The 188,251-nt window shown below is 67.8% G+C and carries 169 protein-coding genes, 1 tRNA gene, 1 pseudogene and 1 riboswitch; of the genes and pseudogenes, 93 read left to right on the top strand and 78 right to left on the bottom strand.

Going from position 1 to position 188,251, the window contains the following annotated elements:
• The 3 genes and pseudogenes from HWX87_RS28270 to HWX87_RS28260 form a co-directional block, all read left to right on the top strand.
• Window positions 1-131 (top strand): annotated as a pseudogene (locus tag HWX87_RS28270) (acetyl-CoA C-acetyltransferase); the annotation flags it as partial.
• 218 nt (window positions 132-349) lie between these two features.
• Window positions 350-1,093: an acetoacetyl-CoA reductase gene (gene phbB, locus HWX87_RS28265; protein WP_176050354.1), complete on the top strand. Its 744-nt coding sequence runs from the start codon at window positions 350-352 to the stop codon at window positions 1,091-1,093.
• Between the two features lie 109 nt (window positions 1,094-1,202).
• A complete protein-coding gene (locus HWX87_RS28260; RefSeq protein WP_176050353.1) occupies window positions 1,203-1,409 on the top strand; it encodes a hypothetical protein in 207 nt (68 codons plus the stop codon).
• Window positions 1,410-1,494: 85 nt separating this feature from the next.
• Here the strand turns inward: HWX87_RS28260 and HWX87_RS28255 are convergent, their stop codons facing one another.
• The 10 genes from HWX87_RS28255 to HWX87_RS28210 all read right to left on the bottom strand — a co-directional run bounded on the left by HWX87_RS28255 (window position 1,495) and on the right by HWX87_RS28210 (window position 11,836).
• Window positions 1,495-1,794: a hypothetical protein gene (locus HWX87_RS28255; protein WP_176050352.1), complete on the bottom strand. Its 300-nt coding sequence runs from the start codon at window positions 1,792-1,794 to the stop codon at window positions 1,495-1,497.
• Window positions 1,795-1,820: 26 nt separating this feature from the next.
• Window positions 1,821-2,324 carry a hotdog family protein gene (locus HWX87_RS28250; RefSeq protein ID WP_176050351.1) on the bottom strand — a complete coding sequence of 168 codons (504 nt, stop codon included), beginning with the start codon at window positions 2,322-2,324 and terminating at the stop codon, window positions 1,821-1,823.
• Window positions 2,324-3,139, bottom strand: a complete 816-nt coding sequence (locus tag HWX87_RS28245) for a beta-ketoacyl synthase chain length factor (protein ID WP_176050350.1) — start codon at window positions 3,137-3,139, stop codon at window positions 2,324-2,326. The genes HWX87_RS28250 and HWX87_RS28245 overlap by 1 nt, the downstream gene beginning before the upstream one ends.
• 8 nt (window positions 3,140-3,147) lie before the next feature.
• The gene (locus HWX87_RS28240; RefSeq protein ID WP_176050349.1) at window positions 3,148-4,359 is read right to left on the bottom strand and encodes a beta-ketoacyl-[acyl-carrier-protein] synthase family protein; all 1,212 of its coding nucleotides are present in this window, start codon (window positions 4,357-4,359) and stop codon (window positions 3,148-3,150) included.
• Between the two features lie 63 nt (window positions 4,360-4,422).
• Window positions 4,423-5,307, bottom strand: a complete 885-nt coding sequence (locus HWX87_RS28235) for a polysaccharide deacetylase family protein (RefSeq protein WP_176050348.1) — start codon at window positions 5,305-5,307, stop codon at window positions 4,423-4,425.
• Complete coding sequence (locus HWX87_RS28230; protein ID WP_176050347.1) at window positions 5,304-7,769, bottom strand: MMPL family transporter; 2,466 nt, start codon at window positions 7,767-7,769, stop codon at window positions 5,304-5,306. Before HWX87_RS28230 ends, HWX87_RS28235 begins: the two co-directional genes overlap by 4 nt.
• On the bottom strand, window positions 7,769-8,404 hold the full coding sequence (locus HWX87_RS28225; protein WP_176050346.1) for an outer membrane lipoprotein carrier protein LolA: 636 nt from the start codon (window positions 8,402-8,404) through the stop codon (window positions 7,769-7,771). The genes HWX87_RS28230 and HWX87_RS28225 overlap by 1 nt, the downstream gene beginning before the upstream one ends.
• Window positions 8,401-9,378: an acyl-CoA synthetase gene (locus HWX87_RS28220; protein ID WP_176050345.1), complete on the bottom strand. Its 978-nt coding sequence runs from the start codon at window positions 9,376-9,378 to the stop codon at window positions 8,401-8,403. Before HWX87_RS28220 ends, HWX87_RS28225 begins: the two co-directional genes overlap by 4 nt.
• Complete coding sequence (locus HWX87_RS28215; RefSeq protein ID WP_176050344.1) at window positions 9,375-11,117, bottom strand: acyl-CoA synthetase family protein; 1,743 nt, start codon at window positions 11,115-11,117, stop codon at window positions 9,375-9,377. Before HWX87_RS28215 ends, HWX87_RS28220 begins: the two co-directional genes overlap by 4 nt.
• Before the next feature lie 65 nt (window positions 11,118-11,182).
• Window positions 11,183-11,836 carry a hypothetical protein gene (locus HWX87_RS28210; RefSeq protein ID WP_176050343.1) on the bottom strand — a complete coding sequence of 218 codons (654 nt, stop codon included), beginning with the start codon at window positions 11,834-11,836 and terminating at the stop codon, window positions 11,183-11,185.
• Between the two features lie 547 nt (window positions 11,837-12,383).
• On the opposite strand from HWX87_RS28210, the gene HWX87_RS28205 reads away from it, so the two are divergent.
• From HWX87_RS28205 to HWX87_RS28185, 5 genes are all read left to right on the top strand, one after another.
• On the top strand, window positions 12,384-12,668 hold the full coding sequence (locus tag HWX87_RS28205) for a phosphopantetheine-binding protein (RefSeq protein ID WP_124453521.1): 285 nt from the start codon (window positions 12,384-12,386) through the stop codon (window positions 12,666-12,668).
• A 93-nt stretch (window positions 12,669-12,761) separates the two neighbouring features.
• Entirely contained in the window at window positions 12,762-13,478 is a 717-nt protein-coding gene (fabG, locus tag HWX87_RS28200) for a 3-oxoacyl-ACP reductase FabG (RefSeq protein ID WP_176050342.1), read from the top strand.
• Between the two features lie 86 nt (window positions 13,479-13,564).
• On the top strand, window positions 13,565-14,767 hold the full coding sequence (locus tag HWX87_RS28195) for an endoribonuclease L-PSP (protein ID WP_176050341.1): 1,203 nt from the start codon (window positions 13,565-13,567) through the stop codon (window positions 14,765-14,767).
• Window positions 14,768-14,898: 131 nt separating this feature from the next.
• The gene (locus HWX87_RS28190) at window positions 14,899-15,681 is read left to right on the top strand and encodes a glycosyltransferase family 2 protein (protein ID WP_176050340.1); all 783 of its coding nucleotides are present in this window, start codon (window positions 14,899-14,901) and stop codon (window positions 15,679-15,681) included.
• A gap of 202 nt (window positions 15,682-15,883) precedes the next feature.
• Entirely contained in the window at window positions 15,884-16,645 is a 762-nt protein-coding gene (locus HWX87_RS28185) for a M48 family metalloprotease (RefSeq protein WP_176050339.1), read from the top strand.
• Window positions 16,646-16,760: 115 nt separating this feature from the next.
• Here HWX87_RS28185 and HWX87_RS28180 read toward each other — a convergent pair whose 3' ends face one another.
• Genes HWX87_RS28180 through HWX87_RS28165 form a run of 4 tightly spaced genes read right to left on the bottom strand, consistent with a single transcriptional unit; the run spans window position 16,761 to window position 21,488 of the window.
• Window positions 16,761-18,473, bottom strand: a complete 1,713-nt coding sequence (locus tag HWX87_RS28180) for a lactate permease LctP family transporter (RefSeq protein ID WP_176050338.1) — start codon at window positions 18,471-18,473, stop codon at window positions 16,761-16,763.
• Between the two features lie 50 nt (window positions 18,474-18,523).
• Window positions 18,524-19,969, bottom strand: a complete 1,446-nt coding sequence (locus tag HWX87_RS28175) for a LutB/LldF family L-lactate oxidation iron-sulfur protein (RefSeq protein ID WP_176050337.1) — start codon at window positions 19,967-19,969, stop codon at window positions 18,524-18,526.
• Window positions 19,966-20,691 carry a lactate utilization protein C gene (locus HWX87_RS28170; RefSeq protein ID WP_176050336.1) on the bottom strand — a complete coding sequence of 242 codons (726 nt, stop codon included), beginning with the start codon at window positions 20,689-20,691 and terminating at the stop codon, window positions 19,966-19,968. Before HWX87_RS28170 ends, HWX87_RS28175 begins: the two co-directional genes overlap by 4 nt.
• Window positions 20,688-21,488 carry a (Fe-S)-binding protein gene (locus HWX87_RS28165; RefSeq protein ID WP_176050335.1) on the bottom strand — a complete coding sequence of 267 codons (801 nt, stop codon included), beginning with the start codon at window positions 21,486-21,488 and terminating at the stop codon, window positions 20,688-20,690. Before HWX87_RS28165 ends, HWX87_RS28170 begins: the two co-directional genes overlap by 4 nt.
• 128 nt (window positions 21,489-21,616) lie before the next feature.
• Here HWX87_RS28165 and HWX87_RS28160 point away from each other — a divergent pair, with 128 nt between their 5' ends.
• The 5 genes from HWX87_RS28160 to HWX87_RS28140 all read left to right on the top strand — a co-directional run bounded on the left by HWX87_RS28160 (window position 21,617) and on the right by HWX87_RS28140 (window position 26,938).
• On the top strand, window positions 21,617-22,333 hold the full coding sequence (locus HWX87_RS28160) for a FadR/GntR family transcriptional regulator (protein WP_176050334.1): 717 nt from the start codon (window positions 21,617-21,619) through the stop codon (window positions 22,331-22,333).
• A 223-nt stretch (window positions 22,334-22,556) separates the two neighbouring features.
• Entirely contained in the window at window positions 22,557-24,182 is a 1,626-nt protein-coding gene (locus HWX87_RS28155) for a phospholipase D family protein (protein WP_176050333.1), read from the top strand.
• A 185-nt stretch (window positions 24,183-24,367) separates the two neighbouring features.
• Window positions 24,368-25,141 carry a class II aldolase/adducin family protein gene (locus HWX87_RS28150; RefSeq protein WP_176050332.1) on the top strand — a complete coding sequence of 258 codons (774 nt, stop codon included), beginning with the start codon at window positions 24,368-24,370 and terminating at the stop codon, window positions 25,139-25,141.
• 310 nt (window positions 25,142-25,451) lie between these two features.
• Window positions 25,452-25,886, top strand: coding sequence for a CHRD domain-containing protein (locus HWX87_RS28145; RefSeq protein WP_176050331.1), 435 nt, complete (start codon window positions 25,452-25,454; stop codon window positions 25,884-25,886).
• A gap of 89 nt (window positions 25,887-25,975) precedes the next feature.
• Window positions 25,976-26,938: an alpha/beta hydrolase gene (locus HWX87_RS28140; RefSeq protein WP_176050330.1), complete on the top strand. Its 963-nt coding sequence runs from the start codon at window positions 25,976-25,978 to the stop codon at window positions 26,936-26,938.
• On the opposite strand, the gene HWX87_RS28135 is transcribed toward HWX87_RS28140, so the two are convergent.
• Window positions 26,908-27,750, bottom strand: a complete 843-nt coding sequence (locus tag HWX87_RS28135; RefSeq protein ID WP_175847507.1) for an EcsC family protein — start codon at window positions 27,748-27,750, stop codon at window positions 26,908-26,910. The two genes, HWX87_RS28140 and HWX87_RS28135, sit on opposite strands and share 31 nt — an antisense overlap.
• Before the next feature lie 107 nt (window positions 27,751-27,857).
• Between HWX87_RS28135 and HWX87_RS28130 the strand changes: the two genes are divergently transcribed.
• Together HWX87_RS28130 and HWX87_RS28125 are read left to right on the top strand one after the other, a co-directional pair.
• Entirely contained in the window at window positions 27,858-29,453 is a 1,596-nt protein-coding gene (locus HWX87_RS28130) for an MDR family MFS transporter (protein WP_176050329.1), read from the top strand.
• A 51-nt stretch (window positions 29,454-29,504) separates the two neighbouring features.
• Complete coding sequence (locus HWX87_RS28125) at window positions 29,505-29,951, top strand: MarR family transcriptional regulator (protein WP_176050328.1); 447 nt, start codon at window positions 29,505-29,507, stop codon at window positions 29,949-29,951.
• A 68-nt stretch (window positions 29,952-30,019) separates the two neighbouring features.
• Here HWX87_RS28125 and HWX87_RS28120 read toward each other — a convergent pair whose 3' ends face one another.
• The gene (locus HWX87_RS28120) at window positions 30,020-30,601 is read right to left on the bottom strand and encodes a DJ-1/PfpI family protein (RefSeq protein WP_006487930.1); all 582 of its coding nucleotides are present in this window, start codon (window positions 30,599-30,601) and stop codon (window positions 30,020-30,022) included.
• A 154-nt stretch (window positions 30,602-30,755) separates the two neighbouring features.
• Window positions 30,756-32,036 (bottom strand): amino acid deaminase, encoded by a 1,281-nt coding sequence (locus HWX87_RS28115; protein WP_176050327.1) that lies wholly within the window; start codon window positions 32,034-32,036, stop codon window positions 30,756-30,758.
• 119 nt (window positions 32,037-32,155) lie between these two features.
• On the opposite strand from HWX87_RS28115, the gene HWX87_RS28110 reads away from it, so the two are divergent.
• The 4 genes from HWX87_RS28110 to HWX87_RS28095 all read left to right on the top strand — a co-directional run bounded on the left by HWX87_RS28110 (window position 32,156) and on the right by HWX87_RS28095 (window position 35,638).
• Window positions 32,156-33,094 (top strand): MurR/RpiR family transcriptional regulator, encoded by a 939-nt coding sequence (locus HWX87_RS28110; RefSeq protein WP_176050326.1) that lies wholly within the window; start codon window positions 32,156-32,158, stop codon window positions 33,092-33,094.
• 2 nt (window positions 33,095-33,096) lie between these two features.
• Window positions 33,097-34,578, top strand: a complete 1,482-nt coding sequence (locus tag HWX87_RS28105; RefSeq protein ID WP_176050325.1) for a D-aminoacylase — start codon at window positions 33,097-33,099, stop codon at window positions 34,576-34,578.
• A 78-nt stretch (window positions 34,579-34,656) separates the two neighbouring features.
• Window positions 34,657-35,043 (top strand): Rid family hydrolase, encoded by a 387-nt coding sequence (locus HWX87_RS28100; protein WP_006751946.1) that lies wholly within the window; start codon window positions 34,657-34,659, stop codon window positions 35,041-35,043.
• A gap of 175 nt (window positions 35,044-35,218) precedes the next feature.
• A complete protein-coding gene (locus tag HWX87_RS28095; protein WP_176050324.1) occupies window positions 35,219-35,638 on the top strand; it encodes a VOC family protein in 420 nt (139 codons plus the stop codon).
• 141 nt (window positions 35,639-35,779) lie between these two features.
• Here HWX87_RS28095 and queF read toward each other — a convergent pair whose 3' ends face one another.
• Together queF and ilvA are read right to left on the bottom strand one after the other, a co-directional pair.
• Window positions 35,780-36,604: an NADPH-dependent 7-cyano-7-deazaguanine reductase QueF gene (gene queF / locus HWX87_RS28090; protein ID WP_176050323.1), complete on the bottom strand. Its 825-nt coding sequence runs from the start codon at window positions 36,602-36,604 to the stop codon at window positions 35,780-35,782.
• A 12-nt stretch (window positions 36,605-36,616) separates the two neighbouring features.
• Window positions 36,617-38,140 carry a threonine ammonia-lyase, biosynthetic gene (ilvA, locus tag HWX87_RS28085; protein WP_176050322.1) on the bottom strand — a complete coding sequence of 508 codons (1,524 nt, stop codon included), beginning with the start codon at window positions 38,138-38,140 and terminating at the stop codon, window positions 36,617-36,619.
• Between the two features lie 575 nt (window positions 38,141-38,715).
• Between ilvA and HWX87_RS28080 the strand changes: the two genes are divergently transcribed.
• From HWX87_RS28080 to HWX87_RS27995, 18 genes are all read left to right on the top strand, one after another.
• Complete coding sequence (locus HWX87_RS28080) at window positions 38,716-42,741, top strand: DUF3683 domain-containing protein (protein WP_176050321.1); 4,026 nt, start codon at window positions 38,716-38,718, stop codon at window positions 42,739-42,741.
• A gap of 85 nt (window positions 42,742-42,826) precedes the next feature.
• Window positions 42,827-43,270, top strand: a complete 444-nt coding sequence (locus tag HWX87_RS28075; RefSeq protein WP_176050320.1) for an HIT family protein — start codon at window positions 42,827-42,829, stop codon at window positions 43,268-43,270.
• The gene (locus HWX87_RS28070) at window positions 43,267-43,680 is read left to right on the top strand and encodes a DUF971 domain-containing protein (protein WP_034188995.1); all 414 of its coding nucleotides are present in this window, start codon (window positions 43,267-43,269) and stop codon (window positions 43,678-43,680) included. Before HWX87_RS28075 ends, HWX87_RS28070 begins: the two co-directional genes overlap by 4 nt.
• 52 nt (window positions 43,681-43,732) lie before the next feature.
• Window positions 43,733-44,464, top strand: a complete 732-nt coding sequence (gene ubiE / locus HWX87_RS28065) for a bifunctional demethylmenaquinone methyltransferase/2-methoxy-6-polyprenyl-1,4-benzoquinol methylase UbiE (protein WP_043190578.1) — start codon at window positions 43,733-43,735, stop codon at window positions 44,462-44,464.
• Between the two features lie 41 nt (window positions 44,465-44,505).
• A complete protein-coding gene (locus HWX87_RS28060) occupies window positions 44,506-45,537 on the top strand; it encodes a TIM44-like domain-containing protein (protein WP_176050319.1) in 1,032 nt (343 codons plus the stop codon).
• A 164-nt stretch (window positions 45,538-45,701) separates the two neighbouring features.
• On the top strand, window positions 45,702-46,328 hold the full coding sequence (locus HWX87_RS28055; protein ID WP_176050318.1) for an SCP2 sterol-binding domain-containing protein: 627 nt from the start codon (window positions 45,702-45,704) through the stop codon (window positions 46,326-46,328).
• 12 nt (window positions 46,329-46,340) lie between these two features.
• Entirely contained in the window at window positions 46,341-47,918 is a 1,578-nt protein-coding gene (gene ubiB / locus HWX87_RS28050) for a ubiquinone biosynthesis regulatory protein kinase UbiB (RefSeq protein WP_176050317.1), read from the top strand.
• Window positions 47,919-47,935: 17 nt separating this feature from the next.
• Window positions 47,936-48,562, top strand: a complete 627-nt coding sequence (locus HWX87_RS28045; protein WP_176050316.1) for an SAM-dependent methyltransferase — start codon at window positions 47,936-47,938, stop codon at window positions 48,560-48,562.
• A 95-nt stretch (window positions 48,563-48,657) separates the two neighbouring features.
• A complete protein-coding gene (locus HWX87_RS28040; RefSeq protein ID WP_129512943.1) occupies window positions 48,658-49,002 on the top strand; it encodes an FmdB family zinc ribbon protein in 345 nt (114 codons plus the stop codon).
• Between the two features lie 64 nt (window positions 49,003-49,066).
• Window positions 49,067-49,717 carry a DUF502 domain-containing protein gene (locus HWX87_RS28035; RefSeq protein ID WP_048242740.1) on the top strand — a complete coding sequence of 217 codons (651 nt, stop codon included), beginning with the start codon at window positions 49,067-49,069 and terminating at the stop codon, window positions 49,715-49,717.
• Between the two features lie 67 nt (window positions 49,718-49,784).
• Window positions 49,785-51,587 carry an aspartate--tRNA ligase gene (gene aspS / locus HWX87_RS28030; RefSeq protein WP_166963565.1) on the top strand — a complete coding sequence of 601 codons (1,803 nt, stop codon included), beginning with the start codon at window positions 49,785-49,787 and terminating at the stop codon, window positions 51,585-51,587.
• Between the two features lie 158 nt (window positions 51,588-51,745).
• A complete protein-coding gene (nudB, locus tag HWX87_RS28025; protein ID WP_176050315.1) occupies window positions 51,746-52,240 on the top strand; it encodes a dihydroneopterin triphosphate diphosphatase in 495 nt (164 codons plus the stop codon).
• Window positions 52,237-53,511: a cardiolipin synthase ClsB gene (gene clsB, locus HWX87_RS28020; RefSeq protein WP_176050314.1), complete on the top strand. Its 1,275-nt coding sequence runs from the start codon at window positions 52,237-52,239 to the stop codon at window positions 53,509-53,511. The genes nudB and clsB overlap by 4 nt, the downstream gene beginning before the upstream one ends.
• 200 nt (window positions 53,512-53,711) lie before the next feature.
• Window positions 53,712-54,311 (top strand): TetR/AcrR family transcriptional regulator, encoded by a 600-nt coding sequence (locus tag HWX87_RS28015; RefSeq protein WP_166963559.1) that lies wholly within the window; start codon window positions 53,712-53,714, stop codon window positions 54,309-54,311.
• Between the two features lie 58 nt (window positions 54,312-54,369).
• Entirely contained in the window at window positions 54,370-56,157 is a 1,788-nt protein-coding gene (locus HWX87_RS28010) for an acyl-CoA dehydrogenase C-terminal domain-containing protein (protein WP_176050313.1), read from the top strand.
• Window positions 56,158-56,270: 113 nt separating this feature from the next.
• On the top strand, window positions 56,271-58,706 hold the full coding sequence (locus tag HWX87_RS28005; RefSeq protein ID WP_176050312.1) for a 3-hydroxyacyl-CoA dehydrogenase/enoyl-CoA hydratase family protein: 2,436 nt from the start codon (window positions 56,271-56,273) through the stop codon (window positions 58,704-58,706).
• A gap of 27 nt (window positions 58,707-58,733) precedes the next feature.
• On the top strand, window positions 58,734-59,933 hold the full coding sequence (locus HWX87_RS28000) for an acetyl-CoA C-acyltransferase (protein WP_014896087.1): 1,200 nt from the start codon (window positions 58,734-58,736) through the stop codon (window positions 59,931-59,933).
• Between the two features lie 91 nt (window positions 59,934-60,024).
• A complete protein-coding gene (locus HWX87_RS27995; RefSeq protein WP_176050311.1) occupies window positions 60,025-60,792 on the top strand; it encodes an enoyl-CoA hydratase in 768 nt (255 codons plus the stop codon).
• 51 nt (window positions 60,793-60,843) lie between these two features.
• Here HWX87_RS27995 and fdhD read toward each other — a convergent pair whose 3' ends face one another.
• Window positions 60,844-61,698, bottom strand: coding sequence for a formate dehydrogenase accessory sulfurtransferase FdhD (gene fdhD / locus HWX87_RS27990; protein ID WP_176050310.1), 855 nt, complete (start codon window positions 61,696-61,698; stop codon window positions 60,844-60,846).
• A gap of 114 nt (window positions 61,699-61,812) precedes the next feature.
• Between fdhD and HWX87_RS27985 the strand changes: the two genes are divergently transcribed.
• Window positions 61,813-62,295 carry a nitrate reductase associated protein gene (locus tag HWX87_RS27985; RefSeq protein ID WP_059233234.1) on the top strand — a complete coding sequence of 161 codons (483 nt, stop codon included), beginning with the start codon at window positions 61,813-61,815 and terminating at the stop codon, window positions 62,293-62,295.
• 36 nt (window positions 62,296-62,331) lie between these two features.
• Here HWX87_RS27985 and HWX87_RS27980 read toward each other — a convergent pair whose 3' ends face one another.
• Window positions 62,332-62,727: an acyl-CoA thioesterase gene (locus HWX87_RS27980; protein WP_176050309.1), complete on the bottom strand. Its 396-nt coding sequence runs from the start codon at window positions 62,725-62,727 to the stop codon at window positions 62,332-62,334.
• A 174-nt stretch (window positions 62,728-62,901) separates the two neighbouring features.
• Between HWX87_RS27980 and HWX87_RS27975 the strand changes: the two genes are divergently transcribed.
• Window positions 62,902-64,773: an ABC transporter ATP-binding protein/permease gene (locus HWX87_RS27975; RefSeq protein ID WP_176050308.1), complete on the top strand. Its 1,872-nt coding sequence runs from the start codon at window positions 62,902-62,904 to the stop codon at window positions 64,771-64,773.
• A gap of 182 nt (window positions 64,774-64,955) precedes the next feature.
• Here the strand turns inward: HWX87_RS27975 and murU are convergent, their stop codons facing one another.
• Together murU and HWX87_RS27965 are read right to left on the bottom strand one after the other, a co-directional pair.
• On the bottom strand, window positions 64,956-65,675 hold the full coding sequence (murU, locus tag HWX87_RS27970) for an N-acetylmuramate alpha-1-phosphate uridylyltransferase MurU (RefSeq protein WP_176050307.1): 720 nt from the start codon (window positions 65,673-65,675) through the stop codon (window positions 64,956-64,958).
• Between the two features lie 32 nt (window positions 65,676-65,707).
• Entirely contained in the window at window positions 65,708-66,757 is a 1,050-nt protein-coding gene (locus HWX87_RS27965) for a phosphotransferase (RefSeq protein ID WP_176050306.1), read from the bottom strand.
• A gap of 223 nt (window positions 66,758-66,980) precedes the next feature.
• Between HWX87_RS27965 and HWX87_RS27960 the strand changes: the two genes are divergently transcribed.
• The 4 genes from HWX87_RS27960 to rsmA are packed head-to-tail and all read left to right on the top strand — an operon-like array spanning window position 66,981 to window position 72,629.
• Window positions 66,981-69,341 (top strand): LPS-assembly protein LptD, encoded by a 2,361-nt coding sequence (locus HWX87_RS27960; protein WP_176050305.1) that lies wholly within the window; start codon window positions 66,981-66,983, stop codon window positions 69,339-69,341.
• A gap of 51 nt (window positions 69,342-69,392) precedes the next feature.
• Complete coding sequence (locus HWX87_RS27955) at window positions 69,393-70,751, top strand: peptidylprolyl isomerase (RefSeq protein WP_176050304.1); 1,359 nt, start codon at window positions 69,393-69,395, stop codon at window positions 70,749-70,751.
• An 11-nt stretch (window positions 70,752-70,762) separates the two neighbouring features.
• Window positions 70,763-71,752: a 4-hydroxythreonine-4-phosphate dehydrogenase PdxA gene (gene pdxA / locus HWX87_RS27950; protein ID WP_176050303.1), complete on the top strand. Its 990-nt coding sequence runs from the start codon at window positions 70,763-70,765 to the stop codon at window positions 71,750-71,752.
• 49 nt (window positions 71,753-71,801) lie between these two features.
• Complete coding sequence (rsmA, locus tag HWX87_RS27945) at window positions 71,802-72,629, top strand: 16S rRNA (adenine(1518)-N(6)/adenine(1519)-N(6))-dimethyltransferase RsmA (protein WP_176050302.1); 828 nt, start codon at window positions 71,802-71,804, stop codon at window positions 72,627-72,629.
• Window positions 72,630-72,717: 88 nt separating this feature from the next.
• Here the strand turns inward: rsmA and HWX87_RS27940 are convergent, their stop codons facing one another.
• On the bottom strand, window positions 72,718-73,653 hold the full coding sequence (locus HWX87_RS27940) for a DMT family transporter (RefSeq protein ID WP_176050301.1): 936 nt from the start codon (window positions 73,651-73,653) through the stop codon (window positions 72,718-72,720).
• A gap of 348 nt (window positions 73,654-74,001) precedes the next feature.
• Between HWX87_RS27940 and gloA the strand changes: the two genes are divergently transcribed.
• On the top strand, window positions 74,002-74,385 hold the full coding sequence (gene gloA, locus HWX87_RS27935; protein ID WP_124453625.1) for a lactoylglutathione lyase: 384 nt from the start codon (window positions 74,002-74,004) through the stop codon (window positions 74,383-74,385).
• Window positions 74,386-74,494: 109 nt separating this feature from the next.
• On the opposite strand, the gene HWX87_RS27930 is transcribed toward gloA, so the two are convergent.
• Genes HWX87_RS27930 through glyQ form a run of 5 tightly spaced genes read right to left on the bottom strand, consistent with a single transcriptional unit; the run spans window position 74,495 to window position 79,937 of the window.
• Complete coding sequence (locus HWX87_RS27930; protein ID WP_176050300.1) at window positions 74,495-75,382, bottom strand: SprT family zinc-dependent metalloprotease; 888 nt, start codon at window positions 75,380-75,382, stop codon at window positions 74,495-74,497.
• 46 nt (window positions 75,383-75,428) lie between these two features.
• Window positions 75,429-76,193 (bottom strand): lysophospholipid acyltransferase family protein, encoded by a 765-nt coding sequence (locus HWX87_RS27925; protein ID WP_176050299.1) that lies wholly within the window; start codon window positions 76,191-76,193, stop codon window positions 75,429-75,431.
• Window positions 76,194-76,236: 43 nt separating this feature from the next.
• Window positions 76,237-76,800: a D-glycero-beta-D-manno-heptose 1,7-bisphosphate 7-phosphatase gene (gene gmhB / locus HWX87_RS27920; RefSeq protein ID WP_176050298.1), complete on the bottom strand. Its 564-nt coding sequence runs from the start codon at window positions 76,798-76,800 to the stop codon at window positions 76,237-76,239.
• 10 nt (window positions 76,801-76,810) lie between these two features.
• Entirely contained in the window at window positions 76,811-78,910 is a 2,100-nt protein-coding gene (glyS, locus tag HWX87_RS27915; RefSeq protein ID WP_176050297.1) for a glycine--tRNA ligase subunit beta, read from the bottom strand.
• 22 nt (window positions 78,911-78,932) lie between these two features.
• Entirely contained in the window at window positions 78,933-79,937 is a 1,005-nt protein-coding gene (gene glyQ, locus HWX87_RS27910; protein ID WP_006477868.1) for a glycine--tRNA ligase subunit alpha, read from the bottom strand.
• A gap of 321 nt (window positions 79,938-80,258) precedes the next feature.
• On the opposite strand from glyQ, the gene HWX87_RS27905 reads away from it, so the two are divergent.
• Window positions 80,259-81,914 (top strand): tetratricopeptide repeat protein, encoded by a 1,656-nt coding sequence (locus HWX87_RS27905; protein ID WP_176050296.1) that lies wholly within the window; start codon window positions 80,259-80,261, stop codon window positions 81,912-81,914.
• 54 nt (window positions 81,915-81,968) lie between these two features.
• Here HWX87_RS27905 and lnt read toward each other — a convergent pair whose 3' ends face one another.
• From lnt to HWX87_RS27865, 8 genes are all read right to left on the bottom strand, one after another.
• On the bottom strand, window positions 81,969-83,669 hold the full coding sequence (gene lnt / locus HWX87_RS27900) for an apolipoprotein N-acyltransferase (protein WP_176050295.1): 1,701 nt from the start codon (window positions 83,667-83,669) through the stop codon (window positions 81,969-81,971).
• A 52-nt stretch (window positions 83,670-83,721) separates the two neighbouring features.
• Window positions 83,722-84,609: a transporter associated domain-containing protein gene (locus tag HWX87_RS27895; RefSeq protein WP_176050294.1), complete on the bottom strand. Its 888-nt coding sequence runs from the start codon at window positions 84,607-84,609 to the stop codon at window positions 83,722-83,724.
• A 319-nt stretch (window positions 84,610-84,928) separates the two neighbouring features.
• Window positions 84,929-85,078 carry a hypothetical protein gene (locus tag HWX87_RS27890; RefSeq protein WP_167361875.1) on the bottom strand — a complete coding sequence of 50 codons (150 nt, stop codon included), beginning with the start codon at window positions 85,076-85,078 and terminating at the stop codon, window positions 84,929-84,931.
• Window positions 85,079-85,148: 70 nt separating this feature from the next.
• Entirely contained in the window at window positions 85,149-85,781 is a 633-nt protein-coding gene (locus tag HWX87_RS27885) for a gamma-glutamylcyclotransferase (RefSeq protein WP_176050293.1), read from the bottom strand.
• Between the two features lie 12 nt (window positions 85,782-85,793).
• Complete coding sequence (gene ybeY / locus HWX87_RS27880; RefSeq protein ID WP_176050292.1) at window positions 85,794-86,570, bottom strand: rRNA maturation RNase YbeY; 777 nt, start codon at window positions 86,568-86,570, stop codon at window positions 85,794-85,796.
• 140 nt (window positions 86,571-86,710) lie between these two features.
• Window positions 86,711-87,757 (bottom strand): PhoH family protein, encoded by a 1,047-nt coding sequence (locus HWX87_RS27875; protein ID WP_034189029.1) that lies wholly within the window; start codon window positions 87,755-87,757, stop codon window positions 86,711-86,713.
• Window positions 87,758-87,786: 29 nt separating this feature from the next.
• Complete coding sequence (gene miaB / locus HWX87_RS27870) at window positions 87,787-89,160, bottom strand: tRNA (N6-isopentenyl adenosine(37)-C2)-methylthiotransferase MiaB (RefSeq protein ID WP_176050291.1); 1,374 nt, start codon at window positions 89,158-89,160, stop codon at window positions 87,787-87,789.
• Window positions 89,161-89,374: 214 nt separating this feature from the next.
• A complete protein-coding gene (locus HWX87_RS27865) occupies window positions 89,375-90,307 on the bottom strand; it encodes a LysR family transcriptional regulator (RefSeq protein ID WP_176050290.1) in 933 nt (310 codons plus the stop codon).
• A gap of 144 nt (window positions 90,308-90,451) precedes the next feature.
• Between HWX87_RS27865 and HWX87_RS27860 the strand changes: the two genes are divergently transcribed.
• The 3 genes from HWX87_RS27860 to ribB all read left to right on the top strand — a co-directional run bounded on the left by HWX87_RS27860 (window position 90,452) and on the right by ribB (window position 93,668).
• The gene (locus tag HWX87_RS27860; protein ID WP_176050289.1) at window positions 90,452-91,627 is read left to right on the top strand and encodes an MFS transporter; all 1,176 of its coding nucleotides are present in this window, start codon (window positions 90,452-90,454) and stop codon (window positions 91,625-91,627) included.
• Window positions 91,628-91,822: 195 nt separating this feature from the next.
• Window positions 91,823-92,506 (top strand): XRE family transcriptional regulator, encoded by a 684-nt coding sequence (locus tag HWX87_RS27855; protein ID WP_176050288.1) that lies wholly within the window; start codon window positions 91,823-91,825, stop codon window positions 92,504-92,506.
• A gap of 186 nt (window positions 92,507-92,692) precedes the next feature.
• Window positions 92,693-92,839, top strand: a riboswitch (FMN riboswitch).
• Window positions 92,840-92,957: 118 nt separating this feature from the next.
• Window positions 92,958-93,668: a 3,4-dihydroxy-2-butanone-4-phosphate synthase gene (ribB, locus tag HWX87_RS27850; protein ID WP_176050287.1), complete on the top strand. Its 711-nt coding sequence runs from the start codon at window positions 92,958-92,960 to the stop codon at window positions 93,666-93,668.
• A gap of 70 nt (window positions 93,669-93,738) precedes the next feature.
• On the opposite strand, the gene HWX87_RS27845 is transcribed toward ribB, so the two are convergent.
• The 5 genes from HWX87_RS27845 to HWX87_RS27825 form a co-directional block, all read right to left on the bottom strand.
• Window positions 93,739-94,425: an HAD family hydrolase gene (locus HWX87_RS27845; protein WP_176050286.1), complete on the bottom strand. Its 687-nt coding sequence runs from the start codon at window positions 94,423-94,425 to the stop codon at window positions 93,739-93,741.
• A gap of 188 nt (window positions 94,426-94,613) precedes the next feature.
• Window positions 94,614-95,600 (bottom strand): inositol 2-dehydrogenase, encoded by a 987-nt coding sequence (iolG, locus tag HWX87_RS27840; protein ID WP_176050285.1) that lies wholly within the window; start codon window positions 95,598-95,600, stop codon window positions 94,614-94,616.
• Between the two features lie 67 nt (window positions 95,601-95,667).
• Window positions 95,668-96,495, bottom strand: coding sequence for a TIM barrel protein (locus HWX87_RS27835; RefSeq protein WP_176050284.1), 828 nt, complete (start codon window positions 96,493-96,495; stop codon window positions 95,668-95,670).
• 37 nt (window positions 96,496-96,532) lie between these two features.
• A complete protein-coding gene (locus HWX87_RS27830; RefSeq protein ID WP_176050283.1) occupies window positions 96,533-97,534 on the bottom strand; it encodes a xylose isomerase in 1,002 nt (333 codons plus the stop codon).
• Window positions 97,535-97,678: 144 nt separating this feature from the next.
• Window positions 97,679-98,743 (bottom strand): LacI family DNA-binding transcriptional regulator, encoded by a 1,065-nt coding sequence (locus tag HWX87_RS27825; protein WP_176050282.1) that lies wholly within the window; start codon window positions 98,741-98,743, stop codon window positions 97,679-97,681.
• Between the two features lie 174 nt (window positions 98,744-98,917).
• On the opposite strand from HWX87_RS27825, the gene HWX87_RS27820 reads away from it, so the two are divergent.
• Genes HWX87_RS27820 through HWX87_RS27810 form a run of 3 tightly spaced genes read left to right on the top strand, consistent with a single transcriptional unit; the run spans window position 98,918 to window position 101,600 of the window.
• Window positions 98,918-100,000 (top strand): fatty acid desaturase family protein, encoded by a 1,083-nt coding sequence (locus HWX87_RS27820; RefSeq protein ID WP_176050281.1) that lies wholly within the window; start codon window positions 98,918-98,920, stop codon window positions 99,998-100,000.
• Window positions 100,001-100,036: 36 nt separating this feature from the next.
• On the top strand, window positions 100,037-100,345 hold the full coding sequence (locus HWX87_RS27815) for a non-heme iron oxygenase ferredoxin subunit (protein ID WP_176050280.1): 309 nt from the start codon (window positions 100,037-100,039) through the stop codon (window positions 100,343-100,345).
• Window positions 100,346-100,349: 4 nt separating this feature from the next.
• Window positions 100,350-101,600, top strand: coding sequence for an FAD-dependent oxidoreductase (locus tag HWX87_RS27810; RefSeq protein ID WP_176050279.1), 1,251 nt, complete (start codon window positions 100,350-100,352; stop codon window positions 101,598-101,600).
• Between the two features lie 83 nt (window positions 101,601-101,683).
• Here HWX87_RS27810 and HWX87_RS27805 read toward each other — a convergent pair whose 3' ends face one another.
• The 3 genes from HWX87_RS27805 to glpD all read right to left on the bottom strand — a co-directional run bounded on the left by HWX87_RS27805 (window position 101,684) and on the right by glpD (window position 105,613).
• Window positions 101,684-102,400, bottom strand: a complete 717-nt coding sequence (locus HWX87_RS27805) for an MIP/aquaporin family protein (RefSeq protein WP_176050278.1) — start codon at window positions 102,398-102,400, stop codon at window positions 101,684-101,686.
• Between the two features lie 81 nt (window positions 102,401-102,481).
• Window positions 102,482-103,984, bottom strand: coding sequence for a glycerol kinase GlpK (gene glpK, locus HWX87_RS27800; RefSeq protein WP_176050277.1), 1,503 nt, complete (start codon window positions 103,982-103,984; stop codon window positions 102,482-102,484).
• A 105-nt stretch (window positions 103,985-104,089) separates the two neighbouring features.
• On the bottom strand, window positions 104,090-105,613 hold the full coding sequence (glpD, locus tag HWX87_RS27795) for a glycerol-3-phosphate dehydrogenase (protein WP_176050276.1): 1,524 nt from the start codon (window positions 105,611-105,613) through the stop codon (window positions 104,090-104,092).
• 162 nt (window positions 105,614-105,775) lie between these two features.
• Between glpD and HWX87_RS27790 the strand changes: the two genes are divergently transcribed.
• Window positions 105,776-106,144 (top strand): hypothetical protein, encoded by a 369-nt coding sequence (locus tag HWX87_RS27790; RefSeq protein ID WP_176050275.1) that lies wholly within the window; start codon window positions 105,776-105,778, stop codon window positions 106,142-106,144.
• 88 nt (window positions 106,145-106,232) lie between these two features.
• Here the strand turns inward: HWX87_RS27790 and HWX87_RS27785 are convergent, their stop codons facing one another.
• Together HWX87_RS27785 and HWX87_RS27780 are read right to left on the bottom strand one after the other, a co-directional pair.
• Window positions 106,233-106,430 carry a hypothetical protein gene (locus HWX87_RS27785; protein WP_166963486.1) on the bottom strand — a complete coding sequence of 66 codons (198 nt, stop codon included), beginning with the start codon at window positions 106,428-106,430 and terminating at the stop codon, window positions 106,233-106,235.
• Between the two features lie 302 nt (window positions 106,431-106,732).
• The gene (locus HWX87_RS27780) at window positions 106,733-107,512 is read right to left on the bottom strand and encodes a DeoR/GlpR family DNA-binding transcription regulator (RefSeq protein WP_175847564.1); all 780 of its coding nucleotides are present in this window, start codon (window positions 107,510-107,512) and stop codon (window positions 106,733-106,735) included.
• Between the two features lie 212 nt (window positions 107,513-107,724).
• On the opposite strand from HWX87_RS27780, the gene HWX87_RS27775 reads away from it, so the two are divergent.
• The 3 genes from HWX87_RS27775 to HWX87_RS27765 all read left to right on the top strand — a co-directional run bounded on the left by HWX87_RS27775 (window position 107,725) and on the right by HWX87_RS27765 (window position 111,082).
• Window positions 107,725-109,365, top strand: a complete 1,641-nt coding sequence (locus HWX87_RS27775) for a gamma-glutamyltransferase family protein (RefSeq protein WP_176050274.1) — start codon at window positions 107,725-107,727, stop codon at window positions 109,363-109,365.
• 312 nt (window positions 109,366-109,677) lie between these two features.
• Complete coding sequence (locus HWX87_RS27770) at window positions 109,678-110,505, top strand: ferritin-like domain-containing protein (protein ID WP_059233270.1); 828 nt, start codon at window positions 109,678-109,680, stop codon at window positions 110,503-110,505.
• Window positions 110,506-110,575: 70 nt separating this feature from the next.
• A complete protein-coding gene (locus HWX87_RS27765) occupies window positions 110,576-111,082 on the top strand; it encodes a hypothetical protein (protein ID WP_176050273.1) in 507 nt (168 codons plus the stop codon).
• On the opposite strand, the gene HWX87_RS27760 is transcribed toward HWX87_RS27765, so the two are convergent.
• The 3 genes from HWX87_RS27760 to HWX87_RS27750 all read right to left on the bottom strand — a co-directional run bounded on the left by HWX87_RS27760 (window position 111,076) and on the right by HWX87_RS27750 (window position 114,749).
• A complete protein-coding gene (locus HWX87_RS27760; protein ID WP_176050272.1) occupies window positions 111,076-112,539 on the bottom strand; it encodes a DEAD/DEAH box helicase in 1,464 nt (487 codons plus the stop codon). The genes HWX87_RS27765 and HWX87_RS27760 overlap by 7 nt on opposite strands.
• A 127-nt stretch (window positions 112,540-112,666) precedes the next feature.
• A complete protein-coding gene (locus HWX87_RS27755; RefSeq protein ID WP_176050271.1) occupies window positions 112,667-113,965 on the bottom strand; it encodes a cytochrome c in 1,299 nt (432 codons plus the stop codon).
• Window positions 113,966-113,984: 19 nt separating this feature from the next.
• Window positions 113,985-114,749: a c-type cytochrome gene (locus HWX87_RS27750; RefSeq protein WP_176050270.1), complete on the bottom strand. Its 765-nt coding sequence runs from the start codon at window positions 114,747-114,749 to the stop codon at window positions 113,985-113,987.
• 378 nt (window positions 114,750-115,127) lie between these two features.
• Here HWX87_RS27750 and HWX87_RS27745 point away from each other — a divergent pair, with 378 nt between their 5' ends.
• Window positions 115,128-116,060 (top strand): CopD family protein, encoded by a 933-nt coding sequence (locus HWX87_RS27745; protein ID WP_176050269.1) that lies wholly within the window; start codon window positions 115,128-115,130, stop codon window positions 116,058-116,060.
• Between the two features lie 146 nt (window positions 116,061-116,206).
• Here HWX87_RS27745 and dgoD read toward each other — a convergent pair whose 3' ends face one another.
• Window positions 116,207-117,355 (bottom strand): galactonate dehydratase, encoded by a 1,149-nt coding sequence (dgoD, locus tag HWX87_RS27740; protein WP_176050268.1) that lies wholly within the window; start codon window positions 117,353-117,355, stop codon window positions 116,207-116,209.
• A 134-nt stretch (window positions 117,356-117,489) separates the two neighbouring features.
• Between dgoD and HWX87_RS27735 the strand changes: the two genes are divergently transcribed.
• Complete coding sequence (locus tag HWX87_RS27735) at window positions 117,490-118,194, top strand: FadR/GntR family transcriptional regulator (protein WP_176050357.1); 705 nt, start codon at window positions 117,490-117,492, stop codon at window positions 118,192-118,194.
• 27 nt (window positions 118,195-118,221) lie between these two features.
• Here HWX87_RS27735 and HWX87_RS27730 read toward each other — a convergent pair whose 3' ends face one another.
• Window positions 118,222-118,467, bottom strand: a complete 246-nt coding sequence (locus HWX87_RS27730) for a DUF1272 domain-containing protein (RefSeq protein ID WP_176050267.1) — start codon at window positions 118,465-118,467, stop codon at window positions 118,222-118,224.
• Between the two features lie 151 nt (window positions 118,468-118,618).
• On the opposite strand from HWX87_RS27730, the gene HWX87_RS27725 reads away from it, so the two are divergent.
• Window positions 118,619-118,966: a GFA family protein gene (locus HWX87_RS27725; RefSeq protein ID WP_176050266.1), complete on the top strand. Its 348-nt coding sequence runs from the start codon at window positions 118,619-118,621 to the stop codon at window positions 118,964-118,966.
• A gap of 34 nt (window positions 118,967-119,000) precedes the next feature.
• Here the strand turns inward: HWX87_RS27725 and HWX87_RS27720 are convergent, their stop codons facing one another.
• Complete coding sequence (locus HWX87_RS27720; RefSeq protein WP_176050265.1) at window positions 119,001-122,108, bottom strand: transglycosylase domain-containing protein; 3,108 nt, start codon at window positions 122,106-122,108, stop codon at window positions 119,001-119,003.
• 420 nt (window positions 122,109-122,528) lie between these two features.
• Here HWX87_RS27720 and HWX87_RS27715 point away from each other — a divergent pair, with 420 nt between their 5' ends.
• Window positions 122,529-122,921: an MAPEG family protein gene (locus HWX87_RS27715; RefSeq protein ID WP_176050264.1), complete on the top strand. Its 393-nt coding sequence runs from the start codon at window positions 122,529-122,531 to the stop codon at window positions 122,919-122,921.
• A 9-nt stretch (window positions 122,922-122,930) separates the two neighbouring features.
• Here the strand turns inward: HWX87_RS27715 and HWX87_RS27710 are convergent, their stop codons facing one another.
• A complete protein-coding gene (locus HWX87_RS27710) occupies window positions 122,931-123,848 on the bottom strand; it encodes a LysR substrate-binding domain-containing protein (protein WP_176050263.1) in 918 nt (305 codons plus the stop codon).
• 199 nt (window positions 123,849-124,047) lie between these two features.
• Between HWX87_RS27710 and HWX87_RS27705 the strand changes: the two genes are divergently transcribed.
• The 4 genes from HWX87_RS27705 (at window position 124,048) to HWX87_RS27690 (ending at window position 128,626) form a co-directional block, all read left to right on the top strand.
• A complete protein-coding gene (locus tag HWX87_RS27705) occupies window positions 124,048-125,364 on the top strand; it encodes an MFS transporter (protein WP_176050262.1) in 1,317 nt (438 codons plus the stop codon).
• 39 nt (window positions 125,365-125,403) lie between these two features.
• Window positions 125,404-126,876: an amidase gene (locus tag HWX87_RS27700; protein ID WP_176050261.1), complete on the top strand. Its 1,473-nt coding sequence runs from the start codon at window positions 125,404-125,406 to the stop codon at window positions 126,874-126,876.
• Between the two features lie 116 nt (window positions 126,877-126,992).
• Complete coding sequence (locus HWX87_RS27695) at window positions 126,993-128,195, top strand: porin (protein WP_176050260.1); 1,203 nt, start codon at window positions 126,993-126,995, stop codon at window positions 128,193-128,195.
• A 146-nt stretch (window positions 128,196-128,341) separates the two neighbouring features.
• Window positions 128,342-128,626 carry a PAAR domain-containing protein gene (locus HWX87_RS27690; protein WP_176050259.1) on the top strand — a complete coding sequence of 95 codons (285 nt, stop codon included), beginning with the start codon at window positions 128,342-128,344 and terminating at the stop codon, window positions 128,624-128,626.
• A 48-nt stretch (window positions 128,627-128,674) separates the two neighbouring features.
• Here HWX87_RS27690 and HWX87_RS27685 read toward each other — a convergent pair whose 3' ends face one another.
• Window positions 128,675-128,986, bottom strand: a complete 312-nt coding sequence (locus HWX87_RS27685; protein WP_176050258.1) for a cupin — start codon at window positions 128,984-128,986, stop codon at window positions 128,675-128,677.
• Window positions 128,987-129,045: 59 nt separating this feature from the next.
• Window positions 129,046-129,729 (bottom strand): DJ-1/PfpI family protein, encoded by a 684-nt coding sequence (locus HWX87_RS27680; RefSeq protein WP_176050257.1) that lies wholly within the window; start codon window positions 129,727-129,729, stop codon window positions 129,046-129,048.
• A gap of 116 nt (window positions 129,730-129,845) precedes the next feature.
• On the opposite strand from HWX87_RS27680, the gene HWX87_RS27675 reads away from it, so the two are divergent.
• A complete protein-coding gene (locus tag HWX87_RS27675; protein ID WP_176050256.1) occupies window positions 129,846-130,817 on the top strand; it encodes a GlxA family transcriptional regulator in 972 nt (323 codons plus the stop codon).
• 175 nt (window positions 130,818-130,992) lie between these two features.
• Window positions 130,993-131,967 (top strand): LysR family transcriptional regulator, encoded by a 975-nt coding sequence (locus HWX87_RS27670; RefSeq protein WP_176050255.1) that lies wholly within the window; start codon window positions 130,993-130,995, stop codon window positions 131,965-131,967.
• Between the two features lie 85 nt (window positions 131,968-132,052).
• Here the strand turns inward: HWX87_RS27670 and HWX87_RS27665 are convergent, their stop codons facing one another.
• From HWX87_RS27665 to HWX87_RS27640, 6 genes are all read right to left on the bottom strand, one after another.
• Complete coding sequence (locus tag HWX87_RS27665) at window positions 132,053-134,245, bottom strand: hypothetical protein (RefSeq protein WP_176050254.1); 2,193 nt, start codon at window positions 134,243-134,245, stop codon at window positions 132,053-132,055.
• A 120-nt stretch (window positions 134,246-134,365) separates the two neighbouring features.
• The gene (locus HWX87_RS27660; RefSeq protein WP_176050253.1) at window positions 134,366-134,659 is read right to left on the bottom strand and encodes a DUF6538 domain-containing protein; all 294 of its coding nucleotides are present in this window, start codon (window positions 134,657-134,659) and stop codon (window positions 134,366-134,368) included.
• A gap of 62 nt (window positions 134,660-134,721) precedes the next feature.
• Window positions 134,722-134,798: transfer RNA gene (locus HWX87_RS27655), tRNA-Met, on the bottom strand.
• Between the two features lie 156 nt (window positions 134,799-134,954).
• Entirely contained in the window at window positions 134,955-136,613 is a 1,659-nt protein-coding gene (locus tag HWX87_RS27650; RefSeq protein ID WP_176050252.1) for an MFS transporter, read from the bottom strand.
• Between the two features lie 226 nt (window positions 136,614-136,839).
• Window positions 136,840-138,387 (bottom strand): sensor histidine kinase, encoded by a 1,548-nt coding sequence (locus HWX87_RS27645; RefSeq protein ID WP_176050251.1) that lies wholly within the window; start codon window positions 138,385-138,387, stop codon window positions 136,840-136,842.
• A 19-nt stretch (window positions 138,388-138,406) separates the two neighbouring features.
• Window positions 138,407-139,135 carry a response regulator transcription factor gene (locus HWX87_RS27640; RefSeq protein WP_176050250.1) on the bottom strand — a complete coding sequence of 243 codons (729 nt, stop codon included), beginning with the start codon at window positions 139,133-139,135 and terminating at the stop codon, window positions 138,407-138,409.
• Between the two features lie 185 nt (window positions 139,136-139,320).
• On the opposite strand from HWX87_RS27640, the gene recA reads away from it, so the two are divergent.
• The 9 genes from recA to HWX87_RS27595 all read left to right on the top strand — a co-directional run bounded on the left by recA (window position 139,321) and on the right by HWX87_RS27595 (window position 148,487).
• Window positions 139,321-140,391 carry a recombinase RecA gene (gene recA, locus HWX87_RS27635; protein WP_175847586.1) on the top strand — a complete coding sequence of 357 codons (1,071 nt, stop codon included), beginning with the start codon at window positions 139,321-139,323 and terminating at the stop codon, window positions 140,389-140,391.
• The gene (recX, locus tag HWX87_RS27630; protein WP_176050249.1) at window positions 140,391-141,257 is read left to right on the top strand and encodes a recombination regulator RecX; all 867 of its coding nucleotides are present in this window, start codon (window positions 140,391-140,393) and stop codon (window positions 141,255-141,257) included. The genes recA and recX overlap by 1 nt, the downstream gene beginning before the upstream one ends.
• Window positions 141,258-141,403: 146 nt before the next feature.
• The gene (locus HWX87_RS27625; RefSeq protein WP_176050248.1) at window positions 141,404-142,012 is read left to right on the top strand and encodes a DUF2889 domain-containing protein; all 609 of its coding nucleotides are present in this window, start codon (window positions 141,404-141,406) and stop codon (window positions 142,010-142,012) included.
• 68 nt (window positions 142,013-142,080) lie between these two features.
• A complete protein-coding gene (gene sucC / locus HWX87_RS27620) occupies window positions 142,081-143,247 on the top strand; it encodes an ADP-forming succinate--CoA ligase subunit beta (RefSeq protein ID WP_014896152.1) in 1,167 nt (388 codons plus the stop codon).
• 69 nt (window positions 143,248-143,316) lie between these two features.
• Window positions 143,317-144,198, top strand: coding sequence for a succinate--CoA ligase subunit alpha (sucD, locus tag HWX87_RS27615; RefSeq protein ID WP_006477916.1), 882 nt, complete (start codon window positions 143,317-143,319; stop codon window positions 144,196-144,198).
• Between the two features lie 162 nt (window positions 144,199-144,360).
• Window positions 144,361-145,065: a TerC family protein gene (locus HWX87_RS27610; RefSeq protein ID WP_176050356.1), complete on the top strand. Its 705-nt coding sequence runs from the start codon at window positions 144,361-144,363 to the stop codon at window positions 145,063-145,065.
• 95 nt (window positions 145,066-145,160) lie between these two features.
• Window positions 145,161-145,757, top strand: coding sequence for a pilin (locus HWX87_RS27605; protein WP_176050247.1), 597 nt, complete (start codon window positions 145,161-145,163; stop codon window positions 145,755-145,757).
• 153 nt (window positions 145,758-145,910) lie between these two features.
• A complete protein-coding gene (locus HWX87_RS27600; RefSeq protein WP_176050246.1) occupies window positions 145,911-147,689 on the top strand; it encodes a Wzy polymerase domain-containing protein in 1,779 nt (592 codons plus the stop codon).
• A 447-nt stretch (window positions 147,690-148,136) separates the two neighbouring features.
• Window positions 148,137-148,487, top strand: coding sequence for a TonB family protein (locus tag HWX87_RS27595; RefSeq protein ID WP_176050245.1), 351 nt, complete (start codon window positions 148,137-148,139; stop codon window positions 148,485-148,487).
• A 532-nt stretch (window positions 148,488-149,019) separates the two neighbouring features.
• On the opposite strand, the gene HWX87_RS27590 is transcribed toward HWX87_RS27595, so the two are convergent.
• The 4 genes from HWX87_RS27590 to moaC all read right to left on the bottom strand — a co-directional run bounded on the left by HWX87_RS27590 (window position 149,020) and on the right by moaC (window position 154,450).
• Window positions 149,020-150,255, bottom strand: coding sequence for a glycosyl hydrolase (locus tag HWX87_RS27590; RefSeq protein WP_244137776.1), 1,236 nt, complete (start codon window positions 150,253-150,255; stop codon window positions 149,020-149,022).
• 1 nt (window position 150,256) lies between these two features.
• Window positions 150,257-151,162: a hypothetical protein gene (locus HWX87_RS27585; RefSeq protein ID WP_176050244.1), complete on the bottom strand. Its 906-nt coding sequence runs from the start codon at window positions 151,160-151,162 to the stop codon at window positions 150,257-150,259.
• On the bottom strand, window positions 151,155-153,848 hold the full coding sequence (locus tag HWX87_RS27580) for a type VI secretion system tip protein VgrG (RefSeq protein WP_176050243.1): 2,694 nt from the start codon (window positions 153,846-153,848) through the stop codon (window positions 151,155-151,157). Before HWX87_RS27580 ends, HWX87_RS27585 begins: the two co-directional genes overlap by 8 nt.
• A gap of 113 nt (window positions 153,849-153,961) precedes the next feature.
• The gene (gene moaC, locus HWX87_RS27575) at window positions 153,962-154,450 is read right to left on the bottom strand and encodes a cyclic pyranopterin monophosphate synthase MoaC (RefSeq protein ID WP_176050242.1); all 489 of its coding nucleotides are present in this window, start codon (window positions 154,448-154,450) and stop codon (window positions 153,962-153,964) included.
• Window positions 154,451-154,718: 268 nt separating this feature from the next.
• On the opposite strand from moaC, the gene HWX87_RS27570 reads away from it, so the two are divergent.
• Complete coding sequence (locus HWX87_RS27570) at window positions 154,719-156,413, top strand: M48 family metalloprotease (RefSeq protein WP_176050241.1); 1,695 nt, start codon at window positions 154,719-154,721, stop codon at window positions 156,411-156,413.
• A 21-nt stretch (window positions 156,414-156,434) separates the two neighbouring features.
• Here HWX87_RS27570 and HWX87_RS27565 read toward each other — a convergent pair whose 3' ends face one another.
• The 6 genes from HWX87_RS27565 to HWX87_RS27540 all read right to left on the bottom strand — a co-directional run bounded on the left by HWX87_RS27565 (window position 156,435) and on the right by HWX87_RS27540 (window position 160,991).
• The gene (locus HWX87_RS27565; RefSeq protein ID WP_176050240.1) at window positions 156,435-157,019 is read right to left on the bottom strand and encodes a DUF2946 family protein; all 585 of its coding nucleotides are present in this window, start codon (window positions 157,017-157,019) and stop codon (window positions 156,435-156,437) included.
• Window positions 157,012-158,049, bottom strand: a complete 1,038-nt coding sequence (locus HWX87_RS27560) for a hydrolase (protein ID WP_176050239.1) — start codon at window positions 158,047-158,049, stop codon at window positions 157,012-157,014. The genes HWX87_RS27565 and HWX87_RS27560 overlap by 8 nt, the downstream gene beginning before the upstream one ends.
• Window positions 158,050-158,082: 33 nt before the next feature.
• Window positions 158,083-158,529 (bottom strand): nuclear transport factor 2 family protein, encoded by a 447-nt coding sequence (locus HWX87_RS27555; protein WP_034178922.1) that lies wholly within the window; start codon window positions 158,527-158,529, stop codon window positions 158,083-158,085.
• A 115-nt stretch (window positions 158,530-158,644) separates the two neighbouring features.
• Entirely contained in the window at window positions 158,645-159,682 is a 1,038-nt protein-coding gene (waaF, locus tag HWX87_RS27550) for a lipopolysaccharide heptosyltransferase II (protein ID WP_047898928.1), read from the bottom strand.
• 140 nt (window positions 159,683-159,822) lie between these two features.
• Window positions 159,823-160,017, bottom strand: a complete 195-nt coding sequence (locus HWX87_RS27545) for a zinc-finger domain-containing protein (protein WP_006749970.1) — start codon at window positions 160,015-160,017, stop codon at window positions 159,823-159,825.
• 50 nt (window positions 160,018-160,067) lie between these two features.
• Window positions 160,068-160,991 carry a branched-chain amino acid transaminase gene (locus HWX87_RS27540; RefSeq protein WP_176050238.1) on the bottom strand — a complete coding sequence of 308 codons (924 nt, stop codon included), beginning with the start codon at window positions 160,989-160,991 and terminating at the stop codon, window positions 160,068-160,070.
• A gap of 194 nt (window positions 160,992-161,185) precedes the next feature.
• Between HWX87_RS27540 and HWX87_RS27535 the strand changes: the two genes are divergently transcribed.
• The 3 genes from HWX87_RS27535 (at window position 161,186) to HWX87_RS27525 (ending at window position 163,737) form a co-directional block, all read left to right on the top strand.
• Window positions 161,186-161,941 (top strand): AzlC family ABC transporter permease, encoded by a 756-nt coding sequence (locus tag HWX87_RS27535; protein WP_176050237.1) that lies wholly within the window; start codon window positions 161,186-161,188, stop codon window positions 161,939-161,941.
• Window positions 161,938-162,261, top strand: a complete 324-nt coding sequence (locus tag HWX87_RS27530) for an AzlD domain-containing protein (protein ID WP_059523415.1) — start codon at window positions 161,938-161,940, stop codon at window positions 162,259-162,261. The genes HWX87_RS27535 and HWX87_RS27530 overlap by 4 nt, the downstream gene beginning before the upstream one ends.
• A 279-nt stretch (window positions 162,262-162,540) precedes the next feature.
• Window positions 162,541-163,737, top strand: a complete 1,197-nt coding sequence (locus HWX87_RS27525; RefSeq protein WP_176050236.1) for a phosphoglycerate kinase — start codon at window positions 162,541-162,543, stop codon at window positions 163,735-163,737.
• Between the two features lie 157 nt (window positions 163,738-163,894).
• Here the strand turns inward: HWX87_RS27525 and HWX87_RS38255 are convergent, their stop codons facing one another.
• Complete coding sequence (locus tag HWX87_RS38255) at window positions 163,895-164,023, bottom strand: hypothetical protein (protein ID WP_021164118.1); 129 nt, start codon at window positions 164,021-164,023, stop codon at window positions 163,895-163,897.
• Here HWX87_RS38255 and pyk point away from each other — a divergent pair.
• The 6 genes from pyk to HWX87_RS27495 all read left to right on the top strand — a co-directional run bounded on the left by pyk (window position 164,022) and on the right by HWX87_RS27495 (window position 171,066).
• The gene (gene pyk / locus HWX87_RS27520) at window positions 164,022-165,458 is read left to right on the top strand and encodes a pyruvate kinase (RefSeq protein ID WP_034189082.1); all 1,437 of its coding nucleotides are present in this window, start codon (window positions 164,022-164,024) and stop codon (window positions 165,456-165,458) included. The two genes, HWX87_RS38255 and pyk, sit on opposite strands and share 2 nt — an antisense overlap.
• 317 nt (window positions 165,459-165,775) lie before the next feature.
• Window positions 165,776-166,840, top strand: a complete 1,065-nt coding sequence (fba, locus tag HWX87_RS27515; RefSeq protein ID WP_176050235.1) for a class II fructose-bisphosphate aldolase — start codon at window positions 165,776-165,778, stop codon at window positions 166,838-166,840.
• 224 nt (window positions 166,841-167,064) lie between these two features.
• On the top strand, window positions 167,065-167,955 hold the full coding sequence (locus tag HWX87_RS27510; RefSeq protein ID WP_175032501.1) for a phosphoribosylaminoimidazolesuccinocarboxamide synthase: 891 nt from the start codon (window positions 167,065-167,067) through the stop codon (window positions 167,953-167,955).
• Window positions 167,956-168,206: 251 nt separating this feature from the next.
• Window positions 168,207-168,728 (top strand): 5-(carboxyamino)imidazole ribonucleotide mutase, encoded by a 522-nt coding sequence (gene purE, locus HWX87_RS27505; RefSeq protein ID WP_006477946.1) that lies wholly within the window; start codon window positions 168,207-168,209, stop codon window positions 168,726-168,728.
• An 86-nt stretch (window positions 168,729-168,814) separates the two neighbouring features.
• A complete protein-coding gene (locus HWX87_RS27500; protein WP_176050234.1) occupies window positions 168,815-170,026 on the top strand; it encodes a 5-(carboxyamino)imidazole ribonucleotide synthase in 1,212 nt (403 codons plus the stop codon).
• Between the two features lie 11 nt (window positions 170,027-170,037).
• A complete protein-coding gene (locus HWX87_RS27495; protein ID WP_176050233.1) occupies window positions 170,038-171,066 on the top strand; it encodes an L-threonylcarbamoyladenylate synthase in 1,029 nt (342 codons plus the stop codon).
• Between the two features lie 81 nt (window positions 171,067-171,147).
• Here HWX87_RS27495 and HWX87_RS27490 read toward each other — a convergent pair whose 3' ends face one another.
• The 3 genes from HWX87_RS27490 to dacB all read right to left on the bottom strand — a co-directional run bounded on the left by HWX87_RS27490 (window position 171,148) and on the right by dacB (window position 175,159).
• On the bottom strand, window positions 171,148-172,287 hold the full coding sequence (locus tag HWX87_RS27490; protein WP_176050232.1) for an SGNH/GDSL hydrolase family protein: 1,140 nt from the start codon (window positions 172,285-172,287) through the stop codon (window positions 171,148-171,150).
• A gap of 95 nt (window positions 172,288-172,382) precedes the next feature.
• On the bottom strand, window positions 172,383-173,297 hold the full coding sequence (locus HWX87_RS27485) for a sterol desaturase family protein (RefSeq protein WP_176050231.1): 915 nt from the start codon (window positions 173,295-173,297) through the stop codon (window positions 172,383-172,385).
• A gap of 329 nt (window positions 173,298-173,626) precedes the next feature.
• Window positions 173,627-175,159: a D-alanyl-D-alanine carboxypeptidase/D-alanyl-D-alanine-endopeptidase gene (gene dacB / locus HWX87_RS27480; protein WP_176050230.1), complete on the bottom strand. Its 1,533-nt coding sequence runs from the start codon at window positions 175,157-175,159 to the stop codon at window positions 173,627-173,629.
• Between the two features lie 186 nt (window positions 175,160-175,345).
• On the opposite strand from dacB, the gene HWX87_RS27475 reads away from it, so the two are divergent.
• The 6 genes from HWX87_RS27475 to HWX87_RS27450 all read left to right on the top strand — a co-directional run bounded on the left by HWX87_RS27475 (window position 175,346) and on the right by HWX87_RS27450 (window position 180,726).
• Window positions 175,346-176,008 carry a response regulator gene (locus tag HWX87_RS27475; protein WP_124453804.1) on the top strand — a complete coding sequence of 221 codons (663 nt, stop codon included), beginning with the start codon at window positions 175,346-175,348 and terminating at the stop codon, window positions 176,006-176,008.
• 3 nt (window positions 176,009-176,011) lie between these two features.
• Entirely contained in the window at window positions 176,012-177,358 is a 1,347-nt protein-coding gene (locus tag HWX87_RS27470; RefSeq protein ID WP_176050229.1) for an ATP-binding protein, read from the top strand.
• Between the two features lie 111 nt (window positions 177,359-177,469).
• Complete coding sequence (locus HWX87_RS27465) at window positions 177,470-178,954, top strand: DegQ family serine endoprotease (RefSeq protein ID WP_176050228.1); 1,485 nt, start codon at window positions 177,470-177,472, stop codon at window positions 178,952-178,954.
• A gap of 103 nt (window positions 178,955-179,057) precedes the next feature.
• Window positions 179,058-179,495 carry a carboxypeptidase regulatory-like domain-containing protein gene (locus HWX87_RS27460; protein ID WP_176050227.1) on the top strand — a complete coding sequence of 146 codons (438 nt, stop codon included), beginning with the start codon at window positions 179,058-179,060 and terminating at the stop codon, window positions 179,493-179,495.
• A gap of 135 nt (window positions 179,496-179,630) precedes the next feature.
• A complete protein-coding gene (locus HWX87_RS27455; RefSeq protein WP_176050226.1) occupies window positions 179,631-179,990 on the top strand; it encodes a DUF427 domain-containing protein in 360 nt (119 codons plus the stop codon).
• 28 nt (window positions 179,991-180,018) lie between these two features.
• Entirely contained in the window at window positions 180,019-180,726 is a 708-nt protein-coding gene (locus HWX87_RS27450; protein ID WP_176050225.1) for an SRPBCC domain-containing protein, read from the top strand.
• 10 nt (window positions 180,727-180,736) lie between these two features.
• Here HWX87_RS27450 and HWX87_RS27445 read toward each other — a convergent pair whose 3' ends face one another.
• Window positions 180,737-181,741 (bottom strand): helix-turn-helix domain-containing protein, encoded by a 1,005-nt coding sequence (locus HWX87_RS27445; RefSeq protein ID WP_176050224.1) that lies wholly within the window; start codon window positions 181,739-181,741, stop codon window positions 180,737-180,739.
• A gap of 152 nt (window positions 181,742-181,893) precedes the next feature.
• On the opposite strand from HWX87_RS27445, the gene HWX87_RS27440 reads away from it, so the two are divergent.
• A complete protein-coding gene (locus tag HWX87_RS27440; protein ID WP_176050223.1) occupies window positions 181,894-182,565 on the top strand; it encodes a cysteine hydrolase family protein in 672 nt (223 codons plus the stop codon).
• A gap of 31 nt (window positions 182,566-182,596) precedes the next feature.
• On the opposite strand, the gene HWX87_RS27435 is transcribed toward HWX87_RS27440, so the two are convergent.
• Window positions 182,597-183,238 (bottom strand): TetR family transcriptional regulator, encoded by a 642-nt coding sequence (locus tag HWX87_RS27435; protein ID WP_176050222.1) that lies wholly within the window; start codon window positions 183,236-183,238, stop codon window positions 182,597-182,599.
• Between the two features lie 398 nt (window positions 183,239-183,636).
• Between HWX87_RS27435 and HWX87_RS27430 the strand changes: the two genes are divergently transcribed.
• Both HWX87_RS27430 and bpeB read left to right on the top strand, forming a co-directional pair.
• Window positions 183,637-184,911 carry an efflux RND transporter periplasmic adaptor subunit gene (locus HWX87_RS27430; protein WP_176050221.1) on the top strand — a complete coding sequence of 425 codons (1,275 nt, stop codon included), beginning with the start codon at window positions 183,637-183,639 and terminating at the stop codon, window positions 184,909-184,911.
• Window positions 184,912-184,926: 15 nt separating this feature from the next.
• A complete protein-coding gene (gene bpeB, locus HWX87_RS27425) occupies window positions 184,927-188,127 on the top strand; it encodes an efflux RND transporter permease BpeB (RefSeq protein WP_176050220.1) in 3,201 nt (1,066 codons plus the stop codon).
• The last annotated feature ends 124 nt before the right edge of the window (window positions 188,128-188,251 follow it).

Raw genomic sequence — 188,251 nt, 5'->3', positions numbered from 1 at the left:
TCGGCGCGTCGGGCTGCCGGATCCTGGTGACGCTGCTGCACGAGATGGTCAAGCGCGATGCGAAGCGCGGGCTGGCGTCGCTGTGCATCGGCGGCGGGATGGGTGTCGCACTCGCGGTCGAGCGCGTCTGAGCAGGGTCTGACGACACGGTTCGCTGCGGGGCGCTGGCTGGCGTCGCAGGCGAACCAGGCGGGTTTCGCGCATGACAAGCAGCCAATAACAAGCGCGGAGTTCCGGTGCGTGCCGCGCCCGCGACGCGGGCGGTTGCGCATCGAAGCGGTGGGGCGGCAGCAGGTACGATGCCGCCGCCCCGCGTTCATCGATTACTTTTTTGTCGGTAATTTATAGGATGACTAAGCGAATTGCAGTTGTGACAGGTGGAATGGGCGGTCTTGGCGAAGCGGTCAGCATCAGGTTGAACGACGCGGGCCACCGGGTAGTCGTCACGTATTCGCCGAACAACGCCGGCGCGGACCGCTGGCTGACCGAGATGCATGCGGCCGGCCGCGAGTTCCATGCGTACCCGGTGGACGTGGCCGATCACGATTCGTGCCAGCAATGCATCGAGAAGATCGTGCGGGACATCGGCCCGGTCGACATTCTCGTGAACAACGCGGGCATTACGCGTGACATGACGCTGCGCAAGCTCGACAAGGTCAACTGGGATGCGGTGATCCGCACGAACCTCGACTCCGTGTTCAACATGACGAAGCCCGTCTGCGAAAGCATGGTCGAACGCGGTTGGGGTCGCATCGTCAACATCTCGTCGGTGAACGGCTCGAAGGGTTCGGTCGGCCAGACCAACTATGCGGCCGCGAAGGCCGGCATGCACGGCTTCACGAAATCGCTCGCGCTCGAGATCGCGCGCAAGGGCGTGACGGTGAACACGGTGTCGCCGGGCTACCTCGCGACGAAGATGGTGACGGCGATCCCGCAGGACATCCTCGACTCGAAGATCCTCCCGCAGATTCCGGCGGGCCGGCTCGGCAAGCCCGAGGAAGTCGCGGCGCTGGTCGCCTACCTGTGCTCGGAGGAGGCCGGCTTCGTGACGGGCTCCAACATCGCGATCAACGGCGGACAGCACATGCACTGACGCGCGGCGGCCCGCACGGCGTCCGCGCACGTGTCGGGCCGCGTTCCGCACTATCCAGTGCCAGGGCGGCGGCAGGCGCGCCGCTTCGGCCTCGCATTCCGGAGAACGCATGGGCGACACCTGGATGGGACTCGCGATCGGCGGCACGGCACTGGCCGTCGCGCTGACGATGGCGGTCTCGCTCTACTGGCTCGAGCGGCGCCGCGCGCGGCTGCTGCGGAACTTCGATCATCGCGATTGCTGGCTCGTCGCGTACGGCAGGTGCTTCGCGCGCAGGCCGGCACGGCCGGCCCGCCGCATGCGCGGGGCGCGTTGACGGCGGCAGTAGCGCGGTAGTGACGCGTCACGATCGATGCACGGTCACGCGTCGCGCGCAGGCAGCCTGCGCGCGACGAGCGTGATCAATCGCTCTTGTCGCTCTTTCCGGACGACTCGCCCGAGTCGCTCTTGTGGAAGATCCGCTTCGTCGTGCGCTTGGTGGCGTCCCAGCCTTCGCGCGACGCATGCGCGACGCCGTGCCCGACCGCCTTCGCGGCGCTCGCGGTCGCATGGCCGAAGCTGCGTGCCGCTTCGCCGGTCTTGTGCGCGGCCTCCTTCGAATCACGCTTGATGTCCTGCTTCACTTCCGACATGTCCGCGTGCGCGATCGGGCTGATCAGCGCCAGAACGAGCGCGGTACCAATGAACTGACGAACTTTCACGACCTGGTTTCCTTGGGTTTGCCTCTTCAGCGAGGATTCGTGGAGCCGGCTGGCGCCGGTTGAAACGCGCCGGCGGCCGAGGCGTCGAGCATCACCGCGGCGCGGCCGGACAGCAGCACGCGATCGCCGCAGCGCACCGCGAAGCCGTACAGCACCGAGCGGTCATCGCCGCTCACGCGTTCCGCGTCGACGACGAGCGGTTGCTCGAAGGTGTCGAGCCGGTCGACGAACGCGTCGACGTTGCGCACGCTCGCGAGATAACCGGCGCGCGGGCGTGCTTCGTGCGCACCGAGCAGCGCACCGTGCACGGCCATTGCCTGCGCCGCGTATTCGATGCCGCAGACCGACGCGAGCCGGCCGTGCGAGCGTAGCGGGTTGTGCGGATCGCGATGGCTCGTCGCCGTGCAGCGGATCCGTTCGGCATCCCATGCATCGACCGTATCGAGCACGCACATCGCGCCGCCGTGCGGAATGTGCGCGGCGATCCATGCGTGGTCGAGCGGCGGCGCAAGCGGGCGCGTGGCGGTCATCACGCACGCTCCGCGACGGATTCGGGCATCGCGACGTCGACCTGCACGCGCGTATCGGCCAGATAGTCGAGCACGACACGCGTCGAACGCTGCGCGGCGAGTGCGTCGAGCAGCGGCAGCACACGCGCGGCCGGATTGCCGGCGCGCAGCGCGTCGAGTTCGGCATTCGCGAGTGTCGTCGCGGGCGCGTCGGTGAGCTGCACGTCGATGCGGGCGAGCGCGCGTTCACTCGCGTCGGGCGCGAGCACGAGCGCGACGCCAAACGCATCGCCGATCGGCCGCACCGCGCGCAGCGGTTCCGGATAGTCGGTGTCGTACGCGATCAGCAGCGTCGGCATGCGATCGACGACGACCTGGCACAGGCTTTCGAGCAGGCCGGCGGCAAAGCTGCCGTCGTGTGCGCACAGCACGTTCGACGTCGCCATCGCGCGGGTCGCGATGCTCCAGTAGCCGGCCGGCGCGTTGTGCACGGAGTTGTGGAAACGCGTCGGCGACAGCTGGCGATCGTCGCCGGCCAGCGTTTCGCAGATCGCGTGGCAATTCTGGCCGTCGCCGCCGGATGCGCTGAACACCGTCGCGAGCGTCGCCGCGTCGCGGCTGCTCGCGGCCGCCGCTGCGTGGCCGACCGCAAGCGCCGTGCGCACGACGGGGCCGGTGCGGCGCCGCTCGGCCGACGGCAGGCCGGCCGGCGGCGGCAGTTCGGTGCGCGCGGGTTCATAGGGCGCGCGGCCCGCAAGCACGTCGGCCGCGTGCGGCCAGTCGTTCAATCCGGGCCCGACGAGGCCGATGCTTTCGATGTAGGCGGTGAGTGTCATGGCGGGCCTCAACGGCGTGCGTGATCGGCGCGGCCGAGGATCAGGCTGCAATTCGTGCCGCCGAAGCCGAACGAATTGGAGAGAACGGCGCGCACGCGCGTGTCGCGGCTCGCGAGCACGTAGTCGGCCGCGAGTGCCGGGTCGGGTTGCGTCGTGTTGACGCCGGCCGGCACGAACTGGTCGCGCAGCGCGAGTGCGGCGACGATGGCTTCGAGCGCGCCGGCCGCGCCGAGCGTATGGCCGGTCGCGCCCTTCGTCGAGCTGCACGGCGTGCTGGCGAACAGCGCGCCGACCGCGCGGCTTTCGGCCGCGTCGTTGCTCGGCGTCGCGGTGCCGTGCAGGTTCACGTAGTCGATGTCGTGCGCGCCGAGGCCGGCGGACGCGAGCGCCTGCTCGATCGCGGTGCGCGCGCCGAGCCCCTCCGGATGCGGCGACGACATGTGATGCGCGTCGCTCGATTCGCCGATGCCGAGCAGCAGGATCGCGTCGTCGTCGAGCGCGGCGGGCCGCTCGGGCACACGCTCGACGAGCGCGAACGCGGCGGCCTCGCCGATCGAGATGCCGTCGCGCGCGACGTCGAACGGACGGCACGGCTGGCGCGACAGCAGTTCGAGCGAATTGAAACCGTACAGCGTCGTCAGGCACAGCGAATCGACGCCGCCGACGACTGCCGCGTCGATCAGCCCGGCTTCGATCATGCGGCGCGCGGAGCCGAACACCTTCGCGCCGGACGAGCACGCGGACGAGATCGCCATCGCCGGCCCGCGCAGCGCGAAATACGCGCGCACGAACGCGGCCGGCGAATACGGGTTGTGCGTCTGCGCATAGCGGAAATCGGCCGGCAGCGCGCCGCTCGCCGGATCGCGGCGCTGGTATGCGTGCTCGGTCTCGAGGATGCCGGCCGTGCTCGTGCCGACGAACACGCCGACGCGCGCCGCGCCGTAGCGGGCGACGGCCGCCGCGACGCTCGCGTCGAAGCCGTCCTGCGTGAGGCCGAGCTGCGCGAGGCGGTTGTTGCGGCATTCGAAGTCGGCGAGATCGGCGCGCACGGGGTGCGCATCGACGCCGTCCACCGCACCGATCCACGTGTCGAGATCCGCGCGTTCGAAGTCGCAGGGCGTGAGCCCGCCGCGCGCGTGGCGCAGCGCGTCGAGGGTCGCATCGAGGCCGCGGCCGATGCAGCTGGTGGCGGTGAAGTGCGAGAGCAGGAGAGGGTTCACGAGGGTCGCATCCGGTGGCCGGAACGGGCGCCGCAGCAGGGCTGGCGGGCGCGCCGTTCGAGGTCAGATTTTATCAAACGGGGGGGCCGGAACGCCCGGCTGGCCGGGCGGTTCGGGCGCGAGCGCCGCGCGCAGCGTGGTCCAGTGCAACTGCGCATCGGCGGCTGCGCGCAACACCGCCTGCAGCACGTCGAGCACGACCGGTTCGCCGCGCGCATCGCGTGCCGCATGACCGTCGTGTACCAGCAGGATGTCGCGCGCATCGAGACCGTGCAGCAGGCGACGCGTGACGATCGCGGCATCGCGGGCACGCGTGTCGAAGCCGCGCCGCGTCCAGCTGGCGAGCTGCAGGCCAAGTTCGCACAGCACCGGTTCGAGAAACGGATTGCGCAGGCCGGCCGGCGCGCGGAAGAACAGCGGGCGGGTGCCGGCGATCTCGGTCAGCGTCTGCTGCGCGGCCGCGATCTCGCGCCGCAGCGCGGCAGGCCCCGACAGCGAGAACGTATGCCGGTGCCGCTGGCTGTGGTTCTCGACCGCATGGCCGCGCGCGACGATTGCCTCGATCCACCGAGGATGGCGGCGCGCAAGATCGCCGATGCAGAAGAACGTCGCGCGTGCGTCGTAACGATCGAGCAGGTCGAGTACGCGCGGCGTGACGTCGGGGTCAGGGCCGTCGTCGATCGTCAGTGCGATCTTGCGGCCGGCGCCCGCCGGCAGGCGCGTCCAGTTCGGGCCGAGCAGCGCGCTGCGCGGCCACAGGCCGGCGGCCGTCAGCGCGAGATGCGACGCGACCACGCCGCCGACGGCCCATGGCCACGTAGCCGGTTGCGCGATGACGGCGGCCGCCGCACCCGCGTGCAGCGCGGCCGTCCCCGCGATCAGCGGCGTCGGTTTCCAGCGGCGCGTATCGCCGGCCGGGTGCGATGGAACGGACGACGGCGCGTTCATGCCGGACTCCGTTGATGACGCGTGCCGGCCGTTGCGGCACGCGGCGCGAGAATCGCCGCGAACGCGAGCGCGAGCATTGCACCGGGGCCGACGGTCAGCCCGAAGGTCTCCAGCAGCGGCACGCGCGACAGCGCGAGCAGCCCGAAGCCGGCGACCGTCGCGAGGTTCGCGATCAGCAGCGACACGAGCGTGTAAGGCGTCACGGGCTGCGCGTCGTCGCGCTTGCAGAAGAACAGCGCGTAGTTCGAGCCGACCGCGACGATCAGCAGCATCCCGACGAGATGCAGGATCGTCAGTTGCACGCCGGCCAGCGCGAAGCCGGCCGTCACGACCAGCACGGCCGCGACGAGCGGCGCGAGCGCGCGCACGGCAACGCGCGGCGAACGCAGCGCGATCAGCATCAGCACGGCGATCGCAGCAAAACCCGCGAGCGACAGCCGGATGTCCTCGCGCACGTAGCTCACGTAAAGGCGATCGGCTTCGGCCTTCATGTCGACGAACAGCGCATCGGGCACGCCCGCACGCGCGACGGCCGCGCGAATCGGCGTCGCATCGAGGCCGGACGCCGGCTGCGCGGTGCGTGCGGCATCCGGCGCGCGCAGCGACAGCATCGCGCTCCAGCGGCCGTCACGTTCGGTCAGCAGCGCATCGACGGCGAGCGCCATCGACGTGCCGCGCAGGTCTGCGCGCGTGAGCAGCGGCGCATGGCGCGCGGCGTCGACGTCGGCGATGAACGGCGCGAACAGGTCGGGCTTCACCGCGATCGGCTGGTTCGCGACGGCGTCGCGCATTCGTGCGGCGAGCACGTTCGCATCCGGCAAGCTCGCCTGCCGCACGCGCTGCGCGGCATCGCTCGGCAGGTAGCGCGCGGGGCTTTCGAACCCGGCGAGCACGCCCTGGTCGACGAGCGGCTGCAATTGTGCGGCCACGTGTTCGGCGCCTTCGAGCGCGGCCTGTTCGGTCGGCGCGGCAATCACGACGAGGTAGCGCACGTCGGGCGCGCCGACGTCGGCGCGCAGCCGCGCGTCGAGCGCCTGCGCTTGCGCCGGCACGGGGCTGAGCGCGGCGAGCTCGCGGCTCCACAGGCCGTCGCGATGCAGCACGAGCGTCGCGATCGCGGCGACCACCAGCACGGCGAGCGGCCAGCGCAGCCGCGGCGCGGCATCGGCCGCGCGCGCGAGCACCGCGCCGACGCGCGACACGTCGCGGATCGCGACATGTTCGCCGCGCAGGTGCGGCAGCACGAAGCGCGTGACGAGCGCGGCGGCCGTCAGCCCGACGATCGAATACAGCCCGAGCTGCACGAGGCCCGGGAATCCGGAGAACAGCATCGACGCGAAACCGCACACGGACGTCAGCACGCCGAGCCGGATCGTCGGCCAGTATGCGGCGACCCATGCGCGCGTCGCATCGCCCGGGCGCGCGGTGCCGCGCGTGCCGGCTTGCGCCGATTGCACGAACAGGTAGATCGAATAGTCGACGGCTTCGCCGATCAGCGTCGTGCCGAAGCCGAGCGTGAGCCCGTGGACCGTGCCGAACGCGACGCTGACCGCCGCGATCCCGGCCGCGACGCCCGTCAGTACCGGCAACAGCCCGAGCACGAGCGTGCGCGGCGAACGGTACAGCGTCAGCAGCAGCGCGACGATCAGCACGACGCTCGCCGTCGACAGACGCTCGACGTCATGCCGGATCGTGTCGCGTGTGTCGACCGAGAACACGCCGGGGCCCGTCATCGCGAGCGTGGTTGCGGCCGCATTCGGCACGGCCTGCTTCGCCGCGGCGAACGCGCTCCGCACCGTGTCGATCGCGCGTGCCTGTGCGTCGGTATTGGAGCCGGCGGCAGCCGTCTGCACGACGAGCACGGCGCGCGCGCCGTCGCGCGATGCCCACACGCCGTCGCGGCTCGCCGGTTCGGCCGCGCTGTCGAGCTGGTCGACGAGCGCGGTGACTTCGCCGGTCGGATCGCGCGGCAGCATCGCCTTGGCCACGAGGCCGGCGGACGAACTCAGCAGGTCGAGGCTGTCGCCGAGCGCCTGGTGCAGGCCGTCGGCGCTGAAGCGCTGCGGCGTGACGGCCGGGCTCAGCAGGTAGCGGTGATCGAAGACGAACTGCCGGTCGCGCGCGTCGTTCGCGGCTTCGCCGTTGTGCACGGCCGCGAATTGCGGATCGGTGCGCAGTGCGCCGGCGACGCGCCGCGACAGTGCGGCGCGCGTGGCCGCATCGCTGCCGTCGATCGCGACGAGGATCAGCCGCGACACGATGCCGTCGCGCAACTGGTCGACGAGCACGCGCTGCCCGGCGCTCGGCGAACTCGGCAGGAACGCGGACAGGTCGGCCGTGAAGTGCGCGCGCCCGATCGCGACGCCGCACGCGACGAGCGCGAGCAGCCATACGAGCACCGCGCGCTGCCGCCACACGTGCGGGCGACGGGCGACGGGTGTCGGGCGCGTGCGTTCGTCCATCAGTTCGCGGTCGCCGCAACGGGTTGCAGGCGCATCACCGAATGATCGCCGTCGGCCTGCCGGATCGCGACGCTGCGCAATACGTCGCGCGTGCCGTCGAGCGTGATCGTGCTGACGACCTTCAGCATCCGCGAGTCGAGCGGCGTGAGCGTCAGCGTCCAGTCGTCGCCGTGCCCGGCGAGCGCGACCTTGTAGACCTGTTCGAGCGCGAAGCGGTTGCCGGCGAGCGTCGCGCGGATGCTGTCGATGAACGCGCCGAGTTCCGGATAGCGCGCGAGCGCGAGCGTGAACTTGCGGTTGTTGCGCTCGACCGTGAGCATGTCGCCGTCGACGACGAGGTGTTCGGGCTTCGGGCTCAGCGTGTGTTTTTCCAGATGATCGGGCGCGACGAACACGAGCTCGCCGGACGATTCGACCGGCTGCGTGGCGATCGACAGGTACTTCGTCTCGGTGAACGTCGCGCGTCCGGACTTGTGCTGGGCGAGCGTCGACATCAGCCGGTCGAGGTTCCATGCCGGTGCCGTGTCGGCCGCGTGCGCGGGCACGGCCAGCGAGATCGCGGCGGCGGCGGCCGCGAGCAGGCGGGCGGCGCGGCGCGTCGCGAACGGAAGCAGAAGGCGGCGAACGGCGGTCATGCGTCGGGATCCCTCGTGGCGGACAGGCCGGTACCGGCGTGCGCCATGTCGCGGCGCGCGGCCGGGGCATCGCCGCCCTGCCAGAAATCGAAATAGTTGAACCAGTTGTACGGCGCCGCGCGGCAGTACTTGTCGAGCAGCGCGACGTAGCGCGCGAGTGCCGCGTCGACGGCCGCCGCGCGCGTGTCGCGCCGCACGCCGGAGAAGTCGGCGAGTGTCTCGAAGTGCACATCGTAGCGGTTGCCGTCGCGATAGAGGCCCGTCATGAAGATCACCGGGCGCTTCAGCATCGCGGCCATGTACAGCGGCCCGAGCGGGAACGCGGCCGGCGTGCCGAGCAGCGGCAGCCGCCGCAGCGACGCGGCCGCGTCGTCGAGCAGCGTGCGGTCGGCGAGCATGCCGACCATGCAGTTCGCGTCGAGGCGTTCGCGCACCTTCAGCATCGAGTCGACCTGCCCGAGCGGAATCACTTCCGGCTTCGCGGCCGGGTTCACCGCGGCGAGCGTCGCGTTGATCTTGCGCGCATTCTTCTCGTACATCGTGACGACGACGTGCAGGTCCGGATGCGTGCGGCCGATCGCGCGCACGACCTCGAAGCTGCCGAGATGCGCGCCCATCAGGAACGCGCCGCGGCCGCCCGCGAGCGCATCGTCGACGAGCGTCTCGCCGTGCAGCCGGATGTCGAACAGGTCGAAGCGCCCGTTCATCAGGTAGACGCGGTCGTGGATCGTCGCCGCGAACGTGAACACGTGCCGGTACACGTCGCGCCAGCGCACGGGGCGGCCGAGCACGCGGCGCAGGTAGTCGCGCGACGCGGCGCACGCGACCGGCGAGAACAGCACGAAGTACGTCGCGATCAGGTGCAGCACGATGCGCGCGCGCTGCCGGCCGAAGCGCAGCGAGATCCACGTCATCGTGCGCAGCAAACCGGCGTTGCTGCGTTCCTGGCGTTCGGCCCACGCGGTGCGCTTCATGGCTGCGCGCCATCCTGCGCGGCCGGCGGCGCGGACAGCACGCCGGTCGCGACCTCGCGCGACCCGGCACGCAGCGTGAAGCGGATCGCGCCGCTGGGCGCGGCGTCGTACGCGAGATCGAGCGGTTCGCCCGGTGCGACCGGGCTCAGGAATTTCGCGGAACCGAGCCGCCACGCGTGCAACGGACGGTTCAGCGCGGTGCCGATCGCGTGGATCGCGTGATCGAGCAGCACGACGCCCGGCACGACCGGATGGCCGGGGAAGTGGCCGGGCAGCGCCGGATGGTCGGCGGGAACCGTGAACGCAAGTGCGGGCGCGGCGGCCGTGCCGCGTTCGGGTACCGGCGCGGCCGCCGCGCGCGCGTGTTGCGCGACGAGCGCGGCGAGCACGTCGCGCGGCAGCTTGCCCGTTTCGTTGCGCGGCAGTGCATCGACGAACACGAGCGGGCGCGGCATGAACGCGGGATCGATCCGCTCGCGCAGCGCGCGCTGCAGGTCGGCGGTCGTGAGCGTCGGCGCGACGACGAGCGCGACGAGGCGCGTGATCGGCTCGAGGCCGGTGTCGTCGTGCGCCGGCGCGGCTTCGCCGGGCATGAAGAACACGCCGTCGACCACCTGCGGAATCGCGTTGAGCTGATGGTTCAGGTACGCGAGCGACGTGCGCTTGCCGGCGATGTTGACGAGGTCGGCCTTGCGGCCGTGCAGCAGGAACCGGCCGTCGCCAAGCAGTTCGAGCGCATCGCCCATCGGCACGGGCGCTTCCACGTGCCCGCCCGACACCCAGACGGTCGGCCCGCTGTCGTCGCCGTCCGGTTCGTCGCGCGCGTCGAGGCGGATCTCCGGGAACAATTCCCACGTCGCGCCTTGCGACGTGCGGCGGGTCGCGATCTGGCCGGTCTCGGTGCTGCCGTAGATCTCGACGAGCGGCGCGTCGAGCGCGGCCTCGGCTTCGCATGCGAGCTTTTCCGACAGCGGCGCGGTGGCCGACAGCACGAGCGCCGCCGGCGGCAGCGCGTGGCCGGCGGACAGCAGCGCGCGCAGGTGGATCGGCGACGTGACGAGCACGCGCGGTTGCGGGATCGCGTCGAGTTCGTCGCGGATGTCGACCGGGTAGAACGGCTGACGGTTGCTGAAGGCGAGGCCGCCGACCAGCGCAAGCAGGACCGTCGACTCGAAGCCGTACATGTGCTGCGCGGGCACCGTGCCGATCAGCGTGGCCGCGCGGCCGTCGAGCAGCCCGAGGCGGTCGGCCGCCGCACGCACGCAGCCGACCAGGAAACCCCAGGTCTTGCGGTGCGGCACCGGCGCGCCGGTCGAGCCGGACGTGAATACGTAGGCCATGATCCGCGCCGCATCGATCTGCGGCACGGCGAACGGCGCATCGCTCGCAAGCGCGCCGGGCGCGGTATCGGGATACGCGAAGCGCGGCAGGTCGATCGTGCAGTCGGGTGCGTCGTGCAGGCAGAACGCGTCGGGTGCGAACGAGGCGAGCTGGCGGACCATTTCCGGCGTGTGCGTCGACGGCAGCAGGCTGATCTTGCCGGCGACGAGCGCCGCGCACAGGCTGACCGCGAAGCGGTAGCGGTCGCGGCACACGTTGAATACGTGGCCGCCGGCGGGCAGCGCGGCGGCCACGCGCGCGACGTCGGCGACGAACGCGCGCACGGTGACGGGCGTGCCGTCGCGCCAGGCGATCGTCTGGTCCGGCGAGGAATGGAATACCAGCGGGTGAGTCGGCATAAATCGGTCAAGACGGGAGCGAAGGCCGGCGCGGCCGCATGCGCGGCGGCGCGCCGGTCATGAATTCATCGGGACGCCTGCGACGCGTGTGTCGTCGCGCGATAAGCGCGCACCGCGTCGACCATCCGCGGCCTCGGTTCGTGCGGCAGTGCGAACCGCCGGCACGCATGCTCGGCGGCGAACATCACGGCGACGAGCGGCAGCGACAGGTAGTTCGCGAACGTCGACCACGTGACGATCGGCGCGGTCGCGAACAGCAGCGTCGACACGGCGGCGGTCGCGACGAAGAACAGCGTCCACGCGAGCGTGATCTGCCGCGTATAACGTGCGACGGCCGGCGTGACCGCGCCGTGGATCATCGCAGCGAAGCGCGTGCACAGCGGCACCTGGCCGGCTGCGAGCGTGCGGCCGAACAGCAGCGCCATCGCGAGGTTGAAGCTCGCGTGTTCCAGATACAGGCCCCATTCGAAGTGCTGCGCGAGCGGCGCGCGCGCGGCCCACAGCGCGGCGGCGGCCACCAGCCACGCCGACGCGAGCCAGGCGCGCCGTGGCGAACGCAGCGCCGCGCCGAGCGCGAGCAGCAGCGGCGGCACGAGCGCCATCGCGAGGCCGAAACCGTGCGCGCCCGGCGTCGCGGTCGCGTAGTGCGCGCCCACCTGGTAGGCCGCCACGGCACCGGCCGCGGCGGCGCCGCGCAGGACGGACAGCAGCCTGCTCATCGTCCGCCTCCATGCGCGCGGCGCGGGCACCGGCCGGCGGCCGCGGCACGGCGGCGGACGGGCGGGCGAACCGGAACGGAGCGGAAGGTTGGACGCGGCATGACTGGAGACATCTAGCGGATCGTGGCCGGACGCGGTGGTCGGGCCGTCAAACATCATATGAATGGCGGCCGGGACGCGGGTCCGGGCCGGTGGTCGGGCACGCTCATTTTAGGGCCGCGGCACCGCGTGTTCGGAGCCGGTGCGACCGGGTTTTGTAACCGATTGTATGGGACTGGACGAACGGTTTCGCGGGGTCGGTCCATTTCCATCCAAAGCGGCTCAAGCGTCTCGTGCATTCGCGTGCCGAAACGGGCCGCGGCGCCGGCTCGCCAGTCTGTAACCATTCGCGGTATACGACCCGATACCCTTCGTCTAGAATCCGCGTAACTTTTACAAACAATCCCCAAATAACGCAGGCGGGGAAGCCGGCAGACGCCGGAGGGACGGAGATTTGCACGCGCCGGGCGTGCACGACAGTTGCCGTTTCCGGGCGCCTCCCGCTGCCATGGGCCGCCTGCCCGCACGCATGATGAACGCACTGGAACAAGAGCTCGCCACGCTGATCATCGGCGAACTGAATCTCGAAGATGTCCCGCTCGACACAGTGACGGCCGACACCCCGCTGTACGGCGAAGGTTTCGGGCTCGACTCCATCGACATCCTCGAAATCGCGCTGCTGATCTCGAAGAAATACGGCTTCGAGCTGCGCTCGGACAACCCGGACAACCAGAAGATCTTTGCGACGCTCGGCGCGCTGGCCGCGTACGTCGCCGCGCATCGCACGAAGTGACGGCAGCGCGCAATAAATGACGGCACACGGTGCGATCGGCGACGAATCGACGCCGCGTCGATCGAGGTGAAACGCGATGAACGGAGCAATTCGATGCGGGCACTCGTGACGGGCGGCAGCGGCGCACTCGGGCAGGCGATCTGTACGTCGCTCGCGCAGGCCGGCCATGAAGTGTGGGTGCACGCGAACCGCCATCTCGCGCAGGCGGAGGCGGTCGCGCAGCAGATCATCGCGGCCGGCGGCGCCGCGCATGCGATCGCGTTCGACGTGACCGACGCCGATGCGACGCTCGCCGCGCTGAAGCCGTTCATCGACGAGTCGCCGGTGCAGATCCTCGTCAACAACGCGGGCATTCACGACGACGCGCCGATGGCCGGCATGTCGCGCCGGCAGTGGCACAGCGTGATCGACGTGACGCTCAACGGCTTTTTCAACGTCACGCAGCCGCTGCTGTTGCCGATGATCCGCACGCGGCGCGGGCGGATCGTCAACATCGCGTCGGTGGCCGGCGTGACCGGCAACCGCGGGCAGGTCAATTACGCGGCCGCGAAGGCGGGGCTGATCGGCGCGACGAAGTCGCTGTCGCTGGAGCTCGCGTCGCGCGGCATCACCGTGAACGCGGTGGCGCCCGGCATCATCGAATCGCCGATGGCCGAACAGGCGTTCCCCGCCGAACGCATCAAGCAGCTCGTACCCGCGCAACGCGCGGGCCGGCCCGACGAAGTCGCGGCGATGGTCGCGTATCTCGTGTCCGACGCCGCGGCCTACGTGACGGGGCAGGTGCTGTCCGTCAACGGCGGGCTCGCGTGATGGCGCGCGCCGCGTCCGTCGAGTAACGCAACGCGGCGCAGGGCCGTGTTGCCGCGCGGCCTGCGCCGCATAGTGAGGAAATCGAAGTGTCCGTGCATTCTGTCGACGCCGAACGGCGCCCGTGTCCGCTGCCGTCCGCCACCGCGCCGTTCGCGCAGGGCGGCGACCGCGCACTGCGGCTCGTCCAGATGAGCCGTGCGCGGCTTGTCGCGTTGCTGGACGATGCACGCTTCGAGCACGTCCTGCCGGTCGCGTTGGGTGCGGTGTGCATCGGCGCGGCCGGCTCGCATGCCGATGCGGTGGAACGGCTGCTCGCCGATCGCGTGCCCGGCCTGCCGGTCGCACCGGTGCAGATGGCGCTGCTCGGCGCCGATGCCGCACCGGACGACGCCGTCTGCGAAATCTGGCAATGCGATGCGCGCGATGTGCGCAGCGAACGGCGCGGCGCGCTGCACTACCGCTACAGCGATACGGCCGGCCTCGTGTTCGGCAGCATCGTCGTGCACGAGACGCACGCCACGCACGACGGCGATACGCCGCTCGAGCGCACGACGTTCGACGCATACCGCATGCTGTTCGACCTGCTCGATACGCTCGACATGCCGCATCCGCTGCGTATCTGGAACACGGTGCCGGCGATCAATGCGGTGCAGTTCGGGATCGAGCGCTATCGTCAGTTCAATATCGGCCGTCAGCATGCGTTCGACGCGTGCCGTCGTGCGCTGACGGGCGGCGTGCCGGCCGCGTGCGCGCTCGGATCGGTCGTGCCGGTCGCGGGCGATGCGCCGCCGGCCGCGCCGCTCGCGATTCATTTCCTCGCGAGCCGCACGCCGGCCGATCCGGTCGAGAACCCGCGTCAGGTCAGCGCGTACCACTACCCGGCGCAGTACGGCCCGCGTGCGCCGACGTTCGCGCGCGCCGCCGCATGGGCCGATGACGACGCGGCGCCGGTGCTGTTCGTCTCGGGTACCGCGAGCATCGTCGGGCACCACACCGTGCATCACGGCGACGTCGTCGCGCAGACGCGCGAGACGGTCGCGAACCTCGCGGCCGTGCTCGAGCAGGCCGCGCGGCAGGGGCATGGCCCGTTCTCGCTCGCCGATTTGAGCTATCGCGTCTACGTGCGCGACGCCGGCGATGCCGCGGCGCTCGCCGCGATCGGGTGCGTGCTGCGCGATGCGGCCGGCCCTCACGTGCGGCCGCTGTTCGTCCACGCGGACGTGTGCCGCGACGACCTGCTGGTCGAGATCGAGGCCAGCGCCGGGCATGCAATGGAGTGGCTGTCATGAAGCGCGAGAACCTCACGATCCGGCAACCGGCGCACGACGTCGACGATGTCCTGGTCGACGAAGCCTGCCGCCGTTCGCCGGCAAGTCATAAACTTTTGTCAGGATCCCCGTCTTCGCAATCGGCTGTTTCCATGTCCAAGCTGCACGCCTCGTCTACCCATCTCGTGCTGATCCCGAGCTACAACCCGGGCGTCAAGGTCGATACGACCGTGCGCAATGCGCGCGCGCAGTGGAATCCGGTGTGGGTCGTCGTCGACGGCAGCACCGACGGCAGCGCCGAACGGCTGCAGGCGATGGCCGAACGCGATCCCGGCTTGCGCGTGATCGTGCTGCCGGAGAATCGCGGCAAGGGCGCCGCGGTGCTCGCGGGGCTCGATGCGGCGGCCGCGAGCGGCTTCACGCACGTGCTGACGATGGATTCCGACGGCCAGCATCCGGCCGACCTGATTCCCGCCTTCATGGCCGCCTCGCAGGCCGAGACCGACGCGATGGTGCTCGGTGTGCCGAAGTTCGACGCGAGCGCGCCGCAGTTGCGCGTGCAGGGCCGCCGGCTGTCGAACGCATGGGCCGACCTCGAGACGCTGTGGGCCGGCATCGGCGATTCGCTGTACGGGTTTCGCGTGTATCCGGTCGCGCCGCTCGCGGCGATCATGCGGCGCCAGCCGTGGATGCGCGGCTTCGACTTCGATCCCGAAGCGGCCGTGCGGCTGTGCTGGGCCGGCGTGCGCCCGATCCGCATCGACGCGCCGGTGCGCTATTTCGGCCGGCACGAGGGCGGCGTCTCGCACTTCCACTATGGCCGCGACAATGCGCTGCTCGCGTGGATGCACCTGCGCCTGTTCACCGGCTTCGCCGTGCGGTTGCCGATGCTGGTCGCGCGGCGGCTGACGCGACGCCGCGACCAGACCGCCTGAGCGGCGGCTCGCCCGTTTTCCCTCCCGATCGTCGCCCGGGTGCGATGATTCCCACGATTTTCGTCGCCAATCCGGTGATGAATCGCCGCTTCATTTCGATTCGTCGAGTAATGAACGTGTCATCTGATGTAAACATCTGGTAATTTTCTGCCGGATTATGCAAAATCGCCGCTCCCAAATACAACTATCGAGGGATTCCGGGATGCAACTCAAGAAAGCGGTGGCGGCGTGTGGCGTGGCGTTTCTGTTGAGCGCATGCGGCGGGGTGCAAGGCCTTGACGCGAACAGCCTGACGTCGGCGGGGACGAACCTGTACAAGGCGGCGACGCTGTCGGACAGCGACATCGCTGCACTGTCGAACGAATCGTGCAAGTCCAGCGACGCCGAGTCGAAGATCGCTCCGGCGAACAGCGCGTACGCGAAGCGCCTGACGAAGGTGATGAAGGGCTTCGGCGACATGACGCTGAACGGCCAGAAGATCAACTACAAGGTCTACATGACCAAGGACGTCAACGCGTGGGCGATGGGCAACGGCTGCGTGCGCGTGTACAGCGGCCTGATGGACATGATGAACGACGACGAGCTGCGCGGCGTGATCGGTCATGAAATGGGCCACGTTGCACTGGGTCACTCGAAGAAGGCGATGCAGACGGCGTACGCGGTGAGCGCGGCGCGCAGCGCGGCCGGCGCGGCATCGCCGGGCGTGGCGGCACTGTCGAGCTCGCAGCTCGGCGACATCACCGAGAAGTTCATCAACGCGCAGTTCTCGCAGACGCAGGAAAGCGCCGCGGACGATTACTCGTTCGACCTGATGAAGCAGAAGGGCATGAGCCAGAAGGGCCTCGTCACCGGCTTCCAGAAGCTCGCGCAGATGGACGGCGGCCAAAGCTCGATGATGAGCTCGCACCCGTCGTCGGCGAGCCGCGCGCAGCACATCCAGGACCGCATCGCGAAGGGCAGCTGATCGCGCCACGCGCATGACGAATCGCCGGCCCGCGCCGGCGATCGGAACGCGAAAAGAAAAACCCCACGCTCGTCCGGGCGTGGGGTTTGGTTTTTTGGGCACGGCTGCGCGCCGCTTAAGGCACCATGCCCGGCAGCACATACGCCTGCACGAGCGTGATCAGTCCGACGATCACCGCGAACAGCAGGCTGTGCCGCACCGTGAAGCGGAACAGCTCGGACTCCTTGCCGACGAGGCCCGTCGCCGCGCAGGCGACCGCGATCGACTGCGGCGAGATCATTTTCGCGGTCACGCCGCCCGTGGTGTTCGCGGCGACCGCGAGCGTCTCGGGCACGCCGAGCTGGTGGGCCGTGGCCTGCTGCAGCGAACAGAACAGCGCGTTCGACGACGTGTCCGAGCCCGTCAGGAACACGCCGAGCCAGCCGAGGAACGGCGAGAAGAACGGGAATGCGGCGCCCGTCGCGGCCAGCATCAGCGCAAGTGTCGACGACATCCCCGAGTAGTTCGCGACGAACGCGAACGCGAGCACGAGGCCGATCGACAGGATCGGGCGCGTCAACTCCTTCAGCGTCTCGCCGAACGTGACGAGCGCGTCGCGCGGCTTCATCCGCAACAGCGCCATCGAGATCAGCGCGGTCACGAGGATCGCGCTGCCGACCGCCGACACCAGATCGATCTTCAGCACCGCTTCGAGCGCCTTCGGCGTCGCGGCGATCGGCGCGGTCTTCACGACGAGCTGGTCGAGCCCGGCCACATGGAACTTCAGCACGGTCGACGCGAGTGCGCCATGGGCGGCGAACAGCGCCTTGAACGGCGCGATGCTCCAGACCGTGACGACAGCCGTCAGGATCAGGAACGGCGACCACGCGCGCACCGTCTGCGCGAGCGTGTACGGCGATGCCTGCCGGCTCGCGCCGGTGCCGAAGCCGTTGCGCGAGCCCGCGCCGCCGAAGCCCGCGAGCGCCGCGCCGCCGCCGGACGCGACGAGGCCGCCGGCCGGCTGTTTCGCGGTGCGCGGCTGCCACACCTTCAGGAACGCCGCGAGCGCGACGAGGCTGACGAGCGACGACGTGATGTCCGGCAGCTCGGGCCCGATGTGGTTCGACGTGAAGTACTGCGTGAGCGCGAAGCTGCCGCCCGCGACGAGCGCGGCCGGCCAGGTCTGCCGCACGCCGCGCAGCCCGTCCATCATGAACACGAGCCAGAACGGCACCGCGAGCGACAGCAGCGGCAACTGGCGGCCGGCCATCGCGCCGATGTGGAACGGATCGATGCCCGTCACCTGACCGGCGACGATGATCGGAATGCCCATCGCGCCGAACGCGACCGGCGCGGTGTTTGCAATCAGGCACAGTCCTGCCGCATGCAGCGGCTTGAAGCCGAGGCCGACGAGCAGCGCGGCCGTGATCGCGACGGGCGCGCCGAAGCCGGCCGCGCCTTCGAGGAATGCGCCGAACGAGAAGCCGATCAGCAGCATCTGCAGGCGCTGGTCGTCGGTGATCGACAGGACGGACGCACGGATCACGTCGAACTGGCCGGTCTTCACGACGATCTTGTACAGGAACACGGCCGCGACGATGATCCACGCGATCGGCCACAGGCCGTAGGCGAAGCCGAAGCCGGCCGCGGCAAGCGCCTGCGGCACGGGCATCCCGTACGCGAGGATCGCGACGCCGAGCGACAGCAGCAGCGTGATCGCGGCGGCGACATGGCCCTTCATCCGCAGCGCGGCGAGCGCGATGAAAAAGAAGATGATCGGAATCGCGGCGACGAATGCCGACAGCCCGAGGCTGCCGAGCGGCGTGTAGATCTGATGCCAAACCTGCATGGGTGTCTCCTCCATGGATTTATAGGGGTACGGGTTTGAAAGCGGGTGCGCTATTCGGGCTGGCCGCGCGCGCGCAGCAGGTCGGACAGGCTGCGCGGCGCCGGTTCGAGCGGCGTGCGGTGCTGCGTCCAGCCCATCTGTTTCGCCGGCGTCAGCGCATGCAGGCGCGTCGCGGTCCAGCGGAATGCGCGGTACGCGCGCGGATGCGCGAACGCGCCCGACCAGAAGCGCCACACGAGGTCTTCCGCGCGGTTGTAGTTCGCGCCCTGGCCGCGCAGCGGATGCGCGACGGGTTCGTCGGGCTTGCGGTTCGCCTCGGTGCGCAGCCGCACGAGCAGTTGCGGGATCGGGATCCGCACCGGGCAGACCTCGCCGCATGCGCCGCACAGCGTCGACGCGGTCGGCAGGTCGGCCGTTGCGTCGAGGCCGAGCAGGTGCGGCGAGATGATCTTGCCGATCGGGCCCGGGTAGGTGGTGCCGTACGCGTGGCCGCCGATGCGCGTGTAGACGGGGCAGTGGTTCATGCACGCGCCGCAGCGGATGCATTGCAGCGTCGCGCGCAGCTGTTCGTCCGCGTAGGCCTGCGTGCGGCCGTTGTCGAGCAGCACGAGATGCAGCTCGCGCGGGCCGTCGCGTTCACCGTCGCGGCGCGGGCCCGAGATCAGGTTGAAGTAGGTCGTGATCGCCTGGCCGGTGGCCGAGCGCGTGAGCAGGCTCGACAGCGGCACGATGTGCTCGAGTTTCTCGACGACCTTTTCGATCCCCATGAGCGCGATGTGCGTGTCGGGCACCGTCGTCGACAGGCGGCCGTTGCCTTCGTTCTCGACGAGCCACAGCGTGCCCGTGTCGGCCGCCGCGAAGTTCACGCCCGAGAGACCGATGTCCGCTTCGGCGAACGCGCGGCGCAGTGCGCGCCGGCCGGTCTGGATCAGTTCGTCGACGTCTTCCGTGTAGCGCGTGCCGGGGATGTGTGCCTCGAACAGCTCGGCGATATCGCCGCGCGTCTTGTGGATCGCCGGCATCACGATATGCGACGGCTTCTCGCCCGCGAGCTGCACGATGAACTCGCCCATGTCGGATTCGATGCAGTCGACGCCGTGCTCCGCGAGGTAATGGTTCAGCTCGATTTCCTCGCTCGCCATCGACTTGCCCTTGATCACGCGGCGCGCCTTCTTCGCCTGCGCGATGCCGAGCACGATCGCGTTCGCATCGGCGGCCGTCTCGGCCCAGTGCACGTGCACGCCGGCTTCGGTGAGCTTCGTCTCCAGCCGCTCGAGCAGCGCGGGCAGTTGCGCGAGCGCGTGCCGGCGTACGGCTTCGCCGAGATCGCGCAGTCGCTGCAGTTCGGCGTCGTCGGGGAATTGCGTCGCACGCTTGCCTTGCAGGAAGTCCATCGCGCCGCGAAAGCTCCGGCGCAATGCGGGATCGTCGAGCGCGGCGCGCGCGCGGGCCTTGAAGTCGCCGGGGGCGACGAATTGCAGCGTGTGGTCGCTCATCGCGGCTGGTCCTCGCTGGCGTGTGCGGTTGACCGGACCGCAGAATCGGTGACGATCACGACCCACAGCCGGCGGGGACCGTGTGCGCCGTAGGCGAGCGTCTGCTGGATGTCGGAAGTTTTCGACGGGCCCGACACCAGCACGAGGTTGGTCGGCATGCCGGCGTGCCAGCGCTCCGCATGCACGGCTGCGTGCAGGTCGGCATGCAGCGTGTTCGCGTGAACGAGCGCGACATGCAGCGGCGGTACCAGCGACACCGTGCGCGGCGTGCCGGCATCGGGTGCGAGGACGACGGTGCCGGTGGCCGCGATGCCTGAGCGCGCGACGGTGAAGCCCGCGTCGATCGTGTCGAACAGTTCGGCTTTCCATGCGTCGATCGGCCGGTCGAACGGCACCGGTGCGACTGTGTCGGGCAGTGTGCGGGCGAGCGCGGCGGATTCGGCGCGGGCCGGGTCGAGCAGCAGGCGGCGCACGCCGGCATCGGCGAGGCGCGCGGCAAGCTGCGCGGGCCATGTGTCGGCGGTTGCGCACCAGACGTCCGCGTGCGACGCGGCAAGTGCGGCCTGCATTGCCTGCGCGAGCGCGTGCGGATCGCGTTCGGTGGACGCGCGGCGCGTGTCGTAATGCGTGTCGATGCGTGCGTCGAGCGCGGGGGCGGCTGTCGCGACGACGCCCGGCGCGGCGGCGCGCAGCCTCGCGAGAATGGCGGCGCGCGCGCTCATGGCTTGTCTCCGCGCAACGATGCGGCGCCGGCCGTGCGCCGCCACAGGAAGCTCGCGAGATGCTCGACCGGCAGCGGCGCACCGGCCTTGGCCGCGGCGTGGCCGATGTTCAGCAGGCAGCCGCAGTCCGCGGACACGAGCCGGTCGCAGCCGGTCGCGCAGGCCGACGCGACCTTGTCGTGCACCATCGCGCCGGAGATGTCCGGATGTTTCAGCGAGAACGTGCCGCCGAAGCCGCAGCACTCGGATTCGCGTTCGTGTTCGATCCGCGTGACGCCCGGCAGCGCGTCGACGAGCGCGACACCATGCACGCGCGTGCCCATCTCGCGGCGTGCCGCGCACGACGTGTGCAGCACGACGCGCTCGTCGGGCCCGGCGCCGGCCGTGGCCGCGTCGAGCCGCACGTCGAGCACGTGGACGAGGAATTCAGCGAGTTCGTAGGTCCGGTCGGCGATCGCGCGGGCCTTCGGGCCGTTGACGGGATCGTCGGCAAACAGCGCCGGCCAATGGTGCCGGATCATGCCCGCACACGAGCCGGACGGCACGATCACGGGCCACGCTTCGGCGAACAGGTCGAGCTGCGCGGCCGCGACGCGGCGCGCTTCGTCGGGATTGCCGCTGCTGTAGGCCGGCTGCCCGCAGCAGCTCTGGCCGCGCGGATAGTGGACGGTCAGCCCTTCGCGCTCCAGCAGGCGGACCGCGTCGAGCCCCGCTTCGGGGACGAACAGGTCGACCAGGCAGGTCGCGAACAGATAGACGTGCGCGGGGACGGCGGCGGGGTACTGCCTTTCGTTCATGTCTCGCTCCAGAGGCGACGGCCCGGCATGCGGGTCGACGATTTCGCTGCATAATTCCCGCGACGGCGCCGCAGCTCAAATTGGTTGGGCCAATCGGCGCGACAGGCATTCCGCGGGGAGACGCGACGATGGCAGCGATGACGGCACGAGGCCGGACCGAAGTGGTGATGCGCAAGATCGAGACGGCGCTGCTCGACGGCACCTGGCCGGCCGGCGCGCGGCTGCCGGCCGAGCGCGTGCTCGCGCAGCAGTACGGCGTCGCCCGCAATACGGTGCGCGAGGCGACGCAGCGGCTCGTCGCGCGCGGGCTGCTGCAGAGCCGGCGCGGCGCGGGCGTCTACGTGACGGACCAGCTGCGCGCGGGCATTGCGTCGCCGTGGGGCCAGCTGGTCGCCGATCATCCGGCGCTGCGCGATGACATCCTCGAATTCCGCCGCGTGCTCGAAGGCGCGACTGCGTATTTCGCCGCGCTGCGTGCGGATGCGAACGACCGGCGCCGGATCCGCACGCTGCTGCGCGAGCTCGAAACCGCGCACGCGAACGGCGCGGCGGCCGTTGAAGCCGCGACCGACGCGAAGCTGCACGAGGCGATCGCGCTCGCGTCGCACAACACGATGTTCCTGCACCTGCATACGAGCGTGATCGGGATGCTGCGCGAGCACATCTCGATCAACGTGGCGGGCATGACGACGCACGACGAGCAGGCGTCCGAACTGCTGTTGCTGCAGCATCGTGTCGTGTGCGACGCGATCTGCGCGCAGCGGCCCGAAGAGGCGCGCACCGCGATGCAGACGCATATCGATTACGTGCGCAGCCATTTCGAGCGCAGCGGCGATGCGCAGTGAGATTGGTTGGACCGCTTCGCGTCACGGCCCGTCCAGCGGGCGAACCAGGCGTGCCCGGGCATCGCCCCCGGCAAGCCGCCGCGCGCGAGCTGCCGGGGGCCGCCGGGTGCCGCCCGCGCGATTGACCGGTTCATCGGCCGCCCACTAGAATCGGCCGGAACCGCGCGCCAGCCGCGCGCCGCGGCGAATGCGGACCGTCGTTCCGCCTGTCGAGGAAGCTCCCGTGCTCACGTCTTTCATCCGGCGCGCGCCGGCCGCGCCGTCATGGCGTGCCGCATGCCGCCCGGCCCGTGCGCTGGCCGTTTGCGTACTGCTGTCGCTCGTCGCCGCGTGCGCGACGCATCCGCCCGCCACCACGCTCGATCGCCCGGTTTCCCACGCGCTGCCGCCCGATACCGCGACGCCGCTGCGCGACGCGCTGGCCGCGCCCGAGGCCGCGCATCCGGGCCAGTCGGGCTTCCGGCTGCTCGCCGACGGCGCGCAGGCGCTGCAGATGCGCATCGCGCTCGCCCGCGCCGCGACGAAGACGCTCGACATGCAGTACTACATCGCGACCGAGGACACGACGGGCAAGCTGCTGCTCGCCGCGGCGCTGTACGCGGCCGATCGCGGCGTGCGCGTGCGGATGCTGGTCGACGACCTGAACTTCCGCGACATCGACCGCGTGATGGCCGCGCTGAACACGCACCCGAACATCGAGATTCGCGTGTTCAACCCGTTCGGTGCGTCGCGGCAGGGGATGGTCGAGCGCACGACCAACTTCTTCACGCGGATCGACAGCTTCACGCGCCGGATGCACAACAAGGCGATGATCGCGGACAACCAGATCGCGATCGTCGGCGGCCGCAATCTCGGCGACGAATACTTCAGCGCGAGCCCGACGCTGCAGTTTCGCGACCTCGACGTGCTCGCCGCCGGCCCCGTGACGAACGACGTCTCGGCGAGCTTCGACACGTATTGGTCGAGCGCGAGCAGCTATCCGTTGCGCGTGCTGAATCATCAGGCTTTCGATCCGAAGGAGCTCGACGCGATGCGCGACGAGCTGCGCAACCATTGGCGCCAGAACGCCGAACCGTACAACGCGAAGCCGCTGAATGCGACGCCGCTCGCGCAGCAGATTGCGCGCGACGAACTCGAGCTCGTGTGGGCGCCGGCCGAGTTCAAGGTCGACGCGCCCGACAAGGTCGCGCAGCCGACCGACGCGTACGTGAGCCCGCCGATGCAGCGGCTCGTCGAGCTGACGCGCGGCGCGCAGCAGGAATTCCTCGCGTTCTCGCCGTACTTCGTGCCGCACGATGCGGGCGTGAAGATCCTCGGCGACACGACCGCGCGCGGCGTGCGCGTCGCGATCCTGACGAATTCGCTCGCCGCGACCGACGCGGTCGCCGTGCAGGCCGGCTACGGGCCCTACCGCGTGCCGCTGCTGCAGCGCGGCGTCGAGCTGTATGAGTTCAAGGCGCAGCCGGGTCGCCAGCGTCCGCGCCTGTTCGGATCGCGTTCGCGCGCGAGCCTGCACGCGAAGGCGTACGTGATCGACCGGAAGATCCTCGTGATCGGCTCGATGAACCTCGATCCGCGTTCCGCGCACCTGAATACCGAACTGGCGCTGGTGATTCATAGCCCGACGCTCGCCGAGCAGGTCGCGAAGATCTTCGCGCGCGCGACGCAGCCGGACGAAAGCTATCGCGTGAGCCTCGTCGCGCCGGCCGGCGGCGGGTCGCCCGAACTCGAGTGGACGGGCACCGACGACGGCAAGCCGGCGACCTATCACGTCGATCCGCACGCAGGGCTGATGCGCAACCTGATGACGGGCATCTTCATGCTGCTGCCGGTCGACGACCAGCTTTAAGGGGACGGAAGCGCTCCGGCTAAACCCGCGTTAACGCGGTGCGGGGAAGGTGATATGGTTGTGCGCGCAACTATAGTGGCTGCATGGCAGTCTGACGACACGGCCCGACGGCCCGACGGCCCGACGGCCCGACGGCCCGACGGCCCGACGGCCCGCGCCACGCACACCCGCAACCGGAGTTCCCCATGCAACGTGTACCGAACCAGCCGTTCACGCGTCCGGCCCGCTTCTCCGAAGCCGAATGGCAGGCGCGCGTGCAGCTCGCGGCCGCCTACCGGATCTTCGATTACCTCGGCTGGACCGAGCTGATCTACAACCACATTTCGCTGCGCGTACCGGACGAGGACGGGCATTTCCTGATCAACCCGTTCGGACTCCATTACCGCGAGGTATGTGCGTCGAACCTCGTGAAGATCGACATCGACGGCAACCTGATCGGGCATTCCGACTGGCCGATCAATCCGGCCGGCTTCACGTTCCACAGCGCGATCCATGCGGCGCTGCCCGACGCGCACTGCGTGATGCACGTCCATACGACGCCCACGATGGCCGTGTGCTGTTCGCGTGACGGGCTGTCGTTTTCCAACTTCTATTCGGCGCAGCTGTACGGGAAGATCGCGTATCACGACTTCGAGGGCATCACCGTGCATCTGGAGGAGGGGCGGCGCATCGTCGAGAGCGCGGGCGGGCGGCCCGTGCTGCTGCTGCGCAACCACGGGCCGGTGACGATCGGCGCGACGCTCGCGCAGACGTTCTCGCTGATGTGGCTGCTCAACCGCGCGTGCGAGGTGCAGGTCGCGACGCATGCGATCGGCGATGCGCTGCCGATCGCGCCGCCGGTGCTCGAAGGATGCGTGCGCGATTCGCTGAATTTCGATCCGAAGCATGGCGCGGGGCAGGACGCGTTCGACGCGCTGCAGCGTATCGTCGACCGCATCGATCCCGGCTATCGCGCGTGACATGCCGCGTGTGCCGGCGGCGCACGCAAAAAAAAACGCGGCCGGGTGGCCGCGTGAATACTCGCAGACTCCTTCGGACGAAGGAAACAAGCAACTGTGAAACGAAGTGTAGCGAAAGGCCGCGCGCGGATTCAGCCGTCGGGTTGCAAAGGTCCGTTCCAGGTTGACGCAGACTGACGCGACGCTGCGCGCCGCGCTGCGACGATTCGCAGCATGGCCGTTCGGTGGGCTGCCGCAACCGCGGCGATCGACTACCATCCTATCTGGCGCCCCCGTTCGGGCGGCGTACAACGTCGTACGAGGAGAGTCCATGCTCAAGCTGCGTTTGCTCCAGGTTGCGTTACTCGCGGGCGTGCTGGCCGCCGGCAGCGCCGCCGCCGAAACGGTGCGCCTGTCTGCCAGTCTCCAGCCGTCGAGCGAAGTGCCGCCGACGGCGACCAAGGGTTCGGGTAGCGTCGACGCCACGTACGACACGGCCACCCATACGCTGCAGTGGATCGCAACTTACGAACACCTCACGGGGCCGGCCACTGCCGCGCATTTCCACGGGCCCGCGCCGGTCGGCCAGAACGCCGGCGTGCAGGTGCCGATTCCGAAGGACGAGCTGGCGAGCCCGATCAAGGGTTCGAAGGAACTCACCGACGCGCAGGTCACCGACCTGATGGGCGGCAAGTGGTACTTCAACGTCCATACGAAGGAGCACCCGGCCGGCGAGATCCGCGGCCAGGTGATGCCGGCGAACTGAGCGCCGGCGTTTGATGTAGAGGCACCTGTCGAGCGGTGCGGGAACGTTCGCACGTACCATCGTCACACTGCGATTACGGAGTGCGTCCGATGAGTTGGCAAAGCAAGTTCGCCTGCTGGCTGCTGCGCTGGCAGTTTCGTCCCGAGACCACGCGCGAGGTGCTCGATCCCGCGCGTGCGCGGCGCTTTACCGACTTGCGGATGGTCGTGCCGCGCCGCGCGCCGTCGGGCTACCGGCTGCGCCAGTGCTACGGCGCGGGCGACGCGCCGCTGCGCGGCGAATGGCTCGAGCGTACCGACGCAAGCGCGGGTCGCGGGCCCGGCCGCACGCTGCTGTACTTCCACGGCGGCGGTTACTACTTCTGTTCGACGCGGACCCACCGGCCGCTCGTGTTCGGCCTGACGAAGCGCGCGGGCGTGCGCTCGTTCTCGCTCGACTACCGGCTCGCGCCCGAAAACCGCTTTCCCGCCGCGCTTGACGACGCGCTCGCCGCCTATCGGCAGCTGCTGGCGCTCGGCACGCCGCCCGAGTCGATCGTGCTCGGCGGCGATTCGGCGGGCGGCGGCCTCGCGCTCGCGACGCTCGTCGCACTGCGCGACCGTGGCGAGCCGTTGCCGGCCGGCGCGATCCTGTTCTCGCCGTGGACCGATCTTGCGGCCACCGGCGCGACGTTGCGCACGAACGACGGCGCCGATCCGATGTTTGCCGGCGCGGCGCTGCCGAAGGCCGCGAAGCTGTACCTCGGCGACGCGCCCGCGACGCATCCGTACGCATCGCCGCTCTATGCGGACTTCACGGGCCTGCCGCCGCTGTATATCCAGGTCGGCAGCACCGAAGTGCTGCTCGACGATTCGCGCCGCGTCGCCGAGAAGGCGAAGGCGGCCGGCGTGGCGGTGGAGATCGAGGTGTGGCCGGACATGCCGCACGTATGGCAGCTGTACACGCCGATGGTGCCGGAGGCGCGCGACGCGCTCGACCGCGCGGCCGCGTTCCTGCGCCGCGTCGCGGTCGAGCGTGCGGTTCAGCGCGTCGGCGAGGCGTCGATCGCCTGATAGGCGGCCTTGACGGCCACCGAGCCGTACTTGCGCTCGAGCCGGCGCACCGTGAAGTGGCCGTGTGCCATCTGCTGGAAGTGGTCGATGAACAGCGTGTTGACGGTCGCGCCGAGCACGGCGCCGATCGCCGGGATCGACTTCGCGGCCATCTGCTCGGTCACCTGCACCGAGAAGCGCGACGCCACCGTCTGCACGAGCTTGAACACGGCCGCCGAGCTGTGCGCGGCGATCCCTTTCGTCGTGATGTCCGACGACGCCTTCGAAATCGCCTGGGCAAGCGCGCCGCGCAGTACGAAATAGCCGAGATCGGCGTCCTCTTCCTGCTTGTCCGGGTTGCCGCCCATGCCGAGCACGGCCAGGCATTGCAACTGCGTATCGACCGACGTCAGGTCTTCGCCCTCGCTGCGCGCGATGTCGCACACCGAGCGAAAGATCAGCGTGGTCGTCACCGGCAGTTCGACCGGCAACGCGAGAAAACCGAACGCGCCGCCCGCCGCGCCGGTCGTCGCGACCGCGAGCTTGTGCAGCAGGTTGCTCGGCTTGTCGGGCTCGGCGTCCGGCGCCGGCGGCTTGCCGAGCGTGCGCAGCGCGATGTTCAGGCACTTGCGCAGCGCAAGCTGTGTCGCATCGTTGATCTTGCCGGTCGCGAAATCGGGCAACCGCGCGATCATTTTCTCGACCGGCGCGCCGAGCATGCCGGTCAGCTTCATCGTCAGCGACGGGCTTTCCAGCACCTGCTTCGCGCGCCACAGCGCGTCCCGATCCTCCTGCGAAAGCGTCGTCGCGGGGGTGATTGAAATCGGTTCCATCTTTCTCCTTGGCGGCCGGGGGCGGTTTGACCGTCGCCAGCCTAGATTACTCCGCCATGCTAGAATTTTGAGATTGTTTGACTCGTCAAAAGTTGCATCAACAAAAAATGGCCGTCCACACTGCCGCCCATCATTCGAGCGGGCAAGTCCTGCCGTTCCGCGAATCGCTGCTGGCGATGATCGGGATCTCGTTCGTGACCATGCTGGTCGCACTCGACCAGACGGTCGTCGGCACCGCGCTGCCGACCATCGTCGCCGAGCTTCGCGGTTTCGACCTGTACGCATGGGTCGCGACCTCGTACCTGCTCAGTTCCGTGATCACGGTGCCGATCTTCGGCCGGCTCGGCGACTATTACGGCCGCAAGCCGTTCGTGATCGTGTCGATCGTCGTGTTCACCGCTGCATCCGTGTTGTGCGGGATGGCCAACGACATGCTGTACCTCGTGCTTGCGCGCGGGCTGCAGGGGATCGGCGGCGGGATGCTGGTCGGCACCGCGTTCGCGTGCATTCCCGACCTGTTCCCCGATTCCGTCGTGCGGCTGCGCTGGCAGGTGCTGATGAGCTCCGCGTTCGGCATCGCGAACGCGGTCGGCCCGTCGCTCGGCGGCGTGCTGACCCAGTCGTTCGGCTGGCGCTCGGTGTTCTACGTGAACCTGCCGGTCGGCCTGCTGTCGCTGTTCTTCGTGTGGCGCTACCTGCCGCACCTGCGCCACGTCGCGCACGATCGCAAGATGCGGCTCGACTGGCCGGGCGCGCTGCTGATCGCGCTGTCGCTCGGCGCGTTGCAGCTGTTCGTCGAATGGCTGCCGAAGTACGGCGTCGCGAGCTGGGCGTCCTTGCTGCTCGTCGTCGCGGTCGCGGCCGGTGTCGGCCTGTGGCACTGGGAGAAGCGCTGCGCGCAGCCGATCCTGCCGTTCGACATGTTCGGCAACCGCGCGCTGTCGGCGCTGTTCGTGCTCGCGATCCTCGCCGGCTTCTCGATGTTCTCGCTGCTGTTCTACGCGCCGCTGCTGTTCCAGGGCGGCTTCGGGATGTCGCCGAAGGAAGCGGGGCTCGTGATCACGCCGCTCGTCGTGTTCATCACGATCGGCAGCATCATGAACGGCCGCGTCGTCACGCGCATCCGCAATCCGAACGCGATGCTGCACGTCGGCTTCGTGCTGTTCGCGATCGCGTGCGCGGGCATCGTCGTGTCGACCCACACGACGCCGACCTGGATGCTGATGGCGCTGATGGTCGCGGGCGGCATCGGGCTCGGTTTCGTATTGCCGAACCTCACCGTATTCGCGCAGCAGGCAGCCGGCCGCGAGCACCTCGGCATCGCGACGGCGCTGCTGCAGTCGCTGCGGATGGTCGGCGGGATGCTCGGCACCGCGCTGACGGGCACGCTCGTCAACCAGATGTACTCGGGCGGCGTGCGCAACGCGCTGACGGCCGATCATGCGATGCAGTGGCACGCGCAGCTCGCCGATCCGCAGATCCTGATCGATCGCGCGGCGCAGGGCGGTCTCGTCGCTGAGCTGACGCGTGCCGGGCATAATGGCGCGCTGCTGCTGGAAGCGGCCCGTGAATCGCTCGTCGGTGCGATTCACCTGGGCGTCGCGATGGCGGCCGTCGTCGCCGTGGTGTCGGTGTGGCAGTGCCGTCGCGTGCCGCCGATCGCGCTGCGGCGCAAGATCGAGCCGCACGTCGCGGCCGATTGACCGATCAGGCGATTCAACGAGTCAACGATTTACCGGAAACGAAATCAGCGCATGGAAGAACAGGACCGCGTCGCGATCTTGCAGCAATTCGGACGCACGTATCGAGCGTTCATGAGCGCGTTCGAAGCGCACGTCGGGCAGCCGATGCCGCGCTGGCGCATCATGGTCGCACTGCACACGATGGGCGGGCATTCGTCGCAGAAGAAGCTCGTCGAAGTGCTGCGCATCGATCCGGGCGCGCTCACGCGCCAGTTGAAGTCGCTCGACGCGCTCGGCTGGATCCAGCGCGAATCCGATGCACGCGACAATCGCGTGACCAACGTCACGCTGACGGACGAAGGCCGCGCGGCATTCGACGCGTGCCTGCCGCGCCGCAAGGCGTTTCTCGAACAGACGATGGCGCAGTTGCCGGACGACGTGCTGAATGCGCTGTCGGGTGCGCTCGCGATGCTGGAAACGCGGATCGCGGACGTTGGCTCGGCGCCGGCCGCGCGCTGAAACGCCGGGCAGGGCGGCGCGAGCGCGCCGCCGGCCGGCATCTCATTCCTTCCCGATTCGATTCAGGTTCACAGCTCGATGCGCGTGCCCAGCAGTGCGAGGAACTGCGCGAGCCAGGCCGGGTGCGCGGGCCAGGCAGGTGCGGTGACGAACGGCGCGTCGGTCACGGCCGCGTCGACCGGGATGTCCGCGTATTCGCCGCCCGCGAGCTTCACCTCGGGCGCGCACGCCGGGTAGGCCGAAATGCGCTTGCCGCGGATCACGTCGGCTGCTGCGAGCAGTTGCGCCGCATGGCAGATCGCGGCGATCGGCTTGCCGGCTTCGGCGAACTCGCGCACGAGCGAGATCACCTTCGGATCGAGTCGCAGGTATTCGGGGGCACGGCCGCCCGCGATCGCGAGTGCGTCGTAGCGCGCGGCGTCGACGTCGTCGAATGCGGCATTCAGCGTGAACTGGTGGCCGGGCTTCTCGGTGTAGGTCTGGTCGCCTTCGAAATCGTGGATCGCGGTCTTGATCTTGTCGCCCGCGCGCTTGCCCGGGCAGACTGCATCGACGTGGTGGCCGACGGCCTGCAGCGCCTGGAACGGCACCATCGTTTCGTAGTCTTCGGCGAAATCGCCGGTCAGGAACAGGATCTTCTTCGCGGCCATGGCTTTCTCCAGTGAAGCAGCGTTGAAGGCCCGTTCGCGCCGTGCGCAACGGCCGCGAGGGGCCCCGGGGACGAAAGCGCAGTGTACTCCGGCAGATTGAAGCGCGCGTGACGGCCGCCCCGCGCGAGCGGCGGGGCGGGGCGCGCAATGGGCGTCAGAAGAACGTTTCGACGACTTCCGTCACGCGGAACTGCGGATCGAGCACGAGCACCTGGCGCCACTTGTCGAACGTCAGGCACGGGTGCGAGATGTCGAACGCGACCATGTCGCCGACCTTCACGTCCGCGCCCGGCGGGATCTGCAGGTACGCGTGCTGGTCCATCATCCCGGTCACGGCCCAGCCTTCGGTCGCGGCGACGTCGCGCGGCGCGGTGTCGCGGCCCGGGCGGAAGTGGCGCGCCGGCTCGGGCAGGCCCGCGTCGAACGCCGCGTCGCGCTTGCCGAGCGCGACGATCGCGCGGTCGGCTTCCGGCACCGACTGCACGTACGCCCACAGCTGCAGCGCCGGCAGCAGCCCTTCGCCCATCGTGCGCGCGATCGGGTTGCGTGCGAACACGTCGGTCTGCGCCTTCTTGTAGATGCCGACGTCGTGCGTCAGGTAGCAGCCCGGACGCAGCACGACTTCCGCGAAGCCCGCGTCGGACGCCTTCCTGAACTCTTCCGCGACCACGTCGTACCACGCCGATCCGGCGCCGGACAGGATCGCCGGCGTGCGCGCGAAGCGGCCTGCTTCGGCGAGTTCGCGCGTGAGCGCGACGGCTTCCTGCAGGAACGTGCGGATCTCGCCTTCCTCTTTCAGCACGCCTTCATAGAGTTCGATGCCGGCCAGCTTCAACGTGTCCGGATAGCGCGCGATCGCGGCCAGCACGGCCTCGCGCTGCGCGGCATCGCGCACGCCCGCGCGGCCGCCCGGCACGCCGAGCTCGATCAGCACGTTCAGCGATTTCTTCGCGTCGCCGAAGAAGCGGCCGAGCTGGTCGACGCTTTCCGCGGAATCGACGAGACAGAAGAATTCGAAATCGGGATCCGACAGCAGCCCGGCGATGATCGTCATGTTCTGGCGGCCGACCAGCTGGTTCGCGAGCAGCACGCGCCGCACGCCGCCGTGATACGCGGCCTGCGTCTGGTGCGCGGTCGCGAGCGTGATGCCCCACGCGCCGGCGTCGAGCTGGCGGCGGAACAGTTGCGGCGCCATCGTCGTCTTGCCGTGCGGCGCGAACTGGACGCCATATTTCTGGACGAATGCCTGCATCCAGTTCAGGTTGTGTTCGACGCGGTCTTCGTAAAGCACGGCGGCCGGCAGGCTGACGTCTTCGGCGAGCAGGTTCCACTCGAGCCGGCCTGCGTCGCCGAGCGGCACGCTCGCGCTCGGCAGATTGCCCAGACCCTTGCCGAACGGGTCGATCGTCGCTTCCTGATAGTTTGTAACTTTCATGTCATCCCGCTCCATCATCACTATGCATTGCACTGAAGTTGACACGCAGATGGTACAGAAAGTAGCATCTGCGCGGTGATGTTATTTAGTAACATCAAGCTTCGCAACCTGATCCGCAGATGAATACGCCCGCATCCCCGTCCGCTCCGCTCGCGGCCCAGCTCCAGCCGGCTCCGGCCGCCGCGCCGGTCCTCGACATCGTCGCGCGGATCGCCGAATGCGCGCCCGAGTTGCGCGAAGCCGAGCGCAAGGTCGCCGCGTTCATCCTTGCCGATCTCGCGCGCGCCGCGCATGCGAGCATCGGCGCGCTCGCGCGCGACGCGGAAGTCAGCGTCGCGACGGTCACGCGTTTCGCGAAAGCCGTCGGCTGCCGCGACGTACGCGAACTGAAGGTGCTCGTCGCGCAGGCGGCGGCCGTCGGCCAGCGCTTCCTGGTGCCGTCCGACGCCGCGCCGGACGACGATACGAGCCCCGCGTCGATGGTCTACGACGAGATCCGCGTGGCGCTCGCGCACAACCATCAGTTGCTGCGCAACACGTCGTTCGAGGCGGCGGCCGACCTGCTCACCGGCGCGAAGATGACCTACGTGTACGGGCAGGGCGGCGGCTCCACCGCGCTCGCCGACGAGCTGCGCTTCCGGCTCGTGCGCTTCGGCCGGCCGGTCGCGAGCTATCAGGACAGCGTGCTGCAGCGCATGGTGGCCGCGACGCTGTCGCGCGACACCGTCGTCGTCGCGCTGTCGGTGAGCGGGCGCGTGCCCGAGCTGCTCGAAAGCTGCCGGCTCGCGAAGCGCTACGGCGCGAAGCTGATCGCGATTACCGCGCCGGCGTCGCCGCTCGCGAAGCTCGCCGACCACCTGATCCCGGTCGTCGCATTCGAAACCGATTTCATTTACAAGCCCTCGACATCGCGTTACGCGATGATGATGGCGATCGACGTGCTCGTCACCGGAGTCGCATTGCGGCTCGGCGATGCGGGCCGAGAATCGCTGCGCCGCATCAAGCATGCGCTCGATGCGCACCGCGGCGGCGGAGACCGTCAACCGGTAGGAGACTGACCATGCATTCGCATCCCGAAGCCGCCGATACGCTGATCGTCGGCGCGCAGCTGTACGACGGCACCGGCGCACCGCCCGTCACGCGCGACGTCGCGATCCGCAACGGCCAGATCGCCGCGATCGGCAACCTGTCGAACTGGCTGGCCGAGAACGTCGTCGATGCGAATGGCCGCGCGCTGGCGCCGGGCTTCGTCGACGTGCACACGCACGACGACACGCACGTGATCCGCGCGCCGGAGATGATCCCGAAGATCTCGCAGGGCGTGACGACCGTGATCGTCGGCAACTGCGGGATCAGCGCATCGCCGGTGACGCTCGCCGGCGATCCGCCCGATCCGATGAACTTGCTCGGCGAGCGCGGCGCGTTCCAGTACCCGACCTTCGCCGACTACGTCGCGGCCGTGAACGCCGCGCATCCGGCCGTCAACGTCGCGGCGCTCGTCGGCCACACGGCGCTGCGCAACAACCAGATGGACCGCCTCGACCGCGCGGCGACGGACGGCGAGATCGCCGGGATGCGCGCGCAGCTTGAAGAGGCACTCGCGAACGGCGCACTCGGCCTGTCGTCGGGCCTCGCGTACGGCTCCGCGTTCGCGGCGCCGGCCGAGGAAGTGATGGCGCTCGCCGAGCCGCTCGCGAAAGCCGGCGCGCTGTACACGACGCACATGCGCACCGAATTCGACGCGATCCTCGACGCAATGGAAGAGGCGTACCAGGTTGGCCGCCATGCGCGCGTGCCGGTCGTGATTTCGCACCTGAAGTGCGCGGGTCCGTCGAACTGGGGGCGCAGCACCGAAGTGCTCGCCTCGCTCGAAGGCGCGCGCCGCTACCAGCCGGTCGGCTGCGACTGCTATCCGTACAGCCGCAGCTCGTCGACGCTCGACCTGAAGCAGGTGACGGGCGACATCGACATCACGATCACGTGGTCGGAGCCGCACCCGGAAGTCGCGGGCAAGCTGCTGAAGGCGATCGCGGCGGACTGGGGCGTGACCGAGCAGGAAGCCGCGCAGCGCATCCGCCCGGCCGGCGCCGTGTACCACAACATGTCCGAGGACGACGTGCGCCGGATCCTGTCGCACCCCGCGACGATGGTCGGATCCGACGGCCTGCCGAACGATCCGCTGCCGCATCCGCGGCTGTGGGGCGCGTTCCCGCGCGTGCTCGGCCATTACGTGCGCGACACGAACCTGCTGCCGCTCGAGGAGGCGATTCGCAAGATGACGTCGCTGTCCGCGCGCCGCTACGGGATCGCGAAGCGCGGCGAAGTGCAGGTCGGCTACCACGCGGACCTCGTGCTGTTCGACCCGGCGCGCGTGATCGACGCGGCGACGTTCGAGAAGCCGCAACAGCCCGCGCACGGGATCGACGCGGTGTGGGTGAACGGCGTGCTGACGTATGAAAACGGCCAGCCGACCGGCGAGCGCGCCGGCGGCTTCGTCGCGCGCGGCGAGCGTGTGGCGGCGAGTGCCGACGCCGCGTTCTGAGCGCGGCAGTTGTTCCGATCTTCCGCGCGTGCCGCTGCCGGCGCGCGCATCCGTAACCGAACTGTGAGGAGTGAAACGATGAAGCGATATGGCGTGGGCGAAGCGAAGGGGACCGGCGGCCAGGTGATGCCGTTCGCGCGTGCGGTCGAGGCCGACGGCTGGCTGTACGTGTCGGGCCAGACGCCGATGGTGAACGGCGAGGTCGTCGAAGGCGGGATCGTCACGCAGTCGAAGCAGACGATCGAGAACGTGATCGCGATCCTGAAGGAAGCCGGCTACGGCCTCGAACACGTCGTGCGCTGCGGCGTGTGGCTCGACGACGCGCGCGATTTCGCGTCGTTCAACAAGGTGTTCGTGTCGTACTTCGGCGAGCATCCGCCGGCACGCGCGTGCGTGCAGTCGAGCATGGTCATCGACTGCAAGGTCGAAGTCGACTGCATCGCGTACAAGGCGCCGGCGAAGTAACGCCGCAACGGCGAGCCGCTACGCAACGGGCCCGGCGCATTCACGTGCGCCGGGCCCGTTTTGTCATGTGGCGCGCACGGTTCGACCGTTGCTCGACGCGCCTGCGGCGGCAACCGCCGCAACGCCACCCGCCGGTTCATGTAATGTGCCGCATGACCCTACGGACGGGAAATACATGGAATGGGCTGCGCTGGTGCCGGAGCTGATCTGCTCGGACCTTGCCGGAAGCGTTCGCTTCTATCGTGACGTGCTGGGATTCCGGATTCGCTTCGAACGTCCGGAAGACGGCTTCGCCTATCTTGAAATCGGGCGGGCTCAGCTGATGCTCGAGCAGTACGGCCCGGAGGGCTGGCTGACCGGCCCGCTTGAGCCGCCGTTCGGACGCGGGATCAATTTTCAGATCGAGGTCGATGCGCTCGACCCCATTCTCGACAGGATTCGCGCCGCGGGCGTGACGCTGTTCGTCGAGCCGCGTACGTCCTGGTATCGGGAGGGCGAGATCGAGCATGGCCAGGTCGAGATGCTGGTACAGGATCCCGACGGTTACCTGCTGCGCCTGGTGGAGATCCTGCCGGAGCGGCCGGCAAGCGGGTGACCGCGGGCCGTCCGCGCTCCCGCGTGCAATGAAAAACGGCCCGGCCGGTTGAATCCGGTCGGGCCGTTTTGTCCGGATTGGCGGCCGCGCGTCGCCAACCGGGAACTGCGAACCGCGAACCGCGGCGGCCACCGACCGCCGTCACTGCCGCGCAGTGCGTGCGTTGTCCGGCATCGGCTGGTTGTAGTTGGTGCGGAACGGATTGATGTCGAGCCCGCCGCGACGCGTGTAGCGCGCGTACACCGCGAGTTTCACCGGTTTGCACGCGCGCATGATGTCGAGGAAGATCCGCTCGACGCACTGCTCGTGAAAGCCCGTGTGATTGCGGAACGAGATGATGTAGCGCAGCAGGCCCGCGTGGTCGATCTGCGGCCCGACGTAGTGGACCTGCACGCTGCCCCAGTCGGGCTGGCCCGTGACCGGGCAGTTCGAGCGCAGCAGGTCGGACACGAGCGTCTCCTCGACCGGCGCTTCGTCCTCGGCGGCCGACAGCAGCGACGGATCGGGTTCGTAGATGTCGGTATCGAGATCGAGGCGGTCGAGCGACAGCCCGTCGAGCTCGTCCATCTCGAGCTTGCCGAAATCGTGCGCCGACACCAGCTGCACCGACACGGTCGCGCCGCACGCGGCCGACACGTCGCGCTTCAGCACGTCGCGCACCGCGTCGATCGAGTCGAACTTCGACTGCGCGAACGAGCCGAGATACAGCTTGAACGACTTCGATTCGACGATGGCCGGCGATTCGGCCGGCACGTAGAACGTCGCGACCGCGACCTGCGGCTTGCCGCGCGCATTGAGCCACGACAGCTCGTACGCGTTCCAGATGTCGGTGCCGAAGAACGGCAGCGCCGACGTGATGCCGAGCTGCTCGCGCGCACCGGCGCGCGGGATCGGGAACAGCAGCGACGCGTCGTACTGCGCCGCGTAGACGGTGGCCTTGCCGAGCGGGGAATGTTCGGGATTCATCGTGTGACGCCTTTACGACAGGAAGAGGCGGTAAGCCGGGTTGGCGCTCTCTTCGACATACGGATAGCCGAGTGCGGCGAGGAAGCGTTCGAATTCGGCGCGATCGGCCTGCGGCACCTGCAGCCCGACGAGGATCGAGCTGTAGTCCGCGCCCTGGTTACGGTAGTGGAACAGGCTGATGTTCCAGTCCGGTGCCATCGACGACAGGAACTTCATCAGCGCGCCCGGCCGTTCCGGAAACTCGAAGCGGAACAGGCGCTCGTCGAGCGCGAGCGGCGAGCGGCCGCCGACCATGTAGCGGATGTGTTCCTTCGACAGCTCGTCGTGCGTCAGGTCGACGCTCTTGAAACCGTGCGACTCGAAGTTCGCGGCGATCTCCGCCGATTCGCCGCGACGCTTGATCTGCACGCCGACGAAGATGTGCGCGGACTGCGCATCGGCGATCCGGTAGTTGAACTCGGTGACGTTGCGGTCGCCGACGAGCGAGCAGAAGCGCTTGAAGCTGCCTCGTTCCTCGGGGATCGTGACCGCGAACACGGCTTCGCGCGCCTCGCCGACTTCCGCGCGCTCGGCCACGAAGCGCATCCGGTCGAAGTTCATGTTCGCGCCCGACGTGACCGCGACGAGCGTCTGGTTCTCGATGCCTTCGCGTTCCGCGTACAGCTTCGCGCCCGCGACCGCCAGCGCGCCGGACGGTTCGAGCACGCTGCGCGTGTCCTGGAATACATCCTTGATCGCCGCGCACAGCGCGTCGGTATTGACCGTCACGACGCCGTCGAGGAACTCGCGGCACAACCGGAAGGTTTCCTCGCCGACGAGCTTCACCGCCGTGCCGTCCGCGAACAGGCCGACTTCGCTCAGTTCGATGCGCTCGCCGGCGTCCAGCGACTGCGCCATCGCGCACGAATCCTCGGCCTGCACGCCAATGACCTTGATCTCCGGGCGCACGGCCTTCACGTACGCGGCGACGCCGGACGCGAGCCCGCCGCCGCCGATCGGCACGAAGATCGCGTGGATCGGGCCCTGGTGCTGGCGCAGGATCTCCATCGCGATCGTGCCCTGGCCGGCGATCACGTACGGATCGTCGAACGGGTGGACGAACGTGAGGTCGCGCTCCTGCTGCACCTTGACTGCGTGCGCATACGCGTCGCTGTACGATTCGCCCGCCTGGATCACCTCGACGCTCGGGCCGCCGTGCGCGCGCACCGCATCGACCTTCACTTGCGGCGTCGTGACCGGCACGACGATCACGGCCTTCACGCCCATCCGGGCTGCCGAGAACGCGACCCCTTGCGCGTGATTGCCGGCCGATGCCGTAATCACGCCGCGCGCGAGCGCGTCGGCCGGAATGTGCGCCATCTTGTTGTACGCGCCGCGCAGCTTGAACGAGAACACCGGCTGGTTGTCCTCGCGCTTCAGGTAGACGGCATTGTGCAGCCGGGCCGACAGGTTGCGGGCGGGTTCGAGTTCCGTCTCGATCGCGACGTCGTAGACGCGCGCGGTGAGGATTTTTTTCAGGTAATCGTGGGGTGCCATGGGCGCTCGCGTGCAGTGCGGAAGCAGACGGTAAAGGATCAATGATAGCGCCAAGGGTCCGCCCGCATGCAAGCGGCATGCCGGACGAGCGGTCGCGGCGGCGCGCGCAGGGGGCGTGCGCGACGCGGAACGTCCTTTTTTGACCGGCTTAACCGTACGGTTACCGACCGGACGGGCGGCGAATGATCGCACGAAATCGCGCCGAACCCCGCTCGGCGCGGCTGGAGGCGATAGCCCCACGACCTGTCCGGCGTGTCACGGATGGCCCGATCATGGGTTAGAATTCCGTTTTGAATCAAGGATCGGAAGATGCAGAGGCACCCTCGGATCGCACCGTTGAAGCCGACGCCGCGCGCAGCCAGCCCCGCGGCCGAACGGCATGCGCGCCGCGCGCGATCGTGCTGATCGTTCCGAGTGCCGCCAGGCCCTGTCGCCGGCCAGGAGGGGCAAGTCGCCCGCTCCGGCCCCATGAAGGACAGCCGCGCGCCTGGTAACAGAACAGATTTCCCCAAGATTGCGCCCACGCGCTTGCCGACGCCCGTGCACGGTGTATCGGCCCTCCGAGTCGTCCGAACATGAACGCACCACAAGTTTTCGATCCGCATGGCGCGGCCGCCGCCGTCGCCGCTGACCCCGCGCCCCGCTTGCGCGAGATTCCCTATAACTACACGTCCTTCTCGGATCGCGAGATCGTGATCCGCCTGCTCGGCGAGGAGGCGTGGTCGGTGCTCGACGAACTGCGCGCCGAGCGCCGCACGGGCCGCTCGGCACGGATGCTGTATGAAGTGCTCGGCGACATCTGGGTCGTGCGCCGCAACCCGTACCTGCAGGACGACCTGCTCGACAACCCGAAGCGCCGCGCGCTGCTGATCGAGGCGCTGAACCACCGCCTGACCGAGATCGGCAAGCGCCGCAGCGCGGATCTCACCGAGCATCGCGACGACGCGGGCCGCGAGCGCGCATCGCGCGTCGAGATGCTCGAGACCGCCGCGCAGCGCGCGGTCAACGAGTTCGCCGACGAATTCGAGAAGATGGCCGACCTGCGCCGCCGCGCGACCAAGGCGCTCGGCCGCTGCACGGAGAAGGACAACATCCGCTTCGACGGGCTGTCGCGCGTGTCGCACGTGACCGATGCGACCGACTGGCGCGTCGAATACCCGTTCGTCGTGCTGACGCCCGACACCGAAGCCGAGATCGCGGCGCTGATCAAGGCGTGCTTCGAACTCGGCCTGACCGTGATCCCGCGTGGCGGCGGTACCGGCTACACGGGCGGCGCGGTGCCGCTCACGCCGTTCTCCGCCGTCATCAACACCGAAAAACTCGAACAGCTCGGCGCGGTCGAGCTGACCGAACTGCCGGGCGTCGCGCACAAGGTGCCGACGATCTTCTCCGGCGCGGGCGTCGTCACGCGCCGCGTGACCGAGGCGGCCGAAGCGGCCGGCTACGTATTCGCGGTCGATCCGACGTCGCTCGACGCATCGTGCATCGGCGGCAACGTCGCGATGAACGCGGGCGGCAAGAAGGCCGTGCTGTGGGGGACTGCACTCGACAACCTGGCCTGGTGGCGGATGGTCGACCCGGACGGCAACTGGCTCGAAGTCACGCGCCACGAGCACAACCAGGGCAAGATCCACGACATCGCGGTCGCGCGTTTCGAGCTGAAGTGGTTCGACGGTGCGTACGCGCCGGGCGAGAAGCTGCTGAAGACCGAGATGCTCGAGATCGAAGGCCGCCGGTTCCGCAAGGAAGGCCTCGGCAAGGACGTGACCGACAAATTCCTCGCCGGCCTGCCGGGCGTGCAGAAGGAAGGCTGCGACGGGCTCATCACGTCCGCGCGCTGGGTGCTGCACAAGATGCCCGCGCACACGCGCACCGTCTGCCTCGAATTCTTCGGCCAGGCGCGCGAGGCGATCCCGAGCATCGTCGAGATCAAGGACTACCTGTTCGAAACGTCGAAGCAGGGCGGCGCGATCCTCGCGGGCCTCGAGCACCTCGACGAGCGCTACCTGCGCGCGGTCGGCTACGCGACCAAGAGCAAGCGCAATGCGTTCCCGAAGATGGTGCTGATCGGCGACATCGTCGGCGATGACGCCGACGCGGTCGCGCACGCGACGTCCGAAGTGATCCGGATGGCGAACGGCAAGAGCGGCGAAGGCTTCGTCGCGATCAGCGCGGAGGCGCGCAAGCGCTTCTGGCTCGACCGCAGCCGCACGGCCGCGATCGCGAAGCACACGAACGCGTTCAAGATCAACGAAGACGTCGTGATCCCGCTGAACCGGATGGGCGAGTACACCGACGGCATCGAGCGGATCAACATCGAGCTGTCGCTGAAGAACAAGCTGCAGCTCGTCGACGCGCTCGAGGCGTTCTTCCGCGGCGGCAACCTGCCGCTCGGCAAGACCGACGACGCGAACGAGATCCCGAGCGCCGAGCTGCTGGAAGATCGTGTGCAGCAGGCGCTGGAGCTGCTCAAGCGCGTGCGCGCACGCTGGGAATTCGTGCGCGACCGGCTCGACCAGCCGCTGCGCGAGGCGCAGCACTATCTCGTGCAGCTCGGGTATGAAGCGCTCGCCGAGAAGTTCGCGGATCGCGCGGACGAGCAGCCGGGCGCGACCGTGTTCCACATCACGCAGGACCGCACGGTTCGCATCTCGTGGAAGCAGGAGATCCGTGCGGAACTGCGCGCGATCTTCAACGGCGGCGCGTTCAAGCAGATCCTCGACGAAGCGCAGGCGATCCACAAGCGCGTGCTGCGCGGCCGCGTGTTCGTCGCGCTGCACATGCACGCGGGCGACGGCAACGTCCACACGAACATCCCGGTCAACTCCGACAACTACGAGATGCTGCAGGACGCGCACGCGTCGGTCGCACGCATCATGAAGCTGGCGCGCTCGCTCGACGGCGTGATCTCCGGCGAGCACGGGATCGGCATCACGAAGCTCGAGTTCCTGACCGACGACGAGATCGCCGAATTCCGCGCGTACAAGCAGCGCGTCGACCCGAACGGCCGTTTCAACAAGGGCAAGCTGCTCGACGGCGCCGATCTGCGCAACGCCTATACGCCCAGCTTCGGGCTGATGGGCTACGAGTCGCTGATCATGCAGCAGTCCGACATCGGCGCGATCGCCGATTCGGTGAAGGATTGCCTGCGCTGCGGCAAGTGCAAGCCGGTGTGCGCGACCCACGTGCCGCGCGCGAACCTGCTGTACAGCCCGCGCAACAAGATCCTCGCGACGTCGCTGCTGGTCGAGGCGTTCCTGTACGAGGAGCAGACGCGCCGCGGCGTGTCGATCAAGCACTGGGACGAGTTCAACGACGTGGCCGACCACTGCACGGTGTGCCACAAGTGCGCGACGCCGTGCCCGGTGAAGATCGACTTCGGCGACGTCACGATGAACATGCGCAACCTGTTGCGCAAGATGGGCAAGAAGAAGTTCAATGCCGGCAATGCGGCCGGCATGTTCTTCCTGAACGCGACCAATCCGCAGACGATCAACGCCGCGCGCACCGTGATGATGGGCGTCGGCTACAAGGTGCAGCGCTTCGCGAACGACATGCTGAAGAAGGTCGTGACGAAGCAGACGCAGCACCCGCCCGCGACGGTCGGCAAGCCGCCCGTCGTCGAGCAGGTGATCCACTTCGTCAACAAGAAGATGCCGGGCAACCTGCCGAAGAAGACGGCGCGCGCGCTGCTCGACATCGAGGACAACAAGATCGTGCCGATCATCCGCAACCCGAAGTCGACGACAGTCGATTCGGAAGCGGTGTTCTACTTCCCGGGCTGCGGCTCCGAGCGCCTGTTCTCGCAGGTCGGCCTCGCGACGCAGGCGATGCTGTGGGAAGCCGGCGTGCAGACCGTGTTGCCGCCGGGCTACCTGTGCTGCGGTTATCCGCAGCGCGGCTCGGGCCAGTACGACAAGGCCGAGAAGATCGTCACCGACAACCGCGTGCTGTTCCACCGCGTGGCGAACACGCTGAACTACCTCGACATCAAGACGGTCGTCGTGTCGTGCGGTACCTGCTACGACCAGCTCGCGGGCTACGAATTCGACAAGATCTTCCCGGGTTGCCGGATCATCGACATCCACGAGTTCCTGCTCGAGAAGGGGATGAAGCTCGACGGCGTGTCGGGTACGCGCTACATGTATCACGACCCGTGCCACACGCCGATCAAGACGATCGACCCGGTGAAGCTCGTCAACGAGCTGATGGGTGCGGAGAAGGACGGCTACAAGATCGAGAAGAACGATCGCTGCTGCGGCGAATCGGGCACGCTCGCGGTCACGCGCCCGGACGTGTCGACGCAGGTCCGCTTCCGCAAGGAAGAGGAGATCCGCAAGGGCGCCGCGAAGCTGCGCGCGATTCCCGTCGTGGCCGGCGATGCGCCGGCGCCGGCCGCCGCGGCCGCGAACGGCCCGGACGTGAAGATCCTGACGAGCTGCCCGTCGTGCCTGCAGGGCCTGTCGCGCTACAGCGAGGATGCGAACCTCGAAGCCGACTACATCGTGGTCGAAATTGCGCGCCAGGTGCTCGGCGAGAACTGGATGGCCGATTATGTCGCACGTGCCAACAATGGCGGGATCGAGCGCGTGCTGGTCTAATGCGGGCATGACGACCGCCCGACCGGGCCAGGAATGAGCGGGCGCCGGCGCAGCAATGCCGGCGCCTGTCCACATGGGAGCGACGATGGAATGCGTGTTTTGCCGTGAAGACGGCGGCGATCTGCTCTGGCAGGACGATGCGGTGCGCGTCGTTCTCGCGACGGGCGAGCACGAGTATCCGGGCTTCTGCCGGGTGATCTGGGGTGCGCACGTGGCCGAGTTCTCCGATCTCGGCGAATCCGAGCGGGCCCACCTGATGCGCGTGGTCTACGCGGTCGAGCGGGCCGTGCGCCGCGTGATGCAGCCGAACAAGGTGAATCTCGCGAGCCTCGGCAACATGGTGCCGCACGTGCACTGGCACGTGATCCCGCGCTTTTCCAACGACGCCCACTTCCCGCAGCCCGTCTGGGCGCCGCGCCAGCGCAGCGTGTCCGAGGCGCTGTTGCGCACGCGCGCCGCGCAGGCCTCGCTGCTGCACAATGCGGTGCGCGAGGAAATTCAACGCATGACCGATTCGAGGCAGCCATGAGCGGTTTGACTTCCACGACGCCGATTCCGTCCGGCGTCGTCGTGCACGCGGTGTCGCGCGTGCTCGAATTGCAGTACCCGAACGGCGACAGCTACCGGATTCCGTTCGAGTTGATGCGCGTCTATTCGCCGTCGGCCGAGGTGCGCGGACACGGGCCCGGCCAGGAGACGCTGCAGACCGGCAAGCGCGAGGTGACGATCACGGCGCTCGAGGGCGTCGGCAACTACGCGCTCCAGCCGACGTTCTCCGACGGCCATTCGACCGGCATCTACTCGTGGGACCTGCTGTACGAACTGGCGACGCAGCAGGACGCGCTGTGGCGCGACTATTTCGACAAATTGAAGGCAGCGGGCGTCGAGCGCGACGCCCCGATGCAGGCGGCCTCCGCGTCGCACGGCCACTGCCACTGAAATCGACGGCGCCCGCTCGGCGCCGTCTTGCCATTTACTGAGGATCAACGCGATGAGCAAAACCCACTTCGGCTTCGAAAGCGTCGAGGAAAACGAAAAAGCGAAGAAAGTGGCGGGGGTGTTCCATTCGGTCGCGAGCAACTACGATCTGATGAACGACCTGATGTCGGCGGGCATGCACCGCGCGTGGAAGGCGTTCACGATCGCGCAGGCGAACGTGCGCCCCGGTTTCAAGGTGCTCGATATCGCGGCCGGCACCGGCGACCTGACGAAGTCGTTCAAGAAGGCGGCCGGGCCGACGGGCGAGGTCTGGCACACGGACATCAACGAATCGATGCTGCGCGTCGGCCGCGACCGGCTGCTCGACAAGGGGATCGTGACGCCGTCGCTGCTGTGCGACGCAGAGAAAATTCCCTTTCCGGACAACTACTTCGACGTGGTCACGGTCGCGTTCGGGCTGCGCAACATGACGCACAAGGACGCCGCGCTGGCCGAGATGCGCCGCGTGACGAAGCCCGGCGGCCGCGTGATGGTGCTGGAATTCTCGAAAGTCTGGGATCCGCTGAAAAAAGCGTACGATCTGTATTCTTTCAAAGTATTACCGTGGCTTGGCGACAAGTTCGCGAAAGATGCCGAAAGTTACCGGTATCTTGCTGAATCTATCCGGATGCACCCCGATCAGGACACGCTGAAGACGATGATGGAACAAGCGGGCCTCGACGCCGTCAAATATTACAATTTGTCAGGTGGCGTGGTAGCTTTACACATGGGAGCCAAGTACTAAGGGGCTCTTTCCATACATTTGTCTTACATCTGGAGAAGCTGATGTCCGAAACGCGTTCGTTGTTCAACCGTAGCAAGCCGTCGAAGCCGTGGGCTCGACGGGTCGGCACGCTGCTGATGGTCGGCCTGCTCACGGCCGGCACGTTCGCATCGCTCGACGCTGAAGCCAAGCGCATGGGCGGCGGACGCAGCATCGGCCGGCAGAATTCCACCGTCACGCAGCGCCAGGCCACGCCGCCCGCGCAGCAGCCGATGCAGCAGGCCGCGCCGTCGCAGGCGCAGCGTGCGAATCCGGCCACGCCCACGCCGGCCGCGCAGCCCAACCGCTCGCGCTGGCTCGGGCCGATCGCCGGTCTCGCGGCCGGTCTCGGCATCGCGGCGCTGCTGTCGCACTTCGGCCTCGGCGGCGCGTTCGCGAGCATGATGGCGAACGTCATCGTGATCGCACTGCTCGCGATGGTCGGTATCTGGCTGATCCGCAAGTTCATGAACCGCCGTCGCCCGCAAGAGCCGGCGTACTCGGTCGGCGGCTCGGCGTCGTCGTCGGGCGGCTACTCGCAAAGCCCGTCGTTCCAGCAAGGCAATGCCGGCAGCAACTACGCGGGCAGCGGCAGCAGCTATGCGAACGAAGCGCAGGGCGTGTTCGGCGGCGGTGCAGCGGCCGCCGGCGCGGCAGCGGCTGCGGCGGCACCGCACCAGGTGCCGGCCGGCTTCGATTCCGAAGCGTTCCTGCGCAGCGCGAAGGTCTACTTCGTGCGCCTGCAGGCGGCGTGGGACCAGGGCAACCTGGCCGACATCCGCGAGTTCACGACGCCCGAAATGTTCGCCGAGATCAAGATCGACCTCGATTCGCGCGGCAACGAGGCGAACCAGACCGACGTCGTGCAGCTCGACGCGGAACTGGTTGCCATCGAGGATCGCGGCATCGAGCAATCGGCGAGCGTGCGTTTCCACGGCCTGATCCGCGAATCGGCGAGCGCGTCGGCCGCGCCGTTCGACGAGGTGTGGAACCTGTCGAAGTCGGGCAGCCAGGGCTGGCTGCTCGCGGGTATCCAGCAGATCAACACGCACTGAGCGTGCCGGGCGGCCCACGCCGCCGGGCACCCGGGCGACGGCCGCCGCACTGCGACCGCTTGCCGCCCGGGTGTACGGTCAGGCACGGTCTGCCGACGATCCGACGTTACAATAGAAACCCGCGTGGGCGCCCGGCCTGCGCGGGTTTTTTCTTTCCCAGCCCGATGACCTTTGCCGCCAAGCCTTTTGCTGCTGCTGTCAATCACCTGCTCGCGCGCGAATCATGGGCGCGCGACCGCCTGATTCCCTATGCGGGCAAGACTGCCCGGATCGACGTGCCTCCCGTGACGCTCACGCTGCTGGTGCAGCCCGACGGCTATCTGTCCGCCGTCGACGCGCACGATGCGCAACAGGTCGACGTGTCGATCGCGCTCGCCGGCGACACGGTCGCCGCGTTCCTGCAGGGCGGCCAGGCGGCCGTGATGAAGCACGTGAAGATCGAGGGCGACGCGGAATTCGCGACGCAGATCGCGAAGCTGGCCGAGCACTTGCGCTGGGAACCTGAAGAAGATCTCGCGAAGCTGGTCGGCGACGCGGCGGCATACCGGATCGCGACGGTCGTGCGCGACGCCGGTGCGCGCGCGCGACGCACCGGCCGCAACGTGCTCGATTCCGTCGCCGAATACTGGCTCGACGAGAACCCGCAAGTCGTCCGGCGCACGTCGCTCGGCGGCTTCGACGCCGAACTGGCGCGCGCACGCGATGCGCTCGCGCGGGTCGAAAAGCGGGTCGAGCGACTCGAACAAAAAATCGGCGCGCGCACGGGCCCAGGCCCGCGCGGCGCGCACTGAGGGCCGCAGGGCATGCGCATTTTCCGTTTCATCAAGATTGTCTACACCGTCATCCGCTTTGGTCTCGACGAAGTGATGCTGTCCCGGATCGACGACCGGCGCGTGAAGCTGCTGTTGCGGATCACGACGATCGGCCGTCGTTATTCCGATCCGCCCGCCGTGCGGCTGCGTCACGCGCTCGAAAGCCTCGGCCCGATCTTCGTGAAGTTCGGCCAGGTGCTGTCGACGCGCCGCGACCTGCTGTCGGTCGATTTCGCGAACGAACTCGCGAAGCTGCAGGACCAGGTGCCGCCGTTCGATTCGGCCGTCGCGATCTCGATCATCGAGAAGTCGCTCGGTGCGCCGGTCGACGAGCTGTTCGACGAATTCGAGCGCGAGCCGGTCGCGAGCGCGTCGATCGCGCAGGTGCATTTCGCGAAGCTGAAGCAGGGCGTGCATGCGGGCAAGGCCGTTGCGGTGAAGGTGCTGCGCCCGAACATGCTGTCCGTGATCGACTCGGATCTCGCGCTGATGCGCGACATCGCCATCTGGACGGAGCGCATGTGGGCCGATGGCCGCCGCCTGAAGCCGCGCGAGGTCGTCGCCGAATTCGACAAGTACCTGCACGACGAACTCGACCTGATGCGCGAGGCCGCGAACGGCAGCCAGCTGCGCCGCAACTTCGCGGGCCTCGACCTGCTGCTCGTGCCCGAGATGTTCTGGGATTTCTCGACGTCGCAGGTGCTCGTGATGGAGCGCATGACGGGTGTGCCGATCAGCCAGGTCGAGACGCTGCGCTCGGCCGGCGTCGACATCAAGAAGCTCGCGCGCGAAGGCGTCGAGATCTTCTTCACGCAGGTGTTCCGCGATGGCTTCTTCCATGCGGACATGCACCCCGGCAACATCCAGGTGAGCCTCGACCCGAGCACGTTCGGGCGCTATATCGCGCTCGATTTCGGGATCGTCGGCGCGCTGTCCGATTTCGACAAGAATTACCTCGCGCAGAACTTCCTCGCGTTTTTCAAGCGCGACTACCACCGCGTCGCGACGCTGCACCTCGAATCGGGCTGGGTGCCGCCCGAGACGCGCGTCGAAGAACTCGAAAGCGCGATCCGCGCGGTGTGCGAGCCGTATTTCGACCGCGCGTTGAAGGACATCTCGCTCGGCCAGGTGCTGATGCGCCTGTTCTCGACGTCGCGCCGCTTCAACGTCGAGATCCAGCCGCAACTCGTGCTGCTGCAGAAGACGATGCTGAACGTCGAAGGGCTCGGCCGCTCGCTCGACCCCGAACTCGACCTGTGGAAGACCGCGAAGCCGTACCTCGAGCGCTGGATGACCGAGCAGATCGGCCTGCGCGGCTGGTACGAGCGCTTCAAGGTCGAGGCGCCGCAGTGGAGCAAGACGCTGCCGCAACTGCCGCGCCTGATCCATCACGCGATGGCCGCGCGCCATGACGCACCGCGCGCCGCGAGCGAGGACCTGATGCGCCAGATCCTCGTCGAGCAGAAACGTACCAACAGGCTGCTGCAGGCGCTGCTGATCTTCGGCCTGTCGGTCGGCGTCGGCGCGCTGGTCGCGCGCGTGCTGTTCGCGCTCGCGTACGGCGCCTGACCGACAGGAGCAACGCGATGTCCGATCCGAAGCAACCGGCTGCACCGACGGCCGCCGATTTCGCGACGCGCGACCCCGGCAACGCGTCGTTCTGGGACGAGCGTTTCGAGCGTGGCGTGACGCCTTGGGAATTCGGCGGCGTGCCCGATGGCTTTCGCGTGTTTGCGCATCGGCTCGAGCCGTGCACGGTGCTGATTCCCGGCTGCGGCAGTGCGCAGGAGGCCGGGTGGCTCGCGCAGGCCGGCTGGCCCGTGCGCGCGATCGATTTCGCCGCGCAGGCGGTGGCTGCCGCGAAGGCGCAGCTCGGCGCGCACGCGGACGTCGTCGAGCAGGCCGATTTCTTTACGTACCGGCCGCCGTTCGACGTGCAGTGGGTGTACGAGCGCGCATTCCTGTGCGCGCTGCCACCGGCCATGCGCGCGGGCTACGCGGCACGGATGGCCGAGCTGTTGCCCGTGGACGGATTGCTGGCCGGCTATTTCTTCGTGATGGCGAAACCGAAGGGGCCGCCGTTCGGAATCGAGCGTGCGGAACTCGATGCGCTGCTCGCGCCGCACTTCGAGCTGATCGAGGATTTGCCCGTGACCGATTCGCTGGCCGTGTTCGAAGGACACGAGCGCTGGCTCACGTGGCGCCGCCGCTGATGCGCGGGCGTCGCAGCCGTTGCCGGGCCGCGCCGGGGTTTCGGCTATAATTCAAGGTTTTGCAAGCTGTTTCCAGTTTCCGCGGGAAAAATATCATGCCGATCTACGCCTATCGATGCGAAGCGTGTGGTTTCGCGAAGGACGTGCTCCAGAAGATGAGCGACGCGCCGCTGTCGCAGTGCCCGGAATGCGGGAAGGATGCGTTTCGCAAGCAGGTCACTGCCGCGGGCTTCCAGTTGAAGGGTTCGGGTTGGTACGTCACCGATTTCCGTGGCGGTTCGGGTGGCGCCAGCGCGCCGGCGACCGCGTCGGGTGACGCGGCTGCGGCGGCGCCCGCCGCGGCGGAACCGGCAGCGGCCGCGCCGGCCGCAGCGAGTTCCGAAAGCACGACGACGAGCGCCGCGCCCGCCCCGGCTGCAGCGCCCGCCGCCAGTAGTTGACTGTCGCGGTCCGACCGGGCCGCGACCACCCCGCGCCGCCGCCGGCGCGGTTCATTGACGGCAGATGATGAAAAAGACGACCCTGAAATCGGTGTTTCTGACCGGCCTGCTGGTTCTCGTCCCGCTCGCGATCACGCTGTGGGTGCTCGGCCTCATCATCGGCACGATGGACCAGACGCTGCTCCTGCTGCCCGAATCGTGGCAGCCCGAGCGGATGCTCGGCTTCCATCTGCCGGGGATCGGCGCGGTGCTGACGCTTGCGTTCATCTTCGTCGTCGGTCTGGCCACGCGGAATTTCGTCGGCCAGAAGCTCGTCACCTGGTGGAATGCGGTCGTGCGTCACATCCCGGTCGTGGGGCCGATCTACACGAGCGTCAAGCAGGTGTCGGACACGCTGCTGTCGAGTAGCGGCAACGCGTTCCGCAAGGCGCTGCTGATCGAATATCCGCGCCGCGGCTCGTATACGATCGCGTTTCTGACCGGCACGCCCGGCGGCGACGTGCTCAATCATCTGACGGAAGAATACGTGAGCGTGTATATCCCGACGACGCCGAACCCGACGTCGGGCTTCTTCCTGATGCTGCCGAAGAGCGAAGTCATCGAACTCGACATGTCGGTCGATGCCGCGCTCAAGTACATCGTCTCGATGGGCGTCGTGGCGCCTCCGGCGCCGGCTCCGGCGCCCGCCCGCCGCCCCGTCGAGCCGCCGCTGTAAGTAAAGAATCATCGCCCGGGCCGCGCGTTGCGGCGCCCGTTGATCAAACCGAACGAAAGCAAACATCATGTCGATGCGTACTGAATACTGCGGTCTCGTGACCGAACACCTGCTGGGCCAAACCGTGTCGCTGTGCGGCTGGGTGCAGCGCCGCCGCGATCACGGCGGTGTGATCTTCATCGACCTGCGCGATCGTGAAGGCCTCGTGCAGGTGGTGTGCGACCCCGATCGCGCGGAGATGTTCGCGACCGCCGAAGGCGTGCGCAACGAGTTCTGCGTGCAGATCAAGGGCCTCGTGCGCAACCGTCCGGAAGGCACGGTCAACGCCGGCCTGAAGAGCGGCAAGATCGAAGTGCTGTGCCATGAACTGAACGTGCTGAACGCATCGGTCACGCCGCCGTTCCAGCTCGACGACGACAACCTGTCGGAAACGACGCGCCTCACGCACCGCGTGCTCGACTTGCGCCGCCCGCAGATGCAGCACAACCTGCGCCTGCGCTACCGTGTCGCGATCGAGGCGCGCAAGTACCTCGACGAGCAGGGCTTCATCGACATCGAAACGCCGATGCTGACGAAGAGCACGCCGGAAGGCGCGCGCGACTACCTCGTGCCGTCGCGTGTGAACGCGGGCCAGTTCTTCGCGCTGCCGCAGTCGCCGCAGCTGTTCAAGCAGCTGCTGATGGTCGCGAACTTCGACCGTTACTACCAGATCACCAAGTGCTTCCGCGACGAAGACCTCCGTGCCGACCGTCAGCCGGAATTCACGCAGATCGACTGCGAAACGTCGTTCCTCGGCGAGCAGGAAATCCGTGACCTGTTCGAAGACATGATCCGTCACATCTTCAAGACGACGATCGACGTCGAGCTCGACGCGAAATTCCCGGTGATGCCGTACTCGGAAGCGATGGCGCGTTTCGGTTCGGACAAGCCGGACCTGCGCGTGCAGCTGGAATTCACCGAGCTGACCGACGCGATGAAGGACGTCGACTTCAAGGTGTTCAGCACGCCGGCCAACGCGAAGGACGGCCGTGTCGCGGCGCTGCGCGTGCCGAAGGGCAGCGAACTGTCGCGCGGCGACATCGACGGCTACACGGAATTCGTGCGCATCTACGGCGCGAAGGGCCTCGCGTGGATCAAGGTCAACGAGAAGGCGAAGGGCCGCGACGGCCTGCAGAGCCCGATCGTCAAGAACCTGCACGACGCATCGATCGCGGCGATCCTCGAGCGCACCGGTGCTGAAGACGGCGACATCATCTTCTTCGCGGCCGACCGCGCGAAGGTCGTCAACGACAGCCTCGGCGCACTGCGCCTGAAGATCGGCCATTCGGAATTCGGCAAGGCGAACGGTCTCGTCCAGGCCGGCTGGAAGCCGCTGTGGGTCGTCGACTTCCCGATGTTCGAATACGACGACGAAGATGCACGCTACGTCGCGGCTCACCACCCGTTCACGAGCCCGAAGGACGAGCACCTCGAGTACCTCGAGACCGACCCGGGCCGTTGCCTCGCGAAGGCGTACGACATGGTGCTGAACGGCTGGGAAATCGGCGGCGGCTCGGTGCGTATCTATCAGGAAGAAGTGCAGAGCAAGGTGTTCCGCGCGCTGAAGATCGGTGCGGAAGAAGCGCAACTGAAGTTCGGCTTCCTGCTGGACGCGCTGCAGTACGGCGCGCCGCCGCACGGCGGTATCGCATTCGGTCTCGACCGCATCGTCACGATGATGGCCGGCGCCGATTCGATCCGCGACGTGATCGCGTTCCCGAAGACGCAGCGTGCACAGGATCTGCTCACGCAAGCGCCGAGCCCGGTCGACGAGCGTCAGCTGCGCGAACTGCACATCCGCCTGCGTCAGCCGGAACAGCCGAAGGCGTAACGCGTTTGGCACCCGGTCGTGTGTGCGGTCACGCGCACACGACGCACATGAAAAAGGCGCGCGATGCGCCTTTTTCATTTTTTGCGGTACAGTCGCAGCACTTGCCGCACGTTCGGGGCGCATGCCCGACGCACGGCCCTGTGCCGCATGAAACAACGATGACGAAGCCGCCGAAAATCCCCGAATCCGTTCTTGTCGTGATCTACACGCCCGACCTCGATGTGCTCGTGATCAAGCGTGCCGACCAGCCCGATTTCTGGCAATCGGTCACCGGCTCGAAGGACGCGCTGGACGAGCCGCTCGCGCTCACCGCCGCGCGTGAAGTGGCGGAGGAAACCGGCATCGCGATCGGCACGGCGGACGTGCCGGCCAACGCGCTCGCCGACTGGCGCCACCGGATCGAATACACGATCTATCCGCAATACCTGCATCGCTATGCACCGGGCGTCACGCGCAACGTCGAGCACTGGTTCGGCCTGTGCGTGCCGCGTCGCGTCGGCGTGACGCTGTCGCCGCGCGAGCACGTCGACCATGCGTGGCTGCCGTTCCGCGAGGCGGCCGCGCGCTGCTTCTCGCCGTCGAACGCCGAGGCGATCCTGCAACTGCCCGCGCGCGTGGCCCTGTCGCGCGCGCCGCACGGCTCGTCCGCATGACGGCGGAAGCCCGCAAGCGCTTCGCGCAATTGCGGCAGATGTTCCTGCAGGAACGCGGCTCCGCATCGCGGCTCGCGTTCACGTCGGGCAACACCGTGCGGCTGTGCGAGGGCGGCGGTGCGTTCTTCCAGGCCCTGATCGAACGGATCGATGCGGCCCGCGAGCAGGTGATGCTCGAAACCTACATCTTCTGCGACGATGCAGCCGGCCGGCCGGTGTCGGATGCGCTGATCCGTGCGGCGCAGCGTGGCGTGCGCGTGCGCGTGATCACCGACGGCATCGGCACCGCGCGCCTGCCGCTGTTCGACACGTGGGTCGAGGCCGGTGTCGAGCACTGCATCTACAACCGCTTCCTGTTCGGCCGCTTCGGCTTCTCGCGCACGCATCGCAAGCTTGCGGTGATCGATCATGCGGCCGCGTTCTGCGGCGGCATCAACATCGTCGACGACTACGCGCAGAACGGCACGACGCTGCCGTTTCCGCGCTGGGATTTCGCGGTCGAGATGGCAGGGCCTGCCGTGTCCGACGTGCGCGCGGCGTTCGAGCTGCAGTGGCACCGGATCCAGTTCGGCCACAAGCCGTATGCCCAGTACGCGGCCGGGCTGCACGGCGGCGAAGCGTTCCCCGACATGTTCCGGCGCTGGATGCGCAGCCACCGGTGGATCAAGGCCGGTGCGCTCAGGGTCGTGACGGAGCCGAGCGTCGCGTTCGTCGCGCGCGACAACGTCGTGAACCGCCGCGCGATCGAGAAGGCGTATCTTGCGGCGATCGGCCAGGCGCGCCAGCGGATCCTGCTCGCGAATCCGTACTTCATGCCGGGCCGCAAGCTGCGCCGTGCGCTGACGGGCGCCGCACGGCGCGGCGTCGACGTGCGGATCCTGATCGGCCGCAAGGAGTTCGCGGCGCTCGATACGGCCGTGCCGTTCCTCTATCACGCGCTGCTGCGCGCGGGCGTGCGCGTCGCCGAATACGACAAGACGATGCTGCACGGCAAGGTCGCCGTGATCGACGACAACTGGGCGACGGTCGGCTCGTCGAACCTGGACGCGCTGAGCCTGATGCTGAACAATGAAGCGAACGTCGTGCTGGTGCGTTACGATGCTGTCACGAACGAACTGCGCGACGCGATCGCGGGTGCGTTCGCCGATGGCCGGGAAATCGACCCCGCGCGCTTCGCCGCGCGCCCGCGCATCGAGCGTCTGCTGAACTGGCTTGCGTACACCGCGTATCGCGTCGTGATGAAGGCGCTGACGGTCGGCGGTTACGACTGACGCAGACTAAGCATTCGCTTCAAAATATCTGTCCGCACGTTCGTGCGGAAAAGCCGCTCCGGTCCCGCCGGAATCGCGCAAAATAGCGGCTCGGTTAGACACCGGTTTCTAATAATTTCCTTGTTTCGCGAGCGGCCGCACTCAATAATAGTACGGCCGTTCGATTTTATTCGAACCCCCGAACGGTTACAGAAATAGCTATGCGAAAAGGCGAACAGACGCGTGCCGCGATACTTGAAGCTGCTTTGGACCTCGCCAGCCGTGACGGGCTGGAGGGGCTGACGATCGGCCTGCTGGCCGAGCGCATGCAGATGAGCAAGAGCGGTGTGTTCGCGCACTTCGGATCGCGTGAAGACCTGCAGGTCGAGGTCGTCCGCGAGTATCACCATCGTTTCGAAAACGAGGTGTTCTTTCCGAGCCTGCGCGAGTCGCGAGGCTTGCCGCGCCTTCGGGCGATGCTGGCCCGCTGGACGGAGAAGCGCATCCAGGAGGTGACGACGGGATGCATCTACATCAGCGGTGCGGTCGAGTACGACGACCGGCCTGACAGCCCCGTGCGCGAGCAGTTGATCGCGAGCGTGACGGCCTGGCGTGCCGCGATGCTGCGTGCCATTTCGCAGGCGAAAGAAGAAGGCCATCTGCGTGCGGATACCGATCCGGACCTGATGCTCTTCGAGTTGTACAGCTTCACGCTCGGCCTGCATCACGACGCCCGCTTCCTGCATTCGCCGGACGCCGTGCGCCTCACGTGGGCCGCGCTGGAAAAGACGATTGTTTCGTATCAGAGCGAGAGCCGTTAGCGGCGCGTGACCCGCCCGCCAGGAGCTCGAGCCGTTTTGCCCACCTTTGGAGAGAGTCATGGGACAGTACGCCGCGCCGCTGCGCGACATGCAATTCGTGTTGCACGAGCTTCTGAACGTCGAAGCCGAAGTCAAGCAAATGCCCAAGCATGCGGACCTCGACGCCGACACGATCAACCAGGTCCTCGAGGAAGCGGGCAAGTTCTGCTCCGAGGTACTGTTCCCGCTGAACCAGGTCGGCGACCGCGAAGGCTGCACGTATGAAGGCGACGGCGTCGTGAAGACCCCGACCGGCTTCAAGGAGGCCTACCAGCAATACGTCGAGGCCGGCTGGCCGGCGCTCGGCTGCGATCCGGACTACGGCGGCCAGGGCCTGCCCGCGTTCGTGAACAACGCGCTCTACGAAATGATGAATTCGGCGAACCAGGCCTGGACGATGTATCCGGGCCTGTCGCACGGCGCCTACGAATGCCTGCACGCGCACGGCGCGCCGGAACTGCAGAAGGCCTACCTGCCGAAGCTCGTGACCGGCGAATGGACCGGCACGATGTGTCTGACGGAGCCGCATTGCGGCACCGACCTCGGCATCCTGCGCACCAAGGCCGAACCGAACGGCGACGGCTCGTACTCGATCAGCGGCACGAAGATCTTCATCTCGAGCGGCGAGCACGACATGGCCGCGAACATCATCCACCTCGTGCTCGCGCGCCTGCCGGACGCGCCGCAGGGCACGAAGGGGATCTCGCTGTTCATCGTGCCGAAGTTCATTCCCGACGCTGCGGGCGAGCCGGGCGAGCGCAACGGCATCAAGTGCGGCTCGATCGAACACAAGATGGGCATCCACGGCAACTCGACGTGCGTGATGAACCTCGACAACGCGAAGGGCTGGATGGTCGGCGAGCCGAACAAGGGCTTGAACGCGATGTTCGTGATGATGAACGCGGCCCGTCTCGGCGTGGGCGCGCAAGGTCTCGGCCTCACGGAAGTCGCGTACCAGAACTCGCTCGCGTATGCGAAGGATCGTCTGCAGATGCGCTCGCTGACGGGCCCGAAGGCACCGGACAAGCCGGCCGACCCGATCATCGTGCATCCGGACGTGCGCCGCATGCTGCTCACGCAGAAGGCCTACGCGGAAGGCGCGCGCGCGTTCACGTACTGGTCCGCGCTGCAGATCGACAAGGAACTGTCGCACGGTGACGAAGCCGTGCGCAAGGAAGCCGCCGACCTCGTCGCGCTGCTCACGCCGATCATCAAGGCGTTCCTGACCGACAACGCGTTCGAGTGCACGAACCACGCGATGCAGATCTACGGCGGCCACGGCTTCATCTCCGAGTGGGGCATGGAGCAGTACGTGCGCGACGCGCGGATCAACATGATCTACGAAGGCACGAACTCGATCCAGTCGCTCGACCTGCTGGGCCGCAAGGTGCTCGGCGACATGGGCGCGAAGCTGAAGAAGTTCGGCAAGCTCGTGACGGAATTCGCGGAAGCCGAAGGCGTGAAGCCGGAAATGGCCGAGTTCATCAACCCGCTCGCCGACATCGGCGACAAGGTGCAGAAGCTGACGATGGAAATCGGCATGAAGGCGATGCAGAACCCCGACGAAGTCGGTGCTGCGGCCGTGCCGTACCTGCGTACCGTCGGCCACCTGGTGTTCTCGTACTTCTGGGCGCGCATGGCACGCCTCGCCCTCGACAACGAAGCGTCGGGCGACCCGTTCTACAAGTCGAAGCTCGCGACGGCCCGTTTCTACTTCGCGCGTCTGCTGCCCGAAACGGCGTCGACGATCCGCGCCGCGCGCGCCGGCTCGAAGACGATGATGGAAGTCGACGAATCGCTGTTCTGACGCGAGTCCGGGCGGTGCGCGCCGCGCGCCGCCCGAACGCAACGGTTCCTGGTACTCACTTCGCCGTGCAGCCCTCACAACCCGCGCTGCACGACACTATCCGGAGACATCCCGTGAGCAATTTCCTGATTCGCAAGGTCGCCGTGCTGGGCGCCGGCGTGATGGGCGCGCAGATCGCCGCGCACCTCATCAACGCACGCGTGCCGGTGCTGCTGTTCGACCTGCCGGCCAAGGAAGGCCCGAAAAACGCGATCGCGCTGAAGGCGATCGAGAACCTGAAAAAGCTGTCGCCCGCGCCGTTCGGCGTGAAGGACGACGCGAAGTACCTCGAAGCAGCGAACTACGAAGACGACATCGCGAAGCTGGCCGAATGCGACGTCGTGATCGAGGCGATCGCCGAGCGGATGGACTGGAAGCACGACCTGTACAAGAAGGTCGCGCCGCACATCGCGCCGAACGCGATCTTCGCGACCAACACGTCGGGCCTGTCGATCACGAAGCTGTCCGATGGTTTCTCGGACGAGCTGAAGTCGCGCTTCTGCGGCGTGCACTTCTTCAACCCGCCGCGCTACATGCACCTCGTCGAGCTGATCCCGACCGCGCATACGCGCCCGGAGATCCTCGACCAGCTCGAAACCTTCCTGACGAGCATCGTCGGCAAGGGCGTCGTGCGCGCGAAGGACACGCCGAACTTCATCGCGAACCGCGTCGGCATCTTCTCGATCCTTGCGGTGATCACCGAGGCCGCGAAGTTCGGCCTGCGCTTCGACGAAGTCGACGACCTCACGGGCAGCCGCCTCGGCCGCGCGAAGTCGGCAACGTTCCGCACCGCGGACGTGGTCGGCCTCGACACGATGGCGCACGTGATCAAGACGATGCAGGACAACCTCGCCGACGATCCGTTCTTCCCGGTCTACCAGACGCCCGCCGTGCTCGCCGAGCTGGTGAAGCAGGGCGCGCTCGGCCAGAAGACGGGCGGCGGTTTCTACAAGAAGGAAGGCAAGGCGATCAAGGTGCTCGACGCGAAGACGGGCACCTACGTCGACGCCGGCGCGAAGGCTGACGAAACGGTCGGCCGCATCCTGAAGCGTCCGCCGGCGGAGCGCCTGAAGCTGCTGCGTGAAACGGACCATCCGCATGCGCAGTTCCTGTGGTCGATCTTCCGCGACGTGTTCCACTACATCGGCGTGCATCTCGAGTCGATCGCCGACAACGCGCGCGACGTCGACCTCGCGATCCGCTGGGGCTTCGGCTGGAACGAAGGCCCGTTCGAAGGCTGGCAGGCCGCCGGCTGGAAGCAGGTCGCCGAGTGGGTGCAGGAAGACATCGCGGCCGGCAAGGCGCTGGCAAACGTGCCGCTGCCGTCGTGGGTGCTCGAAGGCGCGGTGGCGGAGAAGGGTGGCGTGCACACGGCCGAAGGCTCGTGGGCGCCGGCTGCGCAGCGCTTCGTGCCGCGTTCGGACCTCGCGGTCTACGGCAAGCAGGTATTCCGCGCGCCGCTGCTCGGCGAAGCCGGTGCTGATCCGAAGACCTACGGCAAGACGCTGTTCGAGACCGACGCGGTGCGCGCATGGGTCGACGACCGTGCGGGTGAAGACGACGTCGTGATCGTGTCGTTCAAGTCGAAGATGAACACGATCGGACCGAGCGTGATCGACGGCCTCGTGCAGGCGATCGAGCTCGCGGAGAAGGACTACAAGGGCGTGGTGATCTGGCAGCCGACGTCGCTGAAGCTCGGCACGCCGGGCGGCCCGTTCTCGGCCGGCGCGAACCTCGAAGAGGCGATGCCCGCGTTCATGATGGGTGGCGCGAAGGGTATCGAGCCGTTCGTGAAGAAGTTCCAGGAAGGCATGCTGCGCGTGAAGTACGCGAACGTGCCGGTCGTCGCGGCCGTGTCGGGCATCGCGCTCGGCGGCGGATGCGAGCTGATGCTGCACAGCGCGAAGCGTGTCGTGCACGTCGAGAGCTACGTCGGTCTCGTCGAAGTGGGCGTCGGCCTCGTGCCGGCGGGCGGCGGCCTGAAGGAAGCGGCGCTGCGCGCAGCGGACGCCGCGACGGCCGCGAACGCGACCACCGACATCCTGAAGTTCGTCACGAAGTCGTTCGAGAACGCGGCGATGGCGAAGGTCTCGGCGTCCGCGCACGATGCACGTGCGATGGGCTACGTGAAGCCGTCCGACACGATCATCTTCAACGTGTTCGAACTGCTCGACACCGCGAAGAAGGAAGCGCGTGCGCTGGCCGCCACCGGCTACCGCGCACCGCTGCGTGCGAAGGACGTGCCGGTTGCAGGCCGCTCGGCGATCGCGACGATCAAGGCATCGCTCGTCAACATGCGTGACGGCCGCTTCATCAGCGACCACGACTACCTGATCGCGAGCCGCATCGCCGAAGCCGTGTGCGGCGGCGACGTCGAAGCCGGCAGCCTCGTCGACGAGCAGTGGCTGCTCGCGCTGGAGCGTCGTGCGTTCGTCGAGCTGCTCGGCACGCAGAAGACGCAGGAACGGATCATGGGCATGTTGCAGACCGGCAAGCCGGTGCGTAACTGAGCGAGCGGATAAGGCAAGGAGTCTCAAATGAGCAAACAATTGCAAGACGCATACATCGTCGCCGCCAGCCGCACGCCGATCGGCAAGGCCCCGCGCGGTGTCTTCAAGAACACGCGCCCGGACGAGCTGCTGGTCCACGCGATCAGGTCGGCGGTTGCGCAGGTGCCCGGCTTCGACACGAAGCTGATCGAAGACGCGATCATCGGCTGCGCGATTCCGGAAGCCGAGCAGGGCCTGAACGTCGCGCGCATGGGCGCGCTGCTCGCCGGCCTGCCGCAGACGGTCGGCGGCGTGACGGTCAACCGCTTCTGCGCGTCGGGCATCACCGCGCTCGCGATGGCGGCCGACCGCATCCGTGTCGGCGAATCGGACGCGATCTTCGCGGGCGGCTGCGAATCGATGAGCATGGTGCCGATGATGGGCAACAAGCCGTCGATGTCGCCGCACATCTTCGATCGCAATGAAGACTTCGGCATCGCGTACGGGATGGGCCTGACGGCCGAGCGCGTCGCCGAGCAGTGGAAGGTGAGCCGCGAAGACCAGGACGCGTTCTCGGTCGAGTCGCACCGCAAGGCACTGGCCGCGCAGCAGGCCGGCGAGTTCAACGACGAGATCGCCGCGTACACGATCACCGAGCGTTTCCCGAACCTCGCGACCGGCGAAGTCGACGTGAAGACGCGCGAGATCGCGCTCGACGAAGGTCCGCGCGCGGATACGTCGATCGAAGGCCTCGCGAAGCTGCGCACGGTGTTCGCGAACAAGGGCTCGGTCACGGCCGGCAACAGCTCGCAGACGTCGGACGGCGCGGGCGCATTGCTCGTCGTGTCGGAAAAGGTGCTGAAGGAATTCAACCTGACGCCGCTCGCGCGCTTCGTAAGCTTCGCGGTGCGCGGCGTGCCGCCGGAAATCATGGGCATCGGCCCGAAGGAAGCGATTCCGGCCGCGCTGAAGGCTGCCGGCCTGAAGCAGGACGATCTCGACTGGATCGAGCTGAACGAGGCGTTCGCCGCGCAGTCGCTGGCGGTGATGCGCGACCTCGGCCTCGACCCGTCGAAGGTCAACCCGATGGGCGGCGCGATCGCACTCGGCCACCCGCTCGGCGCGACCGGCGCGATCCGCGCGGCGACCGTCGTGCACGGCCTGCGCCGCCGCAACCTGAAGTACGGGATGGTCACGATGTGCGTCGGCACCGGCATGGGCGCCGCGGGCATCATCGAACGCCTGTAAGCGGGACGCGACGCAAAGCGACGACGGTGCGCGGGCCACGAGCTCGCGCACCGTTTTTTCATTCCGATAGAGGAAAGTCAAGGAGACGGTTGTGGCCGAAATTCAAGTGGAACGCGCCGAAGGCGTGATGACGATCACGATCGCGCGCCCGGCGAAGAAGAACGCGCTGACGGCGGCGATGTACCAGACGATGGCCGATGCGCTCGCCGACGCGCAGGAAGACAAGGCGATCCGCGTGATCCTGCTGCGCGGCAGCGACGGCAATTTCACCGCGGGGAACGATCTCGAGGATTTCCTGAAAGCGCCGCCGAAGGACGACACCGCTCCGGTGTTCCAGTTCCTTGCGCGGATCAGCAGCGCGAGCAAGCCGATCGTGGCCGCGGTGCCGGGCCTGGCGATCGGCGTCGGCGTGACGATGCTGCTGCACTGCGATCTGGTGTACGCGGCCGACACCGCGACGTTCTCGCTGCCGTTCGCGCAGCTCGGGCTGTGTCCGGAAGCCGCGTCGAGCGTGCTGCTGCCGCGCCTGGCCGGCCATCAGGTCGCGGCCGAGAAGCTGCTGCTGGGCGAGGCGTTCGACGCGCTGGAAGCGCACCGGATCGGCATCGTCAACCGCGTGCTGCCGGCTGCCGAGCTCGACGCGTTCGCGGCGAAGCAGGCGGCGAAGCTGGCGGCACTGCCGGCGGCATCGCTGCGCGTGACGAAGGCGCTGCTGAAGGATACGGGCGGCGTGGCGACGTCCGCGCGGATGGCCGAGGAGGCGGGCCACTTCGCCGCGATGCTGCGCGCACCGGAAGCGCGCGAGGCGATGACGGCGTTCTTCGAGAAGCGCAAGCCGGATTTCCGTCAGTTCGACTGACGGAGCAGGGTGCGCCGGCGTCCGATCGCCGGCGCGATCCCGTGATCGCAGTCAGGCCGTGCCGTAGTCGACGTGGCCGGATTCGCGGCAGAAGCTGACGAGTCGCAAACCCGCCGCCTTCGCAATTTCGATCGCGAGCGACGACGGTGCGGAGATCGTCGCGACCATGGGAATGCCGACGCGGGCGGCCTTGCGCACGAGCTCGTAGCTCGCGCGGCTCGACAGGAACACGAAACCGTCGGTCGCGTCGGCGCGCGCCAGCACGAGCGAGCCGATCAGCTTGTCGAGCGCGTTGTGGCGGCCGACATCCTCGAATGCCATCCGGATCGCGCCTGTTGCGTCGCACCACGCGGCCGCGTGCAGGCCGCCGGTCAGTTTCGTGAGCGCCTGGTGCGCGGGCAGCGCCTGTGCCGCGTGCGCGAGCGCGTCGGGCGCGAGGCGCGCGAGAAAGCCCGTGTCCGGCACGCGTTCCGGCGCGAGGTCGAGCAAATCGATGCTTTCGATCCCGCACACGCCGCAGCCCGTGCGCCCCGCGAGCGTGCGGCGCCGGTCCTTCAGCGCGGCGAACGCCTGCTGGACGACCTCCAGGTGCACTTCCGCATGCGGCAGCGGCGCATCGGCGTGCAGGATCACCTCGATATCCTTGATGTCGCTGCCGCGCGCGACGATCCCTTCCGAGATCGCGAAGCCGACCGCGAACGCTTCGAGGTCGCACGGCGTACACATCATCACGGCGTGCGAAATGCCGTTGAACACGAGCGCGACCGGCCATTCCTGGCCCACGTAGTCGTGCGCGGTTTCGACGGCGCCGCCGCGCGTGCGGCGCACGGACAGTTCGATCGCGCCGCGCGGTTCGTCGCGCAGGTCGTCGCGCAGTCCATCGGATTGGGTCGGATTCACGAGCACTCCCGTTGATTCGAGGCACGGCCGGCGACAATCGTGCCGCCGCCCGCGCGCAGAGGTTCTAAAATACCTCAGGCAGGCCGGCCGCGCCGGCATCCGCCACGTCAGGTAACGACCATGGGACTCAGCGACGCTCCGTTGCTCTTCAACTTCGAACACGATTCGTCGGAAAACTTCACGTACATCCCGATGATCGTGCGTTTCAATCTCGACCGCTTCGGTCTGCGGATTTCGCTCGAACAGTGGCAACTGCTGCCGCTCGAGGACCGCAAGCTGCTCGCGCGCTTTCCGGCCGACGACGACACCGCGATCGAGCCCAACTTCGATCATGCGTTGTTCGAAATGCTGCGCACGCACGCGGATCTGGAACCGTCATGGTTCCAGCCGGACGAGCAGCCGACCTGGCGCGCCGTCGACACGGTGCCGGAGACGCTCGTGCAGCAGAGCGCGCTGGCCGGGCTGACGGCGCCCGCGCTCGCGCAGTGGCAGCGGCTCGCGCCGTTCCAGCGCTACGTGCTGGTCAAGCTGTCGCGCAAGCCGAAGCTGAATCACGATTTCCTGCCCGCGATGCGGGAGTTCGGGCTGACGGCCACGCACTGACGCGACCGTGCGCCGCCCGGTCGCGGCGCTCGCCGGTCAGAGCGGCGGCAGTTGCCGCGGCTTGCGGTCCGCGCCGGTCGCGACGTACGTGAGCGTCGCTTCGGTGACCTTCACGATTTCGCCCATCAGGCGCATGCGCTGCGCATACACCTCGACGTCGACCGTGATCGACGTGTTGCCGGTGCGCGTGATGGTCGCGTAGAAGCTCAGCAGGTCGCCGACGAATACCGGCTGCTTGAACACGAACGAGTTGACCGCGACCGTCGCGACGCGGCCGTTCGCGCGCTGGCTCGCGGGGATCGAGCCGGCGATGTCGACCTGCGACATGATCCAGCCGCCGAACACGTCGCCGTGGACGTTCGCGTCGTGCGGCTGCGGGACGACGCGCAGCGCGGGCTGCATCTGCGGGAGTTCGAGGGTCGAATCGGTCATGGCGGGGGCTTTCATCCTGTAATAAATGGGCCGCCGCGCGCAGGCTGGCCGGCGAGGCCGCCGGCAGCGGCGCGAAGCGGCTTCTGCGACAATACAACGTTCGCAAATTGTACGAGAAAGCGCGCGAGCCGGCCGTCGATACACGCGTCGTGCCCCGCCACCGAGACTTCCCCCATGCGCCGATTTCCTGCTTCCGGCGAGCCCGCGCCGGCTTCGACCGGGCCCCGCAACGACTGGCAGACCATCCGGTCGCTGCTGCCGTACCTGACCACCTACAAATGGCGCGTCGCGCTCGCGCTCGCCTGCCTGATCGGCGCGAAAGTCGCGAACCTCGGCGTGCCGGTCGTGATGAAGCGCATCGTCGACCACCTGTCCTACGTGCAGCAGATCACCGCGATCGGCCGCGCGGAGCAATCGGCCGGCATCGTGCTCGCGGGCGGCGTCGGGCTGCTGGTCGTCGCGTATGCGTTCGTGCGGCTGTCGACCTCGCTGTTCACCGAGCTGCGCGAAATCCTGTTCTCGAAAGTCACCGAAAGTGCGGTGCGCCAGCTCGCGCTGCAGGTGTTCCGGCACCTGCACGGGCTGTCGCTGCGGTTCCATCTCGAACGCCAGACAGGCGGCATGTCGCGCGACATCGAGCGCGGCACGCGCGGCATCCAGCAACTGATCTCGTATTCGCTGTACAGCATCCTGCCGACGCTCGTCGAAGTCGGGCTCGTGCTCGGCTTCTTCGTGGTCAAGTACGAGGCCTATTACGCGTACGTCACGTTCGCGGCGCTGGTCACGTACATCGTGTTCACCGTGAAGGTCACCAACTGGCGCACGCATTTTCGCCGCACGATGAACGAACTCGATTCGCGCGCGAATTCACGCGCGATCGATTCGCTGATCAACTACGAGACGGTGAAGTACTTCGGCAACGAGGAGTGGGAGGCGCAGCGCTACGACGAAAACCTGAAGCGCTACCGGAAGGCCGCGATCCGCTCGCAGAACTCGCTGTCGGTACTGAACTTCGGCCAGCAGGCGATCATCGGCACGGGGCTCGTGTTCATCCTGTGGCGCGCGACGCAGGGCGTGCTCGCGGGCAAGCTGACGCTCGGCGATCTCGTGCTGATCAACACGTTCATGCTGCAGCTCTACATTCCGCTGAATTTTCTCGGCGTCGTGTATCGCGAGCTGAAGCAGAGCCTCACCGACATGGACCGGATGTTCGGGCTGCTGTCGGCCGCGAAGGAAGTGGCCGACCGGCCCGATGCGCGGCCGCTCGCGGTGGCCGGCGCGCAGGTGCGCTTCGAGCACGTGAACTTCGCCTACGAGCCGGCGCGGCAGATCCTGCACGACGTGACGTTCACGATCGACGCGGGCACGACGACCGCGGTGGTCGGCCACAGCGGTTCAGGGAAATCGACGCTGTCGCGCCTGCTGTTCCGTTTCTACGATCTCGACCGCCAGGCGGGCGGCGCGATCCGGATCGACGGCCAGGACATCCGCGACGTCACGCAGGATTCGCTGCGCGCATCGATCGGGATCGTGCCGCAGGACACCGTGCTGTTCAACGACTCGATCTACTACAACATCGCGTACGGCCGGCCGACCGCGACGCGCGACGAGGTGGTCGCGGCCGCGCGCGCCGCGCACATCCACGATTTCATCGAAAGCTTGCCGAAGGGCTATGACACGCCGGTCGGCGAGCGCGGACTGAAGCTGTCGGGCGGCGAGAAGCAGCGCGTCGCGATCGCGCGCACGCTGCTGAAGGATCCGCCGGTGCTGCTGTTCGACGAGGCGACGTCGGCGCTCGATTCGCGCTCCGAGCGCGCGATCCAGCACGAGCTCGACCAGATCGCGCGGCATCGCACGACGCTCGTGATCGCGCATCGGCTGTCGACGGTCGTGCACGCGCAGCAGATCCTCGTGATGGACCACGGCCGGATCGTCGAGCGCGGCACGCACGACGAACTCGTGCGCGCGGACGGGTTGTACGCGCAGATGTGGGCGCTGCAGCAGCAGCGCGCGGCGGCCGGCGGGGAAGAGGCCGAGGCCGCGTGAGCACGGGTGCCGCGCGACGCGGTGCGCGGCGGGAACGGGCGGTGTGGTGCCGTCACGGCCGGCGTGCCGTGCGAAGCGTCCGCGACATTTGATTCCGGATGGGTCCGCCGCCGGTCGGCCGCGCGGTCGTCGGCCTGTCTGGGTATCGGCGGCGGCCGAACCGGCGCTCGACTGCGAAACGATCAGCCCGCGGCGCGCAGCCGCGCGTCGAGCTCGCCGAGCTGCGCGGGCGTGCCGACGTTCTCCCAGAACCCTTCGTACAGTTCGCCGCTCGCACGGCCGGCTTCGATCGACGCGCGGTAGTACGGCGTCAGCGCGCGCCGCGTGCCGGGCGCCAGATCGCGGAACATCCGCGTGTCGTACAGGCCGATGTTGCCGAACGTAACGCGCGCGGCGCCGTCGAGCGCGAGCCGGCCATCATCGCCGAGCGCGAAATCGCCGGCCGGGTGGAACGGCGGGTTCGGCACCATCACGAGGTGCATCGCCGGCGTGTCGAGCGCGGCCATCCCTGCGGCGCGCGGCGCGAGCGTCCGGTAGTCGAACGCGCAGTACACGTCGCCGCTGACGGCCGCGAACACGGCCGGCTGGCCGTCGCGCTCGAGCAGCGGCAGCGCCTGCGCGATGCCGCCCGCGGTCTCCAGCGCTTCGCCTTCGGCCGAATACGCGAGCCGCACGCCCCAGCGCGAACCGTCGCCGAGCGCGGCCTCGATCTGCTCGCCGAGCCACGCGTGGTTGATCACGATCGTTTCGATGCCCGCGCGCGCGAGCGCCTCGATTTGCCACACGATCAGCGGCTTGCCGCCGGCTTCGAGCAGCGGCTTCGGGCGGGTGTCGGTGAGCGGGCGCATCCGTTCGCCGCGCCCGGCGGCGAAGATCATCGCCGTGGTCAGGGGTGTGCTCATGTTCGGCCGGGTGTCAGGGCGCTATGGGGCAGTCAGAACGTATAGCCGACGTCGGCCGGCGCGTTGCCCTCGAGCTCGTCGAGCAGCTTGGCGAACGGCACGAGCGGGCGGTAGCGCAGCGCGACCTTGCGTGCATACGCGATGAAGCGCGGCAGGTCGTTCAGGTAGTGCGGCTTGCCATCGCGGTAATTGATGCGCGCGAACAGGCCGAGGATCTTGATATGGCGCTGCAGCCCCATCCATTCGAGCTGGCGGTAGAACTCGCCGAAATCGGGATCGACCGGCAGGCCGGCCTTTTTCGCCTTTTCCCAGTAGTACGCGAAGCAGTCGAGCTCGAACTCCTCGTCCCAGCTGATGAACGCGTCGCGCACCAGCGACACGACGTCGTACGTCAGCGGCCCGTAGACGGCGTCCTGAAAGTCGAGCACGCCCGGATTCGGCTCGCAGACCATCAGGTTGCGCGGCATGAAGTCGCGCAGCATGAAGCCCTGCGGCTGCGCGTGCGCGCTGGCGACGAGCAGCGCGAACGTGCGGTCGAGCGTGCCGCGCATGGCATCGGTGACGGGCTTGCCGAGATGACGGCCGACGAACCATTCGGGCAGCAACTCCATTTCGCGGCGCAGGAACGCTTCGTCGAACGGCGGCAGCACGTCGGGCGTCGACGTGAGCTGGAAGCGGATCAGCGCGTCGAGCGCGTCGCGCATCAGCGGGCGCGCGGCGACCGGGTCGGCCGGGTCGAGCACCGAGATGTACGACGTGCGGCCGAGATCGGTCACGAGCATGAAGCCCGCGTCGAAATCGTGGGCCAGCACGTCCGGCACGTGGTCGCCGGCCGCGGCGAGCAGCTGCGCGACCTGGACGAATTCACGGCACTTCTCGGGCGGCGGCGCGTCGACGGCGATCAGCGTGCCGCCGGCGCTGGTGGCCGATGCGACACGGAAATAGCGGCGGAAACTGGCGTCCGACGACGCGGGCGCGAGGGTCGACAGGTCGAGGGCATAGCGCTCGGCGAGCGGTTGCAGCCACGCGGTCAGGGCGTCGAGGCGGGCGTCGGGCTGGGATGCGGCGGATGGGGGCGTCATGAAACTCGGGGGAGGGGGGAACGTCTTGCCATATAATACCCCACGACTTTTTTGACGCGCCCCGCGTCAGCTTCCGCCGTGCAGGCTCGCCGCCTGTCGCGCCGCCCGCCCGATCGCCTCCCCGGTTTGCGCTCCGCCGCAGTCGCGGTGCGACGGCGCGGCCCGCCGTGCGCGCATGTGCCGTGAAGGTGCGGTTGACAAGGGGCGATTCGCCAAACGATAGATGCCGCCCAAACCGCTATTCCCGAATGTTTTCCCCGGTGACGGGGCGCCGCGCAAACGGCGGCTCGCGCTCGCGCTCCTGGCCGTGCCCGGCCTCGTGCCGGCCGTGTCGTACGCGCAGCTGTCGGGCGCGGCCGCGCAGCCGCAGCCGCTCGACTCGCCGTGGGATCTGCGTCTCGCGCCCCAGCTCGAGGATCATCCGCTGAAGGACGGCGCGAAGCCGGCCGCCTTCGTGATCGCCGACCACACGAGCGGCACGGCCGAGCAGGACCTCGCCGCCAAGGGCTCCGCCGAGCTGCGGCGCGGCGACGCCGTCGTGAAGGCCGATGCGCTCCACTACGATCAGGATACCGACATGGCCGATGCGTACGGCCAGGTCAAGGTGGTCAATGGCGGTACGTCGTTCGCAGGCCCCGAGGCGCACCTGAAGATCGAGGCGAACCAGGGCTTCATGACGGCGCCGAAGTACCACTTCAACATGACGGGCGGGTCGGGCAGCGCCGAGCGCGTCGACATGGTCGACAACGAGCGCTCGGTGTTCGTCAACGGCACCTACACCGCGTGCCAGTGCTCGACGAACCCCGCGTGGTACATCAAGGGCAGCCGCTTCGACTTCGATACGGGCGCCGACGAAGGCACCGCGCGCAACGGCGTGCTGTTCTTCCAGGGCGTGCCGATCTTCGCGAGCCCGTGGATGACGTTCCCGCTGTCGGGCGAGCGGCGCAGCGGCCTGCTGCCGCCGACGTTCTCGGTGAACTCGAGCAACGGCTTCGAGCTGACGCTGCCGTACTACTTCAACATCGCGCCGAACCGCGACCTGACGCTCACGCCGCGCATCATCTCGCGGCGCGGCGTGATGACCGAAGCGACGTTCCGCTACCTGTCGCCGTCGTATTCGGGCACGTTTACGGCCAATTACCTGCCGGATGACCGGCTCGCGCACCGCAACCGCTACGCGATCTACTGGCAGCACCAGCAGAACTTCGGCGGCGGCTTCGGCGGCTACGTCTACTTCAACAAGGTCTCGGACAACACGTATCCCGAAGATCTTGGTTCGATGAACCAGTTCGTCAACGGGACGCAGACGCTGTACCAGCAGGAAGCGGGCCTCACGTACAACAACGGCCCGTGGTCGGTGCTCGCGCGCTACCAGCACTGGCAGACGCTGCCGCCGTCGATCGCGCCGTACAGCCGCGAGCCGCAGTTGAACGTGAAGTACACGAAGTACAACGTCGGCGGCTTCGACTTCGGCGCGGAAGCCGACTATTCGCGGTTCCGCATCACGACGGCCGATGCGACCGAAGGCGACCGGATCGTCTTCAACCCGTATATCGCGTACGGCGTGTACGGCCCCGGCTACTTCGTCGTGCCGAAGGTCCAGTACCACTTCGCGTCGTACGACCTGAACTACCTGTCGTCGACCACGCCGAACAGCCCGAAGCGCTTCACCGAGTCGATCCCGACCGTGAGCTTCGACACGGGCCTGATCTTCGATCGTTCGGTGCGCCTGTTCGGCCAGGACTTCATCCAGACCCTCGAGCCGCGCCTGTACTACGTGTACACGCCGTATCGCGACCAGTCGAACGCGCCGCTGTTCGACACTGCGGAATCGGACTTCGGCCTCGCGGAGATCTACCAGCCGAACACGTTCGTCGGCAACGACCGGATCGCGGACGCGAACCGGATCACGGCCGGCCTGACGTCGCGCTTCATCGATCCGCGCACCGGCGACGAACGCGCGCGCTTCGTGATCGCGCAGCAGTATTACTTCGCCGATCAGCGCGTCACGCTGAATTCCGGCCAGAGCGCCGTGCTGGCGCGCCACTCGGACCTGATCGTCGGCGCCGCGCTGAAGCTCGGCTCGGGCTTCATGTCGGAGACGGCGTTCCAGTACAACCAGAACAACAACCAGCTCGTGAAGTCGAGCGTCGGTTTCGGTTACAGCCCGGGCGAGCGCCGCGTGATCAACGTCGGCTACCGCTACACGCGATCGAACACCACGCTCGACAACCAGCCGATCAACCAGTTCCTGATATCCGCGCAGTGGCCGCTCACGCACCGCCTGTATGCGATCGGCCGTTTCAACTACGACCTCGCCGGAGATCGCGTGGTCGACGGTCTGGTCGGCTTACAATACGACGCGGATTGCTGGGCGCTCGGGGTCGGGGTGCAGCGGGCTGCGAACGGCATCAATTCGTCGGGACAGCAGAACTCGTCGACGCGATTCATGATGCAACTGACGCTCAAGGGCCTGTCGACCGTCGACAACGGCCTCGTGTCCGCATTCCGCGCCGGGGTACCGGGCTACACGCCGCTGCCGCCGCCGCCGCCGCCGATGTCCCGCTTCAGCAACTACGAGTAACGCCGGCTTGTCTGCACCGGTCAGCACGATTTCAATGGAGTTTCAGTGGCAATGAAGAAAAACCTTCGTTTCGCGGCAGTCGTGTCCAGCCTCGCCGCGTCCGCCGCGCTGCTCGCCGCCGCGCCGGCCGCGGCGCAGGCGCTCGGTTCGCCAGGTGCGCAGCTCGCCGACGAAGTCGTCGCGGTCGTCAACAACGACGTGATCACGGGCCGCGAACTCGACCAGCGCGCCGGCCTGATCGCGCGCCGGCTGCAGCAGCAGAACGCGCCCGTGCCGCCGACCGACCAGCTGCGCGCACAGGTGCTGAACCAGATGGTGCTCGAGCGCATCCAGGTGCAGAAGGCGAAGGACGACGGGATCCGCATCGACGACGCGACCGTGCAGTCCACGCTGCAGCGTCTCGCGCAGGCGAACGGGATGACGCTCGAGCAGTACCGTGCGCGTCTCGAGGCGCAAGGCGTGCCCTGGAGCATCTTCACGAGCGATGCACGTACCGAGCTGATGCTGTCGAAGCTGCGCGAGCGCGAGGTCGACGGCAAGATCACCGTGTCGGACGCCGAAGTCGCGAACTACATCGCGAGCCAGCGCGGGCCGAACGCGTCGCAGCAGCAGGACCTGCGCTTCCAGCACATCTTCGTCAAGGCGCCGACCAACGCGCCGCAGGCTGACATCGAGGCCGCGCAGAAGAAGGCCGACGCGCTGCTGCAGCAGGCGAAGTCGGGCGCCGATTTCGAGCGCCTCGCGAAGAACAACTCGGAAGCGAACGACGCGAAGAAGGGCGGCGACCTCGGTTTCAAGGCGCCGAGCGCGCTGCCGGCCGAAGTCGTCGACGCCGCATCGAAGCTGCGCCCGGGCCAGGTCAACCCGACGCTGATCCGCGTGCCGGACGGCTTCGAGATCGTGCGTCTCGTCGACCGCCGCCAGAGCCAGGGCGCGACCGCCGCCGCGCCGAAGATCGTCCAGACGCACGTGCGCCACATCCTGCTGCGCGTCGGTGAAGGCAAGTCGGAAGGCCAGGCGCGTCAGCAACTGGCCGACATCCGCAACCAGGTCGAGGCCGGCGGCGATTTCGCGAAGTTCGCGCGCACCTACTCGCAGGACGGGTCGGCGTCGCAGGGCGGCGATCTCGGCTGGATCAGCCCGGGCGAGACCGTGCCGGAATTCGAGCGTGCGATGAACAACCTGCAGGACGGCCAGATCAGCCAGCCGATTCGTACCGAGTACGGCTATCACCTGATCCAGGTGCTGAACCGCCGCGAAGCGGAAGGGTCGGTGCAGCAGCAGATGGACATCGCCCGCCAGGCGATCGGCCAGCGCAAGGCCGAGCAGGCCTACGCCGACTGGCTGCGCGAGCTGCGCGATTCGTCGTACGTTCAGTACAAGATCGGCGGCGTCGCCCCGGCGAACTGAGCGAGCTTCGGATGACCACGCCCGCGCTGCAGATCGCGATCACGACCGGCGAACCCGCGGGGGTCGGCCCGGAGCTGACCGTGCAGGCGCTGCGTGACGCGGCGCAGCGCTGGCCCGACGCACATTTCACAGTGCTCGGCGATGCGGCGCTGCTCGACGCGCGCGCCGCAGCCGTCGGCGTCGACCACGCCGTGCTGGCCGGCGGTGCGCAGGTGTCGGTCGCGCACCACGCGCTGGCCGTCCCCGCGCGGGCGGGCACGCTGGACGCCGCGAACGGCCGGTACGTGCTCGGGCTGCTCGACACGGCGATCGACGGCGCGCTGGCCGGCCGGTACGACGCGATCGTGACCGCGCCGCTGCAGAAGAGCACGATCAACGATGCGGGCGTGCCGTTTACCGGCCACACCGAATACCTGGCAGAGCGTACGCACACGCCGCGCGTCGTGATGATGCTGGCGGGCACCGGCGACAAGCCGCTGCGCGTCGCGCTCGCGACGACGCACCTGCCGCTGAAGGATGTCGCCGCCGCGCTGACGATCGACGGTCTCGTCGAGACGCTTGCGATCATCGATCGCGACCTGCGGCGCGACTTCGGTCTCGCCGCGCCGCGCATCCTCGTGACGGGCCTGAACCCGCATGCGGGCGAGAACGGTTATCTCGGCCGCGAGGAAATCGACGTGATCTCGCCGGCGCTGGCCCGTGCGAACGCGCAGCGCATCGACGCGCGCGGCCCGTATCCGGCCGACACGCTGTTTCAGCCGCGCCATCTGGCCGACGCCGATTGCGTGCTCGCGATGTTCCATGACCAGGGCCTGCCCGTGCTGAAGTATGCGACCTTCGGCGAGGGCATCAACGTGACGCTCGGGCTGCCGATCATCCGCACGTCGGTCGATCACGGCACCGCGCTCGACCTGGCCGGCACGGGACGTGCCGATCCGGGCAGCATGATTGCCGCGCTCGATACGGCCGTCACGATGGCGCGCCATCGCCGCGCGGCCTGACGCGGTCCGGCTTTACCTCATTCGTCGTATTTTTCGTTTTACTCAGTCGATGTCGAACAGCAGACAGCACCAAGGCCACTTCGCGCGCAAGCGCTTCGGGCAGAACTTCCTCGTCGATCACGGCGTGATCGATTCGATCGTGTCGACGATCGGCCCCGCGCGCGGTCAGCGTATGGTCGAGATCGGCCCCGGGCTCGGCGCGCTGACCGGGCCGCTGATCGAGCGTCTCTCGACGCCCGAGTCGCCGCTGCACGCGGTCGAGCTCGACCGCGACCTGATCGGCCGCCTGCAGCAACGCTTCGGTGCGCTGCTCGAACTGCACGCGGGCGACGCGCTCGCGTTCGACTTCCGTTCGCTCGCGGCGCCCGGCGACAAGCCGTCGCTGCGGATCGTCGGCAACCTGCCGTACAACATTTCCAGCCCGCTGCTGTTTCACCTGATGACGTTCGCCGATGCAGTCATCGACCAGCATTTCATGCTGCAGAACGAAGTCGTCGAACGGATGGTCGCTGAGCCCGGCACGAAGGCGTTCTCGCGGCTGTCGGTGATGCTGCAGTACCGCTACGTCATGGAAAAGATGCTCGACGTGCCGCCGGAATCGTTCCAGCCGCCGCCGAAGGTCGATTCGGCGATCGTCCGGATGATTCCGTACGAGCCGCACGAACTGCCGGCCGTCGATCCCGTGCTGCTCGGCGAAATCGTCACCGCCGCGTTTTCGCAGCGCCGCAAGATGCTGCGCAACACGCTCGGCGACTATCGCGAGACGATCGATTTCGATGGGCTCGGCTTCGATCTCGCGCGTCGCGCGGAGGACGTGAGCGTGGCTGAATACGTCGGCGTCGCGCAGGCGCTCGCGGCGGTGCGCAAGGCCGTTTGACGCGCGCGGCGCAGGCCGGGCCGGAAGTGTCGAAGAGGCTGCCCGACGGGGCGGCCTTTTTTATTGCGCGCGTGCCTTTCGTTGCGCGTCACGCCCGCCGGCGCGGCGGCGCGTTGACGAGCGCGATGCCGGTCAGCACGAGCGCGGCCGCGGACATGAAGCGCCAGCCGACCGACTCGCCGAGCAGCAGCACGCCGAACGCGACGCCGAACAGCGGCGACAGGAACGTGAAGACGGACAGCCGCGACGCGCTGTAGCGCGTCAGCAGCCAGAACCACGACAGGTAGCTGACGAACGCGACGATCACCGACTGGTACGCGAGGCTTGCGACCGCGATCGGCGTCACGTGCGCGAACGACACCTGACCGAACAGCGCGGCGAGTGCGACCAGCACGACCGCCGACACCGCGAGCTGGTAGAACAGCGTCTTGCTCGCGCTCGCCCGCGCGAGTGCCGTCGAGCGCACGACGACCGTCGTCGCGGCCCACATCGCGCCGCCGAGAATTCCGAGCGCGTCGCCGGCCAGCCCGGCCAGTACCGATGCGCCGGGCGCGCGAGGCTTCAGGAAGCCGTCCGCGAACGCGAGCGCGATGCCGGCGAACGCGAGACCGACGCCGGCCCATTGCGTGCGCTGCAACCGTTCGCCCGGTGCGAACAGGTGCAGGCCGAGTGCGGTGAAGCACGGCGCCGTGTACAGGAAGATCGCCATGTGAGATGCGCTCGTCAGCGTGAGCCCGAAGAACACGCAGATGAATTCGCCGGCAAACAGCGCACCGGCCGCGAGGCCCGCACCGAACGTGCCGTCGGCCTGGAACAGCGGCGTGCCGCGCGTGCGGGCCCAGCCCCACAGCAGCCCTGCTGCGATCACCGAGCGCAGCCCGGCCTGGAACATCGGCGCGATCGCGGCATTCGTGCTCTTGATCGCGACCTGCTGGAAGCCCCAGATCGCGCACAGCAGCAGCATCAGGCCGACGGCGCGCAGGTCGAGCGCGCGGCGCACGGGGGCGGCGGCGAGGGTGGTCATCGGCGCGCCTCGCCTGATCGGTACGGCGGCGGCAAGGTCGGACGGGTGGCGCGTCCGGCGCGCTCGAATCGGCGGTTTCGCACGGCAGTGTGGCTTCTGGGAAGGGTAGGTGGTCGCGTTCGGGCGGTGAAGCGCATGCCCGTTTTTGGTGCGAGGTGGAAGGATGTTACCCGATCGGCACGGTAGCCGGGCGAGCAGGATCGTGCCGTTTTCCGCCGTTGCGAGCGTGCTTGCGCGTATCGCGCCGATGCGCGGTATCGGCCGCGTCCGCGCCGTGCGCCCCCGGCGAGTTTTACCCGACTCTGGTAGAGTTCCCGGTTCTGGAAAGTCCCCACAGGAGTACAAGACATGCGTTTGCTGCATACGATGCTGCGAGTCGGCGATCTCGACCGCTCGATCAAGTTCTACACCGAATTGCTCGGCATGAAGCTGCTGCGTCGCGAGGACTATCCGGAAGGCAAGTTCACGCTCGCGTTCGTCGGCTACGAAGACGAGAGCACCGGCACCGTGATCGAGCTGACCCATAACTGGGATACGCCGTCCTACGATCTCGGCAACGGCTTCGGCCATCTGGCCGTGGCGGTCGAGGATGCGTACGCCGCGTGCGAGAAGATCAAGGCGCAAGGCGGCAAGGTCACGCGCGAAGCGGGCCCGATGAAGCACGGCACGACCGTGATCGCCTTCGTCGAGGATCCGGACGGCTACAAGATCGAGTTCATCCAGAAGAAGTGAGCGCCGGATGAAGGGGCCGCGGCGTGCGATGCGCGCGGGCGGCAAAAAGGGCGATGCGGGGTGACCCGCATCGCCCTTTTTCATGGGCGGCGATGCCGCGTGAATCGCGTCAAAGCGACGGCAGCAGCTCGGGCGGGTGATGCTTGAGCGTGTGCCGCGCTTCGCGGAACTCGGGGAAGATCGATTCGACGGTCTGCCAGAAGGCCGGGCTGTGGTTCATCTCGCGCAGGTGCGACAGCTCGTGCGCGACGACGTAGTCGATGATCGACATCGGAAAATGGATCAGCCGCCAGTTCAGGCGGATCTTGCCGTCGCTCGAACAGCTGCCCCAGCGTGTCGCGGCCGACGACAGCGCATACATCGAATACGTGACGCCGAGTTTTTCGGCGTAGACCGGGAGGCGTTCGCCGAAGATGCGTTTCGCTTCGCCCTGCAGCCAGCCCTGCACGCGATCCTTGATCTGCTGCATGTCGGCCTGCACGGGCAGCGGCAGCGACAGCCGCAGCGCATCGGCGTCGAACGAGACGGCGCCTGCGCCGAGCGCGATCGTCACCGTCTTGCCGAGGTACGGGAGCTGCGCGCCGTCGCGCCAGTCGATCTGCGGCAGCGCGCGCTGTTCGGTGCGCGTTTTCCACTCCGCGAGTTTCGCGAAGATCCAGCGTTGCTTCTCGGAGATCGCCGCTTCGATGTCGGCGAGCGTGACCCAGCGCGGCGCGGTGATCGACAACCCGCTGCCGTCGATCGTGAAGCCGATCGTACGGCGTGCCGAACGTTTCAGCCGGTATTCGAGCACGCGGCTGTCGAGCGCGAACGTGCGCACGCGCGAACGGTCGGGGGCCGGGCCCGGAGCGGGCGGGGCCGTAGGGGCGGCTTCAGGCGGCGCCGGCGGCGTGGCGGGCGCCGACGGTGCGGCGGCCGGCCCGTCGAAGAGCGGCAGATCCATCTGGCGATGATCGAGAGCCACGACGGCAGGCCGTGGCCGCGGACGCTGTTTCATCAGTTCGCTTCTTTTTGTCGTACGCAACGGCTGCAATCCGGGGGCTTCAGGCACGCGCGGCATCGCGCGAGCCGGCATTGCCCGCCTGACGATAGGAATCGGGATCGATGCGGCGCATTTCCGCTTCGATCCATGCTTCGACCTGCGAGTTCAATACATCGGGTGTCAGCCCGTCGCTGGGGATCGGCTTGCCGATCGACACGGTGACGACGCCCGGGAATTTCGTGAACGAGTTGCGCGGCCACACCCGACCTGCATTGTGCGCGATCGGCACGACGGGCGCGCCGGTTTCGATCGCGAAGCGCGCGCCGCCCGTCTTGTACTTGCCCTGCTTGCCGACCGGCGTGCGGGTGCCTTCCGGGAACATGATCATCCATGCGCCTTCCGACAGGCGCTTCTTGCCCTGGCGGATCACCGACGTGAACGCGTTCTTGCCTTCCTTGCGGTTGATGTTGACCATGTGCAGCAGCCCGAGCGCCCAGCCGAAGAACGGCACGTACAGCAGCTCGCGCTTGAACACGTAGCAGAGCGGCTTCGGCATCAGCGCCGGAAACGCGAGCGTCTCCCACGCGGACTGGTGCTTCGACAGCAGCACGGCCGGGCCGTCGGGCAGGTTCTCGTAGCCTTCGATCCGGTAGCGGATGCCGTTCAGCCAGCGCACGACCCACAGCGTGGACTTGCACCAGCCGGCCGCCATCCAGTAGCGCGCGTCGGGGCGCATGAACGGAAAGGCGATGAAGCACGCGGTGGCGTACGGCACCGTGTACAGGACGAAGTAGATCAGGAGCAGCAGGGAGCGGACGAAGCGCATCGGCGTAAGTCTGGCGTTAGGGAGGATGCGCGCGGCGGCCGCATCACTCGTGTTCGTGTGAAAGGAAATCGAGCGCGAACGCGCGCAGGTCGTCATGCACCTTCGTGCCGGGCGGCAGATTGCCCGCGGCGAGCGTCTTCTTGCCCTTGCCGGTCAGCACGAGGTGCGGCTTGAAGCCGACCGCGACGCCGGCCTGCAGGTCGCGCAGCGAATCGCCGACGACCGGCGTGTGATCGGGATCGATCTCGAAGCGCTCGGCGATCATCTGCATCATGCCGGGTTTCGGCTTGCGGCAGTCGCAGTGATCCTCGGCCGTATGCGGGCAGAAGAACACGGCGTCGATGCGCGCGCCGACCGCGGCCGCCGCGCGATGCATCTTCAGATGCATCTCGTTCAACGTGGCCATGTCGAACAGCCCGCGACCGATGCCGGACTGGTTGGTCGCGACGACCACGCGATAACCTGCGTGGTTGAGCCGGGCGATCGCCTCGAGACTGCCGGGCAGCGCGATCCATTCGTCGGGCGTCTTGATGAACGCATCCGAATCGACGTTGATCACGCCGTCCCGGTCGAGGACGACGAGCTTTCGGTTGGGGCTGATCGGCATCGTGCGGCCCTTATGCGGCGAGCTTCGAGATGTCGGCGACGCAGTTCATCTGCTGGTGCAGCGCGGACAGCAGCGCGAGCCGGTTGGCGCGCAGTGCGGGATCTTCCGCGTTGACCATCACGTCGTTGAAGAACGTGTCGACCGGTGCGCGCAGCGCGGCGAGCGCCGACAGCGCGCCCGTGTACGCACGCGCTTCAAGCTGCGACTGCACGTGCGGCGTCACGGCCGCGAGCTGTTCGTGCAGCGCCTTCTCGGCGGCTTCGACGAGCAGTGACGGCTGCACCGTGCCGTTCGCGCCGCCTTCCGACTTCTTCAGGATGTTCGAGATCCGCTTGTTCGCGGCCGCGAGCGCTTCGGCTTCCGCGAGGCGCGTGAATTCGCGCACCGCGTCGAGGCGGGCGACGAGATCGTCGACGCGCGTCGGGTTCAGGCTCAGCACCGCGTCGATTTCACCGGCCGTATAGCCGCGCTCGCGCAGCAGGCCGCGCAGGCGATCCATGAAGAACGCGAAGATCGCATCGGTCGACTCGGCGACGCCCGGCACGCCTTCGAAGCGCGCGTGGGCCGTGCGCAGCAGCGACACGAGATCGAGCGGCAGCTGTTTCTCGAGCAGCAGGCGCAGCACGCCGAGCGCGTGGCGGCGCAGCGCGAACGGATCCTTCTCGCCGGTCGGCGCGAGGCCGATGCCCCAGATGCCGACGATCGTTTCGAGCTTGTCGGCCAGCGCGACGGCGGTCGACACGGGCGTGGTCGGCAGCGCGTCGCCCGAGAAGCGCGGCTGGTAGTGCTCGGCGCACGCGAGCGCGACGTCGTCGGCTTCGCCGTCGTGGCGCGCGTAGTACGTGCCCATCGTGCCCTGCAGTTCCGGGAACTCGCCGACCATGTCGGTCAGCAGGTCGGCCTTCGCGAGGCGCGCGGCGCGCTTCGCGTGGGCGGCGTCGGCGCCGATCGCGGGCGCGATCTCGCCGGCCAGCGCCTCGAGGCGCTCGACGCGCGCGAGCGCCGAACCGAGCTTGTTGTGATACACGACGTTCGCGAGTTGCGGCACGCGGTCGGCGAGCGGTTTCTTCTTGTCCTGTTCGAAGAAGAACTTCGCATCGGCGAGGCGCGGGCGCACGACGCGCTCGTTGCCTTCGATGATCTCGCCCGGCGTCTTCGTCTCGATGTTCGACACGATCAGGAAGCGCGAACGCAGCTTGCCGGCGACGTCGGTCAGCGCGAAATACTTCTGGTTCGTCTGCATCGTGAGGATCAGGCATTCCTGCGGAACCTGCAGGTATTCGTCCTCGAAGCGGCACGGGTAGACGACCGGCCATTCGACCAGCGACGTCACTTCGTCGAGCAGCGATTCGGGCATCACGACCGTGTCGCCGTTCGCATGTTCGTTCAGCTGCGTGCGGATCGTTTCGCGGCGATCGACGAAGTGCGCGATCACGCGGCCCTTGTCGCGCAGCGTGTCGGCGTAGGCCCGCGCATGCTGGATCGCGACGAGGCCGTCGGACAGGAAGCGGTGGCCGAGCGTGGTGTCGCCGGCGTCGACGCCGAACGCAGTGACGGGCACGATGCGGTCGTCGTGCAGCACGGTCAGGCGATGCACCGGGCGCACGAACTTCACGTCGGAGCCGTCCGGGCGCTGGTACGTCATGAACTTCGGGATCGGCAGCTTCGCGAGCGCTTCGTCGAGCGCGGCCTGCAGGCCGTCCGCGAGCGTGGCGCCGGCCGCCGAATAGTTGATGAAGAACGCTTCGGCCTTGCCGTCCTGCGCGCGCTCGAGATCGGCGATCGACAGGTTCGGGTGGCCGAGCGCCGCGAGCTTCTTCGCGAGCGGGGCCGTCGGCTTGCCTTCCGCGTCGAGTGCGACCGACACCGGCAGGACTTTTTCGCGGACCTGCCTTTCAGGCGCGACGGCGCGCACGTTCTGGATGACGACGGCGAGGCGGCGCGGCGTGGCGTAGCGTTCGAATGCGAGTTCGCCTTCGACGAGGTCGCGCGCCGCGAGGCGTTGCGCGATACCTTCGGCGAATGCGTCGCCGAGGCGCGCGAGGGCCTTCGGCGGCAGCTCTTCGGTCAGCAGTTCGACGAGCAGGGGGGCGGGATGATTGTGCGTCATGGTTGGAATAAATCTCGTCTCGTCAGTCCTGATCGATCTTGCGTTCGACCTTGAGCGGCGGCGCCCATGCCGGCTGCGCGGCGTCCTGGGCGTCGGTGGTGAGGCCCGGCACGCCCGGCGGGTTGCCGAGCATCGGGAAGCCGAGCTTCTCGCGCGAGTCGTAGTAAGCCTGTGCGACGAGACGCGACAGTGCGCGGATGCGGCCGATGTACGCCGCACGCTCGGTGACCGAGATCGCGCCGCGCGCGTCGAGCAGGTTGAACGTGTGGCCGGCCTTCAGCACGAGTTCGTACGCGGGCAGCGCGAGCTGCGCGTCGATCATCTTCTTCGCTTCCGCTTCGTAGCTGTTGAAGAACGTGAACAGCAGGTCGACGTTCGCGTGCTCGAAGTTGTAGGTCGACTGCTCGACCTCGTTCTGGTGGTACACGTCGCCATACGACAGGCGGCGCAGCTCGGGGCCGTTCGGGCCTTGCTCTTCCCACTCGGTCCACACGAGGTCGTACACGTTCTCGACCTTCTGCAGGTACATCGCGAGGCGTTCGAGGCCGTAGGTGATCTCGCCGAGCACCGGCTTGCATTCGAGGCCGCCGACTTCCTGGAAGTACGTGAACTGCGTGACTTCCATCCCGTTCAGCCACACTTCCCAGCCGAGGCCCCACGCGCCGAGCGTCGGGTTTTCCCAGTCGTCCTCGACGAAGCGCACGTCGTTCTGCTTCAGGTCGAAGCCGAGCGCTTCGAGCGAGCCGAGGTACAGGTCGAGAATGTTTTCCGGCGCCGGCTTGAGCACGACCTGGTACTGGTAGTAGTGCTGCAGGCGGTTCGGGTTCTCGCCGTAGCGGCCGTCCTTCGGGCGGCGCGACGGCTGCACGTACGCGGCGCGCCACGGCTCGGGGCCGACCGCGCGCAGGAACGTGTGGACGTGCGACGTGCCCGCGCCGACTTCCATGTCGATGGGCTGGAGCAGGGCGCAACCCTGCTTGTCCCAGTAGGACTGCAGCGTCAGGATGATTTGCTGAAACGTAAGCATGAAGAGCCTTCGTGGCGCTGGCGCTCCGTTGCGGGCGGCGCTCCGGGTGGGGCCCGGAGGGTCGGCTCGCGCGGCGGCGCGGCTTGTTAGTGTGCTGAAACGCGTAATTTTACCGGATCGGCGACCGGATGCGGCCGGAACGCGGGCGAAGCCGCCGCCGGCCCGCTTCCGGAGGGCGCGCACGGGTGGCCGGCGCGGCCCGTCCGGCCGTCCGCGGGCCTGTCGCGACGCGCGTGCCGTGCCGCCGCGCGCGAGCGTTAAGATGCGCATATTGCGGCGCGCGTCATGCGAGCCGCGTCACCGCTTTCCGACGCCGACTGCATGGACGACCCGACCGAACTCCTCATTCCGCTGCTGCCGCCGTTCCTCGCGCTGCTCGGGCAGGCCGCCGACGCGCAGGCGCGCGGCGAGCGCGCCGCGCACGATCTGTGGCTCGCCGCCGCCGCCCATCTGCATGCGGTCGATGCCGATGCGCTCGCGCAACTCACGACGGCGCTCGTCGCGCGGCAGCGCACGGCCGATGCGCTCGCGCTCGCCGAGTGTGCGGTGCGCGTGCAGCCGGGCGCGACCGCGTACTTCAATCACGGCTATGCGCTGCAGATGGCCGGCCGCCACGCGGACGCCGTCGCGCCGTACCGCGCGGCGCTGGCGATCGATGCCGGCCGGCCGTCGTTGCGCAACAACCTCGCGATCGCGCTGCGGCTGTCGGGCGGCGACCGCGCCGAGGAGATCGCGTTGCTCGACGCGGCCGTGAAGCACGATCCGCAAGACGTGCAGGCATGGATCAACCTCGTCGTCGCGCGGCTCGCGACGCACGACCTGGACGGCGCGCTCGCGTGCGCCGCGCGGCTGGCCGACCTCGCGCCCGACAACGCGCTCGCGATGAACAACGTCGCAATGGCAATGAAGGAGGCGCAGCGCTGGGACGATGCCGAGCGCTACGCGGCGCGCGCATGCGAGCTGGCGCCCGACGACGCGTCGTTCCGTTTCAACCTGGCGATCATCCAGCTCGTGCGCGGCAACTACGCAGCCGGCTGGCGCGGCCACGAGGCACGCTGGGACGGCGCGGGCGAGCTGCGCGGCCGCCGGCCGGCGCTGCCGGGCCCGCGCTGGCAGGGCGAGCCGCTCGCGGGCAAGACGCTGCTGGTGTGGGGCGAGCAGGGCCTCGGCGACGTGCTGCAGTTCTGCCGCTTCGTCGCGCCGCTCGCCGAGCGCGTGCATCGCGAAGGCGGCCGGCTCGTGTGGAATACGTTCCCGCAGGTCGGCATGCTGATGCAGCGCAGCCTTGGCGCGCACGCGGATGATTTTGGCGCGGGCGGCGGTGTCGATGCGCTCCCGGCGTTCGACTACGAGGTGCCGCTGATCGGCCTGCCGCTGATGCTCGGGATGGAAGCGTCGACGCTCGCGTCGTCGGTGCCGTACCTGCGGGCCGACTCCGATGCGTGCGATGCGTGGCGCGCGCGGCTCGCCGGCGAACGTCGGCTGAAGGTCGGGCTCGTGTGGACGGGCAGCGCGGGCCACCAGCGCAACCCGTTCCGGCGCGTCGGGCTCGAGCGCTATGCCGATGCGTTTCGCGGGATCGACGGCGTCGCGTTTTATTCGCTGCAGCCGGGCGCGCACGCGGATGTCGCCGCGGCACGCGCGGCCGGCTTCGCGGTCGAGGATTTCACGGCGGAACTGACGAGCTTCGACGATACGGCCGCGTTCATCGGCGCGCTGGATCTCGTGATTACCGTATGCACGTCGGTCGCGCACCTGGCGGGCGCGCTCGGTGCGCGCACCTGGGTGCTGCTCGACGTGAATCCGCACTGGCCGTGGATGCTCGAACGCGCGGACAGCCCGTGGTATCCGACTGCCACGTTGTACCGGCAGTCGACGTTCGGTGCGTGGGCACCGGTGATGGAGGCGGCGAGTCGCGACCTGCGGAGCCTGGCCGCGCAGCCGGATCGGCTGGATCGAGCGGCGCGGCAGGCCTGAGCGGCCTGCCGCGCCGCGGTCATCGGCCGCCGCGCGCAGCGGCGGCCGTTTGCCTCATTCGGGCTTGTCGTCGCCGCTCTTCCGGCCGTTGCGCCGGCGCAGCCCCGGCCCGAACGTGAAGCCGAACGCCAGCAGCACGAACGACACCGCGAGCACGATGTTGTTGCCGCTCGTCACGTAAGGCGTGAAGCCGCTCGTGCCCTCGATCCGCACATCCAGCGAGCCGATCGTGAACGGCTTCAGCTGGCCGAGCACGCGCCCGTGCGCATCGATCGCGGCCGTCATCCCCGTGTTGGTCGAGCGCAGCATCGGCCGGCCCGTTTCGAGCGAGCGCATCCGCGCGATCTGCAGGTGCTGGTCGAGCGCGATCGTGTCGCCGAACCACGCGAGGTTCGTCACGTTGACGAGCACGCCCGGCGGCTGCGGATTGTCGCGGATCGTCGCGGCGATTTCCTCGCCGAACAAGTCCTCGTAGCAGATGTCGGCCATCACCGGCTGGTTGTGCACGAGGAACGGCTTCTGCACCGGCGCGCCGCGCGCGAAATCGCCGAGCGGCATCTTCATCAGGTTGACGAACCACCGGAAGCCCCACGGGATGAATTCACCGAAGGGCACGAGATGGTGCTTGTCGTAGTGATAGATGTCGCGCGAGTTCGGCGTCACGCCGTACAGGCTGTTCGTATAGTCGACGTAGTGGCCGTCCTCGGTCACCGACGCGCCGACCGCGCCGAACAGCACGGCCGAACCCGTCGTGTCGCTGAACTTGCGGATCGCGACGGCGAACGGCTCGGGCAGCTCCTGGATCATCACCGCGATCGCGGTCTCCGGCGTGACGATCAGGTCGGCCGGCTTTTCGACGATCATCTGCTGGTACATCTTGATCGCGGCGTCGATGCCTTCCTGCTCGAACTTGATGTCCTGCTTCACGTTGCCTTGCAGCAGCCGCACGGTGAGCGGTGCATTCGCGGGCACAGTCCACGTGACCTGCGACAGCCCGAGGCCGGCCGCGATGAGCGCGACCGCCACGCCGGCCGGCGCGGCGATGCGCACGCGCGCATTGCCGCCCGCACTGTCGGGGCCGCGGTCACGCGCGGGCGACGGGCGTGCGGCGGCGAGCGCCTGCACGACCAGCGCAGCGAACAGCGCGAGCACCCAAGCGATCCCGTACACGCCGACCACCGGCGCGAAGCCCGCGAACGGGCCGTCGACCTGCGGGTAGCCGCTGGCGAGCCACGGGAAGCCGGTGAACAGCGTGCCGCGCAGCCATTCGCCGAAAGCCCACGCGCTCGCGAACGCGAACGCGCCGTGCCAGGTGGGCGAGAACGGGCGCGGGTCGGGTGTGCGGCGATGCCACGCATGACCCGCGCAGAACGACCACAGCCCGGCCGAGAACGCCGGATACAGCGACAGGTACAGCGCGAACAGCACGAGCGCGCCGCCCGCGAGCGGCGCGGCCATCTCGCCGTACACGTGCATGCTGATGTAGAGCCACCAGATGCCGCTGATGAAGTTGCCGAAGCCGAACGCGCCGCCGGTGAGCGCGGCGCCGCGCCAGCTCGACGTGCGCGTCAGCTGCGCGAAAAACCAGACGAATACGACGAGTTGCAGCCAGCCGCCGTGCGGCGTCGGTGCGAAGCTGATCGTATTGGCGGCGCCGGCGAGCAGCGCGGCCGGGTAGTGCCAGCGCGGCAGCGTGCGGCCGGGCGCCGGCGCGAGGAGGCCGCCAGCCGGGCGGGACGGGATCGGATCGTCCATGTGAAGCGGAAGTGGGCGAGCGGTTGAAGGAAACGCGGCTGGCGCGGAACGGTCAGTCTTCGTGCGAGGTTTCGGCGCGACGGCTGGCGAGCGGATTGCGGCGCACCAGCAGCACATGCACCTGGCGCGCATCGCCGCGCTGGATCTCGAACACGAGATTGCCGAGCTGCAGCTTCTCGCCGCGGTGCGGCACGCGTCCGAAATGATGGGTGATCAGGCCGCCGATCGTGTCGACTTCGTCGTCGGGGAAATCGGTGCCGAACGCCTCGTTGAACTGTTCGATCTCGGTGAGCGCGCGCACGCGGAAGCGGCCGTCCGGCCCCGAGATGATGTTGCCGGCTTCCTCGTCGAAGTCGTATTCGTCCTCGATGTCGCCGACGATCTGTTCGAGCACGTCCTCGATCGTGATCAGGCCTGCGACGCCGCCGTATTCGTCGACGACGATCGCCAGGTGGTTGCGGTTCACGCGGAAGTCGTGGAGCAGCACGTTCAGGCGCTTCGATTCCGGGATAAACACGGCCGGGCGCAGCATCCCGCGCACGTCGAACTCTTCCTCGGCGTAAAAACGCAGCAGATCCTTCGCGAGCAGCACGCCGATGACGTTGTCGCGGTTCTCCTCGTACACGGGGTAGCGCGAGTGCGCTTTTTCGAGGACGAACGGGATGAAATCCTCGGGCTTGTCGGCGATGTTGATCGCGTCCATCTGCGCGCGCGGCACCATGATGTCGCGGGCGCACAGATCGGATACCTGGAACACGCCTTCGATCATCGACAGCGAGTCGGCGTCGATCAGGTTGCGTTCGTGGGCGTCCTGGAGGATTTCCAGCAACTCGCCGCGGGATTCGGGCTCGGGCGAGATGAAGTCGGTCAGGCGCTCGAGCAGCGAGCGCTTTTCTTGCGGTTTGTCGGTTAGCTTACGACTGGGATACGAATCGTTCATGGTGGTGCGCCCGGGTCATGCCGGAGCGCGCTGTCACGGAGTAGGCAAGGATACACCAAGGGCACGACGCGACCGTGTCACCCCGGCCGTACGGCCAGGGCGGGCTGCTCGCGGGCCCCGCTCGCGGACGGCCGCGCCGGGCGCGACATCGTCCTCGGGTCCATCCTATCTCAGAAAAGGGCGAAGGCGCAGCAGCGGCAAAAAAGCGGGTCCGGGCAGGATGGGCCGGCCCGACGCGGGGAAGCGGCCGGCCGTCCGGTTAGCGCCGGCGGCAATCTGCCGCATGCGATTGCCGCCGAAGACGGGGGCGGAAGCGGGCTCAGAAGCGCATGCCGGCCGAGCACCCGCCGGCGGCCGCACCGTTGGTCGCGGCGCCGCCGCAGCCGAGGATGCCGCAGCCGGACAGCGCGACGCTCGCGGCGACGAGCAGCGCGGCGACCTTGCAGCGCGACCAGCGTGACGGTTTCATCGGCGGGAACCTCGTTCGAATGCGCGGGCAGCGCGGTTTCGCGTGACGGCAAGCCGGGCGTCGGGTCGCGTCACCGGCATCGCGCGAGCAGCCCTTCGAGTGCGCGATCGGGGATGCCGCTCGCGCGCAGCGCGTCGACCGTGCGGCTCACGTAGTCGAGCGTCGTGCCGTAGCGGCCGGTCGCGCAGCTGAACACTTCCTTCACGATCGGGTCGGACAGCTTGCCCGTATAGGTCGGTACGTCGCGGCGCATCACGAAGGCGAGCGCGTTCACGCGTTCGCCGTTCTCGAGCGAGCAAGGCAGCCAGGCGGGCCGGTACGACCCCATCGGCATCTCGCGCTTCCAGAGCGTCTCGAGGTGCGGTTGCGCGGTCGGGCCCGACAGCCGGAATGCAATGCCCGAGCACGAGCCGCCGCGATCGAGCGCGAGTACGAGGCCCGGGCGTTCGGGCGTGCCGCGGTTCACGCGCGACCACAGGTACAGCCCGCGGTGGTAGCCGTGCACCTTGCCGCGCACGGCGGCGACGGTCGGCAGACCGGGGTTCCAGATCAGCGAGCCATAACCGAACAGCCAGAGGTCCTGCCGGCCGTCCCAGTCGCGCATCGTGTGCGCGAGCGAGGCCGCGAGCTCGTCTTCCGTCAGCAGTCGCCCGTCGCCGATCGCGGGCGGGTAGGCGGACGGGAGCATCGCGGCGTTGCGCATCGTACTGAAGGCTTACTGGTAGGGGTTCGGGAAGCCCAGCTTCGCGAGGATGTCGACTTCGAGCGCTTCCATCTCGGCCGCGTCTTCGTCGCTCGTCTCGTGGTCGTAGCCCTGCGCGTGCAGCGCGCCGTGCACCAGCAGGTGCGCGTAGTGGGCCGTGAGCGGCTTGCCCTGTTCGTGCGCTTCCTTCTCGACGACCGGGCAGCACAGCACGAGGTCGCCGATCACGGTGCCGTCGGGCGTCGCGTCGTACGCGAAGGTCAGCACGTTGGTCGGGTAGTCCTTGTGGCGGTAGCCGGCGTTCAGCGTGCGGCCTTCGTCTTCGCCGACGAAGCGCACGGTGAGCTGCGCGCTCGCGAACAGCGCCGGCTCGATCCATTCGGCGATCAGCTTGCGCTTGGGCAGCGTCTTGCGCATCTCGCTCGTGATCTCGTCGCCGTACTGCACGGACAGGTCGAGTTCCAGCGCGCGCGGTTCGTCGTCGACGTCGTCTTCGCGCGGCGCGAGCTCGGCGCCCACGTGCAGCGTCACGCTGTCGTAGTGCTCGGGCTGCAGCGCGAGCTTCGCGCGCATCGCCGGGTCGTTGTGCTGCGCGACGATCGCGACGGCCGCGTCGCCCGAACTGCCCGACAGGTCGAACATCAGGCTGCGACCGTCCGGGAAGTCGATCCGCAGCCCTTGTGCGTTGACGGTACGGGCCTTGCCCTTCGCGTCGAACAGCGAAAGACGGGGGGATTCGGGCGCGGCGGACTGGGCGCGACCGGACTTGCGGGAACGAGAGGATTTCATGACGCGTACGGCGATTGGGACGCGTTGAGGATACACCAAACGGCCGATCCCACCCGAATTCGAACGGGCGAAAAAAAGCCCGGCGCGCCGTGTGGCGGGCCGGGCCGGCAGGCCAGGGCAGCGCGCGCGGGCGCCGCCCGTCAGCCGTCCTGGTGCTGCGCGTGGAACTCGTCGTACGCCTCGACGATGCGTGCGACGAGCGGGTGGCGCACGACGTCCGCGCTCGTGAAGCGCGTGAGTGCGATGCCGCGCACGCCGCCGAGCACCTGCTGCGCTTCGACGAGGCCGCTCTTGTGGCCGCGCGGCAGGTCGACCTGGCTCGTGTCGCCGGTCACGACGGCCTTCGAGCCGAAGCCGATCCGCGTGAGGAACATCTTCATCTGCTCGGGCGTCGTGTTCTGCGCCTCGTCGAGGATGATGAACGCGTGATTCAGCGTGCGGCCGCGCATGTACGCGAGCGGTGCGATCTCGATCATCTGGCGCTCGAACATCTTCGCGGTCTTGTCGAAGCCGAGCAGGTCGTACAGCGCGTCGTACAGCGGGCGCAGGTACGGATCGACCTTCTGCGCGAGATCGCCCGGCAGGAAGCCGAGCCGCTCGCCGGCTTCGACGGCCGGGCGCGTCAGCACGATCCGCTTGACCTGGTCGCGCTCGAGCGCGTCGACCGCGCAGGCGACCGCGAGGTAGGTCTTGCCGGTACCGGCCGGCCCGATGCCGAACGTCACGTCGTGCGACAGGATCTGCTTCAGGTACTCGCGCTGCGCGGGCGTACGGCCGCGCAGGTCGGCGCGCCGCGTGTACAGCTTCGGCGCGGGTTCTTCGTCCGGCTCGCTGGCGTCGAGCTGCACGACGGGCTCGTCGAACGGATGGTCGGGGTCGCCGCGGAAGCGCACGTCGAGCGTGTCCTGGCGGCCGTTGCCGGTCGTGTGGCGCACCTCGACCAGCGCGAGTTGGATGTCGTCGACCGACAGCGGATCGCGCGCACGGTTGTAGAAGTTTTCGAGCGCGGCGAGCGCGAGCTTGGCGCCGCGCCCGCGGATCGTGATCCGGTGGCCGCGCCGCGCGAGCGTGACGTCGAGCGCCTGTTCGATCTGCCGCAGGTTCTCGTCGAGCGGGCCGCAGAGATTGGCGAGGCGCGCATTGTCATCGCGCGGGGCAGTGAATTCCAGTGCTTGGACGGTCTTCAAAGTAGCGTCGGGCTCCTGTTGAGCGTCAATTAGTGGGTGGCCGCGCTCGCGTCGTCGCTGACGAGCACGAGTTCGCCGCGCAGCGAATGCGGGTACGCATGGTTGATCTTCACGTCGATCATCTGGCCGATCAGGCGCGGGTGCGACGCGAGCGGCGCCGGGAAATTCACGACCCGGTTGTTCTCGGTGCGGCCCGCGAGTTCGTTCGGGTCCTTGCGCGACGGGCCCTCGACGAGGATCCGCTCGACCTTCCCGACCATCGACTGGCTGATGCGCGCGACGTTCTCCTCGATGGTCGCCTGCAGATGTTGCAGGCGTTTGAGCTTCACTTCGCGCGGCGTGTCGTCGTGCAGGTTCGCGGCCGGCGTGCCGGGGCGCGGGCTGTAGATGAACGAGAAGCTCGTGTCGTAGCTCATGTCGTGCACCAGCGCCATCATCTTGTCGAAATCGTCCTCGGTCTCGCCGGGGAAGCCGACGATCATGTCGGTCGACAGCGACAGGTCGGGGCGGATCGCGCGCAGCTTGCGGATCACCGACTTGTATTCGAGCACCGTGTAGCCGCGCTTCATCGCCATCAGGATGCGGTCGGAGCCGTGCTGGACGGGCAGGTGCAGGTGGCTCACGAGCTTCGGCACCTTCGCGTAGGTGTCGATCAGGCGCTGCGTGAATTCCTTCGGATGCGACGTCGTATAGCGGATCCGCTCGATGCCGGGGATGTCGGCGACGTATTCGATCAGCGTCGCGAAATCGGCGATTTCCGACGAGCCGGCCGCCAGCGCGCCGCGGTACGCGTTCACGTTCTGGCCGAGCAGCGTGACTTCGCGCACGCCCTGGTCGGCGAGGCCGGCCACTTCGGTCAGCACGTCGTCGAGCGGGCGCGACACTTCATCGCCGCGCGTGTACGGCACCACGCAGTAGCTGCAGTACTTCGAGCAGCCTTCCATGATCGACACGAACGCGGTCGGCCCCTCGACGCGCGCGGGCGGCAGGTGGTCGAACTTTTCGATTTCGGGGAACGAGATGTCGACCTGCGCGCGGCCGCTCTCGCGGCGCGCGTCGATCATCTGCGGCAGGCGGTGCAGGGTTTGCGGGCCGAACACGAGGTCGACGTACGGGGCGCGCGACACGATCGACGCGCCTTCCTGGCTCGCGACGCAGCCGCCGACGCCGATCAGCAGGCCGGGCTTCGCTTCCTTCAGCTCGCGCACGCGGCCGAGATCGGAGAACACCTTCTCCTGCGCCTTTTCACGCACCGAGCACGTGTTGAACAGGATGATGTCCGCGTCTTCCGGCGTGTCGGTCTTTTCGAGGCCTTCGGAGGCGTTGAGCACGTCCACCATCTTGTCCGAGTCGTACTCGTTCATCTGGCAGCCGAAGGTCTTTACGTAAACTTTCTTGGTCATGGGGATTCGCCGTTCGCAGTGGTTGACCTGGGGGCGTCGTCAAGGGTGAATCGGGACGGTCGTGCGCTGCACGCGGATGGCGCGCATCGAGCAGGAAAAGCCGTCGGGAAAGCCTTCCATTATAGCTTTTCGCGCTGCCCTGGGCCGGCGCCGGGTTGCGGCTGTGCGACGTCGATCGGCGGGTTCGGACCCTTGAAGGGCGGCGCGCCGGCCGTCAGCGGCACGCATTCAGCAGGTCGTCGTGCGCGGCTTCCTCGCGCGCGAAGCGTTCGGCAAGGAAGTCGAGCAGCACGCGCACGCGCGGCGCCATGTAGCGCTTGCCGGGATAGATCGCGTGCAGCGGCGCGCTCTGGTGCCGCCAGTCGGGCAGCAGGACCTTGAGCCGCCCGGCGCGGATGTCGTCGGCGACATCCCAGATCGAGTTCAGCACGATGCCGTGGCCGCGCAGCGCCCACTCGCGGGCGAGGCCGCCGTCGTTGGTCTCGAACGCGGTGGCGAGCGGCACCGTGCAGGTCTGCGTGTCGCCGCCGCGCGTGAAGCGCCACGTGTTCATCGGCCCGGACGCCACCGTGATCACGTTGCACGGAAAGCGGGCCAGATCGTTCGGATCGCGCGGCATGCCATGGCGTTCGACGAACGACGGCGCCGCGCACGGCACGCGCCGGTCCGCGGCGAGCCGGCGGGCGATCAGCGCGCCGTCGGGCGGCGCGGCGAAACGGATCGCGAGGTCGATCTCGTCCTGCCACAGGTTCACCGTCGAGTCGGACGCCGTCAGCGAGAAGGTCACGTCCGGGTAGCGTGCGGTGAATTCGTCGAGCCAGTCGAGCAGCCGGCGGCGGCCGAAATCGGACGTCGCCGACAGCCGCACCCGGCCGCCGACGACGTTGCGGCCGGCCTGCAGCAGCGCATTTGCGTCGTCGAGCGCCTGCAACGCCTGCCGGCAGCCGTTCAGGTACAGGCGGCCCTCGTCGGTGAGCCGCAACTGCCGGGTCGAACGGTCGAACAGCCGGGTGGCGACCGCCGCCTCGAGCTTGGCGAGGCGCGCGCTCGCGGCGGCCGGCGTGAGATTCAGCTTGCGCCCGGCGGCGGACAGGCTGCCCAGTTCGGCCGCCTCGACGAACAGCCGGATATCGCCCAGTCGATCCATGCGATTTTCCAGAAATATTTGAAAATGATTCAAACGCCACGCCAATTATCAAATATCGGCATCTTCGGGACAATGCGCACATCCTGCCTTTTGTGCGGTGCGGCACCGACCGGGCGCCGCGGCCGCCGCCTTCCGGAGAACGTCATGCCCATCCCGTTACTGGCGCTTGCGATCAGCGCCTTCGCCATCGGCACCACCGAGTTCATCATCATGGGCCTGCTGCCCGAAGTCGCGCACGACCTGGCCGTGTCGCTGCCGTCGGCCGGCCTGCTCGTCACCGGCTATGCGCTCGGCGTTGCGGCCGGCGCACCGCTGCTCGCGGTGCTGACGAGCCGCATGCCGCGCAAGGCGGCGCTGCAGCTGCTGATGGCGATCTTCATCGTCGGCAACGTGCTGTGCGCGACCGCGTCCGGCTACGCGATGCTGATGGTCGCGCGCGTCGTCACGTCGTTCGCGCACGGGTCGTTCTTCGGGATCGGCGCGGTGGTCGCCGCGTCGCTCGTGCCGGCCGACAAGCGCGCGAGTGCGATCGCGCTGATGTTCACGGGGCTCACGCTGTCGAACGTGCTCGGCGTGCCGTTCGGCACGTTCGTCGGTCAGCTGCTCGGCTGGCGCGCGTCGTTCTGGATCGTTGCAGCGCTCGGCGTGCTGGCGCTCGGCGGCGTGGCCGCGCTGGTGCCGAACCGTCACGACAGCGGGCCGGTCGGCCTCGGCCACGAAGTGCGCGTGCTGAAGGAGCCGCAGGTGTGGCTCGCGCTGCTGATGACGGTGCTCGGCTTCGGCGGCGTGTTCGTCGTGTTCACGTATATCGCGCCGATTCTGGAAACCGTGTCGGGCTACTCGCCGCGCGCGGTCGCACTGATCCTCGTGCTGTTCGGCGCCGGGCTGACGATCGGCAACACGCTCGGCGGCAAGCTTGCCGACCGTGCGCTGATGCCGTCGCTGATCGCGATCCTCGTCGCGCTGATGGCCGTGATGGCCGTGTTCGCGAAGACGAGCCACCTGCCGGTCGCGGCCGCCGTCACCGTATTCGTCTGGGGGATCGCCGCGTTCGCGACGGTGCCGCCGCTGCAGGCCCGCGTGGTCGAGAAGGCCGCAAGCGCGCCGCATCTCGCATCGACGTTGAACATCGGCGCGTTCAACGTCGGCAACGCGGGCGGTGCGTGGCTCGGCGGCCTCGCGTTGGAGCACGGCTTCGCGCTCGACGCGCTGCCGTGGGTTGCCGTCGCGGTGACGTTCGCGGCGCTCGTCGTCACGTGGTTCGCGATGCGGCTCGACGCGCGCGGCCCGGCACGCGGCGCGGCGCCGGCCGCGCAGTGAGCGACGCGATAGCGGCAGGAAAAGGTTCGCGAGAAACGCATTCCTCCGCGATGCTGATAACGGTGTGAAGATAACTTCGTTTGCCCGTGCAAGGCCGGGTGATAGCGTCTCGATACGCGCCATGGCTGGCGCAACGCGATTCCGATCCCGGCTTACCCCATACGCAGGGCCGCGCAGCGGCCCGGAGGCAATGCTATGTCTTCATCCCTGGCGCTCGTGCGCGACGTGTCTTCCTTCGAGTCCGGCAACGCTGCCGACCTGCGCGCGTCCGCGTCGCTCGATGTCCTCGAGCAGGTCGTCGGCGTGAACCTCGCGCGCTTGCGCGCCGAGCGGCAACTGTCGCTCGATGCGCTCGCGCGGCTGTCCGGCGTGTCGCGCGCGATGCTCGCGCAGATCGAATCGGCGCGCAGCGTGCCGTCGATCAAGGTGCTCTGCAAGATCGCCGCGGCGCTGAAAGTGTCGGTCGCCGCGTTCCTGCGCCGCCATGCGGTGAACGGCTTCGAGCACCTGGCGGCCGAACGCGCGTCGCGCGTCGTCAGCTCGAACGGCCGTTTCTCGGCACGCGCGCTGTATCCGGAAGGCGAGCCGGCCGCGGCCGAATTCCACGAATTGCGGATCGCGCCGCTGCATACGGAGCCCGGCGCGCGCCGCGCACCCGGTACGACGGTCAACCTCGTCGTCAGCGAAGGCACGCTGGAAGTCAGCGTGCATGACCGCCGCCAGTTGCTGGCGACCGGCGACGCGATCGTGTTCGATGCCGATCAGCCGTACAGCCTGCGCAACCCGGGCGACAGCGAAGCGCGCGCGTTCCGCGTGACGGTGAGCCCCGAGGTGCCGCCGCGGTGGCTCGTGCCCGACGCGGCGCACGCGGCCCACTGACCGCACGGGCGGGACCGAACGGCCGCTTTCCCGCTGTCTCGCGGGAGCGCGGCCAGGTGGTCGGCCGTTCGGACGATGCCGTTAGACGGAGTCGTCAGTAAGGTTTTAGGTGTGGTGCGCTGCGCGTCGCGCGCAGCTGTTGTATGCTTGGCCCGCCGCTGATGGGGTACCCCCGTCCGGCAATCAGTGCGTCTTCAGGGCGGGGTGAAATTCCCCACCGGCGGTAGGCTGGCGTAAGCCGGCGAGCCCGCGAGCGCCCGCGCATCCGCGGGGTCAGCAGATCTGGTCGAATGCCAGAGCCGACGGTCATAGTCCGGATGAGAGAAGATGTGCAGATAGTCATGTCCGTCAGGGCCGCTTCGCCACGCGTGCGAAGCGGGTTGTCGTTCTGTCTGTTTGCAATGCCCTGAAACGTTTTTCGCCCACATCGTATTTGCGAGGAGCGTTTCACATGTCCTTGATGTCCCTTTCGTCGGCACCGGCCGACGCCTTTGCCGATCTCCCGTTGCTGGATTCCGAACCGGTGCCGCCGCGCATCGCCGCTGCGCTCGACGCCATGCGCGCAGGCCGTGCGGTCGTGCTGCAGGATGACCACGACCGCGAGAACGAAGCCGACCTGATCGTCGCCGCCGAGCGCATCACGCCCGAGACGATGGCGCTGCTGATCCGCGAGTGCAGCGGCATCGTGTGCCTGTGCCTGACGGACGACACGGTGCGCGCGCTCGAACTGCCGCCGATGGTGCAGACCAACGAAAGCCGCAACGGCACCGCGTTCACGGTGTCGATCGAGGCGCGCGAAGGCGTGCATACCGGCGTGTCGGCGGCCGATCGCGTGACGACGATCCGCGCGGCGATCGCGGAAGGCGCGAAGCCGCACGACATCGTGCGTCCCGGCCACGTGTTTCCGTTGCGTGCGCAACCGGGTGGCGTGCTCGCGCGCCGCGGTCACACCGAAGGCACGGTCGACCTGTCGATCCTCGCGGGCCTGAAGCCGGCCGGCGTGCTGTGCGAGCTGATGAATCCGGACGGCACGATGACGCGCGGCGACGACGTCGAGCGTTTCGCGCAACGGCACGGGTTGCCGATGCTGACGATCGCGGAACTCGTCGAGTTCCGCGAGGCGCTGGCGGCCGCGCGCGAGCGCTGCTGCGAACCGGCCTGAGCGGCGGGAAAACGGGTGCGCTCGCGCACCCGTCGCGGGCCGGATCGACCTGACCCGGCCTGGATGACAATCAGGACTGCACGTCGCCGAATTCGCCGCGCATGCCGGCTTCGACGAGCGACGGCAGTTCGTCCATCTTGCGCATGATCCGCGTGATGCCCATCGCGCGCAGCGCGTCCGCGTAGTTGTCGGGAATGTGGCTCGCGCCGACGAACGCGATCGTCTTCATCCCGGCCGCGCGCGCGGCATTCAGCCCCGATACGCTGTCCTCGACGACGATGCACCGCTCCGGCGCGACGCCGAGCGCGTGCGCCGCATGCAGATAGACGTCGGGGTAGGGCTTCGGCCGCGCCACCTGCTCGGAACTGAACACACGCTCGCCGAAGATCTCGGTGAGCGACGCGCGCTTCAGCGAATTGCGCACGCGCACGAGCCGGCTGTTCGACACCACGGCCGCCGGCAGCGTGACCTTCAGCAGCGCGTCGCGCACGCCGGAGATCGGCGCGAGCGATTGCGCGAGCGCGACCTCGATGTTGTGCTCGATGGTCTCGATGAAGTTCGCGGGCATCTCGATCCCGAAGCGGGATTCGATGCCGGTGAGGAAGCGCGACGTCTGCTGGCCGAATGCCGACTTGGCAGCGGCTTCGAAATCGAGGTTCGGGAACGTGGCGGACAGCGTTTCGAGCAGGACGCGGTCGGCAATGACTTCGCTGTCGACGAGCACGCCGTCGCAGTCGCAGATGAGGTGATCGAGCATGATGGTGACAAAGCAGACAATCGGCGACGCCGATCAATTCGTCATCATACGTGCTTTCACGCGCGCGCCGCGCGACGTTTCGGCAAATTTGCCCGATCCGGCCGCACCGTTGCCGCGTTTCATGCAGGCGTGTTGCGGATCGCGTGACGGCAGCGGCCTGTTTGCCCGGGCCGCCGCCGTTTGTTGCGTTACAGCTCGATCACGCGCCCCGTTTTCCACGACGTCATCGCGGCCTCGGCCAGCTCGAGCGCGGCGAGCCCGTCGTCGATCGTCGTCCTGACCGGCGTGCCGTCGCGCAGCGCGTCGACGAAGTGCGCGATCTCGGCCGCGTACGCATGCCGGTAGCGTTCGAGGAAGAACGGCTCCGGCACGTCCGTCGCGATGCCGCCGGCGAGCCACGCGCTTACCTCGGTCGGCCGCACGTTGCCGGCCTGCAGCATCCCGTTGCTGCCGAGCAGCTCGAAGCGCTGGTCGTAGCCGTAGGCCGCGCGTCGCGACGTGTTGATCTGGCACAGCAGCCCGCGCCGCGTGCGGATCGTCACGGCGGTCGAATCGATGTCGCCGGCTTCGCGCACGGCCGGGTCGGTCAGGCAACTGCCGGTTGCATGCAGCGCCTGCGCTTCGTCGCCGAGGATCCAGCGGAACACGTCGAAGTCGTGGATCAGCATGTCCTTGAAAATGCCGCCCGAGCTGCGGAGGTAGTCGACCGGCGGCGCGCCCGGGTCGCGGCTCGTGACGACCAGCATTTCCGGCGCACCGATCTCGCCACGTTCGACACGTGCCTTCAGCGCGGCGAACGTCGGATCGAAGCGGCGCTGGAAGCCGATCATGCAGGTCACGCCGGTGCGCCGCACGACGTCCGCGCATGCGCGCGAGCGCTCGACGCTCAGGTCGACCGGCTTCTCGCAGAACACGGCCTTGCCCGCGTTCGCGGCCGCGACGATGAGGTCCGCGTGGGTGTCGGTGCTCGACGCGATCACGACCGCCTGCACCGACGCATCGCCGAGCGCGCGTTCGATGTCGGCAACCTGCGCGCCGTGCGCGTGGGCGAGCGCGTCGGCCGAAGGCGCATGCCGGTCGATCACGTACCTGAGCTTCGCGCCCGGATGGCGCGCGAGATTGGCCGCGTGGATCTTGCCGATCCTGCCCGCGCCGAACAACGCGAATTCGATCATTCCGTTCTCCTGTCGATTGGTTTTTTCCGCCACGCGGCGCATGTCGGCCGCGTGCGGAGGTGACGTATCAGCGATCCGCCAGTTCGCCGCGCACGTAGTCGATGCTCGCCCGCAGCCGGTCTTCGATGTCGTCCGCCTCGGCGATCTCGCTCGCAAACGGTTCGAACGAGAATGCACCGCGGTAGCCGCGCGCAAGCAGTTCGCGCAGTTGCCGGATGTTGCCGAGCCGGTCGGCGCCGCCGACCAGCACGCGGTGGCCGTCGCGCATCCGGTCGACCGGCAGGTCGGTTTCCTCGACACCGGAGATATGGACGAGGCCCGTCAGGTTCGGGAAGAAGATGTCCTCGCCGGACAGGTGATGGTGGAACGTGTCGTGCACGAGCCGGAAGACCTGTTCGCCCGCCGCGTCGTAAAGGGCCTTCACCGCGTCCGACTTGTGGCGCAGCGCGCATTCCTCGAAGCCGAGCGGCTCGATGAAGCCGAGCAGATTGCGTGCTTCGAGGATCGGCTTCAGCGCCTTCAATGCCTTCACGAGATCCGCATGGCGCGCGTCCGCGCCGCGCGTGTCGTTGCGGCTGTTGGTCGGGCACAGCACCAGCGCGCGCGCGCCGCATCGCGCCGCGTAGTCGGCCAGCACGGTCGCTTCATCCGCGCGCTCGGCGTTCCATTGCTCGAAACGCTGCAGCGCGTTGATCGTCAGGATCGTCACGCCACCGGCCTCGGCCGTCGCGCGCACGGCGGCGGCCGGCGTGCCGTCGGCGATCTCGATGCCGTCGAGATCGTTGCGGATCTCGATCGTGCCGACACCCAGGCGCCGGCACAGCGCGACGTAGCGGTCGAGCGGCAAGCGCGGCGCGCTCATCCGGTTCAGTGAAAAGTGGAAGGCTTGCGTCATCGTTCTGTCCTTGGGTCTCGAGTGGGGCGGGTTCGAATCAGGTGCCGGTGCAGGCGGCGAGGGCTTGCCACGTGTCGCGCAGCCAGTGCGCACACGCGACGTTGTTGTCGAAGATCGAATAGCGTGCGCCGCCGCCGTAGTCGGGAAACGGGATGAATTCGCAGCTGATCTGTTCGAGCCGGGGCGGCCGCGCGTGAACCTGTGCGTGCAGCAACTGGCGCAGCGCGGCTTTCCACGTGTCGAGCGCGGCCGCGTGCCATTCACCGTGATAGGCGCCCGGCGCAGGCGCGACGAACGGGTACTGGATGCCACGCCCGGGCCGGCCGTCCGCGCGGCGCATCCAGCGGTTGTCCGGATTGTTCGGCGTCACGCTGCGCGCATGGGCGTGACGGACCCAGCCGCGCGCGATCCAGTCGGTGTAGAAAGCAGCGGGCGACGCAGGGTCGAGCATCGGGCGGCCGCCGTCGGCCGAATCCCGCATGCCCGATGCATCGAGTTCGGCGCGATTGCCGGTCTTGAACAGCAGGTGCGAATGATCGAGCGTGATGCGGAACGGTGCGCCGGCCTGCTCGACATGCTGCGCGACGCGTGCAACGCGCACGAATTCCTCGCTCCACATGTCGACATGCACTTCGAGGCTCGGCAGGCAGCCGACCGGTTCGCCGCGTTCGTAGGTACGCAGGTAGAAATCCGCAACTTCGCGGTCCGACAGCGGATGGCCGTCCGCGTGATGCGCGAACAGCTGGCAGTTGAGCACGGTGCTGCCGAACCGCGCACCTGCATCGAGGATCTCGGCGACGTGCGCTTCGTCGCGGCCCGCGCACCAGATGCCGCCGATCACGCGAATCGGCAGCGCATGGCGGTCGACCAGCGCGAAGTACGGCGACAGGTCTTCGCCGCGCATCGGATTCTTTTCGACGTAGTCGAACACGCCGGCGCCGGCGACCATCCGGAAGCGTTCGGCGGCGGTGGGCAACGGCAGGCCATCGTGCTCGAGCACGCCGTCGAGGTTCACGCCGATGCGGATCGGTTCAGCCATCGTCTCCTGTCCGTTGTCGTCCTGTCGATGGCTGTCCAATGTACGGACGCGCGGCGCCGACCGCATGACCGACGTTGACGAAAAATCGCCAATGCGGCGGTCGATTTTTTCGCCAGGCGCGCGTGGCGCGCTGCGCGACGGAATTCAGGGCTGCAGGTACGCGCTCGTCCGCACGTTCGCCGGGCAGAACACGCGGAATTCGACCGGGTCGCCCGGCGGCGGCTGTTCGACGATTCCGCACGCATGCAGCACGTGCTGCAGCGCGGAAATCGCCTGGCCATCCGGATCCTGGTCGATCGCGAGATCCATCGCGCCGGCCTCGATGAAGGTGCGGTGCAGGTCGATCATCTCGTGGCCGATCCACACGACGCGCCCGATTGCGCCGGCGCGGCGCAATGCCGCTTCGATGCCGGCCGAGCCGGCGCCGCTGTTGTAGATCGCGACGACGTCGTCGTGCGCCTGCAGTGCCTTCGTCACCGCGCGGTAGCAGCGGTCGTCCTGGTCGAGCGTCTCGACCGGCTCGTCGTCGCAGCGGATCGCGGCGAACGCGTCGGCGAGCTGGTCGCGGCAGCCGGCCATCCGGTCGGCGTGCGCACGGTAGCCCATGCGCCCGCCGAGCAGCAACACGCGGCCGGGGCGCGCCGCGAGGCGGCCGATGTAGTAGCCGGCCGTGCGCCCGGCGCGATAGTTGTCGATGCCGGCGAAGTGCGCGCGGTCGATGCCGCCGATGTCGGTGACCATCGTGACGACGGTTTCGCCGCGCGCGATCGCGCCGGCCAGCGCGTCGCGCACGCGGGCCGTGTCCCGCGCGGTGACGATCAGCGCCGCACGCCGGTATGCGGGCCGTTCGATCAGTGCGGCAGCGCGTTCGTCGTCCGCGGCGGGCAGGATCGTCCGGTGCACGACCACGCGCCGGTCGAGCATCTGCAGCGAGCGCTGCACGGCCTGCTGCAGCCGCCGGAAGAATGGCGCGTCGGTGTCCGGCAGCAACACGTCGACGTGGACCAGCCCGTGCCGCGTGTCGGGCAGCTGCCGCGGCACGCCGAGCTGCCGCGCGGCCGCCACCACGCGTTCGCGCGCTTGCGCCGAGACGCTGCCGCGCTCGTTCAGCACGCGGTCGACGGTCGTCGTGCTGACGCCCGCGAGCGCCGCGATCTCGTCGAAGCGCGCGGTGCGCTTGCGCCAGCGCGGCCCGGATTCACCTGCCATGGTCGTCTCCATCGTTGAGGTCGCCATCGATCGCGTGGCGTTGCCGGAAACGCTAAAGCGATGGCGAAATTTCGTCAACGTTTCGATTGAGCGGAAGCGGTCGGACGCCTAATTTTGAATCCATGGTGAAGCGCGCGTTGCGCTTTCCTCGCACAAGAATCCAGGGAGACAGACGTGGCCCAATCCGACGACCAGGCGCGCGAGCGCACGGCGGCACGCCGTCAGGAATACCGAATGATCGGCGGCGCCGGCGAGCGCGCGCAAGCGGCGGGGCTCGCCAATGCCGCGTGGTACCGGTGCGCGGTGCCCCGGCCGCTGATGAAGCAGTTGATGCAGCGCGGCGATGCGCGCGCGATTCGCGACACGCTGATCTGGTACGCGGCGATCGCGATCAGCGGCGGGCTCGCGTGGCTGGCGTGGCGCGCGCATTCGGCGTGGGCGATCCCCGCGTTCTTCGTGTACGGCACGCTTTACTGCAGTCCGGCCGATTCGCGCTGGCACGAATGCGGGCATGGCACCGCGTTCCGGACGCGCTGGATGAACGACGTGCTGTACCAGGTCGCGTCGTTCCAGGTGTTCCGCCGCGCGACCGCATGGCGCTGGAGCCATGCGCGCCACCACACCGATACGCTGGTTGTCGGACGCGATCCGGAAATCGCCGCGCCGAAGCCGACCGACTGGCTCGCGCTCGCGCTGAACGTCGTCGCGCTGAAGCATGTGGCCGGCGAGCTGCGCAAGATGATCGCGGTGTCGTTCAGCGGGAGGCTCGACGACGAGGAGCGCACCTACGTGCCCGAATCGGAATGGCCGAAGGTCGTGCGCGAGTCGCGCATCCATCTCGCGGTCTACGCACTCGTGATCGCGGCGTCGCTTTACTGGCGCACGATCCTGCCGCTGCTCTACATCGGGCTGCCGAGTCTCTACGGCGCATGGCTGTACCTGGTCTTCGGCCTGACGCAGCACGCGGGCATGCCCGAGAACGTACTCGATCACCGGCGCAACTGCCGCACCGTGATGATGAATCCGGTGTTCCGTTTCCTGTACTGGAACATGAACTATCACGTCGAACACCACATGTTCCCGATGGTGCCGTTCCACGCGCTGCCGAAGCTGCACGATGCCGTGAAGGCCGACATGCCGCCGCCGTACCGCAGCACGCTGGCCGCGTACGCGGAGATCGTGCCGGCGCTGGTCCGGCAGACACGCGACCCGTCCGACTATGTCGTGCGGCCCGTGCCGGATGCCGCGCGTGCGTGACGGCCATCGAACCCGCCAACCAGGGAGACACGCAACATGACGCAATGGATCGACACCGGCGCGCTAGACGATATCGACGATGAAGACGTCGCACGCTTCGACCACGACGGCCGCACGTACGCGATCTACCGCATCGACGGGCAGGTCTATGCGAGCGACGGCCTGTGCACGCACGAGCAGGTGCATCTCGCGGACGGGTTCGTGATGGATCACGTGATCGAGTGCCCGAAGCACAACGGGCGCTTCGACGTGCGCGACGGCCGGCCGCTGTCGGCGCCCGCGTGCGAGAAGCTGCGCACGTACCGCGCGAAGATCGAAGACGGTCGCATCCTGATCGAGGTGTGACGCGATGACCCATGACCAGGTGATGGCGATCGTCGGCGCCGGCCATGCGGGCGGCCGCGCGGCGCAGGTGCTGCGTGAATCCGGCTGGCGCGGGCGCATCGTGCTGATCGGCGCGGAGGCGCACCTGCCGTACGAACGGCCGCCGTTGTCGAAAGGCGTGCTGACGGGCGAGCGCAGCGCAGCGCAATGCCGGTTGCGCGATCCGGACGCATGGGCGGCGGATGGCATCGAGCCGGTTGTCGGAACCGTCGAGCGCATCGATCCGCATGCACGCGAAGTGCGCGTGTCCGGCGGGCGGGTGTTTTCCTGCGCTGCGCTGCTGCTCGCGACCGGCGGTCGCGCGCGTCGTCTTGCCATTCCGGGCGCGACGCTCGACGGCGTGTTCGCGTTGCGCACGCTCGACGATGCGGCGGTACTCGGTGCGCGGCTCGTGCCCGACGCGCGGATCGTGCTGATCGGCGGCGGTTTCGTCGGTCTCGAAGTCGCGGCGTCGGCGCGACGGCGCGGTTGCCGCGTGACGGTGCTCGATGCGGCGCCGCGCCTGCTCGGCCGAGCGGTGCCGGAAGCGATCGCGACACGCGTGCACGCGCTTCACGAGCAGCAGGGCGTGACGATCCGCGTGCGCCGGACACCCGTCGCGATCGAACGGACGTCCGGCGGCGCGCTTGCCGTCGTGCTCGACGATGGCGACACGCTGATCGCCGATACGGTCGTCGCCGGCATCGGCATCGAACCGGCCGACGAACTCGCGCGAGACGCGGGGCTCACGGTCGAGCGCGGGATCGTCGTGAACGCACGGCTCGAGACATCGATGCGCGGCATCTATGCGGCCGGCGATGTCGCGGTGTTTCCGAGCGCTTCATCGGGGCGGCTGGTCCGGCAGGAGACGTGGCACGGTGCCGAGACGCAGGCGCGCGTCGCAGCCCGCAACATGCTCGGCGCGGACGAGCCGTATCGCGACACGCCGTGGTTCTGGTCCGATCAATACGACGCGCAGTTGCAGGTCGCCGGGGAGCCGGCGCTGGGCGAGCGGTCGGTCGCGCGCACGCTTGGCGACGACGCGGAAATCCATTTCCATTTCGACGCGCACGAGCGGCTCGTCGCCGCAAGCGGCTTCGGCCGTGCATCGGCATTCATCAAGGAAATGCGGGTGGCGAGAATGCTGGTCGAGCGCGGAATCGACGTGACGCGGGCTGTCGTCGCGGATGTCGACGTGAAGCTCAAGTCGCTGGTGACGGCCGCGAGCGACCGGTAGCGGAATGGAAGCGGGGAAGGGAGGTGCGAAGGAACGTGCGAAGCGCGCGACGCCGAACGCCGCGCGCTTCGTTCAAACCGCGATCAGATCGTGGAATGCAGGTGCAGATACAGCCCGGCCGCCGCGGCGCCGCCGAGCAGCGGGCCGACGACGGGCACCCATGCATAGCGCCAGTCGCTGTCGCGCTTGCCGGGAATCGGCAGCAGCGCGTGCATGATGCGCGGCGACAGGTCGCGCGCGGGGCTCATCGCATAGCCGGTCGGGCCGCCGAGCGAGATGCCGATGCCGAGCACGAGCAGGCCGACGGGCAGTGCGTCGAGTGCGCCGAGGCCGACCTGCGGCGACGCGAGGTACAGCACGCCGAGGATCAGCACGAACGTGCAGATCGCTTCGGTCAGCACGTTGTGCGTGACGCTGCGGATCGCCGGCGCCGTGCAGAACACCGCGAGCTTCAGGTCGGCATCGGCTTCCTTCGCGAAGTGCTGGCGATAGGCGAGCCACACGAGCAGCGCGCCCGCCATCCCGCCGAGCATCTGCGCGAGGATGTAGCCGCCGACTTTCGACCACGCGAACTTGCCCGCGAGCGCGAGGCTGATCGTGACGATCGGGTTCAGGTGCGCGCCGCTGAACGACGCGGTCACGTACACGGCGACGAATACGGCCATCGCCCAGCCCATCACGATCACGATCAGGTCCGCGCCTTTGCCCTTGGTCTTTGCAAGCAGCACGTTTGCGACCGCGCCGTTGCCGAGCAGCACGAGGATCGCCGTGCCGATGAATTCTGCAATATAAGGTGACATGGTTGTCTCTCGTATGTCGCGGCGGACTCGCGGGTTGCGCGGTCCGCCGGTGTTGTTGTATTTCGTATGGATGGCTGACGATTACTGGGTATCGTCGGCCCATGCCTTCGCAGCGCGCACCGCACGCTGCCAGCCGGACATGCAGCGTTCGACCTGCTCCTTCGGCATCGACGGTGCAAAGCGGCGATCGAGCTGCCACTGGTCGCGCACTTCGTCGAGATTCTTCCAGTAGCCGATCGCGAGGCCCGCGAGGTAGGCCGCGCCGAGCGCGGTCGTCTCGGTGATCTGCGGACGCACGGCATCGACGCCGAGCAGGTCGGCCTGGAACTGCATCAGCAGGTCGTTCGCACTCGCGCCGCCGTCGACGCGCAGCTCGCCGATGCTGATGCCCGAATCGGCTTCCATCGCGGCCAGCACGTCGAGCGACTGGTACGCGATCGCGTCGAGCGCCGCGCGTGCGAGGTGCGCGGAGGTCGTGCCGCGCGTGACGCCGAATACCGAGCCGCGTGCCCGTGCGTTCCAGTGCGGCGCGCCGAGGCCGGCGAACGCGGGCACGAGGTAGACGCCGTCGGTGTGCGGCACGCTCGCGGCGAGCGCTTCGATTTCAGCCGCGCTCTTGATGATGCCCATGCCGTCGCGCAGCCACTGCACGACCGCGCCCGCGATGAAGATGCTGCCTTCGAGCGCGTACTGCACGTCGTCGCCGACCTGCCATGCGATCGTCGTGACGAGGTTGTTCTTCGACTCGATCGGCTTGTTGCCGGTGTTCATCATCAGGAAGCAGCCGGTGCCGTAGGTGTTCTTCACCATGCCCGACGTCGTGCACATCTGGCCGAACAGCGCCGCCTGCTGGTCGCCGGCGATGCCCGCGAGCGGGATCTTCGATGCGAACACGGTCGTCTTCGTGTAGCCGTAGATTTCCGACGACGCCTTCACTTCCGGCAGCATGCTGCGCGGGATGTCGAGCAGTTCGAGCAGCTCGTTGTCCCATTCGCGCGTGTGGATGTTGAACAGCATCGTGCGCGATGCGTTCGTCACGTCGGTCACGTGCAGTTCGTGCTTCGTGAAGTTCCACACGAGCCAGCTGTCGACGGTGCCGAATGCGAGCTTGCCCTGCTTGGCCTTCTCGCGTGCGCCCGGCACGTTGTCGAGAATCCAGCGGATCTTGGTCCCGGAGAAGTACGAGTCGATCGGCAGGCCGGTCTTCGCGCGCACCTTTGCCTCGAGACCCTGCTTCTTCAGCGAGTCGCAGAAGTCGGCCGTGCGGCGGTCCTGCCAGACGATCGCGTTGTAGACGGGCTGGCCCGTCTCGCGGTCCCAGACGATGGTCGTTTCGCGCTGGTTCGTGATGCCGATCGCGGCGATCGACGTGCCGTTCATGCCGGTGCGCGTGACGGCTTCAGCGGCGACGCCGGCTTGCGTCGACCAGATTTCCTGCGGGTCGTGCTCGACCCAGCCGGGTTGCGGGTAGATCTGTTCGAATTCCTTCTGGGCGATCGATACGATATTGCCCTGGCGATCGAACAGCATCGCGCGGGAACTCGTGGTGCCCTGGTCAAGCGCGAGGATGTACTGGTCCTGCATGTCTCTCATCTCCATCCGTGAATTGGCGTAGTTGTGATGCGCGCCGCATGTGGGGCGGCGCGTCGGTGAGTCAACGTCGGTAAGACAACTGCAACTGCATTCGGATCACGCGTGCGGCGCGTGCGCGGCGGCGAACCATGCGTCGACCGCGGCCGTCACCGCATCGAGCGTGCCCGGCGTGACGTGCAGGCCGAGCTTCGAGCGGCGCCACAGCACGTCCTGCGCGCAGGTTGCCCATTCGGCGTCGCGCAGGTAGCGCAGTTCGGCGTCGTGGATGCCCGGCGCGATTTCGGCGCCGAGATCGGCGAGCGACGTCGCGCCGTCGACCACGCGCTCCGCGCGCGTGCCGTACGCACGCGCATAGCGGCGGGCGAGCGCGGCGGGCAGCCACGGGTGGCGTTTCGCGAACGCGCCGGCAAATACGTCGAACTTCGCGTTCGCGATGTCGCCGCCCGGCAATGCGACGCCGGCCGTCCAGGTTTTCGCGTCGCGGCCGAGCGCGCGGCAAAGCATGTCGCCGGCTTCTTCCGCGAGCTTGCGGAACGTCGTGATCTTGCCGCCGAACACCGACAGCAGCGGGGCGCCCGCGCCGTCGTCGAGCTCGAGGCGGTAGTCGCGCGTGACGGCCGACGCGTTCGTCGCGTTCTCGTCCTCGAGCAGCGGGCGCACGCCCGAGTAGGTCCAGTGCACGTCGGCCGGCGAGATCTTGCGCTTGAAGTAGCGGTTGATCGAATCGCACAGGTATTGCGTCTCGTCGCGATCGATCGCGACCTTCGCGGGATCGTTCGTGTATTCGACGTCGGTCGTGCCGATCAGCGTGAAGTCGTGTTCGTACGGAATCGCGAAGATGATCCGCTTGTCCGGGTTCTGGAAGATGTACGCGTGATCGTGATCGAACAGGCGGCGCGTGATGATGTGGCTGCCCTTCACGAGCCGCACGCTGTGCTGCGCGCCGCGGCCGAGCGCGCCGTGCAGGACTTCGCCGACCCACGGGCCGGCCGCGTTCGCGATCGCGCGCGCGTGCACGACGCGGATCGAACCGTCGGCGTGCTGCAGCCGCGCTTCCCATTCGTCGCCGTGGCGTTCGGCCGAGACGAGCTTCGTGCGCGTCAGGATCTCGGCGCCGCGCTCCTTTGCATCCATCGCGTTCAGCACGACGAGGCGGGCGTCGTCGACCCAGCCGTCGGAATACACGAAGCCGCGCTTGATCGAGTCGATCAGCGGCGCGCCGGCCGCATGGCGGCGCATGTCGATGCCGCGCGAGCCGGGCAGCAGTTCGCGCTTCGCGAGGTGATCGTAGAGGAACAGGCCGATGCGGATCAGCCAGGCCGGACGCAGGTTCGGCATGTGCGGCATCACGAAGCGCAGCGGCCACATGATGTGCGGCGCCGCGCGCAGCAGCGTCTCGCGCTCCTGCAGTGCCTTGCGCACCAGCCCGAACTCGTTGTACTCGAGGTAACGCAGGCCGCCGTGAATCAGCTTCGTGCTGGACGACGACGTGTGCGACGCGAGGTCGTCCTGCTCGCAGAGCATGACCGACAGGCCGCGGCCGGCCGCATCGCGCGCGATGCCCGCGCCGTTGATGCCGCCGCCGACGACGAGCAGATCGTAGCGATTCGGTTGGGTCACCTGCTGTCCTTATCGTCTGTTGAAATAGGGTGAACACGAAATGTTCGAATTCGAAATTTAACGAACGAAATCGAAAAAGTAAAGTTCGAAAAAGCGGGGCCAGTAGCGCGCGGCGCGATCCCGGACGATACTGGCAGAATCGACCGTTTCGCGAGGTGAATCATGCGTATTGGGATGTGGGCCGGCGCGTGCGCCGTCCTTCTGGCGGGGTGCAGCGCGGGCATGCCGCCGCTCACCGGCAACTGGCGGGCGCCGTCGTTCGTCGACCTGCAGACCTCGTGCGGCGGCACGGCGCGCGACTGGGGCGCGGACGCGCAGCCGGTCTACTCGACGCTGTACGACGCGTATGTGGCGAAGCGGTATCGCGGGCTGACCGAAGCGAACTATTGTGCGTTCGTAAACGAACTTTCGACCCACTATGTGGCGCCTGACGCGGCGGCGCGCGCCGGCTGGATCGCGTATTTCAACGGTGCGCGCGCACAGGCCATCAGTTGGCGGGCGGCGGTCGATCCGACGCTGCGCGGCGGTTGAAGCGGGCTGCGGTAAACGGGCGGAGCAAGCGGAAGCGACCGCGTGGCCGGGAATCCGGCCGCGCGGTCAGGTCAGGAACGGCGGAATTTCACGAATAGCGGTACTTGATGGATCGCAGCGCGGCGTCGCCACTCTCGGTCACGCAGTATTTGCGTCCCGAGCCGAGCCCTTCCAGGCGAACGAGCTGCTGTTCGAGCAGGATGTCCAGTTCATCCCGATCCATGTCGCGCTGATCAGGCGCGTCCTTCACAAGCAATAGCGTGGCGAATTCATGCGGACTCAGCATCGTTCTCTCCATGGCAATCGGACTGCCCGCGCGGCCGGCGCACACGCCGACGCGCGATACCCCGCGGGGTATGGCTTGGGGGGAAAGCTGTATTCGCCGGCCCTGCGGTTCGCACACGCCCTGGCACAGGCGGATCGGGCGAACGGGCCGGGGAACTGGAGTCTAGTCGAGCGCGCGGGCAACGACAAATCGTGCCCCGTTAATTTTCCGTTTGACAGGAACGCCCGCCGCAAGCGGTCCGCATGCAGCGCCAACTTCTTGATTTCACTTGAAGTTTCAGGTGCGGTGCAGCATCGCGGCCGTCATTCCGCGACGTACACCTGGGTGCCGGCGGCGGCCACCGTGTCGGCCATCTCGGGCGGCAGCGGCTTGTCGGTGAAGAGCGCGTGCACCTGGCTCAGGTGGCCCTGGCGCACCAGTGCCGGGCGGCCGACCTTCGAATGGTCGGCCACGAGGTAGACCGTGCGCGCGTGCTGCATGATCGCCTCGGCCACGCGCACCTCGCGCGTGTCGAAATCGCGCAGCGTGCCGTCGGCCTCGATCGCCGACGTGCCGATGATCGCGTAGTCGACCTTGAACTGCCGGATGAAGTCGATCGCGAGCTCGCCGACGATGCCCTTGTCCCATGGCCGCACGATGCCGCCCGTGATCAGCACCTCGCAGTCGGGGTAACCGCTCATCATCGACGCGACGTTCAGGTTGTTCGTGACGACGTGCAGCCCGTGATGGCGGTTCAGCGCGCGCGCGACTTCCTCGGTCGTCGTGCCGAGGTTGATGAACAGCGACGCCTGGTCGGGGATGTGCGAGGCCGCGAGCGCCGCGATGCGCCGCTTCTCGTCGTGGAACATCCGCTGCCGCGCGGTGTACGACACGTTTTCCGAGCTGGTCGGCAGGCTCGCGCCGCCGTGGTAGCGGCGCAGCAGGTTCAGGTCGGCGAGCCAGTTCACGTCGCGGCGGATCGTCTGCGGCGTCACCGCGAAGTGCGCGGCGAGATCGTCGACGGTCACGAAGCCGTCGCGCTGCACCCATTCGAGCAATTCCTGCTGGCGCGCGTTGAGGGTGAGGCGGGGATCTCGGGTCATGGCTCGATGGTCGTGTCGTGAGACGGAGCAGGTATTGTAAGGGCGGCAACGCCGTTCGGCCGGCCTGGCCCGCACGAGCGCGCACGATTCATGCGGAAATTGCATGGATTCATGTGACAAATGAATTTGTGCGATTCCGCCGATCGCGCTGCAATGACGGATTGCCCGCGCACGCGGGCGTGTTCATTTCAGCTTTCGACGAGGTGGCATCGATGACTGGCTTCAACTGGCACAACCCGTATCCGACGGCCCGCATTCCGGTGTTCGCGCGCAACGTCGTGTCGACGTCGCACCCGCTGGCCGCGCAGGCCGGGCTGCGGATGCTGTGGAAGGGCGGCAACGCGGTCGACGCGGCGCTGGCCGCCGCGGCCGCGATCACCGTCGTCGAACCTGTGTCGTGCGGGCTCGGCGGCGACGCGTTCGCGCTCGTGTGGGACGGCGAGCGGTTGTCCGGGCTGAATGCGTCGGGCGTTGCGCCGGCCGCATGGAGCGTCGACTACTTCCGCAAGCGTCACGGCGAGGATGCGCGCGGCATCGCGAACAAGCCGACGCGCGGCTGGGACACCGTCACCGTGCCGGGCGTGATCGCGGGCTGGGAGGCGCTGCATGCGAAGTTCGGTTCGCTGCCGTTCGCGGATCTGCTCGAGCCGGCGATCGAGATCGCGGAGCGCGGCTATGCGGTGCCGCCGATCGTCGCGCACAAGTGGGCGGCGGCCGTGCCCGAACTGCAGGGCTTGCCGGGCTTCGCGGACACCTTCATGCCGCGCGGCCGTGCGCCGCTCGTCGGCGAGCGCGTGTGCCTGCCCGGTCATGCGCAGACGCTGCGCACGCTCGCGAAGGAGGGTGCCCGTGCGTTCTACGAAGGTGCGCTCGCCGAGCGCATCGCCGCGTTCTCGCGCGAAGGCGGCGGCGCGATGACCGAAGCCGACCTGCGTGCGTACCGGCCCGAATGGGTCGAGCCGATCGGCAAGCGCTTCGGCCGCCACACGATTCACGAGATCCCGCCGAACGGGCAGGGCATCGCCGCGCTGATCGCGCTCGGGATCGCCGAGCATGCGGGCGTGACCGAATGGCCGCTCGATTCGGTCGACTCGCAGCATCTGCAGATCGAGGCGATGAAGCTCGCGTTCGCCGACGTCTATCGTTACGTCGCCGATCCGCGCGCGATGGAAGTCACGCCGGAGCAGATGCTCGACGATGCGTATCTCGCCGAACGCGCGAAGCTGATCGACCCGGCGCGCGCGACGCACTTCGGCGCGGGCCGGCCGCATTCGGGCGGCACGATCTACCTGTCGGCCGCCGACGAGCGCGGGATGATGGTGAGCTTCATCCAGTCGAACTACATGGGCTTCGGCTCGGGGCTCGTCGTGCCGGGTGCCGGCATCGCGCTGCAGAACCGCGGGCACGGCTTCTCGATGGATCCGGCCTCGCCGAACGCCGTCGCGGGCGGCAAGCGGCCGTTCCACACGATCATCCCGGCGTTCGTCACCGAGGAGGTCGACGGCCGCACCGAGGCCGTGATGAGCTTCGGCGTGATGGGCGGCGACATGCAGCCGCAAGGCCACCTGCAGACCGTCGTGCGGATGCTCGGCCATGGGCAGCAGCCGCAGGCCGCGTGCGATGCGCCGCGCTGGAAGGTCAATCGCGACTTCACGCTCGACGTCGAATCGACGATGAATCGCGCGACCGTCGACGCGCTGGCCGCACGTGGCCATACGATCAAGTCGATCGACGATCCTTACATGGATTTCGGCTCGGGGCAGTTCATCTGGCGTCTCGACCGCGACGATCGCGAGCGCGGCTACGTGGCCGCGAGCGACAGCCGGCGGGATGGCCTCGCGGCCGGTTTCTGACGGATCGCTTCCGTTTTGCAGGTTCGACGGGCGGCCGGATGGCCGCCCGTTTCGTTTGACGCGCCCATACCATCGAACGGGCGCAAGCGGTTTGAAGGACTCGTCTAACGAACGGCAACAGACGCCGTGGAACTGCGCTTGTCGGCTATGGTCAGTGCTCTGGAGCACGAACATCAAAGTCCGGCTAAGATGCCTGCATGGTTCGGCCGGACCAATTCACTATAAACGACGTAAAACGCCGCCTGCGGGAAGGCTGGCGCCTGTGCCGGAGGCACGGGCCGGCCCCCGCGCGACGACTGGGAGCGCACCACCATGGACACTAAAACGACGCATGTCATGCCGTGGCGTATCGAGGACATCGACCTGAACCGGATCGATCGTCAGCGTGCCGCCGCGAACGAGGATCTGTTGCTGTTGCTGTGCGCGTCGTCGTTCATCGAAAGCGGCTCGGATCTCTACACGAGCAATCTGAGCACATTCTTCAATGACGATCCGGAAGTCTCCGCATGGCTCAACAATGCATGGGAGCACGAAGAATTGCAGCATGGCCGCGCGCTGAAGGCGTACATCGCGCACGTGTGGCCCGAGTTCGACTGGGATACCGCGTTCGCGAATTTCTTCGCCGAGTATTCGAAGACCTGCTCGGTCGAGGCGTTCGAGAAGACCCGCGCGCTCGAAATGGTCGCGCGCTGCGTCGTCGAGACGGGCACGGCCACGCTCTATCGCGCGATCAACGAATGCTCGGACGAGCCCGTGCTGAAGGAAATCACCGACAACATCCGCACGGACGAAGTGCGTCACTACAAGCACTTCTTCAAGTTCTTCAAGAAGTACAACCAGGTCGAGGGCAACGGCCGGCTCGCAGTGCTCGGCGCGTTGATGCGTCGCGTGATGGAAATCAAGAACGAGGATTCCGAGATCGCGCTGCGCCACGTGTTCGCGATCCGCTATCCCGATCGCATCGGCGACAATCAATACAACCGCGAGCGCGCGGCGCGCATCAATTCGCTCGTGCGGCGCAACCTGTCGGCCGACATGTGCGTGAAGATGCTGCTCAAGCCGCTCGACCTGCCCGCGAAGATCCAGCCGGGCGTCCACTATCCGCTCACGAAGATCACGCGGCACGTTTTCCTGCGCTGATCGCGTCGGCCCGGCCCGTCGCGCGTAAGCTGGCGCATCCTCATCCGATCCGCACCAGGGCCACGCCATCATGACCGATACCCATCGCCACGCACTCGAACAATGGACGTTCGACGCGTGGCCGCCGGCCGTCGTCGCGCTGTTCGACGGCAGCGCGCTTGAGCGCCATGCCGATCTCGCCGCATCGCTGATCGTCGCGACCGACGACGGACAGTTGCGCACGACGCTGCTCGGCGTCGGCGAGATCTACGCGCACGATGCGCGCACGCTGCTGGTCGCGCTATGGCCGCAGTCGCGGGCGGCGCGCGCGATCACGCAACGGCGCACGGCCGCGTTGACGCTCGTCGCCGACGGCGCGTTCTTTCAGGCGCAATTGAAGATGACGCCGCTCGAAGGAGACTTCGGCGGCCTCGCCGGATTCGCTGCGACGATCGCGCACGGCGATGCGCAGCGGGTCGGCTATGCGCGTCTCGCGACAGGTGTCACGTTCACGCTGGAAGGGGATCGTGCCGCGGTGCTCGCACGCTGGCAACGCCAGGTCGAGCACCTGCGGCACGCAGCCGCGCGGCTTCAGTGACCGCGCTGGCCGCTGCGCGACGAACGATTGCGGTTCGCGTGCGCGGCATTGCCGTTCGCCGGGCGTGCGCCGTTGCCGCCGCCCGCCGGACGTCCGCCGCTATTGCCGCCGGCGCCGGCGCCGGCACCGCCTTGCGCGCGCGGCTTCGCGGCCTTCTGTTGCGCGGCTTTCGGTTGCGGGCTGCCGTCGCGTTTCGCGGCCGGCTGGCCTGAGCCGCCTGCACGCGGCTGGCGATTGCCGCTGCCGCCACCACCGCTACCGCCGCGCGGCTGCTGCTGGCCGCGGCGCTGCTGGATCGGCTCCGGCTTCGCGTGCGGATCGGGTTCGAAGCCCGCGATGACTTCCTGCGGAATCTCGCGCTTGATCAGCCGCTCGATGTCGCGCAGCAGCAGCTTCTCGTCGACGCACACGAGCGACACGGCTTCGCCGGTCGCGCCCGCGCGGCCCGTGCGGCCGATCCGGTGCACGTAATCCTCGGGCACGTTCGGCAGGTCGAAGTTGACGACGTGCGGCAGCTGGTCGATGTCGATCCCGCGCGCGGCGATATCGGTCGCGACGAGCACCTGCAGCGTGCTGTTCTTGAACTCGGCCAGCGCGCGCGTGCGGGCCGACTGGCTCTTGTTGCCGTGGATCGCCATCGCGCTGATGCCGTCCTTCGTCAGCTGTTCGGCGAGCCGGTTCGCGCCGTGCTTGGTACGCGTGAACACCAGCACCTGGAACCAGTTGTGTTCGCGGATCAGGTGCGTGAGCAGCTCGCGCTTGCGATCGCGGTCGACCGGGTGGATCTTCTGCGCGACGCTTTCGGCGGTCGTGTTGCGGCGTGCGACCTCGATCAGCGCGGGCGAGTCGAGCAGGCTGTCCGCGAGCGCCTTGATTTCATCGGAGAAGGTGGCCGAGAACAGCAGGTTCTGACGTTGCGGCGGCAGCTTCGCGAGCACGCGCTTGATGTCGTGGATGAAGCCCATGTCCAGCATCCGGTCGGCTTCGTCGAGCACGAGGATGTCGAGATCCGACAGGTCGATGGTCTTCTGCTGCATGTGGTCGAGCAGGCGGCCCGGCGTCGCGACAACGATGTCGACGCCGCGCTTGAGCGCGTCGATCTGCGGATTGATGCTGACGCCGCCGAACATCACGGTCGAGCGCAGCTTCAGGTACTTGCTGTACGCACGGACGCTTTCCTCGACCTGCGCGGCGAGTTCGCGCGTCGGCGTGAGGATCAGTGCGCGCACCGCGCGCTTCGCGCCGCGGTTGTCCGCGTAGAACGTGTGCAGGCGTTGCAGGATCGGCAGCGTGAAGCCGGCGGTCTTGCCGGTGCCCGTTTGCGCGCCGGCGAGCAGGTCGCCGCCGCCGAGGACGGCAGGGATTGCCTGCTGCTGGATCGGAGTCGGCGACGTGTAGCCGAGCTCGTTGACCGCCTTGACCAGCGGTTCGGCCAGGCCGAGAGATTCGAAAGACATAGATACCACTCTTGAGTTTTATGATCGGCGACACCTCGCGCGGCCCGCGCGGGGACTGGCGTCGCAAAAAGCAAAGGGGCGCGGCTGCGGTTTCCCGCAGCCGCGCCCCGTTTGCGTCACGCGTTATTTAGTCAAGCGGCGCGGAACGCAGGTCACTCACCTGTTGTGGCGAGATCGGCGTACCGTTGTTGCCCCACGACATCCGGATGTACGTTACTACTGCTGCGACTTCCTGGTTCGAGAGCGACTGCGCGAACGGCGGCATGCCGTACGGACGCGGGTTCTTGAACGTGCTCGGCGGATAGCCGCCATTCAGCACCATGCGGATCGGGTTGACGGCCGATTCCATCATGATCGAGTGGTTGCCCGCGAGCGGCGGATAAGCAGGCGGCTTGCCGGCGCCGGTTTCGGCGTGGCAGGTCGCGCAGTTGTCCGCGTAGATCTTCTTGCCCTGGTCGAACAGCGCGTTGCCGAATTGCTTCGACGGCTCGTACTGCATGTTCTTCGGCGCTTCAGCCTTCTGCGGGATCGACTTCAGGTACGTCGACATCGCGCGCGTATCTTCGTCGGTCATGTACTGCAGGCTGTTGTGGACCACGTCCGCCATCGGGCCGAACACGGCGCCCTTGTGCGACACGCCGGCCTGCAGCAGGTCGGACAGCTCCTGCACGTGCCAGTCGCCGAGGCCGAGTTCCTTGTCGTTCGTCAGCGACGGCGCATACCAGTTCTGCAGCGGGATCAGGCCGCCGGCGAACGCCGACGAGCTCACCGGGCCGCCCATCATGTTGATCGACGTGTGGCACATCGAGCAGTGGCCGAGGCCTTCGACGAGGTACGCACCGCGGTTCCATTCGACCGACTTCGTCGGATCCGGCTTGTACTCGCCTTCCTTGAAGAACAGCGTGCGCCAGCCGATCAGCAGGTTGCGGTTGTTGAACGGGAACTTCAGTTCGTGCGGACGGCTCGGCACCGACACCGGTGCGACCGAGCGCAGGTATGCGTAGATCGCGTCCGAATCCGAGCGCGTGACCTTCGTGTAGCTCGCGAACGGGAAGCCCGGGTAGAGCAGGCTGCCGTCCTTCGAGCGACCCGTGTGCATCGCGCGGTAGAAGTCGTCCGACGTCCACTTGCCGATACCGTTCTGGTCGTCCGGCGTGATGTTCGGCGTGTACATCGTGCCGAACGGCGTCGCCATCGGCAGGCCGCCCGCGAACGACTTGCCGCCGCGCACGGTGTGGCACGCGATACAGTCGCCGACGCGCGCGAGGTATTCGCCCTTCTTGATCAGCGCGGCCTGGTCGGCCGGCGTGGCCGCGACGGCGGAAGCGCCGTGCAGCGTGTCGTTGCCCGGCCACAGGACGGGGACGAGGGCGGCGGCCGCGACGATCGCGGCGGCCGAGAGTGCAAACAGGGACTTGCGTTTCATTGTGTCTGTCTCCCTTGCCTTATTGCGGTTCGCTGCCGCAGGCGAGCGGAGTCTTCATCGAACGCGCCGGGGCCGGCACGGGGTTGGCGGGCGCCGGTTGCGCGGCGAGCCAGGCGGTCACGGCCGTCACGTCTTCGTCGGAAAGCTTCGATGCGATGTCGTGCATGCAATCCGGTGCCTTCGCGTGGCGGTTGCCCGAGCGCCAGGCGCCGAGCTGCGCGCTCAGGTAATCGGCGTGCAGGCCGACGAGGCCCGGGATCGCCGGCTGCATGCCGGTCAACCCTGCGCCGTGGCAGGCCACGCAGGCCGGCAGCTTGCGGGACGGATCGCCCTGCGTGACGAGCTGCTTGCCGCGTGCGAGCGTCGCGGCCGGCAGCGTCGACTTCGCCGGCGTCGGATACGGCGGACGTTCGGCCGAGAAGTGCTCGGCGATTTCGCGCAGGTAGTCGTCGTTCAGGTACGTCAGCAGGTAGTTCATCGGCGGGTACTTGCGCCGGCCGTCACGGAAGTTGACGAGCTGGTTGTACAGGTACTCGGCCGGCTTGCCGGCAAGACGCGGGAAATAATCGTTGTCCGTGCCCTGGCCGTGGACGCCGTGGCATGCGGTACAGCCGCGCACGCGCTCGGCCATGGTATCGGGTGCCTTGAGCGGCGCCTGCTGGGCGTGCGCTTGCTCCGTGGGCTTGGTCTGCGCTTGGGCAGCGCTCATAAGGCCCGCGCCGCCGATCATCAGAACGGCGAGCAGCGGACGGAAGAGGCGTCTTGAAGACACACGAGACTCCATGTTTATTCGTCGGGGACCTTGTCCGGGCTACGATCGGCTCGGCGCATGGACGGCAGGACAGCCGGGCTGCTGCGACGCGGCATTCTATCATCGATGGGTAATGACGGCTATTTGGCAAAAGGACATCGGTTCCTGTCTGTTCGCGACTTGCGACAATTTGACGCGCATTGCGGCGCCGCTGTGTGAACCGGCGTGCGTTTTCCCCATCGAAGACCGTACACTCGCGGGTCGCGCGGCGCCGCCTCCGCCGCTGGTCCAGTCATTTCTCCCGTTTCCGGATTCATCGATGACGTTTTCTACCGTGCCGTTGCCTGCCTCACGCCGTCCGTCCCATTGCCGCCGCCCTGCCGGCCCGTCGCTTTCGGGAGGGTGTGCGCGATGAAGTTCGACAGCTTGTGGATCGGTCAGGTCGCGCTCGCGGCGCTGATGGACGCCGCGTTCGCGATGGCGGTCGGCTCGGCATTGCTCAAGGCGTGGCTCGGCAAGGACGGCGCACGGCCGGTCATCGCGCCGTCGCATCCGGCGTGGCTGCGCGCGCAACATTCGCTGGTCGCGGCGGCGCTGGCGCTCGTGCTCGCGGATCTCGGCTGGCTCGTCTACGAGGCCGCGACGATGAGCGGCGCGGGGCTCGGCGGCGCATTCGCCGCGATTCCGACCATGCTGATGCAGACGCACACGGGCTTCGCATGGAGCGTCGCGTTCGCCGGCGCCGTCGTGCTCGCGATCGTCGCGCTCGCGAAACCGGATGGCCCGGTCGCGCACGCGGTGCTGTGGCTCGCGGTGATCGTGGTCGCGGCCGGCAAGGCCTCGCTCGGCCACGCGGCCGATACGGGCGCGCTGTCCGCGGCGGTTGGCGTACAGACGCTGCACCTGCTCGCGACGGCCGTGTGGGGCGGTCTCGTGCTCGCGGGCGGGCTCGCGGTGCTGCCGGCGCTCGGTTCGTCGGTCGCGCGCGGCGCGCTGATCCGCGTCGGCCAGCACCTGTCGCGCACGTCGATCATCGCGGTCGTGTTCGTGCTCGGCACGGGCGCGCTCAACGCGATCCGCGGGCTCGGCGGTTCGCTCGCGCCGCTCGACGGCAGCACGTGGGGGCGCGTGCTGTTGCTGAAGCTGCTGCTCGTCGCGCTCGCGCTCGTGCTCGGCGGCCTGAACCGCTTCTCGGCGCTGCCGCGCCTGCGCCGCACCGCGTCGACGGAGGACGCGCATACGTTCCGCAACATCCTGCATCTCGAAGGGATGACGATGATCGGCGTGTTCGTCGCGGCCGCCGTGCTGTCGTTCAGCGTGCCGGGGTTCGCGGCGCTCGGCTGACCGGGGGTGCCGTGCGGGGCAGGATAGCGAAGCCCGCTGTCGAGCCTCGCGGATCGCAGAAGCAAAAACGGCCGCCTGTCGGGCGGCCGTATCGAAGCCGGTGCGCGGCGTGATCGTCGCGCATTCCGGCTCATCTCACGCCTTCATCACCATTCGGCGACGCTGCCGTCCGCGTGGCGCCACACCGGGTTGCGCCAGCGGTGGCCCGTCTTCGCCATCTCGCGCACCTTCTCCTCGTTCACGTCGATGCCGAGCCCCGGGCCCTGCGGGATCGCGACGAAGCCGTCCTCGTAGCGGAACACCTCGGGGTTGCGCAGGTAGTCGAGCAGGTCGTTGCCCTGGTTGTAGTGGATGCCGAGGCTCTGTTCCTGGATGAACGCGTTGTAGCTGACCGCGTCGAGCTGCAGGCACGCGGCGAGCGCGATCGGGCCGAGCGGGCAGTGCAGCGCGAGCGCGACGTCGTAGCTTTCCGCGAGCGTCGCGATCTTGCGGCACTCGGTGATGCCGCCCGCGTGCGACGCGTCGGGCTGGATGATGTCGACGTAGCCGCCCGCGAGGATGTGCTTGAAGTCCCAGCGCGAGTACAGCCGCTCGCCGAGCGCGATCGGCGTGTTGGTCTGGTTGACGATGTCGCGCAGCGCCTCGGCGTTCTCCGACAGCACCGGCTCCTCGATGAACATCAGCTTGTACGGGTCGAGTTCCTTCGCGAGCACCTTCGCCATCGGCTTGTGCACGCGGCCGTGGAAGTCGACGCCGATCCCGACGTGCGGGCCGACTGCATCGCGCACGGCCGAGACGTTCGCGATCACCTGCTCGACCTTGTCGTAGGTATCGACGATCTGCAGCTCCTCGGAGCCGTTCATCTTCACGGCCTTGAAGCCGCGCTCGACGACCGCGCGCGCATTGTTCGCGACGTCGCTCGGCCGGTCGCCGCCGATCCACGAATACACCTTGATGCGATCGCGCACCTGGCCGCCCAGCAGCGCGTGCACGGGCACGCCGTGATGCTTGCCCAAGATGTCCCACAGCGCCTGGTCGACGCCGGCGATCGCGCTCATCATGATCGGGCCGCCGCGATAGAAGCCCGCGCGGTACATCACCTGCCAGTGGTCTTCGATCAGTAGCGGGTCGCGGCCGACGAGGTAGTCGGCCAGCTCCTGCACGGCGGCCTCGACCGTATGCGCGCGGCCTTCGACGACCGGCTCGCCCCAGCCGACGATGCCCTCGTCGGTTTCGATCTTGAGGAACAGCCAGCGCGGCGGGACGACGAAGGTTTCGAGGCGGGTGATTTTCATGACGCGAGTCTCCATGGTTGACCGGCGCGGCCGCTCGGGCGCGGCGCACGGTCGCGTGCTTTCACGGTTATCCTAGCGTAGCCCGATAAAAAATAGTATTAATAGCATTATTGTGCAGATAGTGGGCAGCCGGCCTGCCGGATCAACGGAGAACGATCATTCAACGCGACCTGCATGGACAGACGGCCTTCCGGCTGGCGACGGCGATCCTGCGCGGCGACTATCCGCCCGAATCGCTGCTGCCGCGGGAGCCCGACCTGATGGAGATGTACGGCGTCAGCCGCACGGTGATGCGCGAGGCGCTGCGTACGCTGACGTCGAAGGGGCTCGTCGAATCGCGGCCGAAGGTCGGCACGCGCGTGCGGCCGCGCCGCGCGTGGAACCTGCTCGACGCCGACCTGCTCGACTGGTATGCGCGCGTCGCGCCGCCGCTCGCGTTTGCGCTGAAGCTGCAGGAGATGCGCGAGATGATCGAGCCGTACGCGGCCGCGCTGGCCGCGCGCACGCATACGCTGGAAGCGTGCGCCGCGATCGACGGCGCGGCGCGTGCGATGGCCGCCGCGCGCAACGTCGACGAATGGGTGCGCGCCGACCTGCGCTTTCACCTGAGCGTGCTCGAGGCCGGCGGCAACGAGCTGCTGGTGCCGCTCGGCGCGCTGATCGACCGCACGCTCGAGGCGCAGCTGCATCTGAACGCGCGCCGGGCCGACGTCTACAACGCATCGCTCGCCGAGCACGTGGCCGTCAGCGATGCGATTCGCGTGCGCGACGAGGATGGCGCGCGCCGCGCGATGGCGACGCTGCTCGCGGTGACGCGCGCGCGGATCGAGATGTCGTGACGGAAAGGCGCGGACCGCGGGGTGCCGTCAGGCGCTCGCGCAGCCGCCCGGCTTGACGATGCGATCCGTCGATGGCGGGTACTTCGCGAGCAGGCTCGCCGGCCGCCGCGGGCGCGCGACCAGGTCGCCGCCGCAGTTCGGGCAGCGGCCCTTCAGCACGTCGTCGGCGCAGGTCGTGCAGAACGTGCATTCGAACGTACAGATGCGCGCCTCCGCCGAATCGGGCGGCAGGTCCTTGTCGCAGCATTCGCAGCCGGGGCGCAGTTCGAGCATGACGGTTTTCCTTGGTTGGACAGGTCGGGACGGGCGCCGCCGGACGTTGCGTGCGGCGCGTGCGAGCGCTACTGTACGCGTTTGGATCGGCCCGGCCAACGGTGTCTGCCCGGATACCGTCGACGCGCACGGGCCGCACCGGGAGACGACCATGCTTTATCGCGGAAGCTGTCACTGCGGAGACGTGAAGTTCGAGGCGGAAGGCGACCTGCAGGGCGTGATGGCCTGCAACTGCTCGATCTGCCAGCGCAAGGGCGCACTGATGTGGTTCGTGCCGCGCGACCACATGAAGCTGCTGACACCCGAAGAACATCTCGCGACCTACCTGTTCAACAAGCACGTGATCAAGCATCGCTTCTGCAAGCGCTGCGGGATTCACGCGTTCGGCGAGGGCATGCATCCGGACGGCACCGCGATGGCGGCGATCAACGTTCGCTGTCTCGAGGATGTCGACCTCGACGCGCTGCCCGTCACGCATTACGACGGCCGCTCGCACTGAGCGGCGCACGGCGGCGCGAACGGTCGCGCCGCGGTCAGGAAGGTTGTGCCGACGCCGTGTCCGGCGCAGGCGTTTCCGCTTGCGGCGCCGGGCCCGCCGTGCGCGTGCCGGCGTCGGCCGGGCGTTCGATCAGCGGAGCGAGCGCGGGCGCCATCGACTTCAGCAGCTGTACGGCCATCGCGCTCGTGAAGTCGTAGCGCGCCGCGTACGGCTCGTGCGCGGTTGCGGTCAGGACCCCGAAGAACCGGTTGCCGATCACGAACACGAACGTGCCGCTGCGGTTGACCTTGCGCGACTCGATCAGCCGCGCGCCGCGCGCATAGACGTTGAAGCGCTGGTCGCCCGTCCCCGTCTTGCCGTACACGTCGAGCGTCTTGCCGTCGGGCAGCGTGAGGCCGCCCGCGAGGCGGCGCGCGGTGCCGTTGAGCACGACGTCGCGCAGCAGCGTGTGCGCCACGTTGACGATCTCCGGCGACAGCATCGGCTGCGGTTGCGCGGCCGCGCGCACGAAGCGCGTTTCGTACGGCGTGCCCTTCGCGAAGTCGAGCCGCGTGATCGTCTCGGTCGGCGCCTTCTGGCCGCCGTTCGCGATCAGGCCGATCAGTTTCGCGAGCGCGTCGGGCTGGTCGCCCGATGCGCCGATCGCGGCCGCGTACGACGGTGTGACTTCCGCGAACGGGTAGCCGAGCGCGCGCCACGACTTCGTGATCTCCGCGTACGCGCGCAGCTCGACCATGCGACGGATGCGCCGGTCCTGCGTCGCGTGGTAGCGCGTCTTGTACAGCCACGAGTACGTGTAGAAACGCGCATCGTGGCTGTCGCGCTGGACCTCGGCGAGCGATGCGGCCGGGTGCGCGCGCAGGTAGTTGAGCGTCCACAGTGCGAGCGGATGCACGCTCGCGATATAGCCGCGGTCATTGAGGTTGAAGCGGTCGATCGCGTATTTCGCGTAGAGCGCGGCGAGATCGTCGTCGGACAGCGTCGCGGCAGGCGTCCCCTTCAGTTGCGCGCGCATCTGCGCATCGAACCATGCAAGCGATTCGTTCGGCGCGACGCTGCGCAGCACCGTCGCGATCTTCGGCGGCGACTTGCGCACGTCGCGCAGCATCAGCGCGAGTGCGTCGTCGGGCGCCTTGCCCGCATAGCGTGTGTAGTAGCGCTTCACGTAGACTTGGCTTTCGCCGTCTACGAACTGCTGCAGGTAACGCTGGCGCTGCTCGGGGTCCCCGAGCCACGACGACGACGGGCCGGCCGCCTGCAGCGTCTCGTAGTGGACGATGTCGCGCATCAGCCGCACGAACACGAGGTTGACCGAGTGCTCGAACGCCGCGTGCAGCGTCAGGATGCGGCCGTTGTCCGACTTCTCGAAGTTCGAGAACACCTGCGCGCCGCCGCCCGTGTAGAACACGTCGGGGCTTGCCGAGTACTTGCGTTCGACGGCCGCGTCGAGCATCGCCTGCAGCGAGCGGTCGCGCGTATGCGACAGGTAGTCGAGCGCCCAGTGCGACAGCCCGTCGATCGGGTCGGGCTTCACGCGCGCAAGCTCCGCGTTCGACAGGTTCGCGTAACGCGCATGCAGGTCCGACACGATCTGCAGGTACGTGATCAGCGTGCGCAGTTTCGCGGTCGAGCCGAGGTTGATGCGGCCGCCGCGGTTCACGTCGAACGGCTCGTTCACGCTGTCGGTCTGCACGCGCAGCATGTTCGCGCCGTTGCGGTGCTCGTACAGCGTGAAGCTGTACGTGAGGTGCGACGGGTCGTCCTTCGGCGCGAGCATCTCGAAACCGTACAGGCCGGCGGCCTGCGCGCCGTCGCGTGTCGACGCCCGTGCGAGCCGTTCGGCGACGGCCTGCTGCACGCCGTTGTCGAGCGTACTCGTCGCCTGCAGGTCGAGCTGGTCGAGCTGGTACAGGTCGCCGATGCCGAGCGCCGACAGCAGCGACGCGCGCGCGGACGTCACGGCCTTGCGCGACACGAACGACTGCACGTGCGCGGCGGCCGGCGGCGCGCTGCGTTCGATCTGCGCGGCGAGCGCGGCATCGCGCAGCGCGGGCGAGATCACGCCGCCGGTCGACAGCAGCCGCAGGTAGCTGTCGGTCAGCTTCTCCAGCGCCGGATAACCGCGGTTGAGGAAGTACGACGGTGCGCGCTGCGCGATGATCAGCGACAGCACCTCGCGGAACGTCTTGCCCTGTTCGTCGACATTGTCGCCCGTCGTCGGCGCGGACAGGATCCGGTTCACGTCGTTGAAGTCGCGGCCGTACCACGCGGCGAGACCGTCGCCGATGCCGGTGATTTCACCGACGTGCGGCCGCGCGGCGAGCGGCACCGAGTTCAGGTAGCGCACGACGATCGTGCGGCGCGCGAGCATCGTCTGCGGGCCGTTCAGGTACGCGCGCACCGACGCGGACGCGATCTGCCGCAGCTTTTCGGGCGGCGTCGCGGTGCGGCCTTCGGGCGAATGGCGGAACTTCTCGATCTGCGTCGCGAGCGTGCTGCCGCCCGGGCGCGCCTGGTGACGGTTGACGACGTGCAGCGCCTGGTCGGCGAGTGCGCGGCTGAAACGCCCCCAGTCGATCGCCGGGTTGCGGTTCGGCTCGTTCGCGTCGAGCAGGTAGCGATCCTCGATGAACAGCAGCGAATCGGCGACCACGCGCGGCACCGTGTCGAAGTCGGCGTACACGCGCTGCGGGAACACGGTCGCGAACAGCGGCGCGCCGGTCGAATCGAACAGCATCAGGCCGGCCTGGTCCTTCTCTTCATAAGGGAGGAACAACCCGCGATCGCCGAGCGACAGCATCCGCTGCGAATCGCGCGCCTGGTTGCCGATGACGAAGCCGCGCGCGAGCAGCCGCTCCTGGAATGCCGGCAGCATCGCGTAACCAAGGCGCTGGTCGTACGGGCCGTTCGCGGGGAAGCGGATGTGATCGCTCGGGCCCGTCTCGATCGTGTAGCCGACGTCGCGGGTGAGCTCGGACAGGTAGTGCGCCTGCAGCCGCGACGTTTCGATCTCGGTCTGCACGAGCCGCGCAACGATGGCCACCGCGATCAGCAGCGCGGCGAGCAAGGACCACTTGATCCACGTCCAGACCGATGCGAGTCCGGTCACGCGCGGCAGGATACGATTTAGCGGCCGATTCATGGCGGCGTCTCCCTGAAAGTGCGGGCTCCGGCCGCACCCCATTAAGGATTAGTGTAGTCCTCCGCAGCGGGCTGCCAAGGGCGTCGACTACCGAGATGCGCCGACGCAACGCGCGTGCCTGTGATGCGCGGCAACGGGCGCTGCGCTGCGATGGTGCGCGCCGTCGCGGCGTAACGTTTGCGCGTTTTGCGCGGCGGAGACCGCGTGGCAGGGGGAGGCGGCGGGCAGGCCCGCGTGGCCGGGCCGACGGACGACGCACCGATTTCGTGCGCTGCGGCAACGTTGCAATTCGGGCCGGAACCCGTTCGTGAAAGAGGGGTGTCGAACGGCGGCGCTACGGGTTTCCGCGATAGCCGCGCGCGCCGCCGGCGGGTACGATCGCCGGAGGTGCGGCGCATTTCCGCTTACGCCCGGAGTCCCATGACGATCCATCCCGTCGCACTCGTGTGCACGGCCATCCTCGGGCTGCTGCTGTTCGGGCTCGGGCTCGTCGTGTCCGTCACGCGCTTTCGGTGCACCACCGGATCGGGGTGTGCGCCCGACCCGACGAACGGGCTGCACAAGGTCGTGCGCGCGCACGGCAACACGGCCGAATACGCGCCGTTTCTCGCGGTGCTGTTTCTCTATTTCGGCGCACACGATCCGTCTCGCGCGATCCTCGCGCTGATCGTCGCGGCAACCGTGTGCCGCTGCCTGCTGGTCATCGGATTGCTCGCCTGGCCGACGATGGCCAACCCGAATCCCGTGCGTTTCATCGGCGCGCTCGGCACCTACCTGTGCGGCGCCGCGCTGTGCATCGCGCTGTTCGTCTGAGCGGCGCCGCTATCGCCACGGCAGCACCGCGCGATCGTGCCGGCGCACGGCTTCGACGAAGCAGTGGATCAGGTAGTCGCAGGCAATCGTGTTCAGCGCATCGCGGCGCGTGAGCACGCCGACCGACACGGCCGGAATCGCTTCCTCCACGTCGATCGCGACCATCCGCTCGCGAATCCAGTCGACTTCCATGAAGCTCTTCGGCACGCACGACACGGTGTCGGTGTGCACCGACAGCGAAAACGCCGCGCTGAACGACGTGCATTCGACGATCGGCTGCGGCGCCGGATAGCCGTGCGCGACGAACACGTCCTGCAGCAGCCGGCCGATGCTTTCCGGCGACGTGTTGAGGATCCACTGCGCGTCCTGCAACTGCGCGAGCGACGTGCAGTGACGCAGCGGATTGCTCGCGCGCGTCATCAGGATCAGTTCCGATTCGAGCAGCGGCCGGAACGTGAATTCCGGCGACAGCCGTGTCGCATCGACGATCGCGATCACGAAGTCGAGCGAGCCGTCGCGCAGCCGCGGCAGCGCCGTGTCGAGAAATCCTTCGCGCACGTCGAGGCGGATCGTCGGCATGCGCTGGCGGAACGCGTCGAGCGCGGCCGGCAGGAAGCCGAGCGACATCAGCGGCGTCAGCGCGCACGCGAGCGCGCCTTCCTTGCCGCCCGACAGCTGGATCACGTCGTCGCGCGCGTGCTGCATCTCCGCAAGGATCAGCCGCGCGCGTGCATAGACGGCCTGCCCGAAACGCGTGAGTTGCGCGCCGCGCGCATTGCGCGTGACGAGCGGCACGCCGAGATCGAGTTCGAGTTCGCGGATCGCCTTCGTCAGCGCGGGCTGCGACAGGTGGATCGCGCGCGCGGCCGCGCGCAGGCTGCCGTGTTCGGCGATGGCGGCAAGCGCCCGGAGCTGGTGATGTTTCACGGCGAGGCGGGGCGCGGCGGCAGTGGCGACGTTCGTATCCTACACCGCGCCGCCGCGTGGAAAGCACGCGATAACCGTGCGTTATCACGATCGAAAAATGTCGCTCCGGGCTGCGTATTTTGAATGCCTAGACTGCATGCGCAGGCCGTCGAACGGGCCGCGCACACGATACGCATAACCAGTACGGAGACACACCTTCATGAAGGCGCCCCGAGCGGACAGCATGTTCGGCGGGCATGTCGGCGACGTTGCCGCATCCCCGTCCAATCGTCAGCTGATTGTCGCGATCACGATCGGCAACGGCCTCGAATTCTTCGATCTCACCGTGTTCAGTTTCTTCGCGGTGCTGCTCGGCAAACTGTTCTTTCCCGCGGTCTCCGCGCAGCAGCAGTTGCTGATGTCGGTCGCGACCTTCGGCGTCGGCTTCATCGCGCGGCCGGTCGGCGGTGTCGTGATCGGGCTCGTCGCCGACCGGTTCGGCCGCGTGCCCGCGATGAACCTCACGCTCGTCACGATGGCGATCGGCACCGGGATGATCGGCGTGCTGCCGACCTATGCGCAGATCGGCATCGCGGCGCCCGTGCTGGTCGTCGTCGCGCGGCTGCTGCAGGGCTTTTCGGCCGGCGGCGAGGTCGGCGTATCGACGTCGCTGCTCGCCGAGCGCGCGCCGGCCGGCGAACGCGGCTACTACACGAGCTGGCAGTTCGCGAGCCAGGGCGCCGCGGCGCTGGCCGGTTCGTTCGTCGGCTTCCTGTTGTCGCATTTCCTCGATACCGCGTCGCTCGAATCGTGGGGCTGGCGCGTGCCGTTCCTGCTGGGCGTGCTGATCGCGCCGATCGGCCTCTATCTGCGCGCACGCTTCAGCGCGATCGAGCAGCACGCGCCGGCCGCGGCCGCGCGGCGTTCGTCGGCGGTGCTCGGCACCGTGCTGCGGCGCGACGGCGGCGCCGTGCTGACCGCGCTGGGCCTCGTGGTCGGCGGCACCGCCGCGCACTTCATCGTGCTGTATTACATGTCGACGTACGCGATCAAGGTGCTGCACCTGCCGATGGATGCCGCGCTGTGGTGCGGGATCCTGTCAGGCGCCGTGATGTTCGTCGCCGCGCCGATCGGCGGGCGGCTGTCGGATCGCACCGGCAGCAAGCGCGTCGCGCTGTGGTCGCGCATCGCGCTGACCGTGCTGATCCTGCCGGGCTTCTGGCTGATCCGCGCGGTGCCGTCGATCGCGACGATGTACGCGGTCGTGATGCTGCTCGCCGCGCTGCACTCGATCAACGCCGGCGCGAACGGCGTGATCCTCGCCGAGCTGTTCCCGAAGAGCACGCGCGCCACCGCGCTGTCGATCGCGTATGCGGGCGGCGTGTCGATCTTCGGCGGCTTCGCGCAGTTCATCGTCACGTGGATGATCGGCGCAACCGGCAATCCGGCGGCGCCCGCGTGGTACGTGATCGTCTGCGGCGTGCTGTCGCTCGTCGCGCTCGCGTTCGCAAAGGATCGCAGCGAACACGATGCGTGACGGCTGCCATCTCCTTCCTTCCTCTTCGCCCCGAACCGTATGACCGCCACCGTTTCGCTTTCGTCCCCGCCCGCCGACGTCGTGACCGGCGACCTGTGCGACTTGTCCGCCCGCACGATGCTCGACCTGCTGAAGGCACGGCAGATCAGCGCGTGCGACCTGCTCGATGCGCATCTCGCACGGATCGCGACGGTCAACCCGCGCGTGAATGCGCTCGTGACCGTTGTCGATCCCGACGTGCTGCGCGCCCGTGCGCGCGACATCGATACCCGCTGGATGCGCGGCGAATGGCAGGGGCCGCTGCACGGGCTGCCGGTGTCGCAGAAGGATCTCACCGCGACGCGCGGCGTGCGCACGACCTTCGGCTCGCCGTTGTTCGCCGATCACGTGCCGCTGCATGACGCGCTCGTCGTGCGCCGCTGCGCGAGCGCCGGCGCGCTGATGATCGGCAAGTCGAACACGCCCGAATTCGGCGCCGGGTCGCATACGTTCAACGACGTATTCGGCGCGACGCGCAACCCGTGGGACCTGACGCGTTCCGCGGGCGGCAGCAGCGGCGGCGCGGCGGCCGCGCTCGCGTGCGGGATGAATCCGCTCGCGTGCGGCAGCGACATGGGCGGGTCGCTGCGCAACCCGGCCGCGTGGAACAACGTCGTCGGATTGCGGCCGTCGCCGGGCCGCGTGCCGCGCGCGCCCGACCTGAACGGCTGGACGACGCTCGGTGTCGACGGGCCGATGGCGCGCGACGTGGCCGATACCGCGTTGCTGCTGTCGGCGATCGCCGGGCCGAGCGGCGAGACCGCGACCGAACTCGCGGAACCGGGCGCGCGCTTCGCGCAGCCGCTCGAGCGCGACTTCCGCGGCACGCGCATCGCGATGTCGCGCGGCCTGCCCGGCGTGCCGGTCGATCCGGAGATCGCGCGGGCGGTCGATGCGCAGGCGCGGGTGTTCGCGGCGCTCGGCTGCGAAGTCGAATTCGACGATCCCGATCTGTCGGATGCCGAGGACGTGTTCCGCATCGAGCGCGCGTGGATGATCGGCACGCTGGTCGACGGGTTCGACGATGCGCAGCGCGCGGCGCTGAAGCCCGAGATTCACGATGAATACCGGCTGCACCGGTCGCTGACGGCCGCCGATCTCGGCCGGATGTTCGTGCGCAAGACGCGGCTGTTCGAGCGGATGCGCGCGTTCATGCAGCGCTACGCGTTCTACGTGCTGCCGACGACGCAGGTGATGCCGTTCGACGTCGACCTGCGCGCGCCTGCGCATGTGCAGGGCGCCGCGAGCACGTCTTACATCGACTGGATGCGCGTGTGCTGGTACCTGTCGTCGACCGAGGCGCCGATCCTGTCGGTGCCGTGCGGCTTCGGCGCGACCGGTTTGCCGATCGGCATGCAGATCGTCGGCCGCTACCGCGACGACTGGGGCGTGCTGCAGTTCGGCCATGCGTACGAAGTCGCGGCCGGCCGCCGCCGGGCTCCGCCGGCGGTCGTCGCCGACGCGATGCGCTAGCCGTCTTCCCCGATTTAACCCTGACCGTTCCGGTTTGCTCCGGAGCAGGCTGCGCGCCTGCGGGGGACGCGCACGCCTGCGTTTTGCCATTCGACCCGCGCAATGGAGACCTTCCGATGAAAAAACGGCTGTTGGCAGGCGCGGGCATCGCGCTGATCGCGGGTGCGGCGCACGCACAGAGCAGCGTGACGCTGTACGGCATTATCGACGAAGGGCTGACCTACACGAGCAACCTTGCGGTCGCCGGCCCGAACGGCACCGTGAGCGGCAAGCCGGCGTGGCGAATGCTCGGCGGCGTGCAGCAGGCGAGCCGCTGGGGGCTGCGTGGCGTCGAGGATCTCGGCGGCGGGCTGGCGGCCGTCTTCACGCTCGAGAACGGCTTCGACCCGAGCACCGGCAAGCTCGGGCAGGGCGGGCTGATGTTCGGCAAGAAAGCGTTCGTCGGGCTGTCGGGGCCGTTCGGCACGGTCACGCTCGGGCGCCAGTACGACACCAACGTCGACTTCCTCGGGCCGCTCGAGGCCGCCGCGCTGTTCGGCGGCTACATGGTTGCGCACCCTGGCGATCTCGACAACGTGAACAACGCGAACTCGACCAACAACGCGATCAAGTTCACCAGCAACGACTACCGCGGATTCCGCTTCGCGGCCATGTACGGCGTGGGCGGCATCGCGGGCGCGGCGACGCGCAACCAGGTGTGGTCGATGACGGCCGGCTACACGCGCGGGCCGCTCGTGGTCGCGGCCGGCTACCTGAATGCGCGCAACCCGAACGTGTCGTTCTTCGGCACGACCGGCAGCCCCGCGCCGGTCGTCGCCGGCGTGCCGGGCAACAACATGCTGTCGCCCGTGTATTCCGGCTATGCGTCGGCGCGCTCGCTGCAGGTTGCGGCGGCGGGCGGCACCTACGCGATCGGCGCGGTGACGCTCGGCGCGATGTATACGAACACGTCGTTCCGCGGGCTCGGCGACCTGTCGTCCGGCCCGAACCCCGGCCGCGTGTCCGGCAACGCGGTGTTCAACAACGTCGAGGCCAGCGTGCGCTACCAGTTCACGCCCTACCTGTTCGGCGGCGTTGCGTACGACTACACGCGCGGCGGCGGCGTGAACGGCCGCGACGGCGCGACCTACCACCAGGTGGCGGCCGGGCTCGACTATTTCCTGTCGAAGCGCACCGACGTGTATGCGACCGCCGTCTTTCAGCGCGCATCGGGCACCGATTCGACGGGGCACGCGGCGGTTGCCGCGATCAACGGCCCCGGCGCGTCCGCGAACGACCGCCAGTTCGAGGCGCGGATCGGTATCCGGCACAAGTTCTGACGGGCGCGGCGGCGCTGGCCAATCGGCAAGCGGCGGCCGCGAGCGGTGATATGCTCGCGGAACGCCCGCGACCGACGGGCGGATTCCGACTGTCCGTGCGCGACCGTGTTGCCGCCGCGCGGCGTTTCCGAGGGAAGAACCGACACATGAGCCGCAAATTCATTCTGAAGGGCGACACGACCGACCACGGCGGCGTGGTGCTCGAAGGGATCGCCAATTCGTCGTTCGACGGACGCGAACTCGCCTATCTCGGCGCACCGGTGTTCTGCGCCACGTGCAAGACGACGGGCGTGATCGTGTCGGACGGCGGCGAGCGGACGATGACCGTGATGGGCAAGGTCGTCGCGCTCGAACACGACCTGTGCCAGTGCGTCTGCACGCCGCAGCCGAAACTGATTCCATCGCAGGCAACGGGGACGATCACGGGCTGAAGCCCGGCCACGCATCGTGCGCCGTCCGTGCAAGGCCGCTGCCTGCCATCAGGGGCTGCCTGCTGTTTCGATCACGAGGATGCGTGCTTCTCCGAGCGGATGCGCGACATGCTCGGTACCCACCGTCGCGTGGAAGACGTCGCCCGTGTTGAGCACGCTTGCGTACTCGACGCCGGCTTCGCGGTAGCGCATCTCGACACGGCCGTCGAGTACCGCGAACACTTCCTCGCCGTCGTTCACGTGCCATCGATAGGGCGTGTCGGTCCAGTGCAACCGGATCGTGATGCCGTGCAGGTCCGCAATGTCGAGTGCGCCCCACGCGCGGTCCGCCGTGAAGTCTGCACTCCGGATAATGTTCATCGATATGTTCTCCGGCGCGAATGCGCGTCGTCTTTCCGTCACTTCGTTCGTATCCGCGTTCAGCGCGACATTGCGCGCAGCGCCTGCTCGACGATCGCCTTGCGCTTCGTGAAGCCGGCTGCCGACCGTTCGGTGACGCGCTTCACGACCGCTGCCGGCGCGGTGTCGGGCGAGCCGGCGTCGAACGGTGGCGCGGGTGCGTATTCGAGTTGCAGCTGGATCGCTTGTGCTTCTTCGTCCCCCGCCAGTTCAGCGGCGATCGTCAGTGCGAAGTCGATGCCGGCCGTCACGCCGCCGCCCGTGATCAGGTTGCCGTCGCGCACGACGCGCTCGTGCACGGGCACCGCACCGAGCGGTTCGAGCAGCGCGTGGAACGCCCAGTGCGTCGTCGCGCGCCGCCCGCGCAGCAGGCCGGCCACGCCGAGCACCAGCGCACCCGTGCAGACCGACGTCACATATCGTGCGGTGGCCGCGCGTTGCTGCACGAACGCGATCGTTTCGGCGTCGAGCAGCAGGTCGTTGATCCCGATTCCGCCCGGAATGCAGATCACGTCGAGCGGCGGGCAATCGTCGAACGTGCAGGTTGGTGCGAGTGTCAGGCCGCTGCTCGACGCGACCGCGTCGCGCGACTTCCAGACCAGATGGACGGCTGCGTCGGGCAGCGACGCGAGTACGTCGTGCGGGCCGGTGAGATCGAGTTGCTGGACGCCCGGAAACACGAGAAGGCCGATATGCAGGGTCATGCGAGGACTCCGAGTGGAAGGGGAGCGCGCCGTTGCCGGCACGGATGGACAGATCGATTCTAGGCGCGTAGTGTTTGGCGAAATTGCCATATCCCCCACGTTTTCAGCCAATCGCCATGCCTGCCGCCCCGCGTTCGATCCTGGTCCTCGCGTTCCCGCGTGCGCAACTGCTCGACGTGTCGGGGCCGCTGCAGGTGTTCGCATCCGTCAACGAGCTCGCGCTGGAGCGCGGGCAGCCGGCGCCGTATGCACCGCGCGTCGTTGCGGTCGAAGCAGGGCCCGTCGAGACGTCGTCGGGCCTCGTCGTGATGGCCGAGTCGCTGCGCTCGGCCGCGCGTGATCCGGATACGCTGATCGTCGCCGGCGGCAAGGGCGTGCAAGCAGCATCGAAGGATGCACGGCTGGTGCGCTGGGTGCAGCAGCAGGCCGGGCGCGCGCGGCGCGTGGCGTCGGTGTGCACCGGCGCGTTCCTGCTTGCCGAGGCCGGCCTGCTCGACGGGCGGCGCGCGGTCACGCACTGGGCGCGCTGCGACGAATTCGCGGCGCGCTACCCGAACGTGAGGGTCGAGTCCGACCCGATCTTCATCCGCGAAGGCGCGCTGTGGACGTCGGCCGGCGTCACGGCCGGCATCGATCTCGCGCTCGCGCTGGTCGAAGAGGATCTCGGGCGCGCGACCGCGCTCGACGTCGCGCGCGAACTCGTCGTGTTCCTGAAGCGTCCGGGCGGACAGGCGCAGTTCAGCGCGATGCTGTCGATGCAGCGGACCGACGACCGGTTCGGCGAACTGCATGCGTGGATGGCCGAGCACCTGACGGCCGACCTGTCGGTGCCGGCGCTGGCCGAGCGCGTGCGCATGAGCGAGCGCAGCTTCGTGCGCCACTATCGTGCGGGAACGGGCCGCACGCCCGCGCGCGCGGTCGAGCAGATTCGCGTCGAGGCCGCGCAACGCCTGCTCGGCGAAACGGCGTGGCCCGTCAAGCGGATCGCCGCGCGCTGCGGCTTCGGTTCGGAGGAGACGCTGCGGCGCAGTTTCGTGCGTGTGCTCGGCGTGTCGCCGCAGGGTTATCGCGAGCGGTTCGTGCGGTGACGCGCGGGGCCGGATCGGGCCGGTGCGGTTGACGTCCGGAACTGATCGGGAAACAGTCGATTCCCAGTCCGAAACGCTGAAATTATTCAGGATCGGATAACAATAGGTGGGGGCTTGTGCCGCGCCCGTCACGCGCTCTATTCTGTTCCGTTGGCGATTCGAAGGGGGAAGCAGCATGGACCGAATCCAGGCAATGGAAGTTTTTACCCGAGTGGTCGACGCGAACAGCTTCACGCGCGCGGCCGATACGCTCGCGATGCCGCGCGCGTCGGTGACGACCATCATCCAGAATCTCGAGGCGCTGCTCGGCGTGCGCCTGATGCACCGGACGACACGCCGGCTGTCGCTGACGCCGGAAGGTGCCGCGTACTACGAGCATTGCACGAAGATCATCACGGAGATCGCGGAGGCCGACGCGAGTTTCCAGACCGGCAACCGCAAGCCGAGCGGCGTGCTGCGCGTCCATATGCCGAGCTCGCTCGGGCGGCGCATCGTGCTGCCGTCGCTGTCGATTTTCCGGCAGCGCTATCCGGACATCACGCTCGAGCTGGGGCTGTCCGACCGCCACGTGGATCCGGTCGAGGAGGGCATCGACTGCATGATTCGCGTCGGGCCGCTCGAGGATTCGTCGATGGTCGCGCGGCGCATCGGGATGCTCAAGCGCGTGACCTGCGCGTCGCCCGATTACCTCGCGCGTCACGGCGAGCCGCACGAGATTGCCGATCTTGCCGATCACCATGCGGTGAATTTCCGCGCGAGCCACGGTGCGCGCGCGATTCCGTGGGTGTTCATGATCGACGGCAAGCCGTTCGAGGTACGGATGAACGGCAGCGTCACGGTCAACGATTCGGATGCCTACGTGACATGCGGGCTCGAAGGGTTCGGGATGATCCAGCCGACGCTGTTCATGGTGCTGCCGAACCTGCTCGACGGCTCGCTGGTCGAGGTGCTGCCGGACTGCAATCCGAAACCGAAGCCGATTTCGATCGTTTATCCGCACAACCGTCATCTGTCGCAGAAGGTGCGTGTGTTCGCCGACTGGATTGCGGAGGTGTTCGAGTCGACGCCGTCGCTGGAGGGTGGGGAGAACTGGCGCGGGAAGGTGGGGGCGCAGGCGGCGAAGCTGCAGAGGGGGGCGGTGGCGGCGTGAAACGCCGGGGCGCAGCCGGGGCGGCCGTGTCGTTGGCCACCGCAGGCTTCGCGTCCCGGAGAAGCCGAGTGTCGATGCCGCGGATTCAATTGCGAGATTGATCCGGAGCAGCGCCTCGCGTCGCGCGATCGTGCAGCTCGACCGGCAATTTCCACAGCATCAGTTCGTGCGTGCCGATTGCCCACAGCGCCGAACCGCTCCACGAAAAGGCCAGCGCCTGGATCTCGCTGTTTTTGGGTAGCGACGATGCGTCGAGCTGCACGGGTGTGCGGCCCTGTGCGACGTCCCAGAGTGCCACGCGATGCTTCGAGCCGCCCGTGGTGTAGGTCGTACCCATCGCAAGAAAGCGTCCGTTTGCCGAACGGGCGGCGGCCGTGAAGTGGTCGGCAGTGCCCAGCAGTGCCGACAGCACGTGCCCGCTCTTGAGATCCACCACGTGCATGCCGACGAAGCGCGCCCGTTTCGCGCCCGAGGACTTCATGGGAGGCGGCATGCTGCCGTCGTCGTCGAGCAACAGCACGAAGCCTGTCGCGATCCATTGACCCTGCGGCGAGCCGAGCGGCTTGGGCACCCATTGCGCGATGCCGGCGGCGCTGACGGAATCCGGCGTACCGAAGCGCTGCGGTAAGGCGATCGTACGCAGCGTGCGGCCGGTGCGGGCGTCCAGTTCGGCGAGCCCTTGCGAATCCTCTGTCCAGTAGCTCCCGGACGGCCGCCAGCGTACCGGCCAGATCCGGGCATTGCTACCGTTGCTGATCTCGTCCATCAGCGACTGGCGTACCGACGACAGCGTGGTGACGAACGGCCATGGATCGTCGGTGCCCGACGGCGGTGACGCCGGGCGCTGCACGGTCAGGAACTCCGAGCCGACCGGATTCGTGTCCTTCTCGCCATGCCGGAGGTCATGCCAGAAATTGGCCGGCAGATCGTCGTCGAGAATCCAGTACATATCGCTCATCTGATGGTCTCGCCAATCGGTCTCGCTCGGCCAGACGACTTCATGACGATCGACCTTGCGGCTCGCGGTGTCATATCGGTACAGGCATGGCTTGCTCTTGGCGTCTGGCTGGCCGTCGAACCAGACGGCGCTGCCGTCGCCGTTGATCATCATCCGTCGCGGGCCCTCCTTGCCGTGCCAGACTTCGTCCGCCTGCAACCCGCCGTTGGCCGCGTGCAGCCGCCACACATACTCGTTCCAGCCGCGGTTGTCGGCCACCTGGGCGCTGAACAGCACGCTGCCATCCGGCAGGCCGAGGATGTCGTGCGGGTACAGCAACGTGCGTTGCGACGGGTCAGTCACGAACTTGTCCCAGCGGATGATCGAGGGCTTGATTACCGGGGCGCTCTGGTCCGGCACAACCAGCTTGATTGCGGGGGGCGGCATCGACGGTGGCGAGGGCAACTGCCATGCAGCGGGCGACGTGGCGATTTCCAGCTTGCCCGGCAGTGCGGACAACGCGTCGGTCAATGCGACGAACACGTCGCCAGGGACGACGGATATGCCCGTCCTGCTGGATTGGGTCCGGTTGCCGCTGAATATGTCCAGGTCCTGAAGCGTCAATGCTTTCCACAGGCTGTAGTCGGGGTTGGGCCGGGAGTCGATGCGACCGAACTGAACGACCGTCGCCGGATGCCCGAAGATGGCGCTTGCGTCCTGGATCCTGACGAACAGGGCGCTCCGGTACTGACCGGTGATGCCGTCACTGTGGTCCTGCCGGGCCTCCCAGAATGCGTAGGTGGGCTGCAGCGCAGGCAGGCCGGAGCCCTGGAACAGCCGGTCGACGCGCGCCCGAGCCTGATCCATGCGCCAGTCCAGTTCCTGCCGGGTGATCGCGCCTTGTTGCAGCGCCTGCTGTAGTTTCGGCAGGGTCGCACGGTCGGCGATTGCTGCGCGCAGGTCTGGCCGGCGCGACAACAGCACATTGCTCCAGGGGGCCGGCATATCATGCAGCTGCCAGCTATTGGCACTGGCGTTTACCGGGCTCGTCCGTTGCAGCACGCGCTGCACCAGCGGCTGCACCTGATCATAGGAGGCGGAGACCAGCAGGAACACGGCTCCTGCATAAGCTTGCCGGTTCTTGCCGTTGTCCCAGATCAGGACCTGTTCGCCTCGACGGGCGGCAACTTCGTAATCGTCGTCGTGCCCGGTGTCGTGCAGTTGCTCGAATCTCCAATGCAGGCCGTCGACGGTAGTGTCTGGCAGAGGGTCGGCCTGGCAGGCGAGCGGGATTGCGATGCCGATCAGAATCGACAGGAAGCATGCGAGGCGTTTTTTCATTGACGTTATGCCCGTATGCAGCGGAAATTTGGACGTACCGATTCTAAGCGCGGCGTCGTGCTCGTGCGGCAGTGTGCGGGGTGCCATTGCGCGGGGTATCAACTTTTGCGCCGTTCGGTATCACCGCATACAGGCATCGATGATGCCTTCCTGAAGATGGATGCGATATTTGTTCAGGTCGCCGGGCGTGAGAACGGAATCGGTGATCTTCGGCTTGCTCACCCAACTGGCGTCGATCCGCATGTTGAAGTGAGGCGCCGGCAATCTTTCTTGCTGGAAATCCTTCGTGTCGAGGGACTGTCTGAACTCTTCTTGTTTGAGCGCAGCGTGAAGGGATTTGGGGATGACGACTCGGAGATGCCAGGTACCGTGGCGGTCGCGTCGCAGGTGGTGAATTTCGATTATCCGTGCCACTTGCCGTGGCACCAGACAAATGAAAAAGCCGCTGTTTCTTTCGAAACAGCGGCTCTCGCATTTGGTGGCGAATCAGGGATTCGAACCCCGGACCTGCGGATTATGATTCCGTCGCTCTAACCGACTGAGCTAATTCGCCGAAGAATTGAATTATGTAGATCTACCGTCGGGCTGTCAACAGCTTTTTCCATCTTCCGTGAAAAAAGTTGCCGGCGGCCCATGACGGCCCGGTCGCGGGGGCGAGTTGCTGGCCGCCGGAACACCCGTCCGGCAACCTGCACCCGCCCGCATGACATCAATCCTGCGCGTAGATGTTCGAGTCCTTCGTCTCCTTGACGAACAGCAGACCGATCACGAACGTGGCCAGCGCGATCACGATCGGATACCAGAGCCCCGAGTAGATGTCGCCCCTCGCCGCGACGATCGCGAACGCCGTCGCCGGCAGGAAGCCGCCGAACCAGCCGTTGCCGATGTGATAGGGCAGCGACATCGAGGTGTAGCGGATCCGCGTCGGGAACATCTCGACCAGCATCGCGGCGATCGGGCCGTAGACCATCGTCACGTAGATCACGAGGATCGTCAGGATCACGATCGTCATCGGCCAGTTGAGCTGCGCCGGGTCGGCCTTCGCCGGGTAGCCGGCCCCCTTCAGCGTCGACGCGAGCGTCTTGTCGAACGCCGCGCCCTGAGCCTTCGCGTCGGTCGCCTTGCCGTCGTAGGTCTGGATCACCGTGTCGCCGACCTTGATCTCGGCCTGCGTGCCGGCCGGCGCCGCGACGTTCTCGTAGTTCAGGCCGGCCTTCGAGAGCGCGCTCTTCGCGATGTCGCACGAGCTGGTGAACTTCGACGTGCCCACCGGGTTGAACTGGAACGAGCAGGTGGCCGGGTCGGCGACGACCGTGATCGGTGCCTTCTGCGTCGCGAGCTCGAGCTGCGGGTTCGCGTAGTGCGTGAGCGCCTTGAACAGCGGGAAGTACGTCAGCGCCGCGATCAGGCAGCCCGCGAGGATGATCGGCTTGCGGCCGATCTTGTCCGAGAGCGAACCGAAGAACAGGAAGAACGGCGTGCCGATCAGCAGCGCGATCGCGATCAGGATGTTCGCGCTGGCGCCGTCGACCTTCAGCGTCTGCGTGAGGAAGAACAGCGCGTAGAACTGGCCCGTGTACCACACGACGGCCTGACCGGCCGTCAGGCCGACGAGCGCGAGGATCACGATCTTCAGGTTCTTCCACTGGCCGAACGCTTCGGTCAGCGGCGCCTTCGACGTCTTGCCTTCCGCCTTGATGCGCAGGAACACCGGCGATTCGTTCAGCTGCATCCGGATCCACACCGACACCGCGAGCAGCAGGATCGACGCGACGAACGGCACGCGCCAGCCCCAGCTGCCGAACGCTTCCTCGCCGATGAACGTGCGTACGCCGAGGATCACGAGCAGCGACAGGAACAGGCCGAGCGTGGCGGTGGTCTGGATCCACGCGGTGTAGAAGCCGCGACGGTTGGCCGGCGCATGCTCGGCGACGTAGGTCGCCGCGCCGCCGTACTCGCCGCCGAGCGCGAGGCCCTGCAACAGCCGCATCGCGATGAAGATCACGGGCGCGGCGATGCCGATCGACGCGTAGCCGGGCAGGAAGCCGACCACGAACGTCGAGACGCCCATGATCACGATCGTCACGAGGAACGTGTGCTTGCGACCGACCATGTCGCCGAGGCGACCGAACACGATCGCGCCGAACGGCCGCACCGCGAAGCCGGCCGCGAAGCCGAGCAGTGTGAAGATGAAGGCGGCGGTCGGATTGACGCCGGAGAAGAAGCTCTTGCTGATGTAGGCCGCGAGCGAGCCGGCCAGGTAAAAGTCGTACCACTCGAACACGGTGCCGAGCGACGACGCGAAGATCACCTTTTTCTCTTCGCCCGTCATCGGCGAGTGCGAAATTTGCCCGCCTAACGTTGCCATGAGTCGTCTCCAAGTCCCTTGATATAGGTGTGCGGCCGCCTTGGGTGGGCGGGCCTGTCGACGATTATTGGTACGGAAACTTACGGCGGACTGACTCGCGCGTGCAAAACGACTGCGCGTTAACCCGCGCCGAATCGGCCGCTTTATGTGTCGATTGTGGTGAGAACGTCCGGTAAATCACCGGTTTCGGCGCAGTTGGGCCGCATGGCGGCGGCGCGCGTCAGGGTTAATCCGGGGCCGTGCCGGTCAGCGGCAGGCTGACGCGCACGAGCGTGCCGGCGAGACGCGGCGCCTGCTGGTAGACGTGATCGTCAAGCGTCAGCGTACCGCCGTGCTGTGTCGCGATCTCGCGCACGATCGCGAGCCCGAGGCCGCTGCCGTCGCCTTCGCGGCCGAGGATCCGGTAGAAGCGCTCGACGACGCGCTCGCGTTCGGCGGCCGGGATGCCGGGGCCCGTGTCCTCGACTTCGAGATGCACGAACCGCGCGGCCGGGTCCGCATGCACGCGCACGGTGATGCGGCCGCCTTCGGGCGTGTAGCGGATCGCGTTGTCGATCAGGTTGCCGAGCATCTCGCGCAGCATCACCGGATTGCCGTCGACGTCGAGCGGCGCATCGTCCGGCGGCCCTTCGTAGCCGAGATCCATCCGTTTCGCGAGCGCGGCCTGCACCCAGTCGCGCACCGCGCGCCGCGCGAGCGCGGCGATCTCGACCGGCTCGAAGGTGAGCCCGCTCGCGCGGTTTTCGGCGCGCGCGAGCGCCAGCAATTGCGTGACGAGCCGCGCGGCCTGCTCGGAACTCGTCGCGATCTGTTCGAGCGAGCGCTGCACGTCGGGCGGGACCGGGTGGCGCAGCGCGAACTCGGCCTGCGTGCGCAGTCCCGCGAGCGGCGTCTTCATCTGGTGCGCGGCGTCGGCGATGAAGCGCTTCTGCAGCGCCATGTTCTGTTCGAGACGCGCGAGCAGGTCGTTGAACGACGTGACGAGCGGTTCGATCTCGGGCGGCGCGCGCTGCGCCTCGACGGGCGACAGGTCGTCGGGCCGCCGCGCGCGGATGTGCGCCTGCAGCGCGTTGAGCGGCGCGAGCCCGCGCGACAGCCCGAACCAGACGAGCAGGATCGCGAGCGGCAGGATCACGAACTGCGGCAGGATCACGCCCTTGATGATGTCGTTCGCGAGCGCGTTGCGCTTGTCGAGCGTCTCGCCGACCTGCACGAGCACGGGCTGCGTGCCGCTCGATTGCGGCAGCGCGACCGTCGTATACGCGACGCGCACGTCGTTGCCGCGCAGCAGGTCGTCGCGAAACACGACGACGCCCGGCGGCGGGCGGTCCTCGTCGCGCGGCAGCGGCATGTCGGCTTCCCCGGCGACCAGTTCGCCGCGCGTGCCGAGTACCTGGAAGTAAACACTGTCGACGTTGTCCGCGCGCAGGAAGTCGCGCGTCTGTTCCGGCAGCGTCAGCTCGGCCACGCCGTTCACCGGATGAATCTGCCGGGCGAGCACGTACGCGTTGGTTTCGAGCGCGCGGTCGAACGGGCTGTTCGCGATCGTCTTCGCGACGAGGTAGGTGACGGCGATGCTCATCGGCCACAGCAGCAGCAGCGGCGCGAGCATCCAGTCGAGGATTTCGCCGAACAGCGAGCGCGGGCGCGGTGTCTCGGGCGACTCGGTTTCGTCGGGCGGCGCGAACGGGTTCTCGTAGCGCGCGTCGCGCGCATCGTCGGCGGCCGACGACGGCGCGCCGGTCGGGTGGCGGGAATGGGCCGGCGTGGCCATCGCGGCGACGCCCCCCGTGTCAGCGCAGCGGCGTGCCGGCCACCGCGGGCTGGGGCGCCGTCGTGTCGGCCGGCGCGGCGGGCGCGACCTTCTCGAGGCAATAGCCGAGGCCGCGCACGGTCGAGATCCGCACGCCGCTCGGTTCGATCTTCTTGCGCAGCCGGTGCACGTAGACCTCGATCGCGTTGTTGCTGACTTCCTCGCCCCATTCGCACAGGTGATCGACGAGCTGTTCCTTCGACACGAGCCGGCCGATCCGCTGCAGCAGCACCTCGAGCAGGCCGAGTTCGCGCGCGGAGAGATCGAGCACGTGATCGTTCGCATACGCGATGCGGCCGACCTGATCGAACGCGAGCGAGCCGTGGCGCACGACGGTCGGGCCGCCGCCCGCGCCGCGCCGGGTCAGCGCGCGCACGCGCGCCTCGAGCTCGTTGAGCGCGAACGGCTTGGCCATGTAGTCGTCGGCGCCGAGGTCGAGCCCCTTCACGCGTTCGTCGACGCTGTCGGCGGCGGTCAGGATCAGCACGGGGAGGTTGGAATTGCGCGCGCGCAGGCGCTTGAGCACCTCGAGCCCGGACATTTTCGGCAGCCCGAGATCGAGGATCAGCAGGTCGAAAGTCTGCATCGACAGCGCGGTGTCGGCATCGACGCCGCTCTTCACGTGATCGACCGCATAGCCCGATTGGCGGAGTGACCGGGTGAGGCCGTCCGCGAGTATGCTGTCATCTTCGGCGATGAGGATTCGCATGTTGCTGACCGATTGCCGGCGGGGCGTTCGCGCCGACGCGGCTGTCTCCGGAGTTATTCGTGTACAACGCCCTGCATTGCGGGCTTGCATAAACTACTGTTTTTTTATACAGTGTCTGCATTCGGCGGCGCTTGAAAGCGGGCGCGCCTTTCACAGACGCTGCTCATCATAGCAAAGGACGATTCATGGAAGATAGCAAGAAGGGCTCCGGGATGACCGCCGAGAAGAGCAAGGCGTTGGCGGCCGCACTCGCGCAGATCGAGAAGCAGTTCGGCAAAGGGTCGATCATGCGCATGGGCGACGGCGATGCGACCGAGAATATCCAGGTCGTCTCCACGGGCTCGCTGGGTCTTGATATCGCACTGGGCGTCGGCGGCCTGCCGCGTGGCCGGGTCGTCGAGATCTACGGTCCGGAATCGTCGGGTAAAACCACGCTCACGCTGCAGGTCATCGCCGAACTGCAGAAGCTGGGCGGCACCGCAGCGTTCATCGACGCCGAGCACGCGCTCGACGTTCAATATGCAGCGAAGCTCGGCGTGAACGTGCCGGAGCTGCTGATCTCGCAGCCGGACACCGGCGAGCAGGCACTCGAAATCACCGACGCGCTCGTGCGCTCGGGCTCGATCGACATGATCGTCATCGACTCGGTCGCGGCGCTCGTGCCGAAGGCCGAAATCGAAGGCGAGATGGGTGATTCGCTGCCGGGTCTGCAGGCCCGCCTGATGTCGCAGGCGCTGCGCAAGCTGACCGGCACGATCAAGCGCACGAACTGCCTCGTGATCTTCATCAACCAGATCCGGATGAAGATCGGCGTGATGTTCGGCAACCCGGAAACCACGACGGGCGGCAACGCGCTGAAGTTCTATTCGTCGGTGCGTCTCGATATCCGCCGGATCGGCTCGATCAAGAAGAACGACGAGGTGATCGGCAACGAAACCCGCGTGAAGGTCGTCAAGAACAAGGTGTCGCCGCCGTTCCGCGAAGCGATCTTCGACATCCTGTATGGCGAAGGCATTTCGCGCCAGGGCGAGATCATCGATCTCGGCGTGCAGGCGAAGATCGTCGACAAGGCTGGTGCCTGGTACAGCTACAACGGCGAGAAGATCGGCCAGGGCAAGGACAACGCGCGTGAATTCCTGCGCGAGAATCCGGAAATCGCGCGTGAGATCGAGAACCGCATCCGCGAATCGCTCGGTGTCGTCAGCATGCCCGATGGCGTCGCCAACGAAGCCGAGGCGATGGACGAAGAAGAGTGATGGTTGTGCGCCGAGGTCAGGCTGGCAAGCCGGAGGAGAGCGACGCGCCCGAAGCGGCGGGTCGTTCCGGCCGGCGAGCAGGATCCTCAGGCGCCGACCGGCGGGTCGCAGGCAGCCATGCCGCGACCCGCACCGCGACGAGGGCATCCGACGATGCCCTCGTTTCGTTTGAGATTGCCGCGCCGGACGATCCGTTCGACGACGAATCGTTCGACGCACACGACCGGTCACGCCGTCGTGTGTCCGGTGTCAGCTTCCCCGGTGATCGCGCAGCCGATTCCTCGGCGCCGGCACGGGAAGACGTCTATACCCGCAGCAGTCAGCATCCGCGCCGCACGCGCCGTGCGTCCGGCGCGTCTTCCGGTACTTCATCCAGCGACACGCCGGGCGCCGCCGAACGCAAGTCGTCGAAACCGCCACGTTCATTGAAGGGCCGCGCGCTCGGTTATCTGTCCAGGCGTGAATACAGTCGCGCGGAACTCGCGCGCAAGCTCGCGCCTTACGTCGGCGAAGACGAATCCATCGAGCCGGTGCTCGATGCGCTGGAAAAGGAAGGCTGGCTGTCCGACGCGCGCTTCGCCGAGAGCCTCGTGCATCGCCGCGCATCGCGTGTCGGCGTCGCGCGCATCGTCAGCGAGCTGAAGCGTCATGCAGTTGGCGACACGCTCGTCGAGGAAGTGAACGCGCAGCTGCGCGAGACCGAATGGGTCCGTGCGCAGGCCGTCTGGCGCAAGAAATTCGGTGCACTGCCGCAAACGCCGGCCGAGCGTGCGAAGCAGGCGCGCTTTCTTGCGGCACGCGGCTTCTCGAGCGCGACCATCGTGAAGTTGCTGAAGGTCGGCGACGATTTCCTGATCGACGACTGACCGGTCCGGTCGCGCGCGTGGCGCGCGATTTTGCTGCAATGCAACCACCTCCGGACAGGCGGGAATACCCGCCGTCGCGTCAAACTGTCTCAAATACCCAATATGCTAAAATCCATGGGTTTTCCTCTTCGGCCTCAACCTCCAGCATGCCGCTATCCGAGCCCGTGCCCCGTCAGTTGCGACATCGACGCGCAATCCGAGCGGAAGCTTACGAGCGCGGCGACGGCTTGTGGGACATCGAAGCCTGCCTGACCGACCACAAGCCGCGCGATGTCGCGCTTGCGTCGGGCATCCGGCCCCAAGGCCTGCCGATCCACGAACTCTGGCTGCGCGTGACTATCGATCGTGAACTCAATGTCGTCGACGCCGAAGCGTCTTCGGAATGGGTGCCCTATCCCGGTCACTGTCAATCCGCCCCTCCTGCCTACCGGGCCCTCATCGGGCTCAATCTCTTCCGCAATTTCCGCCGCAACGCGAACCGGCTGCTCGCCGGCGTCGCAGGCTGCTCCCATCTCACCGAACTGTGCGCCGTGCTGCCGACGGCAGCGATCCAGGCGTTCGCCGGTGATGTATGGAACGTGCGCGAGGAGGGCGGCGAAGGGCCGGATCATGACGGCGCACACGCCGAACCGCCTTTTCAGCTCGGCCGCTGCCGGGCGCTGCGGTTCGACGGCGAGGTCGTGCGGCAGTACTACCCGCGGTGGTATGGCCCGCTTCGGCCGGATCTGCCCGGTGATGGCAGCACGAAGGAATGAACGGAAATCATTCGAAGAAGCGTCTAAAGCGACTTTTCATCCAACTCTCAGACTGAAGGGAATCACGCATGAAGATTCACGAGTACCAGGGTAAGGAAATCCTGCGGAAATTCGGAGTCGCGGTACCGCGCGGCAAGCCGGCGTTCTCGGTTGACGAGGCCGTCAAGGTGGCGGAAGAGCTCGGCGGCCCGGTATGGGTCGTGAAGGCTCAGATTCACGCGGGTGGCCGTGGCAAGGGCGGCGGCGTGAAGGTGGCGAAGTCGATCGAGCAGGTCCGCGAATACGCGAACCAGATCCTCGGCATGCAGCTCGTCACGCACCAGACCGGTCCGGAAGGCCAGAAGGTCAACCGTCTGATGGTCGAAGAAGGCGCCGACATCAAGCAGGAACTGTATGTCAGCCTCGTCGTCGATCGCGTGACGCAAAAGATCGTTCTGATGGGTTCGAGCGAAGGCGGCATGGACATCGAAGAAGTCGCCGAAAAGCACCCGGAGCTGATCCACAAGGTCATCGTCGAACCGTCGACGGGCCTGCTCGACGCGCAAGCTGACGACCTCGCCGCGAAGATCGGCGTGCCGGCTGCTTCGATCCCGCAAGCACGCGCGATCCTGCAAGGCCTGTACAAGGCATTCTGGGAAACCGACGCATCGCTGGCTGAAATCAACCCGCTGAACGTCGCCGGCGACGGCAAGGTCATCGCACTCGACGCGAAGTTCAACTTCGACTCGAACGCGCTGTTCCGCCACCCGGAAATCGTCGCGTACCGCGACCTGGACGAAGAAGATCCGGCTGAAATCGAAGCGTCGAAGTTCGACCTCGCGTACATCTCGCTCGACGGCAACATCGGCTGTCTCGTGAACGGCGCAGGCCTCGCGATGGCAACGATGGACACGATCAAGCTGTTCGGCGGCGAGCCGGCGAACTTCCTGGACGTCGGCGGTGGCGCTACGACCGAGAAGGTCACGGAAGCGTTCAAGCTGATGCTGAAGAACCCGGATCTGAAGGCGATCCTCGTGAACATCTTCGGCGGCATCATGCGCTGCGACGTGATCGCGGAAGGCGTGATCGCCGGTTCGAAGGCCGTGAACCTGAACGTGCCGCTCGTCGTGCGCATGAAGGGCACGAACGAGGACCTCGGCAAGAAGATGCTGGCCGATTCGGGCCTGCCGATCATCTCGGCGGACAGCATGGAAGAAGCTGCGCAGAAGGTCGTCGCGGCTGCCGCAGGCAAGTAAGCGCGCGCTAATGAACACGCATGGCGGCGCGGTTTGCACGCGACGCCAATCGAACAGAGGTCAAAATACATGTCGATTCTGATCAACAAGGACACGAAGGTCATCACGCAGGGCATTACCGGCAAAACCGGTCAGTTCCATACGCGCGCCTGCCGTGAGTACGCAAACGGCCGCGAAGCATTCGTCGCGGGCGTGAACCCGAAGAAGGCCGGCGAAGATTTCGAAGGCATTCCGATCTACGCAAGCGTCAAGGAAGCGAAGGCGGAAACCGGCGCAACCGTGTCGGTCATCTACGTTCCGCCGGCAGGCGCAGCTGCTGCGATCTGGGAAGCGGTCGAAGCCGATCTGGATCTCGCGATCTGCATCACGGAAGGCATCCCCGTCCGTGACATGATCGAAGTGAAGGACCGCATGCGTCGCGAAGGCCGCAAGACGCTGCTGCTCGGGCCGAACTGCCCGGGCACGATCACGCCGGACGAACTGAAGATCGGCATCATGCCGGGTCACATCCACCGCAAGGGCCGCATCGGCGTCGTGTCGCGTTCGGGCACGCTGACGTATGAAGCCGTTGCGCAGCTGACGGCACTCGGCCTCGGCCAGTCGTCGGCGGTCGGTATCGGCGGCGACCCGATCAACGGTCTGAAGCACATCGACGTGATGAAGATGTTCAACGACGATCCGGACACGGATGCGGTCGTGATGATCGGCGAAATCGGTGGTCCGGACGAAGCCAACGCGGCAGAGTGGATCAAGGACAACATGAAGAAGCCGGTCGTCGGCTTCATCGCTGGCGTCACGGCGCCTCCGGGCAAGCGCATGGGCCACGCCGGCGCGCTGATCTCGGGCGGTGCGGATACGGCCGAAGCGAAGCTGGAAATCATGGAAGCGTGCGGCATCACGGTCACGCGCAACCCGTCGGAAATGGGCCGTCTGCTGAAGAAGGCGCTGTAATATTTCCCCCTGGGTTCGTCCTGCAAAAAACGCCGGCTTTGCCGGCGTTTTTTGTTATGCTCGCGCAATGAATTCGTAAGCACCCACCGGACATGCGTCGTGCATGTGCCGGCGATGAACCCGGCCGCCTGCCAGGCCGCCACTGTCCTGCACATCTCCCCCATGCTCGAATTCCTGACGTCGCTGCACTGGGGCGCCGTTCTCCAGATCATCATCATCGACATCCTGCTCGGCGGCGACAACGCGGTCGTGATCGCGCTCGCCTGCCGCAACCTGCCGGCGAACCAGCGGCTGCGCGGGGTCGTCTGGGGCACCGCGGGGGCGATCCTGCTGCGTGTCGCGCTGATCACGTTCGCGGTCGCGCTGCTCGACGTGCCGTTCCTCAAGCTGGGCGGCGGGCTGCTGCTGCTGTGGATCGGCATCAAGCTGATGGCGCCGGCCGCCGACGCGCACGACGACATCAAGCCGGCCAGCCGGCTGTGGGACGCCGTCAAGACGATCGTGATCGCCGATGCGGTGATGAGCCTCGACAACGTGATCGCGATCGCCGGTGCGGCCGAGCAGGCCGACCCGTCGCACCGGATCGCGCTCGTGATCTTCGGGCTCGTCGTCAGCGTGCCGATCATCGTGTGGGGCAGCACGCTGGTGCTGAAGCTGCTCGACCGTTTCCCGATCGTCGTGGCGCTCGGCGCCGGGCTGCTCGGCTGGATCGCGGGCGGGTTGATCGTCAACGACCCGGTCGGCGACCGCTGGGCGGTGCTCGATACGCCGCCGGTGCTCTACGGTGCGAGCATCGCGGGCGCGCTGTTCGTCGTGGCGATCGGCTACGCGCTCAGGAAACGCCACGGCGCGCCGCACGCGCACTGACTGGCCGTCCGGCTGACTGCCGGCTTCGCGGCCCGCTGGCTACGATCGAAACGCCTGCCTTGATCGGCAGGCGTTTCTCGTTTCCGGAGCCTGCCATGTTCGAAGCCTTTTCCGTTTCCCTGTTCCGTCGCGTTGCCGCCGATCTGCGGCGCGCGAATCGGCCCGTGCCGCGCTGGCGGCCGGCCGGCTTCACGCTGATCGAATTGATGATCGTGCTGGCGATCGTCGGCGTCGTCGCCGCCTATGCGATTCCCGCGTACCAGGATTACCTCGCGCGTTCGCGCGTCGGCGAGGGGCTCGCGCTTGCGGCGTCCGCGCGGCTTGCGGTCGCCGACAACGCGGCGAGCGGCGCGAGCCTCGACGGCGGCTACAGCCCGCCGGCGGGGACCCGCAACGTCGAATCGGTGGCGATCGACGGCGACACCGGTCAGATCACCGTCGCATTCACCACCCGCGTGGCCGCGGCCGGCACGAATACGCTGGTGCTCGTGCCGTCCGCGCCCGACAAGGCCGATGCGCCCACCGCGCGTGTGGCCCTTAAAAAGGGTGCGATCCAGGCCGGTGCGATTGCGTGGGAGTGCTTCGCGGCCGGCAAGGACGCGTCGTCGCTGCCCGCGCCGGGGGCCGGGCCGTTGCCGGGCGATGCCGCGACGCTGCCCGCGAAATTTGCGCCTGCGGAGTGCCGCGCATAGCGCCGGAGGGGGCGGGCGGCGGCGCGTGCGGGGTGCGGGCCGCCGCTTCGGCCGGCCGGGGGCGTTGTTTCGCGCCCGGTCGCGGCGCGACGGCCCCGCACAGAGCGGGGAAAGTTTTGTATAGTGCGCCGGTTGCTGACATCCGGTTCGCTCATGCCTTCTACTTTTTCCCGTTCGTTGTCGCTCGTTGCGCTGGCTGTCGCCCTGATCGTGCCGTACGCGATCACGAATCACACGTATCCGATCCCGACCTTCTATTCCGAGTTTTCCGCGCTGGTGCTGTATCTGCTGGTGGGGCTGTCCGTCGTGCTGCTCACGCGCACCGACCGCCCGGCCGAGCCGTTTGCCGCGCCGGCCGCGTTCGTCGTGCCGCTCGGGTTTGCCGTGGTGCTGATCGCGCAGACCGCGCTGATCCCGCTCAAGGTGCCGTCGATGAACTGGCTGGCGGTCGGCTACCTCGCCGCCGCGCTGGTCGCGATGCAGGCCGGCTACGCGCTTGCGCGCGACGGGTTGGCCGAAGCCGTGTCGCGGATGATGGCCGGCGCGTTGATCGTCGGCGGCGTGTTCGCGGTCGGCACCCAGATCGTGCAGCTGTTCCACCTCGAGTCGGCCGTTTCGCCGTTCGTCGTGATGTACAACGTCGCGGTCGACCGCCGTCCGTACGGCAACATGGCGCAGGCGAACCATCTGGCCAGCTACATCGCGTTCGCGCTCGCGGGTGCACTGTATCTCGTGCAGACGCGCCGGCTCGCGGTGTGGGCGTGGTTCGCGCTGTCGCTCGTGCTGTCGGTCGGTCTCGCGCTGACGGTGTCGCGCGGGCCGTGGCTGCAGGTCGCGGTGATGGTGGTCGCGGGCTTCTGGATGGCGTGGCTCGAATCGCGCCGCGCGCCGGGCAATGCGCGTGCGTGGCTGATACCGGTCGTGCTCGCGGTCGCGTTCATCGCGGTGAACGTCGCGGTGCGCTGGGCCAACGTGCACTATCACCTGAATCTCGCGGAATCGGCGGCCGACCGGATGCGCGACGCGGGGCAGATCGCGCCGCGCCTTGCGCTGTGGAAGTACGGTCTCGCGATGTTCCGCGAACATCCGCTGCTCGGCGTCGGCTGGGGCGAATTCCCGTCGCACCAGTTTGCGCTCGTGCGCACGCTCGGCGGCGTCGAGATCGCGAACAACTCGCACGACATCTTCATCGACCTGCTCGCGAAGTCCGGCCTCGTCGGCCTCGGCCTGCTCGTCGTCACGCTGGTGACGTGGTTCGTGCGTGCGGTGCGCGCGCCGCAGTTGAGCATGCGCGTGTTCGGTTTTGCGCTGATCGGCATCCTGCTGATGCATGCGCTGGTCGAGTATCCGCAGCAGTACATGTTCTTCCTGCTGCCGGCGATGTTCGTGATCGGGCTGCTCGAAGTGAAGCCTTTGCGCATCCTGCCGGGGCGCGCCGCATTCGGGCTGTTCGCGGTGCTGTCGTTCGGTGGCGTGCTGGCGGCGGTGCCCGTGCTGCGCGACTACCAGCGCGCGGAAGTGCTCTATTACGGCAGCGATCCGGCTGCGCAATACCGCAATGCGCCGTCGCTGCTGTTCGGCGCATGGGGTGAATACGGTGCGGCCACGCTGCTGCCGATTTCGGCGGACGATTTGCCGGCCAAGCTCGCGGCGCATGAGCGCGCAATCGCGCTGCTGCCCGGCGAGACGGTGTTGCGCCGCTACGCGGCGCTGCAGGCGCTGGCGGGCCGTGAAGCCGACGCGCTCGACACCGTCGCGCGCCTGCATGTGTTCGCGAAGGAACTGAAGGACTGGCCGCAGCAACTGGCGCTGCTGTACAAGCTGTGTGACCAGCAGCCGGCGCTGAAGGCGTTCAGGGCGGCCGTCGTCGCGAAGTACGGGGAAGTGCCGGCCGATACGGCCGACGACGAGGACGATGATGATTCGGATTGATGTGCGCGGCACCCGCCGGAACGGGGTATTCCGGCGTTCGTCGCCTTGCGATGCAGCGCAGGCGGGCGTCGGGCAGGGCGGTCCGGCGCGAACCGTGAGAAGCCTGCGGTGTATCGATTACGTCACGGATCGTGCGGATTCCGGTCGAATGCGCGGCGATTCGCGTCAACCATTGTCAAATCGCCGCCGCTGACCGGGCGCCGCGTGCACAATGCGCGAAAGCGCTCGCGTGCCCGCCGGCGCGGGAACTGGCGTGATTGCGGCAGCATCCCGGCCATCCGGGAAGTCCGCCAGGCAGGATCGCGGCCGAGCATCACCGGCCGTGCGGCCGTAACGGGGCGCCGGTCCGTTGGCCGCGGCGCAGTGAGACGCACGCGATGCGGACCGGAGAATATGTCCGGGGCGCGGCGCGTTTGTCCGGAACAGTACCAAGAACGATATTCGACCATGGCTATTCGCTCGACCTACCTGATCCTGCCCGCCGTCGCGATGCTGTTTTCCGGCTGCGCGATGCTGTCGTCGTCGCAGGAAAGCAAGCTGACCTGCCACATTCCGCGCGCCGTCTATCCGGACACCGCCAAACCGCTCACCCGCCCGGTGACCGTGCTCGTGCGTGCGTTGATGACGACGTCCGGCGAAGCGCAGAACGTCACCGTGACGACGAGCAGCCGCAACGCGGCGGCCGATCGCGCGGCCGTCGACGCGATGACGCACGCAAGCTGCGTGCAGACGGGCGCGACCGCGAATCCGTTCCTGCTGACCCAACCGTTCGTGTTCGAGCCGTCACGCGGCCAGTGACACGCGTGGCGGTGCGCGCATAGACGGCCGCACCGGTCATGCGCGGCCGTCGCAATGCGACACGCGCGGTAATCGTGCCGAGTGCGCCCGAGGTTCGCGGTCGCGGTATCCAGGGTGAGCCGGTTCGGCCGAATCGCACAGACTGTCCGACGACGCTTCCGGCACGCGCTCATCACGTCGTTGCCCTTGATGCGGAAGTTGCCGCCTCCATAGGGCGTATCGTTCCGCATGAAATTTGTCGAGATCGTTTCCTGATCGGCAGTGGGGAGGATATGACTGCATGTCGCCACCACCAGGACGGCGAGGCTCACGACAAACCCTATCCGGCGGGCGCATTTTTGCATGTCGCCGGGCACGCGATTGCCCCGATCAATGACCGGCTCGGGAGGGCTGGTATCCGATGGCGCAGGGAAGCGCAACGTCACGATCGCGCGGCTGGGCCCCGCATTGCCCGATCAGGTCGGATCGGCCGCCGGCCGCGGCGCCGACGCCCGAGTCGCGACGGGGCCCCGCGGCAATCGCATCGGAACACTCAGAACTGCCGCTTCTTGAGCGTGTAGGCGACCAGCGAATACAGCGTGTTCGTCTGGGTGTTGAAATATCCGCCCTGGGTCGGCTTCTCCTTGCTCGAGTTCCAGGTCTTTCCCGCATCGTTGCTGACGAACGTGAGATCGAGCGGTGTGCCGTTGCGGCTGGAGTCGGTTGCGTAGACGAGCAGCAATCCGTCCCGTCCGACGCTCAGACTGTCGAGCGTCAGCGTGTCGTCGAACGAACGCAACTGCTGAACCTGCTCGGGTGCGGTGTTCGTCCAGGTAGAAATGGCGCCGACGCGCTGTCCCTTGTCGGCGGGATTGTCGACATTGCGCGGTTCGCCGAGGCGTGACAGTGCGTAAATCGCGTAGCGATTCGACGCGACCGGCGACGAAGACAGGTTGACGATTTCCTGTTCAGGCAAAACGGCATCCAGGGCGAACGCGGGTTGCGCCCAACCGAGCCGATAGACGACGCTTCCGGCGGAAGCGTGCTCGGATTTCTCGACGTGGTACGCCACGCGCAAGGTACCGTCCGGGCCGAGGTCGATGCCGTCAAAGGTGCGGCGAGGTTTGCCGGACTCCGCGGCACCCGGCGGCAGTTCGATTTCCCGCCACGATTGACCTCCGTCGGACGTGCGCCACACGTGTGGGCCCCAGCCGACTGCATAGCCGCGCTGCGGATCGAGAAACAGCAGGCGACCGATGTTCCGGTCTTCTGGCCACGCGAGCTGCACCCAGTCGCGTCCCCCGTTGGACGACTTCCAGAGCTTGGTCACTTGCGGCGTCAGACCGTCGGCAGGCTGAGGCGACTTGTAGTCCATCCAGCCGGTGCTGATGAATTCGACTGCCCAATCCCTGGCGTGCCACCAGGCGGCGTTCTGGCCTACCTGGTTGAAATGGCGCGTCATGTCACCGTTCACCGGGCCGCGCCAGAATTCGACCGACGTCCGGTTCAGCGTTTCACGGCTGTCGTTCATCCAGGCTTCGGCCGGCTCGGCCCTTTCCTTGTCCTTCCATTCGGCGTACGGCTTGAAGGTGATTTCAGGATCGCTGATCTTCAGCGTGATCGCCTCGTTTCCCGATATCACGAAGTCGCCCGCGCCGTAGGGCTTGCTGTTCTTCATGAAAGTGTTGGAAACGACCTGCCAGTCATTCGACATATATGAGTACCCGACAATCAAAACAATGAGCACGGCTGCCGCACCCAGCGACAGCTTCAGGAATTTTCTCGTCATTTCATTTCGACATCAGTTTTTCGAGTGCCCGCGCAACGGGATCGACGACGTGCTCGTTGACGGCGTCACCTGCCTTTTTTGCGTATTCCACGGTGTTGTCGATGTATTGTTTGCCCACGCCGACAGCGCTGTCGTATGCCTGGTAGGTCGTTCTGGGATCTTTCCATTCCTGAATGTTGGGTTGCGCCAGGATATGGCCCATATCGATCGGCCCGAGCCCGGCCAGACCGCCGTCGAGGTAAGCGAGAGGATGGGTCTTGAACGCGTATGTCTTGAAGTTGTAGTCGTCCAGTTCGAGCGTGTACTGCGGCACATTCATCACGCAGGCGCCGCTGTTCGGCTTCTTGCCCTTGATGGAAATGGTGTCGCCGCGCATGTTCTGCTGCAAACCCTGTTCCAGATAGTGCTGCAGGAACCAGCGTGCGCTTGCCAGCCATGCCTTGCCTTTGTCGCTCAATTCCGGGAGCAGGTATTTACCGTAGTTCGAGCAGTAGTAGTAACCGTAGCTGACGTAGTATCCCGGCGGCTTATGTCCGCACCCGATATGACGCATCATGAAATTGCCGTGGCGTGACCAGTCGGAATCGGTGCTTTCGATTTCTATCAGCTTCTCGCGCCGATGCAGCAGCTCACGGGCAACTTTCGTGTCTTTCCACGGATCCCATGACGACGCGAATTTCTTGACGGTCGCCCAGATACTCGACGTGCTGACCTTTTCGACCGTTTCCCAGTACTCGCCATGCAGCGGGAGGTAGTAGTACGGACAGGTTCCGATAATGGAATCCGCCGCTGGCGTCACATGCTTGTCGCAGATGTTGATCTGCACCTTCGGCCGATCGTTGTATCCCGTCGGGGTCAGCATCCCCGCACCGGTGCCGAGCACCTTGTCCTGTTGTCCGTCAGCCATTCGATTTCCCTAGAAACTTGACGACGACGTCATGCGGCACGTGGCTCTGCGTGAGCCCGGTTTCGCCTGCCGCGTTGGTGACGCCTTCCGAGAGCAGCTTGCCGTTCGAGAACATCTGGTACCGCGTGTTCGCGACCGGAATGTCGGTGCCGGCCCAGTGCGCGATGAACGCCTGGTCGTAGTTGCCGGACGAGTTCGGCAGCGTCGGCATCGTTTGCGACAGGTGGGTGGGGCCGCTGAACGCATGCTGCGCGCCCTTGATGTCGATCTTGCCGGGCGCGTGCACTTCGATGTTGCCGTCCGCGATGCGGATATAGGCACCGCCCGACGTCAGCAGGATTTCCTTTGCCGCGGCGCCTTCGATCGATTGCGTGACGGCGATCAGCTTCAGCGCCTTCTGCGCGGTCAGCTCGATGTTGTCCGCCTGCGCCTGCACTTCGACCTTGCCCTTGCCGGCGAACAGCTTGATCCCCGCATTCTGCGCGAACAGGCTGATCCGGTCGAGGACACTGGCGATCAGCGATTTTCCGGCGGCGACGTGCGTGCTCTGCCCGCTGACGAGGTTGACGTGCTGGTCCGCGGCGAATTGCGCGGACTGCTGCGTGGACATCCCGATGCCGGCCGGGCTGCCGAACAGCATCACGGGCTCCTTGAACGCATTGGCGCTGCCGGTTCCGCCGCCGGCGGTCCGGCCGCCCGACGTGCTGCCGCTCACGCTGTCCTGCGTCGCATCGGCGAACTGCTTGAGCGCCGAGTGGCCGGGATCGAGCGACTCGCCCTGATGCTGTGCGCTGACCTGCGACATGGCGTCGATCAGCCCTTCCGCACGCACGAGCTGCTGGCGGGTCTCGTCGACGTCGAGCGGCTGGCTGGCCGCCTGCTTGGGATGCGTCGTGACGTACAGCCCGCGGTTCGCGCGCACGGCGCCGTAGGCGTCCGAGCGCAGGTCGAAGCCACTGCCGAGATAACTGCCGCGGTTGTTGCCCGTGTGGTCGATCAGGTAGCCGAGATGCAGATGGGCGTTGGCCTGGCTGCTGTACAGGTGCACGCGGTTCTGCGAGGTCGCGTCGTCGAGCACCAGCTGGTTGTAGCCCGCGCCCGCGTACTCCCTGGACCGGTATCCGGACAGGATCCCGTTGCTGTGCCACTGCGGGCTCGTCGCGCCGTTGTACAGCTTGCCGACGATGATCGGGCGATCGCAGTCGCCGCCGAGGAAGTCGACCAGCACTTCCTCGCCGCTGCGGTGCGGGTGGACGGCGCCATAGCCGTTGCCCGAGTCCGACGTCGCGGCCCGCAGCCAGCACGAAGCCTTCTCGTCGCCGTCGTTGAGTCGGTCCCAGTGGAAGCGGACCTTGACCCGGTTGAGCTCATCGGTGTGGACTTCCTCGCCTTGCGGCGCGACGACGATCGCCGATTGCAGGTGCATCGGCGGTTTCGCATGCTCGAGCGGGCTGCGGAACGGGACGGTCGTGCGCTGCACTTCGACGCTGACCTGGAAAAAGCCCTCGCTGCCATCGGAATGGGGAACGCGCGACGCACCGGCAGCGTCTGCCTGCACGATGTTGTCGACTTCGGCCCGCAAGCTGTGCGGGAACGCGGCATGAGCGTCGCCGTCCGCGACAGGCAGGTTGTTGACGATGACCCACGCCGTCTCGATCACGGCGAATTCGCGCTGGCCGGCATCGTCCTTGTCGTGTTCAGGGTGTTCCGCGAACTCGAACGTGCGTCCCGCGTCCATGCGCCGCACACCGCCGACACCGTGAAAGCGCTTCGCGTGCGATTCCTGCTCTTCCATCCAGATCTTCGACAGATGGTCGCCGCGTGACTGCTCGGGATACGTGTAGGCGCCCGTGTATTCGTAGACTTCGAGTTGCTGCGGCAGATCGCCCTGATTCGCGATCGTCGGCGTATGGGTGGCCTTCGGATTCGACGCGGTGGGCGGCTGCTTGTAGTCGAACGTGCGCGTGGTGCGCGCGACGCTGCGCAGCGTGCGCGTTCCGGTGAACTGGACGAGCGTGTCGGCGTCGTCGCCCGTGCCCGCGTGATGAAAGCGCACGATTCGCGGCGACAGCGCGGGCAGGGCGTCGATGCGGTCGACGATGACGAGCCGGTGCGACTTGCCGTCCTTGTCCTGTTCCCAGAAACCGTACAGGCCTTCCGATTCCATCAGGCGGTGCACGAAATTCCAGTCGTCCTCGTATTGCATGCAGAACGAGCGCGACGGCAGCGGCTGGTAGAGCTTGAACGTGAAGCGGCCCTTGGCCTGCGGATGCTGGTTCAGCACGTCGGCGATGATGTCGTCCGCCGGGCGGTCCTGCCAGATGCGCTGGTCGCGGCGGAACTTCAGGAAGTGCAGGAACGACGCAAAGACGATCTGATAGTGCGTGACGCCGCTGTCCGAGCCGAGCCGGCGGGCCGCATGCACGTAGCCGTGGTGCGGCGCGTACGACCGGTCGGTCTGCTGGATCCACAGCGTCACCGGCTGCGCGATCAGTTTCTTGAGTTCGAGGTTGTCGGATACCGACACGGTGTCGACCGTGAACTCGAAATGGCGTCCGAGCCGCGATCGTCCCGTGACGCGATGCGGCAACAGGACGTCGGGGCCGAGCGGGGTATCCAGTTTGACCAGGCGCTCGTGCTGAACCGGTCCGGCCAGCAGCGCGCTTCTTGACGCTTGCGAATTCATCACCAGTGCTCGCTCTTGTTGTGCTGGTTCGCACGCTCTCTCGTGCGGAATTCGGTAATTGTATGAGATAAACGGATTTATCTCGAATTGGCGGGCCGGCGGCGCCCGCGCATTCACTCCGCCGCGTCTTCCGCCTTCCAGTCCCCCGACTTGCCGCCGCGCTTCTCGCGCACGCTCACGTCGGTGATCACCATCCCGCGATCGACGGCCTTGCACATGTCGTAGACCGTCAGCAGCCCGACCTGCACGGCGGTCAGCGCTTCCATCTCGACGCCGGTCCGGCCGAACGTTTCGACCTGCACGACGCAGTGGACGCCCGGCAGTGCGTCGTCGAGTTCGAAGTCGACGGCCACGCGCGTCAGCGCGAGCGGGTGGCACAGCGGGATGAGGTCGGCCGTGCGCTTGGCGCCCTGGATCGCCGCGATGCGCGCGACGCCGAGCACGTCGCCCTTCTTGGCCTTGCCGTCGCGGATCAGCGCGAACGTGGCCGGCAGCATCCGGATCGTGCCGCGCGCGATCGCGATGCGCCGGGTTTCCTGCTTGCCGCCGACATCGACCATGTGCGCATGGCCGGCGGCGTCGAAATGGGTAAGTCCTGACATGTCATCCTCTAGTGGAACGGAGTGCGCGTGCGTCCCTCGATCCTGCTTCGCGATCGACCGGGCCGCCGAATCCTGTAACGGCGCCCCGAACCGATTCAACGCCTCAACGGGCGCTTATCATAGCAGCGGCGTTCGCGTTGCCGAGGGCGCAGATGACGCACGCGCGGCACGGGACAGTCACTGCGGCGCCGGTACAATGACCCGAATATTCAGACCAAACGCCGCGATGCGCGCCGGGCGCGCGGGACGGCGTCGTTTTCATCCTGCCATGCGTGTCAAACAGTTGCTTGCCGTGTCGCTGTCGGCGGCGCTCGCGCTGCCGCCGGGTGGCCATGCGCAGAGCGCCTCCCCACCTCCGCTCGAGCCGGCGACCGGCGGCTCCCCGGCGATTTCCACCGTGCCGTCCGGCATCGCCACCGGCGTGTTCGGCACGTACGGCGGCGCGGAGAGCCGGTTCTCGGGCGCCGGCGGTGCGTCGGCGCCGGTCGCGAGCCTGCGCGCGCCGCTTCGCGCGCTCGAACTGCCCGACCTCGGCGACGGTTCCGGCGGTTCGCTGACGCCGCAGGCCGAGCGCCGGCTCGGCGAGCGAGTGATGCGCGAAGTGCGGCGTGATCCCGACTATCTCGACGACTGGCTCGCGCGCGACTACCTGAACGCGATGGCGGCGCGGCTCGCGGCCGCGGCCGCCGCGCGCTTCATCGGCGGCTATACGCCGGATTTCGACCTGTTCCCGGTGCGCGATCCGCAGATCAACGCGTTCTCGATGCCGGGCGGCTTCATCGGGATCAACAGCGGGCTCGTCGTCACGACGCAGACCGAGTCCGAGCTCGCGTCGGTGGTCGGCCACGAGATGGGGCACGTGCTGCAGCGGCACATTGCGCGGATGATCGCCGCAAGCGAGAAGACCGGCTACACGGCGCTTGCGACGATGCTGCTCGGCGTGCTGGCCGGCGTGCTCGCGCGCAGCGGCGATCTCGGCAGCGCGATCGCGGTGGGCGGGCAGGCGTACGCGGTCGACAACCAGCTGCGCTTCTCGCGTTCGGCCGAGCGCGAGGCCGATCGCGTCGGCTTCCAGCTGCTGGCGGGGGCGGGCTACGACCCGTACGGGATGCCGGGCTTCTTCGAACGGCTCGACCGCGCGTCGATGGGCGACGCGGGCGTGCCGGCGTATGCGCGCACGCACCCGCTGACCGGCGAGCGGATCGCGGACATGGAGGATCGCGCGCGCCGCGCGCCGTACCGGCAACCGCGCCAGTCGGCCGAATACGGGTTCGTGCGCGCGCGGCTGCGCGTCCTGCAGAACCGTGCGCCGACCGACATCGCGGCCGAGGCGCGCCGGATGCAGCTCGAAATCGACGATCGCACGGCGCCGAACGTCGCGGCGAACTGGTACGGCATCGCGCTCGCGAACCTGTTGCTCGGCGAATACGACGTGGCCGGCAAGGCACTCGCGTCGGCGCGTGCGGTGTTCGATGCGCGCGAGCGGCGCGAGAACGATCCGGACGCGAGTTCGCCGAGCCTCGACGTACTGGCCGCCGAGATCGCGCGCCGCGCGGGGCGGACCGACGACGCGGTGCGGCTCGCGGCGCTCGCGCAGCGGCGCTGGCCGGCGTCGCACGCGGCGATCGTCGCGCATCTGCAGGCGCTGATCGCCGCGCGCCGTTTTGCCGACGCGCAGACGCTCGCGCGTGCACAGGCGAAGGCCGATCCCGGGCAGCCGGACTGGTGGGACTATCTCGCGAAGGCGAGTGACGGGAAGGGCGATGTGCTTGCGCGGCGCCGTGCGCTCGCGGAGAAACTCGCGATCGACGGCGCGTGGCCGTCGGCGATCCGGCAGTTGAAGGAAGCGCGCGACGCGAAGGACGTGTCGTTCTACGAGCAGTCGATCATCGGCGCGCGGCTGCTGGAATTCGAGGCGCGCTACAAGGAAGAGCGCGAGGACGAGAAGAACGGCCGCGGATAGCGGCCGTCGCGCGGCTGCGCGTCAGTTGCCGCCGCCGGCCGCATGGCTGGCGAAGCGCGCCGGGCTCGCGACATAGCCGAACCGGGCGGGCACGTCCGCGCAGACGATGCTGCCGAGCGGCAGCGTGCGGCCGTCGCGCCAGCGCAGCACGGGTGGCCCGGCATCGAAATCCGCGTGATCGGCGAACAGCCCGAGGTCGTGATCGTGCAGCGCCGCGACGCGCTGCGTGCGGCCATCATGAAACAGCACACCGCCCGCATCGTCGAGCCACGCTTCGTCCGGTTCGAACGGTGTGCCCGTCTGGTCGGTGAGCGCGAGCTGCCCGTCGTGCTCCGCGAGCCGGACGACCCACGGCGTATAGGCGAGCTCGACGTACACGCGCTGCGGCCCGTTCTGGAAGAACCACTGGCCCTGCGCATCGCATTCGTAGTTGCGGCCGATGAATGCGTTCAGCGCCGCATGCCGGATCGGCGAGCCGAGTTCGCCGGCCGCCTGCGCGGCGTCGTCGCGCAGCCGCCATTCGCCGCGCCGGTCGAGCAGCAGCCAGCCGGTGCAGTGCGGCACGTTCGGCCATTTGGCGAGCGCCTGCCTGACGATGTCATCCATGGTCGACGAATTTCGAGCAATAGCCGAACACCCGCGCCGACAGCCAGTCGAGGCGGCCGGGGAACGGCCCGGTCATGAATCCCGCGTGCCCGCCGGCCGCGGGCTGGTCGAGCTCGACGGCCGGCGACACGTCGGCCGGGCCCGGCAGCGCCGATTCGGGCAGGAACGGGTCGTTGCGGGCGTTGAGGATCAGCGTCGGCACGTCGATCGCGGGCAGCAGCGGGCGCGTCGTCGCCTTGGTCCAGTAGTCGTCGGCGTCCGTGAAGCCGTGCAGCGGTGCAGTCACGACTTCGTCGAAGTCGCGCATCGTCACGGCCTGCAGCATCGCTTCGCGGTCGAACAGCCCCGGGTACTGGTCGAGCTTCGCGAGCGCCTTGCGCTTGAGCGTCTTCAGGAAGCTGCGCGTGTAGACCATCGCGAACCCCTGCGACAGCGCGCGGCCGCCCGCGTGCACGTCGATCGGCGTCGAGATCGCGGCGGCCGCCCGCAGGATCGACGTGTCGCTGCGATGCTCGCCGAGCCAGCGCAGCAGCACGTTGCCGCCGAGCGATACGCCGGCCGCGACGAGCGGCCCGCGATGCCGCGCGGCGAGGCGGCGCAGGATCCAGTCGACTTCGGCGCTGTCGGCGAGGTGGTAGAAGCGCGGCTGGCGGTTGATCTCGCCGCTGCAGCTGCGAAAGTGCGGTACGACGGCGTGCCAGCCCTTCGCGCGCGCGGCGGCCATCATCTCGAGCGCGTAGTGCGAGCCGGAGCTGCCTTCGAGGCCGTGGAACAGCACGAACAGCGGCGCATCGGGCGGCGGCGCCGCGCTGTCGAGATGCGCGACCCAGTCGAGATCGATGAAGTCGTGGTCGGGGGTTTCCCATCGCTCTCGTCGGTAAGCGACGGCCGGACGCCGTGCGAACAGCGCGGGCACGATGGTCTGGGCATGGCTGTTCGGCAGCCAGCGCGGTGCGCGATAGCGCAATGAATCGTCGTCGGGGGCCGGGGCCCCGGTCAGCGGCGAGGTGGGCGGAGAAGCCGTACTCATGATCGCCCCGCTAATGCGTTGCTTCGTTCTTCGTCAGTGCAGCGGACCCTGCCCGTGACGGATCTTCGCGGCGAATTGTCCGGCCGCCTGTTCAGGAATCGGGCTCGCGTGAATATGCGCGATGCGCCACTCGCCGCGCTCGTGAATCATCACGTACGTGGCGAAAACCATGTCGGGTTCGGCCGTCAGGTCGGCCTGCTGATGCGCTTCGGCGATCGTATAGACGACCGTGCCGAGGCTGTCGTACACGCGGATGTCGAGCGGCTCGATCGTCACGGGGCGCGTGGCGAGCCGGTTCGCGAGCCCGCTGCGGATCTGGTCGAGGCCGTGCAGATGCTCGCCGTCCGCCCATACGCAGCTGGCGAAATCCTCGTCGATCCACAACGCCAGCAGCGCGTCGAGATTGGCATCGGCGACGGCCTGGTAGTAGGCGTTCAGCGTATCGGCAGCGGCTTCGAAAAGGCGGGCAAAACGTGGCATCGGGGTTATCTCTCGCGCGCGTCGCGCGCCGTATTCAGCACGGCGGCCCGGATGGAGCCGCCGTACACCGGTGAATCGGATTGCCCGGCGCGCCGTGCGACGCTGCCGGTCAGGGTCAGCGCTGCCCGACGAGCATGCCGCGCAAATCGCCGAATACCTGCTCCGGACCGAGTTCGCGCAGGCACTTCAGGTGGCCGAGCGGGCACTCGCGTTCGAAGCAGGGACTGCATTCGAGATGCAGCCATTGTACCTTCGCCAGGTCCGACAGCGGAGGGGTGTGGCGCGGATCGGTCGATCCGTACAGCGCGACGAGCGGCCGGCGCAGCGCGGCCGCGACGTGCATCAGGCCGGAATCGTTGGTGACGACCGCGTTCGCGCGCGCGATCAGCGCGCATGCCTCGGACAGCGACGTCTGCCCGCACAGGTTGCGCACGTTCGGCGCGTGGTCGGCGATCGCCTGCGCGGCTGCCGCGTCCTTCTGCGAGCCGAGTGCGACGATCTGCGTATACGGGAACGACTGGTGAACGATCGTCGCGAGCGTCGCGAAGTGCTCGGGCGGCCAGCGCTTGGCCGGGCCGTATTCGGCGCCCGGGCAGAACACGACGAGCGGCTTGCGCGTATCGAGATTGAAACGCGCGGACACGCGCGCCGTCTCGTTCAGGTCCGCGTCGAGGCGCGGCGCGGGCAGCGTCTTCATCGACTCGGGCAGCTTCGCGCCCGGCGCGTAGGCGAGCGCCGCGTAGTGGGTCGTCATCGGCGGCCGCTCGCCCGACTTGGTCGGGTTCGCGTGCCGCACGTTCAGCAGCCCGTAGCGGTGCTCGCCCGTGTAGCCGATCCGCAGCGGGATGTTCGCGAGCCACGGGATCACCGCGGACTTCAGCGAATTCGGCAGCACGTACGCCGCGTCGTAGCCGACGTCGCGCAGGTCGCTCGCGAGCTGCCAGCGGCGCAGCAGCTGCAGCTTGCCATGCGCGAGATCGGTCGCGTAGACATCGTGGATCTCGGGCATCCGCTCGAGCACGGGCGCGACCCACGAGGGTGCGACGGCATCGATCGCGATGCGGGGATGGAGCTTTTTCAGCAGCGCAAAAAGTGGCTGCGCCATCAATGCGTCACCGATCCAGTTCGGTGCGATAACCAGCGCTCGACGCATCAGGTCGACTTCCGATGTCGTAATGAATCACGGCGCACGGGCGCCGCGTTCGGGTTGCCAGAATGGAGAACGGCGGCGCGCCGGATTTCCGGCTGCGCCGCCTTGCGAGTCGGCGGGCCCGCGGGCCCGGCCGCCCGGGCTCAGTGGCCCTTGACGACCTCGCCGTCGCGCAGCTTGTAGCGCGTGCCGCAGTACGGGCAGCGTGCCTCGCCGTGCGACACGTCGATGAAGACGCGCGGGTGTGCGCTCCAGCGCGCCATGGCCGGGTTCGGGCAGTAGGCGGGAAGATCCTTGGCCGTCAGCTCGACCAGCGGCATTTCCTTGATTTCACTCATGAGACTTTCTCTTATCACTCTTTTGTGGGGCGGTCGGTGGCGCGGCGCGCTCAGACCTTCGTCAGCCAGTGCGCGTACTTTGCGTTCTTGCCCGACACGATATCGAAAAACGCCGACTGGAGCTTTTCCGTGACGGGGCCGCGCGCGCCGCTGCCGATCGTGCGGTTGTCGAGCTCGCGGATCGGCGTGACTTCAGCGGCCGTGCCGGTGAAGAACGCCTCGTCGGCCGTGTAGACCTCGTCGCGCGTGATGCGCTTCTCGATCACTTCGATGCCGGCGTCCTTCGCGAGCGTGATGATCGTGTCGCGCGTGATGCCGTCGAGGCACGACGACAGGTCGGGCGTGTACAGCTTGCCGTTGTTCACGAGGAAGAAGTTCTCGCCCGAGCCTTCCGACACGTAGCCGTCGACGTCGAGCAGCAGCGCTTCGTCGTAGCCGTCGGCCGTCGCTTCCTGGTTCGCCAGGATCGAGTTCACGTACCAGCCCGACGCCTTCGCGCGCACCATCGACACGTTCACGTGGTGGCGCGTGAACGACGACGTCTTCACGCGGATGCCCTTCGCGAGGCCGTCCTCGCCGAGGTACGCGCCCCACGGCCATGCGGCGATCGCGACGTGGATCGTGTTGCCCTTCGCCGACACGCCGAGCTTTTCCGAGCCGACCCAGATGATCGGGCGCAGGTAGCCCGACTCGAGCTTGTTCTCGCGCACGACTTCGAGCTGCGCGGCTTCGAGCGTCTCGCGATCGAACGGCACGTCCATCTGGAAGATCTTCGCCGAATTCAGCAGACGTTTCGTGTGCTCGGGCAGGCGGAAGATCGAGGTGCTGCCGTCGGCCGCCTTGTACGCGCGCACGCCCTCGAAGACGCCCATGCCGTAGTGCAGCGTGTGGGTCAGGACGTGGATCTTGGCGTCGCGCCAGTCGATCAGCTTGCCGTCCATCCAGATCTTGCCGTCGCGGTCGGCCATTGACATAGATTTCTCCTGGGATGCGGTTGTATGCAGCGTTGAGCCGGAAAGACGCTTATTTTAGCGTCATTTGGTGGCGACCCGGTCGGTCGGCGCGGGGCCGGCGCTATAATCGTCCGGTACCGATTCCAATAACGATGGGACGTACCGGCAGGAGGCGCCGGCGCCCCGACGAACCGCCCGCTGCGGCCCGCTTTCCCATGCTCGCTCGATTGTCCGCCACCGACCGCTTCGCGCTGATCCAGGGCGCGCGCGACTATTCCCCGACCTTGATGGCGATCCTCTCCTGGGGGCTCGTCACCGGCATCGCGATGAGCAAGTCGGTCATGACGCTCGGGCAGGCGAGCGCGATGTCGATCTTCGTCTACGCGGGCTCGTCGCAGCTCGCGGTGCTGCCGCTCCTCGCGGCGAAGCTGCCGATCTGGACCGTGCTGCTCACGGCCGCGATGGTCAACATGCGCTTCGTGATCTTCAGCGCAGGGCTTGCACCCCATTTTTCCTACCTGCCGCTGTGGCGGCGTCTCGCGATCGGCTATTTCAACGGCGACGTGATCTACCTGCTGTTCCAGAAACAGGGCTTTGCCTACGGCCAGGTGCCGGGCAAGGAAGCGTATTTCTGGGGGATGGCGCTCGCGAGCTGGGTGTCGTGGCAGGTGTCGTCGCTCGCCGGCATCCTGCTCGCGAGCTTCTTCCCCGCGAGCTGGGGGCTGGAGCTGGCCGGCACGCTCGCGCTGATCCCGATCATGGTGTCGGCGGTCGCGAACCGCTCGACGCTCGCGGCCGTCGCGGTCGCCGGCATCGTGTCGCTGATCGCGTTCGACCTGCCGTACCGGCTCGCGCTGCCGCTCGCGGTGCTCGCCGCGCTCGCGGCCGGCTGCACGGCCGACTTCTTCGTCGAACGGGCCGACTGGCGGCGCATCCGCACCGAAACCGTGCAGGAAAAGGAGATTGAATGAGCGCGACCGAGATCTGGATCGTCATCATCGGGATGACGATCGTCACGGCCGTCACGCGCGCGCTGTTCCTGATCGGCGGCGAGCGCACCGTGCTGCCCGAACGCGCGCAGCGCGCGCTGCGCTACGCGCCGGCCGCCGCGCTGGTCGCCGTCGTGCTGCCCGACGTGCTCGAAACGCCGGCCGGGCTGTCGTTCGCGCTGTCCAACCATCCGTTCTACGCGGCGCTCGCCGGTCTCGGCTGGTTCCTGTGGCGGCGCAGCATGCTCGGCACGATCGTCGTCGGGATGCTCGTATTCACCGCCCTGCGCCTGATCTTCTGATGGGCTGCCGCTGCGGCCCGCCGGGCGCCGGCCGCCCGTGCACCTGCATTGCTGCGTTGCGGCAATGTGTCCGTTGCCGCACGCGATCCCAAATAGGCGGAATTCGCCGCCCGCGGGTCAGTCTGCCGGGTGGATCGGCTAGAATGCCCGTTCGAGATTTTTTACCCGTGCGCGTCATGCGAACCGCCAGCCACGGCCGCATCCGGCGCCCTTTCGCGGCAGCCCGCGCACGTCCAGCGTGAACCCCCTTTCCCCATCCACTACTTCAATTTGTCCAACATGAGCCAAGTCAAGCGTCTTACCGACCTGATCGCCGCCGGCCAGCTCGCCGGCAAGCGGGTGTTCATCCGCGCCGACCTGAACGTCCCGCAGGACGACCAGGGCAACATCACCGAAGACACGCGCGTGCGCGCGTCCGTGCCGGCCATCCAGGCCGCGCTCGACGCCGGCGCGGCCGTGATGGTCACGTCGCACCTCGGCCGTCCGACCGAAGGCGAATTCAAGCCGGAAGACTCGCTCGCGCCCGTCGCGAAGCGTCTCGCCGAGCTGCTCGGCCGTGACGTGCCGCTGGTGTCGAACTGGGTCGAGAACGGCGTGAACGTCGCGCCGGGCCAGGTCGTGTTGCTCGAGAACTGCCGCGTCAACAAGGGCGAGAAGAAGAATTCGGACGAGCTCGCCCAGAAGATGGCGAAGCTCTGCGACGTGTACGTGAACGACGCGTTCGGCACCGCACACCGCGCGGAAGCGACCACGCACGGGATCGCGAAGTACGCGCCGGTCGCGTGCGCGGGCCCGCTGCTGGCCGCCGAACTCGACGCGCTCGGCAAGGCGCTCGGCAACCCGGCGCGCCCGCTGGTGGCGATCGTCGCCGGCTCGAAGGTGTCGACCAAGCTGACCATCCTGAAGTCGCTGGCCGGCAAGGTCGACCAGCTGATCGTCGGCGGCGGGATCGCCAACACGTTCATGCTCGCGGCCGGCCTGTCGATCGGCAAGTCGCTCGCGGAAGCCGACCTCGTCGCCGAGGCGAAGGCGATCATCGACGAAGCGCGCGAGCGCGGCGCGTCGGTGCCGATCCCGACCGACGTCGTGACGGCCAAGGAATTCTCGCCGACGGCCGTGGCCACGGTGAAGCAGGTCGCCGACATCGAAGCGGACGACATGATCCTCGACATCGGCCCCGATACGGCCAAGGCGCTCGCGAGCCAGCTCGAAAAGGCCGGCACGATCGTGTGGAACGGCCCGGTCGGCGTGTTCGAGTTCGACCAGTTCGGCAACGGCACCAAGACGCTCGCCGACGCGATCGCCAAATCGTCCGCGTTCTCGATCGCGGGCGGCGGCGACACGCTCGCGGCCATCGCGAAGTACGGCATCCATGACCAGGTCAGCTACATCTCGACGGGCGGCGGCGCCTTCCTCGAGTTCCTCGAGGGGAAGAAGCTGCCGGCGGTGGAAGTGCTCGAAACGCGGGCGGCCTGAGCGTGGCGGCGCGCGCAGGGGTGACGAAGGCCGTGCGCTCCGCGAAAGCGGAGCAGCCGGCCGGCGCGGGCAAGCGCAAGCGCGCGCCCGCGCGGGCGAACTCCGCCCCGCGCGCACCGGCGGCCGCTGGCGACGCGGCCGACCAGCACCACGAGATTCAGAACAAAGCGATGCCGGGCGCAAGCACCGGCACGCCCCCCGGAACGGCCGCCGCTGGGCCTGCCGCTTCCGGCTCTCGCAGCGTTTCACCCAGCGCATCCACCTTGATCCAGATGAGGAGTTTCATGCAGCGCGCCACCAAGATAGTCGCCACGATCGGCCCGGCTTCCAGTTCGCCGGAGATTCTGCTGCAGATGATGCAGGCGGGCCTCGACGTCGTGCGGCTCAATTTTTCGCACGGCACGGCCGACGATCACCGCCAGCGCGCCGAGATGGTGCGCGAGGCCGCCCGCAAGGTTGGCCGCGAGATCGCGATCATGGCCGACCTCCAGGGCCCGAAGATCCGCGTCGGCAAGTTCGAGAACGGCAAGACCACGCTCGTGCCGGGGCAGCCGTTCATCCTTGACGCCGCGTGCGAGCTCGGCAACGACGAGCGCGTCGGCCTCGACTACAAGGAACTGCCGCGCGACCTGCGGCCGGGCGACCTGCTGCTGCTGAACGACGGCCTGATCGTGCTGACCGTCGAGCGCGTGCTCGGCGACGAGATCCACACGATCGTCAAGGTGGGCGGCGAGCTGTCGAACAACAAGGGGATCAACCGCCAGGGCGGCGGCCTGTCGGCGCCGGCGCTGACCGCGAAGGACATGGAAGACATCCGCACCGCGATGTCGCTCGGCGCGGACCTCGTCGCGGTGTCGTTCCCGAAGAACGCGACCGACATGGAAATGGCGCGTCAGCTCGCGAACATCGCGGGCGCGCCGTACGGCATCAAGCCGAAGATGATCGCGAAGATCGAGCGCGCGGAAGCGATCCCGGCGCTGCAGAGCATTCTCGACGCGTCCGACGGCATCATGGTCGCGCGCGGCGACCTCGCGGTGGAAGTGGGCAACGCGGCCGTGCCGGCGCTGCAGAAGCGGATGATCCGGATGGCGCGCGAGTCGAACAAGCTCGTGATCACCGCGACGCAGATGATGGAATCGATGATCCACGCCCCCGTGCCGACCCGCGCGGAAGTGTCGGACGTCGCGAACGCGGTGCTCGACGGCACCGACGCGGTGATGCTGTCGGCCGAGACGGCCGCCGGCAAGTACCCGGTCGTCACGATCGAGACGATGGCGGCCGTGTGCGTCGAAGCGGAGAAGTCGGAACACGTCGAGCTCGACAAGGATTTCCTCGACCGCACGTTCACGCGGATCGACCAGTCGATCGCGATGGGCGCGCTGTTCACCGCGTACCACCTCGGCGCGAAGGCGATCATCGCGCTGACCGAATCGGGCGCGACCGCGCTGTGGATGTCGCGTCACTACACGCACGTGCCGATCTTCGCGCTGACGCCGCGCGTCGGCAGCGAGCGCACGATGGCGCTGTACCGCAACGTGACGCCGCTGCACGTCGACTTCAACAGCGACCGCGATTCGGCGCTGCAGGCCGCGCTCGAGATCGTCGTCAAGCAGGGCTACGTGCAGCACGGCGACATGGTCGTGCTGACGGTCGGCGAGCCGATGGGGCAGGCGGGCGGCACCAACACGCTGAAGATCGTGCGGGTCGGCGAGCACTATTGAGCGCCGACTGAGCATCGGGCCGGCCCGTGCGCCGGCAGCCCGGATCGGCTGAAAAAATGATCCGGCACCGTTTTTCACGCGAAAGCCGCGTGGGGTCCGAAGCCCCGCGCGGCTTTTTTTCTCTTTTTTGCCCGCATTGTGCCGTGCGAACGTAACAAATTGCGAGTCGGCGCCACCGGGCGGTCGGAATCGGAGGCGCTTCGCGATAAAATGCGGCTATTCGACGCTCAGCCGCGCCGCGCCACCCCGGATTCGAACGGGAGCGAGCGCCGCGCCGGCGTCAGGGCGCACCGGTTTTCATTCCAAGGAGTTCCACAATGCCTCTCGTATCAATGCGTCAATTGCTGGACCACGCGGCAGAGCACGGTTATGGCCTGCCGGCCTTCAACGTGAACAACCTGGAGCAGGTCCAGGCGATCATGGCGGCGGCGGACCAGGTCGGCGCGCCCGTGATCATGCAGGCATCGGCCGGCGCGCGTAAGTACGCGGGCGAGCCGTTCCTGCGCCACCTGATCGAAGCAGCAGTCGAGTCGTATCCGCACATCCCGGTCGTGATGCACCAGGATCACGGCCAGTCGCCGGCAGTCTGCATGGGCGCAATCCGCAGCGGCTTCACGAGCGTGATGATGGACGGTTCGCTCGAAGCCGACGGCAAGACGGTTGCGTCGTACGAGTACAACGTCGACGTGTCGCGCAAGGTCGTCGAGATGGCGCACTCGATCGGCGTGACGGTCGAAGCCGAACTCGGCGTGCTCGGTTCGCTCGAGACGATGAAGGGCGACAAGGAAGACGGCCACGGCGCGGAAGGCACGATGACCCGCGAGCAGCTGCTGACCGATCCGGAGCAGGCCGCCGACTTCGTGAAGCTCACGCAGTGCGATGCGCTCGCGATCGCGATCGGCACGTCGCACGGCGCGTACAAGTTCTCGAAGAAGCCGACGGGTGACATCCTGTCGATCGAGCGCATCAAGGAAATCCACGCGCGCATCCCGAACACCCACCTCGTGATGCACGGTTCGTCGTCGGTGCCGCAGGAGCTGCTGGCCGAGATCCGCGAATTCGGCGGCGACATGAAGGAAACCTACGGCGTGCCGGTCGAGGAAATCCAGGAAGGCATCAAGCACGGCGTGCGCAAGATCAACATCGACACCGACCTGCGTCTTGCGATCACCGGTGCGATCCGCCGCTACCTGTTCGAGAACCCGGGCAAGTTCGATCCGCGCGACTACCTGAAGCCCGCGCGCGAAGCGGCGAAGCAGGTTTGCGTCGACCGTTACCTCGCGTTCGGCTGCGAAGGCCAGGCCGGCAAGATCAAGCCGGTGTCGCTCGACAAGATCGCCGAGCAGTACAAGTCCGGCGCGCTCGCGCAGGTCGTGCGCTGAGACTGTAGTACGATTGCCCCGCCGCAAGGCCGGGGCTGGCCGCGCGGTTGCCGGATCTGATCCGGCCCCGGCAGCCGTTCCGTCCGGCCGAACGAGGGCCGGCCGGCAACCGCCCGGGCGCTGTCGCCCGGCCGGTTCGCCGACGTATTGCAAGACCGCCGTTCCCGCCTGCCGCGGGGAACGGCGTTTCCCTTTTTGTTTGGCTCCTTATCTGCGAAAAGACGATGTCTACCCTTTACGAATCCACGCTCCGCTCGCTGCCGCTCCTCGGTCGCGGCAAGGTCCGCGATAACTACGCGGTCGGCAACGACAAGCTCCTGATCGTCACGACCGACCGTCTGTCGGCATTCGACGTGGTGATGGGCGAGCCGATTCCGAACAAGGGCCGCGTGCTGAACCAGATGGCGAACTTCTGGTTCGACAAGCTCGCGCACATCGTGCCGAACCACCTGACGGGCGACGCGCCGGAAGCGGTCGTCGCGGCCGACGAGGTCGAGCAGGTGAAGGGCCGCGGCGTGGTCGTCAAGCGCCTCGAGCCGATCATGATCGAAGCGGTCGTGCGCGGCTACCTGGCCGGCAGCGGCTGGAAGGAATACCAGGCGTCGGGCGCCGTGTGCGGCGTGCAGCTGCCGGAAGGCCTGCAGAACGCGCAGAAGCTGCCCGAGCCGATCTTCACGCCGGCCGCGAAGGCCGAGATGGGCGAGCACGACGAGAACATCACGTTCGAGGAAACCGAGCGCCGCATCGGCACCGAGCTGGCTGCGACGATCCGCGACATCTCGATCAAGCTGTACAAGGAAGCGGCCGACTACGCGGCGACGCGCGGCATCATCATCGCCGACACGAAGTTCGAATTCGGCCTCGACAACCACGGCAAGCTGTACCTGATGGACGAAGCGCTGACGGCCGATTCGTCGCGCTTCTGGCCGGCCGACCAGTATGAAGTCGGCACGAACCCGCCGTCGTTCGACAAGCAGTTCGTGCGCGACTGGCTCGAGGCGCAGCCGTGGGGCAAGACGGCGCCGGCGCCGGCGCTGCCGGCCGACGTCGTCGAGAAGACGGCCGCGAAGTACCAGGAAGCGCTCGAGCGCATCACGGGCCAGTCGCTCGCCTGAGCGAGCTTTGCATGGGACCGGAGTAGGTGCTGAAGCACTGACTCTGGTTGACCGCCGTTGGGGGTGGAGTAAGCGCTGAAGCGCCAACGCCATCCAACCACGGCATGGGACCGGAGTAGGTGCTGAAGCACTGATTCTGGTCGACCGCCGAGGGGGTGGAGTAAGCGCTGAAGCGCCAACTCCACCCAACCACGGCATGGGACCGGAGTAAGCGCTGAAGCGCTAACTCCGGTCGACAGGAAGCCCACGAAATGAGTGAAATTCAGACTGCCCACACGCACAGCGCGCCGCTCATCGGCGTGCTGATGGGTTCGAGTTCCGACTGGGACGTGATGAAGCACGCGGTCGCGATCCTGCAGGAATTCGGCGTACCGTACGAAGCGAAGGTCGTGTCCGCGCACCGGATGCCCGACGAGATGTTCGACTATGCGGAGAAGGCGCGCGAGCGCGGGCTGCGCGCGATCATCGCGGGCGCCGGCGGCGCCGCGCACCTGCCCGGCATGCTGGCCGCGAAAACCACGGTGCCGGTGCTCGGCGTGCCGGTCGCAAGCAAGTACCTGAAGGGTGTCGATTCGCTGCACTCGATCGTGCAGATGCCGAAGGGCGTGCCCGTCGCGACGTTCGCGATCGGCGAGGCCGGCGCCGCGAATGCCGCGCTGTTCGCAGTGTCGATCCTGTCCGGCAACTCGGTCGACTATGCGAACCGGCTCGCCGCGTTCCGCGTGCGCCAGAACGAAGCCGCGCACGCGATGGTGCTGCCGCCGCTGGAATGACGGCGCACCGGTGGCCGCACTGCCTTCCAGCGGCTGCCTGACCTCCCCACTGCGGCGGGCAGCGCCCGCCGCGACCGACCACTGACATGACCGCAACTCCTGATTCCGTTTCCCCGATCCTGCCCGGCGCGTGGCTGGGCATGGTCGGCGGTGGCCAGCTCGGCCGCATGTTCTGCTTTGCCGCCCAGTCGATGGGCTATCGCGTCGCCGTGCTCGATCCCGATCCGACGAGCCCCGCCGGCGCGGTCGCCGACCGCCACCTGCGCGCGGCGTACGACGACGAAGCCGCGCTCGCCGAACTGGCCGACCTGTGCGACGCGGTGTCGACGGAGTTCGAGAACGTGCCGGCCGCGAGCCTCGATTTTCTCGCGCGCACGACGTTCGTCGCGCCGGCCGGCCGCTGCGTGGCGGTCGCGCAGGACCGGATTGCGGAGAAGCGCTTCATCGAGGCGTCGGGCGTGCCCGTCGCGCCGCACGTCGTGATCGAATCGTCGGCGGCGCTCGCCGCACTCGACGATGCCGCGCTCGATGCGGTGCTGCCGGGCATCCTGAAGACCGCGCGCCTCGGCTACGACGGCAAGGGCCAGGTGCGCGTGAGCACCGCGCAGGAAGCGCGCGACGCGCATGCGGCGCTGAACGGTGTGCCGTGCGTGCTCGAGAAGCGCCTGCCGCTGAAATACGAAGTGTCGGCGCTGATCGCGCGCGGCGCGGACGGCCGCTCGGCCGCATTCCCGCTCGCGCAGAACGCGCACCACAACGGCATCCTCGCGCTGACGGTCGTGCCGGCGCCGGCCGCCGATGCCGCGCGCGTCGCAGAGGCGCAGCAGGCAGCCGTGCGGATCGCCGATACGCTCGGCTACGTCGGCGTGCTGTGTGTCGAATTCTTCGTGCTGGAAGACGGCTCGTTCGTCGCGAACGAAATGGCGCCGCGTCCGCACAACTCCGGCCACTACACGGTCGATGCGTGCGCAACGAGCCAGTTCGAGCAGCAGGTGCGCGCGATGACGCGCATGCCGCTCGGCAACCCGCGCCAGCATTCGCCGGCCGCGATGCTGAACATCCTCGGCGACGTGTGGTTCCCGAACGGTGCGACCGGCGCAGGTGCGGCGGCCGAAGCCGTCACGCCGCCGTGGGACACGGTCGCCGCGATGCCGACTGCACACCTGCACCTGTACGGCAAGGAAGACGCGCGGGTCGGCCGCAAGATGGGCCACGTGAACTTCACGGCCGAGACGCGCGACGAAGCCGTTGCCGCCGCCACCGCGTGCGCGCAGCTGCTGCGCGTGCCGCTCGACTGAGGCGTCAGCCGATGTCCATCGATCTCCCGAAATCCGTGACGCTCGCCCAGATCGACGCGGCCGCCGCGCTGCTCGACGCGGGGCAACTCGTCGCGTTCCCGACCGAGACCGTCTACGGGCTCGGCGGCGACGCGGCGAATCCCGAGGCCGTCGCGCGCATCTACGCGGCGAAAGGGCGGCCCGCCAACCATCCGGTGATCGTGCATCTGCCGCCGGGCGGCGATCCCGGCTACTGGGCCGACGACCTGCCGGCGGACGCGCAGGCGCTGATCGACGCATTCTGGCCGGGCCCGCTGACGCTGATCCTGAAGCGCCATGCGCGCATTCCGGACGCCGTGAGCGGCGGGCAGGATTCAGTCGGGCTCCGCTGCCCGTCGCATCCGGTCGCGCAAGCGCTGCTGGCCGCGTTCAGCACGCGGCGCGGCGGCCACGGCGGTGTCGCGGCGCCGTCCGCGAACCGGTTCGGCCACGTGAGCCCGACGACCGCGCAGCACGTGCGCGAGGAATTCGGCGACACCGTGCACGTGCTCGACGGCGGCGCGTCCGAAGTCGGTATCGAATCGACGATCCTCGACCTGTCGCGCGGCTTCCCGGCGCTGCTGCGCCCGGGCCACGTGACGCCGCAACAGATCGCCGGCGTGCTCGGCCGCGCGCCGCAGCTGCCGGACGGCAGCGACGCGACGGCGCCGCGCGCGTCGGGCACGCTGAAAGCGCATTACGCGCCGCGCACGCCGCTCGCGCTGCTGCCGTTCGACGCGCTCGAGCCGCTGCTCGCGGCTGCGCAAACGGACGGCGAGCGTGTCGCGCTCGTCGCCCGCGCATCGCGCGCGGTGCGCTGGGCGCAAGCCGACGGCGTGCATTTCGTCGCGGCGCCGGAAGATCCGCAGGCCTACGCACGCGACCTGTACGGGATGCTGCGCGCGCTCGATCGCGCGCAAGTCGCGCGCATCCTCGTCGAGAAGCTGCCCGAGACCGTCGAATGGATCGCGGTCAACGATCGCCTGGGCCGCGCGGCGGCCGCGTTCGAAGCACGCGACTGACAACCATCGCGCTTCACACATGAAAAAACGCCCGACCGGCGAACCGGTCGGGCGTTTTTGTTTGGGCGCGTGGCCGGCTGTTTACTTGCCGACGCCCGACTTTGCGATCTGCTGCTCGGCGAACTGCGCGAACAGCAAGTGCAGGCGCGTCGTCGGGTGGACCGTGTCGGCGAACATGTAGGTCTGGTCCGCGTTCGCGACCGTGTAGGTCTGCGGCGAGCAGAACAGCGACGAGCCGAATGCGGTCGCGTTCGCGACGCCGTATTGCGTGGCGGCCTGGACCATCGCCTTCAGGTTGCAGGCGGTGTCGGTGTTCGACACGCTGAAGCCGTTCGCCTTGTAGTTGGCCGCGACGCCGTCCTGCCACGTGAACGTGTCGAGCAGCGCCACCTTCGTCGTGTCGACCTTCAGCGCGGCCAGCGTGCCGGCGAGCGTCTGGTTGAACAGCCCCGACAGTTGCGTGAACGCGGCCTGCGTGCCGCCCTGCAGCGCGAGCGGCGTGCCGCCGATGTCCGGCACGTTCGACACGTACACGTGCGTCGCGCCTGCCGCGACGATCTGCTGGACGATGCCGCCGAGCTGCTGCGCGGCCAGGCCGATCGCCTGCGCGGCCGCGAGCTGCGCGGCCGGCGTGTTGCCTTGCGCCTGCGCGACCTGCGCCTGATAGAAGATGTCGTTCGCGCCGCCGTTGACCAGCACGATCTGGCCGGCGTTGAAGCTGCCGTGCTGCGACACGTACTGCTTGACCTGGTCGGCGATCGGCGTCGTCGTTGCCTGCGCGTAGTCGGCGTTCGGCACGCTCGCGTCCGCGTGGCCGATGCCCGGCTGCAGCGTCACGCGCGAGCCGCCCTGTGCGTAGCCGAGGCCGCCGGTGGCTTGCAGCGGAATGCCGAAGCCGCCCTGGTTCGCCGGCTGCAGCGTATCGCCGTAGTACTGCGCGACGTTCTGCGTCCACACCTGGCCCGGGTTGGTCGTGAAGCGGCCGCCGCCGAAGCCGAGCTTGATCTGCGAGTAGGTGCCCACGTCGGACAGGCTGTCGCCGAACGACACGATCTGCATCTTCACGCCCGACGGCGGCGTGTTCGACGCGCTGCTGCTGTTGTTGTCGTCACCGCCGCCGCACGCGGCGAGCAGCGCGAGCGCGGCGCCGGCGATCGCGACTTGCGTGGTGCGCAGCATGCGTTGACGGGTGCGGGAAGGTGCGTGTTGTTGTGTCTGCATCGTTCGATCTCCTCGTAGATATGGCCTGATGTATTTCTCATCTGCCGCGTGCCTGCTCGGTTCCGGGCTGCGCGGCGGCCGTTGGCTAAAACGGTTTATTGGTCACGCGCAGCCGCCAGCGGCACGGTGCGCGGATCCTGGTTCGCGGCCTCGGCAATCTGCGCATGATAAGCGCTCGCCCATTCGGGCGGGCCGAAAATCGCACGCAGCTTGTTGCGCCATCCGTCGACGCGCAACGCGTCGGACACCATCGACACCCACTCGTGGAACGTCGCGACGAGCGGGTTGTTCGAGCCGAGCCGCTCGACGATCCCGTACTGCGGCGGATCGTCGGGCGTTTCGTCGACATAGCTGCCGAACAGGCGATCCCAGATCACAAGGACGCCTGCGTAATTGCGGTCGATGTAGCGCGCGTTGCGTGCATGGTGCGCGCGGTGGATCGACGGCGTATTCAGCACGTATTCGAGCCAGCCGAGCTTGCCGATCGCCTGCGTATGCACGAAGAACTGGAACGCGAGGTTGATCAGCACGATGCCGACGACCTGTTGCGGCGGAAAGCCGGCGAATGCGAGCGGCAGCCAGAACACCCACATGCCCGCGACGGGGTACATCAGGCTCTGACGGAACGCGGTCGAGAAATTCATCCGCTCGGACGAGTGGTGCACGACATGCGCGGCCCACAGCCAGCGCACGCGATGGCTCGCGCGATGGAACACGTAGTAGAGGAAATCCTGCGCGACGAACAGCACCGCGAACGACAGCCAGCTGTCGTGCCACGTGAACAGGCGGTAGTGCTGATAGCAGTACGCGTAGACGGGGATCACGAACAGCCACGCGATCTTGTCGGCGCCCTGGTGCATCAGGGCGAGCGCCGCGTTGCACAGCGTGTCGCGCCATGCGTAGACATGGTCCTGCGCACGTGTGCGGGCGAGGTGCCAGGCCTCCCACGCGATGCAGAGCAGGAAGACGGGCGCCAGCGCGAGCAGAAGCAATTCGACGTCGAATCGCATGGGCGTGTCTCCTTCTTTCCCCTGCAAGCCTTGAGGCCGGGCGTGTGGCCCGTTGTTGATATCGGTCAGGCCAACAGCCTACGCAATCGCCACACGATAGGCGAGGGGGCAGCGTAGAGGGTTCCCTCTGAGGACAGGGTTTCTACGGAAACCGCGCGGCGCGGGGCCGGGCGGTGCGGCCCTGTTTTCCGGGCACGGTTGGCGCGCGGTGCGTTGCACGCCGGCGGCGGGGGCGTTTCAAACCGGGCGGCGCGAAATTCCGTGTGCGGGGCGGCGGAAAACGGCGCGGGCCGCCCGTGGGGGCGACCCGATGCGTGGTGCGCGGCGCGTCAGTGCGCGCCCGCGTAGATCCACTCGAGCAGCGTGTCGTGCGCGGCGCGCGCGGCTTCCGCGTGATCGTTGTTGATGAAGCTGACGACGATGTAGCTCTGGCCGTCGGCGCCGCCGACATAGCCTGCGATCGCGCGCACGTCGCGCAGCGTGCCGGTCTTGATGTGCGCGTTGCCGAGCACGCCGGCGTTGGTGAGGCGGTTCTTCATCGTGCCGTCGATGCCGGCGATCGGCAGCGAATCGACGAAGGTCTGCGCGACGGGGCTCGCATTCGCGGCCTGCAGCAGCGCGGCGAGCGACAGCGCGCTCACGTGCTCTTCGCGCGACAGGCCCGAGCCGTTCTCGAGCACGAGGTCGGGCATCGCGATGCCGCTTTTCTGCAGGAACGCCTGGATCACGCGGCTCGACTGTTCGGGCGTCGCGGGCGGCTTGCCGCTGACCGCGCCGATCGTCAGGAACAGGTTGCGCGCCATCACGTTGTTGCTGAACTTGTTGATGTCGTAGACGATGCTGCCGAGCACCGGGCTGTGATGCACGGCGAGCGGACGCGCGGTGGTCGGCACCTTGCCTTCGCTCACGGGCCCCGTGATCGTGCCGCCGTCCTGCTGCCACAGCGCGAGGAAGCCGCGCGCGAAGAAGGTCGTGTGATCGAGGATCGCGAGGTTGGTCGTGTGCGCGCCGCAGCGCAGCGGATAGTCGCCGGCGAACGAGGCCGTCATGATCCCGCTGCCGGCCGACAGCGTCGGGCGCGCGGCCGCGGCGGCCGCGCTGCACGAGCCCGAGCCTTCGACGAGCTGGTTGTCGATCGACAGGTTCGCGAGCGGCGGCAACACGTCGACCGCCACCTTGCCGTCGTCGCCCGGCGTGACCGTGAACGACACGGCCTTGAACGCGTACAGCAGCGGATCGGGGCCGACGTTGTACGGCGCGCTGGCGTCGTCGTCGAACGACGGCAGGTCGCGCGTCGACGTCGCGAAGTAGCTCTTGTCGAGCACGAGGCCGCCGGCCACGCGCTTGACGCCGGCCTTGCGGAGCTTGTCGACGAGGTCGATCAGTTCCTCGGGCACGAGCTTCGGATCGCCGGTGCCCTTGATGTACAGGTTGCCCTGCAGCGTGCCGTCGGGGTCGACCGTGCCGTCCGTGTACGCGGTCGTGCGCCAGCGGTAGTCGGGGCCGAGGATCGACAGGCCCGAGAAGGTCGTCACGAGCTTCATCGTCGATGCCGGCATCATCGGCCGGCTCGCATTCCACGCAATCAGCGGTTCAGGATCGCCGACGCGCTCGACGACGACGCTCATCGCCGAGGCCGGTACCTTCGCGCGCTGCAGCGCGACGAGCACGGACGCCGGCAGGCCGGCCGCCCGCGCGGCGGGCGACACGACGGTGGTCTTGCGCGCTTCCTTGTGGGATTTCTTGCGGGCCTGCGCGGACGGTGCGAACGCGAGGGCCGTGCAGGTGGCGACGACGGCGGCTGCGCGCAGGCACAAGCGGGCGCGGGGGGCGAACCGGACGGAAAGATCGGAAATCGGCATGGGCGAATACGGGAGAAGCAGGGGCTCGGGCAGGGCGCGCGGCGGCGCCAAAGCGCACATTGTAGAGACAAGTCCGCGCAGACCCCTTGCAATCCGCCTTACTGTTGCATTGCAGGGTGCCGCGCACGCGATTCGCGGCGCTACAATGGTCGGCGTGTTTGACTCGCTCCATGGATGCCTGTCCCGATGCGGATACTGCTTGTCGAAGATGATCGAATGATTGCCGAAGGCGTGCGCAAGGCGCTGCGCTCGGACGGCTTCGCGGTCGACTGGGTGCAGGACGGCGACGCGGCGCTCACGGCGCTCGGCGGCGAGACGTACGACCTGCTGCTGCTCGACCTCGGCCTGCCGAAGCGCGACGGCGTCGACGTGCTGCGCACGCTGCGGGCGCGCGGGCTGTCGCTGCCCGTGCTGATCGTCACCGCGCGCGACGCCATTGCCGATCGCGTGAAGGGGCTCGACGCGGGCGCCGACGACTACCTCGTCAAGCCGTTCGACCTCGATGAACTCGGCGCACGGATGCGCGCGCTGATCCGCCGCCAGGCCGGGCGCAGCGAGTCGCTGATCCGCCACGGCGCGCTGACGCTCGACCCCGCTTCGCACCAGGTGACGCTCGACGGCGTGCCCGTCGCGCTGTCCGCGCGCGAGTTCGCGCTGCTCGAGGCGCTGCTCGCGCGGCCGGGCGCGGTGCTGTCGAAGAGCCAGCTCGAGGAGAAGATGTACGGCTGGGGCGAGGAGATCGGCAGCAACACGGTCGAGGTCTACATCCACGCGCTGCGCAAGAAGCTCGGCTCGGACCTGATCCGCAACGTACGTGGGCTCGGCTACATGGTCGTCAAGGAAAGCTGACGCGTGAGGTCGATTCGTCATCAATTGCTGATCTGGCTGCTCGCGATCGTCGTCGCGGGCGTGGGCATCGCGGGCTGGCTCATCTACCGGCAGGCGCTCGCGGAAGCGAACGAACTGTTCGATTACCAGCTGCAGGAGATCGCCGCGGCGCTGCCGTCGGAGCCGTTCTCGCAGGTGTTCGGCTCGCGCACCAACGGCGACGAAGGCATCGTGATCCAGATCTGGAACCGCAACGGCGTGCTGATGTACTTCTCGCATCCGCGTGCGCCGATCGCGCCGCGCGCGGAACTCGGCTTCTCGACCGAGCGTACCGATCGCGGCGAATGGCGCGTGTACGGCGCGATCGTCGGCGACAACGTCGTGCAGCTCGCGCAACCGCTGTCGGTGCGCAACCGGCTCGCGGCGAACGTCGCGCTGCGCACGCTGTGGCCGCTGATCGTGCTGCTGCCGTTCCTGGGCGCTGCCGTCTGGGTGATCGTCGGTCGCGGCCTCGCGCCGCTCGGCCGCGTGACGCGCGCGGTCGAGGCGCGCCGGCCGGAAGCGCTCGATCCGCTGCCCGACGCGCGCCTGCCGCTCGAGGTGCAGCCGCTCGTGCGCGCGCTGAACGGGCTGCTCGCGCGGCTGTCGGCCGCGCTCGATACGCAGAAGGCGTTCGTCGCCGACGCCGCGCACGAACTGCGCACGCCGCTCGCGGCCGTGCAGATCCAGGCGCAGCTCGTCGCTCGCGCGAAGGACGACGCGTCGCGCCGCGAGGCGGTCGCGGATCTCCAGGACGGCGTGTCGCGCGCGACGCGCCTCACGGAGCAGTTGCTCGCGCTCGCGCGAGCCGAACCGGATGGCGCGACGATGCGCGAACCGGTCGACCTGCAGACGCTGCTCGCCGAATGCGTGGCCGCGCATGCGCCGCTCGCGCAGCGGCGCGACATCGATCTCGGCTTCGAGGAGACGCGCGCGGCGAGCGTCGTCGCGGACGTCGGCGCGCTGCGCGTGATGTTCGGCAACCTGCTCGACAACGCGGTGAAGTACACGCCGGACGGCGGCCGCATCGACGTGTCGCTGACCCGCGACGCGGCCGGCCGCGCGTGCGTCCAGATCGGCGACAGCGGGCCCGGCATCCCGGCCGACGAGCGCGAGCGCGTGTTCGACCGCTTCTACCGCGACAGCTCCGCTCGGGCGCGCACCGACGTGGCGGGCAGCGGGCTCGGGCTGGCGATCGTCAAGCGCGTGGCGGCGCAGCAGGGCGCGACGGTGTCGCTCGGCGACGCGGCCGCGGGCGGCCTGCTCGTCAGCGTCGTGTTCCGCGACGCCGAGATGCCGGCCGAGGCGCCGCAATCGTCCGAATCAGCGTGAAGCACGGCGCCGGGCGGGCCCCGGCGGTCGCTTAAGCCCCGCTTAAGGCTGATTAAGCCTCCTTTAAGTCAGGGTCGTTACGCTGCGTCCTAACAAAGAGGAGGTCCTACGATGAATACCCGATTCCTTGCGCGCGGCGCCGTCGCGGTCGCCGTGGCGGCCGCCCTGTCAGCCGGCTATTTCGCCGGCACCCGCCGCGCCGATCCGCAGATCATCACGCCCGCGCAGGCTGCCGCTCTGATGCCGGCCGAAGCGGCCGCGAAGACCGGCATCCCCGATTTCTCCGGGCTCGTCGAGACCTACGGCCCGGCGGTCGTGAACATCAGCGCGAAGCACGTCGTGAAGCAGGTGTCGCGGCGCGTGCAGCAGCCGCAGCTGCCGATCGACCCGAGCGACCCGTTCTACCAGTTCTTCAAGCATTTCTACGGCCAGGTGCCGGGCATGGGCGGCGACGCGCAGCCGGACGACCAGCCGAGCGCGAGCCTCGGTTCCGGGTTCGTCATCAGCTCCGACGGGTACATCCTCACCAATGCGCACGTGATCGACGGCGCAAACGTCGTCACGGTCAAGCTGACCGACAAGCGCGAATACAAGGCGAAGGTCGTCGGCGCCGACAAGCAGTCCGACGTCGCGGTGCTGAAGATCGACGCGAGCGGCCTGCCGACCGTGAAGATCGGCGATCCGGCGCAGAGCAAGGTCGGCCAGTGGGTCGTCGCGATCGGCTCGCCGTACGGCTTCGACAACACGGTCACGTCGGGCATCATCAGCGCGAAGTCGCGCGCGCTGCCGGACGAGAACTACACGCCGTTCATCCAGACCGACGTGCCGGTGAACCCCGGCAACTCGGGCGGCCCGCTGTTCAACCTGCAGGGCGAGGTGATCGGCATCAACTCGATGATCTACTCGCAGACCGGCGGCTTCCAGGGCCTGTCGTTCGCGATCCCGATCAACGAGGCGATCAAGGTCAAGGACGAGCTCGTGAAGACGGGCCACGTGAGCCGCGGCCGCCTCGGCGTTGCGGTGCAGGGGCTGAACCAGACGCTCGCGAGTTCGTTCGGGCTGCAGAAGCCGGACGGCGCGCTCGTCAGCTCGGTCGATCCGAACGGTCCGGCCGCGAAGGCCGGCCTGCAGCCGGGCGACGTGATCCTGTCGGTCAACGGTTCGCCGGTCGCCGATTCGACGTCGCTGCCCGCGCAGATCGCGAACCTGAAGCCCGGTTCGAAGGCCGACCTGCAGATCTGGCGCGACAAGTCGAAGAAGTCGCTCAGCGTGACGCTCGGCGCGATGGCCGATGCGAAGCTCGCGTCGAACGACGGCGGGCCGGTCGAGCAGGGGCGCCTGGGTGTCGCGGTGCGTCCGCTGTCGCCGCAGGAGCGCAGTGCCGACAACCTGTCGCACGGGTTGATCGTGCAGCAGGCCGGCGGGCCGGCCGCCAACGCGGGCATCCAGCCCGGCGACGTGATCCTCGCGGTCAACGGCCGCCCGGTCACGAGCCCGGAGCAGTTGCGCGACGCGGTCAAGGGCGCAGGCAACAGTCTTGCTCTTCTGATCCAGCGCGATAATGCGCAGATCTTCGTCCCGGTCGACCTGAGCTGACCGGTACGGCCGACGGCCGGCCAGGCCGGCTGCGGCGGGCGCCGCCGCCGCTCGATCGCGTGACGCACCGCCCCGTATGTGTTCCGACCCCAAGGAGAGAGCCATGCAATATCTACGCAACGTGTCCCGATTTGCCGTCGCCGCGGCGTTGACCGTCGGCCTCGCAGCCGGTGCGACCGGCGCGTACGCGCAGTCGGACGGCTTGCCCGCCGCGCGCCAGCAGGGCGACGTCACCTTCGTGTCCGGCGGCGTCGGGCAGGACGAATCGGCGGCGTTCCAGCGCAACGAGTCGAAATGGCCGCTGGCGCTGCGCTTCACCGGCAAGGGCGGCGAGTTCCTGGCCGACGTCCATGTGCGGATCGTCGACGGCAAGGGCGCCGAAGTGCTGAAAACCGACGCACGCGGGCCGTACATGCTCGTGCAGGTGCCGCCGGGGCGCTATACGGTGCATGCGATGTACCAGGGCAACGATGAATCGCGCGCCGTCACGGTCGGCGCGAAGGGCGGCGCGAAGACCGCGTTCCAGTGGAGCGCGCAGTAGCCCGCCGCGCGCGGCCCGGGCCCGGGTCGCGCAATCGGACGAAGTTTCGCCCATAATGAAAGCCACGGCACCCGTGCCGTGGCTTTTTCGTTTCCTGCGCCCGGTTTGCCTGCCGGGCCGCCCGAAGGAGAAACGATGTCCGATGCAGCCGACCCTCGACTCGAAATCGTGCCGAACCGTCATCGTGTGCGCGTGATCCATCGCGGCATCACGTACGCCGATTCGCACCGGGCATTGACCGTGCGCGAAACGGGACTGCCGGACATCCATTACCTGCCGCGCGGTGACGTCAACATGCGCCGGCTCGTGAAGTCGGATTTCACGAGCGCGTGCCCGTTCAGGGGGCAGGCCGTGCATTTCGACTTGCAGACGGAAGACGGCGTGATCGAGAACGCCGCATGGAGTTACGAGGAACCGATGGAGGCGGCGTCCGTGCTCGCGCACTATGTCGCCTTCGATGTCGCACGGGTCGACAGTCTCGTCGAGACGTCCTGATGCGGCGCGTGTTCACCGGGGAGGCGTCATGGAACTGAACGACACGTTACGCGTTGCGCTCGCGCCGCCTGTCGTGCGGGAGGCGTTCGAGGATCTCGCGTTGCTGCGGGCGAGCTTCGACCATTGCGATTCGTTCGTGAGGCTCGCGCACGGCGAGTTCGCACTGACGATCACGGTACCGCTCGGCCCGCTGCGCGCGCGCTACGACGTGCGCGTACATGCGGCGGCCGAGCAGGGCGACGCGGAAGGGCAGCCGCGCCGCGTGCTCAACTTCAAGGCACGCGCCGACGGCCTCGGCGCGCTGCGCGGCCAGGTCGAACTGGTGCTGATGCCGGATGACGACGCGAACGCGACGCGCATCGATTACGTGGTCTGGGCGACGGCGAGCGGGCCGCTCGCCGAGCTGCCGGGACGGCAGATCGACAACGCGCTGCGCGACTGGACCGACGATTTCTTCCGCGAGTTCTGCGCGGTCGTGCAGGCGAAGCATGGCCTTGCGCCGAATCGCGCGCGCTCGGCCGCGCAGCGCCGCCAGCATGTGTTCCTGCGCCCTGCGTCGCTGATGGCCGCGACGAAGCGTGCGCTGCCGCCGCATCTGGGCGGTGCGCTGACCGGGCGCGCGGCCAGCGCGCTCCCGCATCGCGGTTCGGGCACGGTGCCGGTCTGGGCATGGGCGGCGATGATCGTGTTCGTCGCGCTGCTGCTTTACGCGGCACGCTGGATCAACGGCGGCTGAGCGGCCGGCGTTACACCGCGTCGGCGCCGGCTCCGGCGCCGCGAAATTCCCTTCGATACGCAGACGGCGACGTGCCGAGCGCGCCCGCGAAATGCTGGCGCAGCGACACGCTCGACCCGTAGCCGGCCGCCTGCGCGATCGCGTCGATCGATTGTCCGGTGGTTTCCAGCAGGTGTTGCGCGCGTGCGAGCCGCTCGGCCTGCAGCCATGCGGTGACGGTCGTGCCCGTCGCCTGCCGGAAGTGGCGCGTGAACGTGCGCCGGCTCATCAGCACGCGTTCGGCGAGCGAATCGACGCTGTGCGCGGCGTCGAGGTGCGCGCGCACCCAGTCGAGCAGGCCCGCGAGCCGCGCGTCGCGCGGGTGCGCGGCGACCGGCTGCGGCACGTACTGGGCCTGGCCGCCCTGACGGTGCGGCGGGATCACGAGGCGGCGCGCGATCTGGTTCGCGGCGTCCGAGCCGAAGCGCCGCCGCACGACGTGCAGGCAGCAGTCGAGCCCCGCGGCCGTGCCGGCCGACGTCATCAGGTTGCCGTCGTCGACGTACAGCACGTCGGGATCGAGCTTCACGCGCGGAAAGCGTTGTGCGAAATCGTCGGCCCACGCCCAGTGCGTGGTAGCCGGGCGACCGTCGAGCAGGCCGGCCGCGGCAAGCACGTACGCGCCGAGGCACAGGCCGACGAGCTGCGCGCCGCGTGCGGCGACCGCGCGGACCGCGTCGAGCAGTTCGTCGGGCGGCGCCTCGTCCGGGTCGCGCCACGCCGGCACGATCACGATGTCCGCATCGTCGAGCGCATCGAGCCCGTATGGCGCAGTGATCGTGAAGCCGCCCGTCGTTGCGAGCGGGCCGCGCTCGGCCGAGCAGACGCGAAACTCGAACGCGGGTGACGTGGCCGCATCGCGTTCCTTGCCGAACACGACGGACGGCACCGACAGGTGGAACGGGCTGATGCCGTCGTACGCGATCACGGCGACGACGGTCGGAACGGGCGGGGCGGGCAACGCGGCAGCGGCCATGACGGGCTCCGGGATGGTGATGGCCCGATTCTATCGAAGAATGGCTATCGGGCCACTGTCCGCGTGAACGACGCGGCCCGACAATGCATCGCATCGCGCCGCTGGCCGTCCCGTTCCGGGGCGGGGCCGCGCCCCCGGACCAGGAGCCCGTCATGTCGAATTCGAACGCCGTCCCGTCTTCCGCTTCCCATCCTGCTGCCCGCCGTGCGCTGATCGTGATCGACGTCCAGAACGAATACGTGACGGGCAACCTGCCGATCGAATATCCGCCGCTCGACGTGTCGCTCGCGAACATCGGCCGCGCGATCGACGCCGCGCATGCGGCCGGCGTGCCCGTGATCGTGGTCCAGCACCTCGCACCGGCCGGCGCGCCGATCTTCGCGCCCGGCTCCGACGGCGTCGCGCTGCACGCGGTGGTCGCGAGCCGGCCGTACGCGCACCTGATCGAGAAGACGCAGGCGAGTTCGTTCGCCGGCACCGATCTCGCCGCTTGGCTCGATGCGCACGGGATCGACACGCTCGCGGTGGCCGGCTACATGACGCACAACTGCAATGCGGCGACGGTCTATCACGCGGCGCATGCGGGGCTGAAGGTCGAATACCTGGACGACGCGACGGGCGCGCTGCCTTACGAGAATGAAGCGGGCGCGGCGAGCGCCGAAGAGATTCACCGCGCGTACACGGTGGTGTTCCAGTCGAATTTCGCGGCCGTGATGCCGACCGATGCGTGGATCGCGGGCCTGGCCGGCACACCGGTGCCGGCGCGTGATTCGGTGGCCGCGTCGAACCGGCGGGCCCGCGCGCAGCGCGCGAAGGCGGCTTGAAGCCGCGGCAGGGGGCGGGGCGACCGTTTCGTCAGTCGCCGTCCTTCAGCATCGCCGGGCTGTAGCGCAGCATGTCGAAACAGCCGTCGACGAGCTTTTCCGCATGCTGCTCGGCGTCGATCTCGTCGGGCAGCATCAGCATGTCGCGCACGAAGCCGCTGACGAGCGTATGCAGCATCAGCGTCGCGCGCCACGTATCGAGCCGCTCGGGCAGCAGCTTGAGCCGCACGGCGCCCGCGAGATCGGCGTCGATCGCGTGGAGCGCCTCGCTCATTCCCGCGCGGTTGCGCTGCAGCAGCGGCTCCAGGTCCGCCACGTATTCGCACTTCATGAACAGGATGCTGAACACGCGGCGCAACTGCGCGTCGCGCTGCACGCCGAGCAGGCACCAGATCAGGATCTGGCGGATCTTCTCGAGCGGATTGCCGCCCGGCGCGTCGAGCGGCATCCGCTTCAGCTCGTCGATCGGCAGAAACACGCGGTCGAACATCGCGTCGAACAGCTCGCTTTTATTTGCGAAGTGCCAGTAGATCGCGCCGCGCGTCACGCCGGCGTGCTGCGCGATGTCCGCGAGCGACGTGTGCGACACGCCCTTCTCGAAGAACACGTGCTCGGCGGCGTCGAGAATGCTGTTGCGCGTCTCGAGCGCCTCCTCCTTGGTACGTCTGACCATGTGCAGGCCTGATTGGATCGATCGTAGGTGAATATAGGGTCTGCAACCCTCGCAGCCGTCATTCAGACGGGCTATGCTTGCGACTGGTAACAATTCGTAAGACTGGACAGCCGGCCGAGCACAAACCGGCTTTTTACATACATTCGTGAATGTATATACAATACCACCCTACGATCGAATGACCCAAGTGGCAATCAGTTAATATCCCACTCTGCTGATTCCCGCCAAAGTACCAGTCCGCAGTTGCGGGGCAACCTGTCGGCACGGAGGTTTCGTGCCGCTTGCTGTATCTAGCAGTCCAGTATTTCAGGTGTTCGATCTGCGCCGTGAGGCGCATCCGTGTTGCGCTCCGGTCGGGTGCGGCACTTATTCCATTGGTTATACACAGAGGTCGCTCCATGCGCGTCGAACGGGTTCCATACCGCTTAATCACTGTCGCGACGGCCGCCGTTTTCCTGGCCGCGTGCGGGAAAAAAGAATCGGCACCGCCGCCGCAAACGCCGGAAGTCGGCGTCGTCACCGTCCAACCGCAAGCCGTACCGGTCTTCACCGACCTGCCGGGCCGCACCAGTGCGTTCCTCGTCGCGCAGGTCCGCGCGCGGGTCGACGGCATCGTGCTGCGTCGTGAATTCACCGAAGGCACCGACGTCAAGGCCGGCCAGCGTCTGTACAAGATCGACCCGGCACCGTACGTCGCCGCGCTGAACAGCGCGAAGGCGACGCTCGCGAAGGCGCAGGCGAACCTCGTCACGCAGAACGCACTGGTCGCGCGCTACAAGGTACTGGTCGCCGCGAACGCGGTCAGCAAGCAGGACTACGACAACGCAGTGGCCACGCAAGGTCAGGCCGCCGCGGACGTCGCGGCCGGCAAGGCAGCGGTGGACACCGCGCAGATCAACCTCGGCTATACGGATGTCGTGTCGCCGATCACGGGCCGCGTCGGCATCTCGCAAGTGACGCCGGGCGCCTACGTGCAGGCGAGCCAGGCGACGCTGATGTCGACCGTGCAGCAGCTCGATCCGGTGTACGTCGATCTCACGCAGTCGAGCCTCGAAGGGCTGAAGCTGCGCCAGGACGTGCAGAGCGGCCGCCTGAAGACGAGCGGCCCGGGTGCGGCGAAGGTGTCGCTGATCCTCGAAGACGGCAAGACGTATTCGGAGCCGGGCAAGCTGCAGTTCTCGGACGTGACGGTCGACCAGACCACCGGCTCGGTGACGATCCGCGCGGTCTTCCCGAACCCGGGCCGCGTGCTGCTGCCGGGGATGTTCGTGCGCGCACGCATCGAGGAAGGCGTGAACGAGAACGCGTTCCTGGTGCCGCAGATCGGCGTCACGCATGACCAGAAGGGCCAGGCGGTCGCGATGGTGGTGAACGCCAGCAACAAGGTCGAGCCGCGTCCGCTGAAGACGTCCGGCATGCAGGGCCCGAACTGGGTCGTCGAAGGCGGTCTGCAAGCGGGCGATCACGTGATCGTTCAGGGCGTCGACAAGGTGCGCCCGGGCGCGACCGTGAAGACGGTCCCCGCCCAGCTCGCACCGGCGGCCGATGCCGCGTCGGGCGCTGCTGCCTCCGCCGCGCCGGCTGCCGCCGGTTCCGGCGCCGCTGCTGCAACCGGTGCCGCCGCATCGGGCGCCGCGCCGGCGAGCGCTGCCGCTGCTTCGAGCGCGCAATAACAGGGAGCCTGTTTCATGGCAAAGTTTTTTATCGATCGCCCGATCTTCGCGTGGGTGATCGCCATCATCCTGATGCTGGCCGGGGTTGCGGCGATCTTCACGCTGCCGATCTCGCAGTATCCGACGATCGCGCCGCCATCGATCCAGATCACTGCCAACTACCCGGGCGCTTCCGCGAAGACGGTGGAAGACACGGTGACGCAGGTGATCGAGCAGCAGATGAGCGGTCTCGACAACTTCCTGTACATGTCGTCGACGAGTGACGACTCGGGCAACGCGACGATCACGCTGACCTTCGCGCCGGGCACCAACGCCGACATCGCACAGGTCCAGGTGCAGAACAAGCTGTCGCTCGCGACGCCGGTTCTGCCGCAGGTCGTGCAGCAGCTCGGTCTGTCGGTGACGAAGTCGAGCAGCAGCTTCCTGCTGGTGCTCGCCTTCAACTCCGAAGACGGCAGCATGAACAAGTACGACCTCGCGAACTTCGTGGCGTCGCACGTGAAGGATCCGATCAGCCGGCTGAACGGCGTCGGTACCGTCACGCTGTTCGGCTCGCAGTACGCGATGCGGATCTGGCTCGACCCGAACCGCCTGACCAACTACGGCCTCACGCCGGTCGACGTCAGCTCGGCGATCAGCGCGCAGAACGTGCAGATCGCGGGCGGCCAGATCGGCGGCACGCCGGCCACGCCGGGCACGATGCTGCAGGCGACGATCACCGAATCGACGCTGCTGCAGACGCCCGAGCAGTTCGGCAACATCCTGCTGAAGGTCAACCAGGACGGCTCGCAGGTTCGCCTGAAGGACGTCGCGCAGATCGGCCTCGGCGGCGAAAACTACAACTTCGACACGAAGTACAACGGTCAGCCGACCGCGGCACTCGGTATCCAGCTCGCGACCAACGCGAACGCCCTCGCCACCGCGAAGGCCGTGCGTGCGAAGATCGACGAGCTGTCACCGTTCTTCCCGCACGGCCTCGTCGTGAAGTATCCGTACGACACGACGCCGTTCGTGAAGCTGTCGATCGAGGAAGTGGTCAAGACGCTGCTCGAAGGTATCGTGCTGGTGTTCCTCGTGATGTATCTGTTCCTGCAGAACCTGCGGGCGACGATCATCCCGACGATCGCGGTGCCGGTGGTGCTGCTCGGGACGTTCGCGATCATGTCGATGGTGGGCTTCTCGATCAACACGCTGTCGATGTTCGGCCTCGTGCTCGCAATCGGCCTGCTGGTCGACGATGCGATCGTGGTGGTGGAGAACGTCGAGCGGGTGATGGCGGAAGAGGGCCTGTCACCGAAGGAGGCGACCCGCAAGGCGATGGGCCAGATCACCGGCGCACTCGTCGGCGTGGCGCTCGTGCTGTCGGCGGTGTTCGTGCCGGTGGCGTTCTCCGGCGGCTCGGTCGGCGCGATCTATCGTCAGTTCTCGCTGACGATCGTGTCGGCGATGGTGCTGTCGGTGCTCGTCGCGTTGATTCTGACGCCGGCGCTGTGCGCGACGATCCTGAAGCCGATCCCGCAAGGGCATCACGAAGAGAAGAAGGGTTTCTTCGGCTGGTTCAACCGCACGTTCAACAACAGCCGCGACAAGTATCACGTCGGCGTGCACCACGTGATCAAGCGCTCGGGCCGCTGGCTCATCATCTATCTGGTCGTGATCGTCGCGGTCGGGCTGCTGTTCGTGCGCCTGCCGAAGTCGTTCCTGCCCGATGAAGACCAGGGCCTGATGTTCGTGATCGTGCAGACGCCGTCCGGTTCCACGCAGGAAACGACCGCGAAGACGCTTGCGAACATTTCCGACTACCTGTTGAAGGACGAGAAGGAAATCGTCGAGTCCGCGTTCACGGTCAACGGCTTCAGCTTCGCGGGCCGCGGCCAGAACTCCGGTCTCGTGTTCGTGCGCCTGAAGGATTACTCGCAGCGTCAGCACGCGAACCAGAAGGTCCAGGCGCTGATCGGCCGGATGTTCGGGCGTTACGCGGGCTACAAGGACGCGATCGTGATCCCGTTCAACCCGCCGTCGATTCCTGAACTTGGTACGGCCGCCGGCTTCGACTTCGAGCTGACGGACAACGCCGGTCTGGGTCACGATGCGCTGATGGCCGCGCGTAACCAGCTGCTCGGGATGGCGTCGAAGGATCCGACGCTGCAGGGCGTCCGTCCGAACGGCCTGAACGACACGCCGCAGTACAAGGTCGACATCGACCGCGAGAAGGCGAATGCGCTGGGCGTGACGGCGGATGCGATCGACCAGACGTTCTCGATCGCGTGGGCGTCGAAGTACGTGAACAACTTCCTCGACATCGACGGCCGGATCAAGAAGGTGTACGTGCAGGCAGACGCGCCGTTCCGGATGACGCCTGAAGACATGAACATCTGGTACGTGCGCAACGGGTCGGGCGGGATGGTGCCGTTCAGTTCGTTCGCGACCGGTCACTGGACGTACGGTTCGCCGAAGCTCGAGCGCTACAACGGTGTGTCGGCGATGGAAATCCAGGGTCAGGCCGCACCGGGCAAGTCGACCGGTCAGGCGATGACCGCGATGGAAGGGCTCGCGAAGAAGCTGCCGGTCGGTATCGGCTATTCGTGGACCGGCCTGTCGTTCCAGGAAATCCAGTCCGGTTCGCAGGCGCCGATCCTGTATGCGATCTCGATCCTCGTCGTGTTCCTGTGTCTGGCGGCGCTGTATGAAAGCTGGTCGATCCCGTTCTCGGTGATCATGGTGGTGCCGCTCGGCGTGATCGGCGCACTGCTTGCGGCCACGATGCGCGGTCTGGAAAACGACGTGTTCTTCCAGGTCGGCCTGCTGACTACCGTGGGCTTGTCGGCCAAGAACGCGATCCTGATCGTGGAATTCGCGCGCGAACTACAGCAGACGGAGAAGATGGGGCCGATCGAGGCCGCGCTGGAAGCGGCGCGCCTGCGGCTGCGTCCTATCCTGATGACGTCGCTCGCGTTCATTCTCGGCGTGATGCCGCTCGCGATCAGCAACGGCGCGGGTTCGGCCAGCCAGCACGCGATCGGTACGGGCGTGATCGGCGGGATGATCACGGCGACGTTCCTCGCGATCTTCATGATCCCGATGTTCTTCGTGAAGATTCGTGCGATCTTCAGCGGCGAGAAGGAAGACGTCGACGAGGCGCTGCGCCTGGCTCAGGAGCACTCGCACCACGAAGAGAAGCCGGGCAACGGCGACGAAGGCAACAAGGGACAGTGATGATGCAAAAACACGCTTTGACTGCAATCGCGGTCGCGCTCTTTGCCACGGGCTGCACGATGGCGCCGCATTACAAGCGGCCCGACGCACCCGTCGCGCAGGCGTACCCGGCCGGCGGCGTCTA

The sequence above is a fragment of the Burkholderia sp. BCC1644 genome, assembly GCF_902833225.1.
In the GTDB taxonomy this organism is placed as follows: Bacteria; Pseudomonadota; Gammaproteobacteria; order Burkholderiales; family Burkholderiaceae; genus Burkholderia.
This window is presented reverse-complemented; position numbering and strand designations above follow the sequence as displayed.

What these genes read in the sequence shown, in the direction of transcription:
- phbB (WP_176050354.1), top strand. Translation starts at nt 350, where the DNA reads ATGACTAAGCGAATTGCAGTTGTGACAGGTGGAATGGGCGGTCTTGGC.
- HWX87_RS28260 (WP_176050353.1), top strand. Translation starts at nt 1,203, where the DNA reads ATGGGCGACACCTGGATGGGACTCGCGATCGGCGGCACGGCACTGGCC.
- HWX87_RS28250 (WP_176050351.1), bottom strand. Translation starts at nt 2,324, where the DNA reads ATGACCGCCACGCGCCCGCTTGCGCCGCCGCTCGACCACGCATGGATC.
- HWX87_RS28245 (WP_176050350.1), bottom strand. Translation starts at nt 3,139, where the DNA reads ATGACACTCACCGCCTACATCGAAAGCATCGGCCTCGTCGGGCCCGGA.
- HWX87_RS28235 (WP_176050348.1), bottom strand. Translation starts at nt 5,307, where the DNA reads ATGAACGCGCCGTCGTCCGTTCCATCGCACCCGGCCGGCGATACGCGC.
- HWX87_RS28230 (WP_176050347.1), bottom strand. Translation starts at nt 7,769, where the DNA reads ATGGACGAACGCACGCGCCCGACACCCGTCGCCCGTCGCCCGCACGTG.
- HWX87_RS28225 (WP_176050346.1), bottom strand. Translation starts at nt 8,404, where the DNA reads ATGACCGCCGTTCGCCGCCTTCTGCTTCCGTTCGCGACGCGCCGCGCC.
- HWX87_RS28220 (WP_176050345.1), bottom strand. Translation starts at nt 9,378, where the DNA reads ATGAAGCGCACCGCGTGGGCCGAACGCCAGGAACGCAGCAACGCCGGT.
- HWX87_RS28215 (WP_176050344.1), bottom strand. Translation starts at nt 11,117, where the DNA reads ATGCCGACTCACCCGCTGGTATTCCATTCCTCGCCGGACCAGACGATC.
- HWX87_RS28210 (WP_176050343.1), bottom strand. Translation starts at nt 11,836, where the DNA reads ATGAGCAGGCTGCTGTCCGTCCTGCGCGGCGCCGCCGCGGCCGGTGCC.
- HWX87_RS28205 (WP_124453521.1), top strand. Translation starts at nt 12,384, where the DNA reads ATGGGCCGCCTGCCCGCACGCATGATGAACGCACTGGAACAAGAGCTC.
- fabG (WP_176050342.1), top strand. Translation starts at nt 12,762, where the DNA reads ATGCGGGCACTCGTGACGGGCGGCAGCGGCGCACTCGGGCAGGCGATC.
- HWX87_RS28190 (WP_176050340.1), top strand. Translation starts at nt 14,899, where the DNA reads ATGTCCAAGCTGCACGCCTCGTCTACCCATCTCGTGCTGATCCCGAGC.
- HWX87_RS28185 (WP_176050339.1), top strand. Translation starts at nt 15,884, where the DNA reads ATGCAACTCAAGAAAGCGGTGGCGGCGTGTGGCGTGGCGTTTCTGTTG.
- HWX87_RS28180 (WP_176050338.1), bottom strand. Translation starts at nt 18,473, where the DNA reads ATGCAGGTTTGGCATCAGATCTACACGCCGCTCGGCAGCCTCGGGCTG.
- HWX87_RS28175 (WP_176050337.1), bottom strand. Translation starts at nt 19,969, where the DNA reads ATGAGCGACCACACGCTGCAATTCGTCGCCCCCGGCGACTTCAAGGCC.
- HWX87_RS28170 (WP_176050336.1), bottom strand. Translation starts at nt 20,691, where the DNA reads ATGAGCGCGCGCGCCGCCATTCTCGCGAGGCTGCGCGCCGCCGCGCCG.
- HWX87_RS28165 (WP_176050335.1), bottom strand. Translation starts at nt 21,488, where the DNA reads ATGAACGAAAGGCAGTACCCCGCCGCCGTCCCCGCGCACGTCTATCTG.
- HWX87_RS28160 (WP_176050334.1), top strand. Translation starts at nt 21,617, where the DNA reads ATGGCAGCGATGACGGCACGAGGCCGGACCGAAGTGGTGATGCGCAAG.
- HWX87_RS28150 (WP_176050332.1), top strand. Translation starts at nt 24,368, where the DNA reads ATGCAACGTGTACCGAACCAGCCGTTCACGCGTCCGGCCCGCTTCTCC.
- HWX87_RS28145 (WP_176050331.1), top strand. Translation starts at nt 25,452, where the DNA reads ATGCTCAAGCTGCGTTTGCTCCAGGTTGCGTTACTCGCGGGCGTGCTG.
- HWX87_RS28140 (WP_176050330.1), top strand. Translation starts at nt 25,976, where the DNA reads ATGAGTTGGCAAAGCAAGTTCGCCTGCTGGCTGCTGCGCTGGCAGTTT.
- HWX87_RS28135 (WP_175847507.1), bottom strand. Translation starts at nt 27,750, where the DNA reads ATGGAACCGATTTCAATCACCCCCGCGACGACGCTTTCGCAGGAGGAT.
- HWX87_RS28130 (WP_176050329.1), top strand. Translation starts at nt 27,858, where the DNA reads ATGGCCGTCCACACTGCCGCCCATCATTCGAGCGGGCAAGTCCTGCCG.
- HWX87_RS28125 (WP_176050328.1), top strand. Translation starts at nt 29,505, where the DNA reads ATGGAAGAACAGGACCGCGTCGCGATCTTGCAGCAATTCGGACGCACG.
- HWX87_RS28120 (WP_006487930.1), bottom strand. Translation starts at nt 30,601, where the DNA reads ATGGCCGCGAAGAAGATCCTGTTCCTGACCGGCGATTTCGCCGAAGAC.
- HWX87_RS28115 (WP_176050327.1), bottom strand. Translation starts at nt 32,036, where the DNA reads ATGAAAGTTACAAACTATCAGGAAGCGACGATCGACCCGTTCGGCAAG.
- HWX87_RS28110 (WP_176050326.1), top strand. Translation starts at nt 32,156, where the DNA reads ATGAATACGCCCGCATCCCCGTCCGCTCCGCTCGCGGCCCAGCTCCAG.
- HWX87_RS28105 (WP_176050325.1), top strand. Translation starts at nt 33,097, where the DNA reads ATGCATTCGCATCCCGAAGCCGCCGATACGCTGATCGTCGGCGCGCAG.
- HWX87_RS28100 (WP_006751946.1), top strand. Translation starts at nt 34,657, where the DNA reads ATGAAGCGATATGGCGTGGGCGAAGCGAAGGGGACCGGCGGCCAGGTG.
- HWX87_RS28095 (WP_176050324.1), top strand. Translation starts at nt 35,219, where the DNA reads ATGGAATGGGCTGCGCTGGTGCCGGAGCTGATCTGCTCGGACCTTGCC.
- queF (WP_176050323.1), bottom strand. Translation starts at nt 36,604, where the DNA reads ATGAATCCCGAACATTCCCCGCTCGGCAAGGCCACCGTCTACGCGGCG.
- ilvA (WP_176050322.1), bottom strand. Translation starts at nt 38,140, where the DNA reads ATGGCACCCCACGATTACCTGAAAAAAATCCTCACCGCGCGCGTCTAC.
- HWX87_RS28080 (WP_176050321.1), top strand. Translation starts at nt 38,716, where the DNA reads ATGAACGCACCACAAGTTTTCGATCCGCATGGCGCGGCCGCCGCCGTC.
- HWX87_RS28075 (WP_176050320.1), top strand. Translation starts at nt 42,827, where the DNA reads ATGGAATGCGTGTTTTGCCGTGAAGACGGCGGCGATCTGCTCTGGCAG.
- HWX87_RS28070 (WP_034188995.1), top strand. Translation starts at nt 43,267, where the DNA reads ATGAGCGGTTTGACTTCCACGACGCCGATTCCGTCCGGCGTCGTCGTG.
- ubiE (WP_043190578.1), top strand. Translation starts at nt 43,733, where the DNA reads ATGAGCAAAACCCACTTCGGCTTCGAAAGCGTCGAGGAAAACGAAAAA.
- HWX87_RS28060 (WP_176050319.1), top strand. Translation starts at nt 44,506, where the DNA reads ATGTCCGAAACGCGTTCGTTGTTCAACCGTAGCAAGCCGTCGAAGCCG.
- HWX87_RS28055 (WP_176050318.1), top strand. Translation starts at nt 45,702, where the DNA reads ATGACCTTTGCCGCCAAGCCTTTTGCTGCTGCTGTCAATCACCTGCTC.
- ubiB (WP_176050317.1), top strand. Translation starts at nt 46,341, where the DNA reads ATGCGCATTTTCCGTTTCATCAAGATTGTCTACACCGTCATCCGCTTT.
- HWX87_RS28045 (WP_176050316.1), top strand. Translation starts at nt 47,936, where the DNA reads ATGTCCGATCCGAAGCAACCGGCTGCACCGACGGCCGCCGATTTCGCG.
- HWX87_RS28040 (WP_129512943.1), top strand. Translation starts at nt 48,658, where the DNA reads ATGCCGATCTACGCCTATCGATGCGAAGCGTGTGGTTTCGCGAAGGAC.
- HWX87_RS28035 (WP_048242740.1), top strand. Translation starts at nt 49,067, where the DNA reads ATGATGAAAAAGACGACCCTGAAATCGGTGTTTCTGACCGGCCTGCTG.
- aspS (WP_166963565.1), top strand. Translation starts at nt 49,785, where the DNA reads ATGTCGATGCGTACTGAATACTGCGGTCTCGTGACCGAACACCTGCTG.
- nudB (WP_176050315.1), top strand. Translation starts at nt 51,746, where the DNA reads ATGACGAAGCCGCCGAAAATCCCCGAATCCGTTCTTGTCGTGATCTAC.
- clsB (WP_176050314.1), top strand. Translation starts at nt 52,237, where the DNA reads ATGACGGCGGAAGCCCGCAAGCGCTTCGCGCAATTGCGGCAGATGTTC.
- HWX87_RS28015 (WP_166963559.1), top strand. Translation starts at nt 53,712, where the DNA reads ATGCGAAAAGGCGAACAGACGCGTGCCGCGATACTTGAAGCTGCTTTG.
- HWX87_RS28010 (WP_176050313.1), top strand. Translation starts at nt 54,370, where the DNA reads ATGGGACAGTACGCCGCGCCGCTGCGCGACATGCAATTCGTGTTGCAC.
- HWX87_RS28000 (WP_014896087.1), top strand. Translation starts at nt 58,734, where the DNA reads ATGAGCAAACAATTGCAAGACGCATACATCGTCGCCGCCAGCCGCACG.
- HWX87_RS27985 (WP_059233234.1), top strand. Translation starts at nt 61,813, where the DNA reads ATGGGACTCAGCGACGCTCCGTTGCTCTTCAACTTCGAACACGATTCG.
- HWX87_RS27980 (WP_176050309.1), bottom strand. Translation starts at nt 62,727, where the DNA reads ATGACCGATTCGACCCTCGAACTCCCGCAGATGCAGCCCGCGCTGCGC.
- HWX87_RS27975 (WP_176050308.1), top strand. Translation starts at nt 62,902, where the DNA reads ATGCGCCGATTTCCTGCTTCCGGCGAGCCCGCGCCGGCTTCGACCGGG.
- murU (WP_176050307.1), bottom strand. Translation starts at nt 65,675, where the DNA reads ATGAGCACACCCCTGACCACGGCGATGATCTTCGCCGCCGGGCGCGGC.
- HWX87_RS27965 (WP_176050306.1), bottom strand. Translation starts at nt 66,757, where the DNA reads ATGACGCCCCCATCCGCCGCATCCCAGCCCGACGCCCGCCTCGACGCC.
- HWX87_RS27960 (WP_176050305.1), top strand. Translation starts at nt 66,981, where the DNA reads ATGCCGCCCAAACCGCTATTCCCGAATGTTTTCCCCGGTGACGGGGCG.
- HWX87_RS27955 (WP_176050304.1), top strand. Translation starts at nt 69,393, where the DNA reads ATGAAGAAAAACCTTCGTTTCGCGGCAGTCGTGTCCAGCCTCGCCGCG.
- pdxA (WP_176050303.1), top strand. Translation starts at nt 70,763, where the DNA reads ATGACCACGCCCGCGCTGCAGATCGCGATCACGACCGGCGAACCCGCG.
- rsmA (WP_176050302.1), top strand. Translation starts at nt 71,802, where the DNA reads ATGTCGAACAGCAGACAGCACCAAGGCCACTTCGCGCGCAAGCGCTTC.
- HWX87_RS27940 (WP_176050301.1), bottom strand. Translation starts at nt 73,653, where the DNA reads ATGACCACCCTCGCCGCCGCCCCCGTGCGCCGCGCGCTCGACCTGCGC.
- gloA (WP_124453625.1), top strand. Translation starts at nt 74,002, where the DNA reads ATGCGTTTGCTGCATACGATGCTGCGAGTCGGCGATCTCGACCGCTCG.
- HWX87_RS27930 (WP_176050300.1), bottom strand. Translation starts at nt 75,382, where the DNA reads ATGAAACAGCGTCCGCGGCCACGGCCTGCCGTCGTGGCTCTCGATCAT.
- HWX87_RS27925 (WP_176050299.1), bottom strand. Translation starts at nt 76,193, where the DNA reads ATGCGCTTCGTCCGCTCCCTGCTGCTCCTGATCTACTTCGTCCTGTAC.
- gmhB (WP_176050298.1), bottom strand. Translation starts at nt 76,800, where the DNA reads ATGCCGATCAGCCCCAACCGAAAGCTCGTCGTCCTCGACCGGGACGGC.
- glyS (WP_176050297.1), bottom strand. Translation starts at nt 78,910, where the DNA reads ATGACGCACAATCATCCCGCCCCCCTGCTCGTCGAACTGCTGACCGAA.
- glyQ (WP_006477868.1), bottom strand. Translation starts at nt 79,937, where the DNA reads ATGCTTACGTTTCAGCAAATCATCCTGACGCTGCAGTCCTACTGGGAC.
- HWX87_RS27905 (WP_176050296.1), top strand. Translation starts at nt 80,259, where the DNA reads ATGGACGACCCGACCGAACTCCTCATTCCGCTGCTGCCGCCGTTCCTC.
- lnt (WP_176050295.1), bottom strand. Translation starts at nt 83,669, where the DNA reads ATGGACGATCCGATCCCGTCCCGCCCGGCTGGCGGCCTCCTCGCGCCG.
- HWX87_RS27895 (WP_176050294.1), bottom strand. Translation starts at nt 84,609, where the DNA reads ATGAACGATTCGTATCCCAGTCGTAAGCTAACCGACAAACCGCAAGAA.
- HWX87_RS27890 (WP_167361875.1), bottom strand. Translation starts at nt 85,078, where the DNA reads ATGAAACCGTCACGCTGGTCGCGCTGCAAGGTCGCCGCGCTGCTCGTC.
- HWX87_RS27885 (WP_176050293.1), bottom strand. Translation starts at nt 85,781, where the DNA reads ATGCGCAACGCCGCGATGCTCCCGTCCGCCTACCCGCCCGCGATCGGC.
- ybeY (WP_176050292.1), bottom strand. Translation starts at nt 86,570, where the DNA reads ATGAAATCCTCTCGTTCCCGCAAGTCCGGTCGCGCCCAGTCCGCCGCG.
- miaB (WP_176050291.1), bottom strand. Translation starts at nt 89,160, where the DNA reads ATGACCAAGAAAGTTTACGTAAAGACCTTCGGCTGCCAGATGAACGAG.
- HWX87_RS27865 (WP_176050290.1), bottom strand. Translation starts at nt 90,307, where the DNA reads ATGGATCGACTGGGCGATATCCGGCTGTTCGTCGAGGCGGCCGAACTG.
- HWX87_RS27860 (WP_176050289.1), top strand. Translation starts at nt 90,452, where the DNA reads ATGCCCATCCCGTTACTGGCGCTTGCGATCAGCGCCTTCGCCATCGGC.
- HWX87_RS27855 (WP_176050288.1), top strand. Translation starts at nt 91,823, where the DNA reads ATGTCTTCATCCCTGGCGCTCGTGCGCGACGTGTCTTCCTTCGAGTCC.
- ribB (WP_176050287.1), top strand. Translation starts at nt 92,958, where the DNA reads ATGTCCTTGATGTCCCTTTCGTCGGCACCGGCCGACGCCTTTGCCGAT.
- HWX87_RS27845 (WP_176050286.1), bottom strand. Translation starts at nt 94,425, where the DNA reads ATGCTCGATCACCTCATCTGCGACTGCGACGGCGTGCTCGTCGACAGC.
- iolG (WP_176050285.1), bottom strand. Translation starts at nt 95,600, where the DNA reads ATGATCGAATTCGCGTTGTTCGGCGCGGGCAGGATCGGCAAGATCCAC.
- HWX87_RS27835 (WP_176050284.1), bottom strand. Translation starts at nt 96,495, where the DNA reads ATGACGCAAGCCTTCCACTTTTCACTGAACCGGATGAGCGCGCCGCGC.
- HWX87_RS27830 (WP_176050283.1), bottom strand. Translation starts at nt 97,534, where the DNA reads ATGGCTGAACCGATCCGCATCGGCGTGAACCTCGACGGCGTGCTCGAG.
- HWX87_RS27825 (WP_176050282.1), bottom strand. Translation starts at nt 98,743, where the DNA reads ATGGCAGGTGAATCCGGGCCGCGCTGGCGCAAGCGCACCGCGCGCTTC.
- HWX87_RS27815 (WP_176050280.1), top strand. Translation starts at nt 100,037, where the DNA reads ATGACGCAATGGATCGACACCGGCGCGCTAGACGATATCGACGATGAA.
- HWX87_RS27810 (WP_176050279.1), top strand. Translation starts at nt 100,350, where the DNA reads ATGACCCATGACCAGGTGATGGCGATCGTCGGCGCCGGCCATGCGGGC.
- HWX87_RS27805 (WP_176050278.1), bottom strand. Translation starts at nt 102,400, where the DNA reads ATGTCACCTTATATTGCAGAATTCATCGGCACGGCGATCCTCGTGCTG.
- glpK (WP_176050277.1), bottom strand. Translation starts at nt 103,984, where the DNA reads ATGCAGGACCAGTACATCCTCGCGCTTGACCAGGGCACCACGAGTTCC.
- HWX87_RS27790 (WP_176050275.1), top strand. Translation starts at nt 105,776, where the DNA reads ATGCGTATTGGGATGTGGGCCGGCGCGTGCGCCGTCCTTCTGGCGGGG.
- HWX87_RS27785 (WP_166963486.1), bottom strand. Translation starts at nt 106,430, where the DNA reads ATGCTGAGTCCGCATGAATTCGCCACGCTATTGCTTGTGAAGGACGCG.
- HWX87_RS27780 (WP_175847564.1), bottom strand. Translation starts at nt 107,512, where the DNA reads ATGACCCGAGATCCCCGCCTCACCCTCAACGCGCGCCAGCAGGAATTG.
- HWX87_RS27775 (WP_176050274.1), top strand. Translation starts at nt 107,725, where the DNA reads ATGACTGGCTTCAACTGGCACAACCCGTATCCGACGGCCCGCATTCCG.
- HWX87_RS27770 (WP_059233270.1), top strand. Translation starts at nt 109,678, where the DNA reads ATGGACACTAAAACGACGCATGTCATGCCGTGGCGTATCGAGGACATC.
- HWX87_RS27765 (WP_176050273.1), top strand. Translation starts at nt 110,576, where the DNA reads ATGACCGATACCCATCGCCACGCACTCGAACAATGGACGTTCGACGCG.
- HWX87_RS27760 (WP_176050272.1), bottom strand. Translation starts at nt 112,539, where the DNA reads ATGTCTTTCGAATCTCTCGGCCTGGCCGAACCGCTGGTCAAGGCGGTC.
- HWX87_RS27755 (WP_176050271.1), bottom strand. Translation starts at nt 113,965, where the DNA reads ATGAAACGCAAGTCCCTGTTTGCACTCTCGGCCGCCGCGATCGTCGCG.
- HWX87_RS27750 (WP_176050270.1), bottom strand. Translation starts at nt 114,749, where the DNA reads ATGGAGTCTCGTGTGTCTTCAAGACGCCTCTTCCGTCCGCTGCTCGCC.
- HWX87_RS27745 (WP_176050269.1), top strand. Translation starts at nt 115,128, where the DNA reads ATGAAGTTCGACAGCTTGTGGATCGGTCAGGTCGCGCTCGCGGCGCTG.
- dgoD (WP_176050268.1), bottom strand. Translation starts at nt 117,355, where the DNA reads ATGAAAATCACCCGCCTCGAAACCTTCGTCGTCCCGCCGCGCTGGCTG.
- HWX87_RS27730 (WP_176050267.1), bottom strand. Translation starts at nt 118,467, where the DNA reads ATGCTCGAACTGCGCCCCGGCTGCGAATGCTGCGACAAGGACCTGCCG.
- HWX87_RS27725 (WP_176050266.1), top strand. Translation starts at nt 118,619, where the DNA reads ATGCTTTATCGCGGAAGCTGTCACTGCGGAGACGTGAAGTTCGAGGCG.
- HWX87_RS27720 (WP_176050265.1), bottom strand. Translation starts at nt 122,108, where the DNA reads ATGAATCGGCCGCTAAATCGTATCCTGCCGCGCGTGACCGGACTCGCA.
- HWX87_RS27715 (WP_176050264.1), top strand. Translation starts at nt 122,529, where the DNA reads ATGACGATCCATCCCGTCGCACTCGTGTGCACGGCCATCCTCGGGCTG.
- HWX87_RS27705 (WP_176050262.1), top strand. Translation starts at nt 124,048, where the DNA reads ATGAAGGCGCCCCGAGCGGACAGCATGTTCGGCGGGCATGTCGGCGAC.
- HWX87_RS27700 (WP_176050261.1), top strand. Translation starts at nt 125,404, where the DNA reads ATGACCGCCACCGTTTCGCTTTCGTCCCCGCCCGCCGACGTCGTGACC.
- HWX87_RS27695 (WP_176050260.1), top strand. Translation starts at nt 126,993, where the DNA reads ATGAAAAAACGGCTGTTGGCAGGCGCGGGCATCGCGCTGATCGCGGGT.
- HWX87_RS27690 (WP_176050259.1), top strand. Translation starts at nt 128,342, where the DNA reads ATGAGCCGCAAATTCATTCTGAAGGGCGACACGACCGACCACGGCGGC.
- HWX87_RS27685 (WP_176050258.1), bottom strand. Translation starts at nt 128,986, where the DNA reads ATGAACATTATCCGGAGTGCAGACTTCACGGCGGACCGCGCGTGGGGC.
- HWX87_RS27680 (WP_176050257.1), bottom strand. Translation starts at nt 129,729, where the DNA reads ATGACCCTGCATATCGGCCTTCTCGTGTTTCCGGGCGTCCAGCAACTC.
- HWX87_RS27675 (WP_176050256.1), top strand. Translation starts at nt 129,846, where the DNA reads ATGCCTGCCGCCCCGCGTTCGATCCTGGTCCTCGCGTTCCCGCGTGCG.
- HWX87_RS27670 (WP_176050255.1), top strand. Translation starts at nt 130,993, where the DNA reads ATGGACCGAATCCAGGCAATGGAAGTTTTTACCCGAGTGGTCGACGCG.
- HWX87_RS27665 (WP_176050254.1), bottom strand. Translation starts at nt 134,245, where the DNA reads ATGAAAAAACGCCTCGCATGCTTCCTGTCGATTCTGATCGGCATCGCA.
- HWX87_RS27650 (WP_176050252.1), bottom strand. Translation starts at nt 136,613, where the DNA reads ATGGCAACGTTAGGCGGGCAAATTTCGCACTCGCCGATGACGGGCGAA.
- HWX87_RS27645 (WP_176050251.1), bottom strand. Translation starts at nt 138,387, where the DNA reads ATGGCCACGCCGGCCCATTCCCGCCACCCGACCGGCGCGCCGTCGTCG.
- HWX87_RS27640 (WP_176050250.1), bottom strand. Translation starts at nt 139,135, where the DNA reads ATGCGAATCCTCATCGCCGAAGATGACAGCATACTCGCGGACGGCCTC.
- recA (WP_175847586.1), top strand. Translation starts at nt 139,321, where the DNA reads ATGGAAGATAGCAAGAAGGGCTCCGGGATGACCGCCGAGAAGAGCAAG.
- recX (WP_176050249.1), top strand. Translation starts at nt 140,391, where the DNA reads ATGGTTGTGCGCCGAGGTCAGGCTGGCAAGCCGGAGGAGAGCGACGCG.
- HWX87_RS27625 (WP_176050248.1), top strand. Translation starts at nt 141,404, where the DNA reads ATGCCGCTATCCGAGCCCGTGCCCCGTCAGTTGCGACATCGACGCGCA.
- sucC (WP_014896152.1), top strand. Translation starts at nt 142,081, where the DNA reads ATGAAGATTCACGAGTACCAGGGTAAGGAAATCCTGCGGAAATTCGGA.
- sucD (WP_006477916.1), top strand. Translation starts at nt 143,317, where the DNA reads ATGTCGATTCTGATCAACAAGGACACGAAGGTCATCACGCAGGGCATT.
- HWX87_RS27610 (WP_176050356.1), top strand. Translation starts at nt 144,361, where the DNA reads ATGCTCGAATTCCTGACGTCGCTGCACTGGGGCGCCGTTCTCCAGATC.
- HWX87_RS27605 (WP_176050247.1), top strand. Translation starts at nt 145,161, where the DNA reads ATGTTCGAAGCCTTTTCCGTTTCCCTGTTCCGTCGCGTTGCCGCCGAT.
- HWX87_RS27600 (WP_176050246.1), top strand. Translation starts at nt 145,911, where the DNA reads ATGCCTTCTACTTTTTCCCGTTCGTTGTCGCTCGTTGCGCTGGCTGTC.
- HWX87_RS27595 (WP_176050245.1), top strand. Translation starts at nt 148,137, where the DNA reads ATGGCTATTCGCTCGACCTACCTGATCCTGCCCGCCGTCGCGATGCTG.
- HWX87_RS27590 (WP_244137776.1), bottom strand. Translation starts at nt 150,255, where the DNA reads ATGACGAGAAAATTCCTGAAGCTGTCGCTGGGTGCGGCAGCCGTGCTC.
- HWX87_RS27585 (WP_176050244.1), bottom strand. Translation starts at nt 151,162, where the DNA reads ATGGCTGACGGACAACAGGACAAGGTGCTCGGCACCGGTGCGGGGATG.
- HWX87_RS27580 (WP_176050243.1), bottom strand. Translation starts at nt 153,848, where the DNA reads ATGAATTCGCAAGCGTCAAGAAGCGCGCTGCTGGCCGGACCGGTTCAG.
- moaC (WP_176050242.1), bottom strand. Translation starts at nt 154,450, where the DNA reads ATGTCAGGACTTACCCATTTCGACGCCGCCGGCCATGCGCACATGGTC.
- HWX87_RS27570 (WP_176050241.1), top strand. Translation starts at nt 154,719, where the DNA reads ATGCGTGTCAAACAGTTGCTTGCCGTGTCGCTGTCGGCGGCGCTCGCG.
- HWX87_RS27565 (WP_176050240.1), bottom strand. Translation starts at nt 157,019, where the DNA reads ATGGATGACATCGTCAGGCAGGCGCTCGCCAAATGGCCGAACGTGCCG.
- HWX87_RS27560 (WP_176050239.1), bottom strand. Translation starts at nt 158,049, where the DNA reads ATGAGTACGGCTTCTCCGCCCACCTCGCCGCTGACCGGGGCCCCGGCC.
- HWX87_RS27555 (WP_034178922.1), bottom strand. Translation starts at nt 158,529, where the DNA reads ATGCCACGTTTTGCCCGCCTTTTCGAAGCCGCTGCCGATACGCTGAAC.
- waaF (WP_047898928.1), bottom strand. Translation starts at nt 159,682, where the DNA reads ATGCGTCGAGCGCTGGTTATCGCACCGAACTGGATCGGTGACGCATTG.
- HWX87_RS27545 (WP_006749970.1), bottom strand. Translation starts at nt 160,017, where the DNA reads ATGAGTGAAATCAAGGAAATGCCGCTGGTCGAGCTGACGGCCAAGGAT.
- HWX87_RS27540 (WP_176050238.1), bottom strand. Translation starts at nt 160,991, where the DNA reads ATGTCAATGGCCGACCGCGACGGCAAGATCTGGATGGACGGCAAGCTG.
- HWX87_RS27535 (WP_176050237.1), top strand. Translation starts at nt 161,186, where the DNA reads ATGCTCGCTCGATTGTCCGCCACCGACCGCTTCGCGCTGATCCAGGGC.
- HWX87_RS27530 (WP_059523415.1), top strand. Translation starts at nt 161,938, where the DNA reads ATGAGCGCGACCGAGATCTGGATCGTCATCATCGGGATGACGATCGTC.
- HWX87_RS27525 (WP_176050236.1), top strand. Translation starts at nt 162,541, where the DNA reads ATGAGCCAAGTCAAGCGTCTTACCGACCTGATCGCCGCCGGCCAGCTC.
- pyk (WP_034189082.1), top strand. Translation starts at nt 164,022, where the DNA reads ATGCAGCGCGCCACCAAGATAGTCGCCACGATCGGCCCGGCTTCCAGT.
- HWX87_RS38255 (WP_021164118.1), bottom strand. Translation starts at nt 164,023, where the DNA reads ATGAAACTCCTCATCTGGATCAAGGTGGATGCGCTGGGTGAAACGCTG.
- fba (WP_176050235.1), top strand. Translation starts at nt 165,776, where the DNA reads ATGCCTCTCGTATCAATGCGTCAATTGCTGGACCACGCGGCAGAGCAC.
- HWX87_RS27510 (WP_175032501.1), top strand. Translation starts at nt 167,065, where the DNA reads ATGTCTACCCTTTACGAATCCACGCTCCGCTCGCTGCCGCTCCTCGGT.
- purE (WP_006477946.1), top strand. Translation starts at nt 168,207, where the DNA reads ATGAGTGAAATTCAGACTGCCCACACGCACAGCGCGCCGCTCATCGGC.
- HWX87_RS27500 (WP_176050234.1), top strand. Translation starts at nt 168,815, where the DNA reads ATGACCGCAACTCCTGATTCCGTTTCCCCGATCCTGCCCGGCGCGTGG.
- HWX87_RS27495 (WP_176050233.1), top strand. Translation starts at nt 170,038, where the DNA reads ATGTCCATCGATCTCCCGAAATCCGTGACGCTCGCCCAGATCGACGCG.
- HWX87_RS27490 (WP_176050232.1), bottom strand. Translation starts at nt 172,287, where the DNA reads ATGCAGACACAACAACACGCACCTTCCCGCACCCGTCAACGCATGCTG.
- HWX87_RS27485 (WP_176050231.1), bottom strand. Translation starts at nt 173,297, where the DNA reads ATGCGATTCGACGTCGAATTGCTTCTGCTCGCGCTGGCGCCCGTCTTC.
- dacB (WP_176050230.1), bottom strand. Translation starts at nt 175,159, where the DNA reads ATGCCGATTTCCGATCTTTCCGTCCGGTTCGCCCCCCGCGCCCGCTTG.
- HWX87_RS27475 (WP_124453804.1), top strand. Translation starts at nt 175,346, where the DNA reads ATGCGGATACTGCTTGTCGAAGATGATCGAATGATTGCCGAAGGCGTG.
- HWX87_RS27465 (WP_176050228.1), top strand. Translation starts at nt 177,470, where the DNA reads ATGAATACCCGATTCCTTGCGCGCGGCGCCGTCGCGGTCGCCGTGGCG.
- HWX87_RS27460 (WP_176050227.1), top strand. Translation starts at nt 179,058, where the DNA reads ATGCAATATCTACGCAACGTGTCCCGATTTGCCGTCGCCGCGGCGTTG.
- HWX87_RS27455 (WP_176050226.1), top strand. Translation starts at nt 179,631, where the DNA reads ATGTCCGATGCAGCCGACCCTCGACTCGAAATCGTGCCGAACCGTCAT.
- HWX87_RS27450 (WP_176050225.1), top strand. Translation starts at nt 180,019, where the DNA reads ATGGAACTGAACGACACGTTACGCGTTGCGCTCGCGCCGCCTGTCGTG.
- HWX87_RS27445 (WP_176050224.1), bottom strand. Translation starts at nt 181,741, where the DNA reads ATGGCCGCTGCCGCGTTGCCCGCCCCGCCCGTTCCGACCGTCGTCGCC.
- HWX87_RS27440 (WP_176050223.1), top strand. Translation starts at nt 181,894, where the DNA reads ATGTCGAATTCGAACGCCGTCCCGTCTTCCGCTTCCCATCCTGCTGCC.
- HWX87_RS27435 (WP_176050222.1), bottom strand. Translation starts at nt 183,238, where the DNA reads ATGGTCAGACGTACCAAGGAGGAGGCGCTCGAGACGCGCAACAGCATT.
- HWX87_RS27430 (WP_176050221.1), top strand. Translation starts at nt 183,637, where the DNA reads ATGCGCGTCGAACGGGTTCCATACCGCTTAATCACTGTCGCGACGGCC.
- bpeB (WP_176050220.1), top strand. Translation starts at nt 184,927, where the DNA reads ATGGCAAAGTTTTTTATCGATCGCCCGATCTTCGCGTGGGTGATCGCC.